210 protein-coding genes, 4 tRNA genes and 1 pseudogene are annotated in these 224032 nt (G+C 55.0%); 100 read left to right on the top strand and 115 right to left on the bottom strand.

Annotated features, from left to right (window positions below; all coding sequences use genetic code 11):
• From VFA09_01075 to VFA09_01065, 3 genes are all read right to left on the bottom strand, one after another.
• On the bottom strand, positions 1-276 hold a 276-nt coding region (locus tag VFA09_01075), incomplete at its 3' end, for a GTP-binding protein (GenBank protein HZU65841.1).
• Between the two features lie 153 nt (positions 277-429).
• A tRNA-Thr gene (locus VFA09_01070) sits at positions 430-501 on the bottom strand.
• A gap of 25 nt (positions 502-526) precedes the next feature.
• Positions 527-609 (bottom strand) — tRNA-Tyr (locus tag VFA09_01065).
• A 263-nt stretch (positions 610-872) separates the two neighbouring features.
• On the opposite strand from VFA09_01065, the gene VFA09_01060 reads away from it, so the two are divergent.
• Positions 873-1478, top strand: coding sequence for a Uma2 family endonuclease (locus VFA09_01060; GenBank protein HZU65840.1), 606 nt, complete (start codon positions 873-875; stop codon positions 1476-1478).
• A 95-nt stretch (positions 1479-1573) separates the two neighbouring features.
• Here the strand turns inward: VFA09_01060 and VFA09_01055 are convergent, their stop codons facing one another.
• Complete coding sequence (locus tag VFA09_01055) at positions 1574-2233, bottom strand: class I SAM-dependent methyltransferase (GenBank protein ID HZU65839.1); 660 nt, start codon at positions 2231-2233, stop codon at positions 1574-1576.
• A gap of 392 nt (positions 2234-2625) precedes the next feature.
• Here VFA09_01055 and VFA09_01050 point away from each other — a divergent pair, with 392 nt between their 5' ends.
• From VFA09_01050 to VFA09_01040, 3 genes are read left to right on the top strand one after another with little or no spacing between them, the layout of a single operon-like run.
• The gene (locus VFA09_01050; GenBank protein HZU65838.1) at positions 2626-2844 is read left to right on the top strand and encodes a carboxymuconolactone decarboxylase family protein; all 219 of its coding nucleotides are present in this window, start codon (positions 2626-2628) and stop codon (positions 2842-2844) included.
• A complete protein-coding gene (locus VFA09_01045) occupies positions 2845-3159 on the top strand; it encodes a hypothetical protein (protein ID HZU65837.1) in 315 nt (104 codons plus the stop codon).
• Positions 3160-3166: 7 nt separating this feature from the next.
• Positions 3167-3415: a hypothetical protein gene (locus tag VFA09_01040; protein HZU65836.1), complete on the top strand. Its 249-nt coding sequence runs from the start codon at positions 3167-3169 to the stop codon at positions 3413-3415.
• 98 nt (positions 3416-3513) lie between these two features.
• Here VFA09_01040 and VFA09_01035 read toward each other — a convergent pair whose 3' ends face one another.
• Together VFA09_01035 and VFA09_01030 are read right to left on the bottom strand one after the other, a co-directional pair.
• Positions 3514-3771 (bottom strand): YtxH domain-containing protein, encoded by a 258-nt coding sequence (locus tag VFA09_01035; GenBank protein ID HZU65835.1) that lies wholly within the window; start codon positions 3769-3771, stop codon positions 3514-3516.
• A gap of 133 nt (positions 3772-3904) precedes the next feature.
• Entirely contained in the window at positions 3905-4300 is a 396-nt protein-coding gene (locus VFA09_01030) for a response regulator (GenBank protein ID HZU65834.1), read from the bottom strand.
• A 355-nt stretch (positions 4301-4655) separates the two neighbouring features.
• On the opposite strand from VFA09_01030, the gene VFA09_01025 reads away from it, so the two are divergent.
• The 3 genes from VFA09_01025 (at position 4656) to VFA09_01015 (ending at position 7948) form a co-directional block, all read left to right on the top strand.
• Positions 4656-4727 (top strand) — tRNA-Lys (locus VFA09_01025).
• Between the two features lie 187 nt (positions 4728-4914).
• Entirely contained in the window at positions 4915-6549 is a 1635-nt protein-coding gene (gene fdrA / locus VFA09_01020) for an acyl-CoA synthetase FdrA (GenBank protein HZU65833.1), read from the top strand.
• 4 nt (positions 6550-6553) lie between these two features.
• Positions 6554-7948 carry a DUF1116 domain-containing protein gene (locus VFA09_01015; GenBank protein ID HZU65832.1) on the top strand — a complete coding sequence of 465 codons (1395 nt, stop codon included), beginning with the start codon at positions 6554-6556 and terminating at the stop codon, positions 7946-7948.
• A 12-nt stretch (positions 7949-7960) separates the two neighbouring features.
• Here VFA09_01015 and VFA09_01010 read toward each other — a convergent pair whose 3' ends face one another.
• From VFA09_01010 to VFA09_01000, 3 genes are read right to left on the bottom strand one after another with little or no spacing between them, the layout of a single operon-like run.
• Entirely contained in the window at positions 7961-8749 is a 789-nt protein-coding gene (locus VFA09_01010) for a cyclase family protein (protein HZU65831.1), read from the bottom strand.
• A 15-nt stretch (positions 8750-8764) separates the two neighbouring features.
• On the bottom strand, positions 8765-9334 hold the full coding sequence (locus VFA09_01005) for a thiamine pyrophosphate-dependent enzyme (GenBank protein ID HZU65830.1): 570 nt from the start codon (positions 9332-9334) through the stop codon (positions 8765-8767).
• 6 nt (positions 9335-9340) lie between these two features.
• A complete protein-coding gene (locus VFA09_01000; GenBank protein ID HZU65829.1) occupies positions 9341-9853 on the bottom strand; it encodes a thiamine pyrophosphate-binding protein in 513 nt (170 codons plus the stop codon).
• 156 nt (positions 9854-10009) lie between these two features.
• Here VFA09_01000 and VFA09_00995 point away from each other — a divergent pair, with 156 nt between their 5' ends.
• Positions 10010-10240: a UPF0175 family protein gene (locus tag VFA09_00995; protein HZU65828.1), complete on the top strand. Its 231-nt coding sequence runs from the start codon at positions 10010-10012 to the stop codon at positions 10238-10240.
• 82 nt (positions 10241-10322) lie between these two features.
• Here the strand turns inward: VFA09_00995 and VFA09_00990 are convergent, their stop codons facing one another.
• The gene (locus VFA09_00990; protein ID HZU65827.1) at positions 10323-10556 is read right to left on the bottom strand and encodes a hypothetical protein; all 234 of its coding nucleotides are present in this window, start codon (positions 10554-10556) and stop codon (positions 10323-10325) included.
• Between the two features lie 130 nt (positions 10557-10686).
• Here VFA09_00990 and VFA09_00985 point away from each other — a divergent pair, with 130 nt between their 5' ends.
• From VFA09_00985 to VFA09_00970, 4 genes are all read left to right on the top strand, one after another.
• Positions 10687-11493 (top strand): sulfite exporter TauE/SafE family protein, encoded by an 807-nt coding sequence (locus VFA09_00985; GenBank protein ID HZU65826.1) that lies wholly within the window; start codon positions 10687-10689, stop codon positions 11491-11493.
• A gap of 204 nt (positions 11494-11697) precedes the next feature.
• Entirely contained in the window at positions 11698-13311 is a 1614-nt protein-coding gene (locus VFA09_00980) for an MFS transporter (GenBank protein HZU65825.1), read from the top strand.
• Between the two features lie 17 nt (positions 13312-13328).
• A complete protein-coding gene (locus tag VFA09_00975; GenBank protein HZU65824.1) occupies positions 13329-13829 on the top strand; it encodes an NUDIX domain-containing protein in 501 nt (166 codons plus the stop codon).
• The gene (locus VFA09_00970; protein ID HZU65823.1) at positions 13826-14773 is read left to right on the top strand and encodes a YafY family protein; all 948 of its coding nucleotides are present in this window, start codon (positions 13826-13828) and stop codon (positions 14771-14773) included. Before VFA09_00975 ends, VFA09_00970 begins: the two co-directional genes overlap by 4 nt.
• A gap of 40 nt (positions 14774-14813) precedes the next feature.
• Here the strand turns inward: VFA09_00970 and tyrS are convergent, their stop codons facing one another.
• Positions 14814-16085 carry a tyrosine--tRNA ligase gene (tyrS, locus tag VFA09_00965; GenBank protein HZU65822.1) on the bottom strand — a complete coding sequence of 424 codons (1272 nt, stop codon included), beginning with the start codon at positions 16083-16085 and terminating at the stop codon, positions 14814-14816.
• Between the two features lie 153 nt (positions 16086-16238).
• Complete coding sequence (locus tag VFA09_00960) at positions 16239-17390, bottom strand: B12-binding domain-containing protein (GenBank protein ID HZU65821.1); 1152 nt, start codon at positions 17388-17390, stop codon at positions 16239-16241.
• Positions 17391-17708: 318 nt separating this feature from the next.
• On the opposite strand from VFA09_00960, the gene VFA09_00955 reads away from it, so the two are divergent.
• The 3 genes from VFA09_00955 (at position 17709) to rpmA (ending at position 19439) form a co-directional block, all read left to right on the top strand.
• Positions 17709-18164 (top strand): zinc ribbon domain-containing protein, encoded by a 456-nt coding sequence (locus tag VFA09_00955; protein ID HZU65820.1) that lies wholly within the window; start codon positions 17709-17711, stop codon positions 18162-18164.
• 423 nt (positions 18165-18587) lie between these two features.
• Positions 18588-19043, top strand: coding sequence for a 50S ribosomal protein L21 (gene rplU / locus VFA09_00950; protein HZU65819.1), 456 nt, complete (start codon positions 18588-18590; stop codon positions 19041-19043).
• Between the two features lie 81 nt (positions 19044-19124).
• The gene (gene rpmA, locus VFA09_00945) at positions 19125-19439 is read left to right on the top strand and encodes a 50S ribosomal protein L27 (GenBank protein ID HZU65818.1); all 315 of its coding nucleotides are present in this window, start codon (positions 19125-19127) and stop codon (positions 19437-19439) included.
• 77 nt (positions 19440-19516) lie between these two features.
• Here the strand turns inward: rpmA and VFA09_00940 are convergent, their stop codons facing one another.
• The 3 genes from VFA09_00940 to VFA09_00930 form a co-directional block, all read right to left on the bottom strand.
• Complete coding sequence (locus tag VFA09_00940) at positions 19517-20989, bottom strand: hypothetical protein (GenBank protein ID HZU65817.1); 1473 nt, start codon at positions 20987-20989, stop codon at positions 19517-19519.
• Positions 20990-21419: 430 nt separating this feature from the next.
• On the bottom strand, positions 21420-21815 hold the full coding sequence (locus tag VFA09_00935) for a hypothetical protein (protein ID HZU65816.1): 396 nt from the start codon (positions 21813-21815) through the stop codon (positions 21420-21422).
• A gap of 125 nt (positions 21816-21940) precedes the next feature.
• Positions 21941-22855 (bottom strand): pseudouridine-5'-phosphate glycosidase, encoded by a 915-nt coding sequence (locus tag VFA09_00930; GenBank protein ID HZU65815.1) that lies wholly within the window; start codon positions 22853-22855, stop codon positions 21941-21943.
• 220 nt (positions 22856-23075) lie between these two features.
• Between VFA09_00930 and VFA09_00925 the strand changes: the two genes are divergently transcribed.
• Positions 23076-24386 (top strand): hypothetical protein, encoded by a 1311-nt coding sequence (locus tag VFA09_00925; GenBank protein HZU65814.1) that lies wholly within the window; start codon positions 23076-23078, stop codon positions 24384-24386.
• A gap of 192 nt (positions 24387-24578) precedes the next feature.
• On the opposite strand, the gene VFA09_00920 is transcribed toward VFA09_00925, so the two are convergent.
• Complete coding sequence (locus VFA09_00920; protein ID HZU65813.1) at positions 24579-24773, bottom strand: hypothetical protein; 195 nt, start codon at positions 24771-24773, stop codon at positions 24579-24581.
• A gap of 5 nt (positions 24774-24778) precedes the next feature.
• The gene (locus VFA09_00915; GenBank protein HZU65812.1) at positions 24779-25036 is read right to left on the bottom strand and encodes a hypothetical protein; all 258 of its coding nucleotides are present in this window, start codon (positions 25034-25036) and stop codon (positions 24779-24781) included.
• Positions 25037-25371: 335 nt separating this feature from the next.
• On the opposite strand from VFA09_00915, the gene VFA09_00910 reads away from it, so the two are divergent.
• Positions 25372-25719, top strand: a complete 348-nt coding sequence (locus tag VFA09_00910) for a hypothetical protein (GenBank protein ID HZU65811.1) — start codon at positions 25372-25374, stop codon at positions 25717-25719.
• On the opposite strand, the gene VFA09_00905 is transcribed toward VFA09_00910, so the two are convergent.
• The 3 genes from VFA09_00905 to VFA09_00895 all read right to left on the bottom strand — a co-directional run bounded on the left by VFA09_00905 (position 25697) and on the right by VFA09_00895 (position 29458).
• On the bottom strand, positions 25697-27988 hold the full coding sequence (locus VFA09_00905; GenBank protein HZU65810.1) for a helicase-associated domain-containing protein: 2292 nt from the start codon (positions 27986-27988) through the stop codon (positions 25697-25699). The two genes, VFA09_00910 and VFA09_00905, sit on opposite strands and share 23 nt — an antisense overlap.
• Before the next feature lie 11 nt (positions 27989-27999).
• Positions 28000-28881 (bottom strand): 4-hydroxy-3-methylbut-2-enyl diphosphate reductase, encoded by an 882-nt coding sequence (locus VFA09_00900; GenBank protein HZU65809.1) that lies wholly within the window; start codon positions 28879-28881, stop codon positions 28000-28002.
• Positions 28882-29047: 166 nt separating this feature from the next.
• A complete protein-coding gene (locus VFA09_00895) occupies positions 29048-29458 on the bottom strand; it encodes a hypothetical protein (protein HZU65808.1) in 411 nt (136 codons plus the stop codon).
• A 220-nt stretch (positions 29459-29678) separates the two neighbouring features.
• On the opposite strand from VFA09_00895, the gene mutL reads away from it, so the two are divergent.
• Both mutL and priA read left to right on the top strand, forming a co-directional pair.
• Positions 29679-31754 (top strand): DNA mismatch repair endonuclease MutL, encoded by a 2076-nt coding sequence (mutL, locus tag VFA09_00890; protein HZU65807.1) that lies wholly within the window; start codon positions 29679-29681, stop codon positions 31752-31754.
• Complete coding sequence (gene priA, locus VFA09_00885; GenBank protein ID HZU65806.1) at positions 31754-34357, top strand: primosomal protein N'; 2604 nt, start codon at positions 31754-31756, stop codon at positions 34355-34357. Before mutL ends, priA begins: the two co-directional genes overlap by 1 nt.
• A gap of 38 nt (positions 34358-34395) precedes the next feature.
• Here the strand turns inward: priA and VFA09_00880 are convergent, their stop codons facing one another.
• Entirely contained in the window at positions 34396-34806 is a 411-nt protein-coding gene (locus tag VFA09_00880) for a TIGR03667 family PPOX class F420-dependent oxidoreductase (protein ID HZU65805.1), read from the bottom strand.
• A gap of 13 nt (positions 34807-34819) precedes the next feature.
• On the bottom strand, positions 34820-35740 hold the full coding sequence (locus VFA09_00875; protein ID HZU65804.1) for a hypothetical protein: 921 nt from the start codon (positions 35738-35740) through the stop codon (positions 34820-34822).
• Between the two features lie 531 nt (positions 35741-36271).
• Between VFA09_00875 and VFA09_00870 the strand changes: the two genes are divergently transcribed.
• Positions 36272-37909 (top strand): ABC-F family ATP-binding cassette domain-containing protein, encoded by a 1638-nt coding sequence (locus tag VFA09_00870; protein ID HZU65803.1) that lies wholly within the window; start codon positions 36272-36274, stop codon positions 37907-37909.
• 8 nt (positions 37910-37917) lie between these two features.
• Here the strand turns inward: VFA09_00870 and VFA09_00865 are convergent, their stop codons facing one another.
• Positions 37918-38385 (bottom strand): PaaI family thioesterase, encoded by a 468-nt coding sequence (locus VFA09_00865; protein HZU65802.1) that lies wholly within the window; start codon positions 38383-38385, stop codon positions 37918-37920.
• Positions 38386-38647: 262 nt separating this feature from the next.
• Here VFA09_00865 and VFA09_00860 point away from each other — a divergent pair, with 262 nt between their 5' ends.
• Genes VFA09_00860 through VFA09_00850 form a run of 3 tightly spaced genes read left to right on the top strand, consistent with a single transcriptional unit; the run spans position 38648 to position 40433 of the window.
• Positions 38648-39100, top strand: a complete 453-nt coding sequence (locus VFA09_00860) for a MaoC family dehydratase N-terminal domain-containing protein (protein HZU65801.1) — start codon at positions 38648-38650, stop codon at positions 39098-39100.
• An 18-nt stretch (positions 39101-39118) separates the two neighbouring features.
• Positions 39119-39589 (top strand): MaoC/PaaZ C-terminal domain-containing protein, encoded by a 471-nt coding sequence (locus VFA09_00855; GenBank protein HZU65800.1) that lies wholly within the window; start codon positions 39119-39121, stop codon positions 39587-39589.
• Between the two features lie 16 nt (positions 39590-39605).
• Positions 39606-40433 (top strand): SDR family oxidoreductase, encoded by an 828-nt coding sequence (locus VFA09_00850; protein ID HZU65799.1) that lies wholly within the window; start codon positions 39606-39608, stop codon positions 40431-40433.
• Here VFA09_00850 and VFA09_00845 read toward each other — a convergent pair.
• The 4 genes from VFA09_00845 to VFA09_00830 form a co-directional block, all read right to left on the bottom strand.
• Complete coding sequence (locus tag VFA09_00845; protein HZU65798.1) at positions 40430-43303, bottom strand: FHA domain-containing protein; 2874 nt, start codon at positions 43301-43303, stop codon at positions 40430-40432. The two genes, VFA09_00850 and VFA09_00845, sit on opposite strands and share 4 nt — an antisense overlap.
• Positions 43304-43452: 149 nt before the next feature.
• Positions 43453-44280, bottom strand: a complete 828-nt coding sequence (locus VFA09_00840; GenBank protein HZU65797.1) for an NUDIX hydrolase — start codon at positions 44278-44280, stop codon at positions 43453-43455.
• A 5-nt stretch (positions 44281-44285) separates the two neighbouring features.
• Positions 44286-45890, bottom strand: coding sequence for a glutamine-hydrolyzing GMP synthase (guaA, locus tag VFA09_00835; protein ID HZU65796.1), 1605 nt, complete (start codon positions 45888-45890; stop codon positions 44286-44288).
• An 11-nt stretch (positions 45891-45901) separates the two neighbouring features.
• Positions 45902-46663: a beta-ketoacyl-ACP reductase gene (locus tag VFA09_00830; protein ID HZU65795.1), complete on the bottom strand. Its 762-nt coding sequence runs from the start codon at positions 46661-46663 to the stop codon at positions 45902-45904.
• 348 nt (positions 46664-47011) lie between these two features.
• Between VFA09_00830 and VFA09_00825 the strand changes: the two genes are divergently transcribed.
• Entirely contained in the window at positions 47012-48007 is a 996-nt protein-coding gene (locus VFA09_00825) for a hypothetical protein (GenBank protein HZU65794.1), read from the top strand.
• Between the two features lie 64 nt (positions 48008-48071).
• On the opposite strand, the gene VFA09_00820 is transcribed toward VFA09_00825, so the two are convergent.
• Complete coding sequence (locus tag VFA09_00820) at positions 48072-48572, bottom strand: hypothetical protein (GenBank protein ID HZU65793.1); 501 nt, start codon at positions 48570-48572, stop codon at positions 48072-48074.
• Positions 48573-48940: 368 nt separating this feature from the next.
• Here VFA09_00820 and VFA09_00815 point away from each other — a divergent pair, with 368 nt between their 5' ends.
• The 3 genes from VFA09_00815 (at position 48941) to lon (ending at position 52818) form a co-directional block, all read left to right on the top strand.
• On the top strand, positions 48941-49147 hold the full coding sequence (locus VFA09_00815) for a hypothetical protein (GenBank protein HZU65792.1): 207 nt from the start codon (positions 48941-48943) through the stop codon (positions 49145-49147).
• A gap of 340 nt (positions 49148-49487) precedes the next feature.
• Positions 49488-49919, top strand: a complete 432-nt coding sequence (locus VFA09_00810) for an Hsp20/alpha crystallin family protein (protein ID HZU65791.1) — start codon at positions 49488-49490, stop codon at positions 49917-49919.
• A 94-nt stretch (positions 49920-50013) separates the two neighbouring features.
• Positions 50014-52818, top strand: coding sequence for an endopeptidase La (lon, locus tag VFA09_00805; GenBank protein ID HZU65790.1), 2805 nt, complete (start codon positions 50014-50016; stop codon positions 52816-52818).
• A gap of 68 nt (positions 52819-52886) precedes the next feature.
• On the opposite strand, the gene VFA09_00800 is transcribed toward lon, so the two are convergent.
• The 4 genes from VFA09_00800 to radC form a co-directional block, all read right to left on the bottom strand.
• Positions 52887-53210, bottom strand: a complete 324-nt coding sequence (locus VFA09_00800; protein ID HZU65789.1) for a hypothetical protein — start codon at positions 53208-53210, stop codon at positions 52887-52889.
• A 270-nt stretch (positions 53211-53480) separates the two neighbouring features.
• Positions 53481-53963, bottom strand: coding sequence for a RidA family protein (locus VFA09_00795; GenBank protein ID HZU65788.1), 483 nt, complete (start codon positions 53961-53963; stop codon positions 53481-53483).
• Positions 53964-54130: 167 nt separating this feature from the next.
• Positions 54131-54625 (bottom strand): hypothetical protein, encoded by a 495-nt coding sequence (locus VFA09_00790; protein HZU65787.1) that lies wholly within the window; start codon positions 54623-54625, stop codon positions 54131-54133.
• Between the two features lie 515 nt (positions 54626-55140).
• On the bottom strand, positions 55141-55878 hold the full coding sequence (gene radC / locus VFA09_00785; protein HZU65786.1) for a DNA repair protein RadC: 738 nt from the start codon (positions 55876-55878) through the stop codon (positions 55141-55143).
• Between the two features lie 339 nt (positions 55879-56217).
• On the opposite strand from radC, the gene VFA09_00780 reads away from it, so the two are divergent.
• Positions 56218-57507 carry an acyltransferase gene (locus VFA09_00780; GenBank protein ID HZU65785.1) on the top strand — a complete coding sequence of 430 codons (1290 nt, stop codon included), beginning with the start codon at positions 56218-56220 and terminating at the stop codon, positions 57505-57507.
• A gap of 263 nt (positions 57508-57770) precedes the next feature.
• On the opposite strand, the gene VFA09_00775 is transcribed toward VFA09_00780, so the two are convergent.
• From VFA09_00775 to VFA09_00760, 4 genes are all read right to left on the bottom strand, one after another.
• On the bottom strand, positions 57771-58922 hold the full coding sequence (locus VFA09_00775) for a hypothetical protein (protein HZU65784.1): 1152 nt from the start codon (positions 58920-58922) through the stop codon (positions 57771-57773).
• 69 nt (positions 58923-58991) lie between these two features.
• A complete protein-coding gene (locus VFA09_00770; protein HZU65783.1) occupies positions 58992-61820 on the bottom strand; it encodes an MFS transporter in 2829 nt (942 codons plus the stop codon).
• 54 nt (positions 61821-61874) lie between these two features.
• Positions 61875-62633, bottom strand: coding sequence for an LppX_LprAFG lipoprotein (locus VFA09_00765; protein HZU65782.1), 759 nt, complete (start codon positions 62631-62633; stop codon positions 61875-61877).
• A gap of 146 nt (positions 62634-62779) precedes the next feature.
• Positions 62780-65227, bottom strand: coding sequence for a UvrD-helicase domain-containing protein (locus VFA09_00760; protein ID HZU65781.1), 2448 nt, complete (start codon positions 65225-65227; stop codon positions 62780-62782).
• Between the two features lie 467 nt (positions 65228-65694).
• Between VFA09_00760 and groES the strand changes: the two genes are divergently transcribed.
• Both groES and groL read left to right on the top strand, forming a co-directional pair.
• Positions 65695-65997, top strand: a complete 303-nt coding sequence (gene groES, locus VFA09_00755) for a co-chaperone GroES (GenBank protein ID HZU65780.1) — start codon at positions 65695-65697, stop codon at positions 65995-65997.
• A 26-nt stretch (positions 65998-66023) separates the two neighbouring features.
• Positions 66024-67655, top strand: a complete 1632-nt coding sequence (gene groL / locus VFA09_00750) for a chaperonin GroEL (protein HZU65779.1) — start codon at positions 66024-66026, stop codon at positions 67653-67655.
• A gap of 84 nt (positions 67656-67739) precedes the next feature.
• Here the strand turns inward: groL and VFA09_00745 are convergent, their stop codons facing one another.
• Positions 67740-68348 (bottom strand): hypothetical protein, encoded by a 609-nt coding sequence (locus tag VFA09_00745; protein ID HZU65778.1) that lies wholly within the window; start codon positions 68346-68348, stop codon positions 67740-67742.
• 196 nt (positions 68349-68544) lie between these two features.
• Positions 68545-70947 carry a transglycosylase domain-containing protein gene (locus VFA09_00740; protein ID HZU65777.1) on the bottom strand — a complete coding sequence of 801 codons (2403 nt, stop codon included), beginning with the start codon at positions 70945-70947 and terminating at the stop codon, positions 68545-68547.
• 478 nt (positions 70948-71425) lie between these two features.
• On the opposite strand from VFA09_00740, the gene VFA09_00735 reads away from it, so the two are divergent.
• The 3 genes from VFA09_00735 to VFA09_00725 are packed head-to-tail and all read left to right on the top strand — an operon-like array spanning position 71426 to position 75439.
• A complete protein-coding gene (locus tag VFA09_00735; GenBank protein ID HZU65776.1) occupies positions 71426-72163 on the top strand; it encodes a hypothetical protein in 738 nt (245 codons plus the stop codon).
• A 57-nt stretch (positions 72164-72220) separates the two neighbouring features.
• Positions 72221-73096 carry a 16S rRNA (adenine(1518)-N(6)/adenine(1519)-N(6))-dimethyltransferase RsmA gene (gene rsmA, locus VFA09_00730; protein ID HZU65775.1) on the top strand — a complete coding sequence of 292 codons (876 nt, stop codon included), beginning with the start codon at positions 72221-72223 and terminating at the stop codon, positions 73094-73096.
• A 57-nt stretch (positions 73097-73153) separates the two neighbouring features.
• On the top strand, positions 73154-75439 hold the full coding sequence (locus VFA09_00725) for a tetratricopeptide repeat protein (GenBank protein HZU65774.1): 2286 nt from the start codon (positions 73154-73156) through the stop codon (positions 75437-75439).
• A 2-nt stretch (positions 75440-75441) separates the two neighbouring features.
• On the opposite strand, the gene VFA09_00720 is transcribed toward VFA09_00725, so the two are convergent.
• On the bottom strand, positions 75442-76320 hold the full coding sequence (locus VFA09_00720; GenBank protein ID HZU65773.1) for a hypothetical protein: 879 nt from the start codon (positions 76318-76320) through the stop codon (positions 75442-75444).
• Positions 76317-76961 (bottom strand): sigma-70 family RNA polymerase sigma factor, encoded by a 645-nt coding sequence (locus VFA09_00715; protein HZU65772.1) that lies wholly within the window; start codon positions 76959-76961, stop codon positions 76317-76319. The genes VFA09_00720 and VFA09_00715 overlap by 4 nt, the downstream gene beginning before the upstream one ends.
• Positions 76962-77320: 359 nt before the next feature.
• On the opposite strand from VFA09_00715, the gene VFA09_00710 reads away from it, so the two are divergent.
• The 6 genes from VFA09_00710 (at position 77321) to VFA09_00685 (ending at position 81726) form a co-directional block, all read left to right on the top strand.
• Positions 77321-78412 carry a YafY family protein gene (locus VFA09_00710; GenBank protein ID HZU65771.1) on the top strand — a complete coding sequence of 364 codons (1092 nt, stop codon included), beginning with the start codon at positions 77321-77323 and terminating at the stop codon, positions 78410-78412.
• The gene (locus VFA09_00705; GenBank protein ID HZU65770.1) at positions 78412-79128 is read left to right on the top strand and encodes a class I SAM-dependent methyltransferase; all 717 of its coding nucleotides are present in this window, start codon (positions 78412-78414) and stop codon (positions 79126-79128) included. Before VFA09_00710 ends, VFA09_00705 begins: the two co-directional genes overlap by 1 nt.
• Positions 79129-79276: 148 nt before the next feature.
• Positions 79277-80545 carry an aminotransferase class V-fold PLP-dependent enzyme gene (locus VFA09_00700; GenBank protein HZU65769.1) on the top strand — a complete coding sequence of 423 codons (1269 nt, stop codon included), beginning with the start codon at positions 79277-79279 and terminating at the stop codon, positions 80543-80545.
• A 148-nt stretch (positions 80546-80693) separates the two neighbouring features.
• Entirely contained in the window at positions 80694-80819 is a 126-nt protein-coding gene (locus VFA09_00695; GenBank protein HZU65768.1) for a hypothetical protein, read from the top strand.
• A 40-nt stretch (positions 80820-80859) separates the two neighbouring features.
• On the top strand, positions 80860-81066 hold the full coding sequence (locus VFA09_00690) for a hypothetical protein (protein HZU65767.1): 207 nt from the start codon (positions 80860-80862) through the stop codon (positions 81064-81066).
• Positions 81067-81183: 117 nt separating this feature from the next.
• Positions 81184-81726 (top strand): NUDIX hydrolase, encoded by a 543-nt coding sequence (locus VFA09_00685; GenBank protein HZU65766.1) that lies wholly within the window; start codon positions 81184-81186, stop codon positions 81724-81726.
• Between the two features lie 117 nt (positions 81727-81843).
• On the opposite strand, the gene VFA09_00680 is transcribed toward VFA09_00685, so the two are convergent.
• The gene (locus tag VFA09_00680; protein ID HZU65765.1) at positions 81844-83262 is read right to left on the bottom strand and encodes a class II fumarate hydratase; all 1419 of its coding nucleotides are present in this window, start codon (positions 83260-83262) and stop codon (positions 81844-81846) included.
• A 584-nt stretch (positions 83263-83846) separates the two neighbouring features.
• On the opposite strand from VFA09_00680, the gene VFA09_00675 reads away from it, so the two are divergent.
• The 4 genes from VFA09_00675 (at position 83847) to VFA09_00660 (ending at position 85988) form a co-directional block, all read left to right on the top strand.
• Positions 83847-84446: a DUF402 domain-containing protein gene (locus tag VFA09_00675; GenBank protein HZU65764.1), complete on the top strand. Its 600-nt coding sequence runs from the start codon at positions 83847-83849 to the stop codon at positions 84444-84446.
• Positions 84443-84685, top strand: coding sequence for a hypothetical protein (locus VFA09_00670; protein HZU65763.1), 243 nt, complete (start codon positions 84443-84445; stop codon positions 84683-84685). The genes VFA09_00675 and VFA09_00670 overlap by 4 nt, the downstream gene beginning before the upstream one ends.
• A gap of 172 nt (positions 84686-84857) precedes the next feature.
• On the top strand, positions 84858-85283 hold the full coding sequence (gene panD, locus VFA09_00665) for an aspartate 1-decarboxylase (GenBank protein HZU65762.1): 426 nt from the start codon (positions 84858-84860) through the stop codon (positions 85281-85283).
• Between the two features lie 111 nt (positions 85284-85394).
• Complete coding sequence (locus VFA09_00660; protein HZU65761.1) at positions 85395-85988, top strand: hypothetical protein; 594 nt, start codon at positions 85395-85397, stop codon at positions 85986-85988.
• A gap of 133 nt (positions 85989-86121) precedes the next feature.
• Here the strand turns inward: VFA09_00660 and VFA09_00655 are convergent, their stop codons facing one another.
• From VFA09_00655 to VFA09_00645, 3 genes are read right to left on the bottom strand one after another with little or no spacing between them, the layout of a single operon-like run.
• Complete coding sequence (locus tag VFA09_00655; protein HZU65760.1) at positions 86122-86916, bottom strand: class I SAM-dependent methyltransferase; 795 nt, start codon at positions 86914-86916, stop codon at positions 86122-86124.
• A gap of 32 nt (positions 86917-86948) precedes the next feature.
• Positions 86949-88013 carry a class I SAM-dependent methyltransferase gene (locus tag VFA09_00650; GenBank protein HZU65759.1) on the bottom strand — a complete coding sequence of 355 codons (1065 nt, stop codon included), beginning with the start codon at positions 88011-88013 and terminating at the stop codon, positions 86949-86951.
• Entirely contained in the window at positions 88013-88888 is an 876-nt protein-coding gene (locus VFA09_00645) for a UbiA family prenyltransferase (GenBank protein HZU65758.1), read from the bottom strand. The genes VFA09_00650 and VFA09_00645 overlap by 1 nt, the downstream gene beginning before the upstream one ends.
• Before the next feature lie 152 nt (positions 88889-89040).
• Here VFA09_00645 and VFA09_00640 point away from each other — a divergent pair, with 152 nt between their 5' ends.
• Both VFA09_00640 and VFA09_00635 read left to right on the top strand, forming a co-directional pair.
• The gene (locus VFA09_00640; protein HZU65757.1) at positions 89041-89544 is read left to right on the top strand and encodes a hypothetical protein; all 504 of its coding nucleotides are present in this window, start codon (positions 89041-89043) and stop codon (positions 89542-89544) included.
• Complete coding sequence (locus VFA09_00635) at positions 89511-90191, top strand: Bpu10I family restriction endonuclease (protein HZU65756.1); 681 nt, start codon at positions 89511-89513, stop codon at positions 90189-90191. Before VFA09_00640 ends, VFA09_00635 begins: the two co-directional genes overlap by 34 nt.
• Before the next feature lie 133 nt (positions 90192-90324).
• Here the strand turns inward: VFA09_00635 and VFA09_00630 are convergent, their stop codons facing one another.
• Genes VFA09_00630 through VFA09_00620 form a run of 3 tightly spaced genes read right to left on the bottom strand, consistent with a single transcriptional unit; the run spans position 90325 to position 93631 of the window.
• A complete protein-coding gene (locus VFA09_00630; GenBank protein ID HZU65755.1) occupies positions 90325-92379 on the bottom strand; it encodes a prolyl oligopeptidase family serine peptidase in 2055 nt (684 codons plus the stop codon).
• A gap of 44 nt (positions 92380-92423) precedes the next feature.
• Positions 92424-92978, bottom strand: coding sequence for a zf-HC2 domain-containing protein (locus VFA09_00625; GenBank protein ID HZU65754.1), 555 nt, complete (start codon positions 92976-92978; stop codon positions 92424-92426).
• Complete coding sequence (locus VFA09_00620; protein HZU65753.1) at positions 92978-93631, bottom strand: sigma-70 family RNA polymerase sigma factor; 654 nt, start codon at positions 93629-93631, stop codon at positions 92978-92980. The genes VFA09_00625 and VFA09_00620 overlap by 1 nt, the downstream gene beginning before the upstream one ends.
• A gap of 113 nt (positions 93632-93744) precedes the next feature.
• Here VFA09_00620 and VFA09_00615 point away from each other — a divergent pair, with 113 nt between their 5' ends.
• Positions 93745-94152 carry a DUF6249 domain-containing protein gene (locus VFA09_00615; protein ID HZU65752.1) on the top strand — a complete coding sequence of 136 codons (408 nt, stop codon included), beginning with the start codon at positions 93745-93747 and terminating at the stop codon, positions 94150-94152.
• Positions 94153-94229: 77 nt separating this feature from the next.
• On the opposite strand, the gene VFA09_00610 is transcribed toward VFA09_00615, so the two are convergent.
• The 3 genes from VFA09_00610 to VFA09_00600 form a co-directional block, all read right to left on the bottom strand.
• Positions 94230-95096: an ABC transporter permease gene (locus tag VFA09_00610; protein HZU65751.1), complete on the bottom strand. Its 867-nt coding sequence runs from the start codon at positions 95094-95096 to the stop codon at positions 94230-94232.
• 105 nt (positions 95097-95201) lie between these two features.
• Positions 95202-96236 carry an ATP-binding cassette domain-containing protein gene (locus VFA09_00605; GenBank protein HZU65750.1) on the bottom strand — a complete coding sequence of 345 codons (1035 nt, stop codon included), beginning with the start codon at positions 96234-96236 and terminating at the stop codon, positions 95202-95204.
• 23 nt (positions 96237-96259) lie between these two features.
• A complete protein-coding gene (locus VFA09_00600; protein HZU65749.1) occupies positions 96260-96829 on the bottom strand; it encodes an EXLDI protein in 570 nt (189 codons plus the stop codon).
• A gap of 730 nt (positions 96830-97559) precedes the next feature.
• Between VFA09_00600 and VFA09_00595 the strand changes: the two genes are divergently transcribed.
• The 5 genes from VFA09_00595 to acpS all read left to right on the top strand — a co-directional run bounded on the left by VFA09_00595 (position 97560) and on the right by acpS (position 103077).
• A complete protein-coding gene (locus tag VFA09_00595) occupies positions 97560-98582 on the top strand; it encodes a HAMP domain-containing sensor histidine kinase (protein ID HZU65748.1) in 1023 nt (340 codons plus the stop codon).
• Positions 98583-98699: 117 nt separating this feature from the next.
• Complete coding sequence (locus VFA09_00590) at positions 98700-98909, top strand: hypothetical protein (GenBank protein ID HZU65747.1); 210 nt, start codon at positions 98700-98702, stop codon at positions 98907-98909.
• 155 nt (positions 98910-99064) lie between these two features.
• On the top strand, positions 99065-99745 hold the full coding sequence (locus VFA09_00585; GenBank protein ID HZU65746.1) for an MBL fold metallo-hydrolase: 681 nt from the start codon (positions 99065-99067) through the stop codon (positions 99743-99745).
• A complete protein-coding gene (locus VFA09_00580; GenBank protein ID HZU65745.1) occupies positions 99746-102562 on the top strand; it encodes a nucleotide sugar dehydrogenase in 2817 nt (938 codons plus the stop codon).
• An 11-nt stretch (positions 102563-102573) separates the two neighbouring features.
• Complete coding sequence (acpS, locus tag VFA09_00575) at positions 102574-103077, top strand: holo-ACP synthase (protein HZU65744.1); 504 nt, start codon at positions 102574-102576, stop codon at positions 103075-103077.
• Positions 103078-103128: 51 nt separating this feature from the next.
• On the opposite strand, the gene VFA09_00570 is transcribed toward acpS, so the two are convergent.
• A complete protein-coding gene (locus tag VFA09_00570) occupies positions 103129-103257 on the bottom strand; it encodes a hypothetical protein (protein HZU65743.1) in 129 nt (42 codons plus the stop codon).
• Positions 103258-103339: 82 nt separating this feature from the next.
• Here VFA09_00570 and VFA09_00565 point away from each other — a divergent pair, with 82 nt between their 5' ends.
• The 5 genes from VFA09_00565 to VFA09_00545 all read left to right on the top strand — a co-directional run bounded on the left by VFA09_00565 (position 103340) and on the right by VFA09_00545 (position 108376).
• Entirely contained in the window at positions 103340-104107 is a 768-nt protein-coding gene (locus tag VFA09_00565) for a DUF6585 family protein (GenBank protein ID HZU65742.1), read from the top strand.
• A gap of 351 nt (positions 104108-104458) precedes the next feature.
• On the top strand, positions 104459-106141 hold the full coding sequence (locus VFA09_00560) for a divalent metal cation transporter (protein ID HZU65741.1): 1683 nt from the start codon (positions 104459-104461) through the stop codon (positions 106139-106141).
• Positions 106142-106209: 68 nt separating this feature from the next.
• The gene (dtd, locus tag VFA09_00555) at positions 106210-106653 is read left to right on the top strand and encodes a D-aminoacyl-tRNA deacylase (protein ID HZU65740.1); all 444 of its coding nucleotides are present in this window, start codon (positions 106210-106212) and stop codon (positions 106651-106653) included.
• Positions 106654-107004: 351 nt separating this feature from the next.
• Positions 107005-107475 carry a hypothetical protein gene (locus VFA09_00550; protein ID HZU65739.1) on the top strand — a complete coding sequence of 157 codons (471 nt, stop codon included), beginning with the start codon at positions 107005-107007 and terminating at the stop codon, positions 107473-107475.
• 499 nt (positions 107476-107974) lie between these two features.
• The gene (locus tag VFA09_00545; protein ID HZU65738.1) at positions 107975-108376 is read left to right on the top strand and encodes a hypothetical protein; all 402 of its coding nucleotides are present in this window, start codon (positions 107975-107977) and stop codon (positions 108374-108376) included.
• A gap of 63 nt (positions 108377-108439) precedes the next feature.
• Here the strand turns inward: VFA09_00545 and rpsU are convergent, their stop codons facing one another.
• Both rpsU and VFA09_00535 read right to left on the bottom strand, forming a co-directional pair.
• Positions 108440-108622: a 30S ribosomal protein S21 gene (rpsU, locus tag VFA09_00540; protein HZU65737.1), complete on the bottom strand. Its 183-nt coding sequence runs from the start codon at positions 108620-108622 to the stop codon at positions 108440-108442.
• Positions 108623-108627: 5 nt separating this feature from the next.
• Positions 108628-108978, bottom strand: a complete 351-nt coding sequence (locus tag VFA09_00535) for a zinc-ribbon domain containing protein (protein HZU65736.1) — start codon at positions 108976-108978, stop codon at positions 108628-108630.
• A 571-nt stretch (positions 108979-109549) separates the two neighbouring features.
• Here VFA09_00535 and VFA09_00530 point away from each other — a divergent pair.
• A complete protein-coding gene (locus VFA09_00530) occupies positions 109550-109903 on the top strand; it encodes a hypothetical protein (GenBank protein ID HZU65735.1) in 354 nt (117 codons plus the stop codon).
• 128 nt (positions 109904-110031) lie between these two features.
• Here the strand turns inward: VFA09_00530 and VFA09_00525 are convergent, their stop codons facing one another.
• The gene (locus VFA09_00525; GenBank protein HZU65734.1) at positions 110032-111993 is read right to left on the bottom strand and encodes a hypothetical protein; all 1962 of its coding nucleotides are present in this window, start codon (positions 111991-111993) and stop codon (positions 110032-110034) included.
• Positions 111994-112380: 387 nt separating this feature from the next.
• Positions 112381-114150: a hypothetical protein gene (locus tag VFA09_00520; GenBank protein ID HZU65733.1), complete on the bottom strand. Its 1770-nt coding sequence runs from the start codon at positions 114148-114150 to the stop codon at positions 112381-112383.
• A gap of 383 nt (positions 114151-114533) precedes the next feature.
• Between VFA09_00520 and VFA09_00515 the strand changes: the two genes are divergently transcribed.
• On the top strand, positions 114534-116693 hold the full coding sequence (locus VFA09_00515) for a serine/threonine-protein kinase (protein HZU65732.1): 2160 nt from the start codon (positions 114534-114536) through the stop codon (positions 116691-116693).
• Between the two features lie 148 nt (positions 116694-116841).
• On the opposite strand, the gene VFA09_00510 is transcribed toward VFA09_00515, so the two are convergent.
• The 8 genes from VFA09_00510 to VFA09_00475 all read right to left on the bottom strand — a co-directional run bounded on the left by VFA09_00510 (position 116842) and on the right by VFA09_00475 (position 124021).
• A complete protein-coding gene (locus tag VFA09_00510) occupies positions 116842-118491 on the bottom strand; it encodes an acetolactate synthase (GenBank protein ID HZU65731.1) in 1650 nt (549 codons plus the stop codon).
• A gap of 17 nt (positions 118492-118508) precedes the next feature.
• Complete coding sequence (locus VFA09_00505; protein ID HZU65730.1) at positions 118509-118787, bottom strand: Lrp/AsnC ligand binding domain-containing protein; 279 nt, start codon at positions 118785-118787, stop codon at positions 118509-118511.
• A gap of 16 nt (positions 118788-118803) precedes the next feature.
• A complete protein-coding gene (locus tag VFA09_00500) occupies positions 118804-118950 on the bottom strand; it encodes a hypothetical protein (protein ID HZU65729.1) in 147 nt (48 codons plus the stop codon).
• A 64-nt stretch (positions 118951-119014) separates the two neighbouring features.
• Positions 119015-119965: a ribonucleotide-diphosphate reductase subunit beta gene (locus VFA09_00495; GenBank protein ID HZU65728.1), complete on the bottom strand. Its 951-nt coding sequence runs from the start codon at positions 119963-119965 to the stop codon at positions 119015-119017.
• Positions 119955-121580, bottom strand: coding sequence for a long-chain fatty acid--CoA ligase (locus VFA09_00490; GenBank protein HZU65727.1), 1626 nt, complete (start codon positions 121578-121580; stop codon positions 119955-119957). The genes VFA09_00495 and VFA09_00490 overlap by 11 nt, the downstream gene beginning before the upstream one ends.
• Positions 121577-122023, bottom strand: a complete 447-nt coding sequence (locus VFA09_00485) for a MaoC/PaaZ C-terminal domain-containing protein (GenBank protein HZU65726.1) — start codon at positions 122021-122023, stop codon at positions 121577-121579. Before VFA09_00485 ends, VFA09_00490 begins: the two co-directional genes overlap by 4 nt.
• A 67-nt stretch (positions 122024-122090) precedes the next feature.
• Positions 122091-122576: a hypothetical protein gene (locus tag VFA09_00480; GenBank protein HZU65725.1), complete on the bottom strand. Its 486-nt coding sequence runs from the start codon at positions 122574-122576 to the stop codon at positions 122091-122093.
• Between the two features lie 266 nt (positions 122577-122842).
• The gene (locus VFA09_00475; GenBank protein ID HZU65724.1) at positions 122843-124021 is read right to left on the bottom strand and encodes a S53 family peptidase; all 1179 of its coding nucleotides are present in this window, start codon (positions 124019-124021) and stop codon (positions 122843-122845) included.
• A 338-nt stretch (positions 124022-124359) separates the two neighbouring features.
• Here VFA09_00475 and VFA09_00470 point away from each other — a divergent pair, with 338 nt between their 5' ends.
• Positions 124360-125064, top strand: coding sequence for a hypothetical protein (locus tag VFA09_00470; GenBank protein HZU65723.1), 705 nt, complete (start codon positions 124360-124362; stop codon positions 125062-125064).
• 186 nt (positions 125065-125250) lie between these two features.
• Entirely contained in the window at positions 125251-125520 is a 270-nt protein-coding gene (locus VFA09_00465; GenBank protein HZU65722.1) for a DUF2277 domain-containing protein, read from the top strand.
• Positions 125521-125525: 5 nt separating this feature from the next.
• Here the strand turns inward: VFA09_00465 and ccsB are convergent, their stop codons facing one another.
• Both ccsB and VFA09_00455 read right to left on the bottom strand, forming a co-directional pair.
• Positions 125526-126587, bottom strand: coding sequence for a c-type cytochrome biogenesis protein CcsB (gene ccsB, locus VFA09_00460; protein HZU65721.1), 1062 nt, complete (start codon positions 126585-126587; stop codon positions 125526-125528).
• 99 nt (positions 126588-126686) lie between these two features.
• A complete protein-coding gene (locus tag VFA09_00455) occupies positions 126687-127232 on the bottom strand; it encodes a PadR family transcriptional regulator (GenBank protein HZU65720.1) in 546 nt (181 codons plus the stop codon).
• Positions 127233-127444: 212 nt separating this feature from the next.
• On the opposite strand from VFA09_00455, the gene VFA09_00450 reads away from it, so the two are divergent.
• Entirely contained in the window at positions 127445-128521 is a 1077-nt protein-coding gene (locus VFA09_00450) for a WD40 repeat domain-containing protein (protein HZU65719.1), read from the top strand.
• Positions 128506-129399: a methyltransferase domain-containing protein gene (locus VFA09_00445; protein ID HZU65718.1), complete on the top strand. Its 894-nt coding sequence runs from the start codon at positions 128506-128508 to the stop codon at positions 129397-129399. Before VFA09_00450 ends, VFA09_00445 begins: the two co-directional genes overlap by 16 nt.
• A 17-nt stretch (positions 129400-129416) precedes the next feature.
• On the opposite strand, the gene VFA09_00440 is transcribed toward VFA09_00445, so the two are convergent.
• The 4 genes from VFA09_00440 to VFA09_00425 all read right to left on the bottom strand — a co-directional run bounded on the left by VFA09_00440 (position 129417) and on the right by VFA09_00425 (position 134163).
• Complete coding sequence (locus tag VFA09_00440) at positions 129417-130613, bottom strand: aminotransferase class I/II-fold pyridoxal phosphate-dependent enzyme (protein ID HZU65717.1); 1197 nt, start codon at positions 130611-130613, stop codon at positions 129417-129419.
• The gene (locus VFA09_00435; protein ID HZU65716.1) at positions 130600-131580 is read right to left on the bottom strand and encodes a hypothetical protein; all 981 of its coding nucleotides are present in this window, start codon (positions 131578-131580) and stop codon (positions 130600-130602) included. Before VFA09_00435 ends, VFA09_00440 begins: the two co-directional genes overlap by 14 nt.
• A 229-nt stretch (positions 131581-131809) precedes the next feature.
• Positions 131810-132976 carry a M20 family metallopeptidase gene (locus VFA09_00430; GenBank protein ID HZU65715.1) on the bottom strand — a complete coding sequence of 389 codons (1167 nt, stop codon included), beginning with the start codon at positions 132974-132976 and terminating at the stop codon, positions 131810-131812.
• Positions 132973-134163 carry a CaiB/BaiF CoA-transferase family protein gene (locus VFA09_00425; protein HZU65714.1) on the bottom strand — a complete coding sequence of 397 codons (1191 nt, stop codon included), beginning with the start codon at positions 134161-134163 and terminating at the stop codon, positions 132973-132975. The genes VFA09_00430 and VFA09_00425 overlap by 4 nt, the downstream gene beginning before the upstream one ends.
• A gap of 203 nt (positions 134164-134366) precedes the next feature.
• Here VFA09_00425 and VFA09_00420 point away from each other — a divergent pair, with 203 nt between their 5' ends.
• The 4 genes from VFA09_00420 (at position 134367) to VFA09_00405 (ending at position 137824) form a co-directional block, all read left to right on the top strand.
• Complete coding sequence (locus VFA09_00420) at positions 134367-135701, top strand: hypothetical protein (GenBank protein ID HZU65713.1); 1335 nt, start codon at positions 134367-134369, stop codon at positions 135699-135701.
• 37 nt (positions 135702-135738) lie between these two features.
• Positions 135739-136497: a PspA/IM30 family protein gene (locus tag VFA09_00415; protein ID HZU65712.1), complete on the top strand. Its 759-nt coding sequence runs from the start codon at positions 135739-135741 to the stop codon at positions 136495-136497.
• Between the two features lie 123 nt (positions 136498-136620).
• Positions 136621-137277 (top strand): vWA domain-containing protein, encoded by a 657-nt coding sequence (locus tag VFA09_00410; protein ID HZU65711.1) that lies wholly within the window; start codon positions 136621-136623, stop codon positions 137275-137277.
• A gap of 205 nt (positions 137278-137482) precedes the next feature.
• A complete protein-coding gene (locus VFA09_00405) occupies positions 137483-137824 on the top strand; it encodes a DUF3592 domain-containing protein (protein ID HZU65710.1) in 342 nt (113 codons plus the stop codon).
• Positions 137825-137830: 6 nt separating this feature from the next.
• Here the strand turns inward: VFA09_00405 and VFA09_00400 are convergent, their stop codons facing one another.
• A complete protein-coding gene (locus tag VFA09_00400) occupies positions 137831-138850 on the bottom strand; it encodes a zinc-ribbon domain-containing protein (GenBank protein HZU65709.1) in 1020 nt (339 codons plus the stop codon).
• A gap of 132 nt (positions 138851-138982) precedes the next feature.
• Between VFA09_00400 and VFA09_00395 the strand changes: the two genes are divergently transcribed.
• Together VFA09_00395 and VFA09_00390 are read left to right on the top strand one after the other, a co-directional pair.
• The gene (locus VFA09_00395; GenBank protein ID HZU65708.1) at positions 138983-139906 is read left to right on the top strand and encodes an isoaspartyl peptidase/L-asparaginase family protein; all 924 of its coding nucleotides are present in this window, start codon (positions 138983-138985) and stop codon (positions 139904-139906) included.
• Positions 139907-139926: 20 nt separating this feature from the next.
• Positions 139927-140256: a nucleotide pyrophosphohydrolase gene (locus VFA09_00390; GenBank protein ID HZU65707.1), complete on the top strand. Its 330-nt coding sequence runs from the start codon at positions 139927-139929 to the stop codon at positions 140254-140256.
• Here VFA09_00390 and VFA09_00385 read toward each other — a convergent pair.
• Positions 140250-141413 carry a protein kinase gene (locus VFA09_00385; protein HZU65706.1) on the bottom strand — a complete coding sequence of 388 codons (1164 nt, stop codon included), beginning with the start codon at positions 141411-141413 and terminating at the stop codon, positions 140250-140252. The two genes, VFA09_00390 and VFA09_00385, sit on opposite strands and share 7 nt — an antisense overlap.
• 16 nt (positions 141414-141429) lie before the next feature.
• Positions 141430-142530, bottom strand: coding sequence for an ROK family protein (locus VFA09_00380; GenBank protein ID HZU65705.1), 1101 nt, complete (start codon positions 142528-142530; stop codon positions 141430-141432).
• 276 nt (positions 142531-142806) lie between these two features.
• Between VFA09_00380 and VFA09_00375 the strand changes: the two genes are divergently transcribed.
• Complete coding sequence (locus tag VFA09_00375) at positions 142807-143310, top strand: hypothetical protein (protein ID HZU65704.1); 504 nt, start codon at positions 142807-142809, stop codon at positions 143308-143310.
• A gap of 70 nt (positions 143311-143380) precedes the next feature.
• Here VFA09_00375 and VFA09_00370 read toward each other — a convergent pair whose 3' ends face one another.
• The 5 genes from VFA09_00370 to VFA09_00350 form a co-directional block, all read right to left on the bottom strand.
• Entirely contained in the window at positions 143381-143638 is a 258-nt protein-coding gene (locus tag VFA09_00370) for a UBP-type zinc finger domain-containing protein (GenBank protein HZU65703.1), read from the bottom strand.
• Between the two features lie 171 nt (positions 143639-143809).
• Positions 143810-145453 (bottom strand): MFS transporter, encoded by a 1644-nt coding sequence (locus VFA09_00365; GenBank protein HZU65702.1) that lies wholly within the window; start codon positions 145451-145453, stop codon positions 143810-143812.
• Between the two features lie 58 nt (positions 145454-145511).
• On the bottom strand, positions 145512-146156 hold the full coding sequence (locus tag VFA09_00360; GenBank protein HZU65701.1) for a response regulator transcription factor: 645 nt from the start codon (positions 146154-146156) through the stop codon (positions 145512-145514).
• Positions 146153-147103 (bottom strand): trypsin-like peptidase domain-containing protein, encoded by a 951-nt coding sequence (locus VFA09_00355; GenBank protein ID HZU65700.1) that lies wholly within the window; start codon positions 147101-147103, stop codon positions 146153-146155. Before VFA09_00355 ends, VFA09_00360 begins: the two co-directional genes overlap by 4 nt.
• 128 nt (positions 147104-147231) lie before the next feature.
• Entirely contained in the window at positions 147232-148152 is a 921-nt protein-coding gene (locus tag VFA09_00350; GenBank protein HZU65699.1) for a trypsin-like peptidase domain-containing protein, read from the bottom strand.
• Positions 148153-148478: 326 nt separating this feature from the next.
• Between VFA09_00350 and VFA09_00345 the strand changes: the two genes are divergently transcribed.
• Together VFA09_00345 and VFA09_00340 are read left to right on the top strand one after the other, a co-directional pair.
• Positions 148479-148844, top strand: coding sequence for a helix-turn-helix domain-containing protein (locus tag VFA09_00345; GenBank protein HZU65698.1), 366 nt, complete (start codon positions 148479-148481; stop codon positions 148842-148844).
• Between the two features lie 69 nt (positions 148845-148913).
• The gene (locus VFA09_00340; protein HZU65697.1) at positions 148914-149423 is read left to right on the top strand and encodes an HIT domain-containing protein; all 510 of its coding nucleotides are present in this window, start codon (positions 148914-148916) and stop codon (positions 149421-149423) included.
• Here the strand turns inward: VFA09_00340 and VFA09_00335 are convergent.
• The 4 genes from VFA09_00335 to VFA09_00320 all read right to left on the bottom strand — a co-directional run bounded on the left by VFA09_00335 (position 149418) and on the right by VFA09_00320 (position 152924).
• Entirely contained in the window at positions 149418-150254 is an 837-nt protein-coding gene (locus VFA09_00335) for an RNA methyltransferase (protein ID HZU65696.1), read from the bottom strand. The two genes, VFA09_00340 and VFA09_00335, sit on opposite strands and share 6 nt — an antisense overlap.
• Before the next feature lie 21 nt (positions 150255-150275).
• The gene (rplT, locus tag VFA09_00330; GenBank protein ID HZU65695.1) at positions 150276-150632 is read right to left on the bottom strand and encodes a 50S ribosomal protein L20; all 357 of its coding nucleotides are present in this window, start codon (positions 150630-150632) and stop codon (positions 150276-150278) included.
• A 64-nt stretch (positions 150633-150696) separates the two neighbouring features.
• A complete protein-coding gene (gene rpmI / locus VFA09_00325) occupies positions 150697-150900 on the bottom strand; it encodes a 50S ribosomal protein L35 (protein ID HZU65694.1) in 204 nt (67 codons plus the stop codon).
• Between the two features lie 257 nt (positions 150901-151157).
• Positions 151158-152924: a hypothetical protein gene (locus tag VFA09_00320; protein HZU65693.1), complete on the bottom strand. Its 1767-nt coding sequence runs from the start codon at positions 152922-152924 to the stop codon at positions 151158-151160.
• A gap of 436 nt (positions 152925-153360) precedes the next feature.
• Here VFA09_00320 and rpsF point away from each other — a divergent pair, with 436 nt between their 5' ends.
• From rpsF to VFA09_00280, 8 genes are all read left to right on the top strand, one after another.
• Positions 153361-153912, top strand: coding sequence for a 30S ribosomal protein S6 (rpsF, locus tag VFA09_00315; protein ID HZU65692.1), 552 nt, complete (start codon positions 153361-153363; stop codon positions 153910-153912).
• A 103-nt stretch (positions 153913-154015) separates the two neighbouring features.
• Complete coding sequence (locus VFA09_00310; GenBank protein ID HZU65691.1) at positions 154016-154429, top strand: single-stranded DNA-binding protein; 414 nt, start codon at positions 154016-154018, stop codon at positions 154427-154429.
• 124 nt (positions 154430-154553) lie between these two features.
• Positions 154554-154766 (top strand): 30S ribosomal protein S18, encoded by a 213-nt coding sequence (gene rpsR, locus VFA09_00305; GenBank protein HZU65690.1) that lies wholly within the window; start codon positions 154554-154556, stop codon positions 154764-154766.
• A gap of 154 nt (positions 154767-154920) precedes the next feature.
• Positions 154921-156393 carry a peptidylprolyl isomerase gene (locus VFA09_00300; protein HZU65689.1) on the top strand — a complete coding sequence of 491 codons (1473 nt, stop codon included), beginning with the start codon at positions 154921-154923 and terminating at the stop codon, positions 156391-156393.
• A 215-nt stretch (positions 156394-156608) separates the two neighbouring features.
• Positions 156609-157823, top strand: a complete 1215-nt coding sequence (gene hemW, locus VFA09_00295; protein ID HZU65688.1) for a radical SAM family heme chaperone HemW — start codon at positions 156609-156611, stop codon at positions 157821-157823.
• Positions 157824-157843: 20 nt separating this feature from the next.
• On the top strand, positions 157844-159763 hold the full coding sequence (gene recJ / locus VFA09_00290) for a single-stranded-DNA-specific exonuclease RecJ (protein HZU65687.1): 1920 nt from the start codon (positions 157844-157846) through the stop codon (positions 159761-159763).
• Complete coding sequence (locus tag VFA09_00285) at positions 159763-159909, top strand: hypothetical protein (GenBank protein HZU65686.1); 147 nt, start codon at positions 159763-159765, stop codon at positions 159907-159909. The genes recJ and VFA09_00285 overlap by 1 nt, the downstream gene beginning before the upstream one ends.
• A complete protein-coding gene (locus VFA09_00280) occupies positions 159902-161575 on the top strand; it encodes an alpha-amylase family glycosyl hydrolase (protein ID HZU65685.1) in 1674 nt (557 codons plus the stop codon). Before VFA09_00285 ends, VFA09_00280 begins: the two co-directional genes overlap by 8 nt.
• On the opposite strand, the gene pulA is transcribed toward VFA09_00280, so the two are convergent.
• The 4 genes from pulA to VFA09_00260 form a co-directional block, all read right to left on the bottom strand.
• Positions 161532-163721 (bottom strand): type I pullulanase, encoded by a 2190-nt coding sequence (gene pulA / locus VFA09_00275; GenBank protein HZU65684.1) that lies wholly within the window; start codon positions 163719-163721, stop codon positions 161532-161534. The genes VFA09_00280 and pulA overlap by 44 nt on opposite strands.
• Positions 163722-163794: 73 nt before the next feature.
• Positions 163795-164574, bottom strand: a complete 780-nt coding sequence (locus tag VFA09_00270; GenBank protein HZU65683.1) for a CoA-transferase — start codon at positions 164572-164574, stop codon at positions 163795-163797.
• A 10-nt stretch (positions 164575-164584) separates the two neighbouring features.
• Positions 164585-165499 carry a CoA-transferase gene (locus VFA09_00265; protein ID HZU65682.1) on the bottom strand — a complete coding sequence of 305 codons (915 nt, stop codon included), beginning with the start codon at positions 165497-165499 and terminating at the stop codon, positions 164585-164587.
• Between the two features lie 68 nt (positions 165500-165567).
• Positions 165568-166524: a hypothetical protein gene (locus VFA09_00260; GenBank protein ID HZU65681.1), complete on the bottom strand. Its 957-nt coding sequence runs from the start codon at positions 166522-166524 to the stop codon at positions 165568-165570.
• A gap of 315 nt (positions 166525-166839) precedes the next feature.
• Between VFA09_00260 and VFA09_00255 the strand changes: the two genes are divergently transcribed.
• Positions 166840-167622: a Uma2 family endonuclease gene (locus VFA09_00255; GenBank protein HZU65680.1), complete on the top strand. Its 783-nt coding sequence runs from the start codon at positions 166840-166842 to the stop codon at positions 167620-167622.
• Positions 167623-167729: 107 nt separating this feature from the next.
• Here VFA09_00255 and VFA09_00250 read toward each other — a convergent pair whose 3' ends face one another.
• The 7 genes from VFA09_00250 to eccCb form a co-directional block, all read right to left on the bottom strand.
• A complete protein-coding gene (locus tag VFA09_00250) occupies positions 167730-168563 on the bottom strand; it encodes an XdhC/CoxI family protein (GenBank protein HZU65679.1) in 834 nt (277 codons plus the stop codon).
• Between the two features lie 132 nt (positions 168564-168695).
• The gene (locus VFA09_00245; protein ID HZU65678.1) at positions 168696-170564 is read right to left on the bottom strand and encodes a serine/threonine-protein kinase; all 1869 of its coding nucleotides are present in this window, start codon (positions 170562-170564) and stop codon (positions 168696-168698) included.
• Positions 170565-170596: 32 nt separating this feature from the next.
• On the bottom strand, positions 170597-172462 hold the full coding sequence (locus tag VFA09_00240; GenBank protein ID HZU65677.1) for a serine/threonine-protein kinase: 1866 nt from the start codon (positions 172460-172462) through the stop codon (positions 170597-170599).
• 197 nt (positions 172463-172659) lie between these two features.
• Complete coding sequence (locus VFA09_00235; GenBank protein ID HZU65676.1) at positions 172660-173133, bottom strand: peptidylprolyl isomerase; 474 nt, start codon at positions 173131-173133, stop codon at positions 172660-172662.
• Between the two features lie 249 nt (positions 173134-173382).
• On the bottom strand, positions 173383-174276 hold the full coding sequence (locus VFA09_00230; GenBank protein HZU65675.1) for a peptidylprolyl isomerase: 894 nt from the start codon (positions 174274-174276) through the stop codon (positions 173383-173385).
• Between the two features lie 181 nt (positions 174277-174457).
• Entirely contained in the window at positions 174458-174997 is a 540-nt protein-coding gene (locus tag VFA09_00225) for an ImmA/IrrE family metallo-endopeptidase (GenBank protein HZU65674.1), read from the bottom strand.
• Between the two features lie 21 nt (positions 174998-175018).
• On the bottom strand, positions 175019-179104 hold the full coding sequence (gene eccCb / locus VFA09_00220; protein ID HZU65673.1) for a type VII secretion protein EccCb: 4086 nt from the start codon (positions 179102-179104) through the stop codon (positions 175019-175021).
• A 704-nt stretch (positions 179105-179808) separates the two neighbouring features.
• Between eccCb and dnaB the strand changes: the two genes are divergently transcribed.
• From dnaB to VFA09_00190, 6 genes are all read left to right on the top strand, one after another.
• Positions 179809-181143 carry a replicative DNA helicase gene (gene dnaB, locus VFA09_00215; GenBank protein ID HZU65672.1) on the top strand — a complete coding sequence of 445 codons (1335 nt, stop codon included), beginning with the start codon at positions 179809-179811 and terminating at the stop codon, positions 181141-181143.
• A 14-nt stretch (positions 181144-181157) separates the two neighbouring features.
• Positions 181158-181907, top strand: coding sequence for a DnaD domain protein (locus VFA09_00210; GenBank protein HZU65671.1), 750 nt, complete (start codon positions 181158-181160; stop codon positions 181905-181907).
• The gene (locus tag VFA09_00205) at positions 181895-183532 is read left to right on the top strand and encodes an ATP-binding protein (GenBank protein HZU65670.1); all 1638 of its coding nucleotides are present in this window, start codon (positions 181895-181897) and stop codon (positions 183530-183532) included. The genes VFA09_00210 and VFA09_00205 overlap by 13 nt, the downstream gene beginning before the upstream one ends.
• A 543-nt stretch (positions 183533-184075) precedes the next feature.
• Positions 184076-184741, top strand: a complete 666-nt coding sequence (gene clpP / locus VFA09_00200; GenBank protein ID HZU65669.1) for an ATP-dependent Clp endopeptidase proteolytic subunit ClpP — start codon at positions 184076-184078, stop codon at positions 184739-184741.
• A 470-nt stretch (positions 184742-185211) separates the two neighbouring features.
• Positions 185212-186204, top strand: coding sequence for an HAD family hydrolase (locus tag VFA09_00195; protein ID HZU65668.1), 993 nt, complete (start codon positions 185212-185214; stop codon positions 186202-186204).
• Positions 186201-186962 (top strand): class I SAM-dependent methyltransferase, encoded by a 762-nt coding sequence (locus VFA09_00190; GenBank protein HZU65667.1) that lies wholly within the window; start codon positions 186201-186203, stop codon positions 186960-186962. Before VFA09_00195 ends, VFA09_00190 begins: the two co-directional genes overlap by 4 nt.
• Here VFA09_00190 and VFA09_00185 read toward each other — a convergent pair.
• From VFA09_00185 to VFA09_00170, 4 genes are read right to left on the bottom strand one after another with little or no spacing between them, the layout of a single operon-like run.
• Entirely contained in the window at positions 186959-187852 is an 894-nt protein-coding gene (locus tag VFA09_00185) for an ATP-binding cassette domain-containing protein (protein ID HZU65666.1), read from the bottom strand. The two genes, VFA09_00190 and VFA09_00185, sit on opposite strands and share 4 nt — an antisense overlap.
• 20 nt (positions 187853-187872) lie before the next feature.
• Positions 187873-188727: a hypothetical protein gene (locus VFA09_00180; GenBank protein HZU65665.1), complete on the bottom strand. Its 855-nt coding sequence runs from the start codon at positions 188725-188727 to the stop codon at positions 187873-187875.
• Positions 188728-188746: 19 nt separating this feature from the next.
• The gene (locus tag VFA09_00175; GenBank protein ID HZU65664.1) at positions 188747-189685 is read right to left on the bottom strand and encodes a hypothetical protein; all 939 of its coding nucleotides are present in this window, start codon (positions 189683-189685) and stop codon (positions 188747-188749) included.
• A gap of 1 nt (position 189686) precedes the next feature.
• The gene (locus VFA09_00170) at positions 189687-190256 is read right to left on the bottom strand and encodes an RNA polymerase sigma factor (protein HZU65663.1); all 570 of its coding nucleotides are present in this window, start codon (positions 190254-190256) and stop codon (positions 189687-189689) included.
• Positions 190257-190586: 330 nt separating this feature from the next.
• On the opposite strand from VFA09_00170, the gene VFA09_00165 reads away from it, so the two are divergent.
• The 5 genes from VFA09_00165 (at position 190587) to VFA09_00145 (ending at position 195448) form a co-directional block, all read left to right on the top strand.
• Positions 190587-191249, top strand: a complete 663-nt coding sequence (locus tag VFA09_00165; protein ID HZU65662.1) for a nitroreductase family protein — start codon at positions 190587-190589, stop codon at positions 191247-191249.
• A 6-nt stretch (positions 191250-191255) separates the two neighbouring features.
• Positions 191256-192203, top strand: a complete 948-nt coding sequence (locus VFA09_00160; GenBank protein HZU65661.1) for an MBL fold metallo-hydrolase — start codon at positions 191256-191258, stop codon at positions 192201-192203.
• A 110-nt stretch (positions 192204-192313) separates the two neighbouring features.
• Positions 192314-194764 (top strand): protein kinase, encoded by a 2451-nt coding sequence (locus VFA09_00155; GenBank protein ID HZU65660.1) that lies wholly within the window; start codon positions 192314-192316, stop codon positions 194762-194764.
• Between the two features lie 202 nt (positions 194765-194966).
• Complete coding sequence (locus VFA09_00150) at positions 194967-195113, top strand: hypothetical protein (GenBank protein HZU65659.1); 147 nt, start codon at positions 194967-194969, stop codon at positions 195111-195113.
• Positions 195114-195127: 14 nt separating this feature from the next.
• A complete protein-coding gene (locus VFA09_00145) occupies positions 195128-195448 on the top strand; it encodes a hypothetical protein (protein ID HZU65658.1) in 321 nt (106 codons plus the stop codon).
• Between the two features lie 27 nt (positions 195449-195475).
• On the opposite strand, the gene VFA09_00140 is transcribed toward VFA09_00145, so the two are convergent.
• Both VFA09_00140 and VFA09_00135 read right to left on the bottom strand, forming a co-directional pair.
• Entirely contained in the window at positions 195476-196783 is a 1308-nt protein-coding gene (locus VFA09_00140; GenBank protein ID HZU65657.1) for a thymidine phosphorylase, read from the bottom strand.
• Between the two features lie 12 nt (positions 196784-196795).
• Positions 196796-197458 (bottom strand): zinc ribbon domain-containing protein, encoded by a 663-nt coding sequence (locus VFA09_00135; GenBank protein HZU65656.1) that lies wholly within the window; start codon positions 197456-197458, stop codon positions 196796-196798.
• Positions 197459-197875: 417 nt separating this feature from the next.
• Here VFA09_00135 and VFA09_00130 point away from each other — a divergent pair, with 417 nt between their 5' ends.
• Together VFA09_00130 and VFA09_00125 are read left to right on the top strand one after the other, a co-directional pair.
• Positions 197876-198694, top strand: a complete 819-nt coding sequence (locus VFA09_00130; GenBank protein ID HZU65655.1) for an ATP-binding cassette domain-containing protein — start codon at positions 197876-197878, stop codon at positions 198692-198694.
• A gap of 18 nt (positions 198695-198712) precedes the next feature.
• The gene (locus tag VFA09_00125) at positions 198713-199966 is read left to right on the top strand and encodes an ABC transporter permease (protein ID HZU65654.1); all 1254 of its coding nucleotides are present in this window, start codon (positions 198713-198715) and stop codon (positions 199964-199966) included.
• An 85-nt stretch (positions 199967-200051) separates the two neighbouring features.
• Here the strand turns inward: VFA09_00125 and rho are convergent, their stop codons facing one another.
• Positions 200052-200972 carry a transcription termination factor Rho gene (rho, locus tag VFA09_00120; GenBank protein ID HZU65653.1) on the bottom strand — a complete coding sequence of 307 codons (921 nt, stop codon included), beginning with the start codon at positions 200970-200972 and terminating at the stop codon, positions 200052-200054.
• Positions 200973-201283: 311 nt separating this feature from the next.
• On the opposite strand from rho, the gene VFA09_00115 reads away from it, so the two are divergent.
• Positions 201284-201646: a hypothetical protein gene (locus tag VFA09_00115; protein HZU65652.1), complete on the top strand. Its 363-nt coding sequence runs from the start codon at positions 201284-201286 to the stop codon at positions 201644-201646.
• Positions 201647-201707: 61 nt separating this feature from the next.
• On the opposite strand, the gene def is transcribed toward VFA09_00115, so the two are convergent.
• The gene (gene def / locus VFA09_00110) at positions 201708-202217 is read right to left on the bottom strand and encodes a peptide deformylase (protein HZU65651.1); all 510 of its coding nucleotides are present in this window, start codon (positions 202215-202217) and stop codon (positions 201708-201710) included.
• 185 nt (positions 202218-202402) lie between these two features.
• Here def and tilS point away from each other — a divergent pair, with 185 nt between their 5' ends.
• The gene (gene tilS, locus VFA09_00105; protein HZU65650.1) at positions 202403-203875 is read left to right on the top strand and encodes a tRNA lysidine(34) synthetase TilS; all 1473 of its coding nucleotides are present in this window, start codon (positions 202403-202405) and stop codon (positions 203873-203875) included.
• 13 nt (positions 203876-203888) lie between these two features.
• On the top strand, positions 203889-204479 hold the full coding sequence (gene hpt, locus VFA09_00100; GenBank protein HZU65649.1) for a hypoxanthine phosphoribosyltransferase: 591 nt from the start codon (positions 203889-203891) through the stop codon (positions 204477-204479).
• A 42-nt stretch (positions 204480-204521) separates the two neighbouring features.
• On the opposite strand, the gene VFA09_00095 is transcribed toward hpt, so the two are convergent.
• A complete protein-coding gene (locus tag VFA09_00095) occupies positions 204522-205439 on the bottom strand; it encodes a DNA adenine methylase (protein ID HZU65648.1) in 918 nt (305 codons plus the stop codon).
• Positions 205440-205483: 44 nt separating this feature from the next.
• Positions 205484-206380, bottom strand: a complete 897-nt coding sequence (locus VFA09_00090) for a NotI family restriction endonuclease (protein HZU65647.1) — start codon at positions 206378-206380, stop codon at positions 205484-205486.
• Between the two features lie 130 nt (positions 206381-206510).
• Between VFA09_00090 and VFA09_00085 the strand changes: the two genes are divergently transcribed.
• Together VFA09_00085 and VFA09_00080 are read left to right on the top strand one after the other, a co-directional pair.
• Entirely contained in the window at positions 206511-207521 is a 1011-nt protein-coding gene (locus VFA09_00085; GenBank protein ID HZU65646.1) for an NAD(P)H-dependent glycerol-3-phosphate dehydrogenase, read from the top strand.
• 109 nt (positions 207522-207630) lie between these two features.
• Positions 207631-209598 (top strand): hypothetical protein, encoded by a 1968-nt coding sequence (locus tag VFA09_00080; protein HZU65645.1) that lies wholly within the window; start codon positions 207631-207633, stop codon positions 209596-209598.
• A gap of 79 nt (positions 209599-209677) precedes the next feature.
• Here the strand turns inward: VFA09_00080 and VFA09_00075 are convergent, their stop codons facing one another.
• The 5 genes from VFA09_00075 to VFA09_00055 all read right to left on the bottom strand — a co-directional run bounded on the left by VFA09_00075 (position 209678) and on the right by VFA09_00055 (position 212525).
• Positions 209678-210052, bottom strand: a complete 375-nt coding sequence (locus VFA09_00075) for a hypothetical protein (protein HZU65644.1) — start codon at positions 210050-210052, stop codon at positions 209678-209680.
• A gap of 141 nt (positions 210053-210193) precedes the next feature.
• A complete protein-coding gene (locus VFA09_00070; protein HZU65643.1) occupies positions 210194-210520 on the bottom strand; it encodes a PmeII family type II restriction endonuclease in 327 nt (108 codons plus the stop codon).
• Positions 210477-211466, bottom strand: a complete 990-nt coding sequence (locus VFA09_00065; protein ID HZU65642.1) for a site-specific DNA-methyltransferase — start codon at positions 211464-211466, stop codon at positions 210477-210479. The genes VFA09_00070 and VFA09_00065 overlap by 44 nt, the downstream gene beginning before the upstream one ends.
• A gap of 303 nt (positions 211467-211769) precedes the next feature.
• A complete protein-coding gene (locus VFA09_00060) occupies positions 211770-212279 on the bottom strand; it encodes a hypothetical protein (protein ID HZU65641.1) in 510 nt (169 codons plus the stop codon).
• A gap of 15 nt (positions 212280-212294) precedes the next feature.
• Entirely contained in the window at positions 212295-212525 is a 231-nt protein-coding gene (locus VFA09_00055) for a zinc ribbon domain-containing protein (protein HZU65640.1), read from the bottom strand.
• Between the two features lie 403 nt (positions 212526-212928).
• Between VFA09_00055 and ychF the strand changes: the two genes are divergently transcribed.
• Entirely contained in the window at positions 212929-214104 is a 1176-nt protein-coding gene (gene ychF / locus VFA09_00050) for a redox-regulated ATPase YchF (GenBank protein HZU65639.1), read from the top strand.
• A 7-nt stretch (positions 214105-214111) separates the two neighbouring features.
• On the opposite strand, the gene yedA is transcribed toward ychF, so the two are convergent.
• The 3 genes from yedA to ada form a co-directional block, all read right to left on the bottom strand.
• A complete protein-coding gene (yedA, locus tag VFA09_00045) occupies positions 214112-215059 on the bottom strand; it encodes a drug/metabolite exporter YedA (GenBank protein HZU65638.1) in 948 nt (315 codons plus the stop codon).
• A gap of 77 nt (positions 215060-215136) precedes the next feature.
• Complete coding sequence (locus VFA09_00040) at positions 215137-215268, bottom strand: hypothetical protein (GenBank protein HZU65637.1); 132 nt, start codon at positions 215266-215268, stop codon at positions 215137-215139.
• Positions 215269-215591: 323 nt separating this feature from the next.
• Positions 215592-216641, bottom strand: coding sequence for a bifunctional DNA-binding transcriptional regulator/O6-methylguanine-DNA methyltransferase Ada (ada, locus tag VFA09_00035; GenBank protein HZU65636.1), 1050 nt, complete (start codon positions 216639-216641; stop codon positions 215592-215594).
• A 608-nt stretch (positions 216642-217249) separates the two neighbouring features.
• On the opposite strand from ada, the gene VFA09_00030 reads away from it, so the two are divergent.
• On the top strand, positions 217250-218224 hold the full coding sequence (locus VFA09_00030) for a hypothetical protein (protein HZU65635.1): 975 nt from the start codon (positions 217250-217252) through the stop codon (positions 218222-218224).
• A 377-nt stretch (positions 218225-218601) separates the two neighbouring features.
• Here the strand turns inward: VFA09_00030 and VFA09_00025 are convergent, their stop codons facing one another.
• The 5 genes and pseudogenes from VFA09_00025 to VFA09_00005 all read right to left on the bottom strand — a co-directional run bounded on the left by VFA09_00025 (position 218602) and on the right by VFA09_00005 (position 223171).
• Positions 218602-219501 (bottom strand): hypothetical protein, encoded by a 900-nt coding sequence (locus VFA09_00025; protein HZU65634.1) that lies wholly within the window; start codon positions 219499-219501, stop codon positions 218602-218604.
• A pseudogene (locus VFA09_00020) lies at positions 219482-220741 on the bottom strand (DNA cytosine methyltransferase). Before VFA09_00020 ends, VFA09_00025 begins: the two are co-directional and overlap by 20 nt.
• A 338-nt stretch (positions 220742-221079) precedes the next feature.
• Positions 221080-221153 (bottom strand) — tRNA-Pro (locus VFA09_00015).
• A gap of 675 nt (positions 221154-221828) precedes the next feature.
• On the bottom strand, positions 221829-222767 hold the full coding sequence (locus VFA09_00010) for a hypothetical protein (GenBank protein ID HZU65633.1): 939 nt from the start codon (positions 222765-222767) through the stop codon (positions 221829-221831).
• 50 nt (positions 222768-222817) lie between these two features.
• The gene (locus tag VFA09_00005) at positions 222818-223171 is read right to left on the bottom strand and encodes a hypothetical protein (GenBank protein HZU65632.1); all 354 of its coding nucleotides are present in this window, start codon (positions 223169-223171) and stop codon (positions 222818-222820) included.
• Positions 223172-224032: the final 861 nt, after the last annotated feature.

The raw sequence follows: 224032 nt of genomic DNA, 5'->3' as shown, positions 1-224032 counted from the left end.
GTTCTTGATGTAGTCGGCATGTCCTGGGCAGTCCACGTGCGCGTAGTGGCGTTTCTCGGTCTCATATTCGACGTGGGCAATGGCAATCGTGATGCCGCGCTCGCGCTCCTCGGGCGCTTTGTCGATCTGGTCGAAAGCGATATACTTGTTGGCGGCGTTGGCTTTGGCCAGCACTTTGGTGATCGCCGCCGTCAAGGTCGTCTTGCCATGGTCGATATGGCCGATGGTGCCCACGTTCACATGCGGTTTCGTTCGCTCAAATTTCTTCTTTGCCATAACTCAAATGACTCCTTCTTTTCAATCCCCCAACCGGGAGGGAAGTCGGCCATCCAGGCACACATCCTGTTGCTGCTTACAGAAGCTTCATATTTGTGGGACTATCATGTAGGACAGCTCGAGAAAGTATAACCCTGTTGCAACCAACATAGGAGCCCGTGATGGGAATCGAACCCATGACCCCAGTCTTACCAAGACTGTGCGCTACCGCTGCGCCACACGGGCTGGTGGATCTCTGGAACACCTTGGGTGGGCAGTGAGGGATTCGAACCCCCGAAGTCGATAGACAGCTGATTTACAGTCAGCCCCATTTGGCCACTTTGGTAACTGCCCAGGATGAGATTTCCAACTCCTAGTATTGGACGGAAGCCTTTAGTTGCTATTCAATCTCCCGATTGACCGTCTCATGCCTCAATCGGGTTTCACTACCTCAATTGGGACGCACCCATTATAGCCGACGCTTCAGCGCATGTCAAGCGTTGTATTGCGGTCATGAGACCTCTGGGGGAAAACGAAAATAGAGATGTCTATGGGATATGAAGAGCATGATATAATAGATGTGCAAACGATCTGGGAAGCAGTAAAGGAGCCAGCATATGGCGACGAATCCAGTGCGGCAGTATATGTCGCTGGAACAATATTTGCTGCTGGTGCGTAACTCTGACCGGCGCTACGAATACTACGATGGCGAGGTTCGTCTCATGGCAGGCGGAACGTCGAATCATGCTACCATTGCGCTCAATTTCGGAATAGCTCTCGATCAGGCGCTGGGTGATGATGCGCTCTGTCGGCCATATGTTTCTGATAAATTGGTACGATTGACGCCTACCAAAGTGGTGATACCGGATGTCGTGGTTTCTTGCAGTGCTGGAGATCATGGAGAGTCCCAGATTATCGATACGCCTGTCCTGGTCGTCGAAGTACTCTCAAGATCAACCGAGATGACCGATCGCTTCGTGAAGCTCGCGCTCTACCAGTCAAAAGAGAGCGTTCAGGAAATTATCTTTGTGAGCCAGGCCGTTCAGCGTGTCGAGGTTTTCTCGCGTTCAGACGGTGATTGGCTCTACCGGCAATATGGAGCCGGAGAAAGTTTTCCCCTGGCAAGCCTGGACATTGAAATCGAGGTACGCCAGTTCTACAGGCGCCTCTCTATCCCCATAGCGGTCGAGCAGGTGAAAGAGGATGCTGAATCAGAGCAGTGAAACCTCATCCGCAGGGCCAGTCAAGATGCTTGCCTGACCATCTTTCACTACGACAAAGCACTTTGCTGTGGCAGGCGCCGCGTTGTTCTGTATCCTCACGTCGGAAGTTTGAGTACGGCCCTGAGCATTATCATTGGCACTAACCCACCGCCAAGTTTGCGGCGGTACTCGATTTGAAAACCTGCCTCTGCCAGCGTTGCTTCAGTGTCGCGATTCCAGTGACAGTTACCGGCAAGACGCGTTGTGAACGGGACAAACATATCCTGTATGCGACTGGTGACGGCTCCTTGAGAGCGGACATGTTCGACCAGTAGCAATCTGCCACCCGGCTTCAGGACGCGCCTGATTTCTCGCAAACTGGCCGCCGGGTCATTGACGGAACAAAAGACAAGCGTTGCCAGCGCGCAATCAAACGTCCCATCCGCGAATGGGAGCGATTCAGCTGGAGCTTGAGTAAGCGTGATGGGTACTGGAGCCGCCTCTGCCCGCGCGCGAGCATAACGCAACATGGCAGTGTCGGGTTCAATGGCTTCTACTCGCTCAACCCGCCCGGGATCATAATAAGCGAAGTTGAGACCGTTGCCCGCGCCTATTTCGAGTACAATGCCGGAAGCCTGCCCGGCGATTTCCTTGCGGTATGGCGCCATATAGTTGCGCTCTGTTCTGCCCCGTGAAGTGCGTTCGTAATAAGCGGCAAACAGGCGATGATGGGTAGTTGCCGGTTTTTGTGGATCGCCGGCGATAGTCTTGCTCATGAATTGTTCGGGTCGCTTTCTTTTCTATGTCGCAATAATAGCTCTTGCCCTGGATACGGTTGAATAGTATTGCGGGTTGTAGTTTTCTTCCCGTGATTCCTCAGGAGCCGACCAGAGATTCTTCGCTGCGCTCAGAATGACAGGCCTGCGCTCAGAATGACAGGCCTGTGCTCAGAATGACAGGCCTGCGCGCAGGCCTGTCATTCTGAGCGCAGCGAAGAATCTGGCGAGCAGTTGTCCAGTAGTTCTGGTTTCAGTTCCTTTATACACACTTCTGGGGAATCACCAGGTTTTCCCTGCTTGCGTCGTGGCAGTCTGTCTATTAGAATGAAGATATTATTAAGAATATTGGCGTACTTTTTTAGGAACGCATGGATAGAAGAGTCAAGACGATGCCTCGCATACCACCGATTGATATAGAATTACCTGCTGATGGAGCCACATCTTTCAGCACCATGGCTACACTTTTTCGCACTATGGCCCACAGACCAGAGCTGATGCGCCAGGCAATGCAGTTGCTGGAAACGGCCATGCGCGCGGGGACGGTTGACCCGGCTCTGAAAGAGCTGCTGGCGATACGTGTCTCGCAGGTCAATGCCTGCTTTTATTGAATGGAGGCGCATACTGCCCTGGCAGGGCAGCTGGGTGTAAGCAAGGAGTTGCTGGACGCGCTCTACCATATCGACCAGCATCGCCATCTCTTCACGGAGCAGCAACTGGTGGCGCTGCATTTTGCTGAGGTGATGACGACGAGCGCGCGCGATGTGGACGAGGAGCTATGGGATGCGCTGCAAGCTTATTTTGACGATGGAGAGATTGTCGAGCTGGCAACTGTGATTGGATTGTTCAATTTCTTTAACCGTTACGCGGATGCACTACAGATTCTTCCATCCGAGAACGCCAATACCAATACTAATAAGGAATGAAGACGCTATGCCAACGAGCGAAGAAAAACTGGCTGCCCTGCTGGCAGATTTACAACAACTATCAACTTACTTGCATGATCAGGGCGATAAGAAACTGGCGCTTGCGCGTCGATTCGAGGAAAATGCCAGGAAAGACCCATCGAATAGAGAGTTCGACTTAAACCAGTCGCGTATGCTTGATTACCAGCATAGCCTGTGGCATGAGATAGGGAACCTGGTGGACAAGCTGATAAAACAATACGAACACGAAGTGTAGGGGCCAGGTCATGCAGTTTGACAAAATAACCAGGTAATCCGGGCCGGGGGCCGATCAATCGGCGGTGGGCGCGATCAATCGGCCCCTACATCCCTATTTTACAGTTCGCCGCTTTTGGCTTTAGAATAGCGCTCTGTCAACTCGCCTTTGGTGCGGTTGTACATCTCCATGCCCTGATTGAGCGCCTCGGTAGCACGCGCGCGCAGTTCGTCGGTAAGTCCCGCGGAACGGTCGCGCAGCATAATACCCTGCTCGCCGAGTTGCGCCCGCGTGGATTCGCCCGACTGAGGAGCGAGCACCAGGCCAGCAGCCACACCTAGAGCGAAGCCGAGAAGTAAGCCGAGAATAAACTTCATTGGTTCACACCCTTCCTTTCTGGATAAGAAATTATCCGTTATTCTACATGTACCCGTTTCCAGGCACATTGCCACACAAAAATAACCGGAACGCTTGCCGACCAGTAGTCTATCATTAACTAGCAAGAGTCGATTAGCCGACCGGTTCGTGGAGGGCCTGCTGCACCAGAATGAGCAAATTCTCTAGTTCGAATGGCTTTTGAACTACATATACATCTTGAAAGCGTTCAGGATTGTTTGAAACAAGTTTGGTGACCTCTTCAGCCTCAAGCACCGCGGCAGTATAGACGATGATAGGAATATCGGCTGTTACTGGATCGTCCTTCAATTGCTTCAGAATATCCTGACCGGAAATATCGCCCAATCTCAGATCGAGAATCAACAAATCCGGCAGCTGAGTTTTCACCTGGGTAAAAGCATCTCTTCCATCTTGCAGGATAGAGACCTGATACTGCTCGTCTTCCAGGACGCGGCGCATCAGGTGAAGCAATTCATGCTTATCGTCAACAACGAGTATTTGTTTGCCCACAGTTTCTTAAACGCCGCGGGCCTGACCCTCATTCAAGTCCGGCCAGAAGCGCTCCCTCCTGTCATCACTACCAATACATTTCTCAAAGTAACCGGCACTCTCTCTAACACTGCTCTCCTGGTCGATCCAGGAGGACATAGAAGCGCCGGAAACAAAATATCCTTGCCATACCGTAGTGTATCACGTTAGCTCACAAGAGGCAAGATACATCCCCGGTTAATGATAAGCTGTAAGGCATTTTTAATATTTGTGAGCCAATCGTGAGCGTGGTTTCTCCTTGACACGTATGCTATGATAGTGCTGCTAAGAGCCAGTCTGATGGTTAAACAAATGACCATCATGCTTTTAGTAGAACGACCGCGTAGCTCAGTGGTAGAGCAATCGACTTTTAATCGATTGGCCGTGGGTTCGAGTCCCACCGCGGTCACTATAATTCGTGACATTCTCCTTTTCAATACTTCTCAAATTTGCCTGCCCTTGACTTGCGATGCGCCACGTACCACAATAGCAGCAAGCACAGGGATACAATCAAGACGTAATAGGATTAATACTCATCAATAGCGCATTTTGCTGGATAGTACAATAGTTCTTGCATAGAGAAGGAATATTGGCCTATGAAGATTTTGGCCCGCGTGAAGCGCAGCAGTTATTTCGACTCGATTACACTGATGAAGATTGCACGTTCCCTCACGGAAATGCCGGGCGTGGAGGATGCGGCCGCGATTATGGCCACCGAACCAAATTTGCAATTGCTGGCCGAGGCAGGCCTGGCGCCGTTCGAAGGAGTCGAGGGCAAGCCTGGCCCGGACGATGTGCTGATCGTCGTGCGCGCCGGGGATGAAGCTACCGCGCAGGCCGCATTACAGACCGCCGAGGAGCAACTGGGGCAATTGGGACGGCGTACCGGCGCAAGCAGTACTGGAATGAACGGGATGCAAGCTGGGCCGGGGAAGCCACGTTCGCTGGAGCAGGCCACGCAGCTACACCCGGATGCCAGGCTGGCCCTCATCTCCGTTCCGGGAATGTATGCCGCTCTTGAGGCGGAACAGGCATTGAGGGCCGGGTTGCACGTCTTTCTCTTCAGCGATAACGTGAAGCTGGAGCAGGAAATTGCTTTGAAACATATGGCGCAAGAACGCAATCTGTTATTGATGGGACCCGATTGCGGCACCGCTATGATCAATGGTGCCGGGCTGGGATTCGTCAACGTGGTTCCGCGCGGGCCAATCGGCATCGTGGGGGCTTCTGGTACGGGCACGCAGCAGGTGATGTCGCTTATCGCGCAGCAGGGCAGTGGTGTCTCGCAGGTTATCGGTTGCGGCGGGCGCGACCTCTCCGAGGCAGTGGGAGCGATTACGACCTTGCAGGGATTGCGTCTCCTGCAGGCCGACGAACAGACGCAGGTCATTGTTCTCATTTCCAAGCCGCCCGCGCAGGCCGTAGCCGAACGGGTGCTTGAGGTAGCCGCGAGCGGACAGAAACCCGTCATCGTAATCTTTGTTGGGGCTGATCGCGATGCTTTAGAGAGCCGCTATAGAGAGCGGCTCATCATCGCTCGCACGCTGGCGGAAGCGGCCATGCAAGCGGTATCTATGAGTGAGACCGGTAAAGCGGTAGATAGCGGGCAGGCGCGGACAATGAGAAGCGGCAACGAGATTCTTCCAGGGCGCCCACAAGGGGACGCCCCTACCGTACACGCGAGGGCAACCAGCGACACAGGAACAGGATATCGCCTGGCGGCGCTTTTTTCGGGGGGCACGTTGTGCGATGAGGCGATGCATATCTGGGCCGGGCAGATTGGCCCTATTTATTCCAATATTCCATTGAAGCCGGAATGGCGACTGGCCCAGGGGCAGCGCACGCAGGGGCATTTCGCGATTGATTTTGGCGCGGACGAATATACCCATGGTCGCCCGCATCCGATGATTGATCCGGGCCTGCGTTTGAAGCGTTTGCAGGAAGAGGCCGGCAATCCACGGGTGGGTGTGATCCTGCTGGATATGGTGCTGGGTTATTGCGCGCATCCTGATCCGGCGGCAGTGTACGCGCCGGTGATTGCCGGAACGCTGGAACAGGCAGCCTCGCAGGGTCGCGCGCTCAACTTCGTGATTTCATTGTGTGGCACCGAGGGCGATCCACAACGGCTTTCGAGGCAGGCTGCGCGTTTTCGTGAAGCCGGGGCCGAGGTTTTCACAAGCAATGCAGATGCCGCCTGGCGCTGTGTCGAGTTACTTACTCAAGCGAGGTAAGCATATGGAGCAGATGACAAACGCTGCCGGGCCTGCGCCCATCATTAATGTTGGAGCAGACATTTTTGCCGATGCCATCGAGGAGCAGGGAATCGATGTAATTCGTGTATCATGGCGACCGCCAGCAGGCAACACGAGAGCGCTGGCAAAGCTTCTAAACAATCCGGCAGTAGACGAAGCTAACAAGATCGCAGTCGAACGCATGCTGGCCGCGCATCCCGTCCTGGTCGATGTGCGACCGGCGCGCGAGGTGATTCCAGCGCTGCAAGCGCGCAAATTGCTGCATGCCGGTCCGCCTATTAGCTGGGAGCGTATGTGTGGCCCCATGCGTGGCGCGGTTATTGGGGCCTGCCTCTATGAAGGCTGGGCCAGGGACGAGCAAGAGGCCGTGCAGCTAGCCGAATCCGGGGCCATCGATTTCGAGCCATGCCACCATTTCAACGTCGTTGGGCCGATGGCCGGCATCACATCACCATCTATGCCGCTCTACGTGCTTGAGGATAAAACGCATGGCAACCGCACCTATTCAACCTTGAATGAGGGACTTGGCAAGGTGCTGCGCTACGGGGCGTATTCTTCTGATGTGCTGGAACGCCTGCGCTGGATGCAAGATGTGCTGGGGCCTGCGCTGGCGCGAGCGGTTCAGCAGATGGGCGGGGTCGATATCCGTGCAATTATGGCCCAGGCGCTGCAGATGGGCGACGAGTGCCATAACCGCAACAAGGCGGCTTCATCGGTCTTCGCGCGCCAGGTAGGGCCTGCGCTGGCAGAAACGGGCAATTCGGCGGCGGAAACGGCCGCCGTGCTGCGTTTCATCGCCGGAAACGACCATTTTCATCTCAATGCCGGGATGGCCGCGGCCAAGGCGATTACATTAGCAGGAGCCAACGTGCCGTATAGCAGTGTAGTGGTGACGATGGCGCGCAATGGCGTGGATTTTGGTATTCGCGTGAGTGGGCTGGGAGAGCGCTGGTTTGTGGGTCCCGCGCAGATGGTGCGGGGACTGTATTTCGCCGGTTACGGGCCGGAGGATGCCAATCTTGATATAGGCGATAGCGCCATCACAGAGACCAGCGGCGTCGGAGCTTTCGCCATGGCGGGAGCGCCCGCGATTGTGCAATTCATCGGCGGCACGCCTGCCGACGCGTTACGATATACCCAGGAAATGTACGCCTTGACCGTGACCAGCAATCCTTTATTCGGCATTCCGGCGCTGGATTTCCGCGGCACGCCCACCGGCATCGATATCCGGCAGGTGTGCCGCCTGAATATGCCACCCGTCATCAATACGGGTATCGCGCACCGCCTGCCGGGCATCGGCCAGATCGGAGCCGGCATCGTCTATCCGCCAATGGAGTGTTTTGAGGCGGCATTGTCGGCATTAGCGGAAGCACTTTAGGACGGTTCTGGCCTATGGCGTGATCGCGATCACGCGCAGGGGACTGCCTGAACCATCTACGATTTTAAGCGGGGCGGCGATGACGATGGCCCCGGTCGGTGGCAGTTGATCCAGGTTGATCAGGCTGGTAATGCCGAATTTGCCCGCGCCATGCATGATAGTGTGATTAGGGAATGGCGGATCGAACGTTCCGGCCTGGCCTGCGTCCGTTCCGACCGTTTCCACGCCGACGCCCAGCACGTCGCGCTCTTGCGCCAGGAATTCCGAACAGGTCTTGTCGAAGCCGGGCGAATGCGCGCCGTCTTCACGAACGTTGAGGAACTCTTCGCGTCCGGTGCGCTTGCTCCAGCCGGTGCGCAGCAATACCCACGCGCCTGCCGGGATGCGCCCATGCTCGCTCTCCCATGCCTCGACATCTTCGGGCATCAACAGGAAATCGGGATTCTGCTCCACCTGGCTTGTCACGTCAATGACGCACGCGGGGCCGATAAACTTACGTGGGGGAATAGTATCGGTGGCATTGTTGGGCAGGTCTTTGCCCGTAACCCAGTGAATGGGGGCATCGAAGTGCGTGCCTGTGTGTTCGCCGAGATTGAGAATGTTCCAGTACCAGGCCGGGCCGCGGCTATCGTAGCGCGAAATCTCGGTGATGGTCAGGCCGGGCGATGGAGCAAACATAGGCGGCAGGTCGATCACGACGGTATCTGGTCCCAGAGGAGTGGTCAGGTCGACGACCTTCAGGCCGCCAGAGTCGAGTTCGGCAAGCAACTGTGCCAGAATATTGGATTGAGCGTTTGCCATGTGATTCCCTCCTTGTTATTTTCTCACTTTTTCGAGATAGCGTTTGAACTGGAAGCGGTTTTCGAGCAAGGGCAAGTCCATGTGAAAGGATTTTGGGCCGATCGCTTCGACCTTGGAGACGATAGTCGTGAGCGTATTGCTTGCCAGGGCCTGCGTGACGGCATCTTTCAGGCTTTCAGGCGTGTTTGCCTCCATGACCTGCGGCACGCCTGACGCCCTGGCGATACCGGCAAGATCGGTGCCCGTTGAGGTAGCGGTAGGGAATCCACCGACCGAGAGCAGGCTTTCGTTGTCGAAGACGATGTGCAGCAGGTTGCCGGGCTTGTAGCGTGCCATCGTACTCAAGGTGCCCAGGTTCATCAGCAGCGAGCCGTCGCCATCGAGGACGATCACCTTTTGCTCCGGTAGCGATAGCGCGATACCGAGGCCCATCGATGATGCCAGGCCCATGGCATGTTCAAGATAAAAGAAGTTGTGACGGTGCCCGAGCATGTAGAGTTCTGCCGCGACCGCGCCCATGATAGTAACGACGATGCGTTCTTCCAGCTCGGGATAAATAGCCTGCAAAGCATCTGCGCGCAACATAATCGATCACTCCTCCCACATTAGCTCGCGTGACAACAGGACGGCAACAGGGTGCAGCGAGGCATGCGCCAGCGTCTGAGCATCTTTGAGACGCCTGTCGATGTCGCCGGGATTGTTCAAATGCCAGATTGGAATGTTCAGAGCGCGCAAAATCGGCTCCGTCACCAGGCCTCCCTGCGTCTGCCAGGGGTCTTTTTCGCCCATGTGACCGCGATAGCTGATGAGCATCAACAGGGGAATTTTGTAGAGCAGGGCCAGCGAGACAATGGGGTTGATTGACGCAAGAAAGCCGTGATTCTGCATCAACATGGCGGAATTGACGCCCGCGAGATGCGCTCCTGCCGAGATACCTACGCCCTCTTCCTCTTTCGCAAGGCGCACCAGTGTCATTTCGGGGTCTTCGTCGGCCATGCGAATGAGATGCACGAGCCAGGTTTCGGGCAGAGCCGAGATGATACGCACATCACAGGCTTTGAGCGCGTCATAGATCAACCTGGAATTGGAAACAGAGACAGGCATATGACCCTCCAGTCAGTGCAATTGGATGAGCTATGAACGTCTGAGATATCCTTAAGTATAGCAGAATTGGTTGGGGAAGGGTAAGGTTAAAATGTAGTATAATAGGCATATCGGCGCACCGTGCCGAAAGCAGCAAAGGAGAAAGTCACTATACAGTTGCATTTGCAAGTCCCTGAGCAACTCACCGGAAAAAATCAACAGCAGTTAGAGAGGCTTGCATTCGAAGCACTTGTTGTACGACTCTATGCATTAGGTGAACTCTCGTCAGGGGAAGGGGCCAAATTGCTGAATCTGACACGGCGCGAGTTTCTTGACCTGTTAGGTCAATACAATGTTTCCCTTTTTGATGATGAAATAGACCTCAAGAAAGAGGCCCGCTACGAGTAAGCCGCCATCCCGATCTCATTGTCCGTCTTCTTGTTCGATTATTTAACAGGTGTTCTCATACGATTGAGAAGCGTGATGAGGCTCATCCATCAGACTTCATCGGCAAAAAACCAGTGACGCAGACCAGGTCATCTTTGCGCCGGCTAATAAAGTTCTGGATCAACTCGCTTGCTTCTTGCGTAGTCATGAACTCGATTTTCATCACGATCGGCCTCTTCACGCTTCTGATACTCCCGCCCGGCACAGGGTGAGTCGCGACGTAGTTGCGCGCGTCCTCCTCGGTAAACGCGGGAAGAGATGATATGCATCTCTTCATACTTTGTCAAACCTGCACAGCATTATCTTCACATCTCCGGGTGGGCGAAAAAAGACTTTTCAATTGTCCTGTAGTATAATATGTGTGTGGGCGCAGCATGCTGGTATCAGCAAAGAAAGCAAACCAGACGATGACATTTCTTCAGGCACTAGCACTGTTCTTCGCCGCCATGCTCGGCGGCTCGCTTAACTCGGTCGCCGGTGGCGGCACCTTCATCACGCTCCCCACGCTGATATTTACCGGAGTCTTGCCCAAAATCGCCAATGCCACCAGTACGGTTGCCCTGTGGCCAGGCTCGATTGCCAGCGTTGGCGCCTATCGCAAGGAATTAGTCAAACAGAATCGCGTCCTTTTGCTGGTATTGGGTGTAACCAGCTTTATCGGTGGCCTGCTGGGGGCTTTATTGTTGCTGGGCACATCGTCAAAGACCTTTGTCACACTGCTGCCGTACCTGCTGTTGCTGGCAACGGTGCTGTTCGCGGTCAGCGGCCCGCTTACAGCACGAATGCGCGAGCGTGCTGCCACCCGTACTGCTCTAGAGGCAGGTACGGCAAAACTCACAAAGCAGGTTTCCTGGCGCGTTCTCGCCATCATCGCGCTTCTACAGCTGATCATCGCGACCTACGGGGGGTATTTTGGTGGTGGCATCGGCATCCTAATGCTGGCGACACTGGGGCTGATGGGGATGGAAAACATTCACGAGATGAACGCGGTCAAAACTGTGCTGCAAACCACGATCAACGGTGTCGCTGTGATCGCCTTCATTATAGCCGGCGCGGTTGTCTGGGCGCAGGCTATCGTGATGATTGCAGGCGCGATAGTGGGCGGCTTTGTCACTGCCTCTTTTGCGCGCCGGCTCGACCCACGAATCGTGCGCTGGTTCGTCATCCTGGTTGGTGTAAGCATGACCATCTACTTCTTTTTGTACAAGAAATGAGCCTTGTATCCATGCTTCCTCCGCATCACGTCCTACTAAATAAGCACCTGTTATTAACGCGTTCAAAACCAGGTAGCATGATGGGAAGATAATCTAACCAGGCACGTGTTGTTATTTAAAGTGGGCGGAGCGGGCGGGCGACCAGTGTAGAGTGTGGATTGATCCAGCACGCGGTCGCCCATACAATCAGAAACAGGGCAGATCATGCAACAAAAAGAGACGAAGGCAAACAAAATAGAGGATGAACTGCTCGCGGGGCGCGATCAATCTGGCCCCTACGCGCAGGATGCGATCAATACGGATGGGGCGCAGTCCGCTATGGTCTCCCCGGATGAGCTAAAGCAAACGATACGGCAGGAAGCTGCTCGTCCCGGAGACGATAGCAGAACGAAAGGCTATGAAGAACGAGCCAACAAGTGGGCTGTCCTCTCCATCGTCGCGATTGGCGTCTTCATGGCAACGCTCGACTCTTCTATCGTCAATATCAGCCTTCCTACTATTGCACATTATTTCGGCACCGCGCTGACCGGCGCGGTTGAATGGGTCATTATCGCCTACCTGGTTGTTATCGCGGGTGTGCTGCTTACCATCGGACGACTGGCGGATATGATAGGACGCAAGCCGATCTGGGTGTCGGGATTGATCATTTTCACCGCCGGGTCGGCCATTAGCGGCGCCTCTATTTCGCTGGGCATGTTGATTGCCGCGCGCGCGTTGCAAGGGCTGGGTGGGGCACTGATTATGGCGATCAGCCCTGCCATGCTGACCAGCGCATTTCCTCCTTCGGAGCGCGGGCGCGCGTTGGGCATGAACGCTGTGATTGTGGCATTGGGCGTGAGCGTCGGTCCGACCCTTGGCGGTATCATCACTGAAAATTTCACGTGGCGCTGGATTTTCTATGTCAATGTGCCCATCGGCATCATCGGAATCATTGCTACGTTGCGCATCCTGACCGAGCGTTTGCATCGCAATCCGGGCCGTTTCGATCCCTGGGGCGCACTACTGCTGGCGGTCGGGCTTGTCGCGTTGACGGCAGGACTCTCCTTTGGCCAGGAATGGGGATGGACCTCACCTCTGCTTATCAGTACAATCGTCGTGAGCGTAATTGCTTTCGCATTGCTGGTGATTGTCGAGTTGCGTGTTGCCGACCCGATCATCAAATTTGCGCTGCTGCGTGATCGCGTCTTCCTCTCGGCCAATATCAGCCTGATCCTGAGCTTCCTGGCGCTGTTTGCCGTCAGTTTCATGCTACCTTTCTACCTGGAAGAGCTGCGCGGCTTCTCGACCGAGCAGGCTGGGTTACTCTTGACGCCCTTGCCGCTGACTATAGCAGTCCTGGCACCATTCAGCGGAGCGCTCGCGGACCGTATTGGAACGCGCTGGCTGGCGGCTGGCGGCTTGAGCATCGCCTGTATCGGATTGATTTTCATCAGCCAGCTTAACGCGCAGAGTTCGATCTGGGACATCATCTGGCGGCTGGTACTGACAGGCGTGGGACAGGCCATGTTCCAATCGCCGAATAATAGCGCCTTGATGGGAGCGGCTCCGCGCGGCCAGCAAGGGGTAGCCGCGGGTTTCCTGGCAACGGGACGGGTAGTGGGGCAGAGCCTGAGTGTGGCGCTGGCAGGGGCGGTCTTCGCCAGCTTCGGCGGAGCGTTAGCCGGTCTGCTGCTGGCGAGCCACCGCGCTTCCCCGGCCCAGATACCGGCCTTGCAGCAGACATTTAACGCTGGATTCCACGCTGCCTTTATCACAAGCGCGGCTATCGCGGCAATTGGTATTCTGACCTCGCTTGTACGCGGTAAGGAAAACCGCTAGTAACGATGAGTATGAGAATGCTGAAGAGCTTTACAAAAGCCTGCTCTCGCTTGAAAAAGAGGATGAGGCGTACAATCAAAATAGGCGCTTTTGGCATTATTCTGGACGAGCAGAAACGAGTCTTGCTCTGCCACAGGTGCGATGTAGACCTCTGGAACCTGCCCGGCGGCGGAGTCGAGGCAGGAGAGACACCTGAACAGGCAGTAGTGCGCGAGGTCAAGGAAGAAGTGGGGTTGAAAGTAGCACCTCGAAAATTGGTAGGGATATATATACATCTCCGGAAGTTCAATTTTGCATTCTCTTATGTTTGTGATATAACCGGGGGAAAGCTAAAGAAAAGCGATGAGGCCGACAAGATCGACTACTTTGCATTTCAGCAGATACCGGGCAATACCTATCCATTCCATGTAGAGAGAATTGCAGACGCTTTAGAAAAGCCAGGCTGGTTCCGGCTGAGGTTGGAATTTGGTCCATCGGCGAAAAAGCTGTACAAACAGGGCAAGCTCAAGAAGAGATGAACAGAACTGATCGCCTGCTGGCAATCGTACTGGAGTTGCAAGGTAAGGGGCACCAGCGCGCCGAGGACCTGGCCAGAACCTTCGAGACCAGCAAACGCACCATTTATCGCGATATGCAGGCACTGGGTCAGGCAGGTGTCCCGTTAATTTCTGTGCCTGGACGCGGTTACGCTTTGATGAAGGGCTACTTCTTGCCGCCGTTGAGCTTTACCACCGACGAGGCAACCATGCTGCTACTCGGCAGCGACTTCATGGCGCAGCGCTTTGATGCCCAGTATCGCGCTGCCGCGCTCTCCGCCAGCCGCAAGATCGAGGGCGTACTCCCTGAAAACCTGCGCGATGAGGTCCATTACTTACAAAGCAGCATTCGTTTCATTTCGGGAGATAACCTGGAATCCTCCCCTCGCGCAGAACTGCTGCAACAACTGCGACGCGCGATCATCCAGCGAACCACGGTGCGCTTCTGCTATCATACTCGCCATAGTGCAGATGGTAGGGGCGAACAGACGATCCGTAAAGCCGACCCTTACGGCCTCGCCCATACCGGAGGCGCCTGGTACCTGGTTGCCTGGTGTCACCTGCGGCATGCTATTCGCAATTTCCGGCTCGACCGCATGGAACATCTCGAACTGCTACCAGAAGCATTTGAGCGTCCTTCCAATTTTACGATGCGCCTGGAGCGAACAGTTGACGAGCGCTCCATAACCATTCGCGTGCTTTTTGATGCTGAGGTAGCACGCTGGGTACAAGAATCTCCTTCATTCTATATGGTTAGCCAGGAACAGACTTCTGATGGGCTGCTGGTGACGCTGCATGCGCGGCAGGAGAGCGAGGTGCTGCAATGGCTGCTCAGCTGGGGCCGCCACGCGCAGGTGCTTGAGCCGGAATCGCTGCGCGCGCGTTTAGCGGATGAGGCGCGCGCAATGCTGGAAAACTATCGATGATACTGTAGGGGCAGCGCCAGCCTGTCCTTGCTGCCGGGGGTCACGAGGCGCGAATGAGATGATATTCCCTGGCGCCCTTGCGCATGACCAGGTATTGCCCTTCGATGAAATCAGAGAGGGAGATCATCGCGCGCGCTTCGGTGACACGAGAGTTGTTGACATAGATGCCGCCCTGCTCGATCATGCGCCTTGCCGCGCCTTTGGAGCTGGCAAAGCCGCAGGCGACGACGACATCTACCAGAGGCATGCCTTCGCCCTCGAAGAGCGCCCGCGACATCTCGGTGGATGGGACTTCCGCGAAGATATCCAGCACATCCTCGCCGCTCAGATCAGTGATCGCGCCGCCGAAGAGGACTTGAGAGGCCTGGATCGCTTTGCGCAGGTTGGCTTCGCCATGCACCATACGCGTCACTTCCTGCGCTAAACGCCGCTGGGCCTCGCGTTTTTCGGGGGCTACCAGCGTGGCCGTTTCCAGTTCGGCGATCTCCTCGCGGTTGAGCATCGTAAAGTATTTCAGGTACGTAATGACATCGCGGTCGTCGGTATTGATCCAGAACTGATAAAAGCGGAACGGCGAGGTGAGATAAGGATCAAGCCAGATGGTTCCGGCCTCGGTTTTACCGAATTTGACGCCGCCGCTGCTGGTTACCAATGGGAAGACGCCGCCATAGGCTCTATCCTCGCGCAGCTTACGAATCAGCTCGATGCCGGCCACGATATTGCCCCATTGATCGCTGCCGCCCATCTGTACAGTACAGTGATAGCGATCATACAGGGTGAGAAAATCGTAGGCTTGCAGCAGCATGTAGCTGAACTCTGTAAACGAGATGCCATCTCCCTGCTCGTAGCGGCGCTTGACCGATTCTTTGGCAAGCATATAGTTGACGGTAAAATGCTTGCCGGTATCGCGCAAGAAATCGATGAGGCGAAGAGGGGCCAGCCAATCGGCGTTGTTGAGCAGCATGGCGGGGTTTTCCCTGGCGTCGAAATCGAGGAAGTGGCTCAATTGTTCGCGAATGCCCGCGATGTTGTATTCGATCTGCTCCTTTGAAAGTAGTTGGCGTTCCAACGTTTTGCCGCTGGGGTCGCCAATCATGCCGGTTCCACCGCCAACAAGGGCAATGGGGGTATGGCCATAGCGCTGCAATCTCACCAGTCCCATAATAGGCAGCAAAGAGCCTACATGCAGGCTGGCGGCAGTGGGATCGAAGCCGATATAGGCGGTCACCTTTCGCGTAGCCAGCGCCTCTTGAAGGCCCTCGGTCGCCTCGTAGAGCATACCTCTCCACTGAAGTTCATCATATGCATTCATGTGTCTACGTCCTCGCTCTCCTGGCTCAAATTTGTATGCCATTGTGCGGGAACTCTTTGAAATTGTCAATATGTAGGGACCAGATTACGCAGGTGAACAAGATAATCAGCTAATTCATAGCGGGGCCGATGAATCGGCCTCCAGGCTCCGCCCCTATTGTATAGCAACTGAACCGCTGGGAGGCTCAAAGGCCAGCTGGTGCAGGTAGGCGACGTTGGAGCGCAAATCTCCATTCAGGTAAAGGCCTTGAACCTGTGGAATAAGGTCTGGGCGTTTCTCAAATGCCTGCCCACCGCAGATGAGTATGGGACGAGGTGGTGACATCTCCCAAATCAGATGGCTCAGGTCGATCAGGCCTTGCTTAAAGGAGAAGATCGAGAGCGAAATACAGAGCAGCGCCGGGCTGGTCTGGCGTATGGTGTGCAGCAATCCGGCGATTTCGATGCTCTGCCCCAGGTAGACGACGCGCAGGCCCGAGCGCCGTAGAAGCAGCGCCAGCATCAGGGGGGCCAGTTCATGCGCTTCACCTGGAGCGCAGCAGGTAATGACCAGCGGACCAGCAGGCGAGGCGGGCGAGCTATGCAGGAGGTTCGCGAGCAGGCCACGAAAGAAAGCGCTCGCAAAGTGTTCGACGGATACCGTAATCAGTCCTTCTTCCCATAATTTGCCGATACGCCACATCACCGGTCGAATCAGTTCGATACAGATCTCTTCAGTTGGATAGATAGCCAGCATGGACGCCATAACTGCGCGCGCCGCCACCTCATCGAATACCTGAAATGCTTCAAGCAGGCGCTGCTGAGCATCCCACATGCTATATGTGGGGGAAGAGAAGCCCATCCGCTTTTCATCCTGGTGGGATGTGCCAGGTTGTTCCGCCGTCGTTGTGGCCGTTTCAGACGCTGCGGAACCCGCTGTTGTATCTGCTGGGGAGACCTCTCCTGCGACCGGCAAAGCTATCTGGAATACTGAAAAATCGGCACTGCCTGGTATTTGGTTCCAGGTTTCGCGGCGCTGGCGTCGTTGGGCGTCCATATGATGGAGCAGCGCAATAGCCTGGCTGATGGTCATGCCGGAATCGACACGCGCCTTGAGCCAGCGAATTTTGGCAATATCACGCTCGGAGTAAAGACGGTAGGCGTTATTGGAACGGTCGGGGGAAAGAATGCGATAACGACGCTCCCAGGCACGCAGGGTAGTAGCAAGCACACCCGTCTGTTGCACCACCGCCTTTGTATTGAACAAAGGGATATCAGGGTAGCGCTCGAGGTCTGGCGCATCAATATGTTCTCCTCGTGCCATCATACCTCTCTCCATAAACTATCGCCTGTCTTACCGGCACCGGTGCAGAGGCAAGTCTTCGAGCCAACTATATCATACCGAGTGCTCCAGGTCTAGAATGCGACCTTTGCCATTGGCCAACCGGCGGGGCTTTTTTGTTGTTGATCTTCAAGGTATAAGATGCGGTTGGGGAGGAAGAAGGGTAATAAACCATTCCTGGTGACCACAAGGAGATACCGCAGGTTGGCTTTTCCAGTACTCTTGTACCTTCGTGCAAGGGAGAGAAAAGTCGGGTATAATCCAGATAAACGGAGCTTTTTCTTTCTTAAGGAGGATGGATGCATGTTTTGTACGAATTGCGGGGCCAGGGTCGAAGATGGAGCGCATTTCTGCCAGGACTGCGGCGCTCCCCTGCAGGCGCCTGGGGCGGTCTCACAAAGTCCTTATAGACCGGGCGCGCCAGAAGTACCGGCTCGTCCCCGCCGTTCTGGCAGTGCTAAGGCGCAGGACCCCTACAAGGACCAGATCCAACAGTTGAAATTGGAGATCCGGCAGTTGAAGCTCGACCTGAAGCAGATCACGACACAAATGTCGAGTACACGCTCGCGTTATTATGAAACGGCGGCATTTGTGCCGCGAGGCCTCCTACGAGGTGGTTACAAGGTGTTTGAAGACATCCGTCTCCTTGGGCCACAGCAACAGAAAGAGCGCTTGCAACAAGAGATTTTGCGGCTTGAACAACAATTGCTGGGTCTACAACAGGCTCAGATGCAATGGAAAGCACAGCAACAGCGCTAGAGTTTCAATCCCAGGCGGGTTCGGGAAAAACGAGGCTTGACAGTATTGTCAAATGTTGCTAGAATGATTGCGCTACAGTGTGTCCACGAGAGCCTTGTGTTCGCGTGGTTGGGCTGCCCCAATTTTTTGCAAGGGGAAATCACTCCGCATTGCAGAATGATGAGACTCCATGATGCCCGCCGGGCCGGTAATGGATTGTAACTTATTAATCCAGCCATCTCGGAGGCCGATCAATCGGCGCTGGGCGCGATGAATCGGCCCCTACGTGGCCAGTTCCCCGGATGAGGGATTGAAAAGCCTACGAAATGGAACAGTACGAAGGCGCTCCACCCTTGCCTTCCACGTATCCAGTGAAGTCTCAGAGCGGAGTATGGCGGCGACCACCATGATCGCCTCAAAAGAAAAAGGAGTTGAGAAGAAGCTATGTTCGCAGTCGTTAAAAGTGGTGGAAGACAATATAAGGTGTCCGTTGGCCAGACGCTGGAAGTCAACCGGCTTCCCGTAGAGATCGGATCGCAGGTACAGCTCGATGTGTTGTTGATCTCTGATGAGAATACGACGATGATCGGAACACCGCTGGTAGAGAACGCAACAGTACTCGCCACCGCTACCAGGGAGGCCCGCGGCAAGAAATTAATTGTCTTCAAGTACAAGGCCAAGAAACGCTATCGCCATCGCCGTGGGCATCGCCAGGAACTGACGGTACTGACCATTGATGATATTGTGGCCGATGGCAAGAGTCTGATTACCGGCGAACCTCCTCGCGCCAGGAATGAAGAACCCTCCCAGGATGAGATGGAGACTCCCGCCGAGGTTACTGAGGATGAGGGTGAAGATGAGGTCGCTAGCGACGATGTAGAGGAATCCGAGGAGGAGTAGGGACCAGATTTAGCGCGTCCTGAGCGGGTCCCGTACCTGTTGAGCAGACTGAAAGTAAGCAAGTTAGAGGAGGAATAAACCATGGCACATAAAAAAGGTGTGGGTAGCTCCCGCAATGGTCGGGATAGCAACCCCAAGATGCTGGGCGTGAAGCGCTACGATGGACAGCTGGTCACTGCCGGCAGCATTATTGTGCGCCAGCGTGGCACGAAGATCAAACCAGGAGAAAATGTCGGCGTCGGTCGCGATCATACGCTCTTTGCGTTGATTGATGGTTATGTCAAGTTCGGACACCATTCGCGCTCGCAACGCAATGTGAGTATCCATACAGAGTTTCCGGGCCGTCCTTCGTTGATCGCCATCGAGGAAGTGCCCGCGGAAACCGCGCAAGCATAGCATCACAAGCGAAATAGGGAAGAGGCGAATAGAAACACACTGCGTTTCTATTCGCCTCTTCCCTATTTCGCTTGTGATTATCCTCCCTGCTGTGCCGTTGCGCCGCACTGGATGTTCACCTGGCGTGCCTGGTTGTCGAAGGCAAAGGTGCAGGTCTGGCCGTTAATGGTGGTCGTTCCGGCGCACCCTGCCAGAACATTGCCGTTCACAGAGCAGGCAAGTCCGGGATTGCCGCTGGTTGTGTCATTGATGGTCGCGGCAATTACGACACCGTTGGCATCGGTCTGCGTCTGCACCGGATTCGGTTGGCCAAGGAGCTGTTTACAATTCAAATTCATGTACGAAGTCTGGAAGCGCATGGCCAGGAAGGTAAAGAGACTGTTGGCCATAGCAGCATTCGGAGTCGTCGCATTGATTGTCAACTGTTTATCCATCGCCAGGCGCGGCAGACCTGTTCGCACAAGGTTTCTACAGTAAGTGGCACCGCTGGCCTGCTGGCGGTAGTCCGCAGGCGTCTGATCAACGCCCTGACGATAGAGGTTGGTTTTTGTTAGACTCTGAAAAGTATTGTTGCCCTGCGCGACCATCGTCATGGGATCAGTCAGAGGTACCAGCGCGATTGGCGCCTTTTGATTGGCAGCGGCCTGCAATTCGTCTAACGCCAGGGCCGGTACCATGTTCCCCGGGTTGGCAAGGTCCGGGGCCTGCCAGGACTGGCAACCCAGCGCCGGATCAATGAAGTTGCTGAGCAGCGCATTATCGCTAGGGTTGGCCAGGACGGTCGCATTTGGTAAATTTTGCTGGTTGGTGGCCGAGAACTGCGCGGTTCTACCATCGGGTGTCGCCAGGTACTGCGTTTGCACGTTGTCACTCTGATCCTGGTCTACCACGCTGAAATCACGTACAGTGGGGCAGGGCTGGCCATCTTTGGCGGTACCCAATGCAGGTGGAGCAAGAAGACCCGCCGCGATAGCCCGGTTAGCCGCCCTGAAGAACTCGGGAGCATTGCAGTAGGCGAACTGCCCAAAGATTGAACCATCGGCTCCATTAACGCAGTTTCCCTCATCCAAACTGCCACGTGTGCCTCGCAAAGTCAGGTTATTGCCATTGAAGCCAAACCACACACCTACTACCGAAGTTGCGGTCAATTGTGGTACGACAGGGGGCGCCGCCGGTCGCGTACCCTTATCAATCACCAGTGGCTCATAAATAGAGATATTGCCTGTGGCAGTATCGAGTATCGCGGCCTGGACGAAGGCCGATTGATTAGGATTTGCCTCATTACATGGGCCATTGTCTGGATTGGTCGCTACCAGTTGATAGGGAGTTGCCAGGCCGGCAGGCGAAAGTGGATGGGCCGGCACAATCAGCGTGCAATCCGCATTCACTGCTCCCGCCGCGTGCGAACCTAAGCGCGGCAGGAGGAAGAACACTCCGCCTACGCCAAGCGCAATAACCACTGTTACAAGCGCTCCAATGAGTACCAGAGGCGAAAATCCTCTACGTCGCGTTGATCGCGTGCCGAAAGTGCTTCGATGTAGCTTACGCATGTTTACCCCTTTACTACTGACTTCATGTTGTACAGGCATTAGCTTGTCCAGGCTTTTTTATGTGCCCTATCCATCTCTGTAGGGACAGTATCTTGTGCCTGTCCTCGCGAGCATAAAAGGACAAAACGATGCCCGGCTCCTCACAGGTGTGGAAGCAATTCTACCTGGGTGACCGTACTTACGTCACAGAAACGTGAAGCGTTGTGAACTGATTTACTACGTGTTGATACTTATTGAAAGTACGTTTCTTGAAAGCGATATTACCATAGGCTCTGCGGTATATTCGCATACATGGGCCTAAAAATAGCTGTAAAGTACCGGATTGGGGTTAAGTTTTCTTAACCGGAGATGAAATGTGGTGAAAAAGAAAGAGAAAGGACCGCCTGGGAAGCGGTCCTGTTCTTGGATGTCTGAGTTGGTTAAGAAATCTTCACTCGAGCGAAATTTCATCGGAGAAGAATCGCACCCAGAGGACACATACAGCGAGTCCGGCGATCAGGGTAAAGAATGCGACTGCTCCCCTATCCCCAGAGTCGGTGTTGGGGTCTGTAAATGGGTAAAAGATGATCAACGACAACCAGGCGATGGTAAAAATCGATGTCCAGCTCAGTTTGGTAGCTTCCGCGCTGGAGCGATAGAGCAGGTTGTAGAAGAAGAGTACGAGCAGGCCGATGATGATGACCGTGAACTTGAAGTTCAAAGTTTCATCGACCCCACCGATGACGCCAAAGTCAATCACAAGCGTTTTGGGGATAAATAGGAAACAGCATACCCATAGGATAGCAAGGATAATACCTCCTATGACCTTTCTCAGTGATCTGCTCATCACGAGATGCTCCTTTCGAGGCATAGATGCAATTAAATAAGACAAGCATGGATATGGCCATGCGTTTCTGTTTTGTTTGTATGTATTGTAGTCCTTGACGGGAAAGAAATCAACGGTTTTTTTGATCAACCATAATAAGCTGCTGCGAACCGCGCCGCCCACTGCGCGTTATTGATAAGTAGCGCCTTATTGGCCTCGACGCTTTCGCCCGCGGTCACCTTCGCGACATGGGCAAGCAGGAAAGGGGTGGTTGCGGGACCGCGCACGCCCTGTTCGCGGGCCAGCCGTAAAGCCTCTTCGGTAGCCGCTTCGAGGGGGTCTGGTTCCATTGCATATTGCTCAGGAATGGGGCAGCCGACAACAAGCCCTTGCAAACCGCACTCCCATTGAGCGCGAGCGATGGCGGCCAGCGTAGCGACATCATCGACGCGATGGGGCAGGCAACGCCCGCTGGAACACACATAGAAAGCCGGAAACTCGTCAGTTTGCCAGCCAAGCACGGGTACGCCCTGCGTCTCCAGGTATTCAAGCGTCAGATCGAGATCAAGAATGGATTTTGCTCCGGCGCAGACAACCAGGACCGGCGTGCGGCTGAGTTCCGTCAGGTCGGCAGAGATATCCATAGTGGTCTCGGCCCCGCGATGCACTCCTCCAATGCCGCCGGTGGCAAAGAAGCGTATTCCGACCATGCTGGCGCATAACATGGTACCCGCAACGGTAGTGGCGCCAGGCCGTTGTGTGGCCAGCGCTACGGCCAGATCGCGCCGGCTTACTTTCAAGATATTGCGCGCGGTGCCCAGGTATTGTATCTGATCCTGGGCAAGCCCGATGACGATCTTTCCGTTGAGAATGCCGATCGTGGCGGGGATTGCGCCCTCAGCTCGAATGGCAGCCTCCATTGCCTGCGCGACCTCGACATTGGCCGGATAAGGCAGGCCATGCGCAATGACCGTCGATTCGAGCGCGACGACAGGCCGTTGTTCCTCTAATGCGACCTGGACTTCTTCGGAAATGGCTATATATGATGGTTGTTGTGGCATGTTTCCTCGATTACTCCGCTGTCCCTAATCAATTTTAACAATCAAAATCGGTAATCTAAGTGACCCCGTTCGTGTCATTCTGAGTGCAGCGAAGAATCTCTGGCGCGATGGACACGGATTCTTCGCTGCGCTCAGAATGACATGACCTGATCCCCCGATTCGTTTGGAAAAATTCATCAGGGTGATTCTCTGAATTAGCCCTATACCTATGATACAATAAATGTCAGCTATGAACCTTTGGGCCGATTTCGATGACAATCCAGATTTCCAGCTCGCACACACGAGGCAGGTTCGCGCGCGCCGTCTTTCAGAGCAGGCTGTCCTGGCGGCCTTGCGCGATTGGCTGCTGCATGACTATGCAGCGGCCTATTGTCGTTCCCTGGCGGCGACCCGCATTTTCCGCCGTTGTTATTGGGTTGATGCGCTTGGTACTCCCCAAAACCCAACGCAGGCAATTGAAGTCACCCAAGCAACGGCTTCCCTGTTAAAAGATGGAGATCGGACGGGAAAAGCGCGCGCGAAGGATACAAAGCGGCTTATTCATCCTGTACTCCAGCCGGTGCATGCGCTCTCTCAGGTTCTGGCCGGCGAAAGCAGGCCGATTACGCTCCACGGATTTATACTGGAGACTGGCAGCGGCAAACACGGAGTAGTGAAAACGGAGCAAAACGGCGCAGCCTCGTCGCCGAAAGCGATAGCGCTGCCCAAAGATGGGGGAGTTGTGCGTGCAGGATGGTTGGAAGTGGCACCGGCGCTGCTCGCGACTATTGATCAATCCGCGGCCATCTTCCTGCTTCATCCGTTCAGCAAGACCCTTTTTAGCTATGAAGACCTGGCGCCACTCTATACGCGTACCGCGCCGACGGAACTCTTTCTGCTCGTTTCGCATAAAAAGATGGAAGTGAGCTTGATACCGGCGCTGAGGACTCCCACAGGGGCAGCGGCATTTACAGCTCTGGTACGCAATGATCGTTGGAAAGCATTGTTGAGGGAGAATGTAGAGACGGAGTCGATGATTAGCGGGCTGGTCGAGGCGCTGGTGAGTTCGATGGGGCAGCATTTTTTGACGGTGCAGCGCGTTGCCTTGCCGATGCTGATTGGACCGGCGCAGGTCGAGCTGGCACCATATACGCTGATTTTCGCGACCCGCCGCCAGGATAGCCTGGCAGCGATGAATGATGCCATATGCATATATCGTCGCCGCCTGGACGAGCAAAGCCACCAGGGAGTCTTGATGGAAGACTGGTTCGATAGGCAAAAAAAGACGCGCCTTGAAGAACATTTCCAGCTGCTCTACGAGCGCGTATTGCAGGCTGGACGAGCGCTGCATCTACGCCGCTGGCCTGAACTGCGACAGCGCTTGCTGCTTGCCGATTTTGGGCAATTTACCATCCACGATTATGATGAGGCAATTGCGCGCTTGTTACGCGATGGTGAGGCGTGCTGCGAATGGCGACAGAGGCCAGCAGTAAATGCCGGAATGGAAGAACAGCGTATCCCAGGAAATGAGGATACGCTGCTGTGGAAGTGACTTTTTATGGGTCTGCCGTTCCTGATGAATGCTACCTTTCAAAATCGGTAGTCTGAGCGATCCAGGGCATGTTATTCTGAGCGCAGCGAAGAATCTGTGTCGAGGCTCGCTGAGATTCTTCGCTGCGCTCAGAATGACATGAGCAGGTGTGTCGTACCTGTCAAGCACCTTTCGTCAAAATTGGACCTTGCCTTAACAAACTACTACGGCAAGGGGCGCGAGGTCGATCATGGGCTTTAACAACCTGATCCGGTAACGGCGCGAGGCCGATAAATCGGCGGTGTGTACGATCAATCGGCCCCTACGAGCGAGGGCCATGGCCGCCAGGCGACCGCCACTTTTTTGGGCGAGCGAGCGGGTTACCAATCCAGCAACCAGGAGGGCCATGGCCGCTAGGCGACCGCCACTTTTTTGGGCCTCAATAGAAGGCCGGTAATCGCGAAAAGCACGGCCAGGAAGAAACTGACGCCGGCGTAAAAGCGATGCCTGCTGTTTGAAAGTGCCAGGTGCCTTCCAGGTGTGATCAAGACCAGGTGACCCCTTTCAATAGAGATATATGGGTGATAAATGCCCGGAATGAGGAAATAGATGGCGGCTATCACGGAAATGATGGCTAAAGCAATCGCGATATAAAAAAGAGTCGAACGCATACGTAAATACTTACCCCCTAAAATAGCTCCTCCAGGGCGACCGCCCTGGGCTACACACGTAAACAAGCGAACTGGAGTAAGCCTCTCACAGCTCATCTACTCTAACGAACAGCTGGCATTCCGATGGAAGAACACGTTCTTGATAGCCATTTTGGTTGATTACACGCGCCAGTATTCCAGTTACAAAACCGTTACGGCGCTTGCCTGTTTCTTAACCATATTCCTACCTGTCCTTTACTGGTTTTCTGCCTTGAGCAGGTAGAATGTTTTGCATAGAGAATCAAGTGCAAGGACTCGCTTATTTACTTCCCATTGAGAGATCGAAGGAGAAAACAATGATGCTTAGCTCCAGTAAAGAGGCGGTCCAGCGCTTCTTGAGCGCAAACACGCAGTCAACCCTCTCAACATTTTCCAACGGTGGTTCGCTGGAGTCGGCGGAACAAATACGGCGCTTTGAACTGCTGCGACTGGCTTTTTTTGTTTTGAAGTTGCGCAAGGTAGAGCATAAGCTGGCCGAATGGCGTGCGGGAGAGATAGAAGTCGCGGAGCTAAAAGCGCAGGAGCATGAGCTAGAGTTTCGCTGCAACCTGCTACGTCACGTGATCTTCCAGCAGGTAGTGGCGCTGATCCGGCTCGATGCGCGCGAGCAGGCTTTGCAGATTATCGAGGTCTGCCGTAAGTGATGGTGCTATAATCACGCCGCGTAATTATCTGGCCGTTCACATGCACTACGATGCCTTCTTTTTCGAGCGTGCGGCGCAATTCGGCGAAGGTTATGCCAGAATCGGCGACGATGGCGCAGGGACCGAGCCTGCGCAGGCGTAACGATTTCAGACCTGGCAGCGAGAGAATTTCGTTTACCAGCGGTTCACTTTCCACTTCCAGCAGGAGTACCTGCGAGATGGCGGCTTCTTTATACAGTTTGCCCCAATCGCGTAGGGTATAGGCTACATTCTGGGGAATTTCTTTCTGGCTATGCTCTTCCAGAATGCGTAGAACCTGCTCGACGGTTTTGGTTGTTGCCAGGCCGCGCAGCAGCGAACTGCGGGTCAGGGTCAACTTGCTGACTTTGCCCACCTGGTTGGCCTGCGCGAACGGTAACAACCTGTAGAGCGTAGGCAGATCGGGTTCCAGCAGCAGCAATTCAAAATTGGGCTGTACGATCAACGTGCGGCGAGGCGCAGCGTCTTCTGCTCTGGCAGGCGGCTCAACCTCGGTTGGCAGAATCGCGGCGGCCAGATCGGTCAGCATAAAAGCGTCGGGATTCAGCGGCCTCTCGGTCGCGGGATCGATCTGCCTGGATGGGCCACGCGGCTGCCCATGCTCGTAGCCTAGCGATACAAGTCCTAGCTCAAACAGTGTTGAGGTCAGTAAACCTATGATTATTTCTCCATCGCATCTGTCCCAGTTGGCAAGGATTTTTTTCGAATATTGATAGCCTGGCAGGCCGGTACTCGCAATGTTCGAGCGCAGCAGGTAAGGATTTTCGGCTTTCATGGTACGCAGCAACGAATCAAAACTATACCAGCGTCCGGGAGTGCATTGCGACAGGTATTTCAGAACAGCGCTACGTCCCGTTCGCATATCCAGGTAGTACGAACTGAGCGTTGGATCGAAGTTGACGCCGGCGATATCGGCCCAATTGTGAGCTTTGAGCCAGTATTCGAGAAGTTCGTGAGTTTGCTCTGCGGCATCCCACTGCGCCCATTGAGCGAGCTGCGGCCCCGGTTCATAGTGGGGTTTCACATCGTCGCCCATTGACGCCGAAAGCTGCACAAGCCCCAACTTCTGGGCAATGCTAAAGAGCATATCGGCGGCAAAATTCGACGTATCGTACCCCTGGCGAGGCCGGATTTGCAGCTGGGGAAGCAATTTGTTGGCAATACGCTTTGGCACATCGCCCGATTTCGTCGGCTCGATATTCTGCTGGTACATGGCTCCGATCAAGAACGCCAGGTCATAGAGTACCAGCGTATCGCCATTGTGTATACTTTGCGGCGGCTCCTTCAAGGGAAGCAGGCCAACCGGCCCTTTCTCCTGTGCGATGGTCGCGGTTTGCGCAGCAGCCTTTTGCACATGTTTGAGCATTTCTCGCGGAATAAATAGCTTGCGCACCGCGCCCGAAAACGTATCAAAAGCGATGGCATAGCTTTCAAGCTGGTGAATGATTTTCGCCAGGGCCGGGTCGTCATAGCCTGTATGCTGGCGTATCTCATTCATGGTGGCCTGGCCGCCATGCTCGCAGAGCCATTTCAAAAGTTTGCGTGTCTGATCATCGAATTGATCCCAGGCATAGAGAGACACTTCAGGTTGGACCAGGTGCCCGGCCAATCTTACGCCGGGATTGACACGCGAGTAGTAGTCATTCAGGGTAATACCGTAGAGCCGGCCAATTTCGTAGAGGTCGTTCATGCTCTGCGCGGCCAGGATTTTTTCCAGTGTCAGGGTTGAGAGGTCGTAATTGGATGAGAAGATCGCTCGCCCGGCGCTTGACAGGGAATCGGCAATATCCTTGTAAATGGAGAGCATCGTTGATGGCTGGAACGCGGGTTTTTGTTTCGTTTCGGGTGCGGTAGACTTCGCGCTTGCCGGAGCCACCTGCTTTTTCCCTTTTACCCCCAGCGGCTCTTCCAGTATCAAGAGATGATCTTTAAGTGTTGCGAGAGCATCCTCAAAGCGGCCTTGCGGCAGGCGCGTCAAGGTTTGCAACACGCCGCGCATGATACCGTTAGAAGCCGAAAAACTGAGGGCGTTATGAAGCAGCTTGCGCTCATCTTCTGAGAGGTGTTCCCAGACGAAACGAGCGGCAACGGGGTCTTGCATCTTTTGCACGAGCAAGCCCAGGTGATTGCGCCATTGTTCCGCGGGCGTATCGCCGATGCCCCACCAGCGAGCCAGCTGCTCGAGTTGTTCCTCGCTATGTTCGGCGAGTACCTGTCGTAACGTTTTCATTTCATCCCTGTTTAGTCTGGCCGGTATTGCTCAAGAAAGCGGATCACCTCGCGCGTCAACTGGCTTGGAGTCGAGGCACCGGCTGTGACGGCAACGCGTTTTTTGCCCTGCAGCCATTCTGTTTTCAGTTGCGAGATATCCTCGATGCGCACAGCCGGAACGCCTGCCAGTTCTTCCGATACCTGTACGAGGCGATTGGTATTGTTGCTACGCGGGTCGCCGACGACGATGGTCAGGTCGGCGCCTTTGGCCTGCGCCACGACCGCCTCCTGGCGGCTCTGCGTGGCGGCGCAGATATCAATATGTACCTCCGCGTGCGGGTACTTCTCTTTAATATACGCGATGACGCGGCGTGTGTCCCATTGTGAGAGCGTGGTTTGTGTCGAGATAGCCAGTTTTTCCTGTTGCTGCGGTGTGAGAGCGAGGGCATCGACATCGGCCTCGTTTTCGATCAGGCTAATATGGCCTGGCACTTCGCCGAGGACGCCTTCTGGTTCGGGATGGCCTTTTTTGCCGATATAGAGGATATAGTACCCCTTTGCCACCAGGTCGCGCACGAGATCGTGCGTCACGGTAACATCGGGGCAGGTGGCATCGATACAATTCAGCCCGCGCTCGCGAGCCCTTTGCTTTACCAGGGGAGAAACACCATGGGCGGTGAAAATGACGGTACCCTCTTTGACCTGTTCCAGGATGCTGGCACGGTCGGGCCCATCCAGTGTAATCACACCGAGGGCAGTGAGTTCTTCTATCGCGTGACGATTATGCACAATCTGTCCGATGATATAGATCGGGCGGGGCTGTTGCGGGTCTTTCGCCGTTTTACGAACTATTTGCAATGCATCAACTACGCCATAACAATAACCACGCGGAGATATTTTGATGACTTCCATATATTCCTCAATACGATAAACAGACCATACCTGCGCTATTGCATTATGAAAGGGCCGCTTGAGGACGGCCTCAAGGGTGCTAGATATCGGAGGGCGACCTCAAGAATACGCCCATACAATGACTACGAGACAATTCTTGAAAAACCTACTTTATTGTATCACGCCGTTAAGAAATTGGCACTTCTGCCTGGGAGAGAATGGAGCGAATATCGTCGGGTGTGTAGAGGCAGACGGCGGGCAGGAGGCCGACCATCTCTTCAATTGAGGTAGAGGCGGCGAGGTCGAAGATAAGCAGGGGAGTATGGCGTCCGACGCAGCCGCGCGCTATGGCCGCGGCGGTGATCAGTCCCGGAGCGATGGGAATATACATTAGCAACTGCACTTGCGGCAATAATGAGGAGATACGTTCGGGTGTATCTTCCTGGTAGATGCGCTTCATGCCTGCTTGTTGCAACAACAATGCGTATGGGCGGCGTAGTTCCTGCGGCCCGATCAAAAGCGCGGAGCGGCCACGCAGCCCACCCAGGCAAGCGTCAGCAATCGAGACTACCTCTGGTACAAAGTGTTGCGTCGTCAACGATTTCTCCCCTGCTTTATGGTTTCCTTTTGAGTTTGGTTTCAGGTTACACTTTAATACTAGCGCATATGGCTTTGTATATCATCAGGTGATTACCTTATTTTTGATGGGGAAAGCAGATGAGGGGAGGGTATAATACCACCCCGCTATGTTATAATAATCCCTGAACACTCGTTCTTACATACAGAAGCATTATACCCATAAACGGAGTCTGACCCAAATGCCGATACGCCAGCTTGCGCCTGATGTTGCCGCCAAAATCGCCGCCGGGGAGGTCGTCGAACGACCGGCTTCCGTGGTGAAAGAGTTAATAGAGAACAGCATCGATGCTGGAGCCACGCAGATTCGCGTCGATTTGATGAATGGCGGATTGCAGCTTATCCGCGTTACCGATAATGGCTGCGGTATTCCGGCGGAAGAGTTGCCGCTGGCGCTGGCAAGACACGCGACAAGTAAGGTTGCTCAGATTGATGATCTGGAACATATTCGCTCGCTTGGCTTTCGAGGTGAGGCCCTGGCCAGCATCGCTGCTGTAGCCGAAGTCACGCTGCTGAGCCGTCATCGTGGAGATGCGCATGGCGCGCAGGTAAGCGCCTCTAACGGGCGCATTTCGGAAGTCAGCACGGCTGCTTCCCCAGAGGGCACGACACTCACCGTGCGCAATCTCTTCAGTGCTGTTCCGGCGCGTCTGAAGTTTCTGAAGAGCCGCAACACAGAGATCAGCCATTGCCATCACCTGCTCGAGCAGTACGCGCTGGCATACCCGGAAATTCGTTTCAGCGTCTACAGTGAGGGACGGCCTATTTTCGCGACGCCCGGTGATGGACAACTTTCAAGTGTGCTGATCGAAATCTATGGTTTGCAGGTTACCGAGCAAATGGTTCCTATCAGCAGTCTTGATGGCACCGAGAAGGACCAGGACCCCGAACGGCCCGTCGTCACCGGCTATACCAGTCTCCCCGCCTGTTACAAAAGCACGCGCCAGCACATGTCGTTCTTCGTCAACCGGCGTTGGGTGCTCAGCCGCATGCTCAGCTACGCTGTCGAGGAAGCGTATCACTCGTTGCTGCTGCCGGGGCGCCATCCCATCGCCGTCGTTAACATTGCGCTCGATCCCTCACAGATCGATGTCAACGTTCATCCCGCCAAAACCGAGATTCGTTTCCTCAGGGAGAAACGAGTGTATGCCGCCATCCTGCGAGCCGTGCGAAAAGCAGTGCTGGAAGAGGCAGCGATACCGGAATGGGGCAGTGGAAATCTTGCCAACGTGCGGGGAAACAGCATCAATGTGGATGATGAGATCGAGAGAAGCGAGACGGCAATCGGCGCCATAGAAGATGCCGGTGTAGAAGCCGAATTTACTGCACCTTTGAACGCTACCAAAGATTCCAGCATTGATAGTGAGGCTGAGCCTGGTTCCAGCCCTGGCACTGAGGATGTACCGGCTTATCCGCAGGATAATCCCTGGCTTACTGTTACCGAAGAGGAGACGGGTACGAAGCCACCTTTGTTATCGAGATTGTGGCAGAGCCACGTACATAGACCGGAACCCGCGCAATCTGAGTCTACTCAAAATGGCCCGCAGGCGAATCTGCCTGTGGCAGCTACGTCAGAACCTGAGCCTGGAAAGATGGACAATACAGCACTTTCCTGGGAAACAGGCGCACATACAGCAGCGCCGCCAGAGAATGCCGGTACATTATTCCAGGCTCGTCACCTGCCGCCCTTGCGCGTTGTTGGACAGCTTTCGCAGAGCTATATTGTGACCGAGGGACCCGATGGCATGTACCTGATTGACCAGCATGCCGCGCACGAACGCATCTTACTGGAGCGCATGGTAGCAGCACTTGAGTCACATACGTCTCTCTCGCAACTGCTGCTTACACCTGTTGTGCTTGACCTGGCTCCGAAGGAGATGGAAGCGATTGAAGACCACCTGCAAGACCTGGAGCAGATTGGCTTCTCGCTGGAGCTGCGCGATGACAGCACGCTGCATGTCAAGGCAGTGCCGAGTGTGCTTATCAAGCAGATAAATGCGCGCTCAGTGCGCGAACTGCTGGCCGAGTTGACCGCGCCGGAGGACCTGGGACATGCCGGCACATGGCAGGAACACGCGCTGGCGAACGTGGCATGCAAGGCCGCGATCAAAGCCAACTATTTTCTTACGGTCAGTGAGATGCGTGAGATGATCGAGCAACTGGAACATACGAAGGCTCCCTATAGCTGCTGCCATGGTCGGCCCACGATGGTGCATTTCAGTCTATCCGCGCTAGAGCGCGAATTTGGGAGACGCTAGTGCTTGGGAACGTGTTGACCTCTGCGGCCAGTTGGAATAGCGAGCAACCCCTGCTCAGCTATTCCGTTCCGGGTGAACTAGAAGGAGAACTGTGTGCCGGGCAACTGGTTGCCATCCCTTACGGAGACAGGCTGGTCGAGGGCATTGTATGGAGCGTGGAGGATGATAGGGATGAAGATGAAAAATTACGTCCTATCTCGACCATTCTTGATCCCGAACCGGCTTTGCTGGCTCATCAGCGCGCGCTGGCAGAATGGATGGCCGAATATTATGTCACGCCCCTGGCGCAGGTCGCGCTGATGATGCTCCCGCCAGGATTGATACAGCGCTCGAAAGTTGTATTGCACCTGATAAAAAGCGAGGATGTGGAGCACAATGAGGTTGCGCAGCGAGCCTTTAGTCGCTTGCAGGCGCTGATCGGCCTGCTGCTGGCAGATGGAGAACTGGACATCGAACGCCTGCGCGAGATGGTTGGTCAGAAACGCGCCAGGGAGGTTGTGCAGGAGGCGCTGGCCAGCGGCCTGATCGAGCGTGAACCACAATTGGATGCACCACGCACGCGCACTCGTCGCAAGCGAATCGTGCGGCTCATCTCGCAGGGCGAGCCGCTCGATTCCTGGAAACGACAGGCAGAGGCTATGTTGCAGGCAAGCCTGCCTGAACCCGGACAGATTGTGATGGCGTCAGATAACGTGCGCCGTCGTCCTAAAAAAAGCGTGCCTGATCCCTGGGCCATTCCTGGTTCTGCTACCGCGCTCACGCTCACACCCCAGAATCGCGCGGGCTTGCTAGCACAGCGCCAGCTGGCCGCGGTCAACCTGCTGCAACACGACAAAAGTGAGCCTGGGATGAGCGCACATTGGACGCCGGGTATGCTCTGCAAAGCCAGCGGCCTGACTCCTAAACAATTGCAAACCCTGGTAGACCAGCATATCATTGCCATCGAAGAAATCGAGGTAGCGCGCGATCCTCTCATGGGCCGCGTCATCCCGGCCAGCGCGCCACTTCCTTTAACAATAGATCAGCGAGAAGCATTAGAGCAGATTCTGGCAGAGCAAAGCGATGCTCACCCACACTGGCCCATCCTCCTACATGGTGTTACTGGCAGTGGCAAAACAGAGGTTTATCTGCAAGCCCTGGCGGATGTGATTGCCAGGGGCAAGCGCGGCATTGTGCTGGTGCCGGAAATAGCGCTGACGGCCCAGGCAATCCAGCGCTTCGCGGGCCGCTTTCCTGGGCGCGTTGCCATTATTCACAGTGCGCTCACTGCTGGGGAGCGTTACGACGAATGGCGGCGCATCCGGGCGGGGCAGGTCGATGTAGTGATCGGCTCGCGTTCCGCCCTCTTCGCGCCGGTATCAGACCTGGGCATCATCATCCTGGATGAAGAACACGAGCCGGCCTACAAACAAAATGAGCGCCGCCCGACCTATCATGCGCGCGAGGTCGCCATCAGGTTGGGGTATATCCTGCGCATACCGGTCGTACTGGGTAGCGCAACGCCTTCTGTAGAATCGTTCTACCGCGCCGAACGCGGAGAATATCACCTGGTCGAGTTGCGCAACCGCATCGGAGCAGCGCTGCCCCCGGTTGAAGTGATCGACCTGCGCGGCGAGTTGCACGCGGGCAATACCAGCATTTTCAGCCGACGCTTGCAAGACGAGTTGGAACAGGTTTTGAATAAGGGACAGCAGGCCATTCTTTATCTGAACCGGCGCGGGGCGGCAAGTTGCGTCTTGTGCCGGGAGTGTGGCTACGTGGCGATGTGTGACCGCTGCGATGTGCCGCTGACCTATCATTCGACGGAACGCATTCTGCTGTGCCATTATTGCAATGGGCAAGGCAAGGTGCTCGACATCTGCCCGCAGTGCAACAGCGTGAGCATGCGCTACTTTGGCCTGGGGACGGAAAAAGTGGAGGATACGATTGCGCGTCTTTTTCCCGGAGCGCGGTTGCTGCGTTGGGATCGCGATACGGCTAAACACCGCCGCGCCCACGAGCAATTGCTTGATCGCTTTGCCAATCGCGAGGCAGATATACTGGTTGGCACGCAGATGATTGCCAAGGGGCTTGATTTGCCGGGAGTGACGCTTGTCGGGGTTATCTCAGCAGATATTGCCCTTATGCTGCCCGATTTCGCGGCTTCTGAACGCGCATTCACGCTACTCACCCAGGTGGCGGGGCGGGCGGGACGCGGCGAGGAGGCCGGGCGCGTAATCATTCAAACGTTCAATCCCCAAAACTTCTGCATCGATGCCGCCTCACGCCACAATTACCATGAATTTTACGAGGCTGAAATCGATGTGCGCCGCCGCTACGGTTATCCGCCCTTTCGCCAGTTCGTCAAGTTCACCTACAGTCACGAGAACCGCCGCCGCTCGCAGAACGAAGCACTGTTGCTACGTGAGAAGCTAGATCAATGGATCGAGCGGCTTGGGCTGGCACAAACTGATACCGTTGGACCGGCTCCCGCCCTTATGGAGCGGATACGAGGCAAATATCGCTGGCAGATGATCGCGCGCGGCCCCGACCTGCATCCTCTCTTGAGGGTAATCGATACTCCTGGCTGGGAAGTAGACATCGATCCGGTGAGTACGATGTAACCCTGGCCCCCTGGCGAGCGCAAGGCAAACAGATAGCTCTAATAAAATTTCGTCGGCCTGACGCGGATGCCCTGCGAGTAGCTCTTCGCCATTTCCTCAGCAGTCGTGTTCATTTCTTTGAAATCCGCGGCATATTTTTGCTTGTACGCGGCCAATGTCGCATTGATATCCGGGTCGGTGAGTAACTCGGCCTCGCCGTCAATGACAATCACATCTTCGCCGCCGTCCGTATTATCCAGAGCCAGCGTGACATGCGAGCTATGACGCAGGTTGCGCACCTTCTGAGTATTGGGCTGGCTAAAAATCAGGAACTGCTCGCCATCCCAGAGAAACCACACGGCTACCATATGCGGCCGGCCATCAGGACGCACCGTCGTGAGCCAGATGATGAGATCACTGCGCAATCGCTGGTCAACATGAGCATTTTTAGGGTGTATTTGATCTGACATTATAGACTCCAGTTTAGTGGTGGTTGTGATTCTGGTCCAGGTTCAAGAGAATTTGCCTGGCTTCCTCAGCAGTTTGAGCGTCTACCAGTTTGAAGAAGAGGAGTTGCAAAGCCTGGGCATCCATGAGCTTCTCAACCTGTTGTTGAGCAGACGATGCCATCTCCGGGAATTTTTTCTGGACGTAGCCCAGGAGCATATCTTGCCTCCCTCGAATGAGACCTTCCTCGCGACCTTCCTCGCGACCTTCCTCGCGACCTTCCTCAAAGTATTCCTGTCCGATTTCTTTATAGACCCAAGATTCACGCAAAATATCCTGGAACATGTGAAACCTCCTCTTGAACCATGCGCTTTCGTCCGTGCCTTCTTTGAACACCAGCCCACCCAGCAAGCGAGTGAGCGCCAGCAGGTCATATTCCTGTGCCCCAGTCAGTTGCTCAATTGTCTGTTCCACCACTGCTGGCTGCTTGCCGCCTTTGCTCAAAATGGCAAGGGGCAGTAAACCCAACCACCCGTGGCGAAAGAAGAACTCGGCCGGTATCTCCCATAATTGTATCACGTTAAAGTAAAAACGATACGCTTCGCGTCCATCGGGGTGCCTGTGAATATAGGGTGATTGAATTACTTCCCCGACCTTGCGCAGGTAAATCACATACGGATACACTTCCCAATGATCGTGTTCACGAGATGCTGAGATGCTATATTCGGTCAGGCGCCGCCCCATCTCAGGATCACGATACGACTGAAACTCGATCAGTAACAGTCCAGGCTCTCCATAGGCAGCAACTTCAATCAATGCGTCCACGAAGAGCGGCTGGCTTTGTAATTCAACATTTAAAGTGCGTACGAATGTGGCTTCCGCCATCAACCAGTCAGTAAAGTGCTGCGCATAGGTTTTGACCATGCGCTTCAAGATACTATCCCATAGTCCTGCCATCTCAAACAAGACCCCCTATTGTTTCTTTCTGCCAGCAGTATAGCAGAGCGGAAATGGCCTGTCGAGAACATTACTACTGATGGGCTAAGGTGCGCTAACTCATGTCGCTCTGTGACTACTAAAAAGCCTTGACTCTACCCTCAATCTCATGTTACTATTGCTGCATGAGCAAGAAGAACACCTGCCAGCTCACGTACTTGCTGGCAGCAGCCGACCATCCGAATAAACACATGTCACATGGTTTCGCCGCATAAGCCGGGCACATTTGCTTATGCGGCGGAAAGTGGTGCCGATGCCTTACCGCAGCTTCTACTCAAGCGAGCTTGAGTAGAAAGTCTTTGCTGTATTGTTTGTGTCTACTGCTCTCCCCAATCAAACACTTCTAAGCACACTCACGCTCACCATACTCTCCAAAGCATTGCTTTTGTCACCGGCTAACAGCTTCTCAGCTGCACATCTTTTCCCAATTTGTCGTCTGGTCAATGATCAGTCTGCGCAAAAAAATGCAGGCAGAAAGAAAAGGAATGAGCAATGCTTTTAGTCAATTTTTCAAAAGTGAGCAAAGATTATGGTGGCAACCCCATCTTCCGGGACATCGACCTGGAAATTATGGAGAGTGAGCGCATTGGACTCGTCGGCGAAAACGGCGGCGGCAAATCGACGCTCTTTAAATTGATCGCCGGTCTTGAAGACCCTACCAGCGGTACGATCTCGCGCCGCCGGAACCTCACCATCGGCTATCTTGCGCAGGAGGTAGACCATAATCAGAGTCATAAGACCGTTTTCGAAGCGGTTTCAGAGGTGACGCAGGAACTCGTCGCCCTGCCGGAGATGCTGAGCGAACTCGAGGCAAAAATGGCCGACCCGGAGATCGCCGGGGACGAGGAAGCCCTTACCGCCATTCTGGAGGAGTACGGCAGAGCGCAGGAGCGCTTCGAGGTCCTGGGCGGCTATACGCTCGAACATAAGGTCGAAGCTGTTTTGCACGGCCTGGGTTTCGGCCCCGATTGGTACGATATCGAAGTGGGTATGCTGAGCGGAGGTGAAAAGAAACTCGTCAACCTGGCGCGTATCCTCATTAAAACGCCAGATTTGCTGCTGCTCGATGAGCCAGACAATCATCTTGACCTGGAAGCTAAGGCGTGGCTGGAACAATACATCCAGAGCTACCCTGGCACCGTGATGATTATCTCTCACGACCGGCAGTTGCTTGATAGAGCCGTCAAGAAAATCTTTGAGCTGGAAGACGGCAAAATCTCGGAGTACGCGGGTAACTATAGCTATTACTTTGAGGAGCGGCAGAGGCGGCTGCTCAAGCAATACGAACTGTATACCATACAGCATGATGAGATCAAACGCCTGGAGGTCAGTATGCATCGTCTCAAGGGTTGGGCCAAATTGAACGACAAGTTCGCGGGCCGTGCTGAAGATATGGTGAAGCGGATTGAGCGGGCGAAGCAGGAGGCTGTGGATAAGCCGATCCTGGTACGCGATAAGATCAAGGTAAATCTCGATGCCGACCGCAGCGGCAAGAAGGTGCTGGAAGTGAAAGGCTTGAGCAAGTCCTATGATGGGCGCGTATTGTTCGCGCCGTTTGACTTCACGCTCACCTATGGCGAGCGCGTCGGTATTGTGGGAGCCAATGGCAGTGGCAAGACGACGCTGCTGAAGACGATGCTTGGTATGCTGCCTGCCGACAGCGGTTCCGTGAAAATCGGGGCCAGCGTGGTTGTTGGCTACTACGCGCAGGAGCAGGAGACGCTGCCATTTGACACCACGCCGCTCGATTTCATTCGTCGCCTGAAAGCGATGAATGAACCGCAGGCCATCAGTTTCTTGCGCGGACTGCTCTTTTCCTACCAGGATATCCATACACCCATCCAACGCTTGAGCGGCGGAGAAAAGAGTCGCTTGCAACTGGCGCGGCTGATGCTCACCGACGCCAACTTCCTGCTGCTGGACGAGCCGACGAACAACCTGGACATCGCATCCGTCGAGGTACTGGAGGCGGCATTGCAGGAATTCGACGGCACCATACTGACCGTTTCGCACGACCGCTATTACCTGGATAAGATCGTGACGAAAATCCTGGCCATCGGCGAGGATGGCCGTGTGCGTCTCTATCCAGGGAATTTCTCGTATTACTTTGAAAGGAGACATATGGAGTAGAAACTCGATCAGCCAAAGCTGGGCATATCCCTGGGTAGCGAATTGAGATTATCGGGAGGGCGATCTACGACGGCGACTGTGCAGCGAGACACGCAGACGAGTTTGTCGTTCTCATCAGTGATCTTGATGTCCCAGACATGCGTGGTGCGACCACGATGTATTGGTGTTGCGACGGCCGTAAGTTGTCCTTCGCGTTTGGGCCGCAGGTGGTTGGCGTTGATCTCCAATCCAAACGCCATCTGCCTGCTGGCGTCGATATTCAGTACTGTGCCCAGCGATGCTACCGACTCGGCCAGCGTTACCGAAATGCCACCATGCAGGTAGCCGACCTGCTGGCGATGATTGGGGCCGATGGGCATAGTCGCAACCACTTTATCTTTTTCGGCCAAGACTAGCTGAATATCAAGCACATCCCAGACCGATCCTTCGCGCGTGCTATTGATATGAGCTACCATTGCTTCGCTGGAAATATCCATATTTGTGTAATCCTCTTTCTTGTTGAATGTTAAGCCTGCTGTGCCAGGCAGGTAATGCTCTATTATATGTGACGAGGGCAAGCTACCGTTCCCTTGACAATCCCATCTTGTAAACGAGATACTGTTGTTAGTGTTTCAATCCAAACGGGTTCGGGAAAGTGTCCGACCCTGCTGGTAGGAGAAAGGATATCACGAAACTCGTAAAGGTCAAGTGGAAATGCACTTGTAACTTTCCCTACCCGGCAAAGAAGGAGTATCGCGTATGTTTGATAAAAGTAAGATTGGTTACAGCTTTCCCCCATTCACTATCGAGGTCGAGCGAGGCAAAATTCGTGAACTGGCCCTCGCTATTGGGGACGATAATCCGATTTATTTCAGTCGTGAGGCGGCACAGGCGGCCGGATATGCTGATACGCCGTTGTACCCTACCTCGCCCACGACGTTCACGTTCTGGGGCAACGCGAAGATGGGCGGCAACCTGTCAAGCCTGGGCATCAACGTGATGCGTATCCTGCATGGCGAAGAGGAGTATGAATACCTGGCTCCGGTCTATCCAGGCGATACACTGACGGGCGTGATGACCGTGGTGGATGGCAAATCGCGCCAGGGCCAGGGCGGCTCCTCGATGGATATCATCACCACCGAGACGCAGTATACGAATCAGCACGGTCAGGCTGTATTGAAAGCCCGTACCGTGATTGTTGTGCGCGAATAGGAGATCTGGAGGTAATCGATGACGACCAATGCTCAAGAAAAGACAGGTGGTTTCCAGGGAGCAACCATACGCTATTATGAAGATGTGGAGGTAGGCGATGCCCTGCCGAAGCTGGTAAAAGCTCCGGTCACACACCTGCAACTCGTGCGTTATGCAGGCGCGTCCGGCGATTTCAATCCCCTGCACACCGATCCCAAGTTTGGAGAAATGGTCGGCACGGGCGGCATTATTGCTCACGGCATGCTGATTATGGGCTTTGTGGGGCAGCTGCTTAGCGACTATGTGGGACCGGGCGCGCTGCGCAAATTTGGCGTGCGATTCCGCGGCATGACACGCATCGGCGACGAGATCACCTGCACCGGCCAGATCACCGAGAAATACGAGGCCGATGGCGAGGCACGCATCGCCGGAAAAGTGCAGGCCGTTGATCAAAATGGCGATGTCAAAGTGACAGGCACATTTGTGGCGGCGCTGCCACACCGACCATAAAGGAGACACACATATCATGGGCATGCTTGATGGCAAAGCAGCTATCATCACCGGCTCTGGCCGCGGCATTGGCGCGGCTACCGCCAGATTATTTGGAGAACAGGGCGCGTCGGTCGTGGTCAGTGATCTCGATCCCGCGCCGGCAGAAGAAACCGCGGCCGCTATTCGCAATGCAGGCGGGAAGGCTATTGTCGTAGCCGGCGATGTGACCGATCCGGCGTTTCCGGCGCAGCTCATTGGTGCGACGCTGGATACTTTCGGGGGCATCGATATCATCGTCAATAACGCCGGTTATACGTGGGACGGCGTCATTCAGAACATGAGCGACAAGCAGTGGTATGCGATGATCGATGTGCATACGACGGCTCCGTTTCGCATTCTGCGCGAGGCTTCAAAGTTCATCCGTGAAGCAGCAAAAAAAGAGATGGAGGCCAATGGGCGAGCAAACCCGCGCAAAGTGGTCAATGTTTCCTCGGTTTCGGGTGTCTACGGTAATGCCGGGCAAGTCAACTATTCCACGGCAAAAGCCGGCATTACGGGACTGACGAAAACGCTGGCTAAGGAGTGGGGACGCTACAATGTGCAGGTTAATTGCGTCTGCTTCGGCTTCATTGAAACGCGCCTGACAGCCGCGAAAGAGAGCGCCGAGAAGATCGAGCGCGATGGAGAGCAGATCGCGCTGGGCGTACCCGATCAGATGCGCCAGTTCGCTCCGATGCTCATCCCATTGGGCCGTCCTGGCACACCGGAGGAAGCGGCTGGTCCGATCCTGTTCCTGGCTTCACCCTTATCAAATTATGTTTCGGGAATCGTGCTGGAAGTGACGGGTGGACGGGCGCTCTAAACCCGAACATCTTTCTTCCTCAAGAAATAAGCAATAGCAAAACCCAGCGCCACCACCATCACAATCAGGGCGAACCAGACGAGAAAAAGATAACCGGCGCTATTGTGATAGACAGCATTATCTCCTAATAATTTGTCGCCGGTCAGGATATTCTGGTCGTTCAAGCCGATGGTTGAGCCTAGCGCGGCCATGGACCAGCGAACGGCGAAGAAGAGGCCGAGGAACTGCATGATGCCGCCGGTGAGCGGGAAGATGGTGCCTGAGAAGATTACCTGGGGAATGAGGATGATGGGGATAAAACTCATGGCGCGGTCGTTATTGGGTGCCACGGCAGAAACCGTCAGGCCGATCATCAACCCGGCCAGCGAGGTGAGGGCGAGCGTGATGTAGAGTTCCAGAGGCGGTGGCAGGAAGATGCTTGAGTTCATGTGAGTAACCAGGCTGACCATGAAGACCAGGACGGCGCTCTGGAAGAGGCACAGGACGCCCAGCACAACAATCTTGGAAAACATGTACGGCAGGATGCCCAGGTTCACGGCCCGCTCGCGGCGGTAGATGGCGGCCTCTTTGACAATTTCACGCGCGCCGTTGATGCAGCCGAACATGACGGCGGCAAATGCCATTACGAATAAGACTTTTTGCGCGTCAGCTGCATTAGGGTTGAGGGAAGTAAAATTGGCACTATTAAAAACACCGGTACCTGACTTGAGCGCGTTCGTGATGATGAGCAACAAAATGAAGCCGATAATGGGCGCCTGCAATAGCAGGATGAGCAGGTTGCCAGTGTCATTTTTGAGCAGTTCGATATAGCGCAGAGAAAGCAACCGGAACTGCTTCCAGGGATCGCCGCGTTTGGCAGGCTTTGCCAGTTCTGCCTGTCCCAGCACGTTGGTACGGCCGGCGGGTCCCATGCGTAGTGGTTCTGCGACGTATTTCTGGTAGTCAGGCGAGTTTTTGAAGTTTCTCTCGGCCTCTTCGGCCACATTCGGGTTATTCTTTGATGGCTCCAGCGCGCCATAAATTTCGGCGAAGTCGCTTTTATTGAAGAATTTCTTGGCCTCGTCCGGCGGGCCGTAATAGACCAGGCGGCCACCGGCGCCCAGGAAGCAGACATAATCGCAGGTATTGATGTTATTGGTGGCATGCGTCACCAGCACAATGGTGTGTCCCTTGTCGGCAAGGCGGCGTAGCAGGTACATCATTTTGCGATCAAGGCCGGGATCGAGGCCGGAAGTGGGTTCATCGAGGAAAAAGATACTGGGTTTGGCGAGCAATTCCAGGGCGATGGAGACGCGCTTGCGCTGACCACCGGAGAGCTTGCTGACCAGCAGATTGCGACGGTCCTCCATTTCGACATCGGCCAGCACCTCGTTGATACGCTGGCGAATCTGGTCTTCAGTGAAATCCTCGGGCAGGCGCATTTTCGCGGCGTAGTAAAGCGCGCGCTCAACGGTCAGGTCGCGATGAACGATATCATCCTGCGGCACGTAGCCAAGTTGCGTGCTGAAGGCGGCCAGCGAGCGGTAGTAATCCTGGCCGTTGTAGAGGACCTTGCCTTCGGTGGCGGGTCGCAGTCCATTGAGCGCATCCATCAGGGTGGATTTGCCGGCGCCGGAACCGCCGACGACGGCTACAAACTTCCTGGGTGGTATCACCAGCGAGATATCGTTGAGCAGGATGGTCCCATTGTTGCCGGTCTTCTTAAGGTGCAGCGCATCGATGCGAATGCCGTTGCTTTCGTCGACCTGGGTAAGTTGGGTACCAGTATAGATGAGCTTGAACGGGCCAATACGTATCTCGTCGTTCGGATTGAGGTTCTGGCTGGAAACGCGCTGACCGTTGACATAGACATGGTTGGTGCTGCCCAGGTCGATGATGCGGTAGCCACCGGGTATGTGTTGCAAACGCGCGTGATGCGCCGAAACCTGGGGATGTTTGAGAACGACCATATTATCCGAGTGGCGGCCAATGGTGATGACCGGCGCTCCCAAAGCGATGGGGTGAATTTCGGGCAGCGCTTCCTGCAAGGCTCCGCTGCCATCATTATAGCCCAGGGTCACAAGCGTGCCATTCTCATCACCGATGCGGAAGATATCTCCCCGCGTGAGGACTTTGCTGAATTGTTCATCCCCGCGAATATGACGACCCTGGTAGAGCATGCCGTTGAGGGTGCGCTGCTGGCGGGCCTGGGGATGCGGATGTACGAGGACGAGGTCGCTTCCCTGGCGGACGATCTGGGCGTGAAAGGCGGAGACGATGGGTTCGTTGATGACAATATCATTTTTGGGGTCGCGTCCGATGGAGATGACGGGCTTGACGAGTTGAAAACGCTGCCTGTCACGTGAGGTATTCGTGCTGATCTCGAGTGTGGGAACGCTGACGCTGCCAGCGCCATCCTGTGGTGCTCGCTGCGTGAACAATGTCTCCTGGGCCGCGGGTGGAAGAGGAGCGGATGAACTGCGGACAGGAGCCGGGGTGAGCGCCGGTACCGGCACAGCAGGAGAGAAAGGGGATAAGCTATAGCCGCCATCAGGCCCTCCACTAGAAGAACTCGGGCTGGCTGAAAGAAAGAGAAAGGAGATAATGCCGCCAAGACCGATATTGTCGTTGTGACGAATGAACGCTTGCTGCACCTGGCGCTGGTTTACTGTGAGGGAGTTATTGTTCGCCAGTTTCTCAATGCTCCATCCCGAGGGAGTATACACGATACGAGCATGGGAGCGAGAGACAGACTGATCGGTAATGACAATATCGTTGGATGGATCACGACCAATTGTCATAGTCAATTTAGTGAGCTGAAAGCTGGTACCCACCTGGGGACCTGTTAGTATGGTGATCTGAGCTGAAGGCGGCATATTCTGGTTATTCACACGCGATCTCCCACCGGCTATAAGTATGATCGGCTGAAAGGAGGCTCGAAAGGCACCGATCTCTTGTGTCTGCAATTTTACTAGAAAATATCATTTATGGCAACAGGTACCATATAAGCAAAAGATTGTGTAAGCGATCTCAAAAGAGGCTAGTCATTCCACACAGGAATATCAACTTGTTCCATCACCTCTTCCATCCACCCCTCGCCATACTTCCACCCACCATACATCAGCAGATTCGGCTCGCCCGTCGCCGAGATATTGCCGTGATTTTCGAGGAGAAATGCGCGTAAACGTTCTGGGGTGACGGCGAGTGAGCGCAATTGCTTGATCTCATTATCTTCAGGCGTGCGCGTCAATACCTCCTCCAGCGGGATATGCAGACGTGTCAGGAAGCAGAGTTCGGCGTGCGGATTGATGATATCGTAGACGACGCCAAGACAATATTGTTCGGCGATATCGGCAGGCTGGATACCGGTCTCTTCGCGCATCTCACGTCGCATGGCCGCGAATGGATCGGGCTTTTCCTGTGCATCCCTATCCATATTGCGTTCAAAGAAGCCGGCGATGACGTGATAGCGCCCGGCATGAACGGCAACATGCTGGCGCTGTTCGTAGAGGATGAAGCCGTCGCCGGTTTCGACCACCGAACACACGGCGAGCGGGTTGCTCAACTGCTCGCGACTATAGCCCCGCATGAAAGCTGGCTGGCGGCTGGCGGTATATTCCTTGTAGGTCGTGTCGCCAAGGGTGAGATGCAGGATTCCCCCGTGTACCGCAACATGTACAAGACGAAATAAAGGAGCGTCGAAGAGAGGAAATTGCTGCTGGCGAGCTATGGCAAGCTGCTGCTGCCATAGCTGATCTATTTGCGCCTGCGCCGATGAATCGATGGGCATGCGCAGCGATGGGTTGTAGGCAATCTGCACTTCGTGCTGGCAGAAGAGGCCGCGGGCGAGGATTTCAAATTCGAGCATGCCGGCTATTCCCATTCAATGGTGGCCGGGGGCTTGGAGGTGATGTCGTAGACGACACGGTTGATGGCGGGCACTTCGTTGACGATACGGTGCGAGATGCGAGCGAGCAGGTCGGGCGAGAGGCGCGCCCAATCGGCGGTCATGAAGTCGCCGGTGGTGACGGCACGGATGGCGACGAGGTTGGCATAGGTGCGACCATCGCCCATAACGCCGACGCTCTGCACAGGGGTGAGGACGGCGAAGGCCTGGCCCAACTCGCGATAGATGCCGGCACGGCGTATTTCGTCGATGACGATGGCATCGGCGGCACGCAGGATTTCCAGGCGCGCTTCATTGACGGCACCTATAATACGAATGGCGAGGCCGGGACCGGGAAATGGATGTCGCCATACCCAGTCTTCGGGCAGGCCCAGCGCCAGACCGATTTCACGTACCTCGTCTTTAAAGAGCAGGCGTAGGGGTTCGACGAGTTTCAGTTGCATGTCCTCCGGCAGGCCGCCGACGTTGTGATGCGTTTTGATGCGCACAGCGGTGGAGGCGGTATCATGGCTGGTGCTTTCGATGACATCAGGATAGAGCGTACCCTGCGCAAGGAATGGGATCGGCCCGCCCTTTTCGGCGAGGAGGCTTGCCTGCTCTTCGAAGACGCGGATGAACTCTGCGCCGATGATCTTACGTTTCTGTTCGGGGTCGATCACGTCTTGCAGGCGGTCGAGGAAACGCCGGCGGGCATCGACGGCGACAAGCGGGATATGCAGGTGGCGCGAAAAGGTCTCTACGACCTGTTCCGGCTCGCCGGCGCGCAGCAGACCGGTATCGACGAAGATGCAGGTGAGTTGATCGCCAACTGCGCGATGGACGAGCAGGGCCGCGACCGCGGAGTCGACGCCGCCGGAAAGTCCACAGATGACCCGCTGCGAGCCGACGCGGCGGCGAATCTGTTCGATAGCCTCTTCGATAGCGGATTGTGTGGTCCAGTTGCCTTCGCAGCCGCAGATGCGATAGAGGAAGTTGCGGATGATGTCCTTGCCCTGCGGCGTGTGCGTGACCTCGGGATGAAATTGGAGTCCAATGATGCCCTGGGCGCTGCCGGTAGCGGCGATAGGATTGCTTTCAGTGCGCGCAAGTACCTTAAAGCCCTCGGGAAGGATGTCGACGCTGTCGCCGTGGCTCATCCATACGGGTAGTTCTCTCGCTGCATCGATGCCGTCGAAAATACGATAGAATTGGGGGTCGGTGTTGGGGTCGAACAGCAGCGAGAGGGTGGCGGGGCCATATTCGCGACGCCCGCTGGCAGGCGCGACGTGTCCACCGAGTTGTTGTGCCAGCAACTGCATGCCATAGCAGATACCCAGGATGGGCAAACCGCTGTGAAGAATGGCGGGGTCGCAAATTGGCGCATGTTCATCATAGACGCTGGCAGGGCCGCCGGAGAGGATGAAGCCTTTGATGTCCAGGTGTGGATTCGCTTGCAACTGCGCGAGGGTGGTGCCGGCAGGCACAAGTTCGCTGTAGACGTGGCATTCGCGCACGCGGCGGGTGATTAAGCGGCTATATTGCGAACCGAAGTCGAGGACGATGATGGCCTGGCGGCGCTGCGAGGGCTGCATAGTGTACCTCTTTAGCTACGCGGTCCGCCCGCGACATAGATGATCTGACCGTTGACAAAGCCGGCCTCATCCGAAGCGAGGAAGCAGATGACGTTGGCAATATCGCGCGGCTGGCCGACGCGCCGCACGGGGATCACCTTCGAGGCCTCGGCGATCACCTGGTCGGGATCGAGTCCCTGGCGACGAGCAGTTGAACGGGTCATTTCGGTATCGATGAAGCCAGGGGCGACGGCGTTGACGGTGATGCCGAATGGGCCGAGCTCTATGGCTAACGTCCGTGTGAAGCCCTGCAAGCCCGCTTTGGCGGACGAGTAGTTGGCCTGCCCGCGGTTGCCAAGCGCGGAGGTGGAGGATAGGGAGACGATGCGCCCATATTTCTGCTGCACCATGTATTTTTGAGCGGCACGGCTGCACAGGAACGCGCCTTTGAGGTGGACGTTCATGACGGTGTCCCAGTCCTCTTCCGACATTTTGAAGAGCAGGTTATCGCGGATCACGCCAGCATTATTGACGAGGATGTCTAAGCGCCCGAAATGGGCGGCAGTTTGATCGACCGCGTCCTGTACATTGGCGCTATCGGCCACGTTGCAGCGTAGTACGAGGCCTTCGGACCCAAGACGGTCGAGTTCGACCGCGACCTGCTGGCATCCTTCGGTATCGATATCCGCGAGCGCGACGCGAGCGCCTTCTTCGGCGAGTCGCAAGGCTGTTGCGGCTCCAATGCCGCGACCGGCGCCGGTGACAAAAGCGACACGCCCATCAAGCCGTCCCATAGATGATTCACCCTTTCTGTCATTTCGACTATAAGATATGACGAAATAATACGGTTCAAGAGACCGATAATGAATTTTCACGACCACTTAACCAGGAGGGCAAAGACTCCTCGTTTCAGTGCCATGCTTCTTATTGAGTATATCACAGGGTGTGGAACCTTGACATGGCGCGCTCGCACCTGACATACTGTTAGCTGTATTCTAGCCGGTGTTTAGAGAAAAGAAGATATAGTGGCAGGGTAGCTGTCCCGGCAAATCAGAGCAATTCCTGCCAGAATCCCATGGTAATTATCTACTTGCCTGAGTGCTTTGCGGCCAGGCAGGATGAAAAGAGAAGGAGCATGTCGCATGGGTACAGAACAGAAACATTCAGGGAAGCCTGCCAATCGCTGGCTGCGCTGGGCTTTACTTAGTTACACATTGGCAAGTCCGGTTATAAACAATGCCTTAGAGCGTCTGCGCCAGCGCTCGCAGAAGCTGCCGGAGGTGGCTCAAGGACTGCAGGAGAACGCAGGCGACTTACAGGCAGACGCGGTCAATCGCCTGGAAGAACTGACGGCCGAGAGCCGCCAGCGGGTCATCCAGCAGGTGAAACGGTTGCGCCAGCAGGCAAAGCAGTTGGAGGCGCAATCAAAGCAACTACGCAAGGCGGTGCGCGAGGAGACCAGGCAGCGCCGCAAGCTGCTCAAAGAGATGAGTAAATCCGGCATCGACTGGAGCCAGGGCTTGCTCAAGCAGGGAGGCCAGTTGACGGAGGAAATCGTTGAGCGTGGCGGCAAGATTTTCGAAGATGTCGTTGAGCGTGGCGGCAAGGCTACCCAGGATGTAGCTGAGCGCGGGGGGCAGGTCATGCAAGAGCTGGCCAAACGCGGTAAAACGGCCACCAGGGAGGCGCTAGATCGAGGCGAGGAGTTATTACACCCTGTGCGAGAGCGGAGAGGCCGCTTCTGGGCACTGGTTGGTTTTGGCGTTGGCCTGCTGGCGGCGACGTTTATTACCTACCGCCTCGTGCGGCGGCGCGTTGAACTACAAGAACTGGCCGAGGATGAGAGCATCGAACTGCCCCAGTCGCATGGGTGGAACGGTGCCGGCAGCGCCGCAAGCTCCGAGCCGCCAGCAGGGGAGATTCGGCGCGTCGATGATATTGGCACGGCTGTCTCGACCCAGCCGGTGATCGATGTGGAAGAGATGATCGTGAACGAGGATGCCTCATTCGTAGGCGTTGCCAGCACGCGTTTCTACTATCCCACGGGAACCACACTCGAAGGCGTGGAAGACCTGGTCTACTTCACTTCGGAGGAAGAGGCGCAACAACAGGGATTCACGCGAGCCGAAAATAGCTAATAAGTAGGTTCGCACATGGAAAATTCGACCGGGTAGCGCCCGGTCGAATTTTCCATGTGCGAACCTACTTATTTCTTCGATATTGTTCTGGTTCTTTGCCTTCGTCGAAGCCCTCGTTGACAATACCGCGCTTCACAAGATACTGTAGAAATTCCAGCTGCTGCTCTGGTGTGGGAGGTATGGGCCGGGCAGGTTCTTTTGCTGCCGGGGGCGACTCATGTAGGGGCGTATCTTTGTGATCGCCCGCTTGCTTCTTTTCTGGCTGCTCATTGGACGGCGATGGAGGCGGGGCCGGAAGAAGAGGTCTTTCGGGATGCGTACTCGCATCGGGAAAATATGTTTGCGGTTGGACGACACGTTCGGGCCACTCTTCAACGGTCGAGAGGCGAGGCGTGATACCAGCCTGGGGTGCAAATCCATCAATCGCTGATCTCGAAGCGGATCCTTGCGATAAGCCCTTGTTGAGAGGACTGATGGCGGGAGTGTATGTGATTTGAGGAGATTTTTTCCAGGGCCACCAGGCGAATAGTCCGCGTAGCCAGTTTTTAATTGCTTGCGTGATCATCTCGTTTTTGTTCACCCTCGGTACTAGCTAGCAATCACGCGCTACAATAGTGAACGCCTATGAGGAACAATGACTCTATAAACATAGTAGCATAATCGCATGGTGCTCGCAAGGGGTAACTCTGGAACTTGCATTTTCATGTATCTCGTGCCATAATCAAAAGGGTTCCATCGCGGAACCCCCCGGCTTGTTTTCTTGCCAACTAGCTATTCGTATGGTCAGTAGGGGCGCGAGCTTGCTCCACCCGGCACGGGTTTACTCTGCCCGGCGTAGGTTTGCCTGTCATGCCCTCGTCAGGGAGTAATCTCAGGCGGGTACAATCTATTGCGTCTCTACCTTGAAACAGAAAAGAAAGGCAGGTGTCGGTCATGCAGGAAGATGTTCTTGGAACCCGACGTGCCGCCGTCTCGGAAACATACGTCAATTGCGCGAGATGTGGGAAGGCCACTCGCTTACGCTATGCTCGTATCATCCAGAGTGATGTGCTTTCGGATAGCCATTCCGAATTTGAATATCTCTGCCCGGAATGCCAGAAAGCCCTTGCCGAGGGTGAAAAAGACCTTCCATTACCGTAATCAATTGTAGAGTGCCCATGTGAGCGCCCATAGTACACCATGGTATGGTAATGAAAGTTCGGGCGCTCACATGGGCCGCCCATACAGCACTGGGAAAGGCAAGAGATACAAAGAGGCTATCTGGTTGCTTGCCCGATTGAGGGATTGAAATCGCTAAAACTTTGTATCCTTTGCCTTTTTCTATTACGTCGAGTACTTAAACAATTGGGGCCGGGGATCGTTCCACAGGAGGTCGATAATGGGATTGAACGCACCAGTCCCGCCGCCTCACAAGGCCGATCAATCGGCGGTGTGTACGGTAAACCGGCCCCTACATTATTCAGGTTTGAGGTAACAAACCATGCGTATGCGCTATCGGTATGTGGCCTATCGTTACGCGGATGGGTCACAGCAGCAACTGGAGCGTCATTATCGTCAACTCTTGCAAGATGCTTTGCGGCAGAGTCAGCAGTCGATTCTCCAGCGTTCGGTGACGTGGAGGCCGCTGGCCGATATTCACGAATCGGCAGAAATGATGACGGTGAAAATTGAACTGGCGGGAATGAAAGAAGAAGATATCGAGGTTACTCTTTATAAGGATGCCCTTGTGGTCAGTGGCGAACGGCTAGACGACCACGAACATGATGCTAATTTGTACTATCACGAGGCGCAGATTCGCTATGGCCCATTCCGGGTGGAGGTATTTATTCCCGCGCCTATCGACGCCGATGCTGCCACTGCACGCTATGAAAATGGTTTTCTCTGGGTCGATTTGCCAAAATTAAGAATTTAGGTGGTCAGGCGCTCTGTGATGCGGGAATAATGAATCAGAATATGCGCAGGTAGATACATTTTTTGAAAAGGTCATTTGTATGGAAAAAAATCACTTGAATCAAGACGCTGTAGAAACATCTGGCGAAGAACATCTGCAACAAGGGGTAGAAGGACAATTTGACGATAGCCACGATCAGCAGGGTTCTGCGCCTGAAGCAGGGGAAGCGCAGGAAACAGAGGAGACACCGGAAGCACGCGGGAAGAGCGATACGACACCCACCAGTCAGCGCGATGAAAAGGAGGGTTCGGCTTCCTCTAGCGGGGAACGAGAAACGGCCTCACGCAAGCAGAGCGATGAAGATGATGACGAGCCTTTAACAATTCCTGATGTCTTGCCGGTTCTGCCCTTGAAGGATACCGTCATTTATCCTTTCGCCGTGCAGCCGCTTGGGGTGGGCCAGGAACGCTCGATTCGCCTGATCGATGATGTGATGCGCGGGAACCGCCTCGTAGTGCTGGTCGCGCAAAAGTCCGCCGACATCGAGCAGGCGGGGCCGAACGACATCTTCAAGATCGGCACCGTTTCGCGTATAGCGCGTATGATTCGCATGCCGGACGGGACGATCCAGATCATAGTGCAGGGCCTGGAGCGCGTCGATATCGGTGAGTTCACACAAGAGAAGCCCTACCTGGCCGCGCATGTGACGCTGAAGCCGGATTTGCAGGAAACGGATGACGAAACCGAGGCGATTAAACGCAACGTTGTGGGCTACTTCCAGCGCCTGGTGGCCCTGGTGCAGAACGTGCCCGAAGGGGTGGCAGCGGCGACGCTTAATCTAGAGGAGCCGCGCCAGGTGGTCTACGTCATTGCCACTTTCGTGCAGATGGACCTGGAGCTGCGCCAGAAATTGCTGGAACTTGACTCGGTACGCGCCAAGCTGGAGAATTTGAGCAGTTTTCTGCGCCACGAGCTGGAAATCTTCGAGCTGGGCAAGAAAATTCAGTCCAGCGCCCAGGAAGAGATGGGTAAAGTGCAGCGCGAATACCTGCTGCGCGAGCAGCTGAAGGCGATCCAGCGCGAACTGGGCGAGGAGAGCGAAGAGCAGGCCACTATCAACGAGCTGCGGCGCAAAATCGACGAGGCGAAGATGCCAGAGGAGGCCTTGAAAGAGGCCAATCGCGAGCTATCGCGGCTCGAAAAACTACCGACCGTCTCACCCGAATATAGCATCATTCGCACCTACCTGGAATTGCTGACGAGCCTGCCGTGGAGCAAAAGCACCGGTGAAACGATCGATGTTGCGCGCGCCCGGCAGGTGCTCGACCAGGATCACTATGACCTGGAAAAGATCAAGGATCGCATCCTGGAATACCTGGCCGTTCGGCGCCTCAAGGAAGAGCGCATGGCCGAGCAGCTTGAACGCAGCAAGGAAGTGGCTACCGTTCAGGATGGTGTTGAGACGGAGGAGATACGACCGACGCAGCCGCTGGTATCGCAGGAGGGTCTGCGGCAGATCAACCGCGAGCCTATTCTGTGTTTCGTCGGACCGCCGGGAGTAGGAAAAACTTCGCTGGGGCAGTCGATTGCGCGGGCGCTGGGGCGTAAGTTCGCGCGCATGTCGCTGGGCGGCATCCGTGACGAGGCCGAGATTCGCGGGCACCGCCGCACCTATATCGGAGCGATGCCGGGACGGATTATCCAGACGCTGCGGCGCGTGGATACGAACGACCCGGTGATTATGCTGGATGAGGTAGACAAGGTGGGGGCGGACTGGCGCGGCGATCCATCCTCGGCGCTGCTGGAGGTGCTGGACCCCGAACAGAACTACAACTTCCGCGATAACTACCTGGACCTGCCGTTCGACCTGTCGCACGTGATGTTCATCGCCACTGCCAACGCGTTGGAGCCTATTCCACCGGCCCTGCGCGACCGCATGGAGATACTCGAACTCTCCGGCTATACTGAGGAACAGAAGCTGCACATCGCCCGCAACTACCTCTTGCCCAAGCAGCTTGAGGCCAACGGGCTGAAAAAGGACGAACTGACGGTGGATGACGCGGCGCTCAGGCGCATCGCCCGTGACTATACACGCGAGGCGGGCGTGCGCAACCTGGAACGCGAGATCGGCTCGCTGTGCCGCAAGGTCGCCAAACAGGTCGCGGAGGGTAAGCAAACGCCCATCCACGTCACGGCAGAAGATGTGCCAGAATACCTGGGAAGGCAGCGCTTTTTCGAGGAGGTCGCGGAGCGCATCGACCGTCCGGGTATCGCCACAGGACTGACCTGGACGCCGGTCGGGGGCGAGATCATTTTCATTGAGGCAGCCGCGATGCCCGGCAAGGAGAGCCAGTTGATCCTGACGGGCCAACTGGGCGATGTGATGAAGGAGTCGGCAATAGCGGCGCTAAGCTATGTGCGCTCGCACGCGGAGTCGCTGGGCCTGCCCGCCAATGTGTTCGAGAACCAGAACGTGCATATTCACGTACCGGCAGGGGCGATTCCCAAGGACGGTCCATCTGCGGGCGTGACAATGGTGACGGTGCTGGTGTCACTGGCAAGCGGCCATAATGTGCGCTCAGATGTGGCAATGACGGGCGAGATTACGCTGCGCGGCAAGGTGATGCCGATTGGCGGCGTCAAAGAGAAGGTGCTGGCAGCCTATCGTTCTGGCATTCGCACCGTGATTCTGCCCAAGAAGAACGAGATAGACCTGATGGAAGACCTGCCAAAGGAACTGCGCGACCAGATGCATTTCGTCTTCGTGACGGATATCCGGCAGGTACTCGAAACGGCCATCGAGGGCTTCGACAAGCTCACGACGCATGGTAAGGAGGCCGGAAATGGACACGACCGGCACCGCGAGCAGGAGCGACCAAAACGCCGCAAGGTGGAGAAGGCGGCGGCAAAAGCTCAGTAAGTACAGCCAGCAAGATAAGATAAAGGACCAGCACAATGTCGTGCTGGTCCTTTATCTTATCTTGCTCCTTATGGGCGCACCTCGTAATGGCTGACATATGGCAGCCGCAAGAGAAAAGCCTTGAGATGCCTGGGATCGCCGGGGCGAAGCGTTATCAAGTCGATATAGCACATAGTCTCTTCAGGGAACAAATCAATCTCCTCGTCCTCATCTTCTGGGTCGAGATTGAGCTGCTCTTCGCGGACGACGATTTCTTGCTGCATGAGCGCCTTCAAGGTTGCCTCGGCCTCTGGATCACCTGCGCCTTGCACGGTCTCATCGGTGCCTATTCTTGCAGCCAGGCGGCCCGTTCGCATGTCATAGATGTTGAAACTTGTGGCTTCGTCGCCCATTGCTCTGGCCTTTCACGAGAACTACCTGATGGCTAAAGATGACTCAGTATGCCTATTTTTAGCATCATACGAGGATATGCCCTTTTATCGCATTGCGATACATGTTTGATATCGTACCACATGATGATTTAAGAACGCAAAGACGTTGTGAAGCCAGACAATGCTGGGTCTACCTGGATTGCCGACATGCAGGAAGTGCTTGTCCAGGACAAGGGAGACGCTCTTCGTCTCCCCAGATCCCGGTGAGAGGGCAGGGAGTGCAGGTGAATCTCACGGCGCAAATTCCACTTCGGCTGCAATGGTGACGGCATTGTTGAGAGGTAAGGTCGCCATGCCGACAGCCACACGAGCATGCTGTCCCACCTCTGGTCCATACAGCTCAAGAATCAGGTCCGAGAAACCATTAATGGCATTGGTGGTCTGGGCGTAGCCGGGTTCCGCGTTGACCATGCCGTACACCATCAACCAGGCGGTCACACGATCGAGGTCTCCGAGTTCCCGCTTGAGACTGGCAAGCATGGAGAGGGCGGTGGATCGGGCTGCGGCCTGGGCCGCCTCCAGAGAAACCTCGGTCGGCACTTTGCCAAAGGGGCCAGGGAATGAACCGTCAGGAGCTTGAGCCGAATGTCCTGACACATAGATCCGATTGCCGCGCTTGCGGATCCAGGAGAACGAAAGCTTGATCCCCGGCGGGGCCTTGGGGGCTGCGGGAAGGACGAGTCCCAGGGCCTCGAGCCTGGCTTCAATTTGCATAGACACCTTTCCTTTCCTTGCATCGCATTCATCAGGCAAGCTGCATGCCAGTCAATCCGCACACTGCCTGCCTCAGCATTTCTCCATTGTAGCCGTTGTCACCGTCATTGTCGACATGAAGATGGTAAGAATTATACTCCTTGCCCCATAGCCTGAGTTTATTGCATTTAGCAGTAGCTTTCGGTAAGTGTCTGACCGCTAGAAGTTGCGCCAACTGCCCAGAGCATGTTACTGGACGGAACTGCTGTCACGCTATTCAGGAATCCATTAACGGCTGGGCTGTGAGCGATGCTCCATTTACTTCCGTTCCAATGCTCGACTAGTGCCGGCCCCTGGAAGGTGTTGGGGTCTAATGCACCACCCACAGCCCAGGCGTTGTTTGTAGTCAGGGCAATGACGCTCGAAAATCCGCTATAATCTTTACCCACATCAGGACTATTAATTTTACTCCAACTCGTTCCATTCCACTGCCCGACCAGTGTTTTCTCGCGGGAACTTAGATAAGCTCCCACCGCCAGAAGATCGTTGCTATTAGGAACGGCAGATACGCCATTAAAATTGCTATTCATAATGTTCAGGCTGGGGACAACGCTCCAGGCAGTTCCATCCCAATGTTCGGCCAGCGTTTGATTGTTTCCATTATTCCCTGCATAGTAACCCACGGCCCAGCATCGCTGTTAGAAATGGCAGCTACGTTTAAGAGAGAGTTGGACATACCGGGGTCAGGACTGGGAACAATACTCCATTTTCCGCATTTCGATTGAGGAGATTGCGCTCCGGCTACAGATGGTAGAAATAGAAAAGCAAATGTGAATGTACCAACGCACAGAACATTAACCAGGATTTTGACGAAGCGGTTCATAAGTCCTCCCTGTGTTGCTCAAGTGCCAACCTTTGAGTTTCGCGCGACCTTTGTATAGTCGTTGGAATTACAATTTCCTTACACGATTCAGCCTCTTCGGTGGCTAGCCAGCGAGTTCTAGAACCTCTACCCGATCAATTCCTCCAAATAGCTGTCTAATGCACCTACCTTATAAACGAGCTAAGAATCAAATTTTATCCCATCACTTTGTGATCCATTAGAACAGATCACACATATGTCAATTTTTATTGATGCACAGCTAATGAATCAGGTTACGGTTTGTTTATCAAACGTTTTTGCCGCCGGACATCCACGCTACCACCGCAGCCGTTCCTTCAAACTCACAAACCTATGATTTCCGATCACCAGGTGATCCACCAGTTCGATATCCAGCACCTTGCCCGCCTGCACCAGTTGCTCTGTGACCGCGATATCCTCAGGGGAGGGAGTGGGATCGCCGCTGGGGTGGTTGTGACAGATGATGACGCCGGGGCAGTTGCGCATGATGGCCGGGCGAAAGATTTCGGCGGCGCGCAGGACGGAACTGTTGACGGTCCCCTGGTAGCGACCGATGTTTTCGACGACCTGATTTTTGGTGTCGAGGGTGAGGATGCGCATCTGCTCGTGATCGAGGTAGCACATTTCCATCATCACGAGATTCGCGGCATCGGCTGGCGATTTGATCTGGTATTTTTCGTCGGGTTGCATCAGGCCGAGCCTGCGCCCGATCTCCAATGCGGCCTTGAGCTGGGCGCTTTTGGCCTCGCCCAGGCCATACTCTGAACACAATTCGCGAAAGTCGACGCGCATCAGGCCACTCAGTCCACCGTATTTGGCAAGCAGTTTTCCTGAGAGTTCCAGGACGTTGTCGCGCGTGGTGCCGGTGCGCAGGATGATGGCAAGAAGTTCGGCGTTCGAGAGGGCCTGGGCGCCATAGTTTTGCAGTCGCTCGCGCGGGCGTTCGTCGGTGGGCATATCGTGGACGGTGGCATGGTATTCCAGTCTGACCGGTAAAGGGACGATTTTGCCGGCGGTCTTTTCAAGTGTGGGCATAGTCTACGCGTTGCTCCTTTACTCGTGTTGTTGAGATGAACTTTACAGCTATTGCAGGAAAAACGCAAGCAGTAGGAAAAAAGACTTTCCAAAACTTTTCCTACCAATGGGCCGTTGAAATTTTTAGAGACTGACACACCAGAATTGCTGGCAGCACCGAGAAGAAGGACGAAGTGCGTATGGAGCTAGAGGAGGTATCTCATTTTATTCGGCCATTTGATACCATTTATACATCAGTCATGGACGTGGATACAGGGAGCTGGGCGTGGAGTAAACCACTGGTTAGCATATCTACTAGAAGATAAAAAACAGAAAAATTCTATCCCTACCCTTGATGGTGTGCGAGCTATCGCCTGCTTGATAGTAATGGCGTTCCATATTAGCCGGATCGGTGTCAGTACAGGGCTTTGGGACCCGTTCAATCGCTCGCATGCTCTTTTTGGCGCAATTGTCTATGCCGGAGCGACAGGCGTGACACTGTTCTTCGTATTATCGGGCTTCCTGCTCTTCATGCCCTACGCTAAATCCTTGCTAGTCGAGCATACGACCTGGTCGTCGGCGCGGCGTTTCTACCTGCGCCGGGCATTTCGCATCATTCCGGCATACTATGCGTGCCTGTTTTTACTGGTGCTGTTCGCGCACAGGGAATACTTGCAGCCGGCTCACTGGAAAGAATTAGGGCTGTTCCTGGTCTTCTTCATGGAGTCGAGCAGCATCACGTACCAGAAGATCAACGGGCCGTTCTGGACGCTGGGCGTGGAATGGCAGTTTTATATGCTGCTGCCACTGTTTACGCTGGCGATGGGCTTCATCGTGCTGCGGCTATTTAAGGGCGGCTCGATGAAACGGCGTTTGTGGCTGGTGATAGGCTGCCTGGGCCTATTGATTGCCTGGGGGCTGTCTTCGCGCTACTGGGGATACTACTTTTCACAGCATCCTACAGAGACCTTTCTGATGCCGCGCTCAATGCTGAACGTGATCCTGTTCTTTACCTATGGCAGCTATGGAAAGTTTCTTGAAGACTTCGGTGTGGGTATGCTGCTGAGCCTGCTTTTTATCTTCGCTCGGCAGGTGTCTAGCGAGGGAAGATTTCACAGGATAGCGCGGCGCCTGGCTCCCTGGCTGTGGGGTAGTGCCATACTGGCGCTGGTCTTCTGTGCCATGTGGCGTTTCAATCAGGGGAATCCGGTATGGTCTTTCGGCATAGTGAACGAGCAATATAACTGGTTAGGCGAACTGGGATTTTCGCTGGGTTTCGGCCTGTGCATCTTCGCGATCCTGTTTGGCTCCAGGACGCTAAAAAGACCTTTTGAATGGCGGCCATTGCGTTGGATCGGGCTGATCTCCTTCAGCCTGTACATGTGGCACCTGCCACTGCTGATCTTTTTCGCAAGTAATGCGGAAAATCACTTGCAAGGATGGAATCCGCTGGCAGCATTTAGCCTGTACTGGTTGTTTGCGTGCTTCGTGATTATTCCTTTCTCTGCCATCTCCTACCTGCTGATCGAGAAGCCGGGCGTGGCGCTTGGTGAGAAGCTGTGGAGTCGTATTGAAAAGAGACGAGAGCCACAGAGGGCCGATGAATCGGCGGTGTGTACGGTAAAGACGAGAGCCACAGAGGGCCGATAAATCGGCGGTGGGCGCGGTAAACCGGCCCCTACGGGAGCGCGGTCGGAGGTTTTTTTGCAGCGCTCCTGGAGCGTGTCATTCTGAGCGCAGCGAAGAATCTCTGGCGCACGCGGATTCTTCACTGCGCTCAGAATGACACGGCCCTGGACGAATTCCGTGTGCCTTCGTAACGAAGGCTTCTGCTTCGATTCTTCGCTGCGCTCAGAATGACACGGCCCTGGAGCGCTGCATAAACCTGCCCGTATAAACCACAAGGGCCGCCCTTACAAATTCAAGTTTGCTGTGCCTGACAAGACGAGGCTGTCCTGGGCTGCGCAGGGCAACTGGCTGTTGGGGCCAATGGCAGCTGAGGCAACATAATAGGTGCTCCCGAAGGCGCTGCCCAGTTCCGAGTTAAGTGTCTGCTCGGTCTGCGCGTTGTAACTGTTCATGGGGAAAGGGATGAAGCCGAAGAGGTTGAGGGTAGTGTTGACGACATGGACGACCATTTTGCCGGCTTCAGCGGAGGGCATCATAGTGGTGGTAGCAGTACCGATATTCAGGCCGCTCCAGATGATGTCGGAGGTAATCAGTATGTTCGGATTCTGGACGCTGATCTGAAAATTCTGGGCGGTGAGGCCGTTGCCAACGGGCATGCTGCCAATAGCGCTGCCCATGGACGCAAGCGAGGAGGCAGGAATTTCGATATAGGAATTGACGTTGCTGGAAGCGAGCGTTCTGGTTGTAAGCTGGGATGCCAGAAGATTCTGGCCGCCCGTTGCGTTGGCACTTTGTTGTGGTGGGGAAGAGGATTGGGACTGCCCTACTGAAACGGGAAATTTCAGGTTCAGGGCAAGAGATGAGGCGCCACAACCGGGTGTGGAATTAATTTTATTGAGCGAGCCCAGCGGCATAGTGAAGGTGCTGAGCGGGCCGGACATCAATGCGGGACTACCATTCATGGGACTGGCACTGACCTGGGCTGTCGTCGAGTTCAGAACGGTGAAGGTAATGAGCATGCTGGAGGTGGTGGGCAGGGGGTCGCCGGGATAGAGACTCAATTTCAGCGTCATAGCCAGGCCACCTTTCTGGGGTACGAGGCTGACGAGGGTTGCGGATGGTTGGATCAGCGTGGTAGCCATGAGATAAGCCCAGTCTTGATCCTGTTTGGGCAGCGTGCTGATCATGCTGGTGATGGCGCTGTTGACGGAAGTAGGAACCTGAGAATCCATATGGCTCTGGAATAAGGATTTCAGGCTGGCGGTAGTAAGATAAAAGGTGGCATTAATCGACGTGGCGGCCGACTGGTGCGCGATAAGCGGCGTTTGTTTGACGACTTTGTTGGATGCTGCCGCCGGAGTGATGATCGAGACTCCCAGTACGAGGACTGCCAGCAGCAGTATCCAGCCGAATTTGAAGTAGTATATGCGTTTCATGGTGCGGTCTCCTTATTGGGCTTGCGGGGCCGATTGATCGGCCCCTACGCGGCGAAGCCCGTAGCATCATCAGTGCGGCAATAATTTATTGATATCGACAGGTCCTTTGAAACAGAGCGCGACCGGCGTTGGCTGCGCGGCAATACCCTGGATGGGCGGCGCCTGGATAAGCAGGACGAGCAGCTCAGCGCCACCACCACAGACGATGGTTTTGCTGGTATGGATGGAGATGAGCTTGACGTTCCGCAACTGGGCGCGCAGCGATGGCATGAGCGAGTTGATCAGCAATTGATTCAGGGCCTTTTGCATGTTGGCGGCGGCAGCGGGTCCGGCATCGATGCCGTCGCGTTTCAAATGCAGCACCTGTAGTTGGATGTTTTGATGCGAATCGATACCGATGATAGTATCCATTTCAATGGGCATAACGCGATGAATGCCGCTGGAGTCGATATGCAGGTTCAGGCTGAGAATCAGGCCATCGCCAGGTTCAGGCGTGAGCTTCATATCGGTCAGCGTATTCTGATTCAGGCCAAGCTGCGAGACAAAGAGCGAGGTGAGCGCCGTGTCATCCAATGCCAATTGGAACATGCGCGGCCCGGATTCTGGCGTGGCTGTTGGAGCTGATGTCGAGCCTGTTGAGCCGCTGGGCGAGCTATTCGAGGCTGTTGAAGGGCCGGGAGATTGCCATTCGAGGGCGGCAAATACGCCTGCTGCTACTAAAAGCAGGACAAGAGCGAGACAGGCAAGGGCGAGAATCAGGCGTCGTTTCTTTCTGGGTTTGGGATTCCCATTCCCATCATCACCGCCATCGTCGACGACCGGTGGAATGGTTGGCGGTTCGGCCAGGCTGCTCTGGTCGAGCATATCGGCATCGGCGACTGCGAGGAATGTTCCGGCAACGGGAGCCGCGGTCGCGATGGTTTCGTCGCTAAACAGAGCAGGATCGGATGGCGCGGGCGCCTCGCTTAGAGGTGGTAGGGTTGGCATTTCCGCCAGATCTTCCTGAGATTGCTGGGCGACCGCTTTACTGCCCCACAGGAATATAGCGGGGATGATGGCAATCAGGCACAGGATCATGGTGGTGAAGAACACGGCGCTGTAGACGGTGTGGGCGGCATTGATCAAATGATCGGCATAGCCCTTCGACCACTGCGCAAACTGGTCGGCGGTGGCCGTGACGGGCAGGGATGGATATTGAGAGGCCAGTTGTTTGAAGTAGGCCAGCGCCCAGGAAGTCAGGGCGGCCAGGCCCAGCGTCATGCCGAGCATGCGCAGCGAGGTAACGATGGATGAACCCATACCGGCTTGATTGGCTTTGACGGCGTTGATGGCGGTTGTGCCGATGGGGGCGATGACGAGGCCAAAGCCGAAGCCGGTGGTCACAGTGCTGATGGTGATCTGGTTCCAATCAACATTGAGTGGCCAGCGACTCATGAGATAGAAACCGGTCGCGGCAAAGAGCAGGCCCAGTACGCCAGTGACGCGGCATGAGAGGCGACTGCACAACCAGCCGCCCAGGAAAGCTCCGATGGGAATCATGATGGTCATGCGCATCAAGGCAAGGCCGCTAACCAGGGGCAGTTGATCGGCGGGTATTTGCCGGGCGAGGACGGTGTTGACGAAGATCGGAATATCGGCCATGGCGATGATCAGCGCCGCGCCGATGAACAGGCTAACCAGCGAGGTGGCCGAGAACGGCAGCCGTTTGAAAAGCGAGAGATCGACGACGGGCCAGCGTACCTGCTTGACGATGCCAGCGCGAATGAATGGGAAGCGCTTCGAGAGCGAGAGACGCGGGATCGACCAGCGTGGAATGCATTCGACAACAATGAACGCGATCAAGAAAACGACGGCCAGGGCCAATGAGACAGGATTATTTTGTGGCGCGGAACCATTGACTGTGGTTGGACCCAGTTCGGTTCCCTGCTGCGCCAACCCCAGGCTCAGGCAGGTGAGGGCCAGGCCTAGCAGGATGGCTCCCAACCAGTCGATGTTCTCACGCAGGCGTTTGCCTTTGGGAATAAAGAACCAGGCGGCAAGCATGAGTACAAAAACAATCGGCGCGTTGAAGAAGAAGATGTACGTCCAGCCGAAGCGTTCTACAATGATGGCGCCATATAATGGGCCAACCACGCCGCCAGCTTCGGTGACGGCGCCGACGATGCCCAATGCCAGGGCGCGCCGCTCCTGCCCATAGAAATCGCTGACGATGGCCATGGCAACGGGTACAACTGCTCCACCGCCGATGGCCTGAAAGAAACGGGCGGCGACGAGCCAGATCAGGCCGGATGACGAGGTATCGATGCCAAGCGCGCTCAGGAAACTGAGGTCTACGTTTTGTCCGAGCCACGGAGCCAGGCCGCAGAAAATGGAGCCAATGCCGAAAATGCTCATGCAGAGCAGAAAGATGCGGCGACGACCAAAAATATCGGAGACACGCCCCATCAAGGGCATGGCGATGATGAATCCCAGCAGGTACGCGCTGACGATCCAGGCGGCGTGGTCGATCTGTGCGATGGAAATGTTGATGCCAGGGTCTTCGATGATTTGCGGTAATGCTGTGACGACCACCGTCTGGTCGAGGGCGGTGAAAAAGACGCCAATGCAGGCAACGGTGAGAGCGGCTACCGCTACGCGTTTTCCAGCAGGACTCGCGGCTGTGACATTCTTGCCGGGAGTCGTGAGCTTCTTGAAAGAACTCGTAATCTGCTGCGAAAATGACAGCGGCCTGGTAGGGACAGCGCCTGAGGCCTGTCCTGGATCTCCCGGTGAGGACAGGGACAAGCCGCTGTCCTCACCGGGTAGCGCATCCGAAGAGGCCGGGGCGCCGGTCGCGTTTATGAAGTTGCGCTTGCGCAGGTTTTCGGATGTTTCTTGATCGTCTTCCAATGTGTACATGATGCCCCTCTTGAGAAGCTTTGAACGATGAGAACAAAGATAAAAAGATCACGCTCATTGAATTTGTGGAGCATTGATGCTGATATTTTCGTTGTAGTTCGAGATTTCAAATGTGCGCGTGGTCTGAGGAGTGTCAGTCGTGGTAGCCTGACCGGTGACTTTTAACTCGTAGAGCAGGGCGTCTGCTTTGCCGGCGCAGATGCTGGTCTTGAGCATGGTTCCGGGAGGGACACCGCCGCCGGTGAGAAATGCGAGATATTTGGCATCCAGCAGGCCATTGACGCGCCAGCAGGGTGTGCCGTTGACAGTATCGGCTGTAGGACCGGTGACGTTCTGAAGTTTGTTTGCCAGCGAGATGATGCCGGTATCGGGATTTGTCAGCGTACTGGCATCCAGCACGCCCTTGACGACGCGCCACTGGCCGGTAATGGGATCAGTGATGTATTGCGTGTCGCCGATACTGATGAGATTGATTGTAACGGCCTGTCCCGAAAGCAATACATTGGCCTGGGCCTTGACTTTATCCGGCATCAGCACGTCGCCCTCGGCGGTGCGAATCTGGATCTGATTGTCGCCCGTTGGGGTGCCCAGATTATAGGTCTTCATTACGACATGGAACGCGGTAACATTGTGAAAGTTTTTCTGTACCATAGCCAGCACCTGCTTAGCGGTCGGCTTCGCGCCGAAATTGCTGGCGGCAATGACGTTATTATGCTGCCAGGGCGGAGTGCAGCCAACCAGCAACAATCCACCTGCCAGGCAGAGCAGGGCGCAAGCGAGTGCGCGACGCATCGAAATACGCGATAAGTTCATTAGAGATGCCTCCGAGATCTAATTAGATAATTTCTGGCTGCTTCGAGATAATTTACCCTTACTGAAACAAATCAACGCAGGCCGGTGAACCTTTGGGGGCATAGAGGCATTGGAGCATACACGATGGTACTTTATGGTACAGGTATTTATATTTTTTCGAGTTTTGCGAAGTCCATGCTGAGGCGTTTTTTGCCGAACTTGCTGCCGAATTGAACTTCGACGAATTCAGTGGCCTCCTGCATTTCGCTTTTGAGGATAATGCCCTCGCCGAATTTGTCGTGTCGCACGCGGTCGCCCGGCTTGAACTGCTGTCCTTTCGGCTTCGCGGGTGGCGTGGTCGATGAGGATGATGACAGTGGCGGTGTTCCATTGCCGCTGCTCTTCTGTGGCGGCAGCGAGGGCGGCACCTTTGAGATGTTGGATGAGGAACGCGGGGTCCATTGCGATGTTTGATTCCTTGCCCCGGTCGATGGTTTGCCGCTACCGAATGTGCGACCGGTTTCACGCGAGGACCACGTATCCTGGTTGTAGTCGTCGTCCCAGTTGTTGTTGCGATTGGCGGCAGCACGCAAACCGCCGGCTTGCTTCGATGTTCCACCACCAGGAGTAGAAACGAGATGAATAGGGATATCGTCGAGGAAGCGCGATGGTTCGGTGATTTGCGTCTCGCCGAAATAGGAGCGGCGATAGGCGCGCACGAGGTAGAGGCGGCGCATGGCACGCGTAAAGCCGACATAGGCCAGGCGGCGCTCTTCTTCCAGTTGTTCGGGCTTATCGACGGAGCGCGCGTGCGGCAGCGAACCTTCGTCCATGCCAACGATGAAGACGATGGGATATTCCAGGCCCTTGGCGGCATGCAGGGTGATCAGGGTGACGGCATCCTTGTTCTCTTCTTTGATAAGCGTGCCATCCTCGCCGGTCTGCGCGGTATCGGCGCCACCCACCAGGGCGACGTTTTCGAGGAAGAGTTCGAGCGCGGTAGCGGTCTCGATCTCAGAATAGTCTTCTGCGACGCGCCGCAATTCCAGGACGTTGCTCCAGCGCTCTTCGCCCTCGGAGGATTCGCGGAGTTCCGGACCATAACCGCTGCGTTCGGCGGTGCGATCCAATAATTCCGGCAGCGTCAGTTCTTCAATGGATTTGGTCAGGTCGGCAAGCAGTTCGGCGAAGGCTTTCAAGGCGGTTTTAGCGGCCTTGCCGAGCGTAGGATGCTCGTCGACGTGCTGCACGGCTTCGTAGAGCGAGATATGCTGGTCGTTGGCCCACTGCTGCAATTCGCCGAGCGTTTTGGGGCCGATTTTGCGGTTGGGGACGTTGATGATGCGCGACATGCTGAGGTCATCATGCGGGTTCGCCAGCAGGCGCAGGTAGGCGAGCATGTCCTTGATTTCTTTGCGCTCGTAGAATTTGCGACTGCCTATCACCTTATAAGGAATGTTGGCGCGCAGGAATTGCTCTTCCAGGGCGCGTGACTGGGCGTTGGTGCGATACATGACGGCGACATCGCCGCGCTTCTCGATCTCGCCGCGAGCGAGCAGGCGAGCGATCTCGCGGGCTACAAAGAGTCCTTCTTCTTCCTCATTGTAGGCCTCGTGCAGGACGACTTTTTCGCCGGTGCCCAGGGCTGTCCACAGGCGTTTGTCCTTGCGCAGGCGATTGCGGCGCACAACGTTCTGGGCGGCGTCGAGGATGGTCTGGGTCGAGCGATAGTTCTGTTCGAGCAGGATGATTTTCGTGCGGGGGAAGTCGCGCTCGAAACGCTGCACGTTCTCGGCGCTGGCGCCGCGCCAGGTATAGATCATCTGGTCGTCGTCGCCCACGACGCAGACATTGCCGATTCCTTCGTGGCGGTCGTCGGTGCCATAGCCGAGCAGGCGAATGAGCTTGTATTGGGGCAGGTTGCAATCCTGGAACTCATCGACGTGAATGTATTGCCACTTCTGCTGGTATTTGCGCAGGACTTCTGGTTCGCGGCGCCACAGCTGTTCGGTGAGCATGAGCAGGTCGTCGAAATCGACGCCGTTATTGGCGCGCAAGAGGCGTTGGTACTGCTTATAGACGCGAGCTGCTACCTCTTCGATATATTTAGAGGCGAGTTCGGCCATCTGATCGGGCACCTGCATATCATTTTTGGCCCGTGAGATGAGGCTTTGCATGGTCGCGGGCCGGTATTGTTTCTCATCCAGGTTCAGATCTTTGATGGCGCGTTTGATGAGCGTATTCTGGTCGTCGGTATCGAAGATGACGAATGAGCGATTGAGGCCAAGGGGAGCCAGGTAGTCGGCTTCGATGCGCAGGACGCGGGCGCAGATGGCATGGAAGGTGCCGATGGTCATTTCTTTGGAGTCGCTGACGCCGACAAGCTTTTCCAGGCGCTCGCGCATTTCGCGGGCGGCCTTGTTGGTAAAGGTGACGGCCAGGATACGCCAGGGCGAGATATGTTCGTGCTGTACCAGGTAGGCAATGCGATGCGTAATGACGCGGGTTTTGCCGCTGCCCGGTCCGGCCAGGATCAGAAGGGGTCCTTCGGTAGTAGTGACTGCCAGTTGCTGCGGCTGATTCAGCCCGGCCAGCAAGTCTGTTTGTTCCAACATGCGCAACTTCCCTAATTATATATGTATGATAGGAGGCGAGGCCCATACAATGGGGACGCCTATAGATGCCAATACTGCATTGTGCCGGCATTGTTTCAACAAGAAATAAGTTCGTGGCTATTGTATCACATGTAGAGGAAAGAGGGATGTTGGGGCACTCTCCCTGACACTTTTTGGTATGGGCAAGCGAGTGCTGTCCTTACTAGAAAAAACGGCAAAACAAGTCAAGACATCTGTAATCCGGTGATTACGAGAAGTTGGGCAGAGATTCTTCGCTTCGCTCAGAATGACATGCCGGGGGCATGTCAGAGGATGGGGACTTCTGGGTAATTACCGGCAAAATCCCCTTGTCATCCCACTGCGAATGGTGTATGATGTAGGAGGTTCGCACTCTCACATTGAGAGTGCTAAATGATACTCGTGGAAATTGACCCCGCAAAAATAAAAACATAGGGAGGATTTGGCGTATGGCAACAAATGATATCAGGATTCATCCAATGGCCGACCGCGTGGTCGTCAAGGCGCTGTCGGGTGAGACCATGACCAAAGGCGGCATCGTGCTGCCGGATACGGCGAAGGAGAAGCCCCAGGAGGGCGAAATCCTGGCGGTTGGTCCGGGCAAGGTGCTGGATAACGGCAAACGAGTCACCCCGGAGGTGAAGGTTGGGCAGCGAGTGCTGTTTGCGAAGTATGCCGGGACGGAAGTCAAGATGGATGGCGAGGAGTATTTGATCCTGCGCGAGAGCGACATTATGGGTATTGTTGAGTAAAAAAGGAATTTGTAGGAGAAGAGTTCGTGGTAAAGCAATTACAATTTGATGAACAGGCTCGCCGCTCCCTGAAAAAGGGGATGGACGTGCTGGCCGATGCGGTGAAGGTGACCCTGGGGCCGAAAGGTCGCAATGTGGTACTGGATAAGAAATATGGCGCGCCGACGATTACGAATGACGGCGTGACCATCGCGCGTGATATCGATCTGCCCGATCCGTTCGAGAATATGGGCGCGCAGTTGCTGAAGGAAGTCGCAACCAAGACCAACGACGTGGCCGGTGATGGCACGACGACCGCGACCGTGCTGGCGCAGGCGATTATTACCGAGGGCCTGAAGAACCTGGCGGCGGGCGCGAATCCGATGATCCTGCGGCGGGGCATCGAGAAGGGCGTCGAGGCTGTGATCGAGGAGATCAAGTCGATGAGCAAGCCGGTCGAGACGCAGGAACAGATGGCGCAGGTCGCCTCTATCTCGGCGGCTGACCCTGAAATCGGCGAGCTGATTGCCGAGGTGATGGATAAGGTCGGCAAAGATGGTGTGATTACCGTCGAAGAGGGCCGCGGGCTGAGCATGGAAAAAGAGTATACCGAGGGCATGCAGTTTGATCGCGGCTATATCTCGCCCTACATGGCGACGAATATGGATCGCATGGAGGCGGAGCTTTCCAATCCGTTCATCCTGATTACGGATAAGAAGATCAGCGCGATTGCCGATATCCTGCCCGTGCTGGAGCGCGTTTTGCAGACCGGGCGCAAGGAGATGGTCATTATCGCCGAGGATGTGGATGGCGAGGCGCTGGCGACGCTGGTAGTGAACAAGGTGCGCGGCACGTTTAATGTGCTGGCAGTGAAGGCTCCTGGCTTTGGTGATCGCCGCGAGGCGATGCTGGAGGATATCGCGGTGCTGACCGGTGGCCGGGTGATTACCGAGAAGGCCGGTCTGAAGCTGGAGAATGCGACGCTGCGCGACCTGGGCACGGCGCGCACGGTGCTTGCCAACAAGGATACGACCACCATCGTCGAGGGCGCTGGAAAGCCGGAAGCGATCCAGGCGCGTGTGAAGCAGATTCGCGCTCAGATTCAGGAGACGACGAGCGACTATGATCGCGAGAAGCTGCAGGAGCGGCTGGCGAAGCTGGCCGGTGGCGTTGGTGTGATTAAGGTCGGGGCCGCGACGGAGGTAGAACTGAAGGAAAAGAAGCATCGCGTTGAGGATGCGCTTTCGGCGACGCGCGCGGCTGTTGAAGAGGGTATTGTGGCCGGTGGTGGTTCCGTGCTGGTGCATGCCATTCCGGCGCTTGGCAAGGTGCAGGTTGCTGCCGGTGACGAGCAGACGGGCGTAAATATCCTGCGCCGCGCCCTGGAGGAGCCGCTGCGCCAGATCGCGCTCAATGCCGGGCGCGATGGAGCGGTAGTGGCTGCCGAGGTGAGCAGAAGCCCACGCGGGCATGGTTTCGACGCGTTGAAGGGCGAGTACGTGGATATGTTCGAGGCGGGCATTATTGACCCTGTCAAGGTGACGCGCTCGGCGCTGCAGAATGCGGCCAGTATCGCGGCTATGTTCCTGACGACGGATGCGCTTGTTACCGATGTGCCGGAGGAAGAGCCTGCGCCTGCTATGCCCGGTGGCATGGGCGGCATGGGCGGCATGATGTAGTAATGAGTTGATAGTGATGGAAATGCGAGCAGGCCACCCCAGCCGGGGTGGCCTGTTTGCATTTCGCATCACTATCAACTCATTTTATTCTTCGGCGGTAGCGCCTACAACGAATGCGTCGACGACGCTGAGTTTGCCACGCCAGTAGGGGAGTTTGATTTTCTGGCCGCCGCTCATGATGGTGACGTCGCGCATGTGGATGTAGCGATAGAGGATGGGCAGCCCTTCGGGGCCGATCTCCTGATCCTGCGGTGGGATGAGGGCGCTGTAGTAATCGCGCAGTGCATCGGCGGTTTCAGGTTCGTTTTCGCGATGCAGTTCCTCATTGAGATCGATATAGAATTGAGCATAGCGCTGCGTGCTGACCATGAGACCAAAGATGAGCATGCCCTGCATCTGTAGCATCATCTCGATTTCAAGGTCTTGTTGCTCTACTACGCGTACCCACATTTGCAGGGCGTAATCTTGCTCGCCATACTCTTTAAACCAGAGATTACGGAGTTCGGTACGGCTGGGCAAACGTAGGGCCTGTTCTGCTTTAGGGTTGCTGCGTACCGATTGCATGACGGGGTCTGACTTATCGAAGTTAACGGTGTCTTCCTCTTCCGCATGTGAAGTATGCTGGTCTGATGTTGTAGTGTTGTTACCGGTATTTATTGCTTCGCCTTTGCTATTTTCAACCTCGCTATTCATTCGCGCTCCTTACTATTTGTTATGTCAGGTCTCTATTCCTTTATATCATCTGGGGTAACTCGGCCTGGGGCCGATGATGGTTTTTACCAACGTCTTCTGGCAAGGGACGAGATTCTTCGCTTCGCTCAGAATGACATGACCGGGGCCTCGCGGATTGCTCAACATCACCTCAAAGATAGAGCATATCTTTGAATTACTACCCGTTATTTTGTGGAGAGGGTTTGCACCCGTTTCCCTGACAGGGAGGGACATAATAGTTGCCCTGGATAGTTGGCATGGTGCCATCGATAAACCAGTCGGTGATGGTCGGTTCGCCTGGGCGCGGCAGCAGGCCGGTCAAAGCGGAGACCGTTCCCAAATGGACATCGGGCGGTCGCACAAAATCATCGGGCGGATAATTATAGTAATGCGATACATATTCTATCACATCGTGCCAGATGGGGCCGGCGCCGGTAATACCGATGACGTTATTCATGATAGTGTTATCGCTGTTGCCGGCCCACACGCCGACGGCGACATGAGGGGTATAGCCCATAGTCCAGTTATCACGGAAACTATCGGTGGTGCCGGTTTTGGCGGCGGCGGGGCGATCCGCGAGTTCGAGCGGATTACCCGGGCTAAATTCGTGGTAGCGCGACGTTTTGTCCGACAGGATGCTGTTCATGAGGAACGCGACTTCGGAGCTCATGGCGCGCACGCCGCCGGGGTGCGAGGGATTGAACGTATAGAGTGGATGGCCCATGCTGTCGGTTATTTCGAGTACGGATGTTTGCGGAACTCTTACGCCCTGGTTGGCGAAGGTGGCATAAGCGCCGGTGAGGTGGAGCAAGGAGACTTCGACGGTGCCGATGGCCATGGATGGGCCGAGGGTTTTGGGGTCGCGGGCGGCAACTTCCGTCAGGCCAAGGCGGGCGGCCATGTTCAGGACGTTGGGAATGCCGGCGTATTCGATGGCGTCGATGGCAGGAATGTTGATGGAGTTTGCCAGCGCGTTACGAATGGTCATGGGGAAGCCGTTGAGGAAGACATCACCATAGTTATTGGGGGTGTAATACTTGTCCGGGTTGGTAGAGACCAGGACGGGATAGATGGTCTTGTGATTTTGCAGGATGGTAGCGGGATACCAGCCCATTTCGAAGGCGGTGGCATAGACGATGGGTTTGAAGGATGAACCGGGCTGCCTGGCGGCAGTGGCGGCGTTAAACTGGCCATGCACTTCAGGCCGGTTATCATTGATATTAGCGCTTCCATCCATGGCCAGAATTTCGCCATTCGACGGGTCCTCTACGACGACCGCGGCATTATTGACGTTATTCTGCACATTGAGCGGGCCATAGCAGCCCAGGTAGTTATCACATTGTACCTGGTAGAGGTGGCTGTAGACAATTTGCTCGACCTTTTTCTCCAGATTGAGGTCGATGGTGGTGTAGATGTTGTAGCCCCCGTCGAGCAAGTTTTCCGCGCCTATCAGTGGGACGAGCACCTGGTTGATAACGTAGTCCACGAAATGGGGGGCGTTCTTGGTATCAACAAATGGTTTGAAATTATACTTTGCCATTTCCTCGTGCGCCTGGTTTGCCTGGGCGGGAGTAATCATATTGAGATCGACCATGGATTGCAAGACGGTGAGCTGGCGGGCCAGCGCGGCCTGTTTGTTCGTGGTGGGGTCGTAGTAGGAAGGACTCTGCGGCAGGCCAGCCAGCATAGAGGCCTGCGCCAGGTCGAGCTGCGCGGCGGCGGGGATACAATGCGTGCGCGTACATTTTGGTTTGAGATTGAAGAAGCCCTCGGCTGCGGCCTCGATGCCGTAGTTCAACGAACCATAGTAGACGGTGTTGAGGTACATCTCCATGATTTTCCACTTGGGATATTGCTGCGTGAGGCCATAGGCCAGCACAGCTTCCTGGGCTTTTACCTGGAAGGTGCGCGGGTCGGTGGGAAAGAGCTGATTCTTGATCAGCTCCTGGGTGATCGTGCTACCGCCCTCAACGATGGCATGGCTTTGCAGGTCGGCAATGGCGGCGCGTAGGGTGCCTTGCAGGTCAACGCCGGGGTTGTCCCAGAAGGTGTGATCCTCAATGGCGACGGTGGCGTTGATAACGAGCGGCGAAATATCATTATAGTTGACGTAGGTACGACGGCCATATTTGGGATCATAGAGATCATAGAGTAATTTACCATTGCGATCATAGATATGCGTGGTCTGGAAGAGCGAGTGGGTGGCAATGCCGTTGAGCAAGGGCAACTGTGAGCGATAATAGGCATATGCAGCGCCGACTCCACTTGAGAGCAAGGAGAACAATACCACAGCAAGCACAAAGAAGGTGATCATGAGCCGTGGAGCAGTGGTATCGGCACGCGCGGAACGCTGCATGCGACGTTTGATGATAATAACGCGATTCAGGCGGGCGCGGCGTCTTGAGAGGGTTGGTAGCGGACCCGAATTAGTCGTGACGGTTTTTACAGGCGCTAGCGCTTTGCCGCCGGTAGCAGCAATGCCATCCCCTCTGGTGCCGTTGCTGGCATGCACCGGAACCAGGCTTGTGTTTTCATCTTTGTGAAGATTTTCGTCGTGTTGCTTATTATCTTGCTGATCCATCGCTATATCTTTCTCCATCCGAAAACAGAAAAATAGAATAATCCAGGGGTGTGTCGTAGCCGCCAGGACGCCACAAGTAAGGACACCCACAAGCCACCAGGGTATGCTCCTTTGATAATGTGCCAGGGCGACCACAAAGGTACACCTCTACCCTGCACGAACTCATTCCCCTGGTGAGACATTATGTTATGAGATAATTGCGCCGGCTAGAAGATTCCACGTCCTTTGCCAGACGGTACATTTTCCCCCACCTACCTACAGTCTTTGGGTACCGCATTTTTCCTTCTTTTAGAGTATAACGCATTGAGGACGCTGCTCGTTTCATGCAGCGTCCAAAGACGTACTATTGTATATCAAGGTGCAAAGAGACCTCTGATCTCTACAGGAGGCTGTCTTTACAACCCTGGCTATGGCATCTCGTAGTGATGTATAGTAGGTGATAGAGGAATGATGCCCATAAGAGAAGCAGAGGCCGTAGATGAGCCAGCAAGAGTTCGATCCACAACAGCAGGCGCAGAAACAGGATGTTGCGCAAGATGAGGTCTATTACCCGCGCGCTCCTTATTCCTGGTCTGGTAAATTAGAGCAGGAGGCCGCGCCCCGAGATGAGCCGCCATCAGTTTATGGCGAGTCGCGGGGGCGCGATCAATCTGGTCTCTACGCTGCAGCCCAACCCGGCGAGCAGGAACAGGCGTATTCCGGTGACGATACCCATACGTATCAACGTGGATATGGGCCTTATAGTTCTTACAATTATCAGGGCAGTACTGGGGCAGCAGGACAGGCACCAGGCACTGGCCCTACAGGAGGGTGGGGGCAGAGCGTTCCGCCAGGAGGATGGGGACAAAGTATTCCGCCAGGAGATCAAGGACAGCGCGTACCACCTGGCGGATGGGGGCAGAGCGTTCCGCCGTGGGCGCGACCACAGCAGCACAGGCGCTCGCCTTTGCGGTTCGGATTTATTCTGCTTGTTCTGGTGATTGTGGCTTTGGTACAGGGGCTGATCACACATGGCGGAATGTTGATGGGCGCTGGCGGAGATATTCTCGGGGCTGCGATTGGCCTGATCCTGTTTGTTTTGATCGTGCCACTCATCATTCTGGTCATATTCTCAGGTCTGTTGAGGCGAATGTTCAGGTCTGCTGGCTCAAACAATCCTGCCCGGCGGCAGCACTGGCGCGGTCGCAGCTGGCCCAATGGACCTTACTGGTGGTAGAGAATTTTCCAGCAAGGACAGGCACCAGGCGCTGTCCCTACAGGTAATAGAGGTTCTATGCATGATGAGACAGATTTGACGGATGTACGCGAGTTGCGTAATCTGCTATATGCGCATGATATGCGCCCGAACAAATCGTTCGGGCAAAATTTTTTAGTTGACCGCGCAGTGCTACAGCGGATTGTGGAGGCGGCGAAGATTGCCCCGGATGATACGGTGCTGGAAGTTGGCGCGGGCACAGGCGTTTTGACACGGGAGTTGGCGAAGCGAGCCAGGCGCGTGGTGGCAGTAGAGTTAGAGCGGAATATGCTGGAGTTACTGGCAGAGACGACGCGAAATTTCCCTAATGTTGAACTGGTGGCGCGCAATCTGCTCTATCTCGATCCGGCAATTGTATTCGGTCAGGAGCCGTATAAGCTGGTGGCGAATTTGCCGTATTATATTACGGCGCCAACCTTTCGCCATTTTCTGGAAAGCGCCAATCCACCGCGTTTGATTGTGGTCATGGTGCAGTACGAGGTTGCGCAACGCATTGTGGCCGCACCTGGCGATCTGAGCCTGCTGGCGATCAGCGTGCAATTCTATGGAAAGCCGAAAATTATTGCGCACGTTCCGGCTCGCGCGTTTTATCCCGCGCCCAAGGTCGATTCGGCGATCTTACGCGTAGAGGTGAATGAGGGGGAGGATGCGCCGCACAAGGCAATTACGCGGGAGGAGCGGGATACATTTTTCCGTGTAGTGCAGGCAGGCTTTTCTGAGAAGCGCAAGCAGTTGCACAACGCGCTGGCACATGGGCTGCATTGTAAAGATGAAAAGGTAAGGGCATTATTGATGACGGCAGGCATCGATGCGAGCCGCCGGGCCGAAACGTTGAGCATCGAGGAGTGGTTACGTCTAGCAAAAGCATACGAAAACTGTGCTATCATATCATAAGGATAGATGAAGCTGATTTGATCGATAGCGTGGAATTATACGAAGCGAAAATAACGGATGACATCGCAAGAACTTTTTTGTGAGAATTGCGGGGCGGCGAACCCATCAACGGCGAAATTTTGCCAGCATTGCGCGACGCTGTTGCCATTCACGCATACAACAGGCTCTCTGCCGGAGCAGACGCTGCTGGCCGGTCGCTACCAGCTATTGAATAGAATAGGGCAGGGCGGCATGGGAGCCGTTTATAAGGCGGCCGATACGAGGTTCAATAATCGTCCGGTGGCGATCAAGGAGATGAGCAGCGCCGGATTGCCACCCGCGCGCCTGCAAGAGGCGAAAGAGGCGTTTGACCGCGAAGCGCACCTGCTCGCGGACCTGATACATCCAAACCTGCCGCGCATTTATGACAACTTCACGGAAAACGACCGCTCGTACCTGGTGATGGATTTTATTGAGGGCCAGACGCTGGAGGAGTACCTGGAGAGCATTGGAGGCGGCCCTTTACCGGTAGACCAGGTGATCAAATGGGCGGAGCAGCTGTGCGATGTGTTGAGCTACCTGCATAATCACCAGCCGCCGATTGTGTTTCGCGACCTGAAGCCTGCAAATGTGATGATCAGCGATAGCGGGCACCTCTTTCTGATCGATTTTGGCATTGCGCGTATTTTCAAGCCGGGCAAGCAGCACGATACGGTGGCGCTCGGCTCGCCAGGATACGCGGCTCCCGAACAATATGGTAAGGCGCAGAGCACGCCGCGTTCGGATATCTATAGCCTGGGAGCCTTATTGCACCACCTGCTGACGGGTATTGATCCAAGCGAGCAGCCTTTTTTCTTCCGGCCAGTTTCGCAGGTGAATCCCGATGTCGATCCACGCTTCGATGTATTGCTGCAACAGATGCTGGAGATGGACGCCGACAAGCGACCGGCCAGCGCGCAGGATGTGGTGGCGCGACTGGAAGAGATCAACAATTCGGTGCGCACGACCGGCGTACACGCGGCAGTGACGACGGACCCGCTGGAAGAGGCACATACACTCTATACGCAGAAGCGCCTGGACGAGGCGCTGGCGGTGTATACAAAAGCATTGCAGACGCAGACGACGAGTTCGGTGGGCTGGCAGGGATACGGGTTGACGCAAGGAATGCGGGGGCACCACCAACTGGCGTTGGAGGCGTTTGAACGGGCATTGCAGTTGAATCCGACACTGGTCACTTCCTGGAATGGCAAGGGGACGGCTCTGAGTACGCTGCACCGGCACAGCGAGGCGCTGCAAGCTTTTGAAAGGGCGCTGCAACTCGATCCGGGCAACGCCGCGGCCTACAATGGCAAGGGAGCGGCGTTGAGCGCGTTGGGACGGCACGAAGCGGCATTGCAGGCGTTTGAGCAGGCGCTGCGCATCGATCCAGAACTGGCGCAGGCCTGGAATAACAAGGGCCTGGTGCTGAATACGCTGAAGCGCTATCGCGAGGCGCTGGATGCCTTTAACAAGGCGCTGACCTATGGGCCGCTGATCGCGACATCATGGAGCGGCAAGGGAAACGCGCTGCACGAACTGGGGCAACTGCAGGCGGCGCTGAAGGCATACGAGCAGGCGTGCAGTTGCAATCCGTCGCTAGTGCCAGCCTGGAACGGCAAGGGGACTGTGCTTTACGATATGCGGCGCTTCGCTGAGGCCCAGGAGGCGTTTGACGAGGCGCTGAAGCTGGACAGCCATTACGCTCCGGCGTATTTTGGCAAGGGGCAGGTTTTGTATGCGCAGCGCAAATTGAAGCAGGCGCTGGGGATGTTCGATAGGGCGCTGCACGAAGATGCGAAATTCGCGGAGGCATGGAACCGGCGTGGCAATGTGCTGGATGAATTGGGGGAATACTCGCGGGCGCTGGAATCATACGATAGGGCACTGCAACTGGATGGGCGGCACGCGGCGGCGTGGAGCGGCAAAGGGGGCGTATTGCGGCAATTGGGTCGCTACCAGGAAGCGTTGCGGGCATATGACGTGGCGCTGAAGATCGATCCCAATTTCGCGTTTGCCTGGAATGGGCGCGGAAATACGCTCTATAACCTGGGCGATTATGTGCAGGCGCTGCGAGCCTACGAGCGCGCGCTACAATTAAATTCGCGGCTGACAACGGCCTGGCACAATAAGGCGCTGGTGCTGAACCGGTTGGGATACTATGAGGAGGGATTGAAGGCGGCGGATGAGGCAATCCACCTGCGCCCGGACGATCCCGATAACTGGCTGCGTAAGGCGGAGGCGTTAAAAGGGCTGCGGCGGCGGCAGGAGGCGCGCTCTGCTGAAGACCAGGCCAATCGCTTGCGGGCCGCGGCAGGGGTACCGTAATATTATGCCGGGGCGACCTGAAAATGGCTGGCGAAATCTGCCAGTTGAGAGATCGGCAGCGGACTGGTGATCTGGCAATAAAAACCATCTTGAAACCAGTTCAGAATGTTTCTGCCGGACGTATCCTGATCGAGCCATCCTTTGATTGAGCCGATAGAGACGAGATGCAGGCCATCGAAAGCCGAGGGTGATTGTGGCGGCATACCGGGGTCTTCATATAAAAAGACATCCTGTCCGGCAACGACATAGTGCGCGAAATACTTGTACAGGACGTTGTTCGTTTGCATGATGAAAGGCGCAGCAACCTCTACGACCCCAGGCAGATTTTCCGGCGGCAGGAGAAGCTTGATCTTGCTATGAGGGATCGGCGTGACGTGAGATTGCGGTGTGGGGAGACGGGTCGGGCTGGCGATGTAGGCGGGTAGGCTAACGCCGGTAGTTGGAGTGCCCGTCGCTACGATTCTTCCTGGTTCGTTGACGCCGATAGCTCCTCTATTCCAGTCCCTGGCAAAGTTGATCTCCAGCAGTACGCCTGGCCCTAGCAATACAAACATGAAGATGGCTGCGGCTACGACCAGGTTGCGATACCAGCGGCGCCTGCGCACTTTTTGCGCGAGCGCGGCTTTGAGCTGGACTTTCAAACGTTGCTTTTGCGCTCTATCGGAGGCATGCAGTTCGCGCAGCGGGGCAAGTGCGTCGCTCAACTGCGCGGCGAGGCGCAACAATGCCTGTTCTTCATCTTCCTCGCGATCAGTAGCGGCGGCTGGCGCTTCAACGGGATAGCGTTGCCCGTCGATGGCAATGGCATCCAGGGCATCCATCCAGGACAGCTCGGCGTCATCGAAGTTGTGATTGGCGAAATCGTCCTCAGCATGCTTCATAAATTGTGCCCTCCTTCCCTATTGAGGGCTTCTCGCAGGCGAGCAAGCGCCCTGTGAAGGAGCGAACTGACGGTGCCTTCGGGTATATGCAAGACACGCGCGATTTCACGGTTTTGCAGGCATGCGACGAACTTCAGGCCAATTACCTCGCGCTCACGTTCCGAGAGGTGATTGAGGTGAGTAAGTAGCAGCATGCGCTCCTCGCGTGCAACGATGACTTCCTCCGGTGAACGCTCGCAAGGATGATTTGCGCCAATGAGCGTGTCCAGAGAGAGATCGAACTGGTGTTTCCGGAAATAATCGGAGACACAATTACGGGCGATACGAAAGAGCCAGGCACCGGCAGCGCCTGGAGCTTGCAGGTCGGACAGGTGGATCAAGGCGCGCTCGAAGACGAGCGATACCAGTTCCTCCGCGACATCCATCGTACCGGTGCGAAAACGCAAATAGGCCAGGACGCGAGGATAATACTGCGCGTACAGATCGTCAAAGGAGAGCTTTTTCGTCCCTGAGCCTGCAGCCAGCTTTTCTGGACGGGTAGCGGCAGGCGCTTCAGGGGCATGCTCAACCTTTTTCGGCACGGGCCAGATAGAGAGGCCTGTACCTGTAAGCGGTGTTCCCAGGTCGCTACCGATATCCATAAACTACTCCGCCCTGGTTATTTGCTCAGTGTATAAGACGCAAAGAGTCGAAATGTATTGCATAGAAGAAAGTGAAAGTCAGCTCCGCTACGAGCAGGGAGCGGGATTTCCCCTACTAGAAATACGCTGAAAGCGGGGCAAGTCTCACAGGGTGCAGGGTGTGAGGGGTGGCGAGAGAGAATAAACGGGGCAGATGAGGGTGGTATCCGCCCCGCATGTATAGTATACATCATTACTTATCGACGCAAGAATTCGCCGAAGTTTTTGAGACATCTGAAGAGGATTGATGCCATAATATGAAGAGTACTCTTTTAGAGACGAAAGGCTTTCGTTCAACAAACGACAGGGGAAACTAGCATATGCGTGCTGATCGATTGCTTTCCATCCTGTTACTCTTGCAGGTGCATCGTCGTATGACGGCGCGCGAACTGGCGAGACGGCTGGAGGTTTCGGAGCGCACCATCCATCGCGATATGGAGGCCTTGAGCGCGGCAGGTGTTCCCGTGCTGGCCGAACGAGGTACAGGTGGTGGTTGGAAATTGATGGAGGGCTATTCGACGAATCTGACGGGACTGAGCGAGGCGGAAATTCAGGCGCTCTTTATCGCCGGGCCCGCGCGCCTGCTAGCCGATCTTGGGCTGCGCCAGGCATCGGAGGCGGCCCTGATCAAGCTGCTTGCCGCGCTGCCTTCGTTTTCGCGTTCCAATGCTCAATATGTGCGCAATCGTATTCATATCGATGCGACACGCTGGAGCAGTCAGGAGGACGCCATCCCTTATCTACCAACGCTACAGGATGCCATCTGGCAGGAACGCAGGCTCTCTATGACCTACCACCGCAGCGATGATACATGTGTTGAGCGACTTGTTGATCCGCTAGGGCTGGTGGCCAAGGGAAGCGTGTGGTATCTTGTGGCGGCGGTAGAAGGCGAGCCGCGCACGTATAGAGTTTCGCGCGTGCAAGACGCCAGGATTACGGATGAGCCATTTGTGCGTCCAGCCGATTTTGACCTGGCGGCCTATTGGGAGCAATCGGCCAGCGACTTCAAAGCCAACCTGCCGCGCTATCCTGCCACGCTGCGTGTTGACCCTGCTATCCTGGCATATATGCGCACTGTGGGCAGATACGCACGCATCATCAGCACTGAACCGCCGGACGCTGACGGGTGGGTACAGGTTGCGATGCTATTTGAGGGCGAGCATAATGCCTGCGAGTACGTTTTGAGCTTTGGCGCGCAGGTGATTGTAATAGAGCCACAGGAATTACGCGAGAAGGTACTTGAGGCGGCCAGGAGCATTGTTGCTCTTTATCAAAGCCAAGGTTCATTTCAAGCCCAAGCGGGAGACGGGGAAAAGGACTTGACCCTGGCGCATCCGCGCACGATAAGTATACCCTCAGACCCGAAAAGGTCAGGTGCAAATGCAATAAACAAAAGGAAAGAGGACTGCTAATGGATAGCAAAGTTGATAATTATAGCGACTATGCCACCGAGTATGCTGATATGGTCAAAGCGCGCGAGGCAAAGGGGATTGAACAAGAGCCGATCATGCCTCTCTTCTTGCAGGTATTGGACGATGTTTCCGACCTGGTCACGTTGGATGCCGGATGTGGCGAGGGCTATCTCTCGCGTATTCTTGCCAGGCGTGGCGCAAAGGTTACAGGCATCGATATCTCCGCGCGGCTGATCGAGATTGCACGCGCGAAAGACCCGCAAGACGCTATTACTTACCAGGTTGCAGACCTCAGCCTGCCGCTGCCTGCTTATGAAAACCATTTCGACCTGGTCGTGAGCCACCTGGTTCTCAATGATGTCTTTGACTACCAGGGGTTTCTCAGAACCTTGGGATCGGTCACAAAAAGTGGGGGACACCTGGTATTTTCAATGAATAATCCCTACTCTTTCGTCGTGCGCAGCCATATTAGCGATTACTTCGAGTCCGGCAAGAAGTGCGCGTACCGTGGTATGGCGGAAGAAGGTGTCAAAGTCTATTTTTATCATCGCACGCTGCAAGAATATATAGATGCCTGCCTGTTGGCGGGGTTTCAACTGCAACGTCTGGTCGATGTGCCTACGCATGAAGGATTCTTCAAACGGCGCAGTGATACGCTCATTCCCGCCGGCTATCATTTCCCTTTCTTCATGATTCTCAGCTTTGTGAAGGCCTGAGCAGAGTCAGCTACCTCTCCAGGGCGAACGAATGATCATCCTGGAGAGGCACGAGATATGCTATACTGAAATTCACGAGGATTCAATCCATCTGATCCTTTCACGGGGAATACAAAACTATCCAGCTACCAAGGAGCTATCTTTTGTCATGACCAGTTACGAACACATTCCCGCTCTTCCTTCGTTAGACGACATGTTGCAACCGCTTTTACTGCTAGAGGAAGGGGAACACGAGTTTTCGGGCGAGGAAGAGGGCCTTACGGAGCTACGCGAGCTGTTCTTTCCGGTAACCAGGCACTGCACCTATTTGAATCACGCGGCCAACGGGCCGCTGCCGAGACCGACGGCGCGAACGCTGCACGATTACGTCGATGATACTTCGTTGTATGGCAACATCAACTTCGAGCGCTGGTCCGCATATGAAGCCGGGTCCCATCGCCGCCTGGCAAATTTGATTCATGCTCGTCCCGACCAGATTGCTCTGACCTATAGCACAGGCGACGGCTTTATGACCATAGCGCAGGGACTGCGCTGGCAGGATGGCGACATCATCCTCAGCGCCGAGGGCGAATTTCCCAGCAATGTCTATCCCTGGCTGAATCTAGAAGAATTGGGCGTCCATTACATTCAGGTACCGGCGCGCAACCACCGCATCGTGGTCGAGGATATCGTGGCGAATATCACGGAGCGCACGCGGCTGGTAACGTTGAGCCTCGTGGAGTTTTCGAGCGGCTTTCGTAATGATGTCGCAGCTATTGCTCGTCATTGCCACGAACGGGGCGTGCTGTGTGGCATCGATGCGATGCAGGCGCTGGGGGCGATTGATATCGACGTGCAGGCGCTGGATGTCGACTACCTGTCCGGCGCCTCGCATAAATGGCTGCTTGGCCCGCAGATATGCGGCATTCTTTATATTTCGGACAAGCTGCTGCCGCAGTTGCGCACGCCGCGCCGGGGATGGTTGAGTGTGGAGACACCTTTTGATTTCTTCAATCATCAACAGCCATTGAGAACCGGAGCAGGGCGTTTCGAGCATAGCTCATCCAACCGCCTGCCCATCATCGGTATGGATGCCTCTCTGGGCGTTTTCGAGTCACTCGAAGGCGGTATGCAGGCGGTAGAAGCACGCATTCTAGGATTGACGGGCTATGTCATTGCCGGATTAGAGCGGCTGGGTTATCCGGTCGTTTCGCCGCAGGGAGCAGGCGAACGTTCGGGCATTGTATGCTTCAAACCACACCCTGACCGGCAGGATATGAGCGTGCAATCCATCGTGGATGAGCTGGCGGCGCGCTCGATCTATGGCGCGGCCCGTAGCGATGTCGTGCGCATTTCGCCGCATTTTTATAATACTCCCGAAGAGCTTGATAGGCTGCTTAACGCGCTTGAGGAGATGAAGCGAGGCTCGAATAATTAAAAAACCGGGTAAGGTTATTTCAAATGGGTGTTATGGCAAACACCCATTTTTGATGTAAATTCACACGGATTTTGTTACATAACACACATCAATTTCCTCTAAAAAACGGTATACTCGATACAAGGCCCAGGGGGGTAAGTAGGGGGCCATGGCAAAGGAAATGCTCATCCTGGTTGGGCATATCCTTGCATTTGATTTCTCCTTCCTCAAAGGCGAGGAATCAGAAGCCAATATTGCAGACTCAGGCACCTTTGTCTTCCGCGCCCATTTTTGATCTTAGATGGCAAACAAAAAGAGAAGAGAAGGAGACAGACATGGAAATTCAAATTGTTCTTCGTTGTCCGGGTCCTGGTCGGTTTACTGAAATTCTAGCTGATGAACCTGAAAGTACTGAGCTTGCGATAGAAGACTGCGTAAGCCAGGCATTATTGCAATTTTTCGAGACGGTGATTGTGGACCGAGTACATGTCAATGCCCTACCGATAGAGCAGAAGTACGAGACGCTGCCTTTCAGCGCGTGATCTCCTGAGACTTAGAAGGAAAAGCCTGGCGACCCTTTGGATTGCCAGGCTTTCTCTTTCACATGTGCTGTATACTATGGACAATACACTATTGAGGTAGATCAGGAGCATATTCATATGACAGAGGTCAACACCCCCGTCGACCCATTCCCGGAGCGTTCCAGGCCCAGTCGCCCGCTCAGTATGGGTGCGGGAGCCGTTGTCGTTTCCGAAGGACGGGTTCTGCTGGTGCGCAATATTTACGGGGTTACACGGGGACGCTATCTGCTTCCGGCGGGGCGCGTTCATGTGGGCGAACTGCCAGACCAGGCGGCTATACGCGAAACGTTCGAGGAAACGGGCCTGCGGGTGGAGATCGAGGGCTTGATAGGCCTGCGCATCTGGGTGATGGACGATGGCGAGCACAACTATTTTTTCATGTTCCGCGCGAAGCTGCTCTCGCCGGTCAGCGACCTTTGCCCGAACCTTGATGAAATCGACGATGCGCGTTTTTTTACACGCGAAGAGATGCAGGCGCTCTCCGTTGACGAAACATGGTCCGGCGCCGTCGCCATTGCCCTGAAAGCATTGGAGCCAGGTGCAAGCATCTGGCCCAATTACGCCGATCTTTCGGATACGTCGGGTGTGGATACACCTGATCGATGGCGCATATGGATGTGATAGGCCGAGTATGAATTTTCATAACGTATTCCGGCGAAGGACGAAGGGCCGATGAATCGGCGATGTGTACGATCAATCGGCCCCTACGGCTTCGCCGCATGGGGTGCCACGGCTTTATTAACCGCCGGCTGGGCCGCCCTCTAATCCTGGTTTTGTCATACTGGCGGGATCGAGGATGCGGTCGAGTTCCTCTTCGGAAAGGTTGGTTTTCTCGCGTGCCACCTCGCGCACCGTTTTGCCGGTCTTGTATGCCTCTTTGGAGATGTCGGCGGCGGTATCATAGCCGATGACCGGAGCCAGGGCGGTACAGATTGCCAGACCACGTTCGACCATCTCCGGTCCTTTTGTCGTAGCCTTGATGCCCTTGATGCATTGCTCGGTAAAGTTGCGCGCCGACGCCGCCAGCAGGTTGATGGATTGCAGCAGGTTGTAGGCCGTGACGGGCATCATGACGTTGATCTCGAAGTTGCCGGATTGACCGGCGACGGTGATGGTGGTGTGGTTGCCGATGACCTGCGCGCAGACCATGCAGACCGATTCGGCGATCACGGGGTTGACTTTGCCGGGCATAATCGAACTTCCCGGCTGCACGGCAGGCAACTCGATTTCGCCAATACCGGCGCGCGGGCCGGAGCCGAGCCAGCGAATATCGTTGGCAATCTTCATCAGACTCACCGCCAGCGTGTTGAGTGAGCCGCTGGCCTCGACGATATTATCGAGCGTACTCTGCGCCTGGAAATGATTGCTGGTCTCATGCACGTCTACGCTGTTCATTTCAGAAAGACGTTTGCACACGCGAGCGGCGAATTCTGGATGTGTATTGACGCCCGTGCCAACGGCGGTGCCACCGAGGGCGACCTCAGATAGCTCACTGGCGGCATGGCGCAGGCGAGCGATGCCGCGCTCGACCTGGCCGGCATAGCCCAGAAATTCCTGACCGAGGCGAATGGGTGTGGCATCCTGCAGGTGCGTCCGGCCTGTTTTGACAATGGGCATGAACTCGTCAGCCTTCTGCGCCAGCGCCTGTCGCAATCCCTGCAAGGCGGGTATCAGGTCATGCTCGATGCTGACCAGCGCCGAGAGGTGGATGGCAGTGGGAATGACATCGTTCGACGACTGCCCAAAGTTGACATGGTCGTTGGGGTGGACTTTGCGCGAGCCACGCGAGCCGCCTAATAGCTCGCTGGCGCGATTGGCAATCACCTCGTTGGCATTCATATTGGTAGAGGTGCCGGAGCCGGTCTGAAAAATATCCAGCACGAAGTGGCTATCGAGTTTGCCATCTATGACTTCTTGCGCGGCCCTTACAATGGCCTCAGCAATCTGTGGATCAACGGTTCCCAATTCCTCGTTCACCTGCGCCGCGGCCTGCTTGATCTGTCCCAGGGCGCGAATAAACGGGCGCGGGAAACGCAGGTCGCTGATGGGGAAGTTGAGGACGGCACGCCGCGTGCTGGCACCATAATAGGCATCCGCCGGAACCTGCATTTCTCCCATAGAGTCCCGCTCGACGCGGGTTTCTTGTGTGGTACTCACTGTTCAGTCTCCTCGTTGAGTGTGGTTTTACGCACCCATTATACCACGCGGGAATTCCATGACTCGCTCTGGCGTTACTCGGACGACCCGAGATTTATGCATATGCGTAACCTATAACTGCCGGTAAAGTATATTGCAACTCTCTGCTTGCTCAAGCGTAGCTGGTATTGCCATTAAAAATGGGATATCCAGGTGGCGCAGGCAATATTACTGCGTTTGTGGGAAAAGGCAGATCGCGGCCGTTGAGTGAGAGGAACAAGCCCATATTCAGATTCGGCCTGTTCCTCTATTAAAAATAACGTTCACCACCAAAAACCTGAAGCATCCTCTCGCCATGTCATTCTGAGCGAAGCGAAGAATCTCGGTAGATCGGGACGCAGATTCTTCGCTTCGCTCAGAATGACTCGTCCGGCTGAATGACTCGTCCGGCCCGGTTTTTTTATCTCTCACCATAAACTCTTCTTTCTCACTCAAGCGCACGAATGCGGTAAGAAGAATGAGCAAGCAATCTAATTGGTAGAAACCTGTCCTGTCAGGTATAATTCCTTAATGATGAGAGTTCTCGTTAACGGAAAGGTTCGCGTATGTTACTCGAGGTGGACGTTTGTAAAATGCTCGTGAGTGGCGATCAGTGGGCAGAGTGGAAAGGCTACCAGTTGCCGATTTGCGAAGATTACGTGTGTATCTGGACACCGGCAGGCACGAAAAAACACTGGAAACCCAACTTCTGGAAGCCCGATTTCTTTCATGCCGAAAGGCACTCGCTCAGCTACTTCTGGCCCGGCGCCTGGTATACTATCCATATCAGTTACGACAAACAGGGAAACTTCAACGACGGCTATTGTGATGTCGTGCTGCCGACACCCGACTATACCTGTGAATCGCGCGAACTTATCTACACCGATCTATACATCGATGTCGTTATCCGCAAAGATGGCAGCGTGTTTACCAAGGATCACGAGGTGTTTGAGCGCGCCGCCAGGCGCTATCCAATCGTCGAAGAGTCGCGCAAGCAGGCGTTCGAGACCCTGTACTGGCTGGAAGAACACGCGAAACATTGGACAGGTCCTTTTGCCATTATGCCACACGATTTACCGCGTACCGATTTTGAAGCGTTAAGCCCGGAAGAGATTCGCGCCGTCATACAGGCGGCCCAGCAAGCAAATACACAACCAGGAACATGATAGCAGAAGCATTGCGACGGCAACTCGCCGAATACGGCATCACCACCGGCGACGAAATCGCGCTGCGAGAGGCATTGGAAGCACACGTTCAGACCTACACCCTCATCAAACTGGCTCCCTGGCCCGCGCGGCGCTGGAAATGCCACTACCGTCTCTTGATCGGAGAGAAGATTTTTGACGCTCAAAGCCCGGCTGAAGCTTACGCGCTGGGATTGCTTGCTGCCTTGAGACATACATGATGCCTCCAAAAACCTTAGAAAAAATCAGGGACTGTCTCCATTTTACCCCTTCGTGCGTTAATATAGAATAGAAGCCATACGCTGGTTTCTCTCGCGGCGGGACCCTCTCAGGGGAAAGATCTGGGGAACCTGCCGGGGCATCGAACGTTTGAAAACAGAAGGGATTATGACTATGCAGCGCACTATGTGCAAGGGCAAGATTCATCGTGCAACCGTCACGCAGGCCAACCTGAACTATGTTGGTAGCATCACTATCGACCAGGATTTGCTGGATGCCGCCGATATCTATCCATATGAGAAGGTACAGGTGGTCAACGTCAACAACGGGGCGCGGCTGGAAACTTACACTATTGCAGGCGCTCGCGGCTCCGGGGTCATCTGCCTCAACGGAGCTGCTGCTCGGCTTACGGCCGAGGGCGATCTTGTCATTATCATGAGTTATGGGCAATTCGATGAACAGGAGATTCGCTCGCTGGAGCCACGCCTCGTGTTTGTCGACACCGATAACCGGATCGTTGAAACGAAACGTGTGCCACTGATTGAAATGCTGCCAGAGCCATCTGAGCCAGCAATAGAGGTTGCGGAAGCTCTCTTCTAGCGACCCGCAGTAATTCTTTCATTCAGCCGGACGGTTGAATGAATTACTGCATCCCTTCTGTCTACCAAACGTTTGTAAGATTACTCTCCCACCCACCGGAACTCACACAGCATGATTAACCAGAATTTCGTGATCTTAGGCGCGATTATCTCTTCCACCGGCGGTATAACCTATGTGATTGCTACCATTAAGGGCAGAGTAAAGCCGAACCGGGTCTCTTTTTTATTGTGGTCGCTCGCGCCTCTGATTGCTTTTGTCGCCGAATTGCAGCAAGGCGTCGGCATCCAATCCTTAATGACGTTTATGGTTGGCTTTCTCCCCCTGACGATCTTCATTGCCTCTTTCGTCAATAAAAATGCCCGCTGGAAATTAACGCGCTTCGACCTGATCTGCGGCGGTTTATCTGTAATCGGTCTGCTTCTCTGGTATATAACATCATCAGGAAATGTAGCAATCATTTTCAGTATTCTTGCCGATGCCCTGGCAGCACTGCCAACGATAGTAAAAGCCTTCAACTTTCCAGAAACAGAAAGCGCCATACCTTTTTTCACAGGTATGATCTCTGCTGTAATTACCCTTTTGACCATAAAGGTGTGGAATCTGGCAAATGTGGGCTTTCCTTTATACATTCTGATCGTCTCATTACTTATAGCCACGCTTGTACAATTTAAGCCGGGGAAGGTCTTTCGCACGTACTTCCCGTAATACTTGCTGTCGCAGAAACTGCCCTCGATCTTGCCAGCATACTGTATCAAATCCGGCAGGAAGAGGGATTGACACAGCAGAGGGCGGCGGAACTGGCCGGTTTAAAGCAGCAGGCCATTAGCCGTTTCGTCCGTCATGCTATCCCGCTTTCAGGCGTTCCCCATATTACCGTTCCGACGACCTGCAACGGCAGCATCCCGTCGCTGTGATGGCGCAGGAGGATGTTCCTTACCAGTTGATCCATTTCGAACGCCTTTTGCTGGCCCATGCGCTCCCGCGAGAAAGTGCTGCGCGAGTGCAGGCCCTCGATGAAGTCATCGATTGATTGGAGAAATGGCACGGGAGCCGTTTCTTTCTCTCCTAGCTTGTGAAAAAAGCCGCCGGTCTCCAACTCTGCTACCACGCGGGCGCCTCTATGCCCGTTGGACGTGAAATATCGCGCGCGCAGTTGCCTGAACTCAGCATCCCAGGGCATAGGGAGCGTTCTGCGATAGACAAGCGCCAGGAAACCACGTGGAGAAAGCAGAGAACGGAAGCGCGGAAATGCCAGCGGCCAGTTCATCCAGTGGATGCTCGATCCCGCGGTGATCAGTGCATATGGTGGCGTAAGTGGCACTTCCTCTACCTTGCCGTAGATCCAGCGCAAGTGAGGATGATTGCCACCTGGCAGTTGTTTGCCCTTCTCAATCATAGTATGCGAAAAATCGACGGCGTCGACTCGCTCCACGCGTTCGACGAGCCGCCGGGCGATATCACCTGAGCCTGCGCCAACATCGAGAACGACGCGTGGCTCATCCACAATCAAGCCCGTGAGTATGTCAAACACCTCATCAGGGTAGGGTGGTCGAAAACGATAAACATTGACGACTTGAGGGTCTTTGAATGCTTCAGCGAGAGATACATTGAACTGCTCTGAATTGGACTGCATCGCTCTTCCTTCTGAATTTATATGAAACAGGCTTACATCTTCTTTGCCGTGATCATTGTCGCTCCCGGTGTGAGCAGGCGATGATGGCGCACATTGCTCATGCCCGCCTGTTCCAACCAGCCTTTTACTGTGACGAACGGATAGCAGGTGCCGCCGATAGCGGTTACCGTCACTGCCATAAATTGTACCATCAATGCGGCCAGGCTCAAACGCGGTGCCTGGTCTATGACCTGGTCAACGTAAACGAGGACGCCTCCTGGCTTAAGCGTTTCCGCTACTTTTGCCAGCACGACCGCGTTGATTTCCGGCGGCAGCAGGTGGGCGATATGGAAGTAGAGGGCTACGTCGAAGGAAGACGCAAGCTCTGCGGCGAAATTGTCCTTTACAATGTCGGCACAAAGAAAATTGATGCGCTCTTCCATGCCTGTTTGTTTCACGGTCAATTTTCCAGCTTCAATGCCCGGCTCGATGTCGAGGATGGTAGCATGCAGTTGAGGATACCTGCGGCAGAAGAGGACGCTGTACGCCGCATGCGAGCCACCGACATCAAGCAACTGCATTGCATGTCGGGGAATCGGAGCGCGCCTGACAACTTCGCCGCCAAGCACCATCGCTAATGATGCAAGCCCGGCGTAGTGGCGTGCCAGGGCAGCGGCAGTCTCCGGCTTAGCCGCATCTTCTTCATAAGGCATGCGCATCACCGGCCTGTTTTCGCGTATCACTTGCGGCAGGTGATCCCAGATAGCGACGATATCGGGACTATGAATAATATAAGGGGCAACGCTCTGTGATGAGCTGCCGGCAAGCCAGCGTTGAGAAACGCGTGTATTGCTGTATTTTCCATGACGCAGACGCACATATCCTGCTGAGATCAGTAATTGGAGCAACAAATGCAGTCCCTGGGGATCGCACTGCAAGCGTTCCGCAAGGGTTTCAAGGGAGAGGGTGTGTTTATCAAGGGCATCGAAGACGCCGAGTTCGCATGCTGTAACGAGTACTTTAGCAATGCCCGCGGAGAGCGGCGTATCAAACAGTGGCACGGGCAGCAGATTCAGGCGTGCCAGCAGAGATTCCAGGGGGGTAAGGCGTAGCGGCATTACATTAAGACTCCAACCAGCCAGCCACCGGCCAGTACAAGGCTGGTCACGGCGACCAGGTAAAAATAGAGCTTACGGGTCTCAACGGGCTTTTCTGGCCCGAAGAATAATACTCGCGCTTCAATGGACAGGCAGGTGAGAATGAGCGCCGCGACAACAATCCATGGATTTGCAGGAACGATACGCAGCACTGTCAGCAGGCCGATCAACGAGGCGCTCAGCACAATGAGTAACTGGCAGGCAAGGAAAGACCGCTGCACGCCGAGGTATACGGCCAGCGTTTTCGCACCGCCCGCGCTGTCCTTCTCTATGTCTGGTAACGAATTGGCGAGGTTGAGGGCCACACCTAGAAAAAAACCCAGCGGCACCAGCCAGAACAGGAACGGAAACACACGCCCCACGCCGGCGAAGGCATAGAGAGGGATCAAAGGCATGGCCAGCGCGAAAACAATGCCGCTCCAGGGCGTCGATTTCAGGCCAAAGTTATATGCCTGCCCCAAAGCGAGGTAGCACAGGGAGATCAGCAGCGCAAGCGGTGGCAACCAGAACAACAGCGCAAGCATTAGCGCGATCATGACCAGTCCCGCAACCAGCGCCTCGCGGGGAGTGACGAGCCCGAGGGGAATCGGCTTGTTTTTCTTGCCTTCAGCATCCAGGCGCCGGTCGCAATAATCGTTGAGCATGGCGATGGAAAGTTGCATAGCCGCGTGCGCCGCGATAACCAGCGCGATAACATAACCGACGGGATGTTGCCACGCGGCAAGCAGCGTGAAGAGGGTGACGGCGATGATATGTAACAGAACCGGCACCGGGTGGCTGAGCAGGAAAAAGCCCAGCAGTATATCTTGCAGTCGGCGCTTTTTAGCAATGTCCATGGTGTGTATACGTCCCAGTTCTCATCTCTGTTATGATAAACGCGCGCTCACTAAGCATTTGCTCCCATACAGAATGACAACATTACGAGTTCGTTATATCATATGATGGTATCTATGAGGATATTTTACATCTTATTCCTGATTCTGCTAGCTTGAATGCATGTGAAGGAGATGATTTCGCCCGTGCAGTCGCTATCTGGAGTCTTTCAGAAGCACAAAAGAATGCTTCTACTGAGATCGGTGATGAAGTCTTAGAGGCGATAGAGCGTGCCTCGACTGTTCAAAAATCACCGCTGTTCAAAGCACCAGCAAACCATCCTCAGCTCGCTACTATTATACGAGAAGAAACTACGCCATATGAAGTGAGAAAAACCAGTATGAGTACTTATCCTACACCTCATCTTGATAAACTAAGAGCGACCCTTACAAACGATAAACTTCCATCAGGCGATAAGCCCCAGGTGGAAAAGGCGATTGAAGATTATGAGCAGTGGGTCGCAAATATGGAAATCACAATGGAAGCAGACCCTCCGGCGCATGAGCGATTAAAGAGTATGGTTGACCTGCTTAATGAATATAGGAAACGCATGGATATTGATCTCATCTTCGATAGCCAGAATGACTGGCTACACGGCAGAAAGGACAAATTAAGTTAGATAACAGCATTATCGAAGAATTTTTACCTCGCCTCATCCACCCATCCCTCATTCCTGAGATATCAGAAATGAATGTAACCGTAGGTCCTGTCAAAGCATTCTCCTCTATATGGTTTGATTCGAGTCTCATACAACCGGGGTTTGCCGGTGGCCTCCAGATTCGCACGAAAGATCAGGATTTTGCCATTAGTAAACCTCTCTATCTTAGAGCTTCTCATTCATCTGATTTTCAAGAGCAGGTCAGCGTATCAACTCATCTTGCTTACATTGCTGCTGAATGCAAGACTAATTTAGATAAGACCATGTTCCAGGAAGCATGTGCTACCGCTCGCGACCTTAAAACCGCTATTCCCAGTGCGAAATACTATTTGCTTTGCGAGTGGCGAGATATGACTCCAGTAAGTAGCAGAACGACCCCAATCGATGAAGTACTACTCTTAAGGGAAGCTAAAAGGATCAGTTCGAACATCAGGCATAACTTCAGTACATACAAGGGTCGCCAGGAAGCAAGGGAAGCATACCTCGAGTTTCTGAACAAATATCCGTACCGGTTGAAAGTCTTTGAAAGATTTATCAACTTTATACGTCAGATGCTAAGGAATGATTCTCTTGATGAGCAAACTGTGTTAGAACGCGGATATTTTTAGAAGCCACCTATAGATAGATACGCACTGGCAGAAAAATTGTGAACCTATGAGGTCTGGATTTGAACACAGTGATCAAAAATAGACGTATTTATCATAAAAATGCGCTCTTTTGATCAAGAAGCCGCCTGTTCATTCATCCCCCTTTAAACTCCATCCCGAAAACATGGAACAGAAATGCCAGGATATCGCTGCGTTCCTCGATCACCTTTGTGGTTGGCTTACCTAAGCCATGACCCGCCTTCATCTCGATGTGCAATAAAATTGGATTGTGGCCTGTGTTGGCGGCTTGCAGGGTCGCGGCGAATTTTTTGGCGTGCGCGGGGACGACGCGGTCGTCGGTATCGGCGGCAAGGATGAGGGTTGGTGGATAGGATATGCCCGCGCGCACATTGTGCAATGGGGAGTAGGCGTAGAGGAACTTAAAGTCTTCAGCACTGGCCTCGGCGTTGCCATAATCCGAGATCCAGTAGCGCCCGACGGTGAATTTGTGGTAGCGCAGCATGTCTATGACCGGTACCTGGCAGACAACGGCCCCGTAGAGGTCCGGTCGCTGCACCTCGCAGGCCGCGACGAGCAGGCCACCGTTGCTGCCACCGTTGATTGCCAGCCGCTGGATACTGGTGTACTTGTTGGCAATGAGCCATTCAGCAGCGGCAATAAAATCATCGAATACGTTCTGCTTGCGCTCCCGCACATCGGCCTGGTGCCATTCCTCGCCATACTCGCCGCCACCGCGCAGGTTGGCTACCGCGTACACACCGCCGTTCTCTAACCAGACAAGCGTGCTGACAGCGAAGGTGGGCGTCAGGCTGACATTGAAGCCGCCGTAGCCGTAGAGCCAGACGGGATTGTTGCCGTCGAGTGTCAACCCTTTCTTGTGCGTGAGAAACATGGGGATGCTCGTGCCATCTTTGGAAGGATAGAAGACCTGGGTTGTCTCGTAACCGCTAGCATCGAATTTCAGGTCTGCCCCATGCCAGAGCGAGAGCGCGCCGGTTGTGAAATCATAGCGAAAAATACTGGAAGCATAGAGGAAAGAACTGAAGTCCAGAAACATCTCCGTATCGTGCGGCCTGCCGGATACGCCGAAGATCGAGCCTAACGCGGGCAGGGGAATATCGCGCACGTAGGTGCCATCAAGATTGAATATCTTCATTTGATGGTGGGCATCGTGCAGATAGGTCACAACGAACTGATCGTTGACCACGAGCGCGAAGGCAATCGCATCGGCCTGCTGTGGCACCAGCTCTTGCCAGTTCTCGCGCTCGGGTCGTTCGCTATCGATAGCGATGATGCGACCGCGCGGCGCATCCAGGTTGGTCTGGAAATAGAAGAGCGTGCCGGTGTTGCCGAGAAAGTCATAGCTGGCATCGGCCTCATCGAGCAGGCGAATAAATGGTTCATCGCTCGCTACTTTGCGATAATAGACGCGATTTTCCGGGTCGGTGCCATGCCAGACATGCAGCATCAGGTAGGTTCCATCGTCGGTGATAAAAGGGGAGAAGCTTAGTTCTTTGGCATCCGGCCTTTCATAGATCAGCGTGTCTTGCGATTGCGCCGTGCCGGGCGTATGCCACCAGACGCTGCTATAGTTGCTGGAATCCTCTGCCGGCACCGTGCCCGGCTCCGGCAGGCGATTATAGTAGAAACCGGCGTTATCGTGCCGCCAGGCGATGCTGCTGAACCTGCACCAGCGAATGGCTTCGGGATAATCGGCGCCGCTATCGACCTGGCGAATCTTAATTTCCTGCCAGTCGCTGCCACCGCTTGAAACACCATAGGCCAGCAGCGTCCCATCCTCGCTGAAAACCTGGTTGGTGAGGGCAACCGTGCCATCTTCGCTGAATGTGTTGGGGTCTAAAATGGCGACCGGCTCGCTCTCCAATGCTGGCTGCATATACAGGACGGATTGATTCTGCAAACCGGCATTTTTGGAGAAAAAGTAACGCTCTGCCTTCTTGATAGGCACGGAATACTTTGGATAGTTCCATAGTTCGGTCAGGCGCTGCTGTATTTTGGAGCGGGCAGGAATGGCGGCCAGATAGCCCTCGGTCACGCGATTCTGTGCTTCTACCCAGGCCAGTGTTTCCGGCGAACCGGCATCTTCCAGCCAGCGATAGGGGTCGGCGACGGGCGTGCCATGATAATTCTCGATCACGGTATCTCGCCGAGCGGGGATTTTATTCACTTTTTCTCTCCTGAAATAAAATATATGGGAAGGGTAGCATTCACTCAGCGCTCCGGCAGGCGTGCCATCATTGCCCTGAACCAGCGCGAGCGCACTTCATTGCCGGCAAATAGCAATGTGATAAAGATACCCAGGAAGGTGCCAACGATCCAGAGAACCAGGGTGAGCGTCCCTATATCGATGGATGTAAGCAGGTGCAGAGTGTGTAAGAAAGCAAGCGAGAGCGAGTCGTGCCCGTTGGCGACAGGCAGCACTGATCGCACGGAGGGCAGTTGCAAAATAAATGCCAGTGTGGCGATGGTGGCAAGGAAAACAGCGGCCAGTATTTCGGGTAGCGAAGGGCGCAGTAGCGAAAATTTAGGCGTGCCGGAGCGCGGCGGAGAGATGGCTACACGGCGCATGATCTGAGCGGTTAGATCTTCCGGCTCGGCAACAAACTTGAAGTCATGTAGATTGCTAACCATTTCCTCTAAACTATTGAGTTCCGCATGGCAGGCAGAGCAGGCAGTGATGTGCGCCTCTAACGCACGTATCTGGTCAAATTTGAGACGGCCATCTATATACAGTTGCATTAACCGCGAAGCCTCTTTACATTGCATTACAAACCTCTCGTTCCCAGGAAGCGGTCGCGGTCAAGAGTTTGCAAGCGCTCCTTGAGCAAATTGCGCGCCCGGAAGAGATGAGTTTTAATGGTACCGATGGGCATAGTAAGTATTTCCGCCATTTCTTCGTAGGTCATATCTTGCAGATGACGTAAGATCAGCACGACACGATATTTCGCTGGTAGCCTGGCAATCAGCTCTTGAATGAAAGCCTGGCGATCATGCATTTCCAGCTGGGCATCCGCGCTTTTATCGCCATAGGCTTGTTCCAACACCTGCTCCGCCTGTAAAGCTTCCTGCAATGCCTTATCGCGTTTGCGCTGCTCAAGACTTTTCAAGGAGCAATTGTAGGCAATGCGGTAGAGCCAGGTTGGGAAACGGGCATCGCCACGGAAGGAGGGAAGGCCTTGCCAGGCAGCCAGAAAAGTCTCCTGCGTGATCTCGGTCGCTTCCTCGTAGTGGTGTAGCATACGATAAACGAGATTGAAGACACGCCGCTGGTAGCGCTGTACGAGCTGGGCAAAAGCGTCCTGGTCGCCTTTTTTACTCGCGGCAACAAGCTGCATGTCGTCCAGCTCAGCACGAGTAGTGATGGCGTTCGAAAGGGATATTCCCAGGCCCTGAGATGATGGCAAAAAATGCTCTCTCATATGTTCCTTTAGAGTTTACTTGAGCAATAAATGTTTCAGGCATCTTGAAACATTCTTGCCTTTACATGTATCTTATCATATACACGTGAAAATTGATATGCAGGTTTAGCCATATGTCTTCTCAAGTTATCGCTGCTCTACTCGGCTGGTCAACGGCGCTGATCATCTTTCTGGGCTTCATCGTGTTGTTGCGCTATATCGAACACAAAGAGCGCATGGCGCTGATTATGCGGGGACTGGACCCACATAGTCTGCGCCGCCGGAGGAAAGGTACCGGGGTGCTGCGCGCCGGATTGATTGTCACAATGGTGGGACTGGCGCTGACGATTGGCCTCTACCCGCTTGGCTTTATGCTGCCCCCCGCTCTTACCGGAGCGCCGCTTCATTTTGGCCCCTGGCTCCTTCCCGGGCTGATTCCCCTCGGCGTAGGAGGCGCGCTGGTCATCAGTCATTACCTGGGGCAGGATTCATCGCCCCCACGCGATGATCCCAGGCTTGATGAGCCGCGGGTGAAGGACTAGCGCGCCAGGGAGCATGAGGCATCCCTGAGATAAGGAATATGTTAAAGGGCGACCGCAAAGGTACGCCCTGTTGCCTTTTAATTGATTACTCTGCCCCGGAATATCCGCAATCCGAGGATGAAGAATACGACAATCGTAACGCTCAATCCCAGGATGACCCAGCCCATTGCCAGCGTTGGCAGGGTGTGACCGTTGATGGTGGGTACCATGGCGTAGCGCAACCCCTCGGCGGCGTAGGTCAGCGGGTTGAAGAGCGTGATGATCTGGAACCACTTGATCGAGTCGAGCGATCCCCATGGATAGTAGGTACAGCCGGTGAAGATCAGGGGCGTGAAGATCAGCGAAAACATCAGGCCAATCTGCTCCGGCTTTACTGATGTGCCGATGGTCAGGCCGAGACACGCGCCGGCGAAAGCGGTCAGCAGCATAATGCCGATGATAACGCCGATGGCATCGGTGCGCACCACATATTGATCGCCCAGAATCCACCAGGCCAGCGGGAAGATGATAGCGCCGGCAACCAACCCGCGCATTGCCGCGAACAACACCTTCTCCACGGCCACCAGGCTCACGGGCAGTGGGGCCAGCAGGCGATCATCAATTTCGCGCGCGAAGCCGAGGTCGAGGACAAGCGGCAGCGTAACGCCTTGCAGCGCGGTGGTGACGACCGTCAGCGCTACGATGCCGGGCAGGAGTACGGCGGCGAAGCCACGCTGCGCGAAGCCAATGCTCGGCAGGACCTTGCCGAAGATGAAGAGGAAGAATAAAGGCTGCAGCAGCACTTGCAGCAGGAAGGCGATGAAATCGCGTCCCGTCACTACGATGTCGCGATTGAGAATTGCCAGGAATGCTGCGCCCGCGACGCTGATGCGACTTTTTGAACGTGTAGCAGGTGGACGCCCGGCAAGCATGGTTTGCTCAGATGATGTCGTTGTTGTAGCCATTAGCGTATCTCCATTTGACCTTCTCGGGCGCGGGGGTATACTTTCCTCTGTCAGGAGGCAGCAGGAACCGAACCCTTTCCCGAACCCGTTTGGGGTTGAAACAACTTAGCGTAAATTCCTTCCTGTCAGGTAGATGAAAACGTCTTCCAGGCTGGGACGCGCGAGGTGCAGGTCGCGCAGTTCAAATCCTGATTCCGCCACGGCCTGAGTTGCGCTCACCACCAGCGCTCCGGCATCTTCGGCATACACGCGGAAGAGAGTGATTCCGAGCTGGCTCTCGTCTCCCGACTGGGCAGCTATTTCCTCGGCCTTGATTGCTCCAGGGAGCGCGCGCAAGGTATCGAGCAGCGTATTTTTGCTCGATACGTGCTGGGAATCGGCTCCAACCGCGATGAGTTCGGGTATGAGGACGCGCAGTTCCAGGTACGTCCCGCCGGGGATCAGTTTCTTGAGTTCGGGCGCGGTATCCAGTACAAGGATTTTGCCGTGGTCCATAATGGCGATGCGCTCGCAGAGCTGGTCGGCCTCGTCCATGTCGTGCGTGGTCAGCAGGGCGGTGACGCCCTGTGAATTGAGCGTGCGAATACGGTCCCACAGGAAGAGCCGCGATTGCGGGTCAAGACTGTTGGTTGGCTCGTCCAGGAAAAGCACGTCGGGCGAGTGCATCAGGGCACGAGCGAGCATCAGGCGCTGTGCCATGCCACCCGAATAGCGGCGCACCATGTCTTTGCCGCGATCACCCAGCCCCAGTTCTCGCAGCAAGGTATCGGCGCGGGCGTTGCGCTCGGCACGCGGGATGCCGTGATAGCTGGCATGGAACGTCAATATCTCACGGGCGCGCAGGCTGCGGTCGAGGTTGCTCTGCTGCGGCACCACGGCGATGCGCTGCTTCACGCTCATAGGGTCTTCAACTACGTTAATACCCATGATTTTGGCTGTGCCGCTCGTGGGAAGCACACCGGTCGTCAGAATACCGATAGTTGTGGTCTTACCGGCGCCGTTTGGTCCCAACAGGCCAAAAATTTCGCCGCGCCGCACGCGAAAAGAAATCCCATCAACGGCATTCACCTGCGACTTCGGATAGCGTTTCACCAGGTTTTGCACCTCGATAGAGATTTCCTGCTCAGAATCAGTTACCATACAAAAACCTTTCTTTGCGTAGCTCAAATGTCCAGTATCTCCAGGTCGCCCCCCTTGAGGTACTGCGCGATAGCCTCGTAGAGTTCCTCTGGAATCTGCTCCTTCAGCTCCTCCAGGGTTTCAAAGACCTCCAGGCGGCGCTCGTCTTCGTAGGCCGATGACCAGTCATGGGAAGACATATCCCAGTTCCATTCCCAATCCCACTGCGACCCCTCTTCATAGGCTCTTTTGGACTTGCTCGCTTTCCTCTGCCTGTTGGACCAGCCCGACCAGTTGGCGGTATAGCGCGTGTAGAGAGCGAATCTACCTTTCGCGGTCTGATAGACCGTCAACAGCAGCCATTTCGTATCGTCCTGAACAGACAGGCGGCGCCTTGCAATGATGCGCCCCCGGAACTGCTTGCGCATGTAGGGGCGTCCCTTGCCAACGCTCACCGTGATCTCCTCAAATCCACTGACCTTTGCCTCTTCCGTTTCGACGAAGCGCCGCAGGGCCTGCACGATGGTGGCCGAGAGATTGTCGCCAGCCAGTTGCTGGGCCTTCTCAAATATTGGCATATCCGCATCCGCTACATAGATGGTTCGATTCGGCATATTCGGGTAGCTCCTCTCCACAATTGGCCACGTCTTTTTCTCTTACGGGATATACTATAATATATGTATACGTATATGTCAAGGCTGAAATGCCGGTGATTATGCAGAAGTGGGCCAGCGATTCTTCGCTGCGCTCAGAATGACATGCCCCGGGGACAGCCAGCTGTCCCCGGGGCATGTCATTCTGAGCGCAGCGAAGAATCTCAAGAGGTCTTTAGGGAATGCTCTGATAATTTGCGAAATTTTAATAGCCAGAAGCAAGCGGTTATGATAAAATAGCCCGAAAGGTTCATAATGCATCTCCATTTGACCTTTTCGGATTTGGTGATATGCTTTCCCTTACGAGCAGGAGCAGGAATCGCAGCCTTTCCCGAACCCGTTAGGGATTCCTGTGGAAATAGCTCATATGGATGAGCTACAAGCGCCTTTCCATGCTCCTCTCTGACACCGCGGTGTCATGGCGCTTGAAATAATAAACACCTTTCCCAGGAATCCAGGGGATACAGGCTGGTTATTCCTGCGCCGCTTGATCAGGAGCAACAGCATTGTAGATGGCCAACTAGTTGTGTAGTGGAGAGAAGTGAGGGAGAATGTGCGTTTCCTGAGTTTTTTTCCCCGCTATTTGAAAGACTTGCCTTATAGGGTAGGTCTTCCGCTTGTCGTGCTGAGTTTTTTAACCTGCCTGGTATTGTTTGCGTACGGTTTTCCCTCGCCGCTGAATGGAAGCCTCTTGAGCATACCGATTGCGCTGGCCGCGTGGTTATTCAAGCAGCGTGGGGCGCTAATTGCCGCGGGCGCTTCAGTGCTGGCAATCATTGTTGTCAATTCTATTACGTTGGGGTCGATCTGGTGGCCGTATGGGCTTATCACGGTTTTTCTTGTTGGCTCGGTAGCATTATTGGCCGAGGGATGCATCATCGGCTATCTACGCAGCGCACTGGATATCGCGGACAGCGCCCGCTTGAAAGCGCAAGAGGCGGAACAGCAGTTAGCTATTGCATACGAGCAGCAGCGCGAGTTGAATGAGATCAAAGACCAGTTTTTGCTCAATGTCAACCATGAGTTGCGGACTCCGCTCACGGAATTACATGGATATATCGAATTGCTGCGTGACTATCAAGGACAACTGGATGAGACACTGCGGGCAACATTTCTCGATCATGCCGCGCGTGGATGTGAAGAACTACAATTGCTGGTTGACAATGTGCTGGACGCGGTACAATCCGATAAGAAGATGAAGACTCTTCGCATAGAGAGATTAAACGTTGCCCGGGAAGTTGCGTATGTGCTTGAACTATTCGATCCGCGTAAGATCGAAACTTACTCTGTACACCTGGATATTGCTGAAAACCTGGCGGTATGGGGTGACGAGCAATCGCTGCGCCAGGTGCTGCGCAATTTGCTCTCCAATGCCTTTAAATATGCTCCCGAGCATACTCCTATCACTATCAGCGCCGGTTTGCGGGCAGGCGAGGACGGCCAGGCTTCCAGGCAATCTTATGTGCGTATCTGTGTGAAAGATGCAGGCCCGGGCATTCCACAAGATGAAATTCCTTTGCTCTTCGGCAAGTTTGTGCGCCTGCAACGTGATGTTTCCGGCGCTGTAAGAGGCAGCGGCCTGGGTCTTTATATCTGCAAGCAACTGGTAGAGGCGATGAATGGGCATATCTGGGTCGAAAGCTCAGGTATACCTGGGGAAGGAAGCTGCTTCTGCTTTACGCTGCCGGGTGCTTCCTCCGATGATTCCCGATAAGATGGCCAGAGATGCTTTTCCTACGTTCATCAGGGCTTCGGCTCATTGCGCCCAGCCTGACATGATGATATGCTTATCGGCATGATACAATAAGAAAAAAGGAGGTGATGCACCTGTATGGAACAAGAAACGCAGCAAGAACTGGAGCAGGTCGAGAAAAAAGCGAAACCGGGCTTTCCGATTCCACCGCTTCCCGAGTGGCCCACATCTAAACCGGGGCCGTTCGTGACAGAACCACCGCCTGGGCAGAGGCGCATGCCGACCCGTACCGAGCAGGTGGTCGAAATCGAATACAACCAGGAAACTGGAAATCCTTCGAAACCTTAATACGGCCCTAAAAGGGTGAGCACACAGATAGGCCCCTATCCTGCACAGACCTGGCATGGTGCTGCGTGTAGGATAGGGGCCTACCTGTGTGCTCACCCTGCTTGAGCCTCTGTGTTATAATGTATCGCAATGTCAGGTTTCTGCCGAAGGAAGGGATGAAAGAGAGCATGCCCGAAGAGGAGCTAGAACAAGAACAAGCACCAATTGTCGCGTGTATCACGGTTGGAGCATTTCAAGAAAATTGTTACCTGTATGCCTGTCCTCAGACACTCGAAGCGGTCATTATCGATCCGGGCGACGAGGCGGAGCGCATCATAGAACACATTCAAGAATTACAGCTGATCCCCAAATACATCCTCAACACGCATGGACATATCGACCATATCTCGGCCATTGATGCTGTCAGCGCAGTTTATCCTGTGCCGCTGGCGATTCACGCCGCTGATGTCCATATGTATACCGATGAAAATATGGCGAGCATGTTTGGCAGGAAAGCGCCGCTGGTCAAGCGCAAACCGGATATGCTGCTCAAAGAAGGTGACGAGATCTCCTTCGGCACGCTTACGCTTGAAGTGCTGCATACTCCAGGTCATACGCGCGGCGGAGTCTGCTTTGTCAGCCGTCCTTATTGTGTATTCAGTGGCGACACCCTTTTCTATCGAGGCATCGGACGCACCGATCTTGAAGGGGGAAATTATGAACAAATTGAGCGGTCGATCCGGGAAAAGCTCTATACGCTTGAGGATGACCTGGTCGTCTTTCCGGGGCATGGCTCGCCGACCACAATAGTAGAAGAGAAATATGAAAATCCATTTGTCAACGTAGAGGAGCTATAAGTGGCAAACATTTGTGTAATAGGAACAGGTTATGTAGGATTGGTGACGGGTACCTGTTTTGCCGATATGGGCAATCGCGTCACCTGCGTCGATATTGTTGCGGAAAAAATTGAGCGTCTCAAACAGGGCATTCTCCCTATTTACGAGCCGGGCCTGGAAGAGCTGGTCGAGCGCAACGTGCGCGCGGGCCGCCTGCATTTTACCACCAGCTACAGCGAAGGGCTCGACAATGTCCAATTTATTTTTATTGCCGTCAACACTCCCACCGGCACCAGCCAGGGAGGCGCGGACATGCGCTACGTCGAAAGCGCGGCACGTGGCATTGCCGAAGAACTCGATCACTACGCCATCATCATCAATAAGAGTACCGTCCCCGTGGGCAGTGGAGATGTGGTCTCGCGCATCATCCGTAAAAATCTGAAACGGCCGGATGTCCCGTTCGCGGTCGTCTCCAACCCCGAATTCTTGCGTGAAGGCTCGGCGGTGCAAGATTTCCAGAATCCTGATCGCGTGGTGCTGGGTTCAGCGGATCACGATGCCGCCTGCCAGGTCGCGACGCTCTATTTGCCGCTGCGCGCTCCCACGGTCATCACCGATCTTTATACTGCCGAGATGATCAAATATGCCTCTAACGCATTTCTGGCCACCAAAATATCCTTCATCAACGAGATTGCGCAAATCTGCGAGCGCCTCGGAGCAGATGTGAAGGAAGTGGCCGCCGGTATGGGCTATGATAAGCGCATCGGGCGGGCGTTCCTGGATGCTGGGCTGGGCTATGGCGGGAGTTGCTTTGAGGCGGGTGAAACGGTTTTCACCCTCAACAGCCCCAATGTGGCAGCGGAGCGCTTCGACAAGTTGTTTGCTAAAAGCGGCAAACCATTTCAGGGCGATATTGTGGAACTCCTGCAGCCGGAAGATCAGCGCGTGCTGGCCTTTGACTTAGAGACAGGACAATCTACCCTTGCCGGTGTAAAAGCCATCACACGACGACCCTACAAGGGGAAGATGGTGAAGATCAATACCAGCATGGGACGAGTGCTGCGCGTGACCGCCGACCATCCGGTTATCGTCTACAAGGATCAACAGTTCAATATTTTAGCGGCTGAAGCGGTTGTACCGGGAGATCAGTTGCTCGCCTTATGCGAGTTGCCCGCCGTCGAGCAGGCCATGACCCTCAACCTGGTCGAACTGCTGGCGAATACTGCGCTGGAGGCCGATGTCTATGTCAGGCCCATCGATAACAGCTTCAGCGATCAGTATGAGAGCTTCGCTGCCGCGATACCGCGGGATATGCTCAAGCATCCTCATGATATCAAGCGTTATAACCGCATGTCGCTGCGCCTGTTCCGCTACCTGAGCCAGTTACAGGTGCTCGATGTTCCCGCGGAGAAGCTGCGGCTGTACACGGCTAAGGGCGCGGCTACGATGATCAATGCCGTCATTCCAATCGATGCCGACCTGCTGCGTTTATGCGGCTATTATCTGGCGGAAGGCTATATTGCCCAGGATACGGGGCGCGCAGGATTCACCTTCCACGAGCAGGAAGCCGAATACATCGCCGATGTGCAGCGCATCCTGCATCGTCTGGGACTCAAGTTTATTGAACGGCGCTCTACCAATGTCCTGACAACTCTTGTCTCCTCACGCATCTTCTGCTGGCTGCTGCGCGATATCCTGCGCTGCGGTGCGCGCTTGGAAGACAAGGCGCTGCCTCGCCTGGCATTTAATGTAGCGCCGGATTTGCGGCGCGAATTGATACGCGGCGCTTTCAGCTGCGATGGCCCGGTTACAACTGTGCAGGATGGGCAAAACCTGGTGCTCGAATATGCAACCGCCAGCAAGGCGCTGGTGGATGGTATGGCGCTGCTGCTGCAAACGCTAGGGATTATTCCCTCTCTTCACACGCGCCGGATGAACAAATCGAAACAGGAGGCCTATATTCTGCGGGTGAGCGGCTACGAACAGGTAGCGGCGCTCAAAGAGGCATCCGGCGGCAAGCGTCTTGCGCAGATAGAGGCGCTGCTAGCGGGCTATCAAGGGCATATACAGTCCCATGGTTACAATCGTCATGGGGCATTCGCGACGCTCAGCGTGCGCGAAGTCGAGCATAAAGACGTTGAAACGACTGTCTACAGCATGGAGACGAGTACGGGAACGCTGATCGCATCGTCGGGTCTGATTAGCCATAACTGTTTCCCCAAGGACGTGCGCGCCCTCGCCCATATGGCCGACGAGGCCGGTCTGCACCCGCAGTTGCTGCACGCCGTCATGGATATCAACCATGACCAGCGCCGCCTCGTCGTAACGAAGCTGACCTCTATTCTTGGCTCCCTGCGCGGCTGCACCGTCGGCATCCTCGGCCTGGCCTTCAAGCCCAACACTGACGATATGCGCGAAGCTGCATCTGTTGATATCATTCGCTGGGTCACAAGCCAGGGGGCCGAAGTGCGCGTCTATGATCCGGTCGCCATGCAGACCGGGCGCGAGGCGCTTGAGCGCGAAGGCATACGCATGGATATGATTACATTCTGCCAGAACGCTTATGAAGTTGCCGAAGGCGCGGACGCCCTGGTCATCGTTACCGAGTGGAACGAATTCAAATCGCTCGATATGCTCCAGATTCGCGCCACCATGCATCGTCCCGTCCTTATCGATGGCCGCAATATTTACGAGCCGGCGGAGATGGGCCGCCTCGGCTTTGTCTATCGCGGTATCGGGCGAGCTACAGGTCCCGCCCCCTCGGTGCTGCCATCAGGCGATAGCACAAGCCTGATACAACAGCAATCGGTCATCGGTATAGAAGGAGACGGGAAATAGGTAGGTATACAATGGACGACGATTTGCCGATGCTTTTTACGCCACTGGTTCGCCAGCCGGGAGTAGAGATTCCTGACTGGCTTTTCGGGCCGCGTGGGAAAGCCGGCTTGCCCGCGCCATTGATCCCAACGCAGGGTGTAAACGTTGCCGTTGGCATCGATATCATCGAGGTGGATCGCGTCCGCAAGGTCTACGAACATCACGGCGAGCGCTTCCTCAAACGTGTGTATACCGAGATGGAGGTGCGCCAATGCCGTGGCAAGCCCACGCGCCTGGCCGGTCGCTTTGCCGCCAAAGAAGCTATCAGCAAGGCGCTTGGCACCGGCATCCATGGCGTTGCGTGGCGCGAAATGGAAGTCGTGCAATTGCGCAGCGGACGCCCCACCGTCACGCTCCACGGCAACGCCAGGCGGCGTGCCGAACTGCTCGGCATCAGCGCTTTCGATGTCAGCATAGCCGACCTCAATGCCTTCTCCATTGCCGTGGCCGTGGCTATTCAGACACAACGTCCGTAGGGGCCGATTGATACCTGCTCGCGCTCGCAAAAAGCAGCTAACAGTGGCTATTCAGGCACAACGTCCGTAGGGGCCGATTGATCGCGCCCAGCGCCGATTCATCGGCCCCGCGTCCATTACCTCTATCAAAAAAACCTGGGAAAAATTGACAACACCGACCAGTTTAGCTACACTCTTCATTAGCTTATTCCAGAGGAATCTTCAAACATCTAAAAGGAGGGACAGTGCCCTGGGCCTGTCCAGGAAAAAAAAGGAGGATGCTGTGATCCAACAACCATTACAGACAAACACCTTTCAGCAACCTTTACCATTCGAAGTGCAGCAGCAGGCCGGTATCTACAATTTGGGAGCATTGACGGGGGTCTACAAGCCTCGTTTTACCAATCCACTCTTTATTATCGGCATGACCATTGTGGCCATCGTTGTCGATATCGCAATCCTTATCGCAATCCTTCAAACAGGCTGGATTGTCTATGTGTTCGTCGCGCTTCCTTTTGTGGCCCTCGTTTATGCGATCAGGGGGATAATAGACGCCAATTTGCGCGTCTACACCTTCACTGAGGGTTTGATACGCGCCAAAGGCAAAGCGCTGGATGTCATCCGCTATGACCAGGTCGCGCAGGTCTTCTTCATCTCGCGTAAAGGTAGTTATGGCACGGTCTCCTATACGCTCACGCTGGTGCGCAGCGATGGCGCGAGGTTCAAAATTAGCAACACCATCCAGTATATAAATACGCTTGGATCGACGGTGCAATCAGAGGTGGTCAGGCGTCACATGCCCCAGGCACTGCAAGCCTTTAAAGCCGGAAATACCCTATCCTTTGGCCCCTTGACCGTCAATTACCAGGGCATTGGCAATGGCAGAGGCGTCCTTCCCTGGAACATGATACAGCCGATCATCCTGCAACGCGGCTTCCTCATCGTCAAACAGATTGGGCAGAATTCAAACTTCGCAAGGGTGAAGGTGACGGAAGTGCCTAATCTGCCCGTTTTGCTGGGCATCGTGAAGTACGCGCAAAACCCAAGGTAGGTACGTCCCCTTGTGGCCGCCCTCCACGGGCCTCTACTCGCTTGCCTTCGCCGCAAAAATTGCCTTCACACCTTCGCGATCACATGCTGTTCGATACAATTTCAGGATGGTGTGAAGGCAAGAGAACAGCCAATGTAACCTTTTCCTTTTGTATAACGTGCTCCATATAGCGGCTATTTATGAATAGTATGAAGCGGAGATATAGTAAGGGCGTACCCTGGTGATCGCCCTCCAGGGCTGTGTCTCTGGTTGCCTTAGATATAGCCGAAAACATGGTAAGGGCATACCCTGGCGGTCGCCCTCCAGGAGGTTCTCGCTTCATGAAACAAACATACAAAATAAAAGGTTTCTATGGCGAAAAAACAACGTCCTGACCCGGAGCAGGATATCGAGGCTGGGATGGTGGTGGAGGCAACCAAGGGTGATCTCGGCGAAGACGATGTCAGCAAGCCGAAGGTCACCGGTGTGGTTGAAGACCGGCAAGGCAACGTCAAGAAATTTGAGGTCGAGAAGGGCGTTGTCTTCAAGAAAAAACTCGAAATTCCTGCCGACCGCGTTCAAGCGGTCGAGCAGGAGCCTGGCACAAACGGGCAACCGGGCAAGGTGATCGTCGATGCCGGCAAACAGGAAATTGCCGACCTGGCGCCTGTCGGAGAAGAGGCCCTTGCCCCCGAAAAGCGGCATAAAGAAGACATTCTTGACCGTGTAGAGCGAACGATTCCTACCGCTGAGGGTCTACGCGAATTGGAAGCCAGTCCGCCGCCACCCGCTGACGAGGAGCAGGCGCCGGCTTCGACCAGAGGTAGTCGCAATATCTTCTTGCGCGTGCTTGGCCCTGGTTTCTTGAGCGGGATGGCGGGCAATGACTCCTCGGCTGTCACTTCCTATTCGGTAGATGGAGCGACAAACGGCTATGCCCATTTGTGGTTGTTGCTCCTCTCGACCCCACTCTATCAATCGGTGCAATTCGCGTGCGCCAAAGTAGGCCGCGTCACTCAAAAGGGACTGGCCGACGTGCTGCGGGAGCATTACAGCCGGGGCGTTGCTATCATCGCTGCCTGTATTCTCATCCTGGCGAATATGGCCTTGATCGCTGCCGACCTCGTCGCCGTAGGCAGCGGCCTGGAGTTGATTACACACATCTCCTGGATCTGGTTCGTGCTGCCTGTCGGGGCCAGCTTGTGGTACATTACCGTCTACCGCAACTTTGAGGCGCTGAAAAAGATCTTCATCGCTATGAGCCTCGTCTTTGTCGTCTACATCATCACGGCCATTTTTTCAGGAGCCAATTGGGGCGCTGTGCTGCTACATACCTTTGTGCCACAGATCGACTTCGGATTCGCCAGCATCAGCAGCGCCGTAGCCCTGCTTGGCGCGACTATCTCACCCTATACGATGTTCTGGCAGGTGCAGGGCGAGAAAGAGGAGAAACGCACAGGCTCGACCAGAAAGCAACTGCGCGAAGCCGGCCTGGATATTGCGAGCGGTGTGGTCAGTGGCAACCTGGTCTCATTCTTTATCATCGTGTGTACCGCCGCTACACTCTACGCGCATCATCAAGGTATTCAGACGGCGGCAGATGCCGCGAAAGCCTTGCAGCCCTTGCTCGGCCCATTTGCCGAATATCTTTTCGCTATCGGCTTTATCGGCGCGGGCATTGTGGCCATCCCCGTTCTGCTGGCCAGCACTTCGTATGCCATAGCGGGCACATTTGGCTGGCCGGCGGGACTCTCGAAGAAGCCCTGGCAAAACGAGGGGTTTTACCTGATTCTATCTGCCTGTAGTATTATCAGCATCGGTATCGCATTTTTGCGCATAGACCCCATCCAGCTGATGTTCTGGGCCAACGTCCTCAATGGCGTATTAGCGCCGCCGCTGGTCGTGTACCTGATCATTATCGGCAACAACCGTAAAATTATGGGCGAACACCGCCTGAACCTGATTACGAATATCGGTATGGTGCTGACCGCGCTCGTCATGTTCGCTGCCACTATTCTACTTTTCTATGGCCTGGCGACCGGTAAGGGCGGGTAGAAACTATCATTGCTGCATTCATTCGCCGGTGCTACACTGGAGAAAATAAAAAGCTAGAGGATGATAGTATGCGAGCCATATTGCAACGAGTAAGCCATGCCAGTGTCACCGTAGACGAAAAGCTGGTGGGCCAGATCGGTCAGGGGCTGCTGATCCTGCTTGGTGTCGGGCAGAATGATAGTGAGATGGAGGTGAAAACCCTGGCTGACAAAATCGTTCATCTTCGTATTTTTAGCGACGATCAAGGGAAGATGAACCTGTCACTACTTGATATCGGTGGCGAAGCTCTGGTTATCTCACAGTTTACCCTGTATGCCGATACGCGTAGAGGGCGGCGTCCCAGCTTCACAGGTGCGGCCTCACCATCGCTGGCGGTGCCACTGGTCGAACGCTTCAAAGAAGCCATCGCTGCTCATGGACTGCGGGTCGCCGAAGGTATCTTCGGCGCGCATATGCACGTTGAATTGCTGAATGACGGTCCGGTCACCATCTGGCTTGATACAAAGGAATAGCCAGAAGTGAGTCTCTCCAAATGTTTCGCGCTAGTGGAAAAAGGTGTCCAGCGACATCCGGCCTCATTTCGCGTATTTGCCTCAGTAGGAAGCTGACTTTGCGTTCTTCGCATGTATGAGAACGTGATATGTGACATAATATAATTGAGGGAAAGCATTTCGTTTCCCGAAGAAGGAAAAATATATGAGCTATCAATTTGCTGAAGCACATGAGCCATTCTCCTCCTCAAAAAGGATGTGAGAGATCATGCACGGATTACTCTTTTCAAAGACCTTCTTCTCTGGCCCTGGTAACGTGTATACACAGTTCACCGTATTGGTTCTCGATGATTGAACAGAAAGCATTCATTCATGATGGGATATTCAGCTCAGTCCTTTGTCAAACAAGTCCAGATTGATTTGCTTGCGCTCTCTGATGACGACCTTCTACACACCATCGAGCAGTGGGGGCCAGGGAGAGAAGCACCGGCAGGCTCTCCTGATCCACAGGAAGAGATATGGCTTGTACTGGGATATCAGCGGCTTTGCGCAGAAACCGGACAGCCTTCCTATCGCTCTAACCCCGAAGCCGAGCCAGAGATGGCTGAGTACTGGTCTGCGCCTTCGCCATCTCATCTCCGCCGCTTGTTAAGTGAGATGGATGGCAAGCAATTTGCCCACGTCGTGATTGCCCTTGCCTTTCAGTCACTTCATGCGCTATATCCTGAATGGGGAGATGGTTCGACCTTTAATGCCCATCTTGCCTACTATCTGCGCCAGAGACGCGCTCCCGCTCGCCAGCGCAGCGATGAATTGAGGACAAAGACGATTCCTCACGCGTGATTCCATAGCACATCTACAAATAGCAGGGAACCTTGTTGAAGGCTTCATGTCTTGAGGAGGCATTTTCGTCTTTATGCGATAGGGCTTAGATAATTGAAAGATGAGATAAAAACATGGCACTACCGACCTTAGACCAGACAGAAGGGATATGGATTGGGCGCACCAATGGCCAGGGATACCATTACGTGCAAGAGGTGTTTCCTGGTACGACCTTGAGTGAAAGATCTCATCGCGATAACTGCCGATTGCTCATTCAACGGGGAAGCTTAGTGCCAGAGCACAAAGATGGCTTGTTTCCAGACCAGAGGGTGTGGGAGAAGATAGGACGCTATTGCCGCGTTCACATCTGATGGCTTCTTGTTGCTCGCCTTGTATTACTTCAATATGGTCTTCTGATACAAGGACCTTGCTGTTTTTCCATGAAGAAGCACATGGCAGGCTGCTTCTTCGTGGAAACGTCCTCTCCAACCGGTTTTAAGTCAAGAAAGGAATCATTTCCATGCCAGCACCAACGAATGGTGTCAACACTAAACCCATGATTCAGATCTCCTATGAATGTATCTTACGGGAACGATCACGAGAAGCGAAGAGCTACCTCTATGAAGTGGCGTGTAGCATCAGCCATCTGATGGCATCTGCACACCTCTCCATCCGAGTGACAGGTGAGCATACCTACCGCAACGCGGCAGCAAGAGAGATTGCTTTTACTCGCTCTGAGGCAGGAGCTACCGCCTACATTGAACTCCTGGAAAGGGAGCAACTTGAGGTGAGAATCGTAGAGATCGAGGGGGATTATCGTAAGGCGCTCTACTCGGCGCACGGCCAGGAACTCAGCGAGCAGAGCAGCAGGGAAATTCTTTCCATCGTCCGGCTTATCGATGCGAGGTCTGAGCAAGAGTGAGGCGGCAGACAGCGAGAAGCGGCTGGCGCATCGGCCAGCTGCTTCTCGCTGAAGTGAATAGAATTAACGAGAGCGACGACGCCTGCGACGCTGTGCCTCTGCTTTCCGCTTGCGGCGTACCTGCGGGCTTTCATAGTGCCTGCGGCGGCGCGACTCCGCCAGGATCCCGGCTTCCTGTACTTTGCGGTTGAATCGTTTGAGTGCTATCTCAAAGGAGTCCCCGGGATTGATGTGAATGTGACTCATGACGATTACCAGCGCTCGTGCTGGTTGTGGGAGCGGCCAGAATCTTGCGGGCGATAACAATCGCTACAATAAACGGGCCGGTCATCGCGTGGCTGGAAAGGAACCTGTGCCTCATTGCCACAACTGGCACAGGTAATAGTATACATGGGGCGTGATTCGCGTTCGCGATACCCTGTCCCCTGCCCTCTATTTGAACGTCCGCCACCTGACTGCTTGCGCGCGGCACGGCACGAGGGGCAACGACTCGGCGCATTGGTGAGGCCCCGGCTCTCGAAAAATTCCTGTTCGCCAGCCGTGAAGGTAAATTCCTGATTACAGTCGCGGCAATACAAGATGCGGTCGGTAAATTCCATCATACTTTCTCTATTCCCAGGCTTCAAGCCCGGTATACACTCCTGTATTGCGCAGCTTCCAATAGACATCCTACTCATAGCGACAATGCACCATACAGCATGTGCAAGTATATCACATCTCCCCCCCAAAAGCATACTTTCCGCCTGTGAGAATCCGATTTTTCCTACCCTGTCCTGTGAAATCGTTGTTCGGGTTGGCTCCCACCGGTCTCTCTGGCTTCGAAAGAAGCGGGTGACCTGGTTTTCAGCCGCCAGATCATCCACTTTTTATGGTATACTATCTTCATGTTGAGAACGTGTTGTGACGAAACTGGTAGGCGTTTCGGGAAAAGTGAGGTGAACAAGCAATCTCATTGTCGAAACAGTGGGCCAGCTTCCAGTATTGTCTCCATTTTCTTCTCGTCAGTCTCTCATGAAATGCACCACACGGTGATGTATCTCTCCTTCTCGTCATACTCCCTCTGTTGAGGCAGACGTATGGTCGGATGATACAGATGCGTGCCAATCTGCCGAAAAGATGAGGAACACCGAACAATCGGTACAGAGAGGCTCTTTCACAGAAAAGGAGTAAGCGATGAGACGGATACCAGGTGGAGTCGTTATCTGGAGCCTGAGTCGATATACCAGAAACCAGAACTTGTGGGACCGTACCTGCCAGAGATGTAAGCAGAAGACACCGGCCTTCGAGTACGAACAGCAGGATGAACAGAACCGGCCTGTCTTTAGCTATCTGTGTGAAGAATGCGCACAGAAGAAGCTGGCGGAGTGGCTGCAATGCGCTGAGAGCCCCGATTACGTGCATCTCGGTTATCAGACGGACTTTGATGTCGCGATCGTTTACTACGAACAAAAAAATGACGGCGAAACCTTATTGCTAACGCGCTGGAGTCCCGAACAACGTCGACGCAGGCTGCAAGGCGAGAAGTAGAAAACGGGAAGTGAAAGATCAGGTCATGCTGTAAATGATAGACTCGTTACCATCTGGATAGACAGCAAGGAGTTGTAGCGGTAGAAGAACCTTTACCACACCAGGTCTTTGCGGACATTCCCCTGAAATTAGATAGTTTGTCCCGGCAGGCAGGGATCAAATACGCGCCCAAACAGTTTGGCGAAGGTGCGGTCAGATGGTGAAAGAGTGCGATTCAGCGGAGTTACAATGACCGCGTCAACGCCAGGAGCGGAGTAGAAACGCGCGACGCGGTAGGTGACATGATTGGCATCTAACACCTGCAAGAAAGCAGGGTGAGGATCGATGTGCCAGTCCAATAGCAGCATACTGGCACGATCTGCATGCAACAAAGCTTCATCGTTGGACACGATGCGCCCATTCGGTTGCGTCGCTATAATAGAACCATCGGTCTCGAATGTGATATGATCCCCAACCCAACCGGTTGCCCAGACGTAGTGAATATGCTCGCTCTTGAGGTAGTTCACAATAGGATCAACGTTTGTTGGATTGCGCGAGCGGCAACCGGTAGCCTGGAAGGTATAGTTCGGGTCGGCCTGCGCGTAGGCAATCCCCTGGAAAACGAAATAGGCGGCCAGCACTACTAACAGGCCGGTTGAGAGGAATGCGAGCAATTTTCTTGAAGAAGCGAATCTACGCACAGGCAGGGCATTTGTATGCTGTAGGGACAAGGCTGGCTCCTGTCCTTGCTCGGGTACCTGGCTCGATTGCCTCTGCTGCCTTTCGAGCAGGATCAGGCCGGGAAAAATGATGAGCGTGGCAATCAGAAATGGCAGCGCGTCCACCAGCGGCACCGCGTAACGCCCGGCGCCATCGTAAGGACCGCACGGCGCCGGTACAGAGTTGGGGCCGATTCCGAGCGCGGCGGCAGTATTAGGGGTGACGCAGAAGATAATTGATGCGCAGAAAATGAAGAGCATAGGTAGCAGGGTAAGCTGCCTGACGCGCATAAAGACCGGGTGCAGCCCGCCGAATAAAAGCCCGGCTAAGCTTAGCACAATAGCCGCGCAAACAACAAACAGCCCGAAGGTTACAAGATGCGGATTCGCTACTGTCACATCTTGCTGCGTCGGCAAGGACCCGCCTAGCGTGTGTGGAACAATACAGGTGATGTACAGTTGCGCCACTTCCTTGATCATCACCAGGCGATTGCCCGCGATCGCTGTTCCCCCATGGAGCAGGTAGAAGACATTCGCCCAATGATTTTGCAGGCCCCAGATGATGCCGGGGAGAAAACCAACCAGCGCGGCAGGCAGCGCGTAGACTATGAGTATGCCTGCTTCGATGAGATCTCGCCAGGACTGTCCGGCAACCTCGCGACCCGGCCTGAGCAGCGTTAAGATAAAATATCCACCGATCCAGATCGCGATGGCTGCACAGGCATACACAATCAGCGGATCAATCCATAAACCCAGGCCGACGAGGAAGCCAATACCGGCCCAGCGCAAGGCAATCTCGCGTAAGGGTGCCCGCTGGCTCAGGCGCTGCGTCAGGCGAAACGCGCAAAAGAGCAGCCAGAGCATAATGATAAACGCTTCCATATACCCTCCCTGTACGCGCATCTCCTCAGCCATGTCGTACAGGGGTGGGAAAGCGGCTACCAGGGCGGCGATGGTCATGAACGTCGTTTTTAGGCGGTTGGAAAGGTGCGCGGTTTCGGCCAGGGAACCGGCGAAGCGCCAGGCAAGATAGACCATCAGCAGGCTCATGGGAATGGTTTCCAGGCGCATAGCCCAGACGGCAGGGCCCGTAAACAGAAAGATGAACGCGGCTAAATAGGCTTCCAGGCTGCCCATATACGGCTGGGCGTAGTAGTAGACAGGGCGCTCGCCCTGCAAAATATGCTCGGCTTGCAGCCCTACCATCATTTCGTCCCCGGCCATAGTGCCATTTGTATGCACAATCAACCAGACCCGCGTGAGTATCGCGAGTAGAAAACAAAACCATAAAAGCCATACAGGAGAATAAAGCAGCTTTAACCTGCTAGACCGACTCAAAGTGGTCGTGGAAGTCACCGCTTGTTCTGTAGAGACAGCGCCTGCTGCCCTCATGATCCTGCTCCTAAAAACACTGTATGCACATACACTATGGACGACGAGAAATCTTGAGTAGTCACCGGTTTTCTTACTATTTTCCCTATCCTACTATCAAGAACTCTGTCAAACACTACAGGTAACCCGTTGTGGTACTTCCTGCTCTCCAAATTATTTATCCGTGAATTACTATACTTCAATTCATGGGCTTTACTAAACAAAATCGGGAATCCTCGGCTCCGGGCCATGTCATTCTAATCCCTTTCCTGTCATTCTGAGCGCAGCGAAGAATCTCTGGTGGCACACGGATTCTTCGTTGCACTCAGAATGACAGGGCCCAAGGGGGTGCTGCCAGGCCAAACACCTCCCCATGCCAGCCCTTGTAGTCGCCCTCTTTCGGGTTCGCTATATGGGTTGTAAGACCACAATACCATCGAACGTGAATCGTTGCAAGCGTATGCCCTTCGTGGCGGCCATGCGCTCGACATCTGGAATCTGGGGCGCGTTGGGCGCGTTGGGCACGAAGACGTAGGCCGCGTGGGGATCGGCCAGGACCGGACCGTCGTAGGCCGGGTAGCGGTCGTGGTCACCACGGTAGAGATACTGGTCGAGTACGACGCAGGTGATCTTCTCGTTGCTGTCAAAGGTCAGGCGATAACACGTCCAGTAATCGGTATAGATATGGGTGGCGTGGATACGCAGGAGATCGTGCATCAGCGAGTTTTCTTGCTCGCGGCTGGCCTGGATGGTTGGTATATCTCGAAAGACGCTGATGCTGCCCCATAACAGAACCAGCGCCGCGAGCAGGAGAACGGCTCTCCCTATAAGAAGCATCAACCGGTCGGCATTAAACCGCCGCAAATCTTGATTACTGCCGGCTGCAGCCGGTTTCTCGCTTTCAAACCATATGTTCCAGAGTGGAGCAATCACGGCAGGCGTAGAGACGAGCAGGCCGGTTAAATAACGCGCGTTGGTTGGAAAGACTGCCGCGACGGGACTGAGGACAAACTGGATGAAGAAAAGGGCGGCGTTCAAAAGCAGCGCCAGGCGGACAACGTGACGTATGACCGCGCGCCTCGTTTCAGCTGGCTGTTCGCGCCGGGGAGCAAGCTGCCTGAGCCGGTTAAGGATGACAAGGGTTTGCAGCACGGCAATGGCCCACAAGATCAGCAAAAAGATGCTCCAGAGCAGGGTAAAGCTCTCCTGCCAGGCATTATAGGTTGCGTTCAAGCATTGGAATGCATTGATGGTGGGCAGGCCGTAGAGGATCAGGCTAGAGTCGTAGCATAACGGAGGCGCGCCTGTTATGGAAGGCAGACTTACTAATAGGGTTCCGGCAATGCCGGATTCATATGGATAGCGCCCAAAGAGGTGAGGCAGCAACAGCAATCGATGATCTCTGCTATGCAGGCTCAAGAGCGTAACCAACGAATTCTGCGCCGGATTGGTTATGTTGAAGATAATGACAGGTAGCAGTCCTAAAAGCAGGCCGAGCAGCAGGAAAGGCCATACTCTGATAGACAGCAGGGTACGCCAGCAAAATACCAGTAGCAGCAAGCCGGAGGTGAACACAAATACGACGAAAAGGTAATCGCTCCAGGTGCCCAGGCCCATCGCCAGTCCCCATAGCGCATAGCAGAGGGAGAAACGCCAGCGGCGATGACCTGCGGCAAACTGATCGTTGGCGAGCGCCAGCCAGCTGGCCAGCAAAAATCCCAGCGCGCCAAATGCCAGCATTTCAGGATAACCGCCGAGTGCGACGACTTCTGTTTGCAGCACAATGTTTGAGCCAGGAACCAGCAATCCCAACGTCACCAGCGCCAGCTGCTTTGAATAGAGCAGGCTGGTTAGCAGGTACATACAGGCCAGGAAACAGGTGAAGAAGAGCAATGGAACGAGTCGCAGGGTGAAAACTGAGGCGCCGAACAGGTGAAACAACGCCGCGGCCATATAGGCCTCAATCACGCCCATATAAGACTGCCCATAAAAAAAGATGGGTAGCTCACCCCGGTTGGCGATGTGAAGGGCCATCAAGCCCATAACCGATTCATCGCTATTGTGCTGGGGCCAGCCGAGAGCGATCAGCACCACCCGGAGTATGACGGCCAGAGCTATCAACGCGATGGCGCACAGGCCATATGACCCAATTGTAATTTTCCGAATACGTACTAGCATAAGGATGTGTGTGATGTAAGAATTACTGTCTTTAGAGTTTGACGTAGCTATATATATGTACGTAGCAAGAAAGCATAACTTAACGAATGATGACTTCTTTCCTAAATTTAGGAAATTTCACTATCAAAATCGGGCCTGTCATGCTGAGCGCAGCGAAGAATCCTTCGGTGGCGAGTGAGATTCTTCGCTGCGCTCAGCATGACACGACTTACTGATTTTTCGATAGGCAAAAGTATCCATTGCGGGTCAAAAATGTTTCAACCAGTTTCACAGCCTGCCAGGTTGTATGCTTGACTTTCGCGTTCCATTCATCTAGAATTATAATCGACTTATTAAGCTGAGGCATGCTGAGGGGAAAGCGCTTATAAAGGAGGAACTAGAGGATGGCCGACTGGTCTGGACAACAACTGGGGAATTATCACCTGATTCGCTTGTTGGGCAGGGGAGGCTTCGCGGAAGTCTACCTGGCAAAGCATACCTATCTCAATACCAATACCGCCATTAAAATATTGCGTGTGCGCCTGGCAGCGGGTGATGAGGAGAGCTTTTTGACGGAGGCCCGCATCATCGCCAGCCTGGTTCATCCTCATATTGTGCGCGTACTCGATTTCGGCATAGCTGATAATACACCGTACCTGGTAATGGACTACGCTCCCAATGGCACACTGCGCCAGCGCCATCCACGCGGCACCATCCTGCCCTTGTTGACGATTGTCTCCTATACCCGTCAAATCGCGGAAGCCTTGCAGTATGCGCACAGCAGGAAACTCATTCATCGCGACATCAAGCCAGAAAACCTGTTATTGGGAGCAAATAATGAAATCCTGCTCAGCGATTTTGGCACGGCCCTGCTCGTTCAGACCGTGCATAATGAAAGCCTGCACGAAATGGCCGGTACGGTCACCTATATGGCCCCGGAGCAGATTCAGGGCAAGCCTCGCCCGGCAAGCGATCAGTACGGACTGGCCGTCATGGTGTACGAGTGGTTGTGTGGCGAGTGTCCTTTTCGTGGCTCATTCGTCGAATTGTTCAGCCAGCATATGACGGCGAATCCCCCGTCCTTGCGCGCGAAGATTCCTTCTATTCCGGCTGATGTCGAGCAGGTTGTCATGACCGCGCTGGCGAAGGACCCGGCGCAGCGTTTTGGCAGCGTCAAGGCTTTCGCCAATGCCCTGGAACAGGCATGCCTGATAGAGCAGCCTACTATCAGCGCGCCTCCATATGTGCCGCCGTCTCAACCACTGCTAGCCGCAGAAGTACCCTCCCAGAAAAATAAGCCCGATTCGGTATCTTTCACCACCCTCGATCAGAACAACTCCGACGTTTACAATACGGCCATATTACCCCCATCCTTATCGGAAAAAAGTACGCCGCTGCCGGTATCTACACCTTCATCATCAGAAGTCGATCCATCAGGAGCGGCACCGGCTATTACGCCTGTGCTTTCATCGATAGGCGTTCAAATGCCTTCCGCGCCTCCAGCATCGACCGGCAAAAAAGGCCAGATTTCGCGCCGTTCGGTCGTGGTGGGCCTGGCAGGGGTAGCCGTGGTCGCGGCGGCAGCCGGAGGCTCGATTATCTACCTGCCGCAGCTTTTCAAACAAACAAAAAATGTCGTGAAGCAACATATAGCTACAGCAACGCCCGCACCCAATACAGTCGGGCAGCCGACTCTGTTTACGTATCACGGGCATATGGGTGCGATTAACGGGATCGACTGGTCGCCCGATGGCACTCGCGTCGTCTCCGGCGGCAATGATTTTTTGGTGCAGGTATGGAATACGAGTGGCAGCAATCCTCTCTTTCTCTACCGGCATGGGCAGGTGGTAAAAGCCGTCGCCTGGTCGCCCAATGGCAAATATATCGCCTCCACGAGCAAGGACAAGACCATCCAGGTGAGAGATGCCGGCAATGGGAAACTGCTGCATACCATTACAGCCAATAAAGGTCCCGTTAATGCCGTATCCTGGTCGCCCGATAGCAAAACGATTGTATCCGCCGGCTCGGATAAAGAAGTCAAAGTCTGGGATGCCCTGACAGGAAATAATGCCATGATGCTGTATCACGATTTGAGTCCGATAAATACCGTCGCCTGGTCGCCCAATGGCAAATACATCGCCTCCGGTGGGGGTGATCACGTGATAAAAGTCTGGGATGTAATGGCGGGAAAACTCATTTACACGTTTAACCAGCACACGGACGCGATACGAAGCATTGCCTGGTCGCTGGACAGCAAATGGATCGTTTCCGGTAGCAACGATCAAACGGCCAGGGTATGGGAAGCCACTTCGGGGCAGGTCATGTGGAGCTACCAGGAGCACCTGGGGGTCGTACATTCCGTGACCTGGTCACCCAACGGCCAGTTCGTAGCCGTCGGAAGCAACAGCGGCTATATTCGGGTGCTGGATGCTGCTAGCGGCCAGCAAGCCTTCTTTCACGATGGGCAGACCGGCTCGATCAACGCGCTTGCGTGGTCTGTCAGTGGCGCCCAGATCGTCTCGGGCAGCAGCGATAAGACGGCGCAGGTATGGAAGGCGATGTAGGGCTGAGGAAAAACTATTAGCGGAGGCTGATGCCATTATGCGCCGGGCCAATCACCCATCTGCCATTGAAAAACTGGCTTTCAAAGTAGGGGATGTAGAGAGCTAGAGAGTCAGGAGCGCTGTTTCTTGCGCTCCTGAGCAAATCCCCTTATACTGCCACATTCGTCGACCGGCTATACGGCTTCTCCGGGTCGATCAGCACATTGACGCAGGCAGGTAGTCCAGACGCGAAGGCGCGTTCGAGTGCCGGGCGAATGTCTTCGGGGCGCTCCACCAGTTCGCCGTAGCCTCCCAGCGCCTCGACCATTTTGTCGTAGCGGATGCCGGGGGTGAGTTCCGCCGCCGTCGCGTGTCCGATAATCGCCTTCTGGGGATGCTTGATCTGGCCCCAGGCGCCGTCGTTGCCGATAATCGAGACCACGGGCAGTTTCTGGCGTACCATGCTTTCAAACTCCATGCCGTTCAGGCCAAACGCGCCGTCACCGTGAATAATCAAGACCTTCTGGCCGGGGCGAGCGATTTGCGCGGCCATGGCGAAGCCGGTGCCGGTTCCCAGGCAACCCATGGGACCGGGATCGAGCCAGTAGCCCGGTTTGCAGACGTTGACGACGCGCCCGGCATAACTGACGATATCGCCGCCATCGCCCACTACCGTCGTATCCTCGTCGATAAAGTCGCGTATCTCGCGGCAGAAGCGCATGGGGTGAATGGGTACCGCGTCTGAACTCATCAGCTTCGTATCGCGTTCCATGGCCGCGTTCTCCTGCTCGCGAATGTAGGCGAGCCATTCGCCTTCTGCCGGCTTCTGTTTGGTAGCCGCGGCCACCTGGCTCATGCTCAGTCCGACATCGCCCGCCAGTCCAACCGCCGCGCCGCGATTGATGCCGATATCCTCGGCTGCCAGGTCGAACCAGATCACCTTCGCCTCCGCGGGAATGAGCGGCGGCTGGCCGTGATTGAGGCGAAAGTCCATGCGCGTGCCAATCGCCAGGATGGTATCTGCGCCCTCCAGCGCCTTGCGCCGCGATGCCGAGAAAAAGAGGGGATGCGTGGGCGGCAGGCAACCGCGCCCGGCGCCATTGAGGTAGACAGGGGCCGAAATGCGTTCGGCCAGTTGGCGCAGGGGTTCGGCGGCATCGCACCACCAGACGGCCGTTCCCGCCATAATCACCGGGCGTTCGGCGGCATCTAGTAGCGCCGCGGCTTTCTCCACCATGTCCGGGTCGGGAGCGGTGCGGCCTGAAAAGCGGTAGTTCGCGGGGTCGCCGGGGTCGAAGAGCGTATCGGTATCGGCGAAGTTGTTCAGGACATCCATCGGCATCTCTAAGAAGGTCGGGCCGGGCTTGCCGCTTAGCATCTGGCGGAAAGCCGCGGCAGTGTATTCGGCGAGGCGCGAGGTTTCATGCACGGTGCGCGCCCATTTGGTGATGGGGCGCAGCAGGTCGATCTGGTTCATTTCCTGCAACGCGCCGCGATCCCACAGGCCGAGGGGAGCTGCTCCACCAATGACGAGCACAGGACTGCCCGCGAGATAGGCGTTGGCCACGCCTGTCACGCCGTCGGTTACGCCCGGACCGGCAGTCAGTAAGGCGACACCGGGTTTGCGCATGCATTTGGCCCAGCCCTCGGCGGCATGTACTGCCGCCTGTTCGTGGCGCGTATCTACCACGCGAATGCCTTCGCGCACGCAGCCATCGTAAATAGCGGCAATATGTCCACCGCTCAGTGTAAAGACGACTTCGACGCCCTCGCGCTTGAGGGTTCTGGCGACCAGCCAGCCGCCGTGGATGAGGCCCATGATGAACTCCGTTTCACTCACTCAATTCCGATATCCCATGCCTGCTGCAAATCCGCCCGCGAATAACACTGGAAAGCCATCAGCGTATTCGTCTTCGTGATGGCCGGAATTTTGACCATGCGGGTGGTGACGACCTCGGCCAGGTCTTCGTAGTGTTGCAGTCGCAGCAGAGCGACCAGATCGTACTCGCCCGTGACCGAGTAGACCTCCGCCACGCCATCGATCTCTAAAAGGCTCTGGGCCGTTTCGTTCACCTGCCCGCGCTGGACATTGATGAGGACGACAGCAGATACCATAATCTGGCTCCTTATGTTATTGGTTGATGAAGTGATCGTCCAACCCCAGGAGCCGATCAATCGGCGGTGCCCGCGATAAATCGGGGCCTACGGCTCCGCCGGGCAATGCATCCCCCACGGCTGTGCCGTAGGGGCCGGGCAGTCCTGTCTGGGGGACAGGCATACCGCGCCCACCGCCGATTGATCGGCCCCACGTCTCTGGCCTGACTCACTCAAACACGTTATAGTTATACTCCGAGGATCGGTGGGGGTGGGACTGCCGGCAGCTCCATCTCCAGGCCGATCACCTTCAATTTCTTACGCAGCGAATCCTGGGCGTAGCGCGGCGTGACCCAGGGATCCATGCCCTGTGCAAGCATATTCTTGATTTGCTCGGGAGCGGGCGTAATGGCTTCGATGGCCGTTTGCGCGTATTTTTTGAGCGCGTCATGCACGACTTGAGCATTGGCCTTGTCCTGCTGGATCATCTCGCGCAAGAATTTGACGCCGAAGACGACGTGCCGCGATTCGTCGCGTGCGACCGCCGTGAAGCCGCCGCGGAAAGCCGGGAAGAGGTTGAACTGGCGGTAGGCTTCCAGGATGCCGCGCTGTCCCGCCAGCGCCATCGTGCCCTCGACGATCACGTGATAGAGCGTGATACCCTCGACCAGGTGCGCGAGGTTGCCAGGCTCGCGCCGGATGCGATCTGCTACTTCTGAAAGCGACTCGATCAGGATAAATTTCAGCCCGGTGTTCATGTACTGGCGCGCGAAGGCGAGCATTTCTTCCATGTTGGGCTTTTCGATGCCCATCACATCCCGGAAAAAACGGGCGAAGAAGACGGTGTGCCTGGCCTCGTCGACCAGCTGCGTGGTCAGGAAGATGCGCATCTCCTCGTCCGGCATGGCGAAGACATAAGGACTGAGTGTGTCGGTGACGCAGGCCTCGCCCTGGAAGAAGGCCGATAGTCCATAGATGCGCATCATGCGTTCATCCTCGGACATATTCGCCCACTGCTCGCGGTCCTCGCTGAAATCAATATCCTGGGCACGCCATTGCTGGCGCTCCCAGCGATAGTAGAGTTCGCGATAGGTGGGCAAATGAACCAGCCCCTCGTCAATAATATGCAAAACGCTATCAATAGGAGTCTGCTGCAACTGTGTCAACGAAGCGTTTTCCAGCGACATTTCAATGGACATGGCCTCTCCTCAGTTCTTTCTTGTCGATCTTGCCAACCAGGTTGCGCGGCAACGCGCGTACAAATTCGATCTCGCTGGGTGTTTTGTAGTTCGCCAGCGATTCGCGACAAAAGGCTTTGAGGGTCTCTGCATCGACCTCTTCGCGAGTCACGACGAAGGCCTTGACCTCCTCGCCCATACGCTCGGACGGGATGCCGATGACCGCCGATTCGATCACTGCCGGATGGCGGTTGAGTACCTCTTCAACGTCACGCGGGTAGATATTGAATCCACCGCGAATGATCAGGTCTTTTTTGCGTTCGACGATGTACAGGTAGCCGTCTTCGTCGAGTCGTCCCATATCCCCCGTATGCAGCCAGCCGTTGCGCAGGGCCACCCGCGTCTCCTCAGGCATGTTGTAGTAGCCCTGCATGATATTAGGCCCGCGCGCGACAATCTCGCCCACTTCGCCTGTAGGCACGGGCTGGTCATTGTCATCCACAATCATGAGTTCGACGCCCTCAACCGGCTTGCCGACGGAGCCGGGCTTGCGCACCATATCCACACCATGGCCGGTGAGTACGGTACTCGCCTCGGTCAGGCCATAGCCCTCGAGGATGCGACAGCCATATTTTTGCTCGAAAGCCTCCAGAACCGCGACGGGCAGCGGAGCCGAACCGCAGACGCAATCCTCCAGGCTGCTGGTATCATATTTGTCAGCATCCGGCGCATAGAGCAGGGCCACGTACATGGCCGGTACGCCCGCGAAACCCCGAATGCGGTAGCGTTCGATGGCCGCAAGCACGGCGCCGGTGTCAAAGCGCGGGTGCATCACGATTGTAGCGCCGCTTAAATAGCTGACATTCGAGACCAGCAGGCCATAGCTATGCGCCAGGGGCAAAACGGTCAGCTGGTGCTGCCCCCGGCGTTCCGCCCTATCTGTGCCAAGCCCACTGAGCGCGTTGGAGACCAGGTTGCGATGCGAAAGCATCACACCCTTGGGCCGCCCGGTCGTGCCAGAGGTATAAATGGTGACAGATGTATCACCAGGCGAAAGCGAGACGCCCTCGAGATCCTCAAGAAAACGATCCGCGTATGCTGTTCCCATCGCCAAAACATCACGATAAGCCCGTAGGGGCCGGTTTACCGCGCCCACCGCCGATTGATCGGCTTCCGCGTCCCGTGCCTCAATACCCGTCGCAATGATATGTTCCATCGTGGATACCTCCGCGAGGGCATTTTGCAGGAGGGGCAGCAGGATCGCGCTGGTAATAATGGCTTTAGCAGCAGAGTTTTCGGCGATGTAGCGCACTTCGGGTCCCTTGAGCAGGGGAAGGACGGGAACGATGATAGCTCCGGCCCGCGCAATCGCCTGGTACGCAATGATGACCTCCGGCGAATTGATCATCATTACGATGACGCGGTCGCCTTTCTGGATGCCAAGCGCCCGCAGACCGGCGGCAAGCTGCGTAGCCTCTCGCGCAACCTCCAGATTTGTATACTCGCGTACCTCTTCGTGCTGCGCGTCTTCGTAAATCAGCATCTTGTAGATGCCGAAATGTTCATAATTGTAGATGGCAAGATCGTACAGCACCTGGATATCCTGCAGGTCTGTTATGCGTTTCTCGCCTGTCATGCGCCAACCTCGTTTCTTTGCAGCAATGGAACAAAGACGACCGCTTCCCCGGTGGTGACTTTCTCGCCTTTCTGGTTCTGTGCCCAGCATTCCAGGGTAATAGCATCTCGCGTACCATTAGACTCGCGGGCCTTGACCACACCCAGGCAGGTGAGCGTATCGCCCAGGCGCACCATGTTGACGAAGCGCACTTTCAGTTGTGAAAATTCCGCATGCTCGATCCCGGCGATCTGCTGCATCACGAATTGACCGAGAAAGGCCATACTGAGCATGCCGTGAGCGATGATGCTGTCCAACCCGACGCGGTGCGCAGCCTCCTCATCGATATGGATAGGATTATGGTCGCCCGACGCTTCCGCATAGCGCTGGAGTTGCTCCAATGTGATCGGCGGCTTGACCAGCGGTGAAAGCGTGTCTCCAACTGCTGCGTCGACAATGCTCATGGAAAAGTTACCTCCAAAAAATCTTCTTCTAAGAGTAGCATTATTCTGAATAATCTACAAGGGCGGGCTAAAAAACCGGGCGCATAGAGCGCCAGGGGCTGGGAGACTGCTCGCGGACGGCAGGTTCCCAACCCGGCTCGCCGTATAAAATATTTGCATTCCACGCGGGGTTTTTATAACAGAAACGATAGCGTATCTTATAGCCTCGCTCGGCCTTCTGCTTCTCATGATAGGCAGTTTCAAGGCCAAGCTGGAAGCTGAGCAATTGAGCGTAATAGGGCTGGAGCTGGTACTCCATCGAATCGGTATCTAACTCATGATCGGCAAACGATAACTGCAGGTCGAAGCAATAGGGGTAATCCATCACTTCCGGGTCGCGGTCCTCCTCATCGGCTCGATGGATGAGAATAAGCATACCCAACATTTCGAACTGGCAGTAAGGCTCACCGGAAAAAGCGTTTTGCCGGAACGGGGGTAGGGAGAAGAGGTCGCGTATCTCGGTGGCGAGTTGTTGCAGGGACTTATCTGTTTTGATACAGACTTGAAACGACATAAAGAACTCCTTCTGGAGATACGAAGGTACTACGTATCGAACCTGCTGACACGTAGTGTAGTGCGAAGCACGTTGCAGGCTCGCATTACAAGGCAGGTTTTCTTCAAACGCCTTGTATGTATGTGGCTTCATCTTACGCTCAGATGTGAGTGGTGTCAAGCTGACTTTTTTGCTGAGAGGTCTACATATGAGCCCTTATGAAAAAGGGTCCTGGATTGCTCCAGGACCCCGGTGATTTAAACTGGCGAGGAATATGAACGAAAGAACTAGAAAGCTCCTGTCCCTTCTGGCGTGCCAAGTCCGGTAGGGCCATCATAGCCAGGGCCGGCGTTGCAGATGTAGTTGCCGCAGTTGCCGTTGCTGCCTGACGTTACGTCGTTCATATTGGTGCTGTAATTGTAGTTCAGGTAGGGATATGAACCGTAGTTGATGCTGCCCTCGTTGCCGGCGAGCGCGTAGACGCTGGCAATAATCGGCGAGGAGACGCTGGTGCCACCATAGACCTGCCAGCCGGGTGCCTGGAAGGTATCGTAGACAGAAACGCCGGTCGCGGGATCGGCATCGGCTGATACATCAGAAACTGTCCTGTTGCTGCAGTCCGGGTCTGTCTGCCAGCTGGGCTTGGAGATGTATTTACTGCATCCGCTACCCGAACCACTCCATGCCGTCTCTGACCAGCCACGGCTGCCGCCGCCCCTGGTCAGATGAGTTCCGCCGATGGCAGTCAACGTATTGAAGACGGCCGGGGCGCCTGTGCCATACCCACTGTCGCCAGAGCTGGCGGTGATGGCAACGCCGGGATGATTGTAGTCGTTGGCCTGAATCTTGATTTCCTTTTTGGCCTCGTTGCCGCTGTAGCTGTTGCTGACCGCGTTGGCTCCCAGCTTTACGGCCTCATTAACCGACTTGCCAAGGTTCCTGAAGTGGTTGTTGTCGGCTTCGACCAGCAGAATATGGCAGTTCGGGCAGATGGCGCTGACCATGTCGAGGTCGAGCGAGATTTCCGCGGCCCAGCCGGCATTGGGGGTCGGGTAGTTGCCCTGCTGGCCCTGCTGGTTCACCTTTTTGAAGCAGCCGTTGCCGGTGGTGCAGGCGGGTAGACCAAACGTTGAACGATAGACGCCCAGGTCGGCTTCGGCATTCGGGTCGTCGAAAGCATCAACGATGGCGACGGTCTGGCCGTTGCCCTGCGAAGCGGAGGGCAGATTGTAGGCCGATTGCAGATCGGCGGGATGATAGCCGGCCGGGCCTGAGTCCGGGCGGAACTGCGAGTTCACCGCCAGGATGGCCATGCAGCTGGCATAGTCGAGTGGAGCGGACGCGCATACATGCACGTAGGGCGTTGCGGCCGGGGCAGAGCTTTTCGCGAGAGCTCCGGGCGTTGCGCCGAGGGAGACGAGCGCCCACAGAGCAATAAAAGAGAGGGTACAGGCGAGTTTCTTCAATGAAATCTCCTCTAAAATAAATAATGCTACATAGACCGGTCAGCACGGGGAACAGCATCTGCGCTTGCGCAATGTTGTAGCGACATGCAGAAAAGGTCGGCACCACGCATACCCCCTGTATGCGTCTATGTTGGCATAGTGGCATATGGCTGGCGATAGTAAGCCATATGTTGGGGTGAAACTCAACGTTTCTATGATCAGTATAAACTGCTGAGCAGCGGCATGTCAATACCAAAATTTTACCTTTTGCTCTTGCCTTTACCGTTTCTGCCTGATATACTGCCAGCGTTTGGAACTTTTGCGTAATTCCTTTTCCTGGTTAGGAGTAAAAAGCGGTTATGGTAGCCGTGCGTAGAATGAATGCGCCTGCGCCTCCTCCTGTGCAAGCAGGCCCCATTATACACGGTAGTCCCAGTATCGAACGCTGGTTGAATCATTACTGGCCGAGATTGCAGCTTCCGGCTCAGGAATTGAGCCGCCTGGCGATTACTCAAGATCGCCAGGAGTTTATGCGCTGGACGGGGAAGCGGCTCAACATTATGGCATTGGGCTGCTATTGTTATCTTCCGGCTCCCTCTAGCAGGCGCGCTCGTCCGGGCAAGCTCACTTCGCCCGCGCCGGTGCTGCCGGGTTTTAGCGACGCGCAACAGCAACGGCAGGCGCGAGGTCACCGGCACCTGATCTTCATCGAGCCGGATATGCAGCCAAAGTCAATCGAGGTCACGGTAGCGCACGAGCTTATTCACTTGGCGGACCGCGTGAATGGAACACCGCGCCGCCATCAGCATCACGGCTATGATGCGATTGCCGATGACGAGGCGGCTGTTACCGGCTACAGCCTGGAGGAACTGCGTCACCTGCTGCATGAGGAGAGCGCCCGCCGCGAACAGTTGCGCCGCCAGCGCCGTCCTATCCGCTACCTGTACGAATGCCCCAACTGCGGCAAACAATATCCACGCGCGCGCCGTTACTCGCAGGCAGTCTCATGCAGCAGCTGCGATAAGCGGTATAATCCATTGTACAAGTTGTCCCTGCGCGACTAATACGAACGCAGTCGGTGATTGCGTTTGTGAAAATGGAAACGCGGCAGTAGTTCTTAGCAAAGATACTACTGTTCCTTTTCTGCGAATAAAGAAAGAATAGGGTAGAAGAAGGTTTTTTTGCTGTTCCCTGGCCGTAAGAGCTATATGACCAGAAGTATGCTATGCCAAACGGAGACGTAGAAAGATATGTGTAGAAACATCAAGACGCTCTACAACTTCGAGCCGCCCGTGACCGGGGAAGAGATACGGGCAGCCGCGTTACAATATGTGCGCAAAATAAGCGGCTTCAACAAGCCCTCGCAGGCCAATGAAGCCGCGTTCTTTGCCGCCGTCGATACGATAGAGGCAGCTTCCAGAGAGCTTCTCGCCTCGCTTCAGACAAATGCGCCACCGAAGGATCGGGAAGAAGAGGCCGTCAAAGCGAAAGCGCGATCTGCGCGCAGATTTTCGCAGTAACGTCTTTATTTCGGTGTCGCGTAGCTATGTAGGCTGGGCACAAAGAAGCTCACGCCATAATAGGTGAACAGCGTCGCGATGAAACCGATGGTCAGAAGCCAGCCGGCGCGTTTGCCGCGCCAGTTGCGGATGCCGCGCGCGTGCAGGTAGACGGCGTAGATCAGCCAGGTGATGAGGGCCGACGTCTCTTTCGGATCCCAGCTCCAGTAATGTCCCCAGGCGTAGTTTGCCCAGTACGCGCCAAGAATGAGGGTGAGGGCCAATAATGGGAAACCGACGATGACGGCTTTGTATCCCAGCTCGTCGGCGGCCTCTGCCGATGGAAGCCACGTGAAACGTTGTCCTTCGCCGCCCTGTACCAGGATGATGAGGCCCGCGCCAAATGCCACGCTGAAGAGCGCGTAGGCGAAAATAGCCATCGAAACATGAACGGTCAGGATGGGCTGGTCTTGCAGCGCGGGGATCAGCTGCGACGAGTCGCTGATCATGTTATAAGTAATGCCGAGATAGATGGCTATGCCGAGCGTGACAACTGCCAGGACGCAGACGTAGAGGCCCCAGGCACGCACGCGTTCGTGGAAACGCGCCTCGAAGATCAGGTAGCAGAGCAGCAGGGCCGTGGTGAAGCTCAGACTGAACTCGTACAGGTTGCTCCATGGTGCGTGCTGCTCCACAATAGTGCGGAAGAGCAATGACAGGAACAGCATGAAGACGGCCATCCATCCCACGATGGTACCGATGCGTCCGATGGCAATCAGGCCGCGGTTGAGCGCGATGGGCTGCTCGCCGTCCGGCTGCTCATGCAGGACGACATCGCTGCGCACCAGCGTCGTGACGCCACCCCCGGCAAGCGCCGCTTTACCGGCTCTGGCCTTGCTAGCGCTCCTGGCCTGCGCGCCCTCGACTGCCAGTTCCTTCGCGAAGCGGGCCGAGCCAAGCGTGTACCACAGGTAGGCCAGCGTCATGACGACGAGCATGACGACCGCTGATGTGAACAAATAGTTAGACAGGCTACCAAGCTCCTGTGTTCCAGGCGATGTGGTTGCGGCTATAAATAAAAGTAGCATGATGAACCTCTATTGTAGGGTGGTAAATGATCATATAACTGGTCAATGATTATCCTCAAATAGATAGTAGCATAGCTAAGGAAGAGCGTCAAACAAAAATCAATAGATGCCGGCGAACTCGCTTTGCAGTTCATGGAGCCAGTCCAGGACGGCGCGCGTCTGGTGAATGCGGCTGCGCAGGACGACATGGTCGAAGAAGGCGGTGTCGCTGGTCCGGGCGTCGGGGAGCCGCTGCGCCTCAAGATAGTCCAGGAATTTCTGGCAGGCCAGCACTTCATCGTCGATGAGCCGCGTAATCTGGTCCGGGCGAATACGCTGCGTGAAATAGAGTTTGATGAGAAAGACGATGCGAATCTCGCGCGGGCGCTCGACCGGTTTGCTGAGCCAGTCAAAAAAGGTCTCGCGGCCCGCGCCTGTCAGGTGGAAGACCTTGCGCGGCGGTCGAGCGCCCTGCGCTTCCAGGTCCGCCTCAATATATTTGAGTTGTTCGAGTTTCTTCAGGAAGGCGTACATCTGGCTCATTTCCAGGTGAACGATCTGGCGCAGGGTACCGGTCTGGAATTGCTGGAACATCTCGTAGCCATGCATCGGTTGCCCTTCAAGCAGCCCCAGGATGGCATATTCCGCGGGTTCGCTGATTTGCATACGTTTCTCTCACACATCATCGGAACATCACGACAGCGTTATTATAGTGTACTTTGGGATGCGGGGCAAGGGAGTGAGGGTTATCCAGAGGAAAGAACTGGCAGCTTTCTTGTAAAGCTTACAATGCTCGTAACGGACTAAAATGATTAGAACAGAAGTGATAAAATAGACACCAGAGCAGATACAAACATGCATAGATAAGAGGAACAACTATGTCAATACTTGACAAGCCTCTAACACCGCGGCCCGAGCGTTCAAAACGCCCCTTTATCATCCTGGGCATCGTAATTGTATTGATCCTTATCCTGCTGCTATTTACCAATGTTGGCAATGATGTTACTTTTGTACAGCACTTTGTGACGGCTCCCAACCACTTCACCTACAATGGCCATTCCAATTACGTCAGTGCCGTGGGCTGGTCACCGGACGGCAAGCGCATCGCGTCGGCGAGCGGCGATGGCACCGTGCAGGTCTGGGATGCCTCCAACGGTGGGCATGTCCTGACCTATCGCGGTCATTCCGGGGATGTGCTAACCATGGCATGGTCGCCCGATGGGCAATACATCGCTTCCGGCGGGCTTGATACAACCGTGCAGGTCTGGAACGCTACCACAGGCGCCCATGTCTCTACATATCACGGGCACACCGACGCGGTTTATGACGTTGTGTGGTCGCCGGATGGCAGGCGCATTGCCTCGGCCAGCAACGATGGCACCGTGCAGGTCTGGGACGCGCTGACAGGGAAAAATGTTGCCAGTTACAGCAATCAATCTAACGGCAGGGGCCAGGCAGCGCCCTTTAACGCTGTGGCATGGTCGCCGGACGGCAAACGCATCGCGGTGGGCGGAAATGGTGATGTAATGCTGCTGGATGCGACAACAGCAAGGGTGCTGGGCTATCTCGGCCACCAGGGCGGCATTGTGCATGCCCTGGCATGGTCACCGGACGGCAGATACCTGGCTGTGGGCAGTTCCAACACTACCGTCGAGCTATGGGATATGACCAGCGGAAATAACGTCTTCAACTACACCGGCCACACCGCCGACGTACTTGCCGTAGCCTGGTCACCGGACGGCAAGCGTATCGCCTCCGCCAGCTCCGATGGCACCGTGCAGGTCTGGGACGCGCTCACAGGCAACCACGCCTACATCTATCGCGGCCACGCCGACTACTACTGGGGCCATTTCACATCAGGGGCATCCGTAGACGCCGTAGCGTGGTCGCCGGACGGCAAACGCATTGCGTCGGGGGGAAGCGATAATACGGTGCAGGTGTGGGCGGCGATGTGATGGATGTGACGAAAGGCGAATACTTCACAAAAATGACACGCATCATTTTATCCTATATCCAGGTTGAGCCGCTCTTCATGGCGCGGCAAAAAGGGCTGGATGCAGCCGAAATCTCGCCCGATTTAGGGCTTTCGAGGGTGATGGTAGCGCTTACCCCTGAAGGTGTCGTGTTTCCCGGCGGCGAGAGGGTGAGCTGGCAAAATCTGGAGAAGATTCGTAAATCGGAGGTCAACTGCTTCCTGGTCGAGGAGGATGCGGTCAAAAGCATACAGGTATTCTCGGAGTACACGAACCGCGTGTGCGGCCTGATGCCGACAAAAGGCGCGCCCAGCATGCTGATCGCCGGGTTTGTCATGCACCGCATCAAGGATATCGACCCGATGCAGGATACCTCGAGGAAGATTGCCAGCATTACGCCTGTAGTGGGGCGCGTGCTGGATACGGCGACGGGCCTCGGTTACACGGCCATCGAGGCGGCTAAAACTGCTGAGCAGGTGGTGACGATAGAGCTTGATCCTGGGGCGCAGGAGATTGCACGGCTCAATCCCTGGTCTCAGGCCCTGTTCGATAATCCTAAGATCGAGCAGATCATAGGCGATGCCTACGAAGTCGTACAGGCATTCGAGGATGAGAGTTTTGCGCGCATTATTCACGACCCGCCCACGTTCAGCCTGGCGGGCGATCTCTATTCGGGCGCGTTTTACCGCCAGCTCTACCGCGTTCTCAAACGCGGTGGCCGCCTGTTTCACTATATCGGCGATCCCAACAGCAAGGCCAGCGGGGGCGTGACGAAAGGCGCGCTGCGACGCCTGCAGGAGGCCGGTTTTGCGCGTGTCACGCGCAGGCCGGAGGCGTTCGGAGTCGTGGCATATAAATAAGGATTTTGTCCTATTCCTCAGCGGTCCGCGAACTCGCAAATCTCGCGCACGCCGCGCTCGATCTCCTCTTCTGAAGCGGCCATCGAGATACGCACATAATTTTCCGCTACCGAGCCGAAGTTGCTTCCGGCAGCCACGGCGACGTTGCGCTCGCGCAAGAGATCAAGCGCAAATTGCCTTCCTGGCTTCTGGCCGCGATTCGTGACATCGATCAGGGCGTAAAATGCGCCGTGAGGAGTGTAGAGATAGCGACCATGCTCTTTGAGCAGGCGCACTACCAGGTCACGACGGCGGTGATAGGCATCACGCATCCCGGCAACGCAGTCTTGCGGGCCGCTTAAGGCCGCGGCTGCCGCTCGCTGCACAATCGTGCTGACATTGGTGTAGCTGCCGTCAAGCACATAGGAGATGGTCTTGATCAGTTCCGAACCGGCTGCGATGTAGCCGATGCGCCAGCCGGTCATGGAGTAGGATTTGGAAAAAGTGTAGACGCAGATAACGCGCCCGGATTCAAACTCGTCGCGTGACATCAGCGATGCCGGGCTGGTATGCTGCCCCTCGAAGATAATTTCGTCGTAGCTTTCGTCTGAGAGCAGGTAGAGGTCATGGCGGCGGGCAAAGTCGAGCAGGCCGGCGATGACCTGGCGAGGAAATACCGCGCCGGTGGGATTGCCGGGACTGTTGATGATCAGCATGCGCGTGCGAGGTGTGACGAGTTGCTCCAGGCGCGCGATATCCGGCAGCCATTCACTATGAGAGTCGAGCGGATATGAAACGGCGGTGGCGCCGCAGGTAGCGAGCTGGATGCTATAGTGCGGCCAGTGCGGGTCTGGAATAAGCACTTCGTCGCCCACGCCCACCGTCGCGAGCAGCGTCGTCATAATCGCGCCCGTACCGCCCAGGGCGATGGCGACATTTTGCGGGCCGACTTCATAACCATCGACGCGCGCAATCTTGGCGGCGATCAATTCGCGCAGCCAGGGCCAGCCAACAGGTGGGCCATAAGTGATTGGCTCGTTGTTGATGGATTCGATGGCAGCCTGGCGAATATGCTCCGGCGTGCGGAAACTTGGCTCCCCTATTTGCAACCGCACGGCCGGCGGCAATACTTCTCCGCGCGCCTCCGCCTCTCGCTGCACCTGCTGTGCATAGAGGCCAAGCGTGGTGATGTCGTTGATCGGCAGGTCGTGGATGTGCTGCTTACCGTAGTTCACGTCGCTCGTCTTCGTGTTCACTATCTTGCCGCAGAATGGCGAATAGTTGCTGCTCTGCCTCTTCAGCGGTTTGCGCAGTGCTTATTTTAACAATCAGGTGCATCAGAAGTACCGGATCTTCGATGGTTACTGCCTGCTTCTTGAACAGGCGAACCAGGTCCGGGAAGCGGTCACGAACAATATCTACCAGCGCATCTCGTTGCAATTGAAGCTCTCGCCGGCGCTCCTCTTCGCGACCCTCTTCGCGACCCTCTTCACGACCCTCTTCGCGACCCTCTTCACGGCCCTCTTCACGGCCCTCCTTCAAAATTTTTTGATAGAATTTTGTACTGCGTAGTGTGTCGTTTAGCATTGCGAATGTCCTTTCCAGCCATTCCTGCTCGGCTACACTTTTACCTTCAAAGGCTAGTGACGCAATTGCCGATGCGATCACGAGTAGATTTGTTTTTCCAGAGGACTGAAGCCCCGCAATCATCTTTCTGACTACGTTATGTTCTGTCCCACCCTGCGTCAGCGTCACAAGTGGTGAGAGGCCAATCCCACCCGATTGCAGAAATTCATCTGCTGATATTTTCGCCAGTTCTATACTCTTAAAGTGGAAGATTACCACCTCTTCGCTGTCCGGTAACTTGCGAATAAAAGGTGAGGTTGGCGAATTGTTTACCTTCCTCAAGTAAATGACGCATGACGAGACCGGCCAGTAATCGTGTTCCCGCGATGCTAGCGTATTGTATTCCAGGAGTCGCTCCGGCATATGAGGATCCTCGCCGCTCTGGAATTCAAAATGCACCAGCATGGGTTTCCCATTTTGTCTCACCTTGAGCAAAGCGTCAGCAAAGATATGGGTAGTCTTCAGTTCTTTATCGAGTATCGCCTCGAATTGTCCTCCTTTGACTGCCAGCGCCACAAAATCTTGTGGGTTCGCCTCGATCAACTTTTTGACGTTATCATCGTATTGCCCGGCCACATTGAGTTTCCTCCTGCCCTTTTTCTCAAGTGTAGCATATCGGAAACGGCCTGTCGAGTGCTCAGGGCGAATCGACGACTTCGCGCCAGGGATTCTTCGCTGCGCTCAGAATGACAGGCCCCCGCAGACAGCCGGCTGTCTGCGGGGGCCTGTCATTCTGAGCGCAGCGAAGAATCCCTGGCCAAATTTCTATGGCTTCTTTTGGGAATCACCGGGCCAGAACACGATTTTACGCGCCGATCTTCTTCACCAGTCCTGCCAGCAATGCAATACGCTTCGGCAAATAATCCAGCTCGATATATTCGCCGGGATTGTGCGCGAGGCCGCCACCGGCGCCTAAGCCATCCAGCGTTGGTATGCCCAGTGCGGCGGAGGTGTTGGCATCCGATGCGCCTCCGCTGCCCACGTCCTGTATCTTCAGGCCGAGTTCGCGACCGGCCTCCTTGACCAGTTCGACGAGCCGGGCGTTGGCTGTATTGCGCTCAAACGGGGGAACCAGGACGCTGCCGCTGAGCGTGATGCGCGTGCCTTGCAGCACGTTTTGCTTCGTTACGTTGCGCATGGCTGCTTCCAACGCTTCGAGACCGGCCTGGTCGCTTACGCGCACGTCCATATCAAAATAGGCGTAGTCCGGTACGACGTTGGTGCGCTCGCCGCCGCGAATGATGCCCACGCTGAGCGTGGCTCCCGGAATGGTGCCGTTGAGCGCCTGCATCTTTTGCACCTGGTAAGAAAGCTCCAGGATGGCATTGCGCCCCTTTTCAGGTTCGACGCCCGCGTGGGCGGATAGACCATGCACCTCTACACGGTACTGGCCGCAGCCTTTGCGCGAAGAAACAACGGTTCCTTCCGCGCGTCCCGGCTCCAGCACTAAGACGGCGTCGGATTGCCGCGCCAGTTCCTGCACGATTGGCCGGCTGCTCGGCGAGCCGATCTCTTCGTCGCTATTACAGAGGAAGGTCACGCTGGAATAGTTGTCCTCCTGCGCATCTATCAAGAGATGCAGCCCGTACATACCGATCAGGACGCCCGATTTCATATCGAGGACCCCCGGACCTGTAGCGATGCGTTTCCCGTCGCGCTGCATGATGGTAAAAGGGCGGCGCTCGGCCTCACCTTCGGCGAAGACGGTATCGATATGCCCGATCAGCAGGATGCGCGGACCATGCGGCGCCTTACCGGTATGGGTGGCGATGAGGTGGTTTCCGTATTCTTGCTGCTTCTCGATGTGCGTTGAGAAGCCGAAGGCCGAGAAACGCTCCTGTAAGTACGATGCGACGCGATCTATGCCGGACTTAGTATAGGTGCCGGAGTCGATATTGACGATGGTTTTCAGGTCGTCGAGGTAAGGCACCATCGTGCGCTCGGCCTGTTCGATGTCGCGGTGTTTGCTCATATCACTCCTGCCGCTCGAAATTGCGCGATCTCTTCATCGCTGTAACCGGCTTCATGCAACAACTCGTTGGTATGCTCGCCCAACCCGGGTGGCGGGTAACGTTGCTCGTCCGCGACACCAGATACGCGGGGAAACGTTGGTAGCGTGCGGAACGTTTCGCCTGTTTCGGGCAGTTTTGCGCCAGTGACGCTGGTGCCGCGCGCCTGGGCATGCGGGTCGTTGAGCGCCTCGTCGATGCTGTAGACGGGACCAACACAGGCATCGATATCGGCCAGTTCCGCGATCCATTCGTCGCGTGTTTTAGTCTTGAAGATGGCGCGCAGCATGTCCATGGCCTGCTCGCGCTCGCCGGGACCGGCAGGGGTGTGAAACGGCAGCAATTCCAGGTGTCCAACACGGGTGCAGAAGGTATGCCAGAATTTATATTCGAGCGCGGCCAGCGTAACGTGCTTGCCATCCGCCGTTTCATAGATATTGTAGCAAGGAAGTCCGCCATCAAGCGCGGACCGCCCTGGATAGGGAGCCTCCCCGGTATTTAAATAGGCAGTGGCAAAGAGTGGCAGCAGCGCCATGACGCCCTCGGTCATGGAGACATCGATCATGCGTCCCTCGCCCGTCTGATTGCGGCCCAGCAGCGCGGTCAAAATGCCGATAACGGCCATAAAACTCCCTCCGGCCAGGTCGCCGAACTGTGTAGCAGGCATGACAGGTTCGCCATTGGGCGCGCGATTGTAGTGGAGCAGGCCGGCATAGCCAGCATAGTTCAGGTCGTGTCCGGCGCGCAGGCGATAGGGGCCATCCTGCCCGTAGCCGCTGATGGCGCAGTAGATCAGGCCCGGTTTCACTTCCTGAAGTTGTTCGTAGCTCAGGCCCAGGCGTTCCAGCACACCGGGACGGAAGCTTTCCAGCAGCACATCGGCGTCGCGCACCAGGCGCAGGAATATCTCGCGTCCCTCAGCCGATTTGAGATTGAGGGTGATACTGCGTTTATTACGGTTGATGGCCAGGTAGTACAGGCTCATGCCGCCCGCACCATGGGGTGGCATAAAACGTCCATAATCGCCGCTGCCCGGCTCCTCGACTTTGATGACGTCGGCGCCGAAATCCGCCAGCATCTGCGATGCATAGGCGCCAGGGAGCAGGCGCGAGAGGTCGAGAACACGAATTCCATTGAGAGGCTGGCTCATGCACATCTCCTTCAAGAGGGGTCACGGTATCCTGCACAGGTGCCGCTAAAAACCATTGTCTGTTGTATGATAGGGTAACAGGCAAAGATAGGGGTTGTCAACGGGCGGATTTTTATCTCTCAAAAATCCAGGTCTGCCACGTTTACCGTTGGGCAGTGAGAAAGAGACCAAAAAGTGCGATGAAAAGGAGAATCGAGCGAGATATGGGCCAATGGCTGCAGAGATTCATCGCGAGCAATATCTATGGTGAGGTGAGCGATGCCACGATACAGGGATATTTACGCTCGGCAAGCCAGATCGAAGAGGTCTGGCAGCAGATCGACGACGAAGTAGATACGCTTATCATGCAGGGAATGGCGCCATGGGATGCCTATGCCAGGATGGGGTATGCGCTGGCATTCGTGCGCGCCTGCCGTACAAACATCGTATTTGTGCAGGAATTGCTGAAAGCCTATGCCACGGCGAACGCTGGCGCTACGAACTATTTGCCCCGTGTGAGTTACGATCAGGCATTGGCACTGTGCGAACATATCGAGCCATACCTTGAGGAGGCCATTAAAGCATCGTCGAATCCTGACTACATTCCTCTCTCCTACTCCTTGCCGCTTCCATTCGGTCCGCATGTCCGGGGCGCGAGCGAGCGATTTCCACTTCCACACTTGCAGGGAATCATCGGGGCGGCTCAGGAAATGCGAGACTGGGCCGCCGGATTGCTGGCGAAATATGAACTTGCGCTGGATGCGGCCAAATTGCCCGTGCCACCCGCGATCTCGGCACATCTTGAGCAGATGAAAGGCGAATTACGACTCGGAGACTTCCACCTGCGCACCGGCATCGATATGGTAGGGCAGATCAGCCAGGGGCAGGTTACGGATGAGCTGAGTGATAAAGCCGAGGGATTCCTCTGGGAGGCAATGGAAAGCTTTTTCAAGATAAGCCAGCTGGTCGCGAACCCGGCATTACATGCGCGGCCAGCTTACAAGGTTCCCCAAGCAGAAAGTTACAGGCAGCAAAATTACGACAAACAAGATTTCTACCAGGAACCAATCAGGAGAACACCCGCACCGCCTGATTCACCCACACCGCAGGTGTCTCCTGCGCCAGCACCTGCACCGCCCGAACCGGATGTAGCTGATCTGTTTAATGCGGTGATTGCCGAGCCAGCTGTGCCTCAGAGACCACCTGAGCAGCCGTCGCCCAATGTATCACAAATGCTGAACCAGATTGTAACCGAATCTGAGGCAGGCAGGAGCGCGCAAGCACAACCGGCCCCTGATGTTTCAAATATGTTGAATCAGGTGATTGCCACGCCAGGCGCAGTTCAGGAGACGCCAGCGCCACCTGTTCCTGACGCTCCCGACCTGCTAAGCCAGGTAATATCCGGGCCTGATACCATCCAGAATACATCTAACCTGCCTGCGCAGAAAAGGTCTCCCTTAGAAGACCACAAACAGCCTCCGAACGAACCAACCACGGAAAGTAGCGTACTGGACCTGCTCTCCGAGGTTTGCGGAGAACAGCAGGATACCAATAGATAAAACCAGTAAATATTCAGAGAAGAAAGGACAGTTCCAAATGGGTTTGTTTGATCATTTGAAATTTGTAACCGGGATGAAGGCTGAAAATGCTTTGCAAAAGGCTGAAGACCCGGCCGAGGTGTTCAATTACAGCTACACCAAACAATTGGAGCAGCTCCAGCAGTTGCGCCAGGGACTTGTAACCATCGTGCAGAACGAGAAGCATATCGAGTTGCTTGAAGCACAGGTTGAGGCGCAACAGAATCGCCTGCAACAGCAGGCCCAGCAGGCCATGCAGCAAGGACGTGAAGACCTGGCCCGCCTGGCACTCCAGCGTAAGGAGGCGTTGTCTGCCCAGGTTGACGGATACAAGCAGCAACTTGCGCAACTCCAGGCGCAACACCAAAAAATCGAGCAACTTGTGCAGCAAGCGGAACAGAGAGTCTCGAATTTTGGCACTCAGAAAGAGATGGTCGAGGCTCAGTACCAGGCGGCAAAAGCCTCTGTCCATATCAGTGAGGTCGCGACTGGCATATCGAAAGAATCTGCCGAGATGAATCTAGCCATGCAGCGCGCCCAGGAGCATGTCTTACAGATGCAATCACGCGCCGATGCCATCGATGCGCTGCTGGATTCCGGCGCGCTTGGCGATCAGGGCTTGCTTGGCGGCGGTAGCTCAACCGACCTCGATCACCAGCTGGCGCAAATCTCTTCTCAGCACAACGTCGAAGCGGAACTGGCCGCCATGCGCCAGCAAATCGGAGGGCCATCTGCTCAACAGGGGCTTTTGACAGAATCATCCTCGAAGGGAGAATGATCTTCCAGCTTCGCGGATTTCTCATCGTCTAGATGTACAGGGAAACCATGCCCCTGTACATGTTGTTTGTAGTGCATGGTATAGAATAACATCAAACTGAAGTGACAAAAGGAGAAATTGCATATGTATACGAATAGCGGCCCGAATTCAGCCTCAAATCAGCCCGCCCCAACCGAGCAAGAGAAGGAGCCAATGCTCCTGCTCGACACGACGGGTTCTATGAATTACGGTACTTCAGAGAACGATCCGACGCCACGCAAAGATACCATCCGAGAGGCAATCAGTATTATCGTGGCTCGCCTGGCCGCGGCCGATAGCCAGGCCGCGAAGGAGGAAGAAGGCGGCGGCCTGCGCACCGTCACGTTCGCCGATGGACGGGCATTCGATATCGGTGATCTGAATCCCAATAACTTGCAGCAGAAGTGGAGCCAGATTCGCTGGGCCGGTGGAACACGCATCATGCCGGGCTTCAACCAGTTGCTCAAGACCTATACCGATGAATTCGGGTCGGAACCGGCGGCAGAACGCCCGCTCCTGTTAGCCCTCGTTATCACCGATGGTGAGGCTGACGATACCGATACCTTCCAGAGTACGGTGGCACGAGCAGCAGGGAGCATGTACGTGGTGCTGGCGATTATTGGCTATGGACCCGAACACGACCGGGCGCTGCGAGCCTACCAGCAGGTCGAGGCGCAAAATGCGCACGTCAAGGTGATGTCATTTGGGGGCGAGACCGACCCCGAAAAGATTGCTAACGCGCTCTTCCATATGATCGAATAGCAGCAATCTTCCGTCTCACACACAAGACTGCACGGCCCGGAAACAGCCTGAAATCGGCTTCCGGGCCGTGCGCAATGTTTAAAACACTTAAGTAACCGGCAAATATGACTTGACAGGTTACAATTAAAACCGTATAATATAACCATCATACTGAAATTAGGTAGTTAAGTCGTTTTTCTTCTCGAGTGAAAAAGGGAAAATGGCCATGAATACATCACTATTGACGGCTGTGAGCTTAACAGCCGGAACTATGGCCCTCATAATCGCGTTTGTCGCCTATCAAATACATCAAATGCAGTGGTTGAAGCATCATGGAAGACGCATTGTTGCGATGGTGACATCAATACGACATGAAATGGGAAAAACCTCAGCCGGTTTTACACGGGATAATTACTATGTCACGGCCACGTGGACTCATCCCAGAACCGGCAAAACCTACACCTTCTGGACATGGATGATAGACCGGGTTCCAAATTACGAAAAAGGAAGCCTGGTTCCAGTTCTGATTGACCCCAACCATCCAGAACGGTTTGCTATGGACCTTTGATTCCTCTTAGCTTGACCAACTGCCGGTTACGCCGACTTTAGCGGCGATATCTGTGGGATCGATCAGGTGAAGACTTAACGTGCCTGACTTCCCATCGCTATTAATGGTGATCGTGTTGCTGGCAGTTGGATCAATTACCCAGCTCTTCGGCGTGTTGCCTCCCTGCTGATCTAATGTCGTTGCAACCTTAGGAAAGGTATACGTGCCGGGACCCGTATAGCCAAGCGCCGCGAATAGAAAGTTGTAGTTTGCATGGCCGATGGAGCCGCTGGCATTGCCCACGTAGCCCTGCTGGCCCTGGTAGGTGAGAGGACCGCAGCCCATAAACGATGAGATCACCATATTTCCGCTCACTGCGCCAGAGAAGGTGAGATTGGCTGAATGGCTGGCATTGGCTATGCAGGACGAAACGGGTGTGAATTTCGTCGCCGGGTTGGACGAAGCGCCTGAAGAATTCGATTGAGACGAGGGAGAGGTGCTATGGTGCAGCAAGGCAAATGCGCCCCCACCAATCGCGATTACAATAATGGCCACGATAGCTATCAGCAGCCAGGGAGGAATGGCGCCCCTGGAGGGTCTGCTGGCCTGCTGTGGAAATTGTGAGGGTGTCCCAGGTTGAGGGGACTGCTGGAACTGTTGCGGCTGCGCCGGCGAGAATGGGGGAGGAGTTCCAGGCTGCGGAAACTGCCGGAACTGCTGGGGAGATTGTTGGGGCTGTTGAGGCGACGACTGGAATTGAGCCGGAAATGGCGGCTGAGCGTCCTGCGCTGGCGACTGCGGTGATGGCCGGAACTGTGGGGCCTGTGGAAAGGGCGTTTGAAATTGTGATGAGGGTGAAGATGGTTGGGACGATGCCGGTGCTGGAAAAGGTGATGTTGGATTTGCACGCCCCAGACCACTCGCCTGCGGTGCTCCTTGCGCCATTGAGACGCCGGGCGAGTTCGCGGGTGCCGGCGAGCGCCCGCAATTTCCACAAAAACGCGCATCATCTGATAACTCTGCTCCACAAAATTGACAACGTTGCATATGACTTTCTCCTGCCGGTAAATTTTTCCAGAGAGTACCACAAACCGCGAGCGTATACAATAGGGCAATTTGCGCGAAATTCGTGATACAATTGCTGCAAAACACTTGAAAAAAAGAGGAGATAATAGACGTATGCCAATCGCAATTCTTGTTCATGGCGGTGCCGGTACTGCCGCGCCCGAGCGCGTAGAGATTCTTCAGGCCGGATGTAAAGAGGCGGCACGTGTAGGATGGCGTATTTTGCAATCTGGCGGCACGGCGCTGGATGCTGTGGAAGCGGCGGTACGCGCCCTCGAAGATAACCCCGATTTTAACGCGGGCACGGGCGCCTGCTTGAATACCGAGGGAAATATCGAACTGGATGCCGGTATAATGGATGGTCAGGCACTGGCGGTCGGGGCTATTGCCGGTGTCGAACTGATCAAAAATCCTATTCGCCTGGCGCGCAAAGTGCTTGAGAGTCCGCATGTTTTGCTGGTGGGCAAGGGAGCTATAGAATTTGCGCGCGAGCACGGAATATCGCAGTGTGCATTCGAAGATTTGCTGACAGAACGCCAATTCCAGATCTGGAAATCGCAGCAAGAAGCTCGTGGAGGCCAGGAGCCACGCTATCACCGGCGTGAGGTGGGATCGATAACGCACCAGGAAGAGAAACATGGCACAGTCGGGGCGGTAGCGCTCGACATGTCAGGCAGGCTGGCGGCGGCAACCTCGACCGGTGGCATTTTTAATAAATACCCTGGCCGCGTAGGCGATTCGCCGCTGGTGGGCTGTGGTTTCTATGCTGATGAGCAGGCCGCGATATCCTGTACGGGCGATGGTGAAGATTTTGTGCGCCTGCTGCTCGCGAAACGGGCCGCCGATTTTGTCGCGCGCGGCGCTACTGCGCGCGAAGCGGCAGAAGCTGCCATCGCGGTGCTGGGCGAGAAAGCTACCGGCAGGGGAGGCTTGATCATCGTGGACCGGCTAGGCAATCTGGGCTTCGCCTGGAACTCGCGCAATATGTCGCATGCCTATATGGTCGAGGGCCTGGAAGAGCCTGTCGCAGGTATATGAGGAAAGAGAGGAGTTATCGCGTGCGCACGCTCGTAGAGGTTCAGCAAGAAGTAGATCATCTTGTCAAAGAAGAGTGGCACAGCCATTATTGGCACCCGCTCTCAAGCCTGGCGCGGCTCGCCGAGGAGGTGGGCGAACTGGCGCGTGAGATCAATCACCGCTACGGTGAAAAACCAAAAAAGGCCGTTGAGGACGAAAGCAACCTGAGTGCTGAACTGGGCGATATCCTCTATATCGTAGCTTCGCTGGCAAATTCTGTAGGCGTCGACCTCGATAGCGCGTTCACTGAAGTGATGGCGAAATATCGTCGTCGCGATGCACAACGCTGGACATCCGACCAGAATCAATGAAAGAAGAATTGTCCCGCGAAGTAACCGACCAGGAAGAACAGCGCGAATGCGACCAGCCCCATCACCAGGATCAAGAGCGCCGGTGAAGCACCTTTCTTTTTGACAACGAGTTCCGGGTAGGCCGCTTGATGCGCGAGTTGTGGGTTATGCGAGAAGTCAGCGACCGTTGGTGAGGCAGCGAGCGCGGGCGGAGCAGGGAGTTTGATACTTTGTTGTTCCGGGTGATGGCTTGAAAGTCCCTGTACCGGTTGTTCGGTATCTCTTGTTGCGAGCCGGGGAGCAATGCCAGGGTTCGCGGGTGCGTGATAACCCGCGACAAGCGGCTCCTCATGGGCATAGGTGCTATTGATATGTGCCGGAGCGAGAATCGGCGGCTCAAAACGGTCCGCGAGTATCTTCAGGTTTTCATAGAGTGCTTCAGGAGTGCTGATGTGTTGTGGGTGCAGGCGTACCACTGCGCGCGCGACGGTTTCACATAATTCTGGCGGGTTACCGCGCGCGAAACGCAAACCTCCATCCGGCGGCGGCTCGACTGTCGTGGCCCCGGCCGGTCGCGAAGTGAGCAGTTGGTAAAGCAATAATCCAACCGCGCGCGTATCATCGTCGCGGCGTCCTTCGGTCAGCTGCCCCCATGACTGGTCCCGGTCTGAGATCGCTACCCCACTTCCGCCCACAGGAGACCAGCTTTCGAAGTAGCTAAGGTCGCTCGGCAGCGCAAAGTTGTTCACGCGGACGAGGCCGCTGCGCTCGCGCATAATTGCGCCGGGTGTGAGATCGCCATGACAGGTATGGCGCGACGGGCTGGCTGCATAGATCAGCGCCTTGCAAATTTGACAGCCGAGGTCCGCGACCTCGTAAGGCGAAAGTTGTGCTCTCAATAACGCGGGAAAATCCTCGCCCGTTACATATTCCTGCACAATATAGAACGCCTCAGACTCAGGGACGATGTCGTAGATGCCCACAATGTTGGGGTGCGAGAAAGAGGCTGTCATTTTGATAGCGAGCTGGTAGGTAGGGATGTAAGCAGCAGGCACAACTTTCACCGCAACGCGGCGTTGCAATACCTGGTCCATACCTGAAAACACCGCGCAAATCTGCCCCTGCTGAATGGGATGTTCCAGCAAATAGCGCCTACTAATAACCCGTCCGGTTTCCACAATGAGCCTCGTACATCTATATATCTTGTAAAGCTAGCATAACCGCACCCGTAATGTTCGCATTGGAACCCAATGTACCCTGGATAATACGCACCGGCTGGCTCGCCGGCAAACACAGGTCGTCTAATCGCGCTTGCAAGGGGGTGATCAAGAGATCGCCAGCCTGGGCTACCTGGCCGCCCAGAATAATAACACCCGGGTTTATTAAATGAACGATATTTGCCAGCGCAATTGCCAGAGACTCATGTACATCATTAACGATGCGCTGCGCAACTTTGTCACCCTCGCCTGCCAGGAGAAATACCTGTTCGACAGTAATACGTTCGGCCCTGGAGCCTGTGACACGCCGGATAGCGGCCTCGGTCTCTGGATACTCAACGGAAAGTCCGATCATTGCGCGCGCAATTGCCTGCGCCGAGGCAATGGCTTCAAGATGGCCGTAGCCTCCGCACGAACACTTCGGGCCATTCTCTTTGACGATCATATGCCCGATTTCCCCGGCTGTACAGGTGGCGCCATGATAGATGTTGCCGTTGACGACTAATCCACCGCCAATACCGCGTCCCAATCCAACATAAAGTACTATGCGTTCGGTCTTACGAGGGGATTCCCCTTCTTCATACAGCGCGCCAGCTCGTGTCTCCGCCAGCGCAGCCGCGTTGGCATTGTTATCGATGATGCAAGGGATGTCGAGCTTTTGCTCCAGGTAATCCTGTAAAGGGAAATCGTTCCACGAATGGGCGTGATGCAACGTGCGAACAATCCCACGCGAGGCATCCACCAGGCCGCCGACGGCCACACCCACACGCAGGATACGCCCCTCTTGCAGCTTTTCAGGCGTTATTACCTCGTTGTACATGCTATCGATCATGTCCAGCACCGTCTGCGTATCCGGCACGTAGTCGAGTGGGAGACGCACCTTATGCAATATCTGGCCTTGCAGGTCCGCCAGGGCAAGTGATTGATGCGAGCCACTACCGCTGATCTCTATTCCTACTACGTATCCCTGCGTCGCCAGCAACTTTCCGGTAATCCTGGTAGCAGGCGATGATAGAGGGCCAGAATTCCCGGCAACAGTTCCATGTAGATGTGGGAACATCCCTTGCTGTGTAGTCACGAAGCTAACCTCCATCTTTACCATACCTGGAATGGGAATCAAGAGCATGTCTGGCCTATGTAGCCTTTTACTCCCGGCCTGGCATTTCCTACTAGCACTATACCGTCTGCCTCTAAGGTGGATAACGTCCTACTGGGACAACGGCAACAGTATATCATATTGCAGTCTCATACGAATAGTCCTGGGGAATCACCAGCCACCGGACTATTGCATTGCATACTCCCTCTTGCTACAATACATAACACAGTGAAAGGCACAGCAGATAGGGTAGGTAGTATGGCAACACAGGCTGCAACAGAAGGGCAGGGCCAGGTTTTTGTCGGGCCAGGTCTGAGCCCGCTCAAACGAAATATCACCATCATTGCCGTCGCGGGCATCATCATCGTCGTGCTGGCAATCGCTATTCACCAGGGGACTGGCGCCATAGGCAGTACTATCGTCGCGATGCTGCTCATTATTGGATTCATTCTCTTCCTGCGCATGATCGCTCCCGTTCCATTCACCATTACCCTGGAACCGGAGGCCCTTGTGAAGCGGAGTGAGAATGGCGAGGTAATCGAGGTGCGCTGGGAGGATTTAACGCGCATCAAAGAGGAGTTTTTTCCTAATGGGAAGCGCATCAGCGTGATTGTGTACCGCAAACCCGCGACTCCCGAACAGAAGACGAAGGCGTGGGCAGTCTATCGCGATGATGTGACGGATATCGACAGCCTTGCCGAGGCGCTCAAGAAAGCCATTCCTGAAACGTGCGAGTGGAAGAGCGAGACCGTTCACGATTAGCTTGAGCGGCCTGAAAATGGATGAAAAAATTTCTGCGCAGAAATTTTTTCATCCATTTTCAGGCTAAAACCTAAACCATCATCTCGTCAACGTAGCACCAGCGCCAGTCTTCGCCTGGCTGGAATGATTGGATAATGGGATGGTGTGTGGCATGAAAATGTTTGGTGGCGTGCTTATTTTTGGAGGAATCGCAGCAGCCAACATGCCCGCACTCCAGGCAGATGCGCAGGTGTACCCAGGTATCACCCGTTTTCAAACAGTCCTCACAACCATTAGCGCTCGGTGTGACGTCGCGTATCTCGTTAAGATGCGTACATTGCTTTGCCATAGAAATCTCCTTTGTGTGTTGTGGCCGGTAAATGAATTTAACCACCCAGAAACGGTCATCCGGGCAGCCTCAGTCGTGTCATGCTCCTTCCCGATAATCGCACGATTCACTGCTGCTTCCCGATTTTGCTGGTGAAAACTCATCACCGGCGCTGGCCCGATGAATTGGCCCCTATGGGCGGACGTTGCTCTTTGGCTTCCCTTCGATCAGCAATAGGGCGCTCAGCGCACTTGCCAGGGCAAGGCCGGAGGCAATGAACATAGCGACGCGAAAACTCGCTACGAACGATTCATTGATAGCCTGCTGCAAAGCAGCGTGCGATTGGCGACTGATGCCGGATGGTATTTGTATGCCAACCAGCAAGGTTCGTTGGGCGTGAATCGTTTGCAGAACCTGCTGTGAGATGGAGCCGCTGAGCGTTGCCAGATGGCTGTCGAGACTGTTACCGAAGACGGCCAGGACCACAAGCCCCAGTACAGCGATGGCGATCAGCCCGGCTGTGCGCGATACAGCATTATTGATGCCGGAGGCTACGCCGGCCCGCTGCGGCCCCACCGAGCCCATCACCGCCGTCGTCAGCGGCGCAACGGCGATTGCCATGCCCAGGCCCAGCACGACCGCGGCAGGAAAGAACGTTGTCCAGTAACTGCCCCCAATATCGGGGCGCGCGAAAAGCGCGAAACCTGCTGCCGCGATTACCGGGCCGACGACCAACGGGATCTTCGCGCCGTAGCGACTCACAAGGCCGCCCGACCAGCGCGATAGCAGGAACAAGATGATGATCATAGGCAGGGTAGCGGCTCCCGCTTCCGTGGGAGTATAGCCCTGCACGCGGATAAGGTTGAACGGTACGAAGAACAATGCCCCTCCCAGTCCAGCATACAGCAGGAGCGTCAACAGGTTGGCGCCACTGAACGTTGGCGAGCGGAACAGACTCAAGGGTACCATAGGAGCGCGGCTGCGCGCCTCCACAGTGAGGAACGCAACCAGCGCGATTGCGCCGACTGCCAGGGCAACCAGTACCTCGGGATCGCCGAAGCCGGTGCTACCGGCCTGGATCAGCCCGAAAACAATGCCTCCCAGGCCCAACGTTGCCAGCAACGCGCCGGGATAGTCGAGCCGGCGGCTGGTTTCCTCGCCGTAGCTTTCCGGCACGCGCCAGAACAAAATGGTCAACACAATCACCGCCACCGGCACATTGATAAAGAACACCCAGCGCCACGAAGCGTTCTGCACCAGCCATCCTCCCAGCACCGGCCCCAGCACCGTAGTGATCGACGTGAAGCCTGACCACGTGCCTATCGCCTGCCCGCGCTGCTTGCTATCAAACGTCGCGCTGATGATGGCCAGGCTACCGGGCACCAGCAATGCGCCGCCAATACCCTGAATTGCTCGCGCGATAATCAGGAAGGTGATAGTTGGAGCCACGCCGCATACTACCGAGGCCAGGGTGAAAAGCGTGATGCCGGCGGCGAAGATGCGCTTGCGTCCATACAGATCGCCCAGCGACCCTCCCACCAGAATCAGGGCCGAGAGGAAGAGCGAATATGCTTCCACAACCCACTGCACGTCCGCGACTGTTGCCCTCAAGTCTGTTTGCAGCACCGGCAACGCCACATTGACTACGGTGCCGTCAATGAAGGCCATACTCGACCCCAGGATGGTGGCTAGCAGAACCCAGGGGCCGATATTGCCGGTTCGCTCGAGAGCGGTTGCCACCGCCCCCGTGCTGGTTAGCCGGCCAGATACGGTTTTCGGTTCCGGCGCAGCCTGGATAACCCCGTCTTCACATGGCGGCTTCAGGATGTGGGACATGTTTTGATCCTTATTGTGCTGTAGTGTCACGCAACTCTCGCGAATCTCAGTAAATCGACTAAAGGGTGATCAAGCCGCGCCGCACACCACGGCTGACAGCATCTGTCCGGCTTGCCGCACCGAGTTTGGTATAAATCGATGAGACGTGAAATTTCACCGTGTGTTCGCTGATCGAAAGCCGGCGCGCGATCATCTTATTCGATAATCCGCGGCTTAGCATCTCCAGTACTTCTCGTTCGCGCGATGTGAGCGGCTCATCTGGAGCATCGATATGCATCGCCTCAACGGGTACGCGCTGGCCTGACTGCCCCAGTATGCGCTCCGCGGCAGGCGCTGGCAATGTAACAAATCCCTGCGCGGCTGCCACAATCACCGCCTGCAGCTGCGCGGTAGAAACATCCAGCGGTACGATGCTCCAGCCAGATAGTGACAGGGAACGCAGTATCGATGCAGCATACTCGTCGCTATTCGATAGCGCGACGATAGCTATTATATCTCCGCTCCGGCTTGAACGTATGGCGCGTGCTACGTCTTCCAGTGTCTTTTCATCCGCCACGACAAGCACATCGATATCCGGCAGAGTGCCAAGGAGGCCGGCAGGCTCAGCGGACTCGCCCACCACCTGTATGTCCGCGGTTGTGAGCATCGTCTGCAAGCCTGCCCGCATCATAGGCGCCGGCGCGAGAACGAAGACGCGAATCATGCGTGGGTACGCTCCAAAGTCTTTAACGGTACTTCGATCATGGTAATGTTGCCTCCACGAATGATCTGGAATCCGACCTTTGCTTCAGAATCGAGATGCGCCAGACCTTCTACCAGGGAGGTTACATCATCAAGGGGTTGCATGTCCACTTTGCCATCCAGTACACCGAGCAGCACATCTCCAATGAATAAACCGGCATGTTCCGATGCGCCATTGAAATTGGAGCCGACTACCAGCAGGCCTGCTTCGCGACCGGCGGCGATCCCCTTGCGCAAATTAGCCGGAATTTCGACAGGCATCACCTCAAAATTCAGCTCGATCTGGCGCCGTTGAACGCCGATCCAGTTGCTGACTACATCGCCAGGGATGGAGACCGCGAGGTCGCCGCCGAAAATCATGGCGTTGATGCCGACGACGTGGCCCGAGGCATCGAGCAATGGACCGCCCGAATAGCCCGGCGCGATGCGTACATCCGATTTGATATGTTGCGGGGTTTTAGCGTCTCCGGTTGCCTGAAGTGTGCCAACGCCGCTCACAATACCGGCGGTGGCAACCCAGCGCTGTCCCCATGGGTGACCAATCGCGAAGACCAGCTCGCCCACGCGCAGCCGCGAGGAAACGCCCGCGGGCAAGGCGGTCAGGTTATCCGCGGTCACCTTGAGCGCTGCCAGGTCTAATCTAGGATTGCGGTCGATTACCTTCGCCTCAAGCACGCGATTGTCCGCGAGATGTACCTGGATACCAGTCTCATCATTGGGCACGACGTGATGATTGGTGATAATCGTGCCATCCGAGCGCCAGATAATGCCGGTGCCAGCGCCACGCCCCTCGTTGCGCACCTGCACGATGCCGGGCTTCACGCGCTCAATGAGCCGCATGAGCTCGGCGGAAAACACATCGGGCAATAGCGGCCCGGGCGCTGTCGTATCGAAAATTGTTTGTGTCATGCTTTTGTCCTTATTGCATTTCCGCTTGACCGTTTCGGAACTGATGTGTATGCTCTCCCTCCAGGAGGGACAGGAGCGATGTCCTTCCACGACCTTTCGAGGGTACTGCGATGTCAAGGGTACTGCAATTACGAGCGTTGTCCAACCGTGACCTGCAATGTTTGAAGCTGGCCGCCGCGAATGACCTCTACGGGTATCGTCTTTCCGACGCGGTTGCTTGACAGGAGAAGGCGCAGCTCCTCGGCGTCATCTACTGCCTGACCATCCAATGCCACCAGGATATCGCCGAGCAGCAGTCCAGCTTTTTGCGCCGGGCTGTCATCATCGACTTTTACAATCAATAATCCCTGCTCCTGCGCTCGTCCCGCTCGTTGTGAAGGCGGAAGCTGTACCTGCTGGCTGCTGATGCCCAGGTAGCCTCGTTTGATGTAGCCCTGTTGCGCCAGGATTTCGGCAATGCTCGTGGCGATGGAGGCAGGTATGGCGAGCGCGATGCCGTTCACCAGTCCGGTGGTAGTGACTCCCAGCACGTCTCCCTGCGAGTCGATCAAGGGGCCTCCTGAGAAGCCAGGATAGGGTGTGGCGTCGGTACGAATAAAGCGTTCGAGCGTGGCTCCGCGCCCGGTGCGCAACGGGCCACCAACCGCGCTGACGATGCCCACGCTTGCCATTGTGCCCTCGCTCGCGGAACGCCCAACGGCCATCACAAGCTGGCCGACTCGCGCTGTCTCCACCGCGAACGAGGCTTTTGCGATTCCGAGATCGGTCACGCGTAACACCGCGAGGTCGGTAGCAAGGTCACGGCCCACAAATTGCGCCGGTAGGGTGCGCTTATCGTGCGTCTGAATGGTCAGGTCTTCCTCGCGCTCAAGCACGTGATCGGCGGTCAGCACCAGGTCAGGCGCGTAGACGATACCACTGGCTGGCTGGCGCGGGCGGCCATTGACCAGTACCAGTGCCGGCTCAACGCGCGCGACAGCACCGGCCATCTGGTCGGAAAGCGTTTTCAACAGGCTCGTTTCAGAGGTTGCTGTGGTTGATTGATCCATTTTCTCTTCTCTTTCGTAACACTGAATGTGCATATACAAAATGGTTCGTAGGAGCGGACGACCGCGGGGCTTACACGTGTAAGAACTCTGTCCCCGCCACATCCACTTCCGCCCCTACTATATGCCGCGATGGAGGGGGCCAGCATCACCCATTCGGCTAGTAATGACCTGGATAAATGAGCAGTTTAGCAGGTTGAAAAGGGTTGCGCATCATTGCTTACTTTTTAATAGTAGCGTCCCTTGCGTTAGAGCAGCAGATATGGTATAGTTAAGGTAGCTAATGCTGAGAAGATCAACTTTTGATCAGAAAGAGCAGACAAGGAGCCATGGCGACGAAGCCAACAGAGACAACTACATCACCGCAGCACCAGATGTGCCCACGCTACGAACACGCTATTCAGCTATTAGGGAAGCGCTGGACGGGACTATTGCTGGACGCTCTTATGAGCGGGCCAAAACGCTTTTGCGAGCTTACCTCCGCGGTAGACGGCCTTTCGGACCGCGTGCTGAGCGACCGCCTGCGCGAATTGGAGGAAGAGGGCATCGTTGAACGCACAGTCTATCCCCAGATTCCCGTGCGTGTCGAGTACCGCCTGACCGAGAAGGGGCAAGACCTTAAGCCTGTCGTGGATGCCATTCACAACTGGGCAGAATCCTGGATTCCGCTGCCGGAAAATCCTACCGGGGCCTGACCGCTGATTACCTGGCGTGGTTCCCCACTCTGATGAATTTTTCCAACCGAATTGTGCTATACTAGCACTATGGAAACTTTATGGGCACCCTGGCGCATGCAATATATCGCGCCCAAAACACCACAGGCAACCGAGAAAGAACACGAGTGCATTTTTTGCGCGCAGCCTGCCGCTCACCGCGATGTCGAATACCATATCCTGTACCGCGGCGAGCGCTGCTATATGATGTTGAACCTCTATCCATACAACAACGGCCACCTGATGATCGCGCCCTATCAACATGTAGGCAGCATCGAGAAGCTGGATAGCGCGACGCTCAGCGAGTTGATGGAGCAGGCGCAGCTAGCTTTGAAGGCGCTGCGTTATGCCATGAAGCCCGACGGCTTCAACATGGGCATCAACGAGGGCAAAGTCGCAGGGGCCGGCTATGCCGAACACATGCACCTGCACGTCGTTCCGCGCTGGAACGGCGATACCAACTTCATGCCAGTGCTGGCGGATGTCAAGGTGATGCCAGAACACCTGGATGTGGTGTACGAGCAGTTGAAGGAGGCGCTGGAGAAGGTGAAAGAATCATAGCCTCTGTTGCCTCACCCCCTCGAACAAAATAATCCCCGCCGCCATCGCCGCGTTCAGCGACTCCACGCCATTCGCTAGTGGAATGGAAATCATACGTGTCGCCAGCCTGCGTGCTTCCGGTGAGGGACCGTGTGCCTCGCTGCCGATAATCAGGGCCAGCGGCTGCGTCAAATCTTGCTCGTAGTAGAGGTATGGGCTTCCGGCTTCGGCCAGCAAGATACGTTTCTCTTTGCCACAATGATGTATGGCGCGCTCTTCGATGTCTTCCCAGGGAAGGTCGGCTCGCACGGGCAGGGCCACGTGCGCTCCCGCTGCCGCGCGCACCACCTTTGGGCTGAGGCAGTCCGCGCAGTTGAGGCTGAGCAATACCTCGTCTGCGTTGGCCGCTAATGCGGTGCGCAGTATCGTACCCAGGTTACCCGGGTCGGCCAGGCTGTCCAGGATGAGCAAGATGGGCCGTTTCGCCGGGGCGCGCCTGGCTCGCAAAAGATCAGGGTCGAGCGCGTCTAAGGGCAGAACGCTGATCACACCCTGCGATGTCTGGGCCTCACCCAGCGTTTCAATTACCCGTTCGCTGACCTCTATAAGCTGGTCTTCATGCAAGGTGGGCGCGTGCAGGAGGCGGGCGAGCAGCGATCTACCCTGGGCTGTACGCGAGAGCAACTCAGGCGCGTAATAGACCTCGCGGGGCATAATATCGGCGTCGAGCAACGACGCGAGCAGGTGCGGACCCTCCATGAAGAAGAGGCCGCTTTTTTTGCGGCCTCTCGTTGTATCCAGGTCGTGCAGCTTGCGAATACGCGGATTGGTAGGGCTGGTAATCCGTGTCATGAAAATTGCGTTCCCAGGTTGCTACACGATTGTTGCTAATGCCTTCTCTACCAGCGCCGTGAAAGCGGCTTCATCACGGACGGCCATCTCGGCGAGAATCTTGCGATCCACCTCGATATTGGCGGTATGGATGGCGTGGATCAGCTTGCTGTAGCTGACGCCGTGCATGCGAGCCGCGGCATTGATGCGCGTGATCCAGAGGCGGCGCATGTCGCGCTTGCGGTTGCGGCGGTCGCGATACATGTAGGCCATCGAGCGCATGACGGATTCATGCGCGGGCCGGAAGAGTCGCTTGCGCGTACCACGGTGGCCCTCGGCCATATTCAGAATTTTCTTATGCCTCTTGTGTGCTGGGACGCCACGTTTTACTCTTGGCATAGTCTTTTACTTTCCTCCGTTCGAATCATTTCATCTGCAAACTTCAAATGAGTTAACCAACTAACTAAAAAGAATAGGGGAGCAGGCGTTTCAGGCGGCGCGTATCGGCGGTCGCCAGTGGAAACTTCTTGTCCATCGAACGGATGGCCTCAGGTGATTTGTTGCGGCGCAGGTGGTTGAGCGCAACCTTACGGCGCATGAATTTGCCGGAGCCGGTCACTTTGACCCGCTTGGCCATAGCTTTGTGTGTTTTCAGTTTCTGCTTCATGTTCTTCTTTCTCTTTCATAACTGGCGGGGCAAGGCACAGGTTTCTATCAGTTCGTAATTTTCTGCAAATCCATCTGCTTGCGTGCATAGACGCAGAAAGGAGAGGCAGTGCAGGTGGTGAGTAATTGGAGGAATGGACCCCAACTCAATTTCGAGCCACCACTTTTGTTCCGTCAAAGGCGCAGAGAAGCCTTTTTCAGGAATAAACCCCGCGTGCGCAGCTAGTATAGCACACTCGACCGGATTGCGCAATAGTTTTAACCACGTCTGGGCCAGGAGGGGCGCGATGGACGCGACCAGGATGGACGCGAGAAGCTGAAGCCCCCTGGTGGTGGCTTGACCGGCGGCTCCTCATTCTCGGGATGGGCCATGTGCCAGGAAGAGGTAATAAAGAGCGTCCAACCCCAGGCCAGGAGGGGTAATCCTAGCGTGACCAGAGCCAGCGCGGGCCAGGGCGATGGCCAGAGCAAGAAATAGTACTCCAGGGCTGCTCCCATCGCGAGCAGTATTGCCAGCAGGATGGTGGGGCGACTCGCGCTAACAATCGCCAGCGCCAGCGGTAACAGGATATACTCCGGCGCGTTTACGGGCGCGAGCAGCAAGAAGATCAGGAATAGCCAGCTATCAAAGAACAGGGCCAGTTCCAGCGTGTCCACCAGCCAGAGTCCGAAGAGCAGCATGATACCCGCTATGACCAGCGCCAGAATCATCCAGTGATGGGGAGCGATAATCCAGGCCAGCGCGGGTGAAGAGGCTATCGGAAGATGCAGCAACACAGCATCCAGCGAATTGGCGGCACTATTGGGCCAGAAGTTGCTCCCTATATTTGCCAGCATACCGCTTATACTCCAGCCCTGGCGGTAAGGGAAATAGGCCAGCACGACAATGAGCGCCGAAAGGCAGAGCAGGGCAAGCCACCACAGCACGCGCAGTCCGCGTCCCAGCGCGCGCGATTCTTTCCATAGCAGGCGCAGGGCAAGCGGGAACAGGAGCAGGCATACCGGATTGATCAACACTGCCAGCAACAGGAATACCCAGCTCAGCATGTTGGATTTGCGTTGCAAGAGGTAAACCGAGAGCAGGATGAACAGCGCGACCACGATTATACTATGCATCTCGCCGATGCCCAGCAGGAGTATTAGTGGGTTCCACGCATACAGGAGCGTGCCGGAAATGCGCGTCTGTGGCTTGAGCCGCGCGAGGATCGACCATATCAGCAGCGTATTTGCCAGGTGCGCCAGCAGCGCCACCAGGCGAAATGCGAGCAGGCTAATGCCGGCATTACCGTGAGATAGTAGGGCCGGCGGCAGCGTTAAATCAATCCAGAGCGGGCCATAGGGAGCACTGCCGCCAACTGTTCTGGCAATAGCCCCCTGGAGTACATACGGATTCAGGCGCTCCACTGCCACTATGCGCCCGTATGCGCTATACAAAAATACGTCTTGCGATTGCACAGCTGGAGCCACGACAAAAATGATGCTGAAGAGGACTGTGAAGGCGAATATCACGAAGAAAATACGTTGGGCGTCCTGGCGCGAAAGTTTCTCCTTCGCCACCCTACTGCCGGCGCGCACGCAGAACAGCAGGATGATGAAAGCCAGCGCCAGCACCGCGAGGAGCAGGTTGGCATAGCTGCCAGGGCCATTGCTGGTCAAATTGAATGGAGGAAGCCTGCTCAGGCCCTGCGCGAGAATGGGGGCCAGGGTTGTCCAGTAAAGACGCGGCAGCCAGGGAAAGATGGCATACAACGCCTGTTTCGCCGTTGTGCGGCCCGGGATAGCTCCGGCCAGCAGCGGATAAAGGGCGAAATAGAGTATGGCCAGCAGCACTCCCCAACCGGCCAGTTTCCAGGCGACACGCCGGGCAAGATTAGGGCGTTTCTTGATGGGCGGTTGTGGCGTCGCGCGGTTTTGTTGTTCTGGCACGACCTGCGGAGCCGTGGGTAATGTGTTTACCGGAAGCGAAGGCTGTGTCCTTCGCGTGCGTATCGCGCGTGCTGCGTGATTCTCAGGCCGCCGTTGCATGTGTTCCTCGCTCACAGTAACCTGCTGATCTTTTTCATTCACAAGTATGAGCTATTGTATTGATAGTTGTCAATGCGGAAGTATGCTGACTCGCTCTTGCCCCCAAAATTTCGCGGTTGTTCCGCATTTCCGCATTCGAGATGTATAGAAAGAATGAGCAAGTGAATATCTCACTAGAAGATAGCCGGCTCTATTGTCATAAGTAAACAATAATGCTATAATAGCGGGGTGTTTCCACCCCAGAAAGGTGGCCGCAATGCAATAAACGTAAAAGCCGCGGCATGTTGCGGCAGAAACCAGTTCCGGCATCATATCAAACAAACATGCAAGCAATGCCGGTACTCCACCTGCTCCGGCCGTCGTAATGTCGAATGCCTGATCGCATTCGCGCCAGCGGACGTGACCGGAAGCAAACCCAAAGGAAGGAGGTGGCTTCGTGAGGCGTGATTATGAACTGGGTTTCATTCTCAACCCCGAAGTCAACGAAGAACAGACACGCTCTATTCTAGAGCGCATCGAACAAATTATCAACAGCCATGATGGTCAGGTAGTGAAGATTAATCAGTGGGGACGGCGCCGTCTGGCATACCCCATCCAACACCATCGTGATGGTAATTACGTGTTCATCGATATGATTCTGGCCCCCGAGACCGTGCTTGAACTGGATCGCAATCTCAGGGTTTCTGAGGAGGTCCTCCGGCACTTAATTACGAGGCGTGATCCCAAGGCCGTACAGAAGGAACGCGAGGAGCGCGCGGAGCGTGAGGCTCGAGAAGCTGCCGCAGCCGCAGCTGCCCAGGCGAAGGCCGCCGCTCGCGCAACTGCGGGCGCGGAAAGCGAAGCGGAAGCAGCAACGCCAGCCCCGGTTGAAGCAGAGGATGAGATGGCAGTGTACTCGCCCGACGAAGAGGCGCCCGCGCTGACTGAAGAGGATCTGACATACGTGCCACCCGCTTTGGAAGAAGACGAAGAGAGCAGCGAAGCGTAGTTAGTATTGGGAAACGTCCGGGTAGAGCGGAGAAGAGTAGTTCAAGCGATCTCAGTGGAGGAGTTGTCTCAGCGTTTACAACGTTGAAAGGAATAGACTGATCATGTTAAACAAAATCATGCTTATCGGGAACCTGGGAAAAGACCCCGAGTTGAATGTCACCCAGGAAGGCACTCCTGTCACGAAGTTCTCGCTCGCTGTTAACCGGTATACGAAAACAAGTACAGGTGAGCGTAAGGAAGAGACCGAGTGGTTCAATATCGTTGCCTGGAACAGGCTTGCCGAAACATGCGAGCGGTACCTGCACAAAGGCTCTAAAGTGTATATCGAGGGTCGTCTGCAGACGCGCAAGTACACCGACAGAAACGGTGTGGAGCGTACCGCAATCGATGTAATCGCCAACGATATGAAGATGCTTGACTCGAAGTCCGCAGCCGGTAATGCGGAGAGCTATTCGGCAGGGAGCGCGGACGACCGCGATCCCTTTCTTCCCGACTACCCGGACGACCTTCCCTAGAGACCCCGAGGAGATTCCTTTTTAGGGGAGACATAGAGGAGATTTGTTCGTGCAAAGACGATCTGAAGGAGCTCCGCGCCGCGAGCGAGCGGGCGGGCGTGGCGAGCGCACTTCTCGCCGGAAAATATGCCAGTTTTGTCACGATCACGTGCGCGAGATCGATTACAAGGATGCGAGCCGTTTCATGAAACGCTACATCTCTGATCGTGGCAAAATCGAACCCCGCCGCAAGACGGGAACCTGCGCTAAACACCAGCGCCGCCTTAGCGTGGCGCTGAAGCAAGCGCGGCATATGGCACTGTTGCCTTACACTGCCGAACATATGCGCGGTATGTAGAGTAAGAGCAGTTCGACATGACGTACTATACAGTAAAGATAAGACCGTCCTCTTTCTGGATGAAACAATCCGGCCAGGAGCGGCATTATCTTTACTGTATTCATGCGTTCTGCAGGTGAATGCCAGTCATCGCCTTGAGTAAAAGGGGAGTACCATGAAAAGTTCGACAGAGCGTCCAGCGCAGCGGCCCGAAAGCCAGCGATCACCGCGCTCAGCGAAAACCAAAACCAAATCGAAAAAATATCGCAGGCAAACAGCCCACATCAGTACAAGGCGTGATGGGAAGCCTCTTATTTTTGGATGGGGCAAGCACCTGTCCCATACCGAAAAGGTCAAATTTCAAACCCGCGCTACATGGGCTATTACCGGCCTCATCATATTAGTTCTGATAGGCACCGTCGCGGGCTTCTGGATTGATAACAATATTATTATTCCCGGCCTTACTATTACCAGCGTTAACGGACACCCGATTCCACAATCTGAGTATCGCCAGATGCTGGCGCTACAAACACAGCTTGAGGTCAATAAGCTCTACGGGCCGCATGGGCTGACCGCCGAGAGCCAGCACCTGGAGAGCCTGGATGCCGATCAACTTGCGGTCATTAGCAAGGAAACGACTCAGATTGCCAACCTGAATAAGCAGATAAAGGCACTCCCTGCCGGCCCCAGCACTCAGCGCACTATTCTCGAGAATGAGTTGAAGGCCGACCAGCTCATACTGAAAAATGCTCAGACGGCCCACCAGAGCCTGAACTCGCAGTTCACGAATATCCAGCAGAATGACATTCCTATCGAGCAACAGGGTTTCACACAATCATCGCTCGGCACCGAAAGCGTTAACCTGCTGCAAGACGATGAACTCATTCGTGAATGGCTCGTGACGCAAAGCCCGGCCATCCAGAATAAGATCAATCCTGGCGCCACTGCTGTCAATAAAGCGTTAAATGACCTGAAAGCCAACGAGCCAGGTTCGGGCAACTACAGCGGATTCCTCAAGCAGATGGGGATCAGCGATGATAATTTGCGCGCGATGCTCACCATTCAACTGCGTCACGATAACATGCAGAATTACCTCGCGTCGCAGATCGTTTCACCCGCCTACCAGGTTCTGGCGCGCACGATGACGCTTCAGACGATGGCTATTGCCAAACAGGTACTCGCGGATTTGCAAAAGGGCCAGAGCTTCGCGGCTCTTGCGAAAAAGTATTCGCAGGATACCAACACCAATACGAAGGGCGGCGATCTCGGCTGGCTGGCTCGCGGCCAATTCGCCAACCAGGACGACAATGGTGTTATCGACAACTGGCTGTTTGACCCCAGGCGCACAATCAACGAGATCAGCCCCATTTTGATGGAGAATGGTTCCCCCCATATCCTGCAAATTCTGGGCATTGATCCATCCCGTCCCATCGATGCGTCAACGCTACAAACGTTGAAGGCCAACGCCTTGCAGGATTGGCTGCTCGAGCAGGAGGCGCTGCCCACAACGAAGATCACGCCTATTGATCAAAATATGCTGACCGATCCGTCGAACCTGCCGCCGGCCTCGGTATTGCCTGCCGCCGCGCCCGCCAGTAGCGTTCCTGGAGCGCCTGCCCCCGGCAGTGGCGGAAGCTCCGGGCCGTAATCGAATAATGTGCGCAGGAAGGGCACCTGGGATACCTGTGCGAGGGATTCTTCGCTGCGCTCAGAATGACATGGTGCGCACCATGTCATTCTGAGCGCAGCGAAGAATCCCTCGCGGGAATAGCCGGTGCCCTTTTGCTCGTTTTCCTTCCTGGGGCCTGTCATTCTGAGCGCAGCGAAGAATCCACTCCAGCTTTATATAAAAAAAGGCCATCCATGACTATCGCGACGCCATCCATTTATAAGATTGATACAATACCTGTTCAGGAACTTTTAGAGACCGTTTCTCTGTACCTGCACATCCCTTTCTGCCATACACGCTGCTACTATTGTGATTTCAACACCTATGCCGGTATTCTGCCCCTGCGCGAGCCGTATGTCCGCGCTCTGCTGACGGAGATAGAGCTGGCAGGAGAGATGGCCCGGCATGATGATGGGTCACCGCGCCGCTCGCGCACCATCTTTTTTGGCGGTGGCACACCCAGCCTTCTGACGGTGGAACAGGTCACGCGCCTGCTTGCTGCGTGTCACCAGTCTTTCGCCGTTGACGCGGATGCCGAAATTACGCTCGAGGCCAACCCTGGTACGCTTTGTCGCGAGCAGCTGGTAGAACTGCGTGCTGCCGGAGTCAATCGCCTCAGTATGGGCGCTCAGAGCTTCGATGCCGGCCTGCTCAAGGCGCTGGGGCGCATCCACTCACCTGAAGAGATCACCGAGGCCTTGCAACATGCGCGTGCTGCTGGCTTCACATCCATCAACCTCGATTTTATGTTTGGCCTGCCAGGACAGACCATGCGCCACTGGCGCGAAACGCTCGATTCGGCGCTTGCACTGCATCCCGAACATTTTTCGCTCTACTCCTTGATTATTGAGGAGGGCACACCGTTCTATGCCTGGACGCAGGAAGGACGTATTACTCCCGGTGATGAAGACCTGTGCGCGGATATGTACGAGTATGCTGATGAGCGCCTGCAGGCCGAGGGATATGAGAATTACGAGATCTCCAACTGGGCGCTGCCCGGCCACCAGAGCCAGCATAATCTGACCTACTGGCGCAATCTTCCCTACCTTGGCATGGGCGCGGGCGCGCATTCTTTTTTCGCCGGCAGGCGCTTCTCCAATATTCTGGACCCGCGGGAGTATATGCGCCTGCTCAAGCAACAGCGCCGGCCCGAGGCTGAAGGCGAAAGGGTTGAACGCGCGCAGGAAATGTCGGAGACGGCATTTCTTGGCCTGCGTACCGCATCGGGCCTGCATCTTCCAACATTCGAGCAGCGTTTCGGGGAGCCGTTTAGCCATTTTGCGGGCGACCGCTTGCGCCCGGTGCAAGAAGCCGGACTCCTGGAACAAATGGGGGATTGGCTGCGTCTCAGTAAGCGCGGGCGCCTGCTCGGCAACGAGGTCTTCCTGCGCTTACTTCCCGACGAATAAATTTGAAAAAGGATAGGCACGTGGAAAGAGCATCTTCTGCAACATCGTCCTGGGGCATGCATGATCTTCTGACGAAAGAGCAAGTGCTGGAATACCAGCAGGCAGGGATAGCATACCTGCACGCCCAATTGCTCTACAATCGGGGCATCAAATCGCCGGTCGCCATGCGTGCCTTTCTCGATGCGCGCTACGATCAGATTCCTGATCCACTCACATTAATCGACATGGATAAGGCGCTGGAACGCATTCAACGCGCGCTTGCCAATGGGGAACATATAACGGTTTTCGGGGATTTCGATGCCGACGGTGTTACGTCTGCCGCGCTACTGATCCGCGCGCTGCGTGCCCTCAAGCATCCCGCTGCTCCGCTGGATTGCTTCATACCCAGCCGCCTGCGCGATATTCGTGGATTGAGCAAAGAGGGCATCGACAGAATTCGCGGACGCGGCACCAGCCTGATCATTACTACCGATTGTGGCAGTTCGGATGTTTCAGCCGTTGAATATGCGCGAAGTCTTGGTATCGATATCATCATTACCGACCATCATAATCCCCCGGATCCGCTCCCACAGGCCTGTGCCATGATCAATCCCTGGCGGCCCGATTGTACCTATCCTGAACGCTACCTGTGCGGCGTAGGCATCGCCTTCAAACTGGCGCAGGCGCTCTTTCGCGCCTATGGTCGCGAGCCAGAAGAGCGCGATCTGCTTGATCTCGTCGCAATCGGCACTGTCGGCGATGTTGGGCAGATGCTCGGCGAAAACCACACGCTGGTGCGCCTGGGATTGCAACAACTCAATGCGACGAAAAATCCTGGCCTGCAAGCGCTCATTACCATTACGCGCCTCCAGCCCGGCAAACTGCGCGAGCGCGATATTTCATATGTATTGGGACCACGTATTAATGCCGCCGGGCGCATGAAGGATGCCGCCATCGCTTTTGAACTGCTGACGACAGACGATCCCAACGTTGCGCAAGAGCGCGCCAGAGAACTGGAAGAACTGAACTTCCTGCGGCAGCAGCAGACAGAGGAATTGATGAAGCTGGTGCGAGAACAGGCACAGAGCCAGGCCGACAAGCAGGTCGTGCTGCTATATGGCGATAAAGAGACCTGGCCAGAGGGTATTATCGGCCTGGTAGCAGGCCGTTTATCGGAAGAAATACACCGTCCCGTCTTCGTCCTCAGCCAGGATAGCGAGTCCAGCCGTGGTTCCGCGCGCAGCGCCGATGGCTTCAATATTATTTTAGCCTTGCGCGAGCGCGCCGATCTTTTCGAGCGTTTTGGGGGCCATGCCCAGGCCGCAGGTTTCACCATCGCCAATGCCAATATTGAGGAACTGCACGCCCACCTACTTGCCTGGCGCGAAGAAAACACCGTAGGGGCCGATTCATCGCGCCCAGCGCCGATTGATCGGCCCGCTTCAGAATCTCACGGGGTCCCGCTTATCCCGCCCGGCATTGAAATAGCTGCCGTGGAGACATCTGGGATAACCGGCGGCGCCGAATTGGCCCAATTGATTGAGCCTGGTGCGGTCATCGAGCAGGAACTGGCACCGCCAACCACCACGCGTAAGATTGACCTGCTGATTACGAAGCCGGAATATCTCAATTATGACGCCTATAACAAAGTGAGCATGCTGGCCCCCTATGGCGCGGGCAATCCAGAACCTGTTTTTAAGATGGAACGCCTGCGCCTGTATCGTCGCTGGCAGAGCGGTATGGAAGGTCGCCACCTGCGCGTGCGCCTCAGAACGACTACCAATGGCACTACTGTCCAGTTCAATGGCACCTATATTCGCGGCGGGTCACAGATCGAGTCCTTGCCGGAAGGCGCGCTCGTAGACGTGATTTTTAGCCTGGAACAGGCCTGGAATTCGCAGGATAATGACGACCGGCAGGATATCTGGCTGAAGATATTACACATGGAGCAAGTGCGATAATGCGATTCAGACGAGGCCATAGCTATGAGACGTATTCCGTAACCACTGTGGCGCTTTCACCCGAAAGCAGGCGCGTTGCTCCTGGCGGTTGGGACGAGACCGGACAGGCCTGTGACCTGTCCGAAGATGGCAAGAACAATGAGTAAAGCGCACGACATTTCCCCCCACCAATCCCTCTGGTGGCAATCAGGAGTCATCTATCAAATCTACCCGCGCAGTTTCAAGGATAGCAATGGCGATGGCGTTGGCGACCTCGCCGGCATCATCGAGAAACTGGACTATCTGAGCTGGCTGGGAGTCGATGCTCTCTGGCTTTCTCCCATTTATCCCTCGCCGATGGTCGATTTCGGCTACGATATCAGCAACTTTACGGATATCGATCCGCTTTTCGGCAACCTGGCAGCATTCGACATGCTCGTGAAAGAGGCCCATCAACGGAATTTGAAGATCATTATGGATTACGTACCCAATCATACGTCTGACCGGCATCCCTGGTTCATCGAATCGCGTTCCTCGCGCGACAATCCCAGGCGCGACTGGTATGTATGGGCTGATCCCAAGTCTGATGGCTCGCCGCCCAACAACTGGCTGGCAAGCTGGGGCAGTTCGGCCTGGGAATGGGATGCCGTGACAGGTCAGTATTATCTTCATTCCTATCACAAAGCTATGCCCGACCTCAACTGGCGCAATCCAGCCGTCAAAGAGGCCATGTTCGATGTGGCGCGCTTCTGGCTCGACCGCGGAGTGGACGGACTGCGCATTGACTCTGCGCACCGCATCATGAAAGACCCGCAATTGCGCGATAATCCACCCAATCCCAATCCAGGAGAGACGGGTTACAAACCTGTCACCGAGTATGATTCCCAGTTGCATATTCATGACAAGGCGCATCCAGATGTCCACGAGGTGTATCGCGAACTGCGCCAGCTTCTGGATGCATATAGTGAAACGTCGCCGCGCGTGTCGGTTGGCGAGATGCATATCTTCGACTGGCCGGAGTGGGCCAGCTATTATGGCTTGCAGCTTGATGAAATGCACATGCCGCTCAACTTCGGACTGTTAAGCATTCCCTGGAAGGCCGCAGCTGTACAAAAACTTGTGAACGCCGTCGAATCCGCTCTGCCAGCGGGCGCCTGGCCGAACTACGTGTTGAGCAATCATGACGAACCACGCATCGCGGCTCGCGTGGGCGCTGAGCAGGCGCGTATCGCCATGCTGTTGCTACTCACATTACGCGGCACGCCAACCGTGTATTACGGCGAAGAAATCGGCATGCACGATGGCGAGATACCGCCCGAGTACATCCAGGACCCATGGGAAATCGCCCAGCCAGGTAAAGGAGTGGGCCGCGACCCTGAACGCACACCCATGCAGTGGGACGCTTCTCCCAACGCCGGCTTCTGCGCTCCCACCATCAAACCCTGGCTGCCCATTCCCGCCGATTATAAACAAACGAATGTTGCCGTCGAGCGCGAAGATAGCCATTCGATGCTTGCGCTTACACGCGCGTTGCTCCAGCTGCGCCGTGCCACTCCCGCTCTCTCGGTAGGAAGTTACGCCGCTATCGAGGGCGCTCCTGGTGACTGTTTCGTCTACACGCGGCAGTCTGAAAATCAGCGGTTTCTCATCGCGCTGAATTTTTCGAGTAACGAGCAGCGAATACGGCTGGCCGGGTTGGGCAATGGCCGTATCCTGCTTTCGACACACCTTGATCATGAGGAGGCGGTTGAACTCACTTCTCTGAGCTTGAGAGGGAACGAGGGGTGTGTTATTGAGATACTCCATCCTGGTACAACATCACGCACGAAATAGCCGGCACGATTACTTCCCGAGAAGCCTGTCCCAGGTAGCTTTCGCTTACGCGGTCCCGAGTAGCTACAATGATCCAGTTGCCGGGAGGCAATGCGCATACTATATCGGCCCTGTTGGGATTGTAGATGACGAGGATATTTTTCCAATCATCGCCATTGGCATGGTTCCGCAGTTCAAACATCAATGTGTTCTCGGGGCTGTCGTGAAAGGTGAGGTGATCGCGAATAGCGCTTGCCGGTGTCATGCGGAAGGCAGGATGCATCCGGCGCAGGTGGATCAGGCAAGTATAGTACCTGAACACCCTCAAATACTGCTCTTTACGCGACCAGTCGAACTGGTTGACGGTATCGCCGGCGTTGTAACTGTTGGAATTGCCGCCTTTGGTACGCAATAGCTCCTCGCCGCCATGCAGGAAGGCGATGCCCTGGCAGGTCATAATCACTGCCTGGGCGAGTTCATCCATCTTGATACGCTCTTCCTGGGTGGCATCCGGCGTGCTGAGCGTAATTTTATCCCATAGCGCGTAGTTATCGTGACTTGTTACGTAATTGATGCTTTCTGCTGGCGAAGCGGCGAAAGCATCGACGCTGCCCTCTACCGCGCTCGCAATTCTGCCGGCAAGTCCCGGCGCGCCTGTCGTGAAGCCTTTTGCTGTAGCATCAAAGACGCTGCCGCAGAGCGCATCGCGGATATCGTCGTTGAAAACGGCGATGCCGAGTCCTCGCTGCCGCCCTTTCGTGAGTAATTCGCTGTCCGGCAAACCTGAAGTGCCGCCGGTCCACGGTTCCCCGTAGAGCAGCGCATGGGGATTGATAGTATGCAGCGTTTCCGAAATCCTTTTCATGGTGTCGATGCCAAGCAGGGCCATCAGGTCGAAGCGAAAGCCATCAACATGATATTCCTGCGCCCAATACACGAGGGAGTCAAGGATGAATTTCTGCACCATTGGCCGCTCGGCGGCAATCTCGTTGCCGGTGCCGGAGCCGTTGGTATAGTTCCCCGAGTAATCGGTGCGATAGTAGTATTGTGGAACGATCTTATCGAAGTCGGAATCGCGAATGGCATAGGTGTGGTTATAGACGACATCCAGAACGACGCCGATACCATCGCCGTGCAGGCTCTGGATCATCTGCTTGCATTCGATGATACGGGCAGTGCCATGCGGCGTTGTTGCGTAGGCGCCTTCGGGCACATTGTAGTTGCGCGGGTCATAGCCCCAGTTGTATTGATCGGGATTGTTCTCATCGATGCTCGCGAACTCCTGTATTGGCTGCAACTGCACGTGCGTGATGCCAAGTTCTTTCAGATGATCCACGCCCGTCGCCACGTCGCCAGGCCCTTTTGTGCCGCGTTCCGTAAAGGCCAGATATTTCCCCCGATGCGTTATTCCTGAATTCGGGTTGATCGAGAAATCGCGTACATGCACCTCGTAGATGATGGCATCCTGCGGGTGAGCGAGGGTCACGTAGCGATCCTGCTCCCATCCCGGTGGATTGGTTTCTTGCGGATCGATAATCATGCCTCGTGTCGCATTGACTGCTATCGCTCTGGCATAAGGATCGACGGCTTCCAGCGTCGTGCCATGCACAGTCACCGCGTAGAGGTAGTACCAGTTCCGCAAATCACCGGAAACCTCGCTATGCCATGTGCCATTGGCTCCTGGCAGCATCTGAACCTGCCGCCGCAAAGGACCGGTCTCACTATCGAACAATAAGAGCTGTACTTGCGAGGCCATGGGAGCCCAGAGGCGGAACGAGCTGGCCCGCGGCGCATAGGTAGCGCCCAGGTCGTTTCCACGATAAACGTATTGCTCGCCATTTAAGACATTGCGCGGCGTAACAGGACAGGCTGTGTATCCTTTGATGGTGATGGACAGGCTGTGGGTTACATCTGGAGCCTGGGCCAATGTTACTTCGATAAGGTCGGTCTGGATGGTGGCAGGCCGATCAATCGGCACTGGGCGCGATGAATCGGCCCCTACGGGCCCCTCGACTATGCCGGTAACAGGGAGAGCAAGACCCGTCGTCGCGTCGGTCAGTGTTACATCTTCCACGGCAAAAGGCAGCGTGAGAGGCTCGCTGAGCTTGACGATGATTGTCGTATCAGCATCCAGGTATGCATTGATGGCGGCAGGGAGTTTTAACATGGGAACTTCAACGTGTCCAGGCCCTTTCACGATAAAGTGCCAGGGCGACCTCAAGGGTACGCCCCTACCTTATTCAACGTGTCCAGACCCCCCGCGGGTCGTGTTCGCGAATTACCTGCAGCTCATCCTCGGTTGGTGGCACTGTTTCTTTGCAGTCGGGAGCCAGCCGCAATTTCCAACCTGTTTGCTCCTGCACCTGCTCTATCGTGGTGCCGGGATGGTAGGATTGGAGCATGGCCTCGCCGTTTGTGGGGTCGAATGTGAAAACGGCCAGGGTGGTGATGAGCGCGCTGGGGCCACCTCTTGGCAGGCCGACACGTTTACGCCAGGCCATTCCGGCAGGCCCATGTTCATCGGGATAGCCGTAGCCGGGGCTGGTCACGAAGTCCACTTTTTCGCGCAGGCGGCGGCGGTCGTGCTGCATGATGATGGCGAGTCGCTGCGAAAACGAGGCGATATCGGCTCCGCCACCACTGCCAGGCAGGCGCACACTCGGATGCTGCCAGTCGCCGATCAGCGAGGTATTGAGGTTGCCGTAACGATCAACCTCCGCGCCGCCGATGAATCCAAGGTGTACGTCGCCTGCCGCCATGGGCGCCATGACGTTGAGCGTGCCGGTCGTCCATAAGGCACCCGTGATATTCGGCGCGTCGCCCATCGTGTAGAGCAGTTCCGCGGACGGTTCATCGCGGATGGTGCCCGTCTCGAAGAGTCCGATGCAGTTGGGCGCGTGCGTGCGTTTGGCAAGCGCGAATGCTATCAGGGGCAGGCGCATGCCGACAAAGACATTTTCGCCGTCGTGTATCTGCCTGGCGGCGCAGACAACCATCAGTTCTCGCGGTGTGTATTCCATAGATGATCCTCTAATATCCGTAATCCACGGGCGCGGCGTAGCGATGCTCTTTGATGCCCAGGCTGCTCAGGCGCTCTTCGCCCAACCTGGCAAGGTAGGCGGCGCGATTGGGTGTGCTGAGCACCCAGTCGTCGAGCCAGGATGCGTAGCCCTCGACCGTGCGTGTGCGCGTGTGATATTCATGGTAAAAGGCATGGTCGCGGTTGTAATAGCCCTGGACAGCTGAGGGATGCGCTCCCCACGGCTCATGCACGACTGCCCGCACTTTGAAGGATGGCCCCAACACGCGGTTCGGGTCGCTCACGATCACCTCGCGCGGCACGATTTCCTCTGCCACGATAATTACGTCGCGCGCCGCGAGCATGGCCTGTTCGGTGATGCCGGAACTTCCCCACATATGAGCGTTGCCGTCCTCGTCGCTGCGCTGCACGTGAATGATCGTGACATCGGGCCGCAAGGCAGGAACGAGTAGCAACGGTGTGCCATCGTCCGGTGAAGAGATAGTGCGCAACGTGGTATTTTTGCGCGGAATATCGCCACCCAGCAGCGTGCGCGTGGGAATATAGGGCGAACCGATCCCGGCGGCCAGCAGCGCCAATCCGATGGTGAAGTTGCTGTAATCCTCGGTGACGATGGGACGCGGGATGGACTGTTCGGTGGCGCGGCGATAGCAATGCGCCAATCCCTCGCTAACATTACCCACCCAGGCCGCGGAGATTTTCTCGACGCAGCCCGCGCCGATTAACTGATCGAAAAGGATGTCGGAAATAGGTCCGATCAGCGTCAGGTTGCGCCGCTGCTGGCGAATGATCTCATGCGCGGCGGCAAAAGGTATCAGCGGCTCGAGCGCCAGTCCGATGGCAATCGACGAGCCATCAGGAACGAATTGCGCAATGGCCTCGGCCATGGTCATAAGTTTCTTCATACAGGTTTATACTCCACAATCTTATCCTCGATGTCATTCTGAGTGAAGCGAAGAATCCCAAAGTTTCTTCATACGGGTTTATACTCCACAATCTTATCGGCGTAATCATCTGATACAAATATATCATCGTTTTTATCGATGACCAGTCCTTGCGGCTCGATAAAGCCCTTGCTGGCCAGAACCTCGCGCTTGCCCGTCGAGCGGCGAATGCGAATGAGCGCGTGTATGGATGGGGCCAGGTCGATGACCAGGATATTGCCACGGGAATCAAGCTCGACATCGTCAAGCTTGCCAAAACCGCCCATGCGGGTCGTCTTGCCGTTTGGCGCGATAATCCAGAGCGATCCACCGCATTCGTCCGCAATATAGACGGTGCCATTCTGATCGACCGCTGCTCCAACCGGGCGCGGAATGCCGGATGCCAGCAGCGTGAGTTTCTGCCCATCCAGGCTCATACGATAGACATTGCCCGTGGGGCTGTCCGGTATAATCAGCGTCTGAGTGATAGGATCATAAGCGATGCCATCTACGCCGTCTTTGCAGGGCGGGCCGCCAGGAGTGCCGGGGAGCGTGCGCAAGACGGTGAGCGAGGTGGCTCCGGGAGCAAGGCTGAGGATGCGATTCGTCTGCTGTTCCGCGATAATCATGGTGCCGTCAGGCAGGAAGGCGATGCCTTCGGGACCGGCGATGCCACTGACAAGTACGGTAATCGAGCCATCCGCATTGACGCGGCTGACGGTTCCATTATAGAAATCGCTGAAGACCAGGCGTCCCTGCGGGTCAAAGGCCAGGTCATCGGGCCGTCTCCCACCTGATACAATTACCCGCGCTGTATAGTGGGTAGGTGTTGTGTCAGGGGTGCCATTTGTGGTGACAGTGGATGTTATGGCTGGCGCGGTCGGAGAGGCAGTCGCGGTTTCAGTCGGAGAGGCGGCAGGAGTAGATGTATGCTCGCAGGAAGTAAGTAGTAGAAGACAGATAAGTCCGGTAGTATATGTGAGAATGATCCGATTTTTTAACAACATGTATTTCCTTCAGAGGAAGCTCTGTGGAGCGGCTTTTACCAACGAATCTCGCAAAATACGTTTCAACAGCCAGGAAATCTGGCTGCTTTATGTATTATCATTCTTTCTGCCCAGATTTTCAAGCCGTCGAGATATTTACCCAGAGCTTTTGCGGCTTGTAGCGCGGTTGCATCTGTGTTATTATAGATTTGGCAAGAGGTTATTCCGCAGATCAATGCGGAACAAGAGAAGCTGGCAATTTTTGAGAGAATGGTGAGGAATAAGGCGCTTTGAGGGGAGGCGACCTGCATGAGGCGAGATACACAAGGAGTAGCTATGATCGAGCACAGCAGAGACAAGACGGTTTCCTACTATTATGATAGCCATCCCACCGAGGAGGACCTGATGGGGGAAACCACCCTGCATCACGTATCAATCGTGTATCTCGAGGAAGTCCTCAAGTGGCTCTTTCGTGGCCAGATCTGTTCGGTGCAGGTCAATCTGAACTTCTACGTCACCAACGATGAAATGGAATATCCGATAGCGCCCGATATTGCCGTCATCAAGGGTGTGCCGTATCGTGAGGAGATCAGCTGGCGCGTTGGTATCACCGGCCCGGCGCCTCAAGTCGTCTTCGAGTTCGCTTCCGACAAGACGTGGAAGCGGGACCTGGACGAGAAACCATTGACGTATGCCCAGATGGGCGTGCTGGAATACTACGCCTTCGACCCCTACGACCCGCCCCTGCCATTGAGCCGGCGTAAAGGAGGCCGTTTGTTTGGCTGGCAGCGAAACGCCATTACAAGGCCATTGCAAAAGGTGTTGCCGGAACTAGATGGTAGGTTATGGAGTCCACAATTGCGTAGTTGGCTCAAGGCGGATGGCAAGTATTTACGCCTCTATGACCTGTTATGGAACCGCAGACTCACCGAAATAGAGGTGGAGACGGCAGTACGTCAGGCCGAAGCAGAGAGAGCCGAGCGGGAGGCTGCGCGGGCTACGCGGGAAGCAGCTCGCGCCCAGGCAGCTATCCAGCAACTGCAGGTAGAAGCAGCTCGCGCTCAAGCTCTCGCCGAGAAGCTGCGTGCGCTCGGCATTGATCCTGATCAACCACTCTAACACCTACCCATAGAGTAAGTAGATGGCACATGCGAGACTGCAGGATGAATGACCGGCTATAGTCTTCACTGAATCAGGCTCTACCTTCACGCTTATTGAGCGTGGAATCAACGGCTTTCTGCCGCTACCAGGTCATCCAGAAAGTGATGCATAGTCTTCAGGGATGCGCCGGTGCCATGCTTGCGCAACATGAGCATTTCGGCGGCGATGCTGAGGGCGATTTCTTCCGGCGTCTCCGCTCCTAGATCAAGGCCAATCGGCGAGTGTACCTGCTCAAGGCGCTCGCGCGGAAATCCTTCTCGCAGCAGGTCGCGGAAAATGTTCTTGATCTTGCCGGGACTACCGATCATGCCGACGTAGCGAGCGGAGGTTTCCAGGGCGGCGCGCAGGGCATCTTTATCGAGGTGATGGCCGCGCGTGACGATGACAATCCAGCTGGCCTCGTCGGGTTCCAGTTCGCGAATAGTCTGGGGGATATCGCCGAAGGTGAGCTGTATCTTATCGCCGAACATGTGCGGGTCGGCCAGGTCGCGCCGGTCATCGACGACGACGATGCGGTAATCAAGCTGGGTTGCCAGGCGAGCCAGGGCCTGCGCGACATTTCCTGCTCCGGCGATGATGAGGCGCGGTTCGGGGTACAGTACTTCGATGAACAATTCGAGCGTGGCCCCGCAACTGCCCACGGCCTGGTCAGGGTCAAGGTGAACGTGAGTGATGCTCGATTTGCCCTCTTGCAAGGCTTGCAAGGCGCTCTGGGCAACTTGCATATCAACTTTGGAACCGGCGAAGCTGCCGCTGGTAGTACCGTCGGCGCGCACCAGCATTTTGGTGCCAACGCCGCAGGGAGCCGCGCCGATGGTTTTGACGACGGTGGCGACTGCTACCCGCTCGCCCTGCTTCAAAGCTGCCTGTATTTCGCTGTAGATGGATGTGGCATTCATAGTTCTATCCTGTGTTTCTTGCCTGTGCTCAGTCGTTGAGTACTCTGTGTGCTTTATACTATATCATATCTGTAGGGACAGTGCCTGAATTACTATGTTATTTCGTTGAGTGTGGGGAAAGATCAGGTTGGTTCACATGAATGAAGGGGCAACCCAGATATGCACTGCACCATCCCAGGACCCGGACGCAATCATTTTGCCGTTGGGCGACCATGCTACGGTGCCTACTTTAGTAGAATGACCGGAATAAGTGTAGATGTTACTGCCAGTAGTGCTATCCCATATTTTCACTGTACCATCCAGAGAACCGGAAACGATATATTTCCCATCAGGTGACCACGCTACCGCGAATACTTTACCACTATGGCCTCTTAAGGTGAAGATGCTTTTCGGCTCTTGCAGAGAAAAAAGGTTTCTCCCTGGCGCTAGAAGTGTTACTTGTACTGACCTATCATCACTTGCAGATGCAAGGCCGGTTCCGTCTGGTGAATAGCACAATGCATTTACCCAATTAGAGTGATTGGTATAGCTGAGAACTTTCTGGCCAAAAGATGTATTCCATATCTGGATTTCACTATCATTCCCCGCAGAAGCCAGAAATACTCCATTAGGAGACCAGCTCAGATCGGTCACAGTATGGGAACGACCACGAAAGCTAAGCACACGAAAGCCTTGAATAGAATCCCATATCTGCACCTCCTGACTTTCGCCGGCAGAGGCGATAAATTGCTTATTTGGTGACCATTTCACTGTATTGACGCCTCCAGCATGATAATAGGTAATTATCTTGTTGCCCGCGGCAGGGTCCCAAACCTGTGCTTTCGCATCACTGCTCCCAGAAACAACGCGCGAACCATCCGGTGACCATGCAACTGCATTCACCTGTTTAGCATGGCCAGTACAGATACTTATCTTTTCTCCAGTAACCGCATCCCAAATCTGCACCGTTTTATCATCGCTGCCTGAAGCAATTCTTTCCCCATCCGGTGCCCAGGCTACGGTATTCACGCGGCCTGTATGACCGCGATAGATATGAAGAATGGCTCCGACTTCATTTGAAACTCTGGCAAGCTGCATGGGTGGAAGCTGCGGCGAGGAAGGAGTATTCGAAGGGGTCACCAGAGGTGAAGCCAGTACCACCGGTTCAGGTGGCTTCACGATAATGGTGGGAGCCAGGTGAGCATGCTGATCCGACAAACTGGCCTGCTCAAATGCTCTGGCGAAAGCCTGCATGCTGCCAAAGCGATCTTTGGGGTCTTTGGCCAGGGCCGTTAAGACCACCTGTTCCACATCAGGTGAAACGGTGGGAATGCGTTCGCGCAGGGGTGGAGGTGGCATGATGGTATGCTTGATAGCAATCTCGGAGAAGCCGCCATGAAAGGGACGGTCACCGGTAAGCCATTCGTAGACAACGATGCCCAGCGAATACTGGTCGCTGGCAGGACGTGGATGCGCCTGAATCTGTTCGGGAGCCATGTACGCGATGGTACCGGCCAGGTCCTGCGTGCTTTGATAGCGCGAACTTTGCGCCACGATGGCAATGCCGAAATCGCTTAAGAGGATTTCATTGCGCCGTCCGATGAGCATATTTTCCGGTTTGATATCACGATGGATGAGCTTCTCTTCATGAGCAAATTGCAGGCCATCAGCTATTTGTTTCACATAGGAGACGACTGTGGACAGGGGCAGGGGTACTCCCCTGGGGTGTCGCTGGCGCAAGGTACCGTTGGGAGCAAAGTCCATGACCAGGAAAGGCGTCTTCTCCTCTATACCAAAGTCCAGCACGCGGACGATATTGGGATGGATCAGCCGTACCAGGTTGCGCGCTTCCTGGAGAAATTTGTCCACATCATCGCTAGCCAACTGGCTGTGCAAGACTTTGATCGCGGCCTGCGAGCCCAGGTGAATATGCTCGCCCAGGTAGACCTGGGCGAAGCCGCCTTCGCCGAGCAAACGGACCAGGCGATAATGACCAAGCTGCTGTCCCGCACGATCTGCCATTGTTTCGACTCCTTGTTTATTCGCTCACCAGATCAGGGTGCCGTCCATACCTGCACCGTCTGATCATCCCCAGCCGAGGCGAGGTACCTGCCGTCGGGCGACCATGCCACTGCTTTCACACCCGTTGTATGACCGCGATAGACGAAAATGCGCCGGCCGGTGGCAGCATCCCATACATGGACGGTGGCATCTTTGCTGGCTGAAGCGATACGCGCGCCGTCGGGCGACCAGCTAACGCTGTAGATGTACGAGGTATGACCATGGTAAGTGAGAATGTTGCCCTGAGGTGACACCTGTTGCGGCTCTTGCTGGAGTGATCCCGCCTGCCATATTTTCACCTTGCTATCCCAGGCTCCGGAGGCAATAGCTGTGCCATCGGGCGACCATGCCACGCTATCCACCCAATCGCTATGACCACGATAGGTAGTGATGCATGCTCCCGTCGCCATGTCCCATACCTGCACGATGCCGTCTTTGCCACCTGACGCGAGGCGCGTGCCATCGGGCGACCAGCCCACCGTCCTTACACTTGAGGAGTGCCCTTGCAAGATGCTACCTGCCGGAGTCATCTCCGTCGAGTCCGGCAGTTGCCAGACCTGCACGTTCGCCTCATGCGACGCGGAAGCGATAAATGGACCGCTGGGCGACCATGCGACGGCAATGACCGGCGAGGAATGGCCGCGATAGGTGTAGATTTTCCTTTGATTTGCTCTATCCCAGACCTGTACCGTCGCGTCTCCACTGCCATAGGCAATCAGGTCACTCTGCTGCGACCAGCTGATCGCTTTGACACTGGAGGATTCGCCAACCGTGACCATGTGAGCGGCAGTCAATGCATCCCACACCTGCAAAGTTTTGTCATCGCCGCCCGAAGCGATAGTTCTACTATCCGGCGACCATGCCAGTGCGTTCACCTTGTCACTATGGCCGCGATAGATGCAAAGGACCATGCTCGTAGCTTCGCCACGCGAAAGGGGTTGTGTTGCGGGCATCGCGGGGTCGGTTATCGCCGCTCCCAATGAGGGAGGAACGGTCGATGGCGACATGACGACGATGGGACGTTCCGAGGTAGCGGCGGCCTGTAGCAAGGCATTGGCAAACGCCTTGACGCTGCCGAAGCGGGCATTGGGGTCTTTGGCGAGCGCCGTCATCACGACGCGCTCAACATCTGGTAAGATCGCGCGGTTCCTTTCACGTAAAGGCCGGGGGGGAACCGAGAGATGCTGGGCGACAATCTCGGTCAGCGAGCCATGAAAAGGACGATCTCCACTGAGCCACTCGTACACGACGATGCCCAACGAGTACTGGTCGCTGGCGCGCTGTGGTCGTCCCTCAATCTGTTCGGGAGCCATATAGGCCATCGTCCCGGCCATATCCTGTAGACCCTGGTAGCGCGAGCTTTGCGCAACGAGGGCGATGCCGAAATCGCCGAGCAGTATTTCGTTCCGCCGCCCGACGAACATGTTCTCCGGCTTGATATCGCGGTGAATCACCTTGTCGTCGTGGGCATATTGCAACGCTTCCGCAACCTGCGCGACATAAGGAAGTATCGTCTCGATAGAGAGGGGCGTCCCTTTAGGGCAGCGCTCGCGCAGTGTGCCGTGGGGAGCGTATTCCATGACCAGGAAAGGAGTCATATCCTGTACGCCAAAGTCCAGCACGCGCACAATATTAGGATGTACCAGGCGAGCAATGATACGCGCCTCGGCCCGAAATTTCTCTACCTCATCTGGCGAGAGGCGCGTATGCAGCACCTTGATCGCGGCAAGGGTAGACAGGTGAATATGCTCACCAAGATAGACTGCCGCGAATCCCCCAGCTCCCAGTAAGGAAGTGAGCAGGTAATTGCCGAGTCTTTGCCCTATTTTCTCTGCGTGCTGCCCTGTGCTTTCCGCCATACTCCCCCCTTTTTGAGAATGGCCTGCCTGGTTCGATTGTCAATGCATCGAATCAATTGTAGAGTAAGTAAGGCGGCTTGTCAATAACATGTATCATCCCTCCCAAATCTTGATGAGTAGACAAGGAGAGGGCGTACCGTGATGGCTGCCCTCTCCTCCTTGCCTGTACCTCAATTTGGGATGACTCTTGTTATTGATTATTCGATGGTAATCGTCGAGATCACATCCCCCTGTCGAATGTTGCGCACGACATCCATACCGGAGGTAACGTCGCCGAAGATGGTGTAGTTGGGCGGCAGGTTGGGCTGATCTTCCAGGCAGATGAAGAACTGGCTGCCATTGGTATTGGGGCCCGCGTTGGCCATTGCCACCGTTCCCGCCCGGTATTGGCGTTTGACCGGCTCGTCTTTGAACTGATAGCCCGGGCCGCCTCTACCGGTTCCGGTGGGATCGCCGCCCTGGATGACGAAACCGGGCACGACGCGATGGAACTTCACGTTATCGTAAAACCCATCGCGCGCCAGGGTTACGAAATTATTCACCGTCATAGGCGCCTCAGCCGGATTCAATTGCAGGTGAATATCGCCCTTATTGGTTTTAATGGTTGCCGAATAGGTTCTGTTCGTCTCAATTTGCATCTCTGGTGGCGCATTGTAACGCTTCGCTGGCATATCTACTTTCCTTTCCGTTCTGCTCTAATGAATTTTTCCAATCGAATCGGGGAATATCCCTCGTCCTGTAGGGACAGCGCCTGGTGCCTGTCCTGACCGGGGCGCGATAATGGAGTTTGACAAACTACTCTGGTAATGGACGCGGGGCCGATAAATCGGCGGTGGGCGCGGTGAACCGGCCCCTACGGGTAGGGGACCAGTTCACGGGTACGTTACCGGGTTAATTTGTCAAAGTGCATAATCTGACCCCTACGGAGCCTGAACAACGATTACGTGTTCCAGGACATCCGGTTTAATGTTTTTCGTGGACGGGTCATCGCCAGGACCCTGAATCTTCTGGGCGATATTCAATCCCTGTACGACTCGCCCAAAAAGATTATACGACTTTGCCAGCAACTTCGAGTCATCTCCCGTGCAGATGAAGAACTGGCTACCGTTGGTATTGGGGCCAGCATTTGCCATGGCCACGCAGCCCGCGGTATATGATCCCAACACAGGTTCGTCTTTAAATTTATAGCCCGGGCCGCCTGTACCCGTGCCAGTTGGGTCGCCGGTCTGGATGATATGGATGCCATTGCCGGTCTGGATGACGCGGTGGAAGACCATCCCATCATAAAAATGATGCTCGGCCAGGAAGACAAAGTTATTTACCGTTACCGGCGCGTACTGCGGATCAAGTTCCAGCACAATCAGGCCGCGATTGGTATTGAGTCCCACGCAGTAAAACTTATTGACATTGATCGACATAGCCGGAGCCTTCGAATAGGTATGCTGCGTATTCTTGAATGCGGTCGCGCTGGGTCCAGGCGCTGTATCGGTTATTTGTTTGATGATAGTCGAACTGACACAGGGAGATGGATTCGGCAACTTCAGGTTGGGTTTGACCACGGCATGATGGTTCGAGGCAGGAAGCGCGAACGGCCCGACGTGATAGAAGTAGATGGTCCAGATACCTAAGCCAATAATCAAGATCGTCAGGATGGTGGCCCCCCAGGGATAGCGGGCGATGCCGCGCGCAGGCGGTTTATAGCCGGGCGCTCGCCTGGGCGCCTCTTTCACCTGCAATTTTGGCAGTTCCGTAGCATGAGCTTTTGCGATTCTGGCCGCCTTTCTGGTGGCCGCGCGTTTGGTAGTTTTTGGCATGGGGTCGGCATGACTCCTTCGTAATGTGAATAGCTATGACAAGACGGTGGCCCCCAACCAATAATTCCAGAACGATCAATACGTATCTCTTATCTCTATACGGCGGGTGCCCAACAGCTAAATTTCTCCGTGCTATAATAACGCTCTTGCGCTGTTGGGTCAAGCCCCACTGCTTGATTTTTTATCGTTCTGAACAGAAGTACATGCTCACCAGCCGGAAGCTCATGAGCTGCGAACTGACCTGGTAGCGCCCGGCAAGCGCCAGGGTCGCGGCATTATCATCGTAATCGACAGGCATTTTCAATCCCTTCAGATCATGTTCGAGAAAAGGAGTTGGCACCAGCAGCTCCGCGGCAAACGTGCTGGCCTCGCATTCTAACGACTCAACCGGCGAGAGCGCGGGCAGGGGGTGTAAGGGCAGCGAAAAGTGGCGGTCGATATGGCTGCCGGTATGATGGTGCAGTTCGAGGTGCCCCAACTCGTGCGCGATGGCAAAGCGCTGGCGCGTAAGGGAGTGCAGGCGGTTTACACCGATCACCGTATGACCATCTTCCCATAAGAGCAGGCTTGCCAGTTGCCCCTCGTATGGCACGTAGCGAATCTGAACGCCGCACAGTTCGGCCAATTGCTCAACAGGAACCGGTGGCTCAGAAATATGGCCCGCCTGCAGCAATCTCGTGACAGCCTTATTGATGCGTTCGCTATTCTTCTTCCAGATCATAAGGGTTACATTCTGCTCCTATCATGATGCGATGCTGGTCTGCTCTGGATTGCGCAGCCATTGCAGGTGCGATGAAATGATCGCATTGCGCTCCGCCTCGTTTTGTGAGGTGACATGGCCGAACTGCGCCAGGCTGCGTGTATTGCGACGCACCAGGTAGCCGCGCCCGGGGGGTAGATCGCTCAGTCGCACCCCCAGTAGTGGTGGATCGTTAGCGTCTCCGCCCAGCACAACACCCATGCGGCAGGCCCTGACCTGCTGGAGCAGCATATCGCTGCGGCCCAGGTCTGCCGGCGTGCCCGCGATGATGATGTGCAGGTGCAAATCGCGCGCTTGCAGCAAGAACTCTTTCAAATCGTTGAGCGGGTTTTTCGTCAGGATACCGAGTTGATCGTAATCATCGATCATCAACAGCAGAGGCGGCATGGGTACATCCGGCAATTCATCATTGTCTTCCTGTTGCTCTTCTAATGCCTGGCGCAGGCGGGCCATACGCACGCGCAATTCGGCCTTCAATGCATCTATCGCCTCGCCTAAGCGCTCCTCGTTATCGGCATACATCCAGATATTGGGCAGGCGGCGGAAGAGCCGCGAGGTACGCCGGAAATCGACGAGGATAACACGCGCTTCGCTGCACGAAGGAGTGCTTGCCAGCACCATCAGAAAGGCCTGCAAGATCCCCGTGCGCCCGCTGCCCGGGCCACCGCCTACCAGCATATGCGGGGTATCAGCATTTAATTCGACCGCGATTGGCTGCAAAGAGAGATCCTCGATACCGATACGCAGGCGAATCGAGCACGAGGTTGGCGCCAGCGGGTTGCTGAACGCCGCCTCAATCAAAAAGTCGTCGATGCGCACATAATCCGGCAATAGCCGGATTGGCGGCGCTGCCTGCCCATCGGCCTCACCTGCGATAGCAGTGACGAGTTCCTCAAGCCGGCGCGCCTGCTCATCATCCTCCTCACCGGCCACCGGTAGAGCAATCTGAACCTCTTCGCTGGCCTTGCCACGCTTATATCCCCGCCCGGGATTACCGGGGTCGATGTGGGCAGCATCATGTTTGTTCAGCAGGATAAGCGAATCGGTCAGTTCCACCAGTCGCAAGCCGATGCGCAAATCGATCAGACTCAACAGTTGCGATGGCAGCGCCACGGGCCGGTCGATACTCAACACCAGGTAAACACCATAGGTACGGCCAAAACGCGCGATTGAGAGCAGCAAATCCATTTCTTTGTCATATGCCTGCCGGAACTCGATGAACTTATCGATTACCAGCATCACCGCCGGCAATTCTGGCAGCGATTCGTCCTCAAGACGGCGGCGCTGGTAGGCCAGGAAATCGTCGATCTGGCGTTCCCTGAAGATATTCTTGCGCTCATCAATCGTCCCTTGCAGCTTGCGCAACAAACGGCGAATATACTCCTCATCGGATTCGCCGAAAATCCCACCAACATGTGGCAGTTTCTCGAAGACCCGCAGCGCCTGCCCGCCAAAATCGATCAGGTAGAAATGCAGCTGCGCCGGGGTGTGCGTCTGCGCCAGCGATGTAATCAGGGTGCGCAAAAAGACGCTTTTGCCGCTGCCGGAGGCGCCTGCTATCAATACATGTCCCCCCTGGCGTGGCATATCGAGCCACAAAATCTCTTGCCGCTGCTCCACCGGGCGATCCACCAGACCTACCGGAAATACCAGCCAGCCAAAGGAAGGCGTAGATGCAAACATACCATCCATGCTTGAGGGCGGAGCCAGCTTCCCCACACCACGTCCGCCTCTACCCCCGCCCCTACTGGTATCTGCTTGAATTCGATGGTAGAGCTCGGGCAAGGTGATACGCTGGGGCAATGGCGCGGGCCAGGGGCGGAAAAGTTGCCTGCTCAGCGCCTCACGGAAAGGTTTCATCAACTCGCTGAGCACATGTTGATCGGTTACTTCTTCACCGGCGACTGCTGTTTGTGCCGCCAGCATCGCTACATCAGAGAGACGCGCCGGAAGCGAGATGCGGGCGCTCTGGAACAATTCGAAGATTTCGGAGCCGATCTGGAAGTAGGCGCGTCCTGGAATTGTGCTTGGAAGTAGCGCCGCTTCCGAACGGCCCAGCATATCGCGGCTATCTTGCAAGGAGGCCACGCGCAGGCAGATGCGGAACTTCAGGTTGGACCAGATATTGGGATTCACTGCGCCTGTTGGCTTCTGGGTCGCCAGGATCAGGTGTACTCCCAGGCTGCGCCCCTTTTGCACCACGCTGACCAGCCCATCCATGAAAGTGGGATGCTCTTTAGCCAGTTCCGCGAATTCGTCAATGATAATAAACAGGTTGGGTAGAGGCTCCAGGGAGGACGGGTCGGCGGCGCGCATGGCCTGGTATTGAGCGATGTTCCTGGCGTTGGCCTCGTTCAGCAGGTGTTCGCGCCGTCTCAATTCGCTCTTGAGAGCGATGAGCGCGCGTTCGGTCAGCCTGCCACTCAGATCGGTGACCATGCCTACGGTATGCGGCAACTGTTCAAACGCTTTGAACGCCGCTCCACCCTTGAAGTCGACCAGCACGAAGTTTACCAGGTGCGGGTGATGGGTAACTGCCAGGCCCATAATCAACGATTGCAGCAGTTCACTCTTGCCCGCTCCGGTCGTACCGGCGATGATGCCATGCGGCCCGTGCGCGTTTTCGTTGAAATCGATCCAGATAATACCTTTAGACCCTATCCCCAGTGGAACGCGCAGGCGGCCAAAAGGCGGCGACTTCCACCATTCCTCGATGTTGTGGCGATCAGCGTAGGGGATGCCCAGCAGGTCGAGCAGTCGCACGTTCGTTGGCAAATCGGCGTCTTCGCCCTCTATCGCCACGTGTAGCGGCGCAAGGGCGCGAGCAATTTTGCTTGCCATTGCCAGTTCCATGATATCTGGCTTCACCTGCTCCAGCGTCTCTCCCGCAAAACCGGCGGCGGCGTAGGACAGGTGCTGCTCATCGTGCAGGCGTATAACTCCCCGGCACTCACCCGGCACATCCTGCTCACCGGCCACCAGGTAGATCACCGAGACTCCCAGCTGCTCGCCCAGTTTGAATGCATGCGTCAGGGCAGGGTGCTTGCGCACCTCGATATAGTCATGCACAATTACGACGAGATGTGGCAAGGGTGAAACTGGCGCGCCGGAAGCAGCGGCCTCGCCCTCGTTGCCTTTAGAGGCGCGCTGGCTCAATTCCTCGAGCAGCACGTTCAACAGTTCCTCCGCGTCTTCCTGCCCGGTCGCGAATAGTCGCTCCTGCTTGCCCGCTTTTAACGGCATCGTATGCGGCAACTCCTTCATCCACTCCCAGTCCTGCTTTTGCGAGGTGGGAAAGACGCCGAAAATGCGCACATCCTCTGGCGCGTGCAGCGTCGCAATCTGGCAGACAAACCCACGCGCAAAATCGGCCACCGTTTGCCTCTGTCCGGTGATACCAAGCGACTTCACCTTTGTCAACGAGACACAGCACGGCATATCCTGCACGACATTGAAGTCGAGGCCGAGCTTCTGCACCTCTGGCAGCAGCGGATCGGTGAGATCCATTTCTGGCAATTGCAGTTCCATCGAAAACGGCTGCGCGCCCCTGCCAACGCGCACTGCCAGGAAGTCGGGGTCTTCAGGACGGCGCTCCCACAGGTGATTTTGCTCCTTAATGCGCGTCTCGAGTTCCGCCGGGTCAGGGTCTTTGAGCAAGGCAACCGTCCGCTGCTCGTTCGCTTTCTCTAGCAACGCTGCTCGCAGTGTGGCCAGCGTCTTGCGGTAGAGCTTCTCATTCCGTTTCCACGCGCGCTTGACGGCTCTCTTTTTTGCCAGGGCGGTCAGCAATGTGGCCAGCGGGGTCATGATAGAAAAAACGGCGATAGGCAGCAGAAAGACCAGCTGTTGTGTAGAGCCATGATCGGCATAGATATAGATGCCAATCAGCATTACAACCATCAGCATTGGCAGCAGCAGGGAGAGTATGCCCGGCATGGCAGGCATACTCTCCCTTGCCGGCGGAGCAGGAATGGCGATTTTCCCCTGCGGCGGCGATATCCAGATGCGTGGAGGCCGGTTGAAGGCCTGGCGAGCTTGCGCACCCGTTTTGTTCTCGACTGGCTGCATATATAAACATCCCCTTGCTCGGATTGAGAAATCAGATGATTCACCAATGACCGATGACGGTTTTTCACAACGTATTCAGGCAACGGACGCGGGGCCGATGAATCGGCGGTGTGTACGGTATGCCTGTCCCCCAGACAGGACTGCCTGGCCCCTACGGAGGTGCCCGTACACATCGCCGATTCATCGGCCCCCGGATGGTCAACTTTGATTTTTACTACTCACTAGAGAAAATTCGGCAGCACCCTGTACCAGAACAGGTGCCAGAAGTCCCCAGGGAGACAAAAGTAATTACCGGTCATCACAAATGAAGGCCAAAAAAGGGAATTTTTGACGTTTCCCTGTGGATAAGCTTGTGGATAACCCTGGGGATAAGTGCGGATAACTTGATCTTTTCGGTGGATAAGTAGAGGAAAAGTGAGAGTTATGTCATCCTACCGGGGGATGTTACGCACAAACGGAAGAGAAACATATCCACATATCCACAAGGAACATACGCCGCTTGCTCATTGATTTCAGGGCAAAGATTCGCTACACTGAAGAGGCACACACATTTAGCAAGCCCGAAAACCCATTGGGGACATAAGGGAGAGAGAGATTTTGCCCCCAAAAATAGGGAGCGAGCACAGTTCATCGAACTTTTGTGCTATAATCGGCTTGGGAGAGCATCACGAAAATCTGACCTATTTTTCTGGAGTGTCGAGACCGTGGAGAAGCTGTTACCGCAAAACATAGAGGCCGAGGCCGGTGTACTCGGTAGCATTATCATAGACCCTGAGGCTATCGTGCAGGTGTCGGATTTCCTGCGGTCCGAGGATTTCTATCGTGATGCTCACCGTACCATCTATGAGGTGATTCTCCGGCTATATGAAGAACATTCGCCTGCCGATTTCATCACCATTTGTGATGAGTTAGAGCGCCTGAATAAGCTCGAGGAGGTGGGAGGAGCCAGCTATATCACATCGCTGGTCAACCAGGTGCCGACGAGCGGCAATGTCGAATACTACGGGCGCATCGTAGAGCGCACCTCTATTTTACGCCGCCTGATCCACGCCGCCGGTCAGATTGCCGCCATCGCTTATGAAGAGGGCGATGCCGATGTCGCCCTGGACAAGGCCGAGCAACTGATTTTCGAAATCAGCCAGGGTCATGCCCGCACGGACTTCTCGCACGTGCGCGACGTGCTTTCCGACTATATGAATAAGCTGGACCAGTTGCATGAAAGGCGCGGAACCATAGTTGGCGTTCCCACCGGTTTCACCGACCTTGACCGCTTGACGGGAGGCTTGCAGAAGTCGGATTTGATTGTGCTGGCCGCGAGGCCTGGAGTCGGTAAATCTAGCCTGGCCTTGAGCCTGGCGCACAATGCCGCCATCAAGCATCAAATCTCCATTGCCATTTTTAGCCTTGAGATGAGTAAGGAGCAGCTGGCGCAGCGCCTGCTGTCGATGGATGCATCGATAGACCAGCAGCGCCTGCGCACGGGCTGGATCGAGGAAGACGAGTGGGAACGCATCGTGTATGCCGTGGATACGCTTTCGGAGGCCAACATCTGGATCGATGACACGGCGGGTATCTCCACGATGGAGATGCGCAGCAAGGCACGGCGCTTGCAGGCCGAGCATGGCGTCGACCTGATAATCGTGGATTACTTGCAACTGATGCAGGCGACAATTGGCGGCAAGCGCAACGAGAACCGCGTGCAGGAGATTTCGGAGATCAGTCGCAGCCTGAAAGGTCTGGCGCGCGAGCTGAACATACCGATCCTGGCGCTGGCGCAATTATCGCGCGCGGTGGAGAGCAGGCAATCGAAGGTACCGCAATTGTCAGATTTGAGAGAATCCGGATCAATCGAGCAAGACTCGGATATCGTCATGTTTATTTATCGCGACGACGTGTATAACCCTGAATCTGAACGCAAAAATATTGCCGATATTATTATCGCAAAACATCGCAATGGACCGGTTGGGGAGATCAGTCTATTCTTTCAAGCAAGCCAGACGCGCTTTCGCGACCTGGAACTCAATTCAGCAGCGGAATAATTGGACGTATTATCATGACACAATTTGCCGGATTCCCTTCGGGGAAAAATCCATATGTGCCGGTGCCGGAAGTCTTCTTTACCGTTCTGGCGCCGGAGATCGAGGATACAGCTGAACTGAAGGTGACGCTGCACCTCTTCTGGCTGCTGGCACAAAAGCAGGGCAACCCGCGCTGCGTCAGCGACCGCGAATTGATGGCCGACAAAATATTGCTGCGCAGCCTCAAACGCAAGGGAGATCCGCGTCCAGCGGAGGAACGCCTGCGCCAGGGATTGGAGGCGGCAGTTGCGCGCGGCACCATTTTGCGGATACACTTAAAACTATTGAGTGAAAGCAACGACCAGGAAGAAATCATTGGCTGGTATTTCTTCAACACGGCCCGCAGCCGCAAAGTGGTAGCGGAGCTGCAAGGAGGTGAGATTGTGCCCGCCAGCCTGCTGGATATTGAAAGGGAGCCGCAGGTCGAGCAGGAAACGGCGGTAGTTCAAATAGGCAAATCGACAGTTTCAAGAAATTATGGCGCAAAGCAGCATATACAGGTACAAATTGAGCGCCCCAATATATTTGTATTATACGAGCAGAATATCGGTTTACTCTCTCCTTTGATCGCGGATGAACTGCAGGATGCTGCCGACCATTATCCGGCAGATTGGATCGAAGCGGCATTTCGCGAGGCTGTACAACATAATAAGCGCAAATGGAGTTATATTCGCGCCATTCTGAGGCGCTGGGAAACGGAGGGCAGGCAAGCATGGAACGCCTGAACGAAATCTTAGCAAAAACAACACATCCACGCACACAAAATGGGGAACAACCACCGGCTTCCCCCGCACCCTCACAAGGCCAGCGCCCCGGAGCGCCGCCGCGCCGTCCCATACGCGAGCAGACTGCTCGCCTGGGACCGCTTTCACGTACGCCCCGCCCGCGCGAATCGTACCAGGAATCAGCTACTTCAAGGGACAGGATGGAGATAGAAGCAGGCCGTTCCTGGTCGCTCCAACAGGAGCAGCCGCGAACATCGTATTCTCCCTATTCCCGGCAGCGCGCATTAACGAGTGAAGCGGATGGAATAGCGCCCTACCAGCAGCAGGCATCTCACGCGGCATACGATGTCCAGCGTTCATCCCCCAGAACGGATGGAGCAAGGTCGCTACAAGATGAGCAGTTCGTTCCAGGCAGGAATCAGGGCTACTCGTATAGAATCCAGGCAGATGTGCAGGATGAGTGGGAAGATGATACGGCGGATATGCGTTACGGCGATTGGGAAAACGATGCCAATGACGAAGCGTTGCCGCCGCTGCCACGCGATGCCAGCGTAACCGCGCAGATCGTTCCTGCTAGCAGCAGGGCGGCGGCCAGAATAGTGCAAACCTTTCCAGAGGGCGCCCGTCAACTCGTAACGCGAGAGTTGCGTTCGCTGCCTGATGCGGAGCCACCCTTGCCGGTGCAGCGCTCGCAATATACCACGCGCGACCTGCGCGAAGTTCAAATGCAGATGGGAAATGTTCCCGCGTCGCCCTCGTTCGCGGAAGAACCGCGGCGTTCGCACCGTTTTACGCAGCCGCTGAATCAGCAACGTCTCGCGCGTTTGAGCCAGCATATCTCGGCGGATGGCTCCCGCGTGTCCCAACCTGCGCATCAAGGGGCCTTACCGGAGCCGGCAACTCCACTTATTCCCGCGCCCTACACGCCGGGAGGGGGAGTATGCCCGGTCTGCAAGGGCGCGGGATATTTGCGGGCCGATGTTCCTTATGGGCACCCCAATTTCGGCAAACCCATTGCCTGTAAGTGCAAGGAGATCGAACGCAAAGAGAAGCGGCGACGCCAGTTGCAAGATATATCCAATCTTGGCGATCTGCGCGATAAGACTTTCCAGAACTTCCGGCCCAACGTTTCGCGTTCAGTGCAGGTGGCCTATCAAATCGCGCTGGAATACGCGCGCAATCCCGACGGCTGGCTGGTGTTGATCGGCAAGGTAGGTTGTGGCAAGACGCACCTGGCGGCTGCCATCGCCAATCAAAGTCTCGAGGATGGCGCGGTCGTTCTCTTCAAGACGGTCAGCGACCTGCTCGATCACCTGCGCACGACCTATATGCCCAACGCAACCGAGGTCTATGACCATCTCTTTTCTAAGATGCGCGAAGCGGAATTGCTCGTCCTCGATGATCTGGGAGCGCAGCAAAGCTCGCCCTGGGCCAACGAGAAGCTCTTCCAGTTGTTCAACTACCGCTACAACTCGCGCTTCCCGACCGTCATCACGACCAACAACGCTGGCCTGCAAGGCATCGATGAGCGCATCCGTTCGCGTATGATGGATACCAGCCTGGTAACAACCGTCACTTTTGATGGGGCATACGATTATCGGCTGCGCAATCCTCGCAGGGAGTAGGAGCGACCTCCTGTGGTCCTCTTCTGAAACTGTCGTTTTCATGATGGGTGGTGTACTACATGAAGGTCTTGACAGGGAGGATTTTTGCCTGGCAGCACCCCAGAAGCGTATCATTGACCCGCAGACCTGTCATTCTGGATGTTCTCCCTCCAGAGGTCAGGGAATATAATCCAGAAGCGTATCATTGACCCGCAGGCATGTCATTCTGAGCGCAGCGAAGAATCCGCGTACCGGCAGAGATTCTTCGCTGCGCTCAGAATGACATGCCCTGGAGATGCAGCAAAAAACCTACCCGTGTAAGCCCTTGTGGTCACCCGCCGATTCTGGGGTTAGCAGACTTTCCTTGCGAGTGCCAAATCACAGGTATATTTCTTGCGTTTGCTCGTTGTAGGTGCTATCATAACGGTACATGGCCCTACAATGTAGGGTTCCTCTGCACATGAGATACTGTTTTTACTATAGTTAGCTGTAAGCAACATATCTCAATCAGGGCAGCAAGGAAGGACCATCGTCCATTCCCTGTAGAGATAAAAAGGAGCTAAAATGGGTGCTGTTTTTAACCCAAGAGATCCCAAATGGGTCAAAGAAACTCGTGAAATTTTGGAGCCACGAGGAATTGTGATCCCGAACGTGATTGAATCCACCCCTCGTGGTGAGCGCGGCATGGACATCTATTCGCGCCTGCTGAAGGAGCGCATCATCTTCATCGGAACGCCTATTGATGATAACGTCGCCAACTTAACCGTCGCGCAGTTGTTGTTCCTGCAGAGCGAGGATGCCACCAAGGATATCAACCTGTACATCAACTCGCCCGGTGGCGTAATCTACGCCGGCCTTGCCATTTATGATACGATGCAATGGTTAAAGCCGGATGTATCGACGGTATGTGTTGGTATGGCCATGAGTATGGGAGCCGTTCTGCTGGCCGCCGGTGCCGCCGGTAAGCGTTTCTGTCTGCCCAATTCGACTGTGCTGATCCACCAGCCGCTTGGTGGCGCGGAAGGTCAGGCCGCCGATATCGAGATCACCGCTCGCGAAATCCTGCGCCTGCGCCGCAGCATTTACGACATCCTGGCCCGTCACACCGGCCAGACCATGGAGCGTATCCAGCAGGATGCCGACCGTAACTACTTCCTCACCGCTCAGCAGGCAGTAGAGTACGGACTCGTAGACGAGGTGCTTTCTCAGGAAGAGGCCAGCTCGCGCTAATCCTTCAAAGCAACGTATGGTATAGAACCTGGAGTTGGGCCGATCATGAGTTTTGACAACTTACTCCGGCAACCAGCCTGATGAATCGGCCCCGCGCCGTAGGGGCCGATTCATCGCGCCCACCGCCGATTGATCGGCCCCGCGTCCTTTGCCGGAGTAGTTTGTGAAAAACCATCATCGCATCCGCCGCTGGTGATGAAATTTCACGATCAAAACCGGTTATCCGAGTGGTTCTAGTCGTGCCATTCTGAGCGGTTCTAGTCGTGTCATTCTGAGTGGTTCTGGTCGTGCCATTCTGAGCGCAGCGAAGAATCCCGATGGGCCTGGACGCAGATTCTTCGCTGCGCTCAGAATGGCACGACCAGGGGGAACTTCCCGACTGTGCTAATAAAAATTCATTATCGGCCCTGATCCCAGGTTCCATACCTCGTGTTGAGCGTGAAATGTAGACTATGAAGAGGAGAGGGCATTTGCCTGAAAGACCTGTTCAAGCTCTCGCCGGACGCACCATTCGCTGTATTTTGTTCGACTTTGGAGATACGCTCTGGTTTCGTGGAGACGCGCGCACCTGGGAGCTTCTGGAAATGAGGGCCAATCAGCGTGCCGTTGCGATACTGCGCGAGCATGTCGAGCCGGCATACCTGCCGGCGCTTGATGACCTGGCCCTGGGGCAGCGCCTGCGCGAGGCATTCAATGAACAGGTACGTGCCGTCATTCAAAGCAACCCGGGGCTTGAGGCCAATGGCCCGCAAGTCGTTCTTCAGACGCTGCGTGCCTGGGGCATCCATGCCCCTAACGAGGCACTTGGTGAGGCTATTTTTGAAGCCCTGCGCGTCCGCATTCCAGAATCCCGCCCGCTTTTCCAGGACACGCACTCGACCCTTGAAACCTTGCAGCAGCGGGGCTTCGCGCTTGGTGTCGCCAGCAACCGCCTGTGGGGTGGCCGGCCATTTCATGAAGACGTGCAATCGCTAGGCCTCTTCAAGTATTTCGATCCGCGAGCTGTGGCAATTTCGGCCGATCTTGGCGTTCGCAAACCCAATCCTGCCATCTTCTTCCATGCCTTAAACGCCCTCCGTATTCCGCCGCGGGAGGCAGCCATGGTGGGCGACTCCCTGCGCGCCGATATCGTTGGCGCGTTGAGCCTGGGAATGTTCGCCATCTGGAAACCCAAACGGATACTGTATAGCCGGGTCAAAGCACACATGCAAGCTCCATCATATCCATCTAGCGACGCTCAGACTCTCAATCCGGCTCCGCCAGAACCGGGAACGCAGATGGGAGGGGCTGTAGCAGGCACAAGGCCATCAGGAATGCATGTCACCGACGATGACTACATGCTGGCACAGTTAAAAAGCCGCGATTCCCTCGACCAATTCTTCAGCGGCGAAATTAAACCCGACCTGGTGATCGAGCATTTGAGCGAGCTACTGGACGTGTTCCAGGAGGTAGGCAAGCAATGACGCCTCGCCTGCGAAAAATACTCTTCGAGACACTGTACAAAAACAAATACCTGTATCGTTTTGCCAGTACCGTCCCATTTGCCGGTCAATGGCGCGTCTGGCAGCGCCTGGTGCTGCCGCGCATACATGGTCATGATGTGCTGGAGTTGGGCTGTGGTTTGGGAGACCTGCTCGCGGATATGACTCTTGCCGGCTATCATTGCCAGGCCGTCGAGCAATCGCTGCCCATGGTCAAGGCGGCACGGCAAACGATGCAGCGGCGGGCGCCGGGAGAAAAAGCCTGGATTATTCATGGCTCGGCCCGACATCTGCCTTTCTCCGATGAATCTTTCGATACCGTGATCAGCACGTTCCCCTCGGAATATATCTATGATCCCGATACGATTGCCGAAGTGGAGCGCGTGCTGCGCCCGGGCGGGCGCCTGATCGTGGTGGAGGGCGCCAATCTCCTGCCGGTAGGCTTTTTTCAACCACTGCTTGTCCTGCTACAAATGCTTGTCTACGGCCCGGCAGCAGTCTTTGGCCCGCGCAAACGTCGCAATCTGGACGAAGAAGTGCAGCGCAGTTCCAGCGCCGGCAATTCCGAATATGGCACCATGTTTACCAACCATGATACAGGCTATACCACCGATGTGCTTGAGGACGCCTGGTTCGGCCAGCATATCCCACTCGAGCAGAACGGGCTACGCCGCCGCTCGGAGCGCGTGCGCAGCCGTCGCTGGGAAGTCTATATCACGATTGGCGAGAAGCCTGACTAACTGAACGCCAGTGTTGTCTGCCCTTCCATCTCTTGAAAAAACAGGTACGCCTCTTCCAGTGTAGGCTCTGTTGGACTGGCCTTAGGATGTGGCCTGCCGGGTGCCACCACGCGCATCTCGATGTTGCCGTTGCGCGGAATTGCGCTGCTTACACGATATTGAGCGCGCAAGGCATTGAATTCGGCCTGAGAAACGGTTAATGCCCAGGTGGCTCCGGCGGCATCGGTGAGCAACGCTTCAGGCGTCCCCGTCCAGATCAGGCGCCCGCGGTTGAGCAGGGCAAGCCGGGTCGCGGTGGCCTCGATGTCGCTTATGATATGAGTCGAGAAGATGACTGTGCGTTCTCCCTCCAATGAGGCGAGCGTTTCGCGAAAACTGACGCGCTCGGCTGGATCAAGTCCAGATGTTGGCTCGTCGAGGATGAGCAGGCGTGGTTCATTGAGCAGAGCCTGGGCAATGCCGACGCGGCGTACCATGCCACCGGAGAATGTCTTTAGCCGCCGGTCCGCGTCTGTTTCTAGATGAACTGTCGCCAGAACTGCCTCAACGCGCCGTTGCAGGTGCGAGCCACGCAGACCTTTCAGCTCACCGATATAGCGCAAGAACGCGCGTGCGGTCAGTTGAGGATATACTCCAAAATCCTGAGGAACATAGCCCAGAACGCGGCGAAGTTGCTCGAGATGGCGCACAATATCCTGGCCATCCCAGGTAATATGGCCCTGAGTAGGCAGCAGCAGCGTGGCCAGCATTTTGAGCAGCGTTGTTTTGCCTGCGCCATTTGGCCCAACCAGGCCCAGAACCCCGGCCTCCATACGCAGGGAGACATCGCGCAGGGCCCAGTGTTTGCGTTCGTAGCATTTGCTGACTGTGTCGATAAAAAGATGCGACATAGCGTATTTCCTCCCTTTCGTTATGCATTGCGACGCGAGCGTTGGACGCCCAGCATGGTGATGTAGAGCAGGACAGCTGCCAGCCCCAGGAAGAACAGGCGATTCCACAGCAGGTTATCCAGCAGGGCTGCCGGCGGCACTTCGGTACGCGCCAGGGGCATGATCTTCTGGATAAACTGGGGCAGCGGAATGGGAGCGGGGCTTCCTCCTGGATAATGCTGAATCCAGAAGTCTACGGCCGGACTTGAGCTATATAAAAAGCTTGTGGCGCTGATATCGAAGAATACCGCGGGATTAAGAGAAGCTGTGAAAACAGGGATGAGCCAGGTCAGGAGCGTGACAATGTACGCAGCCACGCGGTTGCCACGAGTCAGCGTGATGGTCGCGAAAATAAATGCTGCCCCGAAGATCACCGGAACCAGCATGACCCAGACCCAGCCAAGCAGGTATACCTGGACGCCAAGCGATGGATACACGACCGGAGAAAGAAAGAGTACCTGCCGCGGCACGTTATAAAACTGATCGGTGAGCATAGCGGCCAGCAGGCTGAGGCCGGTGAGTGCGAGTAGCGAGAGCAGCGCCGCGCTGTATTTTGCCAGAACGTAGATTGTGGTCATAACCGGCGTGCTGAATATCACGCCGTCCAGCCGTCGCTCGCGGTCGCGGTTTATCTGATTGCCGGTGCTGAAGGTCAGGATGAGCGCGAGAAACATCCCAACAGTAACGATCTGTCCCCAGATTCCCCAGGGCTGGTTGCGGTTATTGTCGGCGGCCAGCACGCCGATAAGAATTATTGCCAGGGCGATCAACCAGGTCGTCCAGCTGCGCCAGAAGAGGTAGAGTTCGAGTTTCATAACGGTCCAGAAGCTGCGCATTGAGAAATCCTTTCATCAATTAAAAAGTGCAGAAGCGCTGCCATCGTGGCGCGCTGAACAAGAGCATGGTCAGAAACACCAGGCTGAACGCAATCACAACCAGGTGGGACAGCAGCGCCAGAGTATCCTGGGGCAGAGCAAAAAACCAGGCTGCCCAGTTGCTCGCATTTTGCGCCGTCAGAGCGCTGAATCCCAGGAACAGCCAGGGCAGTCCTCCAACCAGCATAGCCAGGCCTAAGCCACGCAAGAGCGCGAGCGGAAGCGAGATGGCAGTAAGCAATAGTACTGGAGCCAGCCACGCGAGCAATAAATTCCAGAAAGGTGCGAAATGTACCAGAGTGGCGAAAAGGGTCGTGACGAGGCCGAGCAGGATATCGAAAGCCAGAATCGCCAGCGCCAGGCCGATGGTTGTTTGTACAAAGTTGACCGGGCAGCTTGCCTCAACCGCGCGCAATCCAGCGGAAGATGTGCGTAAAGCATACGCCAGGCTGAACACGGTAGTGAGTGGAAGCAGCAGGATCAACCACGCGCCCGGGTTGCCCGCGAACCCGTTGGGGGCCAGCAGCCCGCCGACCAGCAGCACCGGTATGCCAATAATCCAGAACCAGGGGCCAAGCAGGTAGGCGCGCCAACGTGCCACGGCTAGCGTCTGCCAGAAGCTCACCGGCTCTTTATGCTGGTTGGTATATGTCGCCTCTGCAAGTAAACGCTGCATCATGCTCGCGTGCGAACCGGGTGATGGACGCGGAACCGGCTGATTGGCATAGGCGCGCGCGATAGCCTGCAGGTCTGGGGGCAAATGCTCTTGCTGCCAGGATGAATCTGGCATGGGATTGAATGGCTGCTTATTGCATTTGCTCTTGACATTTTCAAGTTTGGCCGCTATACCCTCCCTCACGGAGAAGCGGCGGGACCTGGACCCTTTCCCGACTTCCCGCTGGGGATTGAAACTATCCATGTTATATTCCTCCTTGCCTGTTCGCGCTCCGCTTTGCCTGCTCCTCAAGGTATGCACGCAGCAGGCGCAGGGCTGTGAAAGTGCGGCTTTTGACGGTGCCGGGTGGAATAGAGAGAATGACGGCTGTTTCCTGAATGCTCAACTCCTGACCAAACCGCAAACTCAGCACCTCGCGCTGCTCCTGGCTTAGATGCGCCAGGGCCTGCTTCAGATCGTCGTGCCTCTCCCAATGATCGAACCATTCCGCCGGGTCTGGGTCCTGGGCAATTGCCTCAGGAAGTTCGGTGCGCAATTCAACACGACGCGCATAGGCGCTGGCGTAATGATTGCTGACCAGGTGATGCGCGATGGCATAAAACCAGGGACGAAATGGGCGCGGATACCGGTAAGTCTGCACGTCGCGCACCAGGCGCAGGAATGTTTCCTGTGCCAGGTCTTCTGCCAGGTGCGTATCCCCCAGCACACGGTAGAGGTGAGCCACCAGCGGGGCATGGTAACGCCGGACAAGGGTTTCCAGCGCCTCTACATCTCCGCGCTGCCACGCACGAACGAGTTCTTCATCGGTCGGCATAACCTCTCCAAAATCCGTATAGATGTGACTGGTGATTCCCTAGAAGCGGGCCAGTTGACAGAAGCCAGGACGGCTGGGCGATCTTAGCGTCAGGGATTCTTCGCTGCGCTCAGAATGACAGGCCTGCACGCAGGCCTGTCATTCTGAGCGCAGCGAAGAATCCCTGGCCGCCCACTGGAGAATCACCAGAGAGAAACGGATTTCTGATTTCTCTCTCTAAAGGATACAAGATAGCGGAGTAAAAAGTTCGGCCCTTCGGGGAACCCAGAAGTGCTACAATACACCATAATCCCGTAGGAAAGCATTTTTAAGCGAAGGAGAAAAGCATACATGTCTATACTGAACCTTTCACCGGACGAACTGCTGTCAACAACCCGCTCGGTACGCAAGCGCCTGGATTTCTCGCGTCCGGTCGAGCCGGAACTGATAAGGGAATGCCTTGAACTGGCAACCCAGGCTCCTACCGGCAGCAATAGCCAGGGCTGGCACTTTGTGGTCGTGACCGATGCCCAGCAACGCGAGGCATTGGGCGCCATCTACCGCAAAGGATGGGCTACCTATCTTGAGCGTATAGCAGCGGGCAATCCGATGCGCGCAGATCAGCGGCTGACGCGCGAGCAGGCGAAGACGCTGATGCGCGTTCGAGACTCTTCACAGTACCTGGCCGATCATATGCATGAAGTCCCTGTGCTGGTGGTGCCGTGTATCTGGGGGCGTACTGATGGCCTGAATGTGACCGCACAGGCGAGTACATGGGGATCAATTTTGCCCGCTGTATGGAGTTTTATGCTGGCCGCTCGCGCTCGCGGACTGGGGACGTGCTGGACTACTATTCACCTGTTCTACGAACAGGAAGCAGCACAGGTCCTGGGCATTCCCTATGAGCGCGTCATGCAGGCCGCACTTATTCCGGTGGCCCATACTATCGGAACCGATTTCAAGCCCGCGCCTCGCGTGCCACTGGAGTCAATAGTGCATTGGGAAAGGTGGTAACTGCATATGGGCAAGTGGTCGTATACGAAAGGCTTGCACGATCTCGGCAACTCTGTTTACGCCTACCTGCAGCCCGATGGCACCTGGGGATGGAGTAACGCCGGCATCCTCGTGGATGGCGAGACTTCCCTGTTGATCGATACGCTCTTCGACCTGAAATTGACGCAGCAGATGCTGGATACCATGCGCAGGTCGATTCCCGCGGCTGCCCATATCGACATAGTGGTGAATACGCACGCCAATGGCGATCACTGTTTTGGCAATCAGCTGGTGGCCGATGCTCAGATCATCGCGTCGGCGCGCACCGCGGAAGAGATGATTGAGGGCGTCAAACCACAATTGCTTGCTATGGTCGTTAAGCAGGGGGCACAACTTGGGCCGACCGGCGAGTACATGAGCCGTATCTTCAGCCCTTTCGAGTTCGACAATATTGTTGTTACACCGCCAAAGACCACTTTCGAGGGCGAATACAGCCTGGCAGTTGGAGACAAAGCTGTGCAGCTCATCGAGGTAGGCCCGGCGCATACACGCGGCGATACAATGGTCTATATCCCGAGCGATCGCGTCATATTTACCGGCGATATCCTGTTTATCGGCGGTCATCCCATTATCTGGGCCGGGCCAACCGGCAACTGGCTGCGGGCATGCGACCGCATCTTGCAAATGGATGTGGAGACGATTGTGCCTGGCCATGGCCCGATTACCGATAAAAAGGGAGTCCAGGAGTTAAAGGGCTACTTCGAATATATCTACGCCGAGGCGCGCAAACGCTACGAGGCCGGAATGCCCATCCTGGAGACCGCCAGGGATATACCGCTGGATCGTTACGCCACATGGACTGATGGCGAGCGCATCGCCGTGAACGTGGCCTCCATCTATCGAGAATTGGGTGACACGTCTGCGCCAGCCGACTCCATGAGCCTGTTCGGCATGATGGCCGAGCTTGCGCGATGAAGTTGAACGTTCAACTGTATCATCGCTAATAAACGCCGCTTCCTTGTTGACAAAACATGCGCTTTCATTAACATGAACAATAAAGGGTTACGTGGGAAGGGAAGGAGCACATGTCGGGAACGCAACAGGGCAAGCAAAAAGCGGCGCAGCAAACGGCACTGGTTGGCCGCTACCTGCAAAATGGCATATACGCGGTTGAAAGGGTGCTGGGACATGGTGGCATGGGTAAGGTATTGCTCGCCACGCACGCGGAACTCGACGTACCGGTAGCCTTGAAGCAGGCACGCGCGGATGCGCCACTTCCGCAAAGCGTAGCCGGGGAGTTAGACCGTCTCCTTCACACTGAAGGAGCGCCATCCCAGGGTTCATATCAAAGCGCCTTCAATGATTTTCCGCTCAGTGGGGGCACACATACCGACAGATTTTTGCGCGAGGCATTATTGCTGGCCCGCCTGCATCATCCGGCCATTCCTAAGCTCTATGACTACTTTTTTGAAGATGGTTACTGGTACCTGGTAATGGAGTATGTGCCAGGACCAACGCTTGCCGCCTACATGCGGCAGCACGCGCCGCTTCCCCCGCTCGAAGCGATCAACTACACCATGCAGCTCTGCGACGTGCTGGATTACCTGCACAGGCAGGTGCCCCCGGTCATCTTTCGCGACCTCAAGCCATCGAACATTATCATCACGCCGGAGGGACGACTGGTGCTGGTGGATTTTGGCATCGCGCGCTATTTCAAAGAGGGCCAGATGAATGATACGACGGATTTTGGTTCGCCCGGCTATGCCTCGCCTGAACAATTTGAAGGCAGCGGGCAAACCGATGCGCGCTCCGATCTGTTCAGCCTGGGAATCATCCTGTATGAGATGCTGTGCGGCCACCGGCCGGCCAGAAAAGGAGCAAATAGGGATAAATTTGAACCTCTCCAGCAACTCAACCCGGCTCTATCGCCTGCACTGTGCGGGCTTGTCGCCGTCGCTATTCGCCCGGAGCCGGCGTATCGCTTCCAGACGGCTCATACCCTTTATGTAGCATTGAAGCGGGTGCGCACTCATGAAGAGCTACGTTTATGTTCGCAACAGGCACAACGACGAGAACTGCCTGCTTCAAGCGAGAATGCTGGTGAGCAGGCACCAGGCGCAATTCAGGGCGGAGATATACAGGCAGAATTGCCGGTTGAAGCAGCGCGTGTTCCTCAAAACGACACAGCGTGGCATAAGCGCAGGCACAAAGTCCTTGATAAGGGAGACCGCGAAGAGTTGGAGCAAGAAGCGCTGAGTCTCCAGCTTGTTTCTATCGATGCCGCTTTGCAGGAACGAGTAACAGCATCGATGAGAAAACTGATCGCTAATAAACCGCCACATCCCGGCGACCACGATGCGCCAACAGAGGCTCAGCAGGCCAATATTTTCACCGATCAGGCCAATAGCCGACAATACATTGCTAGAAAGCCTGAAATTCCCCGCATTGTACGCGTATGTTTTCTGCTCGCTTTGCTGCTTGCTCTCCTGATGACATCGCTCTTTGCCTATAATCGATTTTCTCCACGCCATTCTGGTGGCCTGAACAGCGCTACTCCTCCCGCGCAAACCCAAAGGCCGTCACAACCAGGCGCGAGTACGTGGCAGGTATTGCCATCTTTACCCTCGCCAGAAGCCGATAATACCGCTACATACGTGCAGGTAGGGGGGCGCGCATACATTTATGTGAGCGGCGGCTACCGTGGATTTGAGCTAAAACCAGCTTATAGCCGGGAACTTTTCCGTTACGATATTGCCGCAGCGCACTGGGAAACGGTGGAAAGTAAGGGCTTCCCCGGCATGGGCAACAATGCTGCCGCCCTGGATGAACACAATGATCTCTTTTTTACGGCCGGCTATTCGCCGGATACCTATCGAGTGACCTCGCTGCTCTATATGTATCGCCCCGAAGACGGGACGCTGCGCAAAATCGTGCCGCCTGCCAGTATCTCGCTCGGCTTCGGTGGAGCGATGCTGGCCGATCAGCAGGGGCACCTGTACATTACCCAGGGCTTTATGATACCGGGCAATCCTCACACGGTGGCCGGTCGCGGCTGGTATCGTTACGATATTGTCACCCGGCAATGGCACGCGCTGGCACCCTTACCGCTGGGATTGGGCTACGTTGTGCTGGCACCTGGTGGGCAGAGTGGCATCCTGATGCTGGGAGGATCAAGGGATGCAGGCCAGCACCTGCCGACGCAGCAAGTGTATCGCTACGATATTCAACAAAACGCCTGGACGCTTGAGCAGGCTACCGCTCCACTGCCTCTGAGCGGGGTCGCCAGTTGCCTGGATGGGCAGGGGCATATCGTCATCATCGGCGGTTATGATTACATGCACAATACATCCCTGGGCAGCGCCTGGCGATTCGATTTGCACACGCTACAATGGCAAGCACTACCACCTTTACCATCCGGAGGTTCGCTGCTGGGAGCCGCGGCATGCGACGGCATGGGGCACGTCTACCTTGAGCGCGGCGCCAATACTACCACTCGACCGACGGCTGATTTTTTGGAGTTGACGATAAATCAATAGTAATGCGAAATACTGATGCTAATCGATAAGGCAGGTAGGGATTCTTCGCTGCACTCAGAATGACAGGCCTGTCATTCTGAGTGCAGCGAAGAATCCCTACCTGCCCCGACCACTTCTGGGGGATGCACCTGTTAAAAAGACTCGACAAGCCGCCTCAGCTATGTTACACTTAGATCAAATACAAATATTTGAGGATTGTAACGTGGCTAAGATATGGGACGGCCTGATGAAAATGCTGGTGGGAGCTAATCCGCAGCACCTGGTGTCGTTATTACTTCCGGGCGCGCACTTTGAAAAAGAATTGGTTACTGAGATGAGGAATCGGACCCAGGCGATTATGAATGGCTAAGGAGTAAATTTGTCATGGACATTTTTGAGGAATCATGGGCATATCAGGAAATGGTACAGAAAGGTCTCCAGCAGGGATTGGAAAAAGGTCGGCAGGAAGGTGAACTCCGTGCCCTACGCGGGATGCTTGCCGATATTGTCCAGGCAAAATTTCCGGAACTTGCTTCACTGGCAAAGAAACAGACAAGATATATGAAAGACCCGCAGGTGTTGCGCCAGTTGACCATCAAGATCAGCATTGCGCAAACTGCTCAAGAGGTCGAGCAACTGCTTTTAGCGCTAACCAAAGACAAGAAAAAGCACTTACATGAGGAGAGAAGCCGGTATGCGAGTTAGCCGGAACAGGCTTCTCTTTTTCCCTATCTATGGCCGTATCGTCTCATAAATCAGCGGCCCCACACTTACCGGCGCATCGCTCCATGTATAACAACTCAGTAGCATGTCTTGAATAGAGTTCGCCTCGGATGCGGTGCGCGCGTGAATCTCCACCAGCGGGTCGCCAGCATGGCGATAATCGCCCATCCTGGCCTGTAAGACGAGGCCCGTGCGATGGTCAATCTGCTCGCCTTTCTTGAATCGTCCTGCCCCCAGTTGCATGCTGGCCAGGCCCATGCGTTCGGCCTCGATGCCGGCGATATAAGCACTACGCGGCGACATGAGCATTGAGCGTACCGGAGCCTTTAGGAGCAATTCGGGATGTTCGATCTGGCGCGCATCGCCGTCCTGGGCGGCGATCACTTCCGCCAGTTTTGCCACCGCCGCGCCTGAGCGAATTGCCTGTTCAACGCGCTGTTCCGCCTCGGCCATACTTTTCGCCGCACCCGTCATCACCAATAATTCTGCCGCTTCGTGATAGCAGAGTTCTGAAACGTCCCCCGGCCCATTGCCATGCAAAATTGCAATCGCCTCGGCCATTTCCAGGGCGTTGCCGATAGCGCGACCAAGAGGCTGCTCCATCGAGGTAATAGCGGCAACCGTATGCAGGCCCGCTAAACGCCCAATATCGACCATGGTCTGTGCCAGTTCGCGCGCCTGCTCAACATGCTTCATAAAGGCCCCGGAGCCGACTTTCACATCCAGCAGCAGGTGCGAGGCTCCAATCGCCAGCTTCTTACTCATGATACTGGCAGCTATCAAGGGAATGCTTTCTATCGTCCCCGTTACGTCGCGCAGCGCGTACATCTTGCCGTCGGCGGGCGCCAGGTCGCTTGACTGCCCGGCCAGGACGATATGATGTTGCGTGAGGATACGCATAAACTCGGCACGCGAGAGGGCAGAACGGAAGCCGCTGACCGATTCTAACTTATCGACGGTGCCACCGGTGTGACCAAGGCCACGCCCCGTCATTTTGCCGACGGCGACACCACACGCGGCTACCAGCGGCGCGACGGCCAGCGTCACTTTGTCCCCGACGCCGCCGGTGCTGTGTTTGTCTACCACCGGAGCGATGGTATCGCGTATGTGTAGCTCTTCGCCCGAACGCGCCATTGCCAGCGTGAGATCGCTGGTTTCACGGGCGTTCATCCCGCGCCAGTACACAGCCATCAACCAGGCCGACATCTGGTAATCGGGAATCTGATCGCGTGTATATTGCTCAACCAGCCAGGATATTTCTGCTGTGCTGAGCTCGTGTCCATCGCGTTTTTTGCGGATAAGTTCTACTGCCTGCATGGAATATCCTGACTACTCGTTCAACACGATACGCACAGAGTCACTTTCATAGCCGTTGCCGGTTTCAATCAGGTAGCGGTTCGTGGTCATACTGCCCAGGCGCACGTTGCGGTCGAAGGTCAGCTGGCCCTGCGTAAACGAATAGATGGTGGTATCCTGCCCGGTTACTCCCTGGATGATGATGCTGTTGAATCTTTCTTCCTGCTGCTCCTTGAACGCTTTGAGCAATGTAGCCGCCTGTTGCCAGGGAACAGCTCTCGCGTAGGTGATACGCACGATTTTCTTCCCTCCATCACCAATCGCGCTATCCACAACGTTGTAAGGAAGCGCGCCCGGCTCGAGCGCTTTGAGTTCGGCTACAGTGCGCGGCGGAAATGGAGCGGGGGGTTCAGGCGCTGGTGGTGGGGGCGGCGCCTGCGGAACAACCGGTGCGGGTTGCCTTGCGGCTGTTGAGGACGCGGCGGCAGGACGGCGCCCGGGAGGGCCAGGAACCTGGCGTGGCTGCTGGTAGGGTGGTTGCGGTGCGGCAGCAGGACGTGCCTGCGGTTGAGGAGCCTGGCGCGATTGCGCGCGCGAAGCAGGTTGATTGTAAGACTCGCTTGGCAAATCGCGACCGCAGTAGACACAGAATGGAGCTTGATCTTTATTGAAGCCTCCACAATATGGGCAGCGCATGGCTTGCTCTCCCGTCTCTATGAATATCAATGAACCTCTATGACTCTAGTATATCATACCTTTCTCTGGGCGATAGAAAAGCGGCTGGCATGCACTTGTTGAGTCAGGGAGTCGCATTTGGTCAGAATATTTATGCCTCGCGCTATATGGGAAATTTACGAATGGAGCTGCAAGACTCTGCGAATAACTTAGGTAATGTTGCCGATAATGCAGATATGACTTTCGTCATATCGCCGGAACATGCCTTTTCGTACTCCCCCCTTGTGTAGAATACACGTATACTATGTTCAGTGGACATAGAGAACTTATCATCAGACGGCGAGCTATGCCGGATAAATAAGCATGGCCGCCTCGATATCAAAGCTTTATTGATCACAACTCTTATCGCTGTCATTAAAGTTACTCAGGAGTTTCATTATGGAAGAAATGACCTCATTCACGACTACAACCGGGCCGATCCACCTGCCGAAGGATGGTCGTCCGGTTGATGTACAGGTACTCAATCTGGTTAAGACGTTCGGCAAGATCGAAGCAGTAAAAGGCGTTTCGTTCACCATTGGTAGGGGTGAAATCTTTGGATTGCTTGGCCCCAATGGCGCGGGCAAAAGCACCACCATTAATATGATGTGTGGCTACATCGAGCCGACCTCCGGCGATACAATTATCGATAGCCTTTCAATCAGGAAGGAGCCCATGAAGGTAAAACGTATTATTGGCGTGGTACCGCAGGAGATCGCCCTCTATAAAGACCTGACCTCGATGGAGAACCTGGAGTTTTTCGGCGAAATTTATGGCCTGTCCCGCAAGGAGCGGCGCGAACGCGCCGCGGATGTGCTGCACTTCGTCGGTCTTTACGAGCGCCGCAACGAGCCGATCAAGAACTTCTCCGGCGGCATGCAGCGGCGCATCAATATGGCGATTGCTATGCTACACCGGCCCAACCTGTTACTCATGGACGAGCCAACCGTCGGTGTAGACCCGCAGTCACGCGAGAACATCTTTGACACCATCGAAAAGCTGCGCGACCAGGGCACAACCATCCTTTACACGACGCACTATATGGAAGAGGCTGAGCGCCTCTGCAATCACATCGCCATCATGGACGAGGGACGCATCATCGCCATGGGCACGCTCGAGGAATTGCTGGCATTGCGCGACCATACACGTGAAGTCCAGCGCCCCCATGGCTTACAGGAACTGTTCATTCAATTAACAGGCAAGACGTTACGCGACTAATAGGATATAAGGGAGAGAATGACAATGAAGACCGCCTGGTATATCGCCAAAAAAGACCTCTTGGAGACTCTTAAAGATAGAAATTCGTTTATTCTGTTGCTTGCTGTGCCACTGGTGCTGATCGCAGTCATAGGCCTGGCTTTCGGCAACATTTTCGGCAGCAGCTCTAGCCAGATCAGTATCACCGTTGCGGTGAGCAATCAGGACAACGGCTACGTTGGTACGTCTATCATCAACGCACTCAAGATCAACAGCAATCAATTGCAGATTACCGTCAATCAGTACAACAGTCCTGGACAGGTCACGGACCAGGTAGCCAACAACAGCAATGTGAATGCCGGTGTAATCATTCCGGCTGGCACAACTGATAAGGTCAACGCGGCATCTCAGAACGGAACAACACCTAAAAATCTCGTCCAGTTCTATTCGCTGCCGAGCAATAACGATCCGCGGGCCACCATTGTGCAGAACATCGTGACCAACGTGTTGACCTCGGAACTGGCGGGCAGTTCGGCAGTGGGGCAGGTCTACAGTGTGTGCAACCAGCCAGGGAATCACTGCGCGCCGACTACGATCAATCCGCAGGCGATAGCAAGCAATGTAGGACAGGTCAGCGTAACCGGCGGGCAAGCCGCAGTGCAGGCGCTAACGGCGGGCAAAGCTGTGAAGATCAATAGTTTCGATCAGCTTGTGCCTGGCTATGCGGTCTTCTTCGCGCTCTTCGGCATCAATGCTGCCGCCGGAACCATCCTGCAAGAAAAAGAGGATGGCACATTCCGCCGCCTGCTGATCGCGCCCGTGCAGAAGTACGCGCTGCTGGGCGGCAAGCTACTGGCGCAGTTCCTGCTCACACTGGCGCAGCTGGCTGTTCTCTTTGCCGTCGGCTACTTCGCCTTCCACCTGGATGTCGGCTCCTGGCCGGCGGTCATCCTGCTGCTGATCTGCACCAGCTTCGCTACCACCGGCCTGGGTATCCTGCTGGTCTCGGTGGTCAAGACGCGGCGACAGCTTAACCCGATTGTCACGCTGGTGGTGTTGATCACCTCGGCTATCGGCGGGGCCTGGTGGCCGCTCTTCCTGGAGCCATCGTGGATGCAGCAGTTCGCCAAACTGGGCGTGACGGCCTGGGCGATGGAGGGTCTGAACGGCGTCATGATCCTGGGTAAAGATTTCGCGCAGGTAGCGCCCGATATGCTGGGTCTGCTGGCCTATGGCATCATCTGTTTCCTGATCGCCATGCGCTTCTTCCGCTTCCAGGAGAAGGCGGCGTAGCTGTAGGGACAGCGGCTTGTCCTCGCCATGGTCCTGCAATGATAAAAGGAAAGAGAGATGCGCTACGGTGCGTCTCTCTTTCCTTTTATCCCTGTGCTACTACAGCCTCGACCAACCTGGCATTCGAACTCGTCTTTTCAAACAGCCGGATCACCTGCTCTGTCATCTCGCGGTGTGGCAAATCGGCCATCCTGCGGCGCAAGATGGCCGAGGCGCGCAGTTCTGATGGCGAAAGCAGGCGCTCCTCCTGGCGCGTACTGGAGGCGGCGATATCGACGGCAGGGAAGATACGGCGGTCCGCCAGCTCGCGCGAGAGGCGAATCTCCAGGTTGCCTGTTCCCTTGAACTCTTCGTAGACCACCTCATCGAGACGACTGCCGGTTTCCACGAGGCAACTGGCGACGATGGTCAGACTTCCACCCTCCTCAAGTGTGCGAGCGGCACCGAAGACGCGCCTGCCAACTTCGAGCGCGCGCACATCGATGCCACCGGAGAGCGTGCGACTGCCGTAGCCGCCGCGCCCGGAACGCGGCCCATCCCACATCTCGCTGCTCAAATTGTGTGCGCGGGCCAGCCGCGTCAATGAATCAAGCAGGATCACGACATCCTTGCCCTGTTCGACCAGCCGTTTAGCATCGTTCAGGGCCTGCTCGACGATCCGCCCATGCCGGGTCAATCGTTGGTCGAAGCTTGATGCATAGAGTTTGACGTTCGGTCCCTGTACCTCCATACGCCATTCGGTGACTTCTTCCGGCCGTTCATCCACGAGGCAGAGGAACAGGCTGGCTTCGGGGTAATTGGTGAGAATGGACGAAGCGACCTGGCGTAAAATGGTGGTTTTGCCGGCCTTGGGAGGTGCAACAACGAGCGCGCGCTGCCCGAAGCCGAGCGGGACGAGCAGGTCTATGAACCGCGGCGCGATGGGTGTTTTGCCGGTCTCCAACGTTATGCGCCGGTTGGGGTGAATGGGCGTCAGTTTGTCAAATGGAGTGCGTGCTGCTGTCAATTTTGGATTTCCTTGTATCGCTATAAGGGCGGTATGTGGGATGTGTTGTTTGTAGTGTATCACATATGACAGGCGATGTCGCTTTTTTCTCTTTTAGAGAGATTACCGGAAGCGACCTGTGGGCGGGGGGTACCGGTATCAATGGGCCGCTTGCTGAGTACTATTGCTAACAATAGGTACAAATAGCCAGGGAGTGCTAATAGACCTTGTACTGCCATCCACACAGCAGTAGTAAAACAACGGGCAATATGGTACAATTAGTGAAGTGTTAAGCCCATGTTCACATGCAGTTACTACCGGAGACACATGCCGTGAGCAATCAATATATTCCTGATCCCGATTCCAGACCGTCGGGGAACGGAAATTCATACAACAGCCGCCGCGAAATGCGGGTGAGCAATTCTACCGGGTCGCTGCCGGTCGTCAGTGCCGGGCGCAGCTATACAGGTTCGTTCGACTTCGAGGGCCTGATTGCTTCATTGCGTGAGTTGTTCGCGAAGGATCGCCAGGTTGCAAGCCAGCAGGACAGTACGCGCTGCGGCATCTGCTACCTGTACTACACTTTGAGCGAAGTGCGCTACCGCGAAGAAGAGGGATTCTACGTCTGCCCCAACTGTGAAAAGACGCTGGGGAAGCAAACCCTGCCAATGATCAGGCGGCAACAAAAACAATAAGCAGATATGGCGAAGAGAGGGACTGGCGCGCGCCAGTCCCTCTCTTCGCCATATCTGCTTATTACTCTACAATGGCCTCAGCTTCGGCCTCTTCCCATTCTTCCTCGCGCACTTCGCGCAAGTCTTCGGGCCGATCCAGGCGGTCCAGGAAGAGGATACCATCCAGGTGGTCAATCTCGTGCTGGAGGATACGGGCAAACCATCCTTCGGCGTGAACCTTCATCGGCTTGCCACGGGCATCCTGGCCGCGTACAACCACCTTTGCCGCGCGGCGGATATTATCGCCGGCATAGCCTGGAATGCTCAGGCAGGCCTCGGTGCCGATCTCCTCGCCCTCGGCCTTGATGATCTCTGGATTGACCATCGCCACCTTTTTATCTTCGTACTCGGCTACGAAGATACGCAGCGAAAGGGCTATCTGAGGCGCTGCCAGTCCCGCGCCATGCGCCGCATGCATGGTCTCAAACATGTCATCGATCAACTTCTGAATCGAAGCGTCGAACCGGTGAATCTTTTTGCCTTTCTGCCGTAAGATAGGATTTTCCGCGGTAATTATTTTGTGAATTGCCATACTATCGCTATTCCCTATGAGCGTTAAAAACATCACGCCTCTACAAAGCGCCGGTTCCATGCCGGGGAAGCAGGCCCCGGTAGTGGTATAATTGCTTATATCGTATCACATCACATGGGAATAATCTATATGTCTCCGGTGATTACCCAAAAGTTACCAGATATGCCTTTATCAAAATGAACACAATGGATATACCAGACCGTGTCACCGCCTATATTGAAAAACACCATCTCTTTCCTGGCAGCGGCGAAATTATTGTCGCCGTTTCGGGCGGGGCGGATTCGTTGTGCCTTCTGCATCTCTTGAACCGCCTGTGTGGGCCGGGGAAGCGCTATCCACAGTTGCGTTTGCATGCCGCTCACCTCAATCACATGCTGCGCGGTGCGGCCAGCGAGCAGGATGCTGAAACCGTCGCGAAAATAGCGGCGGACTGGGGCATACCTTGTACGGTGGGTACTGTTGATGTTCCGGCACTGGCGCGCGAAGAACATCGCTCATTGGAAGATGCGGCTCGCGTAGCTCGCTATCGTTTCTTGCGCCAGGTCGCGCAGGGCCAGCCAATCGCGGTGGCACATCACGCGGATGACCAGGTTGAAACGTTGCTGCTGCACTGGATACGCGGCAGCGGTCTGGCCGGTCTGGTTGGCATGCTGCCGAAGCAGCAGGATATCATTCGCCCGCTCCTGGCGGAAAGCCATGCTGAGAGCATCACCTATTGCCGGCAACACGCAATTGTGCCGCTGGAAGACTTGAGCAACACCGACCCACGCTTCCTGCGCAATCGCATTCGTCACGAACTCCTGCCCCTGCTCGAATCGTTGAATCCGGGTATACAGGAGACGCTGTTGCGCAATGCCGATAGTGTGCGCGTCGATGTAGAATGGATCGAGACCCAGGTCGATGCGTGCTGGCTAACCATAGTTCTGGCGCAGCAGGAAAATTCTATCAAATTAGATGCCCGCACCTTTCTAGCGCTGCCATTGAGTTTGTACCGGCACCTGTTGCGGCGCGTTACCGCCCGTCTCTATGACGGTCAATCGCCGCTCGAAGCTCGTCATTACAGGCTGCTGGAGCAACTGCTGGCTCACAAAAATGATGGGCAGGAGCGCCGGTTAGATTTTCCACGCGGCCTGCGGGTTATCTACGATTTCAATCACGTGACGTTTAAGCGTCTGAATATACATACAGCTATTCATCCGATGGGCGGCAAAAGCGATACGCGGGAGGCAGCGCTGCTTTCAGTTCCCGGCTGTGTTGAGGTAGTAGGAACATCCTGGCAGATTGCGGCGGAGATGGTACCAGAAGACGTGATGCAGCAAGTAAGGCAGGCTTTGCAGCGGGAGGATTGGCCGCAGGTGTGGCGTTTGCTTCCTTCCACTCGTCATACTGTGTATGCGGATGCGGACAAAGTCGGGCCTTCTGTATGGGTGCGCACCCGACTTCCAGGTGATCGCATGCGGCCGTTGGGCATGATTCACGAAAAAAAGGTGCAGGACATTCTGGTGGATAAGCATATTGCGCGCCATGAGCGTGATTTCATCCCACTTGTCTTTTCGCCATCCCATTGCATCTGGCTGGCGGGCGTATGCCTGGATGATCGTGTGAAGATCAGCAGAGAGACACAGCGTATTGTACGTTTTTTGATGAAACAGGTGTAAACAAGAGGTGGCCATGAGTATGCACGATGATATTGCCGAGATATTGTTAACCGGCGAGCAAATTCAGGCGAAGGTTATTGAATTAGGAAAGCGCATTACTGAGGATTACAAAGGCAAAAATCTGCTGCTATTGGGAACGCTGAAAGGCGCGGTGCCATTCATTGGCGATCTGTCGCGGGCCATCGATTTGCCGCTGGAGATCGATTATATGGCCATCTCCAGCTATGGCAATAGTACCGAATCGAGCGGCGTAGTACGTATTCTTAAGGACCTGGAAGGGCCGATTGCGCAAAAACACGTGCTGATTGTGGAAGATATTGTGGATAGCGGCCTCACGCTCCATTATCAAACGGAGATCCTGCGCCAGAGAAAGCCGCAGAGCCTGCGCATCTGTGCGCTGCTGGATAAAGGACGCGAACGTGTGAAGGCCGTCGAGCTGGACTATACCGGTTTTCAAATTCCAGACCGCTTTGTCGTGGGCTATGGCCTTGACTATGCGCAGCGCTACCGCAATCTGCCCTACATTGGTATTTTGAAGCCCTCGGTCTACCAGGATGAGCCGAAGGAGCCGCAGAGGCAGCACCAGAGTCCGGCTGAAAAATAGCTATTCCAGGATAGGAATTCTCAAGAGATCTCGTCAGAAAAATCAAAACGAGTCCAGGCGTAGCCATTCGAGGTTTGGGCCAATGAGCAATTCTGTCATCTTTGCATGATGGGTGTTTTTCATGGCAACAACCTGTGTATCGAAACCAAATCTACGCGCGAGTTGTTTCACATCGTCGACATTGTCATAGGTCATCAGGAAATCGCCGCGTAGTTTACTAGCAATTTCAAAGAGTCTTTCATGGTCTAATTTAGAATGCTTATAAAGGCGTTCTCCTGCCCTTTTGCCAGCGACAGTATAGGGAGGATCGATGAAGAAAACGGTATCGGTGCAATCCGCTTGCTCACTCAGAATACCCATCCCATCTCCATGGATAAAAGTAATGCGATCCCGCATATGAACAATGTCTTGTATACGCTTTTTAAGAGTCATTGGATACCATCTAGAAGTGATACCTCGTCCATTCTCACCCTCTTTTACTATTCCTGCTCCTGGCGCCAGGATGCCGCCTCGATTAACGCGATTTCTCAGAATGGTTCTAAATGCCTCTTCTTTGAGTTCAATATCAGTTTTTGCGAGCAAAGACAAAACATTCTCATGTGTCACATTGAAAGTCGTGATTTCATTAATGAGCCAGTTCCAGTCTTCGCCTTCAAGAATTGTTTGCCATACGGAGGCCACATCCTTATCCAACTCAACCATTGTAACATGATCAACAAGATTTTCGGCGACTGCCGTTAAGCTGATAATCCCACCACCTGCGAATGGCTCAATAAGCCTGGCTGGACGAACAGGCAAAACGCCTGCATGCTTTCTCACATCTGGAGAGAGCCATCTGCGCAAATGTGGTACCAACCAGGTCTTTCCCCCTGGATATCGAAAAGGGCTACGTTGTGGTATCGAAGCTACATTGACTTCAGTAGGTAGTGGCAAATATCCGAACAAACCGATCTGCTGCATCTGATCCCTCTACTTGAAATAATTTCAGGCAACTATGATAATCTTTACATATTTTCTGTCTCGATGTCTACTACATCTAACAATGTTGGAGCATCGGGTGGCGTGCTATTTTCAAGCTTTTCATCTAGCTTCTCCTGCAATTGATCCATAAAGTCCTGCACCTCTCCGGGTTCTGCTGTTGTAATTTTATTTAATGCAGCGTTAAAACCCGTGTAAACCGTTCTGGAGCGAACAAGACGGTAACGATTTTGTGAGGAATCGAGTTGTAGATCATAAATAAGCCAGGCCATCTCGGCTTCCGTTTGATCTACTTCATCCATTGGAGGCAGCGTATTAAAAAATTTGCTATCGACTGCCACTGCTTGTTTCTTGCCCCAGGCATATAGAATCCCGCCTTTATAGATAAGTTGAGGTGCTAGCCTCTTACGTGAAGAGGAAAGATAATCAGGACGAGGATAGTCACGTTTTCCCAGCCAATCCATTTTAGCATGTTCTTCGGGGTTTTCCATATAATACTCAAATGCTTTTCGGATATTACCAGAGATATAGACAGCCTGCACCTCGAGTGCGCCAAAATCAAGAAGCCTTCCTGTATCGTCGTAGCTGACGAGTACTATATCAATGTTACCTGCAGACTTGCCGTACTTATCGTTGATGCGAATCTCTGTAAGAGAGGTCCATGATTGTCCTGGCGGAAAGAAAAAAGCAGCTGCATCTTCAGCTATAAGCCAATCTTGACGGAAACGTACAGGACAGGTAATCACTGTTCTATTTGCTTCGTATACACTACATACGCCTAAAGGATTCTCTGCCTTATCCTTTGTACAGGAAGGAACCTTATTGTTGAATGGGCAAAGTCTGTTCTTCCGGTATCGCCCTGCATCAGGTGAGAAATTGTTGGTAGGGAAACCAAAGACTTCCGCGAGTGGATGATCTGGCATCTAACCCATCCTCCTGATAAAAATACTCAGCTTTAAGTGAGTCCTTATTATTGTCTTCCATCTATCAAGTCTCCCATCTCCCTCTCTCCTGTGTTACAATTACAGCAACAACGAGGTAAGAGAGGACATCATGGTATCAGCAGGTATCATCGGCAGCGGCGCATGGGGCACGACTCTGGCCCTTTTATTAGCCGGTAAAGGCACCGCTACCACGTTGTGGGAACACAATCCTGAACGCGCCGCTGAAATGCAAGCACAGCGTGAAAATAGGCTCTTCCTGCCTGGATTTCGCTTCCCGGACAGCCTACAGGTCACTTCCGACATAAGAGAGGCTGTGCAGGGGAAGGATATGCTCGTGCTTGTGACGCCTTCGCAGCGCATGCGCGAGAATGTGCGCTTACTCGCCCCTTATGTTGAAAAAGGATCCGTGCTGGTAAGCGCCAGCAAGGGCATAGAAATCGGCACCCTCAAACGCATGACCGAGATCATAGCCGAAGAGCTTCCTGATGCCGCGCATCGCGTGGCAGCTCTCAGTGGCCCCAACATCTCCCGAGAGGTGGCGGAGGGAAAGCCGACCGCTGCTGTCGTAGCGGCTTATGAGCAGGATATCGCCGTACACGCTCGTTCGCTGTTGAGCACGCAGCGGTTTCGTCTCTATACGGTGAATGATGTGGTTGGCGTCGAGCTGGGAGGCGCGCTCAAAAATATCATCGCCATTGGCGCGGGCATTAATGACGGTATGGGCTATGGCGACAGCTCGAAGGCAGCTTTCATAACACGCGGGCTGGCGGAAATCTCGCGCCTGGGTATCGCTGCCGGGGCGCATCCCCTGACGTTCGCGGGACTGGCCGGCATCGGCGATCTCGTCGCAACCTGTGCCAGCCCACTGAGCCGCAACCATCGCCTGGGCCAGCGCCTGGCCGCGGGCGAAAAGCTTCCGGATATCCTGGCCTCAACTCGTACAGTGGCCGAGGGCGTATCTACTACTCGTGCGGCCCTGCAACTGGCGACACGCTTTGATGTTGAAATGCCCATTACCAGCCAGCTCAGCCTGGTTCTCTTCGAAGGGCTGGACCCTAAAAAAGCCGTGCCAGAATTAATGATGCGCGACCTGAAGGATGAGTTGGAAGGCATTCTCTAAAGACTCAGGAGCCATATTAAAACTCCCCTACCAGAACGTTTATTAAGCGAGTATAATACTATGAAATATAATGAAAAACACAAGAGTGTTAAGAGGTAAGCAAGACAGTATGCCACGAAAAAATAACCGGCCTGTCCGTCAAAATCATACCCCTGACTCATTTGACGGGCAGCCACCAACCGACGAATTTTATATCGATAGCGGTGAAACAGGGCAGACCATTGATAGCACTGATAATCGAGATAGCCTTGAGCAAAGGCGCCGGGTTACGGATGTCTACTTCGAGCAAGGGGAAGGACGCCACGAAGCCGGCAAACGAGATGTTGACCTGTACATCCGCATGTATAACACACTGCTGCGCAGTTCCGGTGAAGTCAGTCTGAAAGCCCTGGTGCAGGCTCATTACAATATCGATTCCAGCCTGCATCCAGATGCGCGCTCGCCCTATCCGGATATGTCCGCCTTCATTTACAGCGTTTTGCGCCTGCCGGCTTCGATTCTTCACTGCAACCTGGTGCTGCTGGGCCAGTCGGAGCAGGTGTTTTTGCGCCAGGGATTCCATGTCGATCGCTGGGAGGCCGTTACGGCTTCAGCGCGACGCCGCAAATGGTTCTATGATGGGAAAGAGACCCTGGCGGTCTATGTTGCTAGCGTAAGCGATACCGATGATATCGTTCCCATCCTGGTCGCGTTCCAGATCGAATGGAACAAAATGTATTACCTGCTCAATGACGATCCCACGACGATGCAGTTGCTCGAAACACGCATGGACCGCACCTCGCCGGTGTTTGTTGAAATTAGCAAGGTGCTACGACAACGTTTGCACATTTCAGTTGATGATTGGCAGCGCCTGGAAGTCATCTGGGGCGATCACCTGTGGGAGAATCTACTCATCATCGGCAGGCAGCGTAAAAGTTTCTCACTGCGTATGCTGGGCGGCTCGCATGTCGGTTATGTACGCGCCACACATGAATGGTGGACTCCGGTCGAAAAACTGCTTGACACGCTTGGCCTGCAGGAGCGGCCCGTGTACTTCGTCTCCAGCAATACGCATAGCCTGGTCAATCTGATGTCGGGCAGCCTGCTGAGCCGTGAAGAGGAGTTGACGAAATTTGCCTTGAGCGACGAAGACCCCTACCTGGCCGAGGAATGCCGTAAACTGCAAGAGGGTATAGTGCCCGGCAACTGGCAAAATTTCCTGTACTTTACTGCTCGCGAGTGGGCACGTACCCCGGCGGGCAAGGAATTCGCGCGCAATCGCCAGCGCGAAGAACAGGAGCGCGGCATCTGGTACATTGGAGCGCGGCACGGCCTGGAGATCGACGCCCAGGTGTTCGAGCTGGCACGGCTGCGCCCGGTAGAGATTGACCCGCGTTGCCGCATGTCTGGCATGGACGCGCTGGCGAAGAGCCAGGCGATTATCCTCAATATCGACTATCCCCTGGGGATGGCCGCCTATCGCATGCTGCGCGAAATTATGGAAAATCTCCCGCAGATACGCGGCATCTATATCCTGGGCAAAGCGGCCACGCTCAACGGCAGCATCGGCGATGTCATGATCTCAAATGTGGTGCTGGACGAGCATAGCCAGAACACCTACTGGCTGGATAACTGCTTTATCGCGCAGGATGTGCAGCCTTACCTGATCTACGGCTCCGTGCTGGATAACCAGAAGGCCGTCTCGGGCAAGGGCACTTACCTGCAAAATCGCCAGTACTTTGATTTCTACTATCGCGCCAATTATACGGTGGTCGAAATGGAGAGCGGCCCCTACCTGAACGCGGTCTACGAAGATCAATACCTGACGCGCTATCCCGTGGGCGAGAACATCAACTTCGCGCGCCTGCCCTACGAACTGGGCATTCTCCACTACGCCTCGGATACGCCATACACGCGCGGCAAGAATCTTGGCGCCGGCAGCCTGTCATACTTCGGCATGGACTCGACCTACGCCTGTTCGGTAGCCATCCTGCGCCACATCTTCGAGAACGAAATTCGTCTCATCCAGCACCAGGAAACAAGGCCGTTAGTGGCAGTTGAGCAGGAAGAGGAAAAGGCAGAATCAAAAGTCTCTTAAATAAGCCGAGCAAGGACAGGCAAGAGGCCGTCACGCTGGCGTGACGGCCTCTTGCCTGTCCTTGCTCGGCTATCGCTTATCACGTGCGGAATGCTGCGCGCACGTTGCGGTCAGCGAACAGGTAGATCAGGATCACCAGGGCAAGTACTACATTGACGATACCTGAGAAGAAGCCGCTTTGTCCCAGAGCGAATATGCCATCGAGCAGCGCGATTACTTCGAGTATCACTGTGGCCCAGAATGCCCAGGTTTGTAATGTCCATAATCCCCAGGCCAGGATCAGGTAGAGGACTCCCAGCACCAGGGTGATTATACCAGCGGCAAACAGGCCTCCGCTAGCTGATCCTGCTAATAGGGTGATTCCGGCGATAATGCCGAGAATACCCTGTATTGCCATAATAATAGCGATAATGGTGATACCCAATGGACGAGAGCGAGTGGTAAGGTTCTCCAAGTTGACTCCCTTTCCTCCGTGCGTTGCACGGCTTTTCAAATAATACCTTGTAGGATGCAGCATTGATTGGAGACGCCGTTGGCTCCAGTCGAATACCGCATCCGCTTCTGCTTATTGCACGTAAGAGGAAGCAAACAGGCTTCAGAGTGGTTGTTCTTCGTCCTCGTAATCCTCTATGTTGTTATCGTCTTCCACTTCTATGATGCTTACCGGGACGACTTTAGATACCCAGGGAATTTTTTCTTTTCCGCTGTTGAAGCGCAGCAACTTTTCCCAATCTATGCTACCATCCGGATTGCCAAAGTTGTTGAGAAAGTCTAGCTCAAATCTATTCAGTGCTTTAGCCCACTCTTTCTCAAATTCAATGCGATGCTGTGTGGGGTAGTCACGCATGAGGTTTATCAGCTTGATGTAAAAATCGGGATCACCTGTAATTTCTTCCCAAAACGCCTGTCCCGACGGATTCATAATATTCATTATCCTCTATTTCATTATCTGTTCTAAATAAGGAATCACCAGGTTGGCTAGCAAGCTGGGTTCCCTCAGAAGAAATAGGTGTTTCCTCATCGCTCTCCCCACCAAATAGAGGAATAGGTAGTTGCATAGCATCCAATCGCTGATTAGCAATTTGAATATATTTGGGATCTATTTCGATTCCAATACAATGCCTACCGAGTTGTCTAGCGGCAACAGCAGTTGTCCCAGAGCCGAGAAAAGGATCAAGGACTACATCACCGGGTTGAGTAAATAGCTTGATAAACCATGATGGCAACTCGACAGGAAAAGTTGCACTATGGCCACGGTTGCTACATTCTGTAGCTAGATACAATACATTATCTGGATAAGCTAGCTCACGGCCAACCCAGTTTTCAATCTTCTTACCAAACCCACTTTGCACACGCGAGTTATCGCGTCGCCTATCTGTTTCACTAAGATTCCGCAGGCGTGACTGGCTCCAATCACCCATTGGAACCCGTACTGCATCTTGATACATCGCAAAATGTTTTTCTTTAGTGAAATGGAGACAACGCTCCCAGGCATCACGAAAACGATTAGGCCACTTACCAGGATAGCTATTTCGTTTGTGCCATATGTATTCCTCTGTCCATAACCATCCTTGTTTGCGTAAAGCCACAATCAGTTCAAGTACATAGGTGTGTCGTTCACCATCCACTACCCGCTCTTTGATATTGAGAATGAAAGACCCCCTCGGTTTCAATACTCTTTTCAACTCGGCGGCAATAGGAAGAAACCATTCAACATATCGGTCTGGATGTACACCACCGTATGTATCCTTACGTTGATCAGCATAGGGTGGAGAAGTTACTATCAGGTCAACGGAGTTCGAAGGGTAGTTGAGGCAAAATATCCAGACAATCACCCTGCAAGATTTGTGTTCGCCAAACTTGATCATTACTCATAGAATTCCTCTTGTCTATTCTCATTTGAAATGGCTTAGACACCCTCATATTATAACATGCTGGTAATTTCATCTGGCTCTTTACCGCTCCTTCTAGCCAATCAGATTATGGAGTGAGCCAAAAACATACCCATGTTATTAACGGGCGCAGCAAAACAATCTGACCAATCTACTATAGAGATACAGCGCATCGGGAAAAATGCGGAAAAACTAGCTGATTATCGCCCATAGTTAGCCCTGTTTGGAATTTGGGAAGGACAGGGGCTCTCCGTTCAAGTGTTAGCAGAACGTTTCGGATTACAGCGTCACCCGATTTCCCCCCGCCGGCATCGTGAATCTCAAAAAGCCACCCTGCGCCAGGCGTGTACACACCACCGTCAGCGTGAAGAAAGACAGGAGCAGGGCCGCGCTCTTCAGTTCGTAGAGGCCGAAATCGGCGAGGCTCAGGTGATTCGCGCCACTCTGGAAGAAGCGCCACAGAGCCGGGCCATGCTGGACTTCGGTAAAGGTGTTGAGGGCTGTGCCTATGGTCAGGGTGATGAACAGGTCGATGGCGAAGCAGATGGCCGCCATGCGCGGGCCGAGCAGCCAGAAACGCTTGCTGAGGCGCTCGCGTTTCACAGATTGAATGCGGCGCGTAGCCCATAGGGGCGCGAGCAGATATTGGAATAATAGGAAGATCAGGGGCATTATAATAAATAGCCAGCCGGGGAAGAATGCTGGTGTAATCAATGCGCCAAGACGGCCCAGCGTGTAGAGAACAACGCCCTCTATCACGCCACGCCGGTAGGACGTTTTATTGAACATATTCGTCTAACCTGGCTAGTTGCAGCCGCAGCTGCCATTGCCACAAGCACAACTTCCACCCATAGAGTCGCTCATATCGTCATAGCCGCCGTCCTCGCTATTGGTGCTGAGGGCGAAGACCGAGAGCAAACGGCGTACCTTTTCGCTGTGGCACTTCGTGCATACAACATCATCGGCATGCTGGTGACTGACCAGCAATTCAAATTTAGATTTGCAGTCCGAGCAACGATACTCGTACAATGGCATAGAAAGTTACCTCCGGTTCATGGGAAACGCTGTATAATCAAACATATTGTATGGCTTTGCTCAGATAACGTCAAGTGCGAGTTTGCACTGGCAGAGCTATTTAAAAGTCGAGTCAGTGAGGTCAACTTTAGAAGGCGCTCCGACAAAATCAAGCTCGTTCTCTCGACTTTTCAATAGCCCTGGTGCACTGGTGATTATCTATAAGCTGGCCAGGGATTCTTCGTTGCACTCAGAATGACATGCCCCGGACACACCCGGGTGTGTCCGAGGCATGTCATTCTGAGTGCAACGAAGAATCCCGTCTGCACTCCTGAGAGACCACAAGCTCCCTGCATTCTGGGAACTGCTGGGAATTACCATGGGTTTCATCTGTCCATCGCCCATATTATAGAGAGGATCTCATATGGCTCTAACAATAGGAATAATAGGTTTACCACAGAGCGGTAAAACGACGCTCTTCAATGCTTTAACGAAGGCGGGCGCGCCCATCAGCGGCTACGCAACCAGTACCGTACAGGCAAATCATGCCGTTGTACAGGTGCCAGACCCTCGCTTGCAGCCGCTGGCAGAGATTTTTCATCCCAAAAAGGTCACCTATGCCACGGTTGACTTTGTGGATGTGGCCGGTATAGGGCAGGCAAAACACGATAGCGGCGAGAAGAGGCAGGGGTTGAGCGCGGAATTTTTGGGGCATATTCGCAATGCCGATGCCCTGGCGATTGTGCTTCGCACCTTTGAGAATAGCAACGTCCCACATCCCTATAACGATATCGATCCCAATCGTGACCTGGACAGCCTGAACGCTGAACTGGCGCTGACCGACCTTGCCACCGTCGAGAAGCGCATCGAGCGCACAACCAAAGCCGCCAAATCAGGAGAGAAAAAATACCAGCAAGAACTGGCGATCCTGCACCTGCTGCAAGAGGCACTGGAAGATCTACGGCCTGTAAGCCAGGTCGAGCTGCTGCCGCAAGACCGCGCCGTGCTGGACGAACTCTTCCTGCTCACGCTCAAGCCGCGTATGTATGTCTTGAATGTAAGCGAAGATGTGCTGGGAGCGGCCAACGATTTGCTGGAACGCATCGCTGCCGGCGAGGATGTGGACGAGGCAACGCTCGAGGGCGAACTGAAAGGCATCGCGAAGATTGCCAGGCGCGCAAAAGACGAGGGGTCCGAGGTCGTTGCCGTCTCAGCACGCCTGGAAGCGGAACTGGCCGAGCTGCCAGAAGAGGATGCCGCCGAGTACCTGGAAGCGTTGGGTCTGCCCAAACTGGGGGCTGACCGCGTGATCCAGGTTGGCTATCGCCTGCTCAACCTGATCACCTTTCTCACTGCCGGTGAGGACGAAGTGCGCGCCTGGACGGTCACGAAAGGCGCAAAGGCGCCAGAGGCGGCGGGCAAAATTCACTCCGATATCGAGCGCGGCTTCATTCGCGCCGAGGTGACGCGCTTTGAAGACTTTATGGCCTGCGGCTCCTTCGCGGCCGCTGCCAAAAAAGGCCTGCAACGCCTCGAAGGAAAAGACTACGTGATCCAGGACGGTGATATCGCGCATTTCCGCTTTAACGTGGGGAAATGAATTACGGTTAGTGTTGCCGCACAAGCGAGAGCAGGCACACACCGGTCAGAATCGCAAGCATTGCTACAAACCCCACGGGCGTGAGCTTTTCTCCGGCAAAAAGTGCGCCCAGACCGACTGCCACGGCAGGATTGACGTAGGCGTAGCTGGTTGCCAGGGCCGGTCGTACATGGGTCAGCAGGTATCCGTAGGCGCTGTAGGCGATCAAGGAGCCACCGAAGATCAGGAAGAGCATCGCCCATACCGGCCCGGCAGCAGGGGCGCTCGTCACCCGCTCTCCCAATGATAGGCCCAGGATAACCAGCGCCAACCCGCCGGCCAGCATCTGGGCTGCGCTGGCCATTAACCCTTTAGGAAGTGGCAGGCGCGAGCTCCAGATAGAGCCAAAGGCCCAGCTTATAGGGGCTATCAGGAGCGCAATCGCGCCTAATGGATTGGCCGAGAAGCCGTTTTCCAGGTTCAGCAGCACCACGCCGATGAAGCCTATGCCGAGACCCAACCATTCTTTGCGATTGGGCCAGCGTCCGAATAGCCCGGAGAAGAGCGCCGCCCACAGCGGAACCGCCGCGATGCCCAGCGATGCTAAACCCGATGCCACCCATTGCTCGGCAAAAACCACACCGCCATTGCCGCCGACCAGCAACAGTAGGCCAACCAGGGCCGCTCCAACCCATTGCTTGCGTGTGGGCGTTTCTCCGCCGCGAGCGCGCAGGAATACGTACAGGATCGAGCCCGCGATCAGGAAGCGTATTCCAGACAGCAGAAATGGCGGGAAGCTTCGCAGCGCGATACGCATTGCCAGGTACGTGCCGCCCCAGAGGACATACAGCGCGGATAGAGCAAACAGTATCCCTAAGCGACTGCTGGCAGAAGTTTTAGAGGCAACTTTCTCATTATTCGCATCTACGCTTACCACTTCATCTTGCACTGCTTTCCCGGAATAGCTATCGTTCATCTACATTCCTGTCTAGTGCGGATACCAGAATCCCTGGCCCGAATTGCTTGTTTTTGTAATGTTTTCAACGGCATACATTAATGAAATCCATACCAGAGCTGCCTGCGCAGCCATTCAGGACTATTGAGGCCATCGGCGCTGTCGAAGCCCCACCGCAGAGCTACTACATCGAATACAATCACGAGAACGAGCAAAATGAGCATTTCCATGATGCCCTCCCTTGCTTATGCGGCTGCTGGTGGGAGTAGTCGCAGGATTGAAAAAACAACGATACTCACTTCCCTTTGTATAGTAGCAGAGTATTGATGTAAACACTACATCCAATCAGGCAATAAAAAGGGGAACTTGGCCTATATAAGGCTGTGGACGCCTCGTCCGGAGGCCGATCAATCGGCGATGCCCGCGATAAATCGGGGCCTACGGGCCGTAGGGGCCGGGCAGTCCTGTCTGGGGGACAGGCATACCGTACACAGCGCCGATTGATCGGCCTCCGCATCCTGCACAGTATGGCATCCTCTTCTTTACCCCCGATTTACCGGCCTCCTCTCGCTTCCTGCTCCAATAATTGCTGCTTGCGCTCTGCTCCGTAGCGATAGCCGCCGGAACTGCCGTCCTCACGCACGACGCGGTGGCAGGGGATCACCAGTGGGACAGGGTTGGTAGCGCAGGCACGGGCCACGGCGCGAGCGGCTTTGGGAGCGCCAATCGTGCGGGCCACTTCGCTGTAAGAGCGTGTATCGCCGTAGGGAATGGCCTGTAATGCCTGCCAGACGCGCCATTGAAAGGCCGTGGCCTGAATATCCAGGGGCAGATCGAGGTGCGGCTGCTCGCCATTCAGGTGGCTCAAAAGCGCGGTAACCCACTCATGCAAACTATCATCGTTGCGCGTAATCTCGGCTGCAGGGTATTCCTTGAACAACGTGGCTTCGAGCGTGGCATCGGAGTCGCCCATGCTGATATGGCAGATGCCTTTTTCTGTCGCGGCCACCAGCAGGCGCCCCAGCGGGCTGTCCACGATAGTATAGGAAATGTGCATGCCGAGTCCACCGCGCCTATAAGCCGTTGGCGTCATGCCCAGTTGCGAGGGCACGCGCTCATAAAGACGGCTGCTGGAACCATATCCTGCATCATACAGTGCGTTTGTCACCGATTCTCCCTCCTTCAGTTGTACCTTGAACTGCCCTAGCCGGTACGCTTCGGCATACTGGCGAGGCGAAATGCCCATGACGCGCTTGAAGACGCGCTGCAAATGGAACGGGCTTACATGTACATGCTCGCTCAACTCGCTCAGGTCAGGCGGGTTTTCAAGATGGTGCTCGATATAGCGGCAGGCCTCACGCACCAGCTCGACCTGCGGATCGTTGGCTCCCTTTTCTTGTGGGTGGCAGCGCCGGCATGGTCGGAATCCGGCCTGTTCCGCCGCTTCAGGCAACGGGAAGAAGACCACCTGCTCGCGTTTAGGGCGTCGCGAAGGGCATGATGGGTTGCAGTAGACGCCGGTAGAACGCACACCATAGACAAAGGTTCCGTTTGAGCTGCTGTCGCGCGTCATTACTGCCTGCCAGTACGTTTCTTCTTGCATGTTGGTATTCTCCGTAGGTGTATCCCGGTGATTCCCAGAAGATGGACAAAGATTCTTCGCGGTGCTCAAAATGACATGGCCCGGACATACCCGGGTATGTCCGGGCCATGTCATTCTGAGCACCGCGAAGAATCGCGCGCCCCTGATAGCTGTGGGGACTTCTTGGAAATCATCCCATGTATCTCTGGGCTCTGACAATCCTTGCACTGGTATAATAAGATATTGTCGCCAGGGAAGCTATCCGATTCTTGCGGTTAAATTGTATTTCCCAAAAAATGTCCCTGCCGAGGTCTGCCAGGCATGCGGTGAAGCGTACCTGGAAGCTGCAACGACCAGGCACTTGCTTCATATCCTTGAGGAAGCGGCTCGTGTAGGAGTACAGGTTGATGTTCGCTCGTATGCGGCTGCCTGAAAGACAATAATCTGGATCAAAGTAAGACCTCAACCTCTTCAGAGTTGAAAAAAGAGTCTGTCTCAGTGAGAGGCTCTTTTTGTATGTCTTCTTTCGCCCTTAACCGTATTAGATAATAGGTAGCAAGCAACTTGAGTAAGTAAAATGTGTTGACTATTATAGTCTTTATAAGCAACGCAAGATAGGGGGAAATGCTATGCTGAAGACCGCTCATACGAAACAGCAACAGGCGCCGCGTATCGTGATTGTTGAACCGACCCTGACGCGATTGCGCGTATCTCGATGGTTGATGCTCATCGGCGGGGGAATAATGCTCCTGGGCATTGTTGCCATTGTGATTAGTTCGCTGTTCGATAAAAGCAATCCGTTTCCTGGTTCGTTCTTTCCGTTTTATGTGATTTTCTATTTTGTCTATGCCGTCTTCATGCTGTTCTTCTTTACACGGCTCTACAAGTTCTGGGAGCGATTGGAACGGCGCAGGCAGATAGCGGCAGCTGGCGATCCGAGCCTGTTGGCGGCACAGCAACCTCGTCCTGATGCCGACGCGCTACCCGTGCCAACCGTGATCGGTGAGGCATCACCGGCAAAAAGCAATACCTCATTGCGGACGACATTTAAGCAGCGCCCCAACTGGAAGGTCTTCCTCATCATATTAGGCTCGTTTTTTGTGGGCATGATCGTCATTGCCGTTCTCTTCTTCGTCTTCTTTCCCACCCTCTTCCCGCCTTTGCCGCATCATCACACGCTCCCCTCGATATTCGTCATTATCGTCATTGCGGTTTTCGTCGTGCTTATGCTGCTCTATGGTGGCCTGTTGTTCGGCGTGATGTACTTCAAAGCGCGGCAGCATCTCACCGTGACGGAAAATGGCCTGATGATGTTCGGTTTTCTCAAGGTTCACAGCGTCCCGTGGCAAGAGGCGAAACTCTTTGCCATCGACGGGCTCTTCGGCGCGAAACGCTATCCTCATCCGACCATCTTTGAGCTGTCCAGCGCCAATGATATCGTGCGCTGGACGTGGATGAGACGCAGCAGTTTCAGGGTAGTGTTCTACGCGCGGCCCGTCCTCTCAGAAGAAGAATATAACCGGCAGATGGAGTCGCTGCTTTCATTTATTGCCGCGCGTACCGGCTTGCCTTTGTATGATTTGCGCGATAAGCGAGGGGCCTAATACCCCATTTCCTATTCCTGCCCGTAAAGGCCAACCTGAATATTCAGCTTGCGGTAAATATCCGCCATCGCAAGCTGAATATTCAGGCTGAGCAGTTCCATTTGTCCTACCGTCCTTTTCTTTTCATGCATTAGATACCATGGGAAGTAATAGAATACTCTCGGCTTTATCTCTAGTGACAACAGAACTTGCTTTATCTCTTCAACTCTCTTGCTCATCTGCTTCGTCTAGATCATTTTCCCCATCGTCCTCAAAATCGGTTTGCCGTTTGACTCGGGATATTGAGAAGCCTTGATCACCAATTTGAATAGAAATTTCCGTCTCTGTTCTAGAAAGAGCGAGAGATAATAAGCTCTTATAGCTTGCATCTACTTCTTTTAAAGGTATCCGCACATACTTCTCAACAAATTTTCCATTGTACTTCCTGCTTTATCTTCAATATGTTTCCAGGCCTCGTTGCCAACTAGCGCATATCCATCATACTTTGAATACTCAGCTATTAATTCGTCTAAACGGGTAGATGAAGTTGGATCAAGGACAAGTAAAACAGGTATATATCCCGAATAGTTACAATCACGCGCAAAATCAAGCTCTTCTTTGAATCTGCCTTGATTACTCGCAGCAATAGTAACACGCATTTTGAACTCATAAGCGTGATTGCCTTCTAGACAATCTACTTGCCTACCATTCGAGGATTTATCTGCTCGCTTTACAGGAGATTTACTCGCCGGGTAAGATACGCCACCAATGGCTGCTGTCAAGATGGGTTCAAAAAGATAACCTGTTTCTTGGGCAGATCTGTTATCTATGTCGTATAACCATTTTCTCCAAACGAGCCAGGAAGCTAAGGCTTCGGATGGCCTCAATTTGTATTCTAATAAGCAACGGGGTACTATTGGCTCAATCTGTGGAAGTTTCTGTTGCTCAAGAATAAGTTTGAATTTGACACGATGCTTGTGGATTTCACATAGATTAGCAAAATAGGTTTCGAAATCCGATATTTCTTGTCTTAATTGTAAGAAAGTTTCTACGAAATCAACGCTTTTAGGTGTAGGTTGAGTAAACCACTCAAGTGGAAGACCATAATAACCATTCGAAATGGTTTCATCCTTGACAATGTCCTTAGCTAGTGATGGTTGGTTCAGGTCAATAGCGACTATTGCACATAGTCTTAGTAGTTCATGATCTTCAAGATTAACTGTTGGACCTTTACCTCCCAGGTGCCTGGCTTTGTTAATTAGTGCTCGACTTCTTTGGTCAAGCGTAGGAAAAAGCATTAGTTCTCTCCTCAAGTTCGGTTAGGACTTTTATTAATATTGGACTTTTCCCGTCGGATTTTGTCGCATTAATACCAAGCCAACGTCCTCTAGAATTTTCTGATCGACGCCAGGTAGCCAAGCTTTGGATATGCCTGGCTAAAACTTCCATAAAAATCGGTGGTATGGCATTTCCAATTTGAGTTGCAATAGATGACCATGCTCCCTGAAATTCGAAGTAATCAGGGAAAGACTGAATTCGGGCGCATTCTCTCAGCGTTAGAGGTCTATTTTCTATCGGATGAATAAATTCTGAATACGATCCCGAGGTTATAGTAAGAGATGGCTCGAGAGCTACTAGCCGCTTCAAACCAGAGGGAGGGCCTCCTCTTTTTTCAGTTGGAGTTCCATCCATTACTCTACGATACGAACGCCTTGTAAAGCTGGGATGCTGAAGTTCCTCTGGTAGGTGTTTCATTGTTTCTCCTTCTCAGAGAAGAGCAATTCTCTGTTGAACAGGCCCATTTAATCCTTTTATTTGGTGATGAAGAATGGGTCGATCATCTGTTCGGCGTAACCGGTTTTGGTAATAATTTTCAGGCTCTTTATCGTAAAATACCTCTCCTATATTGGTAGCGGGCGGCAAGTCACCTATTGCATCGAGTATGTTCAAAAAGGGTGGTTGTTCAGAATTAAATAGAGTTTGCTGTTCGAAATGGGTTGGCTCCGGAAAGTTAAATTCACACCGTTCTAAATTTCCAATGATGAAAACCCTCTTCCTACGTTGAGGAAGGCCATACCTCTCCATATAAATTTTTTTAGCACGAAGCCAGTATCCTGCTTCAAGAAACTGCATTATTGCTCCGATAAGAAAGATCCCATTGTTCGCAGTGAGCAATCCCTCAACGTTTTCCATAATAAACCAGGTTGGCCTTAAAGTGACTACAATTTCTACAAAATTCCTGATAAGTATATTTCTCGGGTCGGTCCAGTCTTTGGCTCCAGCAGAACTGAATCCTTGACAAGGGGGGCCACCTACCAGGAGGTCTACATTTTCTCGCCGAAGGCCTGATCTTTCTAAAAGTTCGTGAGGGGTAATTTTTGAAAGATCATTGCACCAGGTTGTATTTTGCCCAAGATTAGCTTCGTAAGTATTGCACGCATCCTTGTCAATATCTATAGCTAAATTAACGCGCAGACCTGCCTGCCTCAAACCTAAACTACATCCGCCACAACCAGAAAATAGGCTAAGGATTCCCATTAGATATCTACCTCTAATACCTGCATCGTTGATAATGGGAGTTGGAAGGATTACAGGTAATTTTTTCCTCTTGCTGGCTGGATATACTATCTTAACTTAATATGTTTGTCAATGAGGATTTCCAGATAGCCAGGGCTATTGAAAAGTCGCGTCAAGTGAGGTCAACTTTAGAAGGCGCTCCGACAAAATCAAGCTCGTTCTCGCGACTTTTCAATAGCCCTGCCAGATAGCTAGCTTGATTTCATCTTCTCAAAGCCTTAGAGCCGAAGGAGAGACCAGGACAAACAAAGCGAGGTGGGAAGCCTGCTCATGGCAGATTTCCTCCCTCGCTTTCGTAGTCGGGGCGAGAGGATTTGAACCTCCGACCACCTCAACCCCATTGAGGTGCGCTACCGGGCTGCGCTACGCCCCGTTTTTGAGAACATAGCCAGTATAGCAGAAATTGGCCCTGTTCGTCAAGGATTTTTTTCCTGGCCTGACATCCATTTGTTTTGCGGGATGTTGACACAACCTTACGTGAAACCATACAATCAAGGCAGGAATTCGTGTGTTTCAATCCCCACCGGGAAGTCGGGAAAAGGTCCAGTTCCTGCCGCTGCTCTGTGGGGAGAGTATAGCGGCCACACCCGAACATGTCAAAGGCATTTGCACTAAACAACAAAGGATAACCTCTTATTATGCAGCAACCTTCTCCGGCGCAACATCGACGGGCCGACCAGCCATTGCCCGAAGCTCGCGAGGTGGCGCCTGGCATCTGGAAAATCACCGTGCCCATTCCCTTGTCCGACTGAATGTAATGCTCATCACTGTAAGTCAGCCCGAATGCATCTATTTTCTCGCCTCTGCCTTCCCTCACTGGGAAAGGTTGGCGAAGTGTCTCGACAACATCACTCAGGTTGGTAGCAAGCACGACGAATACAGCACTCATAAGTACGAGTAGTGCTATCCTCACTCACACCTAGTTAAGTCTTGCGGAATATACCTAACCGGGATTTTGCTGCCTGCGGAGAAACTGAACAAGTACGTGATGGCAATCCGGCAAGACAGCAAGAAACACGCAGCAAGCATGCGGACCTCTAATTAGCTATCATTCTCCATCAATTTCCCAAGAAACATGCGATATTTTCTGCGTTTGTGACCCACCTTCTTTCCCTTGCCGCATCCCGACACGTTGTACCCTGGGAACATCAGCCCAGTGCAGTACCTGACGGGCGCAAAAATGAGCGCTCATAATCAGTCCGATAATGCCTTCGTCATCGGATCGGCCGGTGTGTTCGAGAAATTGCCGCCGATTCGTCTTTGAAATATCCCACAGTAATGCCTCTTCTTGAGGGGAAGCGAAGCGCACCTGAAGACCGAGGTTCCGCGCTTCGACGCGGGTGATGATGTGGTCATGAGCGTAATAGCCGCCGACGAGTTGATTCACAATCCGCTGCCGGGTGTTCTCCTCAACATCCGGCAATTGGTAGTATAATAATTCTTGTGCCGCTTGGCGGGTCAGTCGGTCAGAGCGATAGAACGAACCCAGCGATGTAGGAAACACACGCTCAGCCATCAGTGCCAGGACCTGCAGATGGTCTTCCTCGCGGTTTACCCCGAACCAATCTTCGGCCATCTGTCGGAAAGCCCGAACGTCTTCTGTCGAGATCATACTGGGCGCATCGGATGGAGAAGCCCCAACAGAGCCTATATGAGCATCAATTGGGCCAAGCTCTGCCATTGGTCCTAACACTAACTCGTTTGCGCTCAGGCAGAGTAGTGTGCCTGCCGACTTGGCATGGTAAGGTACCAGGATAGTCAGGTGTTGCGTGAACTCGCGCAACAGCAGCGCGAGCCGGCGGGCGATTGTGACTACGCCGCCGGGGGTGGAGAGTACTACATCAAGTCGTTGGGTTGGTCCCATTTGCCGTAGACATTCGTACAGTATACGAACAACATCACTGTCGATCGTTGAGCTATAAATGACCACCGGCTTTCCACGGAGCGCTTGTAGTTCATACAATTGGGGCAATATAAAGGATTCCATATGCCATTTCTTCTCAACTAGTGTTGCTAGCTTTGCCATTACTTCCGCTGCTAGTTGTTTGCTCCTCGAATCAAGCATGAAGCCAGCGCAGCTGTCATTTCCAGCTCAGGTACAAGTTTCTCAACCCACATGAACTGCCCGTTTGGGTTGTTTTCGAGGAACACATACCGGCCATCAGGCGTGAGTATAAGGTCTATCGCACTAAAGTTGAGGTGGTAGCTGCGGACCAACATCATACAACGCTCAGCGATATCTGCTGGAAGAGTTGCTTTGCGATAGGGAATGTCGATGCCACCATCGCTCCAATTCCGCCAATCAACACTTGTACTTTCTCTTGATTGTGAGTCAATTTCAGCAGCAAAAAGCTCGTCACCGATGATAGTTACCCGCAGTTCATTGCGCATTGAGGAATCTACATTAGAGTACATCAGTCTTTAACACCTGATGTGAAACTTGATGACGGACCTGCCAATCGATCAAGATAAGCCCCAGCTAACTAAAGGAATCCTAGGCACCAGTTGCTTTAGCGATCCGCAAATAAGGTCACTAACCCGGGTTACTGATCTCGTGCTAAGGAACTAAATCGAGTAACCACATTCTGCCTTCTCTACAGATTCCAGGCATTTTTGAGCCATTCTCCTCGCCGATCAGCTTTCTTTGGTGCTCTTATATCTCCTAGCCTAGCATACTTTACCTGCTTCTATCGAGGTCATTAACAGCAAAGGTCACTCTGACTACCATCACAGATTTGGTAACCCATGCCACCCCACGCATGGCAGTGATTATTAATCCCATAACAGTAGTCACATGCTGCATTACCATAGTTTTGATTGCCAGTGCAGTAACCAATGACGGAGGTTACACAACCCGCATGAACGACTGGGTCGCCTATCCACTGGTTCTCTGCTTTTTCTGGCTTCTTCGACACATTAAAAGCGAAGAGTTTGCTCGACATTGTAGATCTCCTTCCTCTGATGGAACAAAGAACGAACACAATCGGGTCTATCAGCCCTGTCAGTGGCTCGTTTAGCGAAAAAGTGCAACAGGTCCTCTTAAGTGGCTTGCAGCGGTAATACAAGCGATCAGAGGAGAGAACGCCACCTTCCGCCATCTCTCAAATGGCTGCTAGAGAACCATCATAGAAGCGTTGCATCCAATTGTTAAAAAGGCACTGATAGGCCAAACGTACTACGAACTCCTCTGTCCAGAACTCAACTCTTTTCATCTGACTAAAGGAATAATACAAAGGAGCCGCACGAAAAGGA

The sequence above is a fragment of the Ktedonobacteraceae bacterium genome, from assembly GCA_035653615.1.
In the GTDB taxonomy this organism is placed as follows: Bacteria; Chloroflexota; Ktedonobacteria; order Ktedonobacterales; family Ktedonobacteraceae; genus DASRBN01.
The sequence above is the reverse complement of the archived record's forward strand: the minus strand, read 5'-3'. Positions and strand labels throughout refer to the sequence as shown.

Coding starts and splice junctions, on each gene's coding strand:
- VFA09_01060 (HZU65840.1), top strand. CDS start 873: ATGGCGACGAATCCAGTGCGGCAGTATATGTCGCTGGAACAATATTTG.
- VFA09_01055 (HZU65839.1), bottom strand. CDS start 2,233: ATGAGCAAGACTATCGCCGGCGATCCACAAAAACCGGCAACTACCCAT.
- VFA09_01050 (HZU65838.1), top strand. CDS start 2,626: ATGCCTCGCATACCACCGATTGATATAGAATTACCTGCTGATGGAGCC.
- VFA09_01045 (HZU65837.1), top strand. CDS start 2,845: ATGGAGGCGCATACTGCCCTGGCAGGGCAGCTGGGTGTAAGCAAGGAG.
- VFA09_01040 (HZU65836.1), top strand. CDS start 3,167: ATGCCAACGAGCGAAGAAAAACTGGCTGCCCTGCTGGCAGATTTACAA.
- VFA09_01035 (HZU65835.1), bottom strand. CDS start 3,771: ATGAAGTTTATTCTCGGCTTACTTCTCGGCTTCGCTCTAGGTGTGGCT.
- fdrA (HZU65833.1), top strand. CDS start 4,915: ATGAAGATTTTGGCCCGCGTGAAGCGCAGCAGTTATTTCGACTCGATT.
- VFA09_01015 (HZU65832.1), top strand. CDS start 6,554: ATGGAGCAGATGACAAACGCTGCCGGGCCTGCGCCCATCATTAATGTT.
- VFA09_01010 (HZU65831.1), bottom strand. CDS start 8,749: ATGGCAAACGCTCAATCCAATATTCTGGCACAGTTGCTTGCCGAACTC.
- VFA09_01005 (HZU65830.1), bottom strand. CDS start 9,334: ATGTTGCGCGCAGATGCTTTGCAGGCTATTTATCCCGAGCTGGAAGAA.
- VFA09_01000 (HZU65829.1), bottom strand. CDS start 9,853: ATGCCTGTCTCTGTTTCCAATTCCAGGTTGATCTATGACGCGCTCAAA.
- VFA09_00990 (HZU65827.1), bottom strand. CDS start 10,556: ATGAAGAGATGCATATCATCTCTTCCCGCGTTTACCGAGGAGGACGCG.
- VFA09_00985 (HZU65826.1), top strand. CDS start 10,687: ATGACATTTCTTCAGGCACTAGCACTGTTCTTCGCCGCCATGCTCGGC.
- VFA09_00980 (HZU65825.1), top strand. CDS start 11,698: ATGCAACAAAAAGAGACGAAGGCAAACAAAATAGAGGATGAACTGCTC.
- VFA09_00975 (HZU65824.1), top strand. CDS start 13,329: ATGCTGAAGAGCTTTACAAAAGCCTGCTCTCGCTTGAAAAAGAGGATG.
- VFA09_00970 (HZU65823.1), top strand. CDS start 13,826: ATGAACAGAACTGATCGCCTGCTGGCAATCGTACTGGAGTTGCAAGGT.
- tyrS (HZU65822.1), bottom strand. CDS start 16,085: ATGAATGCATATGATGAACTTCAGTGGAGAGGTATGCTCTACGAGGCG.
- VFA09_00960 (HZU65821.1), bottom strand. CDS start 17,390: ATGATGGCACGAGGAGAACATATTGATGCGCCAGACCTCGAGCGCTAC.
- VFA09_00955 (HZU65820.1), top strand. CDS start 17,709: ATGTTTTGTACGAATTGCGGGGCCAGGGTCGAAGATGGAGCGCATTTC.
- rplU (HZU65819.1), top strand. CDS start 18,588: ATGTTCGCAGTCGTTAAAAGTGGTGGAAGACAATATAAGGTGTCCGTT.
- rpmA (HZU65818.1), top strand. CDS start 19,125: ATGGCACATAAAAAAGGTGTGGGTAGCTCCCGCAATGGTCGGGATAGC.
- VFA09_00940 (HZU65817.1), bottom strand. CDS start 20,989: ATGCGTAAGCTACATCGAAGCACTTTCGGCACGCGATCAACGCGACGT.
- VFA09_00935 (HZU65816.1), bottom strand. CDS start 21,815: ATGAGCAGATCACTGAGAAAGGTCATAGGAGGTATTATCCTTGCTATC.
- VFA09_00930 (HZU65815.1), bottom strand. CDS start 22,855: ATGCCACAACAACCATCATATATAGCCATTTCCGAAGAAGTCCAGGTC.
- VFA09_00925 (HZU65814.1), top strand. CDS start 23,076: ATGTCAGCTATGAACCTTTGGGCCGATTTCGATGACAATCCAGATTTC.
- VFA09_00920 (HZU65813.1), bottom strand. CDS start 24,773: ATGGCCCTCCTGGTTGCTGGATTGGTAACCCGCTCGCTCGCCCAAAAA.
- VFA09_00915 (HZU65812.1), bottom strand. CDS start 25,036: ATGCGTTCGACTCTTTTTTATATCGCGATTGCTTTAGCCATCATTTCC.
- VFA09_00910 (HZU65811.1), top strand. CDS start 25,372: ATGATGCTTAGCTCCAGTAAAGAGGCGGTCCAGCGCTTCTTGAGCGCA.
- VFA09_00905 (HZU65810.1), bottom strand. CDS start 27,988: ATGAAAACGTTACGACAGGTACTCGCCGAACATAGCGAGGAACAACTC.
- VFA09_00900 (HZU65809.1), bottom strand. CDS start 28,881: ATGGAAGTCATCAAAATATCTCCGCGTGGTTATTGTTATGGCGTAGTT.
- mutL (HZU65807.1), top strand. CDS start 29,679: ATGCCGATACGCCAGCTTGCGCCTGATGTTGCCGCCAAAATCGCCGCC.
- VFA09_00880 (HZU65805.1), bottom strand. CDS start 34,806: ATGTCAGATCAAATACACCCTAAAAATGCTCATGTTGACCAGCGATTG.
- VFA09_00875 (HZU65804.1), bottom strand. CDS start 35,740: ATGGCAGGACTATGGGATAGTATCTTGAAGCGCATGGTCAAAACCTAT.
- VFA09_00870 (HZU65803.1), top strand. CDS start 36,272: ATGCTTTTAGTCAATTTTTCAAAAGTGAGCAAAGATTATGGTGGCAAC.
- VFA09_00865 (HZU65802.1), bottom strand. CDS start 38,385: ATGGATATTTCCAGCGAAGCAATGGTAGCTCATATCAATAGCACGCGC.
- VFA09_00860 (HZU65801.1), top strand. CDS start 38,648: ATGTTTGATAAAAGTAAGATTGGTTACAGCTTTCCCCCATTCACTATC.
- VFA09_00855 (HZU65800.1), top strand. CDS start 39,119: ATGACGACCAATGCTCAAGAAAAGACAGGTGGTTTCCAGGGAGCAACC.
- VFA09_00850 (HZU65799.1), top strand. CDS start 39,606: ATGGGCATGCTTGATGGCAAAGCAGCTATCATCACCGGCTCTGGCCGC.
- VFA09_00840 (HZU65797.1), bottom strand. CDS start 44,280: ATGCTCGAATTTGAAATCCTCGCCCGCGGCCTCTTCTGCCAGCACGAA.
- guaA (HZU65796.1), bottom strand. CDS start 45,890: ATGCAGCCCTCGCAGCGCCGCCAGGCCATCATCGTCCTCGACTTCGGT.
- VFA09_00830 (HZU65795.1), bottom strand. CDS start 46,663: ATGGGACGGCTTGATGGGCGTGTCGCTTTTGTCACCGGCGCCGGTCGC.
- VFA09_00825 (HZU65794.1), top strand. CDS start 47,012: ATGGGTACAGAACAGAAACATTCAGGGAAGCCTGCCAATCGCTGGCTG.
- VFA09_00820 (HZU65793.1), bottom strand. CDS start 48,572: ATGATCACGCAAGCAATTAAAAACTGGCTACGCGGACTATTCGCCTGG.
- VFA09_00815 (HZU65792.1), top strand. CDS start 48,941: ATGCAGGAAGATGTTCTTGGAACCCGACGTGCCGCCGTCTCGGAAACA.
- VFA09_00810 (HZU65791.1), top strand. CDS start 49,488: ATGCGTATGCGCTATCGGTATGTGGCCTATCGTTACGCGGATGGGTCA.
- VFA09_00800 (HZU65789.1), bottom strand. CDS start 53,210: ATGGGCGACGAAGCCACAAGTTTCAACATCTATGACATGCGAACGGGC.
- VFA09_00795 (HZU65788.1), bottom strand. CDS start 53,963: ATGCAAATTGAAGCCAGGCTCGAGGCCCTGGGACTCGTCCTTCCCGCA.
- radC (HZU65786.1), bottom strand. CDS start 55,878: ATGCCCACACTTGAAAAGACCGCCGGCAAAATCGTCCCTTTACCGGTC.
- VFA09_00775 (HZU65784.1), bottom strand. CDS start 58,922: ATGAAACGCATATACTACTTCAAATTCGGCTGGATACTGCTGCTGGCA.
- VFA09_00770 (HZU65783.1), bottom strand. CDS start 61,820: ATGTACACATTGGAAGACGATCAAGAAACATCCGAAAACCTGCGCAAG.
- VFA09_00765 (HZU65782.1), bottom strand. CDS start 62,633: ATGAACTTATCGCGTATTTCGATGCGTCGCGCACTCGCTTGCGCCCTG.
- VFA09_00760 (HZU65781.1), bottom strand. CDS start 65,227: ATGTTGGAACAAACAGACTTGCTGGCCGGGCTGAATCAGCCGCAGCAA.
- groES (HZU65780.1), top strand. CDS start 65,695: ATGGCAACAAATGATATCAGGATTCATCCAATGGCCGACCGCGTGGTC.
- VFA09_00745 (HZU65778.1), bottom strand. CDS start 68,348: ATGAATAGCGAGGTTGAAAATAGCAAAGGCGAAGCAATAAATACCGGT.
- VFA09_00740 (HZU65777.1), bottom strand. CDS start 70,947: ATGGATCAGCAAGATAATAAGCAACACGACGAAAATCTTCACAAAGAT.
- VFA09_00735 (HZU65776.1), top strand. CDS start 71,426: ATGAGCCAGCAAGAGTTCGATCCACAACAGCAGGCGCAGAAACAGGAT.
- rsmA (HZU65775.1), top strand. CDS start 72,221: ATGCATGATGAGACAGATTTGACGGATGTACGCGAGTTGCGTAATCTG.
- VFA09_00725 (HZU65774.1), top strand. CDS start 73,154: ATGACATCGCAAGAACTTTTTTGTGAGAATTGCGGGGCGGCGAACCCA.
- VFA09_00720 (HZU65773.1), bottom strand. CDS start 76,320: ATGAAGCATGCTGAGGACGATTTCGCCAATCACAACTTCGATGACGCC.
- VFA09_00715 (HZU65772.1), bottom strand. CDS start 76,961: ATGGATATCGGTAGCGACCTGGGAACACCGCTTACAGGTACAGGCCTC.
- VFA09_00710 (HZU65771.1), top strand. CDS start 77,321: ATGCGTGCTGATCGATTGCTTTCCATCCTGTTACTCTTGCAGGTGCAT.
- VFA09_00705 (HZU65770.1), top strand. CDS start 78,412: ATGGATAGCAAAGTTGATAATTATAGCGACTATGCCACCGAGTATGCT.
- VFA09_00700 (HZU65769.1), top strand. CDS start 79,277: ATGACCAGTTACGAACACATTCCCGCTCTTCCTTCGTTAGACGACATG.
- VFA09_00695 (HZU65768.1), top strand. CDS start 80,694: ATGGCAAAGGAAATGCTCATCCTGGTTGGGCATATCCTTGCATTTGAT.
- VFA09_00690 (HZU65767.1), top strand. CDS start 80,860: ATGGAAATTCAAATTGTTCTTCGTTGTCCGGGTCCTGGTCGGTTTACT.
- VFA09_00685 (HZU65766.1), top strand. CDS start 81,184: ATGACAGAGGTCAACACCCCCGTCGACCCATTCCCGGAGCGTTCCAGG.
- VFA09_00675 (HZU65764.1), top strand. CDS start 83,847: ATGTTACTCGAGGTGGACGTTTGTAAAATGCTCGTGAGTGGCGATCAG.
- VFA09_00670 (HZU65763.1), top strand. CDS start 84,443: ATGATAGCAGAAGCATTGCGACGGCAACTCGCCGAATACGGCATCACC.
- panD (HZU65762.1), top strand. CDS start 84,858: ATGCAGCGCACTATGTGCAAGGGCAAGATTCATCGTGCAACCGTCACG.
- VFA09_00660 (HZU65761.1), top strand. CDS start 85,395: ATGATTAACCAGAATTTCGTGATCTTAGGCGCGATTATCTCTTCCACC.
- VFA09_00655 (HZU65760.1), bottom strand. CDS start 86,916: ATGCAGTCCAATTCAGAGCAGTTCAATGTATCTCTCGCTGAAGCATTC.
- VFA09_00650 (HZU65759.1), bottom strand. CDS start 88,013: ATGCCGCTACGCCTTACCCCCCTGGAATCTCTGCTGGCACGCCTGAAT.
- VFA09_00645 (HZU65758.1), bottom strand. CDS start 88,888: ATGGACATTGCTAAAAAGCGCCGACTGCAAGATATACTGCTGGGCTTT.
- VFA09_00625 (HZU65754.1), bottom strand. CDS start 92,978: ATGCAATGTAAAGAGGCTTCGCGGTTAATGCAACTGTATATAGATGGC.
- VFA09_00620 (HZU65753.1), bottom strand. CDS start 93,631: ATGAGAGAGCATTTTTTGCCATCATCTCAGGGCCTGGGAATATCCCTT.
- VFA09_00615 (HZU65752.1), top strand. CDS start 93,745: ATGTCTTCTCAAGTTATCGCTGCTCTACTCGGCTGGTCAACGGCGCTG.
- VFA09_00610 (HZU65751.1), bottom strand. CDS start 95,096: ATGGCTACAACAACGACATCATCTGAGCAAACCATGCTTGCCGGGCGT.
- VFA09_00605 (HZU65750.1), bottom strand. CDS start 96,236: ATGGTAACTGATTCTGAGCAGGAAATCTCTATCGAGGTGCAAAACCTG.
- VFA09_00600 (HZU65749.1), bottom strand. CDS start 96,829: ATGCCGAATCGAACCATCTATGTAGCGGATGCGGATATGCCAATATTT.
- VFA09_00590 (HZU65747.1), top strand. CDS start 98,700: ATGGAACAAGAAACGCAGCAAGAACTGGAGCAGGTCGAGAAAAAAGCG.
- VFA09_00585 (HZU65746.1), top strand. CDS start 99,065: ATGAAAGAGAGCATGCCCGAAGAGGAGCTAGAACAAGAACAAGCACCA.
- acpS (HZU65744.1), top strand. CDS start 102,574: ATGGACGACGATTTGCCGATGCTTTTTACGCCACTGGTTCGCCAGCCG.
- VFA09_00570 (HZU65743.1), bottom strand. CDS start 103,257: ATGAAGAGTGTAGCTAAACTGGTCGGTGTTGTCAATTTTTCCCAGGTT.
- VFA09_00560 (HZU65741.1), top strand. CDS start 104,459: ATGGCGAAAAAACAACGTCCTGACCCGGAGCAGGATATCGAGGCTGGG.
- dtd (HZU65740.1), top strand. CDS start 106,210: ATGCGAGCCATATTGCAACGAGTAAGCCATGCCAGTGTCACCGTAGAC.
- VFA09_00550 (HZU65739.1), top strand. CDS start 107,005: ATGATGGGATATTCAGCTCAGTCCTTTGTCAAACAAGTCCAGATTGAT.
- VFA09_00545 (HZU65738.1), top strand. CDS start 107,975: ATGCCAGCACCAACGAATGGTGTCAACACTAAACCCATGATTCAGATC.
- rpsU (HZU65737.1), bottom strand. CDS start 108,622: ATGAGTCACATTCACATCAATCCCGGGGACTCCTTTGAGATAGCACTC.
- VFA09_00535 (HZU65736.1), bottom strand. CDS start 108,978: ATGATGGAATTTACCGACCGCATCTTGTATTGCCGCGACTGTAATCAG.
- VFA09_00530 (HZU65735.1), top strand. CDS start 109,550: ATGAGACGGATACCAGGTGGAGTCGTTATCTGGAGCCTGAGTCGATAT.
- VFA09_00525 (HZU65734.1), bottom strand. CDS start 111,993: ATGAGGGCAGCAGGCGCTGTCTCTACAGAACAAGCGGTGACTTCCACG.
- VFA09_00520 (HZU65733.1), bottom strand. CDS start 114,150: ATGCTAGTACGTATTCGGAAAATTACAATTGGGTCATATGGCCTGTGC.
- VFA09_00515 (HZU65732.1), top strand. CDS start 114,534: ATGGCCGACTGGTCTGGACAACAACTGGGGAATTATCACCTGATTCGC.
- VFA09_00510 (HZU65731.1), bottom strand. CDS start 118,491: ATGGGCCTCATCCACGGCGGCTGGCTGGTCGCCAGAACCCTCAAGCGC.
- VFA09_00505 (HZU65730.1), bottom strand. CDS start 118,787: ATGGTATCTGCTGTCGTCCTCATCAATGTCCAGCGCGGGCAGGTGAAC.
- VFA09_00500 (HZU65729.1), bottom strand. CDS start 118,950: ATGCCTGTCCCCCAGACAGGACTGCCCGGCCCCTACGGCACAGCCGTG.
- VFA09_00495 (HZU65728.1), bottom strand. CDS start 119,965: ATGTCCATTGAAATGTCGCTGGAAAACGCTTCGTTGACACAGTTGCAG.
- VFA09_00490 (HZU65727.1), bottom strand. CDS start 121,580: ATGACAGGCGAGAAACGCATAACAGACCTGCAGGATATCCAGGTGCTG.
- VFA09_00485 (HZU65726.1), bottom strand. CDS start 122,023: ATGAGCATTGTCGACGCAGCAGTTGGAGACACGCTTTCACCGCTGGTC.
- VFA09_00480 (HZU65725.1), bottom strand. CDS start 122,576: ATGTCGTTTCAAGTCTGTATCAAAACAGATAAGTCCCTGCAACAACTC.
- VFA09_00470 (HZU65723.1), top strand. CDS start 124,360: ATGGTAGCCGTGCGTAGAATGAATGCGCCTGCGCCTCCTCCTGTGCAA.
- VFA09_00465 (HZU65722.1), top strand. CDS start 125,251: ATGTGTAGAAACATCAAGACGCTCTACAACTTCGAGCCGCCCGTGACC.
- ccsB (HZU65721.1), bottom strand. CDS start 126,587: ATGCTACTTTTATTTATAGCCGCAACCACATCGCCTGGAACACAGGAG.
- VFA09_00455 (HZU65720.1), bottom strand. CDS start 127,232: ATGCAAATCAGCGAACCCGCGGAATATGCCATCCTGGGGCTGCTTGAA.
- VFA09_00450 (HZU65719.1), top strand. CDS start 127,445: ATGTCAATACTTGACAAGCCTCTAACACCGCGGCCCGAGCGTTCAAAA.
- VFA09_00430 (HZU65715.1), bottom strand. CDS start 132,976: ATGAGCAAACACCGCGACATCGAACAGGCCGAGCGCACGATGGTGCCT.
- VFA09_00425 (HZU65714.1), bottom strand. CDS start 134,163: ATGAGCCAGCCTCTCAATGGAATTCGTGTTCTCGACCTCTCGCGCCTG.
- VFA09_00420 (HZU65713.1), top strand. CDS start 134,367: ATGGGCCAATGGCTGCAGAGATTCATCGCGAGCAATATCTATGGTGAG.
- VFA09_00415 (HZU65712.1), top strand. CDS start 135,739: ATGGGTTTGTTTGATCATTTGAAATTTGTAACCGGGATGAAGGCTGAA.
- VFA09_00410 (HZU65711.1), top strand. CDS start 136,621: ATGTATACGAATAGCGGCCCGAATTCAGCCTCAAATCAGCCCGCCCCA.
- VFA09_00405 (HZU65710.1), top strand. CDS start 137,483: ATGAATACATCACTATTGACGGCTGTGAGCTTAACAGCCGGAACTATG.
- VFA09_00400 (HZU65709.1), bottom strand. CDS start 138,850: ATGCAACGTTGTCAATTTTGTGGAGCAGAGTTATCAGATGATGCGCGT.
- VFA09_00395 (HZU65708.1), top strand. CDS start 138,983: ATGCCAATCGCAATTCTTGTTCATGGCGGTGCCGGTACTGCCGCGCCC.
- VFA09_00375 (HZU65704.1), top strand. CDS start 142,807: ATGGCAACACAGGCTGCAACAGAAGGGCAGGGCCAGGTTTTTGTCGGG.
- VFA09_00370 (HZU65703.1), bottom strand. CDS start 143,638: ATGGCAAAGCAATGTACGCATCTTAACGAGATACGCGACGTCACACCG.
- VFA09_00365 (HZU65702.1), bottom strand. CDS start 145,453: ATGTCCCACATCCTGAAGCCGCCATGTGAAGACGGGGTTATCCAGGCT.
- VFA09_00360 (HZU65701.1), bottom strand. CDS start 146,156: ATGATTCGCGTCTTCGTTCTCGCGCCGGCGCCTATGATGCGGGCAGGC.
- VFA09_00355 (HZU65700.1), bottom strand. CDS start 147,103: ATGACACAAACAATTTTCGATACGACAGCGCCCGGGCCGCTATTGCCC.
- VFA09_00350 (HZU65699.1), bottom strand. CDS start 148,152: ATGGATCAATCAACCACAGCAACCTCTGAAACGAGCCTGTTGAAAACG.
- VFA09_00345 (HZU65698.1), top strand. CDS start 148,479: ATGGCGACGAAGCCAACAGAGACAACTACATCACCGCAGCACCAGATG.
- VFA09_00340 (HZU65697.1), top strand. CDS start 148,914: ATGGAAACTTTATGGGCACCCTGGCGCATGCAATATATCGCGCCCAAA.
- VFA09_00335 (HZU65696.1), bottom strand. CDS start 150,254: ATGACACGGATTACCAGCCCTACCAATCCGCGTATTCGCAAGCTGCAC.
- rplT (HZU65695.1), bottom strand. CDS start 150,632: ATGCCAAGAGTAAAACGTGGCGTCCCAGCACACAAGAGGCATAAGAAA.
- rpmI (HZU65694.1), bottom strand. CDS start 150,900: ATGAAGCAGAAACTGAAAACACACAAAGCTATGGCCAAGCGGGTCAAA.
- VFA09_00320 (HZU65693.1), bottom strand. CDS start 152,924: ATGCAACGGCGGCCTGAGAATCACGCAGCACGCGCGATACGCACGCGA.
- VFA09_00310 (HZU65691.1), top strand. CDS start 154,016: ATGTTAAACAAAATCATGCTTATCGGGAACCTGGGAAAAGACCCCGAG.
- VFA09_00300 (HZU65689.1), top strand. CDS start 154,921: ATGAAAAGTTCGACAGAGCGTCCAGCGCAGCGGCCCGAAAGCCAGCGA.
- hemW (HZU65688.1), top strand. CDS start 156,609: ATGACTATCGCGACGCCATCCATTTATAAGATTGATACAATACCTGTT.
- VFA09_00285 (HZU65686.1), top strand. CDS start 159,763: ATGCGATTCAGACGAGGCCATAGCTATGAGACGTATTCCGTAACCACT.
- VFA09_00280 (HZU65685.1), top strand. CDS start 159,902: ATGAGTAAAGCGCACGACATTTCCCCCCACCAATCCCTCTGGTGGCAA.
- pulA (HZU65684.1), bottom strand. CDS start 163,721: ATGTTAAAACTCCCTGCCGCCATCAATGCATACCTGGATGCTGATACG.
- VFA09_00270 (HZU65683.1), bottom strand. CDS start 164,574: ATGGAATACACACCGCGAGAACTGATGGTTGTCTGCGCCGCCAGGCAG.
- VFA09_00265 (HZU65682.1), bottom strand. CDS start 165,499: ATGAAGAAACTTATGACCATGGCCGAGGCCATTGCGCAATTCGTTCCT.
- VFA09_00260 (HZU65681.1), bottom strand. CDS start 166,524: ATGTTGTTAAAAAATCGGATCATTCTCACATATACTACCGGACTTATC.
- VFA09_00255 (HZU65680.1), top strand. CDS start 166,840: ATGATCGAGCACAGCAGAGACAAGACGGTTTCCTACTATTATGATAGC.
- VFA09_00250 (HZU65679.1), bottom strand. CDS start 168,563: ATGAATGCCACATCCATCTACAGCGAAATACAGGCAGCTTTGAAGCAG.
- VFA09_00245 (HZU65678.1), bottom strand. CDS start 170,564: ATGGCAGATCGTGCGGGACAGCAGCTTGGTCATTATCGCCTGGTCCGT.
- VFA09_00240 (HZU65677.1), bottom strand. CDS start 172,462: ATGGCGGAAAGCACAGGGCAGCACGCAGAGAAAATAGGGCAAAGACTC.
- VFA09_00235 (HZU65676.1), bottom strand. CDS start 173,133: ATGCCAGCGAAGCGTTACAATGCGCCACCAGAGATGCAAATTGAGACG.
- VFA09_00230 (HZU65675.1), bottom strand. CDS start 174,276: ATGCCAAAAACTACCAAACGCGCGGCCACCAGAAAGGCGGCCAGAATC.
- VFA09_00225 (HZU65674.1), bottom strand. CDS start 174,997: ATGATCTGGAAGAAGAATAGCGAACGCATCAATAAGGCTGTCACGAGA.
- eccCb (HZU65673.1), bottom strand. CDS start 179,104: ATGCAGCCAGTCGAGAACAAAACGGGTGCGCAAGCTCGCCAGGCCTTC.
- VFA09_00210 (HZU65671.1), top strand. CDS start 181,158: ATGACACAATTTGCCGGATTCCCTTCGGGGAAAAATCCATATGTGCCG.
- VFA09_00205 (HZU65670.1), top strand. CDS start 181,895: ATGGAACGCCTGAACGAAATCTTAGCAAAAACAACACATCCACGCACA.
- clpP (HZU65669.1), top strand. CDS start 184,076: ATGGGTGCTGTTTTTAACCCAAGAGATCCCAAATGGGTCAAAGAAACT.
- VFA09_00190 (HZU65667.1), top strand. CDS start 186,201: ATGACGCCTCGCCTGCGAAAAATACTCTTCGAGACACTGTACAAAAAC.
- VFA09_00185 (HZU65666.1), bottom strand. CDS start 187,852: ATGTCGCATCTTTTTATCGACACAGTCAGCAAATGCTACGAACGCAAA.
- VFA09_00180 (HZU65665.1), bottom strand. CDS start 188,727: ATGCGCAGCTTCTGGACCGTTATGAAACTCGAACTCTACCTCTTCTGG.
- VFA09_00175 (HZU65664.1), bottom strand. CDS start 189,685: ATGGATAGTTTCAATCCCCAGCGGGAAGTCGGGAAAGGGTCCAGGTCC.
- VFA09_00170 (HZU65663.1), bottom strand. CDS start 190,256: ATGCCGACCGATGAAGAACTCGTTCGTGCGTGGCAGCGCGGAGATGTA.
- VFA09_00165 (HZU65662.1), top strand. CDS start 190,587: ATGTCTATACTGAACCTTTCACCGGACGAACTGCTGTCAACAACCCGC.
- VFA09_00160 (HZU65661.1), top strand. CDS start 191,256: ATGGGCAAGTGGTCGTATACGAAAGGCTTGCACGATCTCGGCAACTCT.
- VFA09_00155 (HZU65660.1), top strand. CDS start 192,314: ATGTCGGGAACGCAACAGGGCAAGCAAAAAGCGGCGCAGCAAACGGCA.
- VFA09_00145 (HZU65658.1), top strand. CDS start 195,128: ATGGACATTTTTGAGGAATCATGGGCATATCAGGAAATGGTACAGAAA.
- VFA09_00140 (HZU65657.1), bottom strand. CDS start 196,783: ATGCAGGCAGTAGAACTTATCCGCAAAAAACGCGATGGACACGAGCTC.
- VFA09_00135 (HZU65656.1), bottom strand. CDS start 197,458: ATGCGCTGCCCATATTGTGGAGGCTTCAATAAAGATCAAGCTCCATTC.
- VFA09_00130 (HZU65655.1), top strand. CDS start 197,876: ATGGAAGAAATGACCTCATTCACGACTACAACCGGGCCGATCCACCTG.
- VFA09_00125 (HZU65654.1), top strand. CDS start 198,713: ATGACAATGAAGACCGCCTGGTATATCGCCAAAAAAGACCTCTTGGAG.
- def (HZU65651.1), bottom strand. CDS start 202,217: ATGGCAATTCACAAAATAATTACCGCGGAAAATCCTATCTTACGGCAG.
- tilS (HZU65650.1), top strand. CDS start 202,403: ATGGATATACCAGACCGTGTCACCGCCTATATTGAAAAACACCATCTC.
- hpt (HZU65649.1), top strand. CDS start 203,889: ATGAGTATGCACGATGATATTGCCGAGATATTGTTAACCGGCGAGCAA.
- VFA09_00095 (HZU65648.1), bottom strand. CDS start 205,439: ATGCAGCAGATCGGTTTGTTCGGATATTTGCCACTACCTACTGAAGTC.
- VFA09_00090 (HZU65647.1), bottom strand. CDS start 206,380: ATGCCAGATCATCCACTCGCGGAAGTCTTTGGTTTCCCTACCAACAAT.
- VFA09_00085 (HZU65646.1), top strand. CDS start 206,511: ATGGTATCAGCAGGTATCATCGGCAGCGGCGCATGGGGCACGACTCTG.
- VFA09_00080 (HZU65645.1), top strand. CDS start 207,631: ATGCCACGAAAAAATAACCGGCCTGTCCGTCAAAATCATACCCCTGAC.
- VFA09_00070 (HZU65643.1), bottom strand. CDS start 210,520: ATGAATCCGTCGGGACAGGCGTTTTGGGAAGAAATTACAGGTGATCCC.
- VFA09_00065 (HZU65642.1), bottom strand. CDS start 211,466: ATGATCAAGTTTGGCGAACACAAATCTTGCAGGGTGATTGTCTGGATA.
- VFA09_00060 (HZU65641.1), bottom strand. CDS start 212,279: ATGTTCAATAAAACGTCCTACCGGCGTGGCGTGATAGAGGGCGTTGTT.
- VFA09_00055 (HZU65640.1), bottom strand. CDS start 212,525: ATGCCATTGTACGAGTATCGTTGCTCGGACTGCAAATCTAAATTTGAA.
- ychF (HZU65639.1), top strand. CDS start 212,929: ATGGCTCTAACAATAGGAATAATAGGTTTACCACAGAGCGGTAAAACG.
- yedA (HZU65638.1), bottom strand. CDS start 215,059: ATGAACGATAGCTATTCCGGGAAAGCAGTGCAAGATGAAGTGGTAAGC.
- VFA09_00040 (HZU65637.1), bottom strand. CDS start 215,268: ATGGAAATGCTCATTTTGCTCGTTCTCGTGATTGTATTCGATGTAGTA.
- ada (HZU65636.1), bottom strand. CDS start 216,641: ATGCAAGAAGAAACGTACTGGCAGGCAGTAATGACGCGCGACAGCAGC.
- VFA09_00030 (HZU65635.1), top strand. CDS start 217,250: ATGCTGAAGACCGCTCATACGAAACAGCAACAGGCGCCGCGTATCGTG.
- VFA09_00025 (HZU65634.1), bottom strand. CDS start 219,501: ATGCTTTTTCCTACGCTTGACCAAAGAAGTCGAGCACTAATTAACAAA.
- VFA09_00010 (HZU65633.1), bottom strand. CDS start 222,767: ATGGAATCCTTTATATTGCCCCAATTGTATGAACTACAAGCGCTCCGT.
- VFA09_00005 (HZU65632.1), bottom strand. CDS start 223,171: ATGCGCAATGAACTGCGGGTAACTATCATCGGTGACGAGCTTTTTGCT.